General features: G+C 69.0%; 186 protein-coding genes, 2 tRNA genes and 5 pseudogenes (2 of these 193 only partly in view). 94 read left to right on the top strand and 99 right to left on the bottom strand.

The features are described from left to right. On the bottom strand, window positions 1-604 hold the beginning of the coding sequence (locus ACN28I_RS11110) for an ELWxxDGT repeat protein (protein ID WP_420942039.1). The gene continues 3338 nt to the left of window position 1, outside the view; the window shows 604 of its 3942 coding nt (coding positions 1-604); the start codon lies at window positions 602-604; its stop codon lies off the left edge, out of view. 763 nt (window positions 605-1367) lie between these two features. On the opposite strand from ACN28I_RS11110, the gene ACN28I_RS11105 reads away from it, so the two are divergent. The 7 genes from ACN28I_RS11105 (at window position 1368) to ACN28I_RS11075 (ending at window position 9165) form a co-directional block, all read left to right on the top strand. Next, window positions 1368-2645, top strand: a complete 1278-nt coding sequence (locus ACN28I_RS11105; RefSeq protein WP_420942038.1) for an RCC1 domain-containing protein — start codon at window positions 1368-1370, stop codon at window positions 2643-2645. A gap of 122 nt (window positions 2646-2767) precedes the next feature. Next, the gene (locus ACN28I_RS11100) at window positions 2768-3166 is read left to right on the top strand and encodes a hypothetical protein (protein WP_420942037.1); all 399 of its coding nucleotides are present in this window, start codon (window positions 2768-2770) and stop codon (window positions 3164-3166) included. After that, entirely contained in the window at window positions 3163-4449 is a 1287-nt protein-coding gene (locus ACN28I_RS11095; protein WP_420942036.1) for a hypothetical protein, read from the top strand. The genes ACN28I_RS11100 and ACN28I_RS11095 overlap by 4 nt, the downstream gene beginning before the upstream one ends. A 24-nt stretch (window positions 4450-4473) precedes the next feature. Beyond that, window positions 4474-5607, top strand: a complete 1134-nt coding sequence (locus tag ACN28I_RS11090; protein WP_420942035.1) for a DUF1592 domain-containing protein — start codon at window positions 4474-4476, stop codon at window positions 5605-5607. Continuing rightward, window positions 5495-6229: a DUF1588 domain-containing protein gene (locus ACN28I_RS11085; RefSeq protein WP_420942034.1), complete on the top strand. Its 735-nt coding sequence runs from the start codon at window positions 5495-5497 to the stop codon at window positions 6227-6229. The genes ACN28I_RS11090 and ACN28I_RS11085 overlap by 113 nt, the downstream gene beginning before the upstream one ends. Before the next feature lie 16 nt (window positions 6230-6245). Next, window positions 6246-7784, top strand: coding sequence for a DUF1552 domain-containing protein (locus tag ACN28I_RS11080; protein ID WP_420942033.1), 1539 nt, complete (start codon window positions 6246-6248; stop codon window positions 7782-7784). 49 nt (window positions 7785-7833) lie between these two features. After that, window positions 7834-9165: an adenylate/guanylate cyclase domain-containing protein gene (locus tag ACN28I_RS11075; protein WP_420942032.1), complete on the top strand. Its 1332-nt coding sequence runs from the start codon at window positions 7834-7836 to the stop codon at window positions 9163-9165. 381 nt (window positions 9166-9546) lie between these two features. On the opposite strand, the gene ACN28I_RS11070 is transcribed toward ACN28I_RS11075, so the two are convergent. Next, on the bottom strand, window positions 9547-9996 hold the full coding sequence (locus tag ACN28I_RS11070) for a hypothetical protein (RefSeq protein ID WP_420942031.1): 450 nt from the start codon (window positions 9994-9996) through the stop codon (window positions 9547-9549). 90 nt (window positions 9997-10086) lie between these two features. Beyond that, window positions 10087-10974, bottom strand: a complete 888-nt coding sequence (locus tag ACN28I_RS11065) for a hypothetical protein (protein ID WP_420948619.1) — start codon at window positions 10972-10974, stop codon at window positions 10087-10089. Window positions 10975-11480: 506 nt separating this feature from the next. Here ACN28I_RS11065 and ACN28I_RS11060 point away from each other — a divergent pair. The 3 genes from ACN28I_RS11060 (at window position 11481) to ACN28I_RS11050 (ending at window position 13834) form a co-directional block, all read left to right on the top strand. Continuing rightward, window positions 11481-12422 carry a DUF6310 domain-containing protein gene (locus ACN28I_RS11060; protein ID WP_420942030.1) on the top strand — a complete coding sequence of 314 codons (942 nt, stop codon included), beginning with the start codon at window positions 11481-11483 and terminating at the stop codon, window positions 12420-12422. After that, window positions 12419-13174 (top strand): DUF5953 family protein, encoded by a 756-nt coding sequence (locus ACN28I_RS11055; protein ID WP_420942029.1) that lies wholly within the window; start codon window positions 12419-12421, stop codon window positions 13172-13174. Before ACN28I_RS11060 ends, ACN28I_RS11055 begins: the two co-directional genes overlap by 4 nt. 291 nt (window positions 13175-13465) lie before the next feature. After that, on the top strand, window positions 13466-13834 hold the full coding sequence (locus tag ACN28I_RS11050; RefSeq protein WP_420942028.1) for a hypothetical protein: 369 nt from the start codon (window positions 13466-13468) through the stop codon (window positions 13832-13834). Here ACN28I_RS11050 and ACN28I_RS11045 read toward each other — a convergent pair. Together ACN28I_RS11045 and ACN28I_RS11040 are read right to left on the bottom strand one after the other, a co-directional pair. Further along, window positions 13750-16915, bottom strand: a pseudogene (locus ACN28I_RS11045) (tetratricopeptide repeat protein). The gene ACN28I_RS11050 and the pseudogene ACN28I_RS11045 overlap by 85 nt on opposite strands. A gap of 185 nt (window positions 16916-17100) precedes the next feature. After that, window positions 17101-18504: an MFS transporter gene (locus ACN28I_RS11040; protein ID WP_420942027.1), complete on the bottom strand. Its 1404-nt coding sequence runs from the start codon at window positions 18502-18504 to the stop codon at window positions 17101-17103. A 303-nt stretch (window positions 18505-18807) separates the two neighbouring features. On the opposite strand from ACN28I_RS11040, the gene ACN28I_RS11035 reads away from it, so the two are divergent. Together ACN28I_RS11035 and ACN28I_RS11030 are read left to right on the top strand one after the other, a co-directional pair. Then, a complete protein-coding gene (locus ACN28I_RS11035; RefSeq protein WP_420942026.1) occupies window positions 18808-19749 on the top strand; it encodes an endonuclease/exonuclease/phosphatase family protein in 942 nt (313 codons plus the stop codon). Window positions 19750-19959: 210 nt separating this feature from the next. Then, window positions 19960-20754 (top strand): phytanoyl-CoA dioxygenase family protein, encoded by a 795-nt coding sequence (locus tag ACN28I_RS11030; RefSeq protein WP_420942025.1) that lies wholly within the window; start codon window positions 19960-19962, stop codon window positions 20752-20754. Between the two features lie 126 nt (window positions 20755-20880). On the opposite strand, the gene ACN28I_RS11025 is transcribed toward ACN28I_RS11030, so the two are convergent. The 3 genes from ACN28I_RS11025 to ACN28I_RS11015 all read right to left on the bottom strand — a co-directional run bounded on the left by ACN28I_RS11025 (window position 20881) and on the right by ACN28I_RS11015 (window position 23867). Continuing rightward, the gene (locus ACN28I_RS11025) at window positions 20881-22569 is read right to left on the bottom strand and encodes a jacalin-like lectin (RefSeq protein WP_420942024.1); all 1689 of its coding nucleotides are present in this window, start codon (window positions 22567-22569) and stop codon (window positions 20881-20883) included. Between the two features lie 230 nt (window positions 22570-22799). After that, a complete protein-coding gene (locus tag ACN28I_RS11020) occupies window positions 22800-23252 on the bottom strand; it encodes a hypothetical protein (RefSeq protein ID WP_420942023.1) in 453 nt (150 codons plus the stop codon). Window positions 23253-23318: 66 nt separating this feature from the next. Then, window positions 23319-23867: a hypothetical protein gene (locus tag ACN28I_RS11015; RefSeq protein ID WP_420942022.1), complete on the bottom strand. Its 549-nt coding sequence runs from the start codon at window positions 23865-23867 to the stop codon at window positions 23319-23321. Between the two features lie 310 nt (window positions 23868-24177). Between ACN28I_RS11015 and ACN28I_RS11010 the strand changes: the two genes are divergently transcribed. Both ACN28I_RS11010 and ACN28I_RS11005 read left to right on the top strand, forming a co-directional pair. Continuing rightward, complete coding sequence (locus ACN28I_RS11010; protein WP_420942021.1) at window positions 24178-24969, top strand: DNA alkylation repair protein; 792 nt, start codon at window positions 24178-24180, stop codon at window positions 24967-24969. A 152-nt stretch (window positions 24970-25121) separates the two neighbouring features. Then, a complete protein-coding gene (locus ACN28I_RS11005) occupies window positions 25122-25874 on the top strand; it encodes a hypothetical protein (protein WP_420942020.1) in 753 nt (250 codons plus the stop codon). Window positions 25875-25934: 60 nt separating this feature from the next. Here the strand turns inward: ACN28I_RS11005 and ACN28I_RS11000 are convergent, their stop codons facing one another. The 13 genes from ACN28I_RS11000 to ACN28I_RS10940 all read right to left on the bottom strand — a co-directional run bounded on the left by ACN28I_RS11000 (window position 25935) and on the right by ACN28I_RS10940 (window position 38932). Continuing rightward, entirely contained in the window at window positions 25935-26723 is a 789-nt protein-coding gene (locus tag ACN28I_RS11000; protein WP_420942019.1) for a PIG-L deacetylase family protein, read from the bottom strand. After that, window positions 26720-28006, bottom strand: a complete 1287-nt coding sequence (locus ACN28I_RS10995; RefSeq protein WP_420942018.1) for a glycosyltransferase family 4 protein — start codon at window positions 28004-28006, stop codon at window positions 26720-26722. The genes ACN28I_RS11000 and ACN28I_RS10995 overlap by 4 nt, the downstream gene beginning before the upstream one ends. After that, window positions 28003-28869 (bottom strand): sugar phosphate isomerase/epimerase family protein, encoded by an 867-nt coding sequence (locus ACN28I_RS10990; protein ID WP_420942017.1) that lies wholly within the window; start codon window positions 28867-28869, stop codon window positions 28003-28005. The genes ACN28I_RS10995 and ACN28I_RS10990 overlap by 4 nt, the downstream gene beginning before the upstream one ends. Beyond that, window positions 28866-30341, bottom strand: a complete 1476-nt coding sequence (locus ACN28I_RS10985; RefSeq protein ID WP_420942016.1) for a YcaO-like family protein — start codon at window positions 30339-30341, stop codon at window positions 28866-28868. The genes ACN28I_RS10990 and ACN28I_RS10985 overlap by 4 nt, the downstream gene beginning before the upstream one ends. Further along, window positions 30338-31171: a hypothetical protein gene (locus tag ACN28I_RS10980; protein WP_420942015.1), complete on the bottom strand. Its 834-nt coding sequence runs from the start codon at window positions 31169-31171 to the stop codon at window positions 30338-30340. Before ACN28I_RS10980 ends, ACN28I_RS10985 begins: the two co-directional genes overlap by 4 nt. After that, the gene (locus tag ACN28I_RS10975) at window positions 31162-32199 is read right to left on the bottom strand and encodes a Gfo/Idh/MocA family protein (protein ID WP_420942014.1); all 1038 of its coding nucleotides are present in this window, start codon (window positions 32197-32199) and stop codon (window positions 31162-31164) included. The genes ACN28I_RS10980 and ACN28I_RS10975 overlap by 10 nt, the downstream gene beginning before the upstream one ends. Before the next feature lie 44 nt (window positions 32200-32243). After that, window positions 32244-33014: a hypothetical protein gene (locus tag ACN28I_RS10970; protein WP_420942013.1), complete on the bottom strand. Its 771-nt coding sequence runs from the start codon at window positions 33012-33014 to the stop codon at window positions 32244-32246. A gap of 166 nt (window positions 33015-33180) precedes the next feature. Beyond that, window positions 33181-34353, bottom strand: a complete 1173-nt coding sequence (locus ACN28I_RS10965) for an inositol-3-phosphate synthase (RefSeq protein ID WP_420942012.1) — start codon at window positions 34351-34353, stop codon at window positions 33181-33183. 251 nt (window positions 34354-34604) lie between these two features. Further along, on the bottom strand, window positions 34605-36050 hold the full coding sequence (locus ACN28I_RS10960) for an MATE family efflux transporter (protein ID WP_420942011.1): 1446 nt from the start codon (window positions 36048-36050) through the stop codon (window positions 34605-34607). Between the two features lie 140 nt (window positions 36051-36190). Next, window positions 36191-36418 (bottom strand): hypothetical protein, encoded by a 228-nt coding sequence (locus tag ACN28I_RS10955; RefSeq protein ID WP_420942010.1) that lies wholly within the window; start codon window positions 36416-36418, stop codon window positions 36191-36193. A gap of 8 nt (window positions 36419-36426) precedes the next feature. After that, a complete protein-coding gene (locus ACN28I_RS10950; RefSeq protein WP_420942009.1) occupies window positions 36427-37272 on the bottom strand; it encodes a class I SAM-dependent methyltransferase in 846 nt (281 codons plus the stop codon). An 81-nt stretch (window positions 37273-37353) separates the two neighbouring features. Further along, window positions 37354-37845, bottom strand: a complete 492-nt coding sequence (gene tpx, locus ACN28I_RS10945) for a thiol peroxidase (RefSeq protein WP_420942008.1) — start codon at window positions 37843-37845, stop codon at window positions 37354-37356. Window positions 37846-37873: 28 nt separating this feature from the next. Next, window positions 37874-38932 (bottom strand): hypothetical protein, encoded by a 1059-nt coding sequence (locus ACN28I_RS10940; protein ID WP_420942007.1) that lies wholly within the window; start codon window positions 38930-38932, stop codon window positions 37874-37876. 157 nt (window positions 38933-39089) lie between these two features. Between ACN28I_RS10940 and ACN28I_RS10935 the strand changes: the two genes are divergently transcribed. Then, window positions 39090-41171 (top strand): peptidoglycan-binding protein, encoded by a 2082-nt coding sequence (locus ACN28I_RS10935; RefSeq protein WP_420942006.1) that lies wholly within the window; start codon window positions 39090-39092, stop codon window positions 41169-41171. Between the two features lie 81 nt (window positions 41172-41252). Here the strand turns inward: ACN28I_RS10935 and ACN28I_RS10930 are convergent, their stop codons facing one another. Genes ACN28I_RS10930 through ACN28I_RS10915 form a run of 4 tightly spaced genes read right to left on the bottom strand, consistent with a single transcriptional unit; the run spans window position 41253 to window position 45531 of the window. After that, window positions 41253-41396, bottom strand: a complete 144-nt coding sequence (locus ACN28I_RS10930; RefSeq protein ID WP_420942005.1) for a hypothetical protein — start codon at window positions 41394-41396, stop codon at window positions 41253-41255. Window positions 41397-41424: 28 nt separating this feature from the next. Next, window positions 41425-43653 (bottom strand): peptidase domain-containing ABC transporter, encoded by a 2229-nt coding sequence (locus ACN28I_RS10925; RefSeq protein WP_420942004.1) that lies wholly within the window; start codon window positions 43651-43653, stop codon window positions 41425-41427. Beyond that, window positions 43643-44590 carry an efflux RND transporter periplasmic adaptor subunit gene (locus tag ACN28I_RS10920; protein ID WP_420942003.1) on the bottom strand — a complete coding sequence of 316 codons (948 nt, stop codon included), beginning with the start codon at window positions 44588-44590 and terminating at the stop codon, window positions 43643-43645. The genes ACN28I_RS10925 and ACN28I_RS10920 overlap by 11 nt, the downstream gene beginning before the upstream one ends. A gap of 2 nt (window positions 44591-44592) precedes the next feature. Continuing rightward, window positions 44593-45531 carry an efflux RND transporter periplasmic adaptor subunit gene (locus ACN28I_RS10915; protein ID WP_420948618.1) on the bottom strand — a complete coding sequence of 313 codons (939 nt, stop codon included), beginning with the start codon at window positions 45529-45531 and terminating at the stop codon, window positions 44593-44595. 450 nt (window positions 45532-45981) lie between these two features. On the opposite strand from ACN28I_RS10915, the gene ACN28I_RS10910 reads away from it, so the two are divergent. Continuing rightward, window positions 45982-46473, top strand: a complete 492-nt coding sequence (locus ACN28I_RS10910) for a response regulator (RefSeq protein WP_420942002.1) — start codon at window positions 45982-45984, stop codon at window positions 46471-46473. Here ACN28I_RS10910 and ACN28I_RS10905 read toward each other — a convergent pair. Together ACN28I_RS10905 and ACN28I_RS10900 are read right to left on the bottom strand one after the other, a co-directional pair. Further along, entirely contained in the window at window positions 46470-48521 is a 2052-nt protein-coding gene (locus ACN28I_RS10905; RefSeq protein WP_420942001.1) for a vWA domain-containing protein, read from the bottom strand. The two genes, ACN28I_RS10910 and ACN28I_RS10905, sit on opposite strands and share 4 nt — an antisense overlap. Before the next feature lie 30 nt (window positions 48522-48551). Beyond that, window positions 48552-50537: a VWA domain-containing protein gene (locus ACN28I_RS10900; protein ID WP_420942000.1), complete on the bottom strand. Its 1986-nt coding sequence runs from the start codon at window positions 50535-50537 to the stop codon at window positions 48552-48554. 75 nt (window positions 50538-50612) lie between these two features. Between ACN28I_RS10900 and ACN28I_RS10895 the strand changes: the two genes are divergently transcribed. Together ACN28I_RS10895 and ACN28I_RS10890 are read left to right on the top strand one after the other, a co-directional pair. Beyond that, window positions 50613-51083 carry a peroxiredoxin gene (locus tag ACN28I_RS10895; RefSeq protein ID WP_420941999.1) on the top strand — a complete coding sequence of 157 codons (471 nt, stop codon included), beginning with the start codon at window positions 50613-50615 and terminating at the stop codon, window positions 51081-51083. Between the two features lie 98 nt (window positions 51084-51181). Next, window positions 51182-51712: a hypothetical protein gene (locus ACN28I_RS10890; RefSeq protein ID WP_420941998.1), complete on the top strand. Its 531-nt coding sequence runs from the start codon at window positions 51182-51184 to the stop codon at window positions 51710-51712. 19 nt (window positions 51713-51731) lie between these two features. Here ACN28I_RS10890 and ACN28I_RS10885 read toward each other — a convergent pair whose 3' ends face one another. From ACN28I_RS10885 to modA, 3 genes are read right to left on the bottom strand one after another with little or no spacing between them, the layout of a single operon-like run. Further along, window positions 51732-52820 (bottom strand): ABC transporter ATP-binding protein, encoded by a 1089-nt coding sequence (locus ACN28I_RS10885; RefSeq protein ID WP_420941997.1) that lies wholly within the window; start codon window positions 52818-52820, stop codon window positions 51732-51734. After that, on the bottom strand, window positions 52802-53479 hold the full coding sequence (gene modB / locus ACN28I_RS10880) for a molybdate ABC transporter permease subunit (RefSeq protein WP_420941996.1): 678 nt from the start codon (window positions 53477-53479) through the stop codon (window positions 52802-52804). The genes ACN28I_RS10885 and modB overlap by 19 nt, the downstream gene beginning before the upstream one ends. A gap of 4 nt (window positions 53480-53483) precedes the next feature. Continuing rightward, window positions 53484-54317: a molybdate ABC transporter substrate-binding protein gene (gene modA / locus ACN28I_RS10875; protein ID WP_420941995.1), complete on the bottom strand. Its 834-nt coding sequence runs from the start codon at window positions 54315-54317 to the stop codon at window positions 53484-53486. A 343-nt stretch (window positions 54318-54660) separates the two neighbouring features. On the opposite strand from modA, the gene ACN28I_RS10870 reads away from it, so the two are divergent. Together ACN28I_RS10870 and ACN28I_RS10865 are read left to right on the top strand one after the other, a co-directional pair. Further along, the gene (locus ACN28I_RS10870) at window positions 54661-55218 is read left to right on the top strand and encodes an Ig-like domain-containing protein (protein ID WP_420941994.1); all 558 of its coding nucleotides are present in this window, start codon (window positions 54661-54663) and stop codon (window positions 55216-55218) included. Between the two features lie 589 nt (window positions 55219-55807). Beyond that, window positions 55808-57469, top strand: coding sequence for an ABC transporter substrate-binding protein (locus tag ACN28I_RS10865; protein WP_420941993.1), 1662 nt, complete (start codon window positions 55808-55810; stop codon window positions 57467-57469). Between the two features lie 9 nt (window positions 57470-57478). Here ACN28I_RS10865 and ACN28I_RS10860 read toward each other — a convergent pair whose 3' ends face one another. From ACN28I_RS10860 to ACN28I_RS10820, 9 genes and pseudogenes are all read right to left on the bottom strand, one after another. Continuing rightward, window positions 57479-57781, bottom strand: a complete 303-nt coding sequence (locus ACN28I_RS10860; RefSeq protein WP_420941992.1) for a hypothetical protein — start codon at window positions 57779-57781, stop codon at window positions 57479-57481. A gap of 57 nt (window positions 57782-57838) precedes the next feature. Continuing rightward, window positions 57839-58588, bottom strand: a complete 750-nt coding sequence (locus tag ACN28I_RS10855; protein ID WP_420941991.1) for an adenylate/guanylate cyclase domain-containing protein — start codon at window positions 58586-58588, stop codon at window positions 57839-57841. A gap of 172 nt (window positions 58589-58760) precedes the next feature. Next, window positions 58761-58910 (bottom strand): annotated as a pseudogene (locus tag ACN28I_RS10850) (HAMP domain-containing protein); the annotation flags it as partial. A 685-nt stretch (window positions 58911-59595) separates the two neighbouring features. Continuing rightward, on the bottom strand, window positions 59596-59967 hold the full coding sequence (locus tag ACN28I_RS10845; RefSeq protein ID WP_420941990.1) for a hypothetical protein: 372 nt from the start codon (window positions 59965-59967) through the stop codon (window positions 59596-59598). Continuing rightward, window positions 59957-60637, bottom strand: coding sequence for a cupredoxin domain-containing protein (locus ACN28I_RS10840; protein ID WP_420941989.1), 681 nt, complete (start codon window positions 60635-60637; stop codon window positions 59957-59959). The genes ACN28I_RS10845 and ACN28I_RS10840 overlap by 11 nt, the downstream gene beginning before the upstream one ends. Continuing rightward, complete coding sequence (locus ACN28I_RS10835; RefSeq protein WP_420941988.1) at window positions 60619-61386, bottom strand: hypothetical protein; 768 nt, start codon at window positions 61384-61386, stop codon at window positions 60619-60621. Before ACN28I_RS10835 ends, ACN28I_RS10840 begins: the two co-directional genes overlap by 19 nt. A 171-nt stretch (window positions 61387-61557) precedes the next feature. Beyond that, the gene (locus ACN28I_RS10830; RefSeq protein WP_420941987.1) at window positions 61558-62307 is read right to left on the bottom strand and encodes an energy transducer TonB; all 750 of its coding nucleotides are present in this window, start codon (window positions 62305-62307) and stop codon (window positions 61558-61560) included. Between the two features lie 140 nt (window positions 62308-62447). After that, entirely contained in the window at window positions 62448-63176 is a 729-nt protein-coding gene (locus tag ACN28I_RS10825) for a response regulator transcription factor (protein WP_420941986.1), read from the bottom strand. Further along, window positions 63151-65001 carry an ATP-binding protein gene (locus tag ACN28I_RS10820; protein ID WP_420941985.1) on the bottom strand — a complete coding sequence of 617 codons (1851 nt, stop codon included), beginning with the start codon at window positions 64999-65001 and terminating at the stop codon, window positions 63151-63153. Before ACN28I_RS10820 ends, ACN28I_RS10825 begins: the two co-directional genes overlap by 26 nt. Before the next feature lie 144 nt (window positions 65002-65145). On the opposite strand from ACN28I_RS10820, the gene ACN28I_RS10815 reads away from it, so the two are divergent. The 8 genes and pseudogenes from ACN28I_RS10815 (at window position 65146) to ACN28I_RS10780 (ending at window position 73895) form a co-directional block, all read left to right on the top strand. Continuing rightward, window positions 65146-65925: an endonuclease III domain-containing protein gene (locus ACN28I_RS10815; RefSeq protein WP_420941984.1), complete on the top strand. Its 780-nt coding sequence runs from the start codon at window positions 65146-65148 to the stop codon at window positions 65923-65925. Window positions 65926-66450: 525 nt separating this feature from the next. Then, entirely contained in the window at window positions 66451-66822 is a 372-nt protein-coding gene (locus tag ACN28I_RS10810; protein ID WP_420941983.1) for a hypothetical protein, read from the top strand. Beyond that, the gene (locus tag ACN28I_RS10805) at window positions 66819-68153 is read left to right on the top strand and encodes a hypothetical protein (RefSeq protein ID WP_420941982.1); all 1335 of its coding nucleotides are present in this window, start codon (window positions 66819-66821) and stop codon (window positions 68151-68153) included. The genes ACN28I_RS10810 and ACN28I_RS10805 overlap by 4 nt, the downstream gene beginning before the upstream one ends. An 88-nt stretch (window positions 68154-68241) precedes the next feature. Beyond that, window positions 68242-68985: an SDR family NAD(P)-dependent oxidoreductase gene (locus tag ACN28I_RS10800; RefSeq protein WP_420941981.1), complete on the top strand. Its 744-nt coding sequence runs from the start codon at window positions 68242-68244 to the stop codon at window positions 68983-68985. A gap of 443 nt (window positions 68986-69428) precedes the next feature. Further along, window positions 69429-69812, top strand: a pseudogene (locus ACN28I_RS10795) (hypothetical protein); the annotation flags it as partial. Window positions 69813-69845: 33 nt separating this feature from the next. Beyond that, window positions 69846-71348 carry a PAS domain-containing sensor histidine kinase gene (locus tag ACN28I_RS10790; RefSeq protein WP_420948617.1) on the top strand — a complete coding sequence of 501 codons (1503 nt, stop codon included), beginning with the start codon at window positions 69846-69848 and terminating at the stop codon, window positions 71346-71348. Window positions 71349-71493: 145 nt separating this feature from the next. Beyond that, complete coding sequence (locus tag ACN28I_RS10785) at window positions 71494-72177, top strand: hypothetical protein (protein WP_420941980.1); 684 nt, start codon at window positions 71494-71496, stop codon at window positions 72175-72177. A gap of 215 nt (window positions 72178-72392) precedes the next feature. Further along, the gene (locus ACN28I_RS10780; protein WP_420941979.1) at window positions 72393-73895 is read left to right on the top strand and encodes a cyclic nucleotide-binding domain-containing protein; all 1503 of its coding nucleotides are present in this window, start codon (window positions 72393-72395) and stop codon (window positions 73893-73895) included. Between the two features lie 107 nt (window positions 73896-74002). Here ACN28I_RS10780 and ACN28I_RS10775 read toward each other — a convergent pair whose 3' ends face one another. Further along, the gene (locus tag ACN28I_RS10775) at window positions 74003-74857 is read right to left on the bottom strand and encodes a YihY/virulence factor BrkB family protein (protein WP_420941978.1); all 855 of its coding nucleotides are present in this window, start codon (window positions 74855-74857) and stop codon (window positions 74003-74005) included. Between the two features lie 216 nt (window positions 74858-75073). On the opposite strand from ACN28I_RS10775, the gene ACN28I_RS10770 reads away from it, so the two are divergent. Together ACN28I_RS10770 and ACN28I_RS10765 are read left to right on the top strand one after the other, a co-directional pair. After that, window positions 75074-78301 (top strand): protein kinase domain-containing protein, encoded by a 3228-nt coding sequence (locus ACN28I_RS10770; RefSeq protein ID WP_420941977.1) that lies wholly within the window; start codon window positions 75074-75076, stop codon window positions 78299-78301. A gap of 76 nt (window positions 78302-78377) precedes the next feature. After that, window positions 78378-79214: a hypothetical protein gene (locus tag ACN28I_RS10765; RefSeq protein WP_420941976.1), complete on the top strand. Its 837-nt coding sequence runs from the start codon at window positions 78378-78380 to the stop codon at window positions 79212-79214. Here the strand turns inward: ACN28I_RS10765 and ACN28I_RS10760 are convergent. Both ACN28I_RS10760 and ACN28I_RS10755 read right to left on the bottom strand, forming a co-directional pair. Next, window positions 79156-79962, bottom strand: coding sequence for an MOSC domain-containing protein (locus ACN28I_RS10760; protein ID WP_420941975.1), 807 nt, complete (start codon window positions 79960-79962; stop codon window positions 79156-79158). The genes ACN28I_RS10765 and ACN28I_RS10760 overlap by 59 nt on opposite strands. Before the next feature lie 15 nt (window positions 79963-79977). Further along, window positions 79978-80385, bottom strand: coding sequence for a VOC family protein (locus tag ACN28I_RS10755; protein ID WP_420941974.1), 408 nt, complete (start codon window positions 80383-80385; stop codon window positions 79978-79980). Between the two features lie 250 nt (window positions 80386-80635). Between ACN28I_RS10755 and ACN28I_RS10750 the strand changes: the two genes are divergently transcribed. From ACN28I_RS10750 to cysI, 8 genes are read left to right on the top strand one after another with little or no spacing between them, the layout of a single operon-like run. Continuing rightward, window positions 80636-81373, top strand: coding sequence for a phosphoadenylyl-sulfate reductase (locus tag ACN28I_RS10750; protein ID WP_420941973.1), 738 nt, complete (start codon window positions 80636-80638; stop codon window positions 81371-81373). A gap of 21 nt (window positions 81374-81394) precedes the next feature. Next, a complete protein-coding gene (locus tag ACN28I_RS10745) occupies window positions 81395-82258 on the top strand; it encodes a sulfite exporter TauE/SafE family protein (RefSeq protein ID WP_420941972.1) in 864 nt (287 codons plus the stop codon). Then, complete coding sequence (locus ACN28I_RS10740; protein ID WP_420941971.1) at window positions 82255-82896, top strand: precorrin-2 dehydrogenase/sirohydrochlorin ferrochelatase family protein; 642 nt, start codon at window positions 82255-82257, stop codon at window positions 82894-82896. Before ACN28I_RS10745 ends, ACN28I_RS10740 begins: the two co-directional genes overlap by 4 nt. Beyond that, window positions 82893-83693: a uroporphyrinogen-III C-methyltransferase gene (gene cobA, locus ACN28I_RS10735; protein WP_420941970.1), complete on the top strand. Its 801-nt coding sequence runs from the start codon at window positions 82893-82895 to the stop codon at window positions 83691-83693. Before ACN28I_RS10740 ends, cobA begins: the two co-directional genes overlap by 4 nt. Next, window positions 83686-84603 carry a sulfate adenylyltransferase subunit CysD gene (gene cysD, locus ACN28I_RS10730; RefSeq protein ID WP_420941969.1) on the top strand — a complete coding sequence of 306 codons (918 nt, stop codon included), beginning with the start codon at window positions 83686-83688 and terminating at the stop codon, window positions 84601-84603. Before cobA ends, cysD begins: the two co-directional genes overlap by 8 nt. Next, window positions 84603-86261 carry a GTP-binding protein gene (locus tag ACN28I_RS10725; protein WP_420941968.1) on the top strand — a complete coding sequence of 553 codons (1659 nt, stop codon included), beginning with the start codon at window positions 84603-84605 and terminating at the stop codon, window positions 86259-86261. The genes cysD and ACN28I_RS10725 overlap by 1 nt, the downstream gene beginning before the upstream one ends. Continuing rightward, window positions 86258-88084: an assimilatory sulfite reductase (NADPH) flavoprotein subunit gene (locus ACN28I_RS10720; RefSeq protein WP_420941967.1), complete on the top strand. Its 1827-nt coding sequence runs from the start codon at window positions 86258-86260 to the stop codon at window positions 88082-88084. Before ACN28I_RS10725 ends, ACN28I_RS10720 begins: the two co-directional genes overlap by 4 nt. Before the next feature lie 12 nt (window positions 88085-88096). Continuing rightward, a complete protein-coding gene (gene cysI / locus ACN28I_RS10715; RefSeq protein WP_420941966.1) occupies window positions 88097-89809 on the top strand; it encodes an assimilatory sulfite reductase (NADPH) hemoprotein subunit in 1713 nt (570 codons plus the stop codon). A gap of 86 nt (window positions 89810-89895) precedes the next feature. Here the strand turns inward: cysI and ACN28I_RS10710 are convergent, their stop codons facing one another. Further along, a complete protein-coding gene (locus ACN28I_RS10710) occupies window positions 89896-90351 on the bottom strand; it encodes an immunity 26/phosphotriesterase HocA family protein (protein WP_420941965.1) in 456 nt (151 codons plus the stop codon). A 2-nt stretch (window positions 90352-90353) separates the two neighbouring features. Next, the gene (locus ACN28I_RS10705; RefSeq protein WP_420941964.1) at window positions 90354-91094 is read right to left on the bottom strand and encodes a hypothetical protein; all 741 of its coding nucleotides are present in this window, start codon (window positions 91092-91094) and stop codon (window positions 90354-90356) included. A 432-nt stretch (window positions 91095-91526) separates the two neighbouring features. Between ACN28I_RS10705 and ACN28I_RS10700 the strand changes: the two genes are divergently transcribed. From ACN28I_RS10700 to ACN28I_RS10670, 7 genes are all read left to right on the top strand, one after another. After that, window positions 91527-92462 (top strand): ATP-grasp domain-containing protein, encoded by a 936-nt coding sequence (locus ACN28I_RS10700; RefSeq protein ID WP_420941963.1) that lies wholly within the window; start codon window positions 91527-91529, stop codon window positions 92460-92462. A 161-nt stretch (window positions 92463-92623) separates the two neighbouring features. Beyond that, the gene (locus ACN28I_RS10695; RefSeq protein WP_420941962.1) at window positions 92624-93142 is read left to right on the top strand and encodes a putative immunity protein; all 519 of its coding nucleotides are present in this window, start codon (window positions 92624-92626) and stop codon (window positions 93140-93142) included. 322 nt (window positions 93143-93464) lie between these two features. Next, window positions 93465-97988, top strand: a complete 4524-nt coding sequence (locus tag ACN28I_RS10690; RefSeq protein ID WP_420941961.1) for a kelch repeat-containing protein — start codon at window positions 93465-93467, stop codon at window positions 97986-97988. A gap of 355 nt (window positions 97989-98343) precedes the next feature. Then, window positions 98344-99258 (top strand): 3-oxoacyl-[acyl-carrier-protein] synthase III C-terminal domain-containing protein, encoded by a 915-nt coding sequence (locus tag ACN28I_RS10685; protein WP_420941960.1) that lies wholly within the window; start codon window positions 98344-98346, stop codon window positions 99256-99258. Between the two features lie 19 nt (window positions 99259-99277). Next, window positions 99278-100030: an iron-containing redox enzyme family protein gene (locus ACN28I_RS10680; RefSeq protein ID WP_420941959.1), complete on the top strand. Its 753-nt coding sequence runs from the start codon at window positions 99278-99280 to the stop codon at window positions 100028-100030. Window positions 100031-100038: 8 nt separating this feature from the next. After that, a complete protein-coding gene (locus ACN28I_RS10675) occupies window positions 100039-100983 on the top strand; it encodes a DUF6999 family protein (RefSeq protein ID WP_420941958.1) in 945 nt (314 codons plus the stop codon). A gap of 3 nt (window positions 100984-100986) precedes the next feature. After that, window positions 100987-105333 (top strand): acyltransferase domain-containing protein, encoded by a 4347-nt coding sequence (locus ACN28I_RS10670; RefSeq protein ID WP_420941957.1) that lies wholly within the window; start codon window positions 100987-100989, stop codon window positions 105331-105333. Window positions 105334-105811: 478 nt separating this feature from the next. Here ACN28I_RS10670 and ACN28I_RS10665 read toward each other — a convergent pair whose 3' ends face one another. The 5 genes from ACN28I_RS10665 to ACN28I_RS10645 form a co-directional block, all read right to left on the bottom strand. Beyond that, complete coding sequence (locus tag ACN28I_RS10665) at window positions 105812-107095, bottom strand: chitosanase (RefSeq protein WP_420941956.1); 1284 nt, start codon at window positions 107093-107095, stop codon at window positions 105812-105814. 116 nt (window positions 107096-107211) lie between these two features. Then, the gene (locus ACN28I_RS10660; protein ID WP_420941955.1) at window positions 107212-108420 is read right to left on the bottom strand and encodes a peptidoglycan DD-metalloendopeptidase family protein; all 1209 of its coding nucleotides are present in this window, start codon (window positions 108418-108420) and stop codon (window positions 107212-107214) included. A 95-nt stretch (window positions 108421-108515) separates the two neighbouring features. Beyond that, a complete protein-coding gene (locus ACN28I_RS10655; protein ID WP_420941954.1) occupies window positions 108516-109397 on the bottom strand; it encodes a sigma-70 family RNA polymerase sigma factor in 882 nt (293 codons plus the stop codon). Beyond that, entirely contained in the window at window positions 109394-112588 is a 3195-nt protein-coding gene (locus ACN28I_RS10650; RefSeq protein WP_420941953.1) for a tetratricopeptide repeat protein, read from the bottom strand. The genes ACN28I_RS10655 and ACN28I_RS10650 overlap by 4 nt, the downstream gene beginning before the upstream one ends. A 77-nt stretch (window positions 112589-112665) precedes the next feature. Next, the gene (locus ACN28I_RS10645) at window positions 112666-113295 is read right to left on the bottom strand and encodes a DUF1349 domain-containing protein (RefSeq protein ID WP_420941952.1); all 630 of its coding nucleotides are present in this window, start codon (window positions 113293-113295) and stop codon (window positions 112666-112668) included. A gap of 109 nt (window positions 113296-113404) precedes the next feature. Between ACN28I_RS10645 and trhA the strand changes: the two genes are divergently transcribed. Further along, window positions 113405-114085 carry a PAQR family membrane homeostasis protein TrhA gene (gene trhA / locus ACN28I_RS10640; protein WP_420941951.1) on the top strand — a complete coding sequence of 227 codons (681 nt, stop codon included), beginning with the start codon at window positions 113405-113407 and terminating at the stop codon, window positions 114083-114085. Here the strand turns inward: trhA and ACN28I_RS10635 are convergent. From ACN28I_RS10635 to mak, 4 genes are all read right to left on the bottom strand, one after another. Next, complete coding sequence (locus ACN28I_RS10635) at window positions 114049-114906, bottom strand: hypothetical protein (protein ID WP_420941950.1); 858 nt, start codon at window positions 114904-114906, stop codon at window positions 114049-114051. The genes trhA and ACN28I_RS10635 overlap by 37 nt on opposite strands. 15 nt (window positions 114907-114921) lie before the next feature. Next, the gene (locus tag ACN28I_RS10630) at window positions 114922-115722 is read right to left on the bottom strand and encodes a hypothetical protein (RefSeq protein ID WP_420941949.1); all 801 of its coding nucleotides are present in this window, start codon (window positions 115720-115722) and stop codon (window positions 114922-114924) included. Window positions 115723-115789: 67 nt separating this feature from the next. Continuing rightward, complete coding sequence (locus ACN28I_RS10625) at window positions 115790-117358, bottom strand: protein kinase domain-containing protein (RefSeq protein WP_420941948.1); 1569 nt, start codon at window positions 117356-117358, stop codon at window positions 115790-115792. A gap of 113 nt (window positions 117359-117471) precedes the next feature. Continuing rightward, a complete protein-coding gene (gene mak, locus ACN28I_RS10620; RefSeq protein ID WP_420941947.1) occupies window positions 117472-118395 on the bottom strand; it encodes a fructokinase in 924 nt (307 codons plus the stop codon). Window positions 118396-118479: 84 nt separating this feature from the next. On the opposite strand from mak, the gene ACN28I_RS10615 reads away from it, so the two are divergent. Then, a complete protein-coding gene (locus ACN28I_RS10615; RefSeq protein WP_420941946.1) occupies window positions 118480-119424 on the top strand; it encodes a glycoside hydrolase family 43 protein in 945 nt (314 codons plus the stop codon). Window positions 119425-119430: 6 nt separating this feature from the next. Here ACN28I_RS10615 and ACN28I_RS10610 read toward each other — a convergent pair whose 3' ends face one another. Further along, window positions 119431-120396 carry a hypothetical protein gene (locus ACN28I_RS10610; protein ID WP_420941945.1) on the bottom strand — a complete coding sequence of 322 codons (966 nt, stop codon included), beginning with the start codon at window positions 120394-120396 and terminating at the stop codon, window positions 119431-119433. A gap of 125 nt (window positions 120397-120521) precedes the next feature. Here ACN28I_RS10610 and ACN28I_RS10605 point away from each other — a divergent pair, with 125 nt between their 5' ends. Then, entirely contained in the window at window positions 120522-121424 is a 903-nt protein-coding gene (locus ACN28I_RS10605) for a DMT family transporter (RefSeq protein ID WP_420941944.1), read from the top strand. Window positions 121425-121476: 52 nt separating this feature from the next. On the opposite strand, the gene ACN28I_RS10600 is transcribed toward ACN28I_RS10605, so the two are convergent. Both ACN28I_RS10600 and ACN28I_RS10595 read right to left on the bottom strand, forming a co-directional pair. Then, window positions 121477-122043: a DUF808 family protein gene (locus ACN28I_RS10600; protein ID WP_420941943.1), complete on the bottom strand. Its 567-nt coding sequence runs from the start codon at window positions 122041-122043 to the stop codon at window positions 121477-121479. Between the two features lie 97 nt (window positions 122044-122140). Then, window positions 122141-122383: pseudogene (locus tag ACN28I_RS10595) on the bottom strand (DUF808 family protein); the annotation flags it as partial. 384 nt (window positions 122384-122767) lie between these two features. Between ACN28I_RS10595 and ACN28I_RS10590 the strand changes: the two are divergent. From ACN28I_RS10590 to ACN28I_RS10580, 3 genes are all read left to right on the top strand, one after another. Then, window positions 122768-123598, top strand: coding sequence for an SH3 domain-containing protein (locus ACN28I_RS10590; RefSeq protein ID WP_420941942.1), 831 nt, complete (start codon window positions 122768-122770; stop codon window positions 123596-123598). 82 nt (window positions 123599-123680) lie between these two features. Next, a complete protein-coding gene (locus tag ACN28I_RS10585; RefSeq protein ID WP_420941941.1) occupies window positions 123681-124790 on the top strand; it encodes a 5'-nucleotidase in 1110 nt (369 codons plus the stop codon). Window positions 124791-124807: 17 nt separating this feature from the next. Continuing rightward, window positions 124808-125932, top strand: a complete 1125-nt coding sequence (locus ACN28I_RS10580; RefSeq protein ID WP_420941940.1) for a hypothetical protein — start codon at window positions 124808-124810, stop codon at window positions 125930-125932. Window positions 125933-125971: 39 nt separating this feature from the next. On the opposite strand, the gene ACN28I_RS10575 is transcribed toward ACN28I_RS10580, so the two are convergent. Continuing rightward, window positions 125972-126694: a lysophospholipid acyltransferase family protein gene (locus ACN28I_RS10575; protein ID WP_420941939.1), complete on the bottom strand. Its 723-nt coding sequence runs from the start codon at window positions 126692-126694 to the stop codon at window positions 125972-125974. Next, on the bottom strand, window positions 126691-128049 hold the full coding sequence (locus ACN28I_RS10570; protein ID WP_420941938.1) for a TAXI family TRAP transporter solute-binding subunit: 1359 nt from the start codon (window positions 128047-128049) through the stop codon (window positions 126691-126693). The genes ACN28I_RS10575 and ACN28I_RS10570 overlap by 4 nt, the downstream gene beginning before the upstream one ends. A gap of 114 nt (window positions 128050-128163) precedes the next feature. On the opposite strand from ACN28I_RS10570, the gene ACN28I_RS10565 reads away from it, so the two are divergent. The 10 genes from ACN28I_RS10565 to ACN28I_RS10520 all read left to right on the top strand — a co-directional run bounded on the left by ACN28I_RS10565 (window position 128164) and on the right by ACN28I_RS10520 (window position 137346). Continuing rightward, entirely contained in the window at window positions 128164-128601 is a 438-nt protein-coding gene (locus ACN28I_RS10565; protein ID WP_420941937.1) for a TPM domain-containing protein, read from the top strand. Then, complete coding sequence (locus tag ACN28I_RS10560) at window positions 128598-129224, top strand: hypothetical protein (RefSeq protein ID WP_420941936.1); 627 nt, start codon at window positions 128598-128600, stop codon at window positions 129222-129224. Before ACN28I_RS10565 ends, ACN28I_RS10560 begins: the two co-directional genes overlap by 4 nt. Continuing rightward, window positions 129221-130336, top strand: coding sequence for a TPM domain-containing protein (locus ACN28I_RS10555; protein ID WP_420941935.1), 1116 nt, complete (start codon window positions 129221-129223; stop codon window positions 130334-130336). Before ACN28I_RS10560 ends, ACN28I_RS10555 begins: the two co-directional genes overlap by 4 nt. A 207-nt stretch (window positions 130337-130543) precedes the next feature. Continuing rightward, complete coding sequence (locus tag ACN28I_RS10550) at window positions 130544-131935, top strand: right-handed parallel beta-helix repeat-containing protein (RefSeq protein WP_420941934.1); 1392 nt, start codon at window positions 130544-130546, stop codon at window positions 131933-131935. 1035 nt (window positions 131936-132970) lie between these two features. Beyond that, window positions 132971-133231, top strand: a complete 261-nt coding sequence (locus tag ACN28I_RS10545; protein ID WP_420941933.1) for a hypothetical protein — start codon at window positions 132971-132973, stop codon at window positions 133229-133231. A 3-nt stretch (window positions 133232-133234) separates the two neighbouring features. Continuing rightward, window positions 133235-133864: an ankyrin repeat domain-containing protein gene (locus ACN28I_RS10540; RefSeq protein ID WP_420941932.1), complete on the top strand. Its 630-nt coding sequence runs from the start codon at window positions 133235-133237 to the stop codon at window positions 133862-133864. A 633-nt stretch (window positions 133865-134497) separates the two neighbouring features. Then, on the top strand, window positions 134498-135034 hold the full coding sequence (locus ACN28I_RS10535; RefSeq protein ID WP_420941931.1) for a hypothetical protein: 537 nt from the start codon (window positions 134498-134500) through the stop codon (window positions 135032-135034). Between the two features lie 401 nt (window positions 135035-135435). After that, the gene (locus tag ACN28I_RS10530) at window positions 135436-135738 is read left to right on the top strand and encodes a hypothetical protein (RefSeq protein WP_420941930.1); all 303 of its coding nucleotides are present in this window, start codon (window positions 135436-135438) and stop codon (window positions 135736-135738) included. Then, window positions 135704-136648 carry a fatty acid desaturase gene (locus ACN28I_RS10525; RefSeq protein WP_420941929.1) on the top strand — a complete coding sequence of 315 codons (945 nt, stop codon included), beginning with the start codon at window positions 135704-135706 and terminating at the stop codon, window positions 136646-136648. The genes ACN28I_RS10530 and ACN28I_RS10525 overlap by 35 nt, the downstream gene beginning before the upstream one ends. 44 nt (window positions 136649-136692) lie before the next feature. Next, window positions 136693-137346: a glutathione S-transferase family protein gene (locus ACN28I_RS10520; protein WP_420941928.1), complete on the top strand. Its 654-nt coding sequence runs from the start codon at window positions 136693-136695 to the stop codon at window positions 137344-137346. Window positions 137347-137429: 83 nt separating this feature from the next. On the opposite strand, the gene ACN28I_RS10515 is transcribed toward ACN28I_RS10520, so the two are convergent. After that, on the bottom strand, window positions 137430-137969 hold the full coding sequence (locus tag ACN28I_RS10515; protein ID WP_420941927.1) for a DUF1801 domain-containing protein: 540 nt from the start codon (window positions 137967-137969) through the stop codon (window positions 137430-137432). 2742 nt (window positions 137970-140711) lie between these two features. Between ACN28I_RS10515 and ACN28I_RS10510 the strand changes: the two genes are divergently transcribed. After that, window positions 140712-141470, top strand: coding sequence for a hypothetical protein (locus ACN28I_RS10510; RefSeq protein ID WP_420941926.1), 759 nt, complete (start codon window positions 140712-140714; stop codon window positions 141468-141470). A 268-nt stretch (window positions 141471-141738) separates the two neighbouring features. Here the strand turns inward: ACN28I_RS10510 and ACN28I_RS10505 are convergent, their stop codons facing one another. From ACN28I_RS10505 to ACN28I_RS10495, 3 genes are all read right to left on the bottom strand, one after another. Beyond that, window positions 141739-144528, bottom strand: a complete 2790-nt coding sequence (locus ACN28I_RS10505) for a pentapeptide repeat-containing protein (RefSeq protein WP_420941925.1) — start codon at window positions 144526-144528, stop codon at window positions 141739-141741. 137 nt (window positions 144529-144665) lie between these two features. Beyond that, window positions 144666-145961, bottom strand: coding sequence for a sensor histidine kinase (locus ACN28I_RS10500; protein WP_420948616.1), 1296 nt, complete (start codon window positions 145959-145961; stop codon window positions 144666-144668). Between the two features lie 182 nt (window positions 145962-146143). Next, entirely contained in the window at window positions 146144-149077 is a 2934-nt protein-coding gene (locus ACN28I_RS10495; RefSeq protein WP_420941924.1) for an ATP-binding protein, read from the bottom strand. Between the two features lie 457 nt (window positions 149078-149534). Here ACN28I_RS10495 and ACN28I_RS10490 point away from each other — a divergent pair, with 457 nt between their 5' ends. Together ACN28I_RS10490 and ACN28I_RS10485 are read left to right on the top strand one after the other, a co-directional pair. Next, on the top strand, window positions 149535-151676 hold the full coding sequence (locus ACN28I_RS10490) for a PAS domain S-box protein (RefSeq protein WP_420941923.1): 2142 nt from the start codon (window positions 149535-149537) through the stop codon (window positions 151674-151676). A 32-nt stretch (window positions 151677-151708) separates the two neighbouring features. After that, window positions 151709-152032 (top strand): DMT family transporter, encoded by a 324-nt coding sequence (locus ACN28I_RS10485; RefSeq protein WP_420941922.1) that lies wholly within the window; start codon window positions 151709-151711, stop codon window positions 152030-152032. 8 nt (window positions 152033-152040) lie between these two features. On the opposite strand, the gene ACN28I_RS10480 is transcribed toward ACN28I_RS10485, so the two are convergent. The 15 genes from ACN28I_RS10480 to ACN28I_RS10410 form a co-directional block, all read right to left on the bottom strand. Then, complete coding sequence (locus tag ACN28I_RS10480) at window positions 152041-152697, bottom strand: hypothetical protein (RefSeq protein ID WP_420941921.1); 657 nt, start codon at window positions 152695-152697, stop codon at window positions 152041-152043. Next, window positions 152694-153782 (bottom strand): hypothetical protein, encoded by a 1089-nt coding sequence (locus ACN28I_RS10475; protein ID WP_420941920.1) that lies wholly within the window; start codon window positions 153780-153782, stop codon window positions 152694-152696. The genes ACN28I_RS10480 and ACN28I_RS10475 overlap by 4 nt, the downstream gene beginning before the upstream one ends. Before the next feature lie 822 nt (window positions 153783-154604). Continuing rightward, window positions 154605-155435 carry a hypothetical protein gene (locus tag ACN28I_RS10470; RefSeq protein WP_420941919.1) on the bottom strand — a complete coding sequence of 277 codons (831 nt, stop codon included), beginning with the start codon at window positions 155433-155435 and terminating at the stop codon, window positions 154605-154607. Continuing rightward, window positions 155425-157137 (bottom strand): hypothetical protein, encoded by a 1713-nt coding sequence (locus tag ACN28I_RS10465; RefSeq protein WP_420941918.1) that lies wholly within the window; start codon window positions 157135-157137, stop codon window positions 155425-155427. The genes ACN28I_RS10470 and ACN28I_RS10465 overlap by 11 nt, the downstream gene beginning before the upstream one ends. Then, entirely contained in the window at window positions 157064-157429 is a 366-nt protein-coding gene (locus tag ACN28I_RS10460) for a hypothetical protein (RefSeq protein WP_420941917.1), read from the bottom strand. Before ACN28I_RS10460 ends, ACN28I_RS10465 begins: the two co-directional genes overlap by 74 nt. A gap of 13 nt (window positions 157430-157442) precedes the next feature. Then, entirely contained in the window at window positions 157443-158258 is an 816-nt protein-coding gene (locus ACN28I_RS10455; protein WP_420941916.1) for a hypothetical protein, read from the bottom strand. Window positions 158259-158292: 34 nt separating this feature from the next. Next, window positions 158293-159321, bottom strand: coding sequence for a hypothetical protein (locus ACN28I_RS10450; protein ID WP_420941915.1), 1029 nt, complete (start codon window positions 159319-159321; stop codon window positions 158293-158295). Then, window positions 159321-159947: an OmpA/MotB family protein gene (locus ACN28I_RS10445; RefSeq protein WP_420941914.1), complete on the bottom strand. Its 627-nt coding sequence runs from the start codon at window positions 159945-159947 to the stop codon at window positions 159321-159323. Before ACN28I_RS10445 ends, ACN28I_RS10450 begins: the two co-directional genes overlap by 1 nt. Beyond that, complete coding sequence (locus tag ACN28I_RS10440; RefSeq protein WP_420941913.1) at window positions 159922-160665, bottom strand: MotA/TolQ/ExbB proton channel family protein; 744 nt, start codon at window positions 160663-160665, stop codon at window positions 159922-159924. The genes ACN28I_RS10445 and ACN28I_RS10440 overlap by 26 nt, the downstream gene beginning before the upstream one ends. A 15-nt stretch (window positions 160666-160680) precedes the next feature. After that, a complete protein-coding gene (locus ACN28I_RS10435; RefSeq protein WP_420941912.1) occupies window positions 160681-161310 on the bottom strand; it encodes a tetratricopeptide repeat protein in 630 nt (209 codons plus the stop codon). Then, on the bottom strand, window positions 161307-162260 hold the full coding sequence (locus ACN28I_RS10430; protein WP_420941911.1) for a hypothetical protein: 954 nt from the start codon (window positions 162258-162260) through the stop codon (window positions 161307-161309). The genes ACN28I_RS10435 and ACN28I_RS10430 overlap by 4 nt, the downstream gene beginning before the upstream one ends. Further along, a complete protein-coding gene (locus ACN28I_RS10425; protein WP_420941910.1) occupies window positions 162260-163465 on the bottom strand; it encodes a hypothetical protein in 1206 nt (401 codons plus the stop codon). Before ACN28I_RS10425 ends, ACN28I_RS10430 begins: the two co-directional genes overlap by 1 nt. Continuing rightward, window positions 163462-164856 (bottom strand): hypothetical protein, encoded by a 1395-nt coding sequence (locus tag ACN28I_RS10420; RefSeq protein WP_420941909.1) that lies wholly within the window; start codon window positions 164854-164856, stop codon window positions 163462-163464. The genes ACN28I_RS10425 and ACN28I_RS10420 overlap by 4 nt, the downstream gene beginning before the upstream one ends. Window positions 164857-165102: 246 nt before the next feature. Next, window positions 165103-166326, bottom strand: a complete 1224-nt coding sequence (locus ACN28I_RS10415; protein WP_420941908.1) for a hypothetical protein — start codon at window positions 166324-166326, stop codon at window positions 165103-165105. Window positions 166327-166499: 173 nt separating this feature from the next. Then, window positions 166500-167156, bottom strand: a complete 657-nt coding sequence (locus tag ACN28I_RS10410; RefSeq protein ID WP_420941907.1) for a hypothetical protein — start codon at window positions 167154-167156, stop codon at window positions 166500-166502. A gap of 223 nt (window positions 167157-167379) precedes the next feature. Here ACN28I_RS10410 and ACN28I_RS10405 point away from each other — a divergent pair, with 223 nt between their 5' ends. Beyond that, complete coding sequence (locus ACN28I_RS10405; RefSeq protein WP_420941906.1) at window positions 167380-168564, top strand: aminotransferase class I/II-fold pyridoxal phosphate-dependent enzyme; 1185 nt, start codon at window positions 167380-167382, stop codon at window positions 168562-168564. A gap of 16 nt (window positions 168565-168580) precedes the next feature. Here ACN28I_RS10405 and ACN28I_RS10400 read toward each other — a convergent pair whose 3' ends face one another. Continuing rightward, window positions 168581-169990, bottom strand: coding sequence for a hypothetical protein (locus ACN28I_RS10400; RefSeq protein WP_420941905.1), 1410 nt, complete (start codon window positions 169988-169990; stop codon window positions 168581-168583). Between the two features lie 137 nt (window positions 169991-170127). Here ACN28I_RS10400 and ACN28I_RS10395 point away from each other — a divergent pair, with 137 nt between their 5' ends. Further along, complete coding sequence (locus ACN28I_RS10395) at window positions 170128-171246, top strand: polysaccharide deacetylase family protein (protein WP_420941904.1); 1119 nt, start codon at window positions 170128-170130, stop codon at window positions 171244-171246. Window positions 171247-171510: 264 nt separating this feature from the next. On the opposite strand, the gene ACN28I_RS10390 is transcribed toward ACN28I_RS10395, so the two are convergent. The 3 genes from ACN28I_RS10390 to ACN28I_RS10380 form a co-directional block, all read right to left on the bottom strand. After that, the gene (locus ACN28I_RS10390; protein ID WP_420941903.1) at window positions 171511-172467 is read right to left on the bottom strand and encodes a 2-deoxy-5-keto-D-gluconate 6-phosphate aldolase domain-containing protein; all 957 of its coding nucleotides are present in this window, start codon (window positions 172465-172467) and stop codon (window positions 171511-171513) included. Between the two features lie 132 nt (window positions 172468-172599). After that, window positions 172600-173067 carry a MaoC family dehydratase gene (locus ACN28I_RS10385; RefSeq protein WP_420941902.1) on the bottom strand — a complete coding sequence of 156 codons (468 nt, stop codon included), beginning with the start codon at window positions 173065-173067 and terminating at the stop codon, window positions 172600-172602. Between the two features lie 20 nt (window positions 173068-173087). Beyond that, window positions 173088-174191, bottom strand: coding sequence for a M35 family metallo-endopeptidase (locus tag ACN28I_RS10380; protein WP_420941901.1), 1104 nt, complete (start codon window positions 174189-174191; stop codon window positions 173088-173090). A gap of 575 nt (window positions 174192-174766) precedes the next feature. Between ACN28I_RS10380 and ACN28I_RS10375 the strand changes: the two genes are divergently transcribed. Next, window positions 174767-175360, top strand: coding sequence for a hypothetical protein (locus tag ACN28I_RS10375; protein WP_420941900.1), 594 nt, complete (start codon window positions 174767-174769; stop codon window positions 175358-175360). A gap of 9 nt (window positions 175361-175369) precedes the next feature. Here ACN28I_RS10375 and ACN28I_RS10370 read toward each other — a convergent pair whose 3' ends face one another. Further along, window positions 175370-175744, bottom strand: coding sequence for a YccF domain-containing protein (locus ACN28I_RS10370; RefSeq protein WP_420941899.1), 375 nt, complete (start codon window positions 175742-175744; stop codon window positions 175370-175372). A gap of 80 nt (window positions 175745-175824) precedes the next feature. Here ACN28I_RS10370 and ACN28I_RS10365 point away from each other — a divergent pair, with 80 nt between their 5' ends. Continuing rightward, window positions 175825-176643, top strand: coding sequence for an SDR family NAD(P)-dependent oxidoreductase (locus tag ACN28I_RS10365; protein WP_420941898.1), 819 nt, complete (start codon window positions 175825-175827; stop codon window positions 176641-176643). An 81-nt stretch (window positions 176644-176724) separates the two neighbouring features. On the opposite strand, the gene ACN28I_RS10360 is transcribed toward ACN28I_RS10365, so the two are convergent. Then, a complete protein-coding gene (locus ACN28I_RS10360) occupies window positions 176725-178461 on the bottom strand; it encodes a kelch repeat-containing protein (RefSeq protein ID WP_420941897.1) in 1737 nt (578 codons plus the stop codon). A gap of 215 nt (window positions 178462-178676) precedes the next feature. On the opposite strand from ACN28I_RS10360, the gene ACN28I_RS10355 reads away from it, so the two are divergent. Further along, window positions 178677-180341: an ArnT family glycosyltransferase gene (locus tag ACN28I_RS10355; RefSeq protein WP_420941896.1), complete on the top strand. Its 1665-nt coding sequence runs from the start codon at window positions 178677-178679 to the stop codon at window positions 180339-180341. A gap of 12 nt (window positions 180342-180353) precedes the next feature. On the opposite strand, the gene ACN28I_RS10350 is transcribed toward ACN28I_RS10355, so the two are convergent. The 3 genes and pseudogenes from ACN28I_RS10350 to ACN28I_RS10340 form a co-directional block, all read right to left on the bottom strand. Next, a complete protein-coding gene (locus tag ACN28I_RS10350) occupies window positions 180354-181091 on the bottom strand; it encodes a carboxylesterase family protein (protein WP_420941895.1) in 738 nt (245 codons plus the stop codon). 151 nt (window positions 181092-181242) lie between these two features. Further along, window positions 181243-181938 (bottom strand): annotated as a pseudogene (locus ACN28I_RS10345) (carboxylesterase family protein); the annotation flags it as partial. A gap of 284 nt (window positions 181939-182222) precedes the next feature. Next, window positions 182223-183590, bottom strand: coding sequence for a glycosyltransferase (locus tag ACN28I_RS10340; protein WP_420941894.1), 1368 nt, complete (start codon window positions 183588-183590; stop codon window positions 182223-182225). 59 nt (window positions 183591-183649) lie between these two features. Here ACN28I_RS10340 and ACN28I_RS10335 point away from each other — a divergent pair, with 59 nt between their 5' ends. The 3 genes from ACN28I_RS10335 to ACN28I_RS10325 all read left to right on the top strand — a co-directional run bounded on the left by ACN28I_RS10335 (window position 183650) and on the right by ACN28I_RS10325 (window position 188825). Next, a complete protein-coding gene (locus ACN28I_RS10335; protein ID WP_420941893.1) occupies window positions 183650-184963 on the top strand; it encodes a glycosyltransferase in 1314 nt (437 codons plus the stop codon). Window positions 184964-185092: 129 nt separating this feature from the next. Further along, window positions 185093-187009 carry a hypothetical protein gene (locus ACN28I_RS10330; RefSeq protein WP_420941892.1) on the top strand — a complete coding sequence of 639 codons (1917 nt, stop codon included), beginning with the start codon at window positions 185093-185095 and terminating at the stop codon, window positions 187007-187009. A gap of 97 nt (window positions 187010-187106) precedes the next feature. Continuing rightward, window positions 187107-188825, top strand: coding sequence for a serine/threonine-protein kinase (locus ACN28I_RS10325; protein WP_420941891.1), 1719 nt, complete (start codon window positions 187107-187109; stop codon window positions 188823-188825). A 273-nt stretch (window positions 188826-189098) separates the two neighbouring features. Here ACN28I_RS10325 and ACN28I_RS10320 read toward each other — a convergent pair whose 3' ends face one another. Then, complete coding sequence (locus ACN28I_RS10320; RefSeq protein ID WP_420941890.1) at window positions 189099-189242, bottom strand: hypothetical protein; 144 nt, start codon at window positions 189240-189242, stop codon at window positions 189099-189101. An 86-nt stretch (window positions 189243-189328) separates the two neighbouring features. Here ACN28I_RS10320 and ACN28I_RS10315 point away from each other — a divergent pair, with 86 nt between their 5' ends. Together ACN28I_RS10315 and ACN28I_RS10310 are read left to right on the top strand one after the other, a co-directional pair. Next, window positions 189329-189706 (top strand): hypothetical protein, encoded by a 378-nt coding sequence (locus ACN28I_RS10315; protein ID WP_420941889.1) that lies wholly within the window; start codon window positions 189329-189331, stop codon window positions 189704-189706. A gap of 137 nt (window positions 189707-189843) precedes the next feature. Beyond that, window positions 189844-191076, top strand: a complete 1233-nt coding sequence (locus tag ACN28I_RS10310) for a cytochrome P450 (protein ID WP_420941888.1) — start codon at window positions 189844-189846, stop codon at window positions 191074-191076. Between the two features lie 57 nt (window positions 191077-191133). Here the strand turns inward: ACN28I_RS10310 and ACN28I_RS10305 are convergent, their stop codons facing one another. Continuing rightward, on the bottom strand, window positions 191134-192351 hold the full coding sequence (locus ACN28I_RS10305; protein WP_420941887.1) for a cytochrome P450: 1218 nt from the start codon (window positions 192349-192351) through the stop codon (window positions 191134-191136). Window positions 192352-192443: 92 nt separating this feature from the next. Between ACN28I_RS10305 and ACN28I_RS10300 the strand changes: the two genes are divergently transcribed. The 5 genes from ACN28I_RS10300 (at window position 192444) to ACN28I_RS10280 (ending at window position 201998) form a co-directional block, all read left to right on the top strand. Beyond that, complete coding sequence (locus ACN28I_RS10300; RefSeq protein WP_420941886.1) at window positions 192444-193853, top strand: FAD-dependent oxidoreductase; 1410 nt, start codon at window positions 192444-192446, stop codon at window positions 193851-193853. 458 nt (window positions 193854-194311) lie between these two features. After that, window positions 194312-198913: a molybdopterin cofactor-binding domain-containing protein gene (locus ACN28I_RS10295; protein ID WP_420941885.1), complete on the top strand. Its 4602-nt coding sequence runs from the start codon at window positions 194312-194314 to the stop codon at window positions 198911-198913. 811 nt (window positions 198914-199724) lie between these two features. After that, window positions 199725-200129, top strand: coding sequence for a hypothetical protein (locus ACN28I_RS10290; RefSeq protein WP_420941884.1), 405 nt, complete (start codon window positions 199725-199727; stop codon window positions 200127-200129). Window positions 200130-200806: 677 nt separating this feature from the next. Further along, the gene (locus ACN28I_RS10285) at window positions 200807-201127 is read left to right on the top strand and encodes a helix-turn-helix transcriptional regulator (protein WP_420941883.1); all 321 of its coding nucleotides are present in this window, start codon (window positions 200807-200809) and stop codon (window positions 201125-201127) included. Window positions 201128-201146: 19 nt separating this feature from the next. Beyond that, window positions 201147-201998 carry a hypothetical protein gene (locus ACN28I_RS10280; protein WP_420941882.1) on the top strand — a complete coding sequence of 284 codons (852 nt, stop codon included), beginning with the start codon at window positions 201147-201149 and terminating at the stop codon, window positions 201996-201998. 75 nt (window positions 201999-202073) lie between these two features. Here the strand turns inward: ACN28I_RS10280 and ACN28I_RS10275 are convergent, their stop codons facing one another. The 4 genes from ACN28I_RS10275 to ACN28I_RS10260 all read right to left on the bottom strand — a co-directional run bounded on the left by ACN28I_RS10275 (window position 202074) and on the right by ACN28I_RS10260 (window position 204419). Further along, complete coding sequence (locus ACN28I_RS10275) at window positions 202074-203582, bottom strand: IS1182 family transposase (RefSeq protein WP_420948615.1); 1509 nt, start codon at window positions 203580-203582, stop codon at window positions 202074-202076. A 64-nt stretch (window positions 203583-203646) separates the two neighbouring features. Further along, window positions 203647-203910 carry a hypothetical protein gene (locus ACN28I_RS10270; protein WP_420941881.1) on the bottom strand — a complete coding sequence of 88 codons (264 nt, stop codon included), beginning with the start codon at window positions 203908-203910 and terminating at the stop codon, window positions 203647-203649. Window positions 203911-204268: 358 nt separating this feature from the next. Further along, a tRNA-Glu gene (locus tag ACN28I_RS10265) sits at window positions 204269-204341 on the bottom strand. Window positions 204342-204346: 5 nt separating this feature from the next. Then, window positions 204347-204419, bottom strand: a tRNA-Lys gene (locus ACN28I_RS10260). 178 nt (window positions 204420-204597) lie between these two features. On the opposite strand from ACN28I_RS10260, the gene greB reads away from it, so the two are divergent. From greB to ACN28I_RS10240, 4 genes are all read left to right on the top strand, one after another. Next, window positions 204598-205170: a transcription elongation factor GreB gene (gene greB / locus ACN28I_RS10255; RefSeq protein WP_420941880.1), complete on the top strand. Its 573-nt coding sequence runs from the start codon at window positions 204598-204600 to the stop codon at window positions 205168-205170. Between the two features lie 277 nt (window positions 205171-205447). Then, window positions 205448-206770 carry a PhoH family protein gene (locus tag ACN28I_RS10250; protein ID WP_047858468.1) on the top strand — a complete coding sequence of 441 codons (1323 nt, stop codon included), beginning with the start codon at window positions 205448-205450 and terminating at the stop codon, window positions 206768-206770. Window positions 206771-206797: 27 nt separating this feature from the next. Further along, window positions 206798-207121 carry a YbeD family protein gene (locus ACN28I_RS10245; protein WP_420941879.1) on the top strand — a complete coding sequence of 108 codons (324 nt, stop codon included), beginning with the start codon at window positions 206798-206800 and terminating at the stop codon, window positions 207119-207121. A 186-nt stretch (window positions 207122-207307) separates the two neighbouring features. Beyond that, window positions 207308-207952, top strand: coding sequence for an SAM-dependent methyltransferase (locus tag ACN28I_RS10240; protein WP_420941878.1), 645 nt, complete (start codon window positions 207308-207310; stop codon window positions 207950-207952). A 96-nt stretch (window positions 207953-208048) separates the two neighbouring features. On the opposite strand, the gene ACN28I_RS10235 is transcribed toward ACN28I_RS10240, so the two are convergent. Next, the gene (locus ACN28I_RS10235; protein WP_420941877.1) at window positions 208049-209143 is read right to left on the bottom strand and encodes a diacylglycerol/lipid kinase family protein; all 1095 of its coding nucleotides are present in this window, start codon (window positions 209141-209143) and stop codon (window positions 208049-208051) included. Window positions 209144-209469: 326 nt separating this feature from the next. Here ACN28I_RS10235 and dnaK point away from each other — a divergent pair, with 326 nt between their 5' ends. The 5 genes from dnaK (at window position 209470) to ACN28I_RS10210 (ending at window position 217459) form a co-directional block, all read left to right on the top strand. Then, window positions 209470-211389, top strand: coding sequence for a molecular chaperone DnaK (gene dnaK, locus ACN28I_RS10230; RefSeq protein ID WP_420941876.1), 1920 nt, complete (start codon window positions 209470-209472; stop codon window positions 211387-211389). A gap of 178 nt (window positions 211390-211567) precedes the next feature. Further along, entirely contained in the window at window positions 211568-211975 is a 408-nt protein-coding gene (locus ACN28I_RS10225; protein WP_420941875.1) for a thiol-disulfide oxidoreductase DCC family protein, read from the top strand. A gap of 54 nt (window positions 211976-212029) precedes the next feature. Beyond that, entirely contained in the window at window positions 212030-214558 is a 2529-nt protein-coding gene (locus ACN28I_RS10220) for an AAA family ATPase (protein ID WP_420941874.1), read from the top strand. 14 nt (window positions 214559-214572) lie between these two features. Then, a complete protein-coding gene (locus tag ACN28I_RS10215; RefSeq protein WP_420941873.1) occupies window positions 214573-216876 on the top strand; it encodes a vWA domain-containing protein in 2304 nt (767 codons plus the stop codon). 13 nt (window positions 216877-216889) lie between these two features. Further along, the gene (locus tag ACN28I_RS10210; RefSeq protein ID WP_420941872.1) at window positions 216890-217459 is read left to right on the top strand and encodes a hypothetical protein; all 570 of its coding nucleotides are present in this window, start codon (window positions 216890-216892) and stop codon (window positions 217457-217459) included. 4 nt (window positions 217460-217463) lie between these two features. Here the strand turns inward: ACN28I_RS10210 and ACN28I_RS10205 are convergent, their stop codons facing one another. Further along, complete coding sequence (locus ACN28I_RS10205) at window positions 217464-219653, bottom strand: fused MFS/spermidine synthase (protein WP_420941871.1); 2190 nt, start codon at window positions 219651-219653, stop codon at window positions 217464-217466. 92 nt (window positions 219654-219745) lie between these two features. Here ACN28I_RS10205 and ACN28I_RS10200 point away from each other — a divergent pair, with 92 nt between their 5' ends. Next, the gene (locus ACN28I_RS10200; protein ID WP_420941870.1) at window positions 219746-221053 is read left to right on the top strand and encodes a hydroxyacid-oxoacid transhydrogenase; all 1308 of its coding nucleotides are present in this window, start codon (window positions 219746-219748) and stop codon (window positions 221051-221053) included. Window positions 221054-221073: 20 nt separating this feature from the next. Continuing rightward, window positions 221074-221505, top strand: coding sequence for an acyl-CoA thioesterase (locus ACN28I_RS10195; protein ID WP_420941869.1), 432 nt, complete (start codon window positions 221074-221076; stop codon window positions 221503-221505). A gap of 20 nt (window positions 221506-221525) precedes the next feature. Here ACN28I_RS10195 and ACN28I_RS10190 read toward each other — a convergent pair whose 3' ends face one another. After that, window positions 221526-222155 carry a hypothetical protein gene (locus ACN28I_RS10190; protein WP_420941868.1) on the bottom strand — a complete coding sequence of 210 codons (630 nt, stop codon included), beginning with the start codon at window positions 222153-222155 and terminating at the stop codon, window positions 221526-221528. A 31-nt stretch (window positions 222156-222186) separates the two neighbouring features. Beyond that, window positions 222187-223068, bottom strand: a complete 882-nt coding sequence (locus ACN28I_RS10185) for a DNA integrity scanning protein DisA nucleotide-binding domain protein (protein ID WP_420941867.1) — start codon at window positions 223066-223068, stop codon at window positions 222187-222189. Between the two features lie 135 nt (window positions 223069-223203). Between ACN28I_RS10185 and ACN28I_RS10180 the strand changes: the two genes are divergently transcribed. After that, the gene (locus tag ACN28I_RS10180; RefSeq protein WP_047858457.1) at window positions 223204-223566 is read left to right on the top strand and encodes a TraR/DksA family transcriptional regulator; all 363 of its coding nucleotides are present in this window, start codon (window positions 223204-223206) and stop codon (window positions 223564-223566) included. Between the two features lie 64 nt (window positions 223567-223630). Here the strand turns inward: ACN28I_RS10180 and ACN28I_RS10175 are convergent, their stop codons facing one another. Further along, complete coding sequence (locus ACN28I_RS10175; RefSeq protein WP_420941866.1) at window positions 223631-224389, bottom strand: FHA domain-containing protein; 759 nt, start codon at window positions 224387-224389, stop codon at window positions 223631-223633. A 262-nt stretch (window positions 224390-224651) separates the two neighbouring features. Between ACN28I_RS10175 and ACN28I_RS10170 the strand changes: the two genes are divergently transcribed. Beyond that, window positions 224652-226385, top strand: a complete 1734-nt coding sequence (locus ACN28I_RS10170) for a protein kinase domain-containing protein (protein ID WP_420948614.1) — start codon at window positions 224652-224654, stop codon at window positions 226383-226385. 15 nt (window positions 226386-226400) lie between these two features. Here ACN28I_RS10170 and ACN28I_RS10165 read toward each other — a convergent pair whose 3' ends face one another. Then, the gene (locus tag ACN28I_RS10165) at window positions 226401-227492 is read right to left on the bottom strand and encodes an FHA domain-containing protein (RefSeq protein WP_420941865.1); all 1092 of its coding nucleotides are present in this window, start codon (window positions 227490-227492) and stop codon (window positions 226401-226403) included. Between the two features lie 119 nt (window positions 227493-227611). On the opposite strand from ACN28I_RS10165, the gene ACN28I_RS10160 reads away from it, so the two are divergent. Continuing rightward, window positions 227612-229834: a RelA/SpoT family protein gene (locus tag ACN28I_RS10160; RefSeq protein ID WP_420941864.1), complete on the top strand. Its 2223-nt coding sequence runs from the start codon at window positions 227612-227614 to the stop codon at window positions 229832-229834. 168 nt (window positions 229835-230002) lie between these two features. After that, a complete protein-coding gene (locus tag ACN28I_RS10155; protein ID WP_420941863.1) occupies window positions 230003-230389 on the top strand; it encodes a RidA family protein in 387 nt (128 codons plus the stop codon). 131 nt (window positions 230390-230520) lie between these two features. Here the strand turns inward: ACN28I_RS10155 and ACN28I_RS10150 are convergent, their stop codons facing one another. Then, a protein-coding gene (locus tag ACN28I_RS10150; RefSeq protein WP_420941862.1) for a DsbA family protein crosses the window boundary here: on the bottom strand, window positions 230521-230686 show its end. 1811 nt of this gene lie beyond the right edge of the window; the window shows 166 of its 1977 coding nt (coding positions 1812-1977); its start codon lies off the right edge, out of view; it ends in the stop codon at window positions 230521-230523.

The raw sequence follows: 230686 nt of genomic DNA, 5'->3' as shown, positions 1-230686 counted from the left end.
CCGTGCCATCGCTGACCCACGGCTCGGTGTCCCAGGAATCGCCGGCCGCGGCGAAGAGCAGCCGGCCGTTGAAGGCCGTCAGGGCGCCTATCTCCGCCGGGCAGAAGTTGGCGCAGATCTCCTTCACCTCCACCGTGCCCGTGGGTGTCCTATCCGTCCGCCACAGCGCGTGGTCGCTGCCATTGACGGAGGCCGGGAAGTAGAGCACGCCCCCCACGTCCACCATGCGGAGATTGCCGGGGTCGCGAGGGGCATCGCCGGAGGGAATGCCAACGGGGGAGTAAGGCCCGGGCCAGAGGTCCTTCACGAGCCGTGTGCCCTCGGGCGTGCCGTCCGTGACCCACAGCTCCCGCCCATAGCCCTCCACGCTGGCGAAGAAGTAGGCCTTGCCACCCGAAGCCGTGAAGTAGGTGGGATCGCTGGATGGGTTGTACGCGGGCGTGACGCGGATGTCCCTCACGAGCTCGACAGGAACCGCCGCTGCCAGCCCCTGATGCGCCTGCGTGCGCACCGGCCCTGGCTCCTCGCTCTCCGATGCCGAGCACCCCCCGAGGCTCGCCAGCACCAGCGCCAGCCCGCCCGCGGTCATCCAGACCCTTCTCATCGCGATTCTCCCACAGGGGAGCACGGGGTCATCTCACCGCGCGCGCCCGCCTTCTTTCGAGAGCGTGAATAGTCGGAGAAAGGGTCTGGAGGTGTCAATCCGCCCACAGCCGCGGACGGATGATCAAGCCAGGCTCCCCCGGCCTACAAGCCGATGAGCGCGATGGCGCACGCGGCGAGGATGGCGCCGGCTCCGCTGCTCCATACGACGGGGATCCACGACCTCGCGGAGTACGCCCACGGAGCACCAGCGGCGAGACCCAGGAGTCCGCCGGCTATCAGCGAGGCGGGGCCAATCCCAACCCACATCCGGTTTCCGGATTCTCCATAGGAGAGGGCAAACAGCAGGATTGACGCCGGAACGAACGCGAGGGCGGCGAGAACAACCCCGAGCGCGATCCGGGCGCGCACGCTTGAGCGGTGAGGAGCCATCCCCGCATCATGGCTCGCTCCTCACACGGCGCACGCGGAAATGCGCAGGGCCCATGCCGTGCGCTTCCACACGGAGGCTCCGGGGTCTGGCGTGTGCACGAAGCTTCTTGGCCGGCTTGCCCTTGCCCTTTGGTGACGTGGGCGCCGGGCCACGCGCGAGCTCGTGTGGCCGGGCTCGCGGGGAGAGGGGCTCCGGCTGCGCGTGGGCACCGTCGCGAGCACCGGAGCTTGCGCCAGGGGATTGCCGGTGGAAAGCGGTTCCCCGCATGCGAGGGAAAAGACACGGCAGGTGCCAGCGCAAGGAATCGTTTGACACCTCCAGCCGGTGATATTTGCTGCTGCTCATGTCGAAATCAGCAGCGTTCTGGGTGTCGTTCGTCGCGCTTGGCCTGACGGCGTGTGTGGACACAAGCGCGGTGGCGGTCGGCGACTTCAAAACGCCGGTGCAGCAGCTTGTCCTCGGGACCGAGAGCGCGTGCGTGCTCGACGCGAACAACGAGCTGTGGTGCTGGGGCGCGCCCTGGCTCTTCCCGGGCGTACCGATCGAGAGCGGTCCGGCGGTCGACTGCATCTCGCCCTTCGTGGAAGTCGGGGGGGGCGGCGGCTTCGGCACGTGCGTCACGCCCGGCCCACTTCCCGTCGAGCTGCGAGTCTCCGGCAAGCTCGTGGACGTGGTGGTGGGCAGCGGCATCGCGTTCGCCCTGACGTCAGAGGACGAAATCTACGCCTGGCCCGTGAGGATCGACGGTTGCGTCGGTGGGCGGGAGTGCACGGGGGCCGTGCTCGCGGCATCGGGCCTCGGCATCACGGAGCTCGTCGCCTACCAGGGCGGCTGGTGCGGCCTCACCGCGAGGGGGACAGCATATTGCCAACACCTGGTCCCGAGCCTCGGCGTGACAAACGATTTCACGCACCTCACGCCCACCCCCATCCCCGGCGGGCACGTGATCAAGTCGCTCGCCATCGCGGGCCCGATGTACTTCGTGCTCGACGACACGGGTCATCTCTGGCGGGGCTGGTTCACGCGCGACACCTCCGCCTCGCGCGAGCATTACGTCCCGGCCGAGGCTTTGCCGTGGTTGCCCGGCGAGACGTTCACCGCGGTCTCGCTCTCGAATGGGTCCGCGACGTTCGATACGCCCCCTGCGAACATCCCTGGCTGTGCGCTCTCCACGACCGGCGCCGTGTGGTGCTGGGGATGGAACGAGCTGGGCCAGCACGGCGATGGCACCTTCAAGCCGCTCAGCAGTGGCTTTCCGGCCCCTTCGAAGGCCCTTCTTCCGGCGCCTGCGGTCGAGGTCAGCGTGGGGCTGTTGCACACGTGTGCACTCAGCGAAGACGGCCGCGTGTTTTGCTGGGGCGCGAACTTCTCCAGCGCGCTCGGGTACACTCCAGACTCCACCTGCTCGCTACCGGCCATGACGATCAGTTGCAGCGCGATGCCGACCGAACTCACGTCCCTTCCGCCCTCGCGGAGGCTCCGCGTGTCTTCGCACTACTCGTGTGCCGAAGCGATGGACGGTTCCATCCTCTGCTGGGGCATCAACAACTCCGCGCAACTCGGTCGCGTCGGCGTCGACGGCAGGACGCCGGTGCGCGTCAATCGCTGAAAACGATGACGCTGTCCCAGGTGCATGACGCCATCGGGGCGGAGCGGATGGCATGTTTGGAGACGCGATCGGACGTTTTCTTGTTAAGCTAGATATTCATGAGTCGTCACGATGGCGAGAGAATGCGTGGCCCGCGACTCCTCGGCCTGCTGCTGGGCCTGGGGGTCTCGCCCCTTCTGGGCGCGTGCCCTGGCCGCCTGGAGGAGCCGGAGCGCTTTCTCACCTGCACGATGGATGTGGAGCGCGAGCTGCTCGCCCCCAGTTGCGCCACCGCGGGGTGCCACGCCGCGACCAACCCCGCCGCCAACCTGGACCTGGCCTCGCCAGGCCTCGCTGCCCGGCTGTCGTCGGCCACCAGCTCCTGCCAGGGCCGGCCGCTCACGGTCATCATGCTGGACAAGGTGCAGCCCACGCCCACCTGTGGCTCGCCCATGCCGCTGGGAGGCACCCCCCTGAGTCCCCAGGAGCAGGCCTGCCTCGAGCTGTATCTGCGGCGGATCCCCGCGGAGAACACGCCATGAGGGCGCTGCTCCCGCTGACGGCGCTCCTGCTGGCCTCGTCCGCGCTGGCGGCTCCCTCCAAGCCCCGTCTCCTCGTCGACGCCCCAGGCCCGATGCGCACCACCTTGAGCAAGGCGCTCCGCGACCAGTGGACGCTCGTGCCCGCGAAGCCCGCCCTCCGCTCGCAACCCGTGTCCGGGGAGGTGCACCGCGCCTGCTCCCGCGCCCGCGCCGAAGCCGCCCTGGCCGCTCGCCTCCAGCCCTCGGGCACCTGGAGCCTCCTGGTGCTCGACTGCGCCGACGGGCAGCCTCGGGAGAGCTTCTCCCTTCCCGGCGGCAAGAAGCGCCAGCCCCCGCGGACCCTCCCTCGGGCCGTGTTGACCCCCTTGCTCGCCGCGCTCGAGCAGGCCGGCGCCTCCGCGCCACCGATGGCTTCGCCACCCGCCTCCCCACCGGCAACTCCCGCCCCGGCGAGCCTCGCTCCCGCCCCCTCGGCCCTCGCGGCACCCGCGCCCTCCGGCCCGGCGGTGGCCGCCCCCAGCGCCTCCGTCCCCACGGCCGAGGTGCCTCGCACTCCGGCCCTTGCCGCCGGGCCGTCCCTCCCGGTGGCGTTGCGCCTGAGCGTGGGGGGGCGCGCCTTCTCCCGCCGCTTCTACTTCACGGACGATCTCTTCGGCGCCCTGGGGGCCTACCGGCTCCGCCTGGCCCCCTCCGCCCTGGTGGACGCCGAGTGGTACCCCGCCACTCACTTCACCTCCGGCCCCGCCTCCGCCGTGGGCCTCTCCCTGGGCGCCGAGTCCGCCCTGGGCCTCTCCTCCGTGGCGCCGGACGGCACCGTCCACTCCACCCGCGTCCAGCGCCTGCGCGCCGCGCTCCAGGTGCGCTTGCGCGCGGGGACCGTCGAGCTCACGCCCTTCGCGGGGTTCGTCTGGCAGGCCTTCTCCGTGGCGGACATCCCCGGCATCCCGCTGCCCGACGTGGAGGTCCGCGGCCTCCGCGCGGGGCTCTCCGCTCGCGCTCCGCTCTGGGGCCCGCTGGGCCTCACCGCGCACGCCGCGGGCATCTACCCGCTGTCCACCGGTGAGCTCGGCTCCTCCGCCTGGTTCCCCCGCATGGTCACCGGCGGGCTCGACGCCTCCGCCGGCCTCACCTTCGCCCTCCAGCGCTCCCTCGAGCTGCGTCTGACCGGCGAGTACTTCCGTCTCTGGTCCACCCTGAACCCCGAGCCAGGGGATGCCTTCATCGCCGGTGGCGCGCTCGACTTCTCCTGGGGCGCCACCCTCGCCGTCACACTCTCGCTCTAGCGCCCGTACCTTCCGGAGGTCTCCATGCGCACCCTCTGCACCCTCGTCGCCTGTGGCCTGCTGATGGCCTGTCAGGGCTCCATCGTGGGCCCGCCTCAGCAGCCGCCAGACAACGGCGGCACCCCGTCCCGGAGCCAGTTCTCCTGTCAGGCCTCCGCCGTCCCCGCCGAGCTGCCCCTGCGCCGGCTCTCCAGCACGCAATACCGCAACCTGGTGACGGACCTCGTCACCGCCTCCCTGCCGGCGGACGCCTCCGAGGTGCTGCTGGCGGTGCGCTCCTCGCTGGAGCAGCTCCCCAGGGACCAGCGTGTCACTCCCGCGGGCACCACCCACGGCGGCTTCACCCGGATGGACCAGACGCTGCAGCAGGCCTTCGTGGATGCCACCTACCAGGTGGCCGTGGACGTGGGCCGTCAGCTCACCCTCTCTTCCACCCGCCTCGGCGCCCTGATGGGCGCGTGCGCCACGGACGCCTCCGCCGCCAATGACACCGCGTGCCTGGAGGGCTTCGTCCGCCGCTTTGGCCAGCGAGCCCTGCGCCGCCCCGTGCCCGAGGAGGAGGTGGCCGCCTTCACCGCCGTCGCCGGCTCCGCCCCCGTGGAGGCCGCCGCCGTCGCGGACGTGGTGGCCATGGTGCTCACCTCGCCCTATTTCCTGTACCACGTGGAGCATGGGGCCACGGCCTCCCCGGACGACTCGCGCCTGGACGCCTACGAGCTGGCCTCGCGCCTTTCCTTCCACTTCTGGCAGACGGGGCCGGACGAGGCCCTGCTCCAGGCGGCCGCCGACGGCACCCTGCACACCGAGGAGGGCTATGCCCAGCAGGTGCGCCGCGTCTTCGAGGACCCGCGCACCGCCGCCACGCTCGATGGCTTCTTCAACGAGTGGTGGCGCCTGCACGAGCTGGACCGCCTGGACGCACGGCTGGGGGATCCGCTCTTCGAGGCCTTCGTGGGCGCGGACAGGCCCGGCCCCGAGGCTCCACGCGCGCATGGTGCGCGAGGTGCTGGACATGACGCGCCATGTGACGTCCAGGGGAGACCCCGTGGCCGCGCTGCTCACCAACCGCAAGAGCTTTGCCCGGACGGACGACCTGGCCCGGCTCTACGGCATGTCCGCGTGGAGCGGGGAGGGCGAGCCGCCCGACTTCACGGATGAGCGGCGGGTGGGCCTGCTCACGCGCCCGGCGCTGCTGGCCAGCGGCAGCGCCAACACGCGGCCCATCATGAAGGGCTTCCGCATCCGCAGCGCGCTGCTGTGTGACACGGTGCCGCCGCCGCCGGACAACGCCGCGGCCAACAACCCCATCAACCTCTCTCCCACCTCCACCACGCGCGAGGTGGTGGAGGCCATCACCCAGCAGCCGGGGACCGCCTGCGCCGGCTGCCACAACACGCTGCTCAACCCCATGGGCTTCGCCACCGAGAACTTCGACGCCCTGGGGCGCGCCCGCCTCCAGCAGGTGCTCTTCGCCGCGGACGGCCAGCGGCTGGGCGAGCGGCCCGTGGACACCCGCAGCGTGCCTCAGGTCAGCCCAGGGGACATGCGCGAGTCCCAGGGCGCCGGGGAGGTGACGCGCCTCATGGCGGAGAGCGGCCGCTTCGAGAGCTGCCTGGCCCGGCAGTACTTCCGCTTCACCTTCGGCCGGATGGAGGACACCGCCACGGATGGCTGTGCCCTGGCCGCCCTGGAGTCCGCCGCGCAGTCCGGAGCTTCCCTGGCGGACGTGCTGCGTCTGGCCGCGCTTCGCCCCGAGTTCCGCCGCCGCACCTTCCGCTGAAATGGAGAAGACCGACATGAAGACGCCCACGCTCAATCGGCGCCAGGTGCTGCGAGGACTCGGTGGCTTCACGCTCGCCCTTCCGCTGCTGCCTTCCCTGCTCACCCCGAGTGAGGCCCGGGCCCAGGCCGCGGCGCCTCCCAGACGCTTCATCCAGTTCTGCACCGACCATGGAGGCGTCTGGGGGGCGAACATGTTCCCGGCGGACCCCTCGGCGCAGACGCGGGAGTATGCCGGGCGCACCATCCGCCGCGGGCCGCTGAGCCTCACGGTGGCGTCGGGGCGGGCGCGGCTCTCGCCCGTGCTCTCCGCGGACGCCTCGGTGCTCACCAGCGGGCTGGTGGCGAAGATGAACGTGCTGCGGGGGGTGGACATCCCCTTCTACATCGCCCACCACACGGGCGGGCACCTGGGCAACTACGCGCGCAATGACGGCAATGGCGGAGACGGGACGCACGTGTCCCAGTTCCCCCGCCGCACCATTGATCAGGTGATGGCCTGGAGCCCCTCCTTCTATTCCAGCCTCGGCGGGGTGCGGGAGCGCTCGCTCATCCTGGGCGAGCGGATCTCCTACGGCTACTCCAACCCGCAGGCGCCGGGGGACGGCAGCGACATCCAGGCGCAGGGCGCCACCGCCACGAGCTCGCGGCAGCTCTTCGACAAGCTCTTCCCCGAGCCCCCGGGAGGAGGCGCCCGGCTGCCCATCGTGGACCGGGTGTTCGAGAGCTACCAGCGGCTGCGGAACAGCAACCGGCGGCTGTCCACCGAGGACCGGCGCCGGCTGGACGAGCACATGCAGCGGGTCTCCGAGCTGCAGCGCCGGCTCACGACGGTGACGAGCTGCGGCAGCGTGACGCGGCCCTCCCAGGACAACGCGGCCATCACCCGGGAACCGGGCTACCCCTTCCAGCCGGACAGCCACGGCCACTACTTCCAGCTCTACAATGACGTGCTCGTCATGGCGCTGCTGTGCGGAGTGTCCCGCATCGCGGTGGTGAAGGTGGATCCGACGTTCTCGACCTTCACGGGCGACTGGCACCAGGACGTGGCGCACAGGGCCACGGATACGGATGGCGTGGCCCAGGCGACGCTCAGCGCGGCGCACCAGCGCTTCTTCGAGACGGTGATGGTGGACCTGGCACGCAAGCTGGACGTGGACGACGGCACCGGGCGGACGTTGCTGGACAACTCGCTGCTGGTGTGGTCGCAGGAGTCGGGCAACCGCACGCATGATTCGCAGAGCATCCCCCTCATCACCTTCGGCGGTGCGGGAGGCTTCCTGGCGACGGGCCAGTACGTGGACTACCGCAACCTGAGCCGCGTCTTCAGCACGGGTGAAGCGGAGCGGCGCTGGCCCGGGCTGACGTGGAACCAGTGGCTGGGCACGGTGCTGCAATCCATGGGCTTGCAGCGCCCGGAGTACGAGGCGGCCGACGTGGCGGGGTACGGGGTGAAGTACTCCAACGTGCAGTGGGCGCAGCTCACGACGGCCGAGGCCTATCCGGAGGTCATCTGGTCCGTGGCGGGAGAGGTGTTGCCCTGGCTGAAGGCGTGAGGAGGCCAGGGGGTGGAGTTCCAGCCGCAGTGTCCGCCACACTGCGGTCATGGACGACACCGCTCAACCCGCGGGCCTCCGGCTCCCCCAGCGGAACACGGCCCTTGGCACCCTGAGCGCCGAGGAGCTCGCGCGCTTCACCGAGCGGGAGCACGAGGTGCTGTGCCGGCGCTGGCGGCTGTTCGCGCCCATCACCTTCGTCCTCATCGGCCTCACCGAGGTGGCGCCGTTCTTCTCGCCGAACTTCCCTTCGGCGATGCACGTGACCGGCTGGGTGCTGGCGCTGCTGGCGGGTATGTACCTGCTGGCGAGGCGCAAGCCGGGCCGGCGGGTGATGGGGTGGGCCACGGCCGTCACCGGTATCGTGGTGGCCGCCTACTGCGGCACGCCCGCGGCGGAGCTGGGGCGCTACCAGTCGCAGCACGTGCTGGCCATGGCGGTGCTCATCGCCATGCTGCCCGGCATCTTCTCGCTCACGCTGGCCGAGGCGGCGGCGACGCTCGGCGGCAGCCTGGTGGCGTGGGTCGTCGTGTGCGGCCTGTGGAAGAGCGAGGGGCCGGTGGACTACACCGGACTGGACGTGGCGCTCACCTACCTGGTCTTCCTGTGCGTCGTCACGCTGGTGGCGCACCACATCAACCGGCGGCTGCGCATCCGCGAGTTCGCCGGGCGGTGCGAGCTGGAGCGCGTGCATCGCTTCGCCGTGGAGGAGGTGCTCCACCGGCACCTGCCGCCGAGCTACGTGGATCGGGTGCTGTCCGGGGAGCACCCGCTGGACGGGCCTCCGGAGCGGCGCGTGGTGACGGTGGTGTTCGCGGACATCGTCTCGTTCACCCCGCTGTCCGACGGCCTCCCGCCCGAGGAGCTCGCCCGGTTGGTGGGGCGCTTCTACGACGTGATGGCGGGGGTGGCGTTCGAGCACGGAGCGACGCTCGACAAATTCATCGGGGACGCGGTGATGGCGCTGGTGGGCGCGCCGGACATGATGCTGCCCGAGGAGCAGGCACGGCGCGCGGTGGCGATGGCGCGAGACTGGCACCGGGCCGCGCGCGAGCTCGTCTGGCCGGGCTCGCGGGGAGAGGGGCTCCGGCTGCGCGTGGGCATCCACCAGGATCCGGTGGCGGTGGGAGCCTTCGGTGGGCGGCTGCGCAGCGAGTACACGGTGCTGGGGCGGGGGGTGAACATCGCGGCGCGGCTCGAGCAGCGCTGCCAGCAGGGAGACATCCTGGTGTCCGAGTCCGTCTTCCAGCAACTCGCGCCCAGGCCCGGAAGCGCACGGGAAATGGGCGCGCTGGAGCTCAAGGGCATCCCCGAGCCGGTGCGCTGCTACTGCCTGCCCGGCATCGAGGACGAGCAGGTCCCTGAAGCCCCCACGGCGTGAAGCCGCCCCCCTCTCGAATCTGGAGGCGGCGGGAATCGAACCCGCGCCGGGCGGTGCGAAACTCCCAGCAGAATCGCGCCCTTACCTTGCAACCGCCCGGAATGCTTGGGAGTTGGTATCCCGCCGCGTCCCTTCTTGTCCCGCCCTGTTCCGGCCCATTCCGCACGCTTCTGCGACATACATGCAACATGGCCCACCTGGTGAGCGCTGAAACTCGTGGTGAGCGCTGGGGGCTCGTGGCGAGCGTCCAGGCCGGACTCGTAGGACGCGCGCCTCGCAGTGAGCGCTGGGGCTCGCCCAGCCTCGGGCTCGTGGGCGGACAACCGGGCGCGTGCAAAACCTTCGCTGACCGCTCTTGGCGCACCTGAGCGTAGGGCTACCTCAATCCGCAACGTCCTCAAGCGAGATCACGTGTTGTGGCGCTTTTTCGAAATACGATGCGCCGCAGGAATAACTCCCTCCTGGGGTCTTCATGGCTCGGGCCTCGTCTGCGGTGAAGATGTAGACCAGGAAGTCGCCTTCGTGGACGGGGGCGCGAACAACGCTTTCCCGGCCCAGAACCACATAGACCTCGTCGTAGGCGTCCGGATTGCCGAGATCCACGTTGGTCTTCTTTCCGCCGCCGTACTTCACCTCAGCCCGCACCTTGCCTCGAAGGCCGTCGTGGCCGACTTGGCGCAGGTTGGTGGCTAGGTCGATGCCGAACGCGTCGGCACACAGGAACTCAGCGATGTCGCCGAGATAGCGGTGCGACCTAATGACGCCGGCTTTCTTGAGTTCGTTGATCGCGCGCGCAAAGTCTTTGCTGGCTGCACTCTGTCGAGGGTTCATGGCGTTCGATTATGGAGCGCTTCCGCGTCAGGACCCAAGGCTTCACCCTCAGCACCGCGCGCCGCTCCAAACAATGATTATAATGGTTGTTTATTTAAGTTGTTTCTCAATCTTTCGGAGTCCGTCCTTGATTGCTTCTTCCCACCCTTCGGGCAGGTCAAACAAAACCGTGTGCTCAATGATTGTTTCCTCTCCAGGATGAGCTTCAGCCTGATCAATGCCGCCATCCAGAATGGCAGGGACCGCGAGCAGTTTCTCCAGTTGCCGCCCCATCACCCCCTGAAACAGATTAATGAGCGGTCGATAGGTGTCTGAAATCCAGGCAAACCTAACCTCCTCTTCCCACCGAACAAGTTCATCCGAAATGTTTCCGATGAGTTGGCATATGAGTTGGCATACATGTGCGATTTCTTCAGCATCTCCTGGCTCTCCGGGCATACCCCAAGCTTTTTGGAGCTGTACGCTGTAGAGGGACTTCAAAGGATCCATGTAATCCATACATTCATCCAGCTTTACCTGAAACCATCTGACAATTTCCTTGTCAGCAACCGGCGTTCGCTTGTGTACTCGGAGATTGCTCTTTAAGTCTGACCATCTACGACTGGGTCTTTTAAAATTCGAGCGGAGCAGTTCAGCGGTCAATCGGTATTCCCAAAAATTGAGTTTCTCACGCGCTATCTGTTTGGCGAGAGGATTTTCATCGAATAGCCCTTCGAGAGAGCGTTCACGAAGCTGCAAGCGAAGAACTTCAGTTCGATTTCCGAGCTTTTCAGTAACGTAGTTTTCATGCTCGTGCCGCCAACTAAAGAGAAGGTCCGCTGGGTATGACAGAGCGTCATTGTCTATGAGTTTGTGGCAATTGCGACAGAGCCAGATCCCGTTGGTGATCTCAGCACGTGCCCCATCAGTCATGTCCGCACGATATCTGGCAGAGCCAGGTAAAGCGCCAAAAACATGCGCTGCTTCGCCTATGCTTATGGCCTTCTGGGGGTCGGCTGTGGGCCCTGATGTTGTGGTTCTGCAATCCGGGTTTGAGCAGAGGTGCGCAGCCCTTTTGGCGAGTACATCCTTCGTAGTCGTACTGAATTCCGGTGCATGCTATTGCTTTCCTTCGCCTTTGCAATGGCCGGTTCTCGATACCCATCGGTGAGAAATCTACCCGCCGTTGGGCCCTCCCGGGCCGTATGGCTCGCCGCTGCTGGGACGTGCAGCTCGCTCCCGCTGCCGGGTTCCTGTGCCGGGGCTGCTGCGGCAGAGGGCATCGGCTCTACCGGCTGCGAGGGGTCAACCAGGCGATGCCGGAGGGACCAGTCGAGGCGGGAGCGGCATGGCTACCCGGCCCCCCTCCAGCTACGGGCAAGCGGTCGCCCTGTCTCTGCACAACGCTCCCCTTGCGTGCGTCCGTAGCTGTCGGAGCGCGCTGTCATACTCCGAGCCACCCCGCCAGGACCCTCCAGGTTCTGAATCTATTGTAGGACGTAGCCATGCGTTTTCGAGCGTGCATCGCTCTTCTGCTCTTTGTCTCAGCCTGCGCTACGTCAGCGCCGAGCCCAGGAAAGCCATCGGCCCAGGACCCGAGGCACGCCAATCTCCAGCGAGCGGCGACGCTGCCCTGGACGGACGGGGGGCGGTGCGCTGTCCGCGAAGCATCCGAGCCCTGGCCCGTACTGGCGGAGCGGTGCTTTCATGCCCTCGACCATGACCGGATCGAGTTTCACGACACCACAGGACGATGCGCGGTGGCCTCCGCTGGGGCCGCTGCCGTGGGGCTCGGGGTCTGCGTCCTCGCGGCGCCGGAGATCGTCGTGGGGGCTGTGATCGTCGCGGGCGTGGTGGTTGTGGGCTTCGCCATCACAGAAGCGTTGGATACCTACGCGGAGAAGAGGGGCCGTCCCCAGGTAAGGCCCGCGCCTGAAACGCGGCCTGTGCCTGAAGTGAAGCCAGTGCCTGTAACGAAGCCCACCCCGCAGAAACCCTCATCGAATAAAAGGCCAAAGCCGGAGCCAACGGGGCCGGATTTCCCTCCCATTGGGCCAGTCGAAATCACGGAGCGAGACCGCCGCTGGTGCGAGCCCATCCCGGAACCGCACGCGGGCGAGGATGACGCGCATAATAAGTGCGCCGATCAGTTTCCGCCCAACCGTTATCCCGGAATGGATGTGCTCGTGGGCGGTGTGCGCTTCGATGCACTGCAAGTCGGCGTGCGTGTGCTGTGGGAAATCAAGACCCATCGATTTGACACATACCCGGACTTCATCCGGAGCCGGGAGATTGAGAAGGAGTTGGAGCAAATAGAAAAGGAGAGAGACGCGGCGGCGGCATGCGGATATGGCTACGTGATCGGGGTGAGCACCCAAGCACACAAAGACGCGCTGCTGCGAGCGGATCGATTCCTCAACATCGTCGTCACAGGATGCAAACGATGACCACTCAGAAGCGCCTCGATCTGACCGTCTACGCGCCAGCGCTCGTGACCAATGACGCCCGCACACTCGCTATCGTCCGTGGTATGGAACGGGCGCTGCCCGGCTTGTGCCTGAAGTGGGAAGTGGGCAAAGGAGGGAGCCCCATCGAGTTACCGCAACGCGACGCTTGGCTCGTTGAGGCGACAACACGCGGAAAGCTCCCGCTCCTGTGCAATGGAGACGAGAGCTACCCCGTGACGGTTTCGGGAAGGGGGAGAGCGGGACGCCTCTGCCCGGGCGGTCAGTCGTTGCTCGACGTCCATGCGGAGTTGCCGCTAGACGCGGCTGTTATCGCGGCAGCGGGGGAGATGCTGGATCGCGTAGCGGAGGGCGCTCGCGCGTTCTGGGGGCATGCGACGCCGGATGCCGCTGCACTGGACATCGCTTATCAGACGGCCCCCACGCTGGAAGGGCCGCCGTCCCCACGTCGGGGGTTGCCAGCTCTCAAGCTCCTCGAACAGATCCGCGCACCAGAGATTCCCTATTTCCTTGGGTGGCTGAACTACTGGTCGCCCGCTGCCGCAGAAGCCATCGGCTTTCCGGACCCGGCTCGCGACGCGGAGTTGCTGTCACGCTCACGGAGTACCGCGATGGGCGGGTGGGTCGTGCAGCTCACCGATGCGCCGCTCGACCTGGACAACCCCGCTCACCTGGACGCGCTTAAACGGGCCTACGAGCGCTTCCCGGAGATTGGCGGGCGCTCCACCCCTTGAGGCTCGGCACGGCTCGCGCTGGCCGTGCTCAGGGCCTCGCCTGCTGGCTCACCGGGAACGTGACGCTCCCAAGGGTGACGGTGCGCGGCCCGGTTGCTTCCCATGGCTTGAGGGTGCAGGGGCAGCCGAGCTGCGCGCGCTCCCCCTCAATGCCTACCACGACGGCACCGGCCCCATTCGCGGGGATGGGCGCCAATGGCCAACGGGCAAGCTCCACCTGTTCCCCCGCCGAGTCCACCAGCGCCGCCCCCGCCAGTGTCTGGGTAAGAAACCGCTCTCGAGGAGACTCGCATGCCGAAGACGATGACGGTGTCCCAGGTCATGAAGCAGCTCGAAGAGCAGGGCGACGAGAAGGTGCGCCAGCGTTACGTGCGCGATGGCGCGGGCGACAACGTCTTCGGTGTGCTGCTCGGCAAGCTCCGTGGACTCGCGGAGGTGCTCGGGACGAACCACGCGCTCGGAAGAAGAGCGCCGGGAAGAGGCCCTCGGCTCCGAAGGGGGCGCGCTGACATCGCGCGCCAGGCACCCGGACATCCATTCTGTCCACGGGGACGGAGCCTGGATGAGGCCCCGCTCTATTCTCCCGGTGGGGGCTGGGGGAGGGGCGCCAGTGCGCGCAGGGGCGCGTCGCTCCCCTGGGCGATGAAGGGCGCCCAGTAGTGGGGATGGGGATGGGAAACCCGGAAGGAGCGCATGGCCTCGCGCAGGGCGGAGGCTCGGCCCTGGCCGGCCAACAGGTTGCGGTAGTAGCCCTCCATGAGGAGGCGGGTGGCCTCGTCATTCACCTTCCACAGGCTCATGACCACCGTTTCGGCTCCGGCCACCGCCAGGGAGCGGCGCAGGCCGTAGATCCCCTGGCCCAGCTTGACGTCGCCGCGGCCCGTGTCGCAGGCGGAGAGGACGACGAGCTGGGTGCCCCAGAGGTCGAGCCCGGCCAGCTCCAGCGCCGTGACCAGGGCGGCCTCGGGCCGGGGCTCGGAATGACTGGAGGCGTCAGGCGCCGGGGCGCGTGCGCCCGCGAGGGCGAGGCCGGAGCGCAGCAGGGGCTCCCGGGGGCGCGACGCACGGGGTTTGTCGCCGAGTGCACCGATCTGTCCCAAGCCGCGGGAGCCCGCGAGGGTGGGGGCGTCTTCGAGGAAGAAGCCGTGGGTGGCGAGGTGGAGGATGCCAGGGGTGGGTAGCTGGAGGAGCCGCTCCTTGGTGGCCTCGGGGCCGAGGAAGAGCCGGGCCTGGGGCAGCAGGCGCTCAATGGCCTCGGCCTCCTGGCGCGTGCCCGGCAGGGGGACCCACGCGCTGGGGGAGAGGTCCGTCCGCAGGGTGGAGAAGACGTGCTCGAGGGAAGCGGAGCGCCTGGTCAGCGGGGAGGACTGGCCGGAGGCGGGGGGCGCGGCGAGGGGGGCGGCCGTGAAGTCCGGGTCGGCGAGGACGAAGACGGGGGACGCGGGGGCCAGCTCCTGGGGACGAGGCAGGAGCTCCCTTCCCGAGGTGAGATAGATGAAGTCGAAGGAGTCGAGGAGGAAGCGGCGGCCGTCGTGGAGCGCGGCGAAGGGGACGAGGCCCAGCTGCCCGTCGGGAGAGAGGAAGACGCGGCGGGTATTGCCCAGCAGGGGCCGCAGGGGCAGAAAGGCACGCTGGTAGAGTTCCTGGGCCGTGGCTTGGAACGAGGCATCACGGTTGGCCAGGACGTCGCGCAAGCGCGAGGCGGCGCCATCGATGGGCTCGGCCGCTCCGAGGTCCACGGCCCGGGTGGAGGCATCGGGGAAGAGGACCAGTGCCAGGTAGCGGAGCGGGCCCGGCTTCTTCGCTCGGGGCGTGCCGGGTTGGGGGACGAGGGGGCTGTCCCGGTAGGCGACGAACTCGACGAGGGCGCCATCCTTGGGGAGGGAGGCGGCGACACGGCCGGCGATGTCGGCGGGGGACGGCAAGGCGGTGAGCGAGCGGAGGAGCGCGGAGCGTTTGGCCAGGTCTGCTTCCAGGGCGTCGCCCTCGTCCGCCAGCGTCTTGAGGCGCTGCTGGTAGGCTTCTGGGGTGAGTGAGCCAGGACCCGCGAACGAGACGGCGGCCAGTTGCGTGCGAAGGCCCCGCAGCCGCTCGAAGGCGTCCCGGTCCTCGGGGCCCAGGCTCCGGTAGAGGGTGCGGGAGATGCTGGCCGTCTCCTCCACGGAGCGGCCCTTGCGCAGGAGCACGGCGCCGAGGGCCAGCCGTTGGACGCGCACGTTCTTCGGGTGCTCGCGCAGCAAGGCATGAAGCAACTGCTCGGACTCACGCAGATATTGGAGGAAGCTGGCCAGACGCGACTCGGAGAAGTCGAGGGCCTCCTGGCGCAGACGCTGCTCGGACATGGCGAAGGCGCGAGTGAAGAGCGGCAGGGCGCTGGGGAGACGACGCTGGGCCAGCCGGAGCATGGCCAGGTGGTTGAGCCCGTCCGCGACGTCGGGGTGGTTCTTGCCGAGCGCCGCCTCCTGGATGGCGAGCGCACGCAGGCGAAGGGGCTCGGCCCGGCCGTACAACCCCTGCTCCAGGTAGAGGACGGCGAGGTTGTGGAGCGCCAGGCTGACGCGGGGGTGGCTCTTGCCAAGGGCCGCCTCCCAGATGGCGAGCGCGCGCTGGAGGAGCGGCTCGACCCGGTTGTACAACCCCTGCTCCCAGTAGAGCGTGCCCAGGTTGTTGAGCGCGTCAGCGACGTCGCGGTGGTTCTTGCCGAAGGCCGTCTCCTGGATGGCGAGCGCGCGCTGGAGGAGCGGCTCGGCCTGGCCGTACAACCCCTGTTCCTGGTAGATGATCGCGAGGTTGTTGAGCGTTTGAGCGACATCGGGGTGGCTCTCGCCGAAGGCCGCCTCCCGGATGGCGAGCGCGCGCTGGTGGAGCGGCTCGGCCCGGCCGTACAACCCCTGGTCCAGATAAAGGAGGGCGAGGTTGTTGAGCGCGTCAGCGACGCCGGGGTGGCTCTTGCCGAGGGCCGCCTCCTGGATGTCGATCGCTCGCTGGTGGAGGGGCTCGGCCCGGCCGTACAACCCCTGCCTCACGTAGAGGGCGGCGAGGTTGCTGAGCATGATGGCGACCTCGGGGTGGTTGTTGCCGAGGGCCGCTTCGGAGAGGGCGAGCGCGCGCTGGAGGAGCGGCTCGGCCCGGCTGTACAACCCCATGTCCCGGTAGAGGGAAGCGAGGTTGTTGAGCGTCCGGCCGACGCGGGGGTGGCTCTCGCCGAGAACCGTTTCGTAGATGGCGAGCGCGCGCTGGAGGAGGGGCTCGGCCCGGCCGTACAACCCCTGGTCCGCGTAGAGGGAAGAGAGGTTGTTGAGCGTTTGAGCGACGTCGGGGTGTTTGTTGCCGAGGGCTGCCTCCCGGATGGCGAGCGCGCGCTGGAAGAGCGGCTCGGCCTGTCCGTACAACCCCTGGACATAGTAGACGGCGCCGAGGGAGTTGAGGCTTTGGGCGACGAGGAGGCCGTTCTCGCCGAGGGCCGCCTCCCGGAGGGTGATCGCGCGTTGAAACAGTGACTCGGCTTGGGCCAGGTCCCCTTGGCGCCGGTGGAGCTTCTCCCATCAGGTGCAGACACGTGGCGACGTCTGGATGGGTGCTTCCGAGCACCGCCTCCCTCAGCGCGAGCGCCTGCCCCGCCCGTGCGAGGGCCTCGGAATAACTGCCTGCATCCCTGAGCTTCACCGCCTCATCGAAGGTGGCCTGCGCCTCCAGCAGCCGGGCATCCCGCGGCTCCTCCGCCGTTGCCGCGCCCGCCATCCAGCAGACCAGGAGGAGTGTCGTCCATCTGAGCACGTGCCGCACGGCCCAGAACCGGCTGTTCGTCGACGGGAGAGGTGGGCCGCGGTGCTCAGAGGACATGAGGCCTGAGCTTACTTCACTTCCCTCGGGACGAAGCGGCAAGCACCTGTCCCCCCCGGCCGTGCTGAAGGCTGGAAGGCCTGTCAGGTCTGGATGTGCGTCTCCAGCTTGTGGTCCTTCGTCTCGTGGATGAAGAGCCCGCCGACGATGACGGTGATGATGCAGACGACGATGGGGTAGATGAGGCCGGTGTAGAGGGCCCCCTCGCCGAAGGTCGTCTGGGCCCAGGCGGAGGTGGTGACGGCCGTGGCGATGAGCGGCAGGAAGCCACCGAACCAGCCATTGCCCAGGTGGTAGGGCAGGGACATGGAGGTGTAGCGGACGCGGGTGGGGAAGAGCTCCACCAGGAAGGCGGCGATGGGTCCGTACACCATGCACACGTAGACCATCTGCACCGTGAGCAGCACCACCATCATGAAGTGGTTGACCTGCGCGGGGTCCGCCGCGGGCAGGCCCTGCGGGTTGGTGAAGTGCTTCATCGCCATGAAGATGGGGACGTAGGTGAGGGCGCCCAGCATGCACCCGGCGAGCATGATGCGCTTGCGGCCGATGCGGTCCGACAGCCAGCCGAAGAAGATGAAGAGGGGCGTGGCGATGGCCAGGGCGATGGAGACCAGGATGTAGGCCGTCTTCCAGTCCAGCTTCAGCGCGCTCTGCAGGAAGGTGAGGGCGTAGAACTGGCCGGTGTACCAGACGACGCCCTGGCCCGCGGTGGCACCGAAGAGGGCCAGCAGCACGTACTTGCGGTTGAGCGGATTGGCGAAGCTCTCCTTGAGGGGATTCTTGGACGTCTGGCCGCTGCTCTTCAGCCTGGAGAAGAGCGGCGACTCGCTCATCTTCAGGCGGATGTAGAGGGAGACGGCCAGCAGGAGGAAGGACAGGAGGAAGGGCACGCGCCAGCCGGTGCTTCTGAAGAACTCCTCGCCCATGAGGACGCGGGTGATGCCGATGACGCCCATGCTCAAGAAGAAGCCGAGCGTGGCCGTCGTCTGGATGTAGCTGGTGTAGTAGCCGCGCTTGCTGTCCGGCACGTGCTCGGCCACGTAGGTGGCGGCGCCGCCGTACTCCCCGCCCAGCGCCAGGCCTTGCAGCAGCCGCAGCAGCACCAGCAGGAAGGTGGCCCACAGGCCGACCTGCTCATACGTGGGCAGCAGGCCGATGAGGGCGGTGCTCAGGCCCATGGTGGCCATGGTGATGAGGAAGCTGTACTTGCGGCCCACCAGGTCTCCCACGTGGCCGAAGACGATGGCACCCAGGGGCCGCACGCCGAAGCCGGCGCCGAAGGTGGCCAGACTCGCCAGCAGCTGGGCCGTCTCGTTCCCCGAGGGGAAGAAGAGGCCGCCGAAGAAGACGGCGAGGCTGCCGTACAGATAGAAGTCGTACCACTCGAAGAGGGTTCCCAGGGAGGCCGCGGTGATGACCCGGCGCAAGGTGGCGGGGTCCGCGGCTTCGACGGGGACGGTGGCTGCGGTGGTGGGAGACTCCATCAGATGCTCCTCATTGGAAGTCACGTGGGTCGTGGCCGAATGCAGCACGTCTTCCGGAGCGTGTCGAACGCTACACCCCTGTAGCGCGTCTTCCACTGCACCCTACGCGCTCCCAGGAGGGGCGCCTCAACACCACGCGGCCTGAGGGGGCCCTGGCGCCGGGGCCAGACTCGCACTCGTCGTGGGCAACTCCATCCGGCCAGGGGGTGGAGTTCCAGCCGGGGTGTCCGCCACACTCCGGTCATGGACGACACCGCCCGCACTGCTCGGTAGAATACAGACCTCATCCTGGAGGTCCCGAACATGAAGTTCTCAGTCACTCGTACGCTCGCGACGATGGCATCCGTTCTATCAATGGGGCTGATGCCCGGCTCTTCCGAGGCCGCCTACACGGTCACGGTGGTGAATCACAACATCACCGGTGAACGCACCGACAACTATCCGGATTGGTTCGGGGTGAGAGACCAGGTTCTAAACGGTGCCGACGTCGCGACGATGCAGGAGGTCTGTTCCGCCGATTTCGCGGAGTTCCAGGCATTCTTCGCGCAATATGGTTGGCATACCGCATTCATTCCGATGTCGAAGTATAGCGAGGCCGACCTCGACAAATGCGGCGTCGACGGCGACCTGGGCCTGGTTCTCGCCGCGAATCGCCCTATGACCCTGCACTCCTACCGTTTGCCTGTGATGGGCAAGTATCACGGCGAGTGGGGCTATCCAGGCGGCAAGGAATTCATTCTGTTCTGTGCGGACGTACCCAGTATGCCGACGCCTGGCCTGTTCACCTTCTGCACGACGCACCTTTGGAGCGGCCACTCCAGCGTCTCGGACGCCCAGGACTTCGAAATCCGTGCCGAACAGGCCACCAGAATCAACAGCATTTTGAAGCCACTCGTTCAGGCGGGGCGCCGGGTCATCTTGACAGGCGACTTCAACAGCAAGCCCGACTCGTTGGCGATGGACAGGATCTATCGCGTCAACCCTGACGGTTCGACCAACACCAATAAGGTCTTCTGGGAAGTCGACAACTCCTACGACCCAATCTGCGGGGCCAACAAGCTTTGCCGCGACGGCCGGCCGACGATCCAGTTCGCGAATGACAACTGGGCGAAATACGACTACATCTTCGCTGGCAACGTGGGGGTGCACGGTCACACCGGTCTGGCGTTGACGAACATTTACTATCCGGGCAATCCACCGACCTCCACTCACAAGCTGATAAAGGGTTGGGTGAACTTTCAGTAGCGAAGAGGATGAAAGGCCAGGGCTGAGCCACCCCCTCCTGGTACGTCCAACCCTGAAGGCGGGCAACCCGGATGCTCCAGCGCCAGTTCCGGGTCACCCGTAGAGGCGGCGGGAATCGAAGCCGCCCCACACGCCCCCACTACGGTTTTCGCTCTGCTCCAGGGCCCCTGGGCGGCAGTATTCGTCGAAGTTCCTGAAAGGTGGGTACCGGTGACGACCATCCCCAGGCTCAGTGATGCCCAGATCGAGCAGTTCATCCAAGATGGATTCGTCCGGATCGACGAGGCGTTCCCTCGCGAGCTCGCGGAGGAAGGTCTCGCCATCCTTTGGAGGGATACCGGCTGCGATCCCAGCGATCCCAAGACGTGGACCCGGCCTGTCATTCGTCTCGGGGGCTATGCACAAGCGCCCTTCTCCAAAGCGGTGAACATGCCCGTGCTTCACACGGCGTTCGACCAGCTCATCGGGAGGGGGCGTTGGGCTCCCCGGTTCAGCCTTGGCACCTTCCCGGTGCGGTTCCCAAGCCCCGAGGATCCAGGCGATGCGGGCTGGCACGTGGATGCGAGCTATCCGGGGGAGGATCCCACCGACTTCTTCTCCTATCGCATCAACGTCCATTCAAGAGAGCGCGCGCTCCTGATGCTCTTCCTGTTCTCGGACGTGGGCGAACACGATGCGCCCACCCGCATCCGGAGGGGCTCCCATCTCGACGTGGCGCGGCTTCTGGAACCCGCGGGCGAAGCAGGCCTGTCATTCATGGAGCTGGCTGGGAAGCTGGACATGACGGCCAGGCGGCCCGAGGCCTTGGCGACTGGAGAAAAGGGCACCGTGTACCTGTGCCATCCCTTCCTCGTCCATTCAGCGCAGCCCCACCACGGCACAAAGCCTCGTTTCATGGCACAACCGCCGCTGCACCTGGCGGAGCCTTTCCGGCTCGAGCGCGAGGACAGCGGCTACTCGCCGGTCGAAATCGCCATCAAGCAGGGGCTGCGGGGGCGTTCCTGAGGCGGAACTCGAGGATGGCTGGAGCGACGCCGACCCACCGGGCTGCCGTTCACCGTGCATCGGGCCCTCACGCAGAGGTCAGGGCCCGACGCCCTGACGCAGAGGTCCAGGGCCGCTCCCAAGGCCTCAAGAGGCGATCACGGCCGGGGCTTGTTTCTCTGCCGGCGCGATCGGCAGCTCGCAGCTCCAGCAGAAGGTGATGGCCTTGATGTTGAGATCTCCTCCGGAGCCGACCCCGGCCTGGCCCGTCAGCCCGACGAGGCGGGTGTCGAGGCTGCCCTCCATCGGGTGGACCTCGAACCGCCGGACGTCGATCCCTTCGTCCCGGCCTCCTTCCAGCACCCGGCCCTGGCTGGTGGTGAAGCGAAGCGCATTGATGAGTCCGGTCTGGTAGCCGTTGACCGAGACGATCCTTTCACCGTCGGCCAGGATCAGGGAGCTGCGTCCTCCGTCTCCCTTCGCGCCGACGCGGCCCTGGGCCACCCCGTCGATGGACAGCTCCAGCGCGTCGACCACGGTGCCCGTCCACATCGCCAGTTCGGTGATCCGGCCGCCTGTCGCGACCTGGCTGAAGGGCTCGACCTTTTGATACCAGCCGTAGGGGCCCGTGGCGTAGCTCAGGGTGGGCGAGCGCACCGGCCCCGGGACCTTCGGGTCGAAATACTCCCAAAGCTGTCCAATGGCGTTGTGGGTATCGAGCGTCAGCGCGAGCTGGTTGATGACCCGGTCGGCGTACTGACAGGTCCTCTCCTCGCGCTCCTTCTCTTCAATGTGCTCGGTATGGCCATTGTACTGATCGACCAGATAGAGGGCGGTCGAGGGCCCGAGCCGGGTGGTGATGATCTTCTGTCGACGGCCATGGAGGATCCGGTCACGGGCGTCCCCCAGCAGCTTCCGGTACAGGTCGATGGACCGCCGGATCTCGGCCGCGAGCTGCCCCCGCGTCTCCTCCGACGGCTCCTTCCCGTAATAGAAGTCGAAGTGCTCCAGGTGCTCGCGCAGGGTCGCCAGCCGCAGGCTCGCGTACGGCGCCAGGAACATGTACCGCTTTTCGGGAACCTCCTCGTTGATGAAGTAGGACTCCGTGTTGTTGACGAGATCGTACAGCGCGCGGAAATTGTCCGCCTTGAACGCGTGCTCCTCGTCCGGGGTGTCGACGTAGCGCTTCGCGGACTTGTAGAGCGATTCGAGCGTGTCGTTGAGGGACTCGTAGGTGATCTGCCAGTAGACCCCCGCGATGGCCTGGTTCAGGTAGTTCTGGTAGCTGCCCCAGACCTGGTCCCGGTTGTTGACGTCCGGCCAGAGGCCGCCAATCACGGTCCCGAGCGCCCCGCCCACGACGGGAATGAAGTTGAGGCTCGCTGCCACGGTGTTGCGGAAGACGTTGTTGACCGTCTGTGCGCTGACCGGGCCTCCGTCGGTTTCCAGGGCCGTCGTCGTGGACTGATGGCTCGAGTCGACGAACGAGGGGGGACGGTAGTCGAAGAGCTTGAAGCTGCTGATGTTGCCGCCCATGCCGTACGCATCGAGATCCTTGATCTCTGAATTCGGCCCGAAGCTGGCGCTGCGCCCCTTGAAGTCCTTGTCCTTGTAGACCACCAGCCACGAGCGGGAACCGGTCTTCAACGAATCCGGCTCATCGCCGGCCTTGTCGCCATCGGACTGCTTGTAGGCGTCCAGGTTGTTGACCGAGATGGAGCCGTCCTTGGCGTCGATTCTCAGGGTGGGATTCTCGGGAGGGTTCGGATTCCCCTCCGTGGCCAAGGTCTGGAATCCATCGTGATCCCAGAACTGCACCCAGCAACCATCGCTCATGGTTCATTCCCTTTCTTGTGACGCGTATTGACAATGAACGTGCCGCAGGACCCCGGCCAACTGATTGATCTCGAACTGTCGCGATTCAGTGTCAACCACCGGACACTCCAGCCTCGACCACGGCTCGCGCGGTCGGTCGAACTCAAGCGCTCACGGCGCGGCACGAAGCGGATACGCCGAACCTGGGTGAAGTCCCAGGGGACGACGATACCGGTCCGCCCCACGCCCCTCTACTGAAGGCCCGTGGTGCCAGCGCGACGGCAACGTGTCTGGCCCAACCACAGCGGCAGCCCGAGCGCGGGGAGTGTCAGGAGATCGAGCACGTCCGCGGTATGGGCCACCGGAGCCACCGGCGGAACGTGGGTGCCTCGCCGGAGCGCGCCGAGCGCACGCACTGGCCACTGCAGGCTCCCAAGCCCCCACTGCCATCCGCGCCCCGCCACGTCCCACACCTGGATCGCGGAGAACACCGCGCCCGTGAGGACGACGCAGGTGAGCAGCACCGGGACGGACGGCAGGAAGGGACGCTCGCGTCTCGTGGTCACCACCTCCCACAAGCCCTGCAGCAGCAGGGGAAAGAAGGCGAGGCCCGCCACGTCCGAGAGCTTCCCCGTCCACCACGAGGGGCAGTGAAGCTTGAAGACGTGGTCGTTCACCACGAGCAGCGCCACGGACGCGAACACCAGCGGATGCAGAAGACCATCCCCAGGCAGAAGACGTGGGGTGGAGCTCCGGTCTTCCACCACGGCCTACTCCTCCCTCAGCGTCACCGCGACGGTGCTCTCGTCGGGGTCCGTCCAGACGAGACGGGCGTAGGTGCTCCACGTGAGATGGAGCTCACCCGCGGTGGGGGGGCCCTGACGCTCGAGCTCGAGCACATAGGCCGCTTCGCACCGCTCCTTTCCGGTACACCCGGGGAGCGGGATGGTGCTCAGATGGCCCTCGACGCCCGGCTCGCCAAGAACCCAGAGGCTTTCGGTCACGAGCAGACCATCGCTCGCTTGAAGCACACGCGCTCGCAACCAGGGGCGGCCGTGCTCCTCGGAGTCCACTCCCCGCAGCGAAGGCTCGATGTTGAAGTCGAGGGATACGGAATGGATGTCTCCGCCCTCCTCGTTCGCGGGACGGACATCCAAGGCGATCTGGCGGCGAGCCGTGGGAGAAGAGACACCGAGCACCACGGGCGAGCCATCGAGCCCCTTCCCTGTCAGAACGGAATTCACCCCCCCGCGCTCCTCGAGCCCACAGGATAGGAGCAACACCGTGGCGGGCAGCGATTTCAAGAAGGAGGCCGTCATGGGATGGGCTCCTCTCCGCGCTCGGTGAGCGTGACGGAATAGCCCTGGGGAAGCTCGTCCTCGCCCGAGACCCGCACGGACGAGGTCGCTCTCCACTCCATCTCCACGGCGCCCTGAATCCCGCTGTCCTGGAGCACCAGCCCCCGGAGTGAACCGCGACGTCGATGTCGCGAGCGATGTCCCTTTGAACCGGGGCAAGGATGTCAAGGGGGAACCTCCTCGGGGAACTGGACGACGACCGGCTGGCCTCCGGAGCCCCATGAGGGTGACCCTCGCCGTCCATTCGGGGAGAATGGTCGAGGAGACTCGCATGCCGAAAACGATGACGCTGTCCCAGGTCATGAAGCAGCTCGAAGAGCAGGGTGACGAGAAGGTGCGCCAGCGCTACGTGCGCGATGGCGCGGGCGACAACGTCTTCGGCGTGCTGCTCGGCAAGATCCGTGGCCTCGCGGAGGCGCTCGGGACGAACCACGCGCTCGGCCTGGAGCTGTGGGCGACGGGCAATCACGAGGCGCGCATCCTCGCGTGCATGCTGCTCGCTCCCGAGGCGCTCACCGAGAAGGAGGCGCGCGCGCTCCTCGAGCCGCTCTCGAACCCGACCCTGGCCGACGAGCTCGTCGGACGCGTGCTCGTGCATGCGCCCATCGCCGAGGCGCTGCAGGTGCGGTGGATGGACGGCGGCAAGGAGCTTCCCCGCCGCGCCGGGTGGAGGCTCCTCGCCGGGCGCATCGCGCGCGGGCTCGCCAAGGACCTCGACGTCCGCGCGACGCTCACGCGCATCGAGCAGGAGTTGCCGGCCGCACCGTACCGGGTGAAGGAGGGCATCAACTTCTGCCTCGTCTGGATTGGTCTCCACCTGCCCGAGTACACCGCGGAGGCCATCGCCATCGGCGAGCGCCTCGGCCGGTGGGACCCGCGGCCGATCCCGAAGGGCTGCACGTCGAGCTACGCGCCGGAGTGGATCGCCGCGTCGCTCGCGCTGCGTCGAGGCGAGAAGACCGCGGCACGAAAGGCGATGGATGCGGCCGCGAAGGCGAAGCCTGCTTCGGCCAGGAAGAAGAGCGCCGGGAAGAAGCCCTCTGCCCCGAAGGGGGCGCGCTGACATCGCGCGCCAAGGTGGGCACGGCCTCGCGAGAGTCCTCCTGTAGGTAGGCCCCCACCTGCTGCACCGAGCACCTCCTGGAAGTCGGGCCCGCTCCATGCGAACAAGAGCCCCCGGCCACCAGCAGCCGGGGATGTCGGCGAGGAGGCCGTGTGGACGAGAAGAAGAAGTCCGAGGCGAGCGGGGAGGGACCGGAGCGGTTGGGGCCGTACCTGATTCAGGAGCAGGTGCAGCAGTCCGACGACAGCCAGGAGGAACTCTATCTGGCCACGCACGAGACGAGCGGGGCCACGGCCCTGGTGCGCAAGCACTCCGCCGAGGAGGGCGCGGCACCGCGCAAGGACTGGCGGGTGCGCCTCGGCTCCTGGGCCTCACGGGGCTACTCCGCCATGGAAGTGGAGCACACCGACTGGGCCAGGGCCCAGGACAGGCAGTCAGCGGAGTCGCTGCTGCTCACGTTGGAGGGTGTGCTCGAGGAAGTACGGCGCATGGCTCGCGTTTTCGACGACACCCACGAGTCCCGCCTCCAGTGGCGTCTGGGATTGGGCGTGGTGAGCGCCGCCACGGTATGCGCCCTGCTCTTCGCGATGGTGCGTCTGGCTTCCGTGTCCCAACCCCCGAGCGCCCCGCCAGCGCCCCTGGAGCCAACCCCCTCCATCGATAGGTTGCTCGCGGACACCACCGCCGATGAGCCATTCGTGCTCGCCCGGCCTCTGCCGAAAGAGCCCTACAAGGGGCAGAAGCGCCCTCCATGTAACCGCCACACCGAGGTGGAGCTCGTCGGCGCGTGCTGGATGCCTCACAGGCTGAAGGCCCCGTGCCCGGATTCCCTCCACGAGCACCAGGGGGATTGCTACGTGCCCGCCTTCAGCGCGAAACCACCGCCCCAGTCGCTCGGGCATTGAGTGGCGTGGGCGCCCTGGCCGTTGCCCAAGAGCTGTGCGCCACGCTGGTAGGCCGCGGATTCAGGGCATGAGCTCCTCCCGCAGGGCCGAGTCGAGCTGGGCTCCCGCGAGGAACACCTCCGCATGGCCGGTGCGCCCATGGGCCGCCGCCTCGCGTTCGTGGAAGGCCGCCAGCGTGGAGCCCACGGCCTCGGCCCCGCCGAACTGGAAGCCGATCTGCGTCCGGTAGCAGGTGCAGCCGGCCACCTTGCGCCGCAGCTCGGCCGACACGTCCACCACCAGGGGCCTCAGGTCCGCGGGCAGCGCTGAATCGGGCCGGGCTCCCGGTTGGCGCACGGCGTAGGGCGTGTCGCGGTACCACAGGGTGCGGGAATCCCAGGCTCCCAGGGACGGCATCAGCCGCGCCACCTGCACGTGGTCCACATGGCTGCCCAGGGCCTGTGGCGCCAGCACCAGGTCCGGCTTCAGCTCGGCCACCAGCGGGGCGAGCCGCTCCACCACCACCGCGCCGATGCCATCGTCCTCGCGCGGCGGAGTGAAGAGGGCCGCCGCGCTGCCATAGCCGCGATGCGGCGCCTCGGGCAGGCCGGTCCACACCAGCGTGTCCACCTCCATCAGCGCCGCGAAGTCGCGATCCTCCTCGCGGCGCATGGCCATGTAGTCCACCTCCGGAGGGAGGCCCTTGTCCGTCTGGCACGCGAGCGCGAAGCCGGTGGGGTGGGGCACCGAGCGGGTGAAGACGGTGACGAGGGCCACCGTCCACCCCCGCGCCTTCAACCGGGCCAGGGTGCCACCGCACGAGAAGGCGACGTCGTCCAGGTGGGGCGAGAGGAAGAGGGCGGTGCTCATAGCAGGTGCGGAGCCTTCCGGAAGCGGCAGGAGGGATCGGCGCTGTCCACGGTGGTGGCCGGGTCGTACAGCCGCGTCCAGCCCGTGTCGGGGCCCGTCCCGGTGATCTGGCCGTACACCTTCTGGATGTGCCGGCCCACCGCCTGCCACGAGTACAGCTCCCGCACCTCGGCCAGGGCCGTGCGCGCGAGGCGGCGGCGAAGCTCCGGATCCTCCAGCATCCGGGCGATGGCATCCGCCAGCGTGCGAGCATCCTGGGGCGGTACGAGCAGCGCGTCCCGGCCGTCCTCCAGGCAGTCCACCACGCCCACCGCCCGCGTGGAGACGATGGGCAGGCCGGTGGCCATGGCCTCCAGCAGCGTGTTGGAGAAGCCCTCCGAGTACGTGGGCGAGACGAACACGTCGCCTCGCCGGTACACCGCGGGCGCGTTCTCGTAGGAGGCATGGCCGGTGAGCTCGACGCGGCCTTCCAGCCCCAGCTCGGCCACCCGGCGGCGCACGGCCTCCAGATCCGGGCCGATGCCGGACACCACCAGCTTCAGCTCGCGGCCGTTGCGCACCAGCATCCGCATCGCGTCCAGCAGCTCCATCACGCCTTTCCGCGCGTCCACGCGGCCGTGGTAGAGCAGCACCGGAGGGTCCCCCACCGCGCCGAGCGACGGCTCGTCACGCGGGTGGAAGCGGCGCGTGTCCGTGGCGCCCGGCACGATGGTGAAGCGCTCCAGGGGCGTCCCATGGTGGCCCCGCACCTCCTCGGCGAAGGAGCGGCTGCCGATCAGCAGCGCCCCGGCGTGCCCCAGCACCGCCAGCATCGCCTGCTTGTGCGTCCCGCAGCAGGTGCCCACCCAGTGGCCGTCACCGCCCTGGATGGACACCACGTTGGGCAGTCCGAGCCGCCGGCTCGCCTCCAGCGCCGCCAGTCCGCAGGGGTAGCCGTACTGCGCGTGGAGGAGATCGAACGGCCGCCGCCGGTGCTCGCGCTCCACGGTGGCCACCATGTCCTCGACGTCCTGCTCGAAGCTGGCCGGCAGACCGGCGCCGATGCGCTGCTCGCCCAGGGACTCGCGGCCCAGCACCGTGACGCCGGGCACGTGAGGCGGAGGCCCGCCGCCGTAGACCGAGACGCCCTCCCGGTCATTGCGGTACTGGCTGACCATCGTCACGTCGTGGCCACAGTCCGCCAGCTCCCGCACCAGGTTGAGGGCGTAGACGCTCATCCCCGAGATGGCCGGGAAGAAGCGCCGGGAGATGAAGCACACCCGCAGGGAGTTCTTCCCACTCATGCCGCCACCTCAGCGTCCGAGGGCAGGTGGGCCCGCAGCCACTCGAGGGCCTGGGGCACCATGGTGTGCGCGCGGTGCGAGTCGCGCGACAGCTCGACGCACACCAGCCGGTCGAAGCGGCTCTCCACCAGCGCCCGCAGCACCGAGGTCACGTCCAGGTCTCCCTCGCCGAAGGGCAGGTGCTCGTGCACGCCGCGCTTCATGTCCTCCAGCGCCACCGTGCCCAGCACCGGCGCCAGCTCGCGCACCGCGTCCGCCGGCACCCGCTCCTGCGTCACCATCAGGTGTCCCACGTCCAGCGCCAGCCGGATGGGCGCAGCGCCCAGCCGCGCCACCTCCTCCTGCAGGCGGCGCCAGTCGTCCACCGTCTCCACCCGCATGCCCGGCTCCGGCTCCACCGCGGCCACCACGCCGCGCGACGCCGCGTAGTCGGACAGCCGGGCCACCCCGTCCACCAACCAGCCCCAGGCCGCCTCCGCGTCCACCCCGGGCCGAGGCACTCCGGCCCAGAAGGACACCGCCTCGCCCCGGCAGGTGGCGCAGATGTCCACCGCCCTCCTCAGGAAATCGAGCCGGCGCTCGCGGCCCTCCGGCTCCGGGCTGATCAGCGTGGGCTCGTGCTTGGCCCGCGGCTCCAGCAGGAAGCGCGCGCCCGTCTCCACCACCAGCCCCAGGCCGAGCCGCTCCAACTGGCCCGCCAGCACCCCCGCGCGGTGCGCCAGCCGGGACGCGAAGGGATCGAAGTGGTGGTGATCCAGCGTGAGGGCCACCCCGTCGTAGCCGCTGTCGGCGATGAGCCGCAGCGCGTCCTGGAAGCGGTGATTGGCGACGCCGTTGGTGTTGTAGGCGAAACGCAGGCTCATGACAGACCTCCCCCGAAACGGCGGCCGTGCAGCACCTGCTGCACGCTGTGGCGGCCCGGCTCGCGATAGAGCGAGTACAGGCGGCCCACGCGCTGCTCGGCCAGCCGGACGTTGAACCAGGCGGGTCCTCCCAGCCGCTCCTCGGCGGCGGGCGTCAGGAGCACCGGCCGGGCGCCCTCCGGCGGCGTGCCGAGTCCCGCCAACCCCTCCTCGCGTGCCATCAACCGGGCCACGTTCCGCTCGCCGAGGCGGGAGTAGGTCATTGTCTCCACCTCGAGCCCCGGCACGAGCACCTTGACCACGTGGATGGAGTGGTCCGCGGGAGACATGTCGGCCACGAGGATGTCGAAGCCGGCGGCGTGCAGCGGATCCACCACCTGCCGGCAGCGGACCGCCGGATTCTCGGCGACCTGGACCCGGGGGAGGTCGGCGAAGCGCACCTTGCGCTTGCACGAGACGGTGATGGCCGACAGTGCGCGCAGCGCATCCGCGGACATGCGGGCCCACTCCACCATGCCGTACAGGGCCCGAGGCTCCTCCCGGTCCACGTTCACCTGGGGAAGGAACTGCTCCAGGTAGCCGGGCGGGGCCACGCGGGCCACGTGCTCCAGCGGTCCGTGCATGAAGGCCTTGCGCGCCCGCGAGCCGGCGTACTCCAGCAGCGCCTTGCGCAGGGCGCGATTCCGGTCCGGATCGGCCGCCTCGCCGCAGGCCGTCACCATCAGGGGCTGATCGCCCACGTTCGGGTCCTTCGCCACCACGTACAGGTTCACCAGGCCGAACTCGGTGGTGGCCAGCTTGGGAATCACCTCGATGCCGAGCTGGCGGTAGCGCTCCAGCAGCGCCCGGACGTCCGGGGACAGGTCCGCCCCCTCCAGGTCGAGCACGACGCCCTGATCCATCGCGCGGAAGCACAGGCCATTGCCATCGCGCTGGAGCAGCTCGAGCAGGCCGTGGGCCATCGCCTGCTCGCGGGTGAGTCCGGCGCCCTGGCCGTTGGTGATGGGGAGGATGAGGGGCGAGCGGCCGTGGAGCTGGCTGGGATGGATGGCGACGTACTCCTCCGGCACCAGCACGCGCTCGCCGGTGGACAGCCGCCGCATCTCCACCCAGGTGAGCAGCATGTCCGGGTGGTAGGGGCTGCCGGCCGGCAGGCTCAGCGTGAGCGGATCCGCCACGCCGGCGTTGCCCCGCATGCGCACCAGCTCGTTGTAGCTGCCGTGGAAGCGGGGGAGGGTCATCAGGGTCCGCTCGGAGAAGACCTCCTCGGCCAGCTCGCCAATGGCGCTGACCATGCCCTCCTCCTCGGTGGCGCCGTACCCGTGGGAGGTGATCCACGGCCCGTCCTTCATGCGCAGGCTGGAGGCCACCACCGGGATGCCGACGCGATCGATGGCGTCGTCCCGGAACAGCAGCAGCTCTCCGGGCGGCATGGCCCGGGCGTAGGCGTCTCGTGCTGCTTTCAGACTCATGACAGCTCCTCCATGGGAATGGGCCGGGTGTGCGGCATGCCGGCGAGCAACCGATCGAACAGGGCCAGCGCGTGCGCGCGGGTGACACCGCGCGCGAACTCGAAGGGGGTAAAGACGTTCTCGAAGGGAAGCCACTCGAGCACCGCGCGGTAGCGGCGCAGCTCGCCGTGGCTCAGGGGGATGGCGGCATGGAAGCCCTTGTGACTCGAGAGCGCCACCGGCCGGCCCCGGGCGTCCAGCTCCACCTTGAGGACGTCTCCGCAGAAGAGCGAGCGCGTGCGCGCGTCGTACATCACGCACTGGCCCTCGTAGTGGCCGCCCACGCAGTGAAGGGTGAGCCCGGGGGCCAGCTCGTGCTCGTCGTCCACGGGCCAGCGCACCTGGAAGGCCTTGGTGTAGGGCACCGCGTCGCGGTGGAGCACCAGCAGCGGATCGAACCGCTCCTGCAACTGCCACAGCGCGCCGAAGCCGTGCGGGTGCGAGGCGGACAGCACCTGGATGCCCCCCAGCGAGGCGAGGTGCTCCAGCGCCCGCCGCGAGTACCAGGGGGCACCCTCGAAGGCCACGTTGCCCTCGGGCCGCCGCAGCAGCCAGCCGGTACCGCCCAACCCGAAGGGCGGCGTGCAGTGGAAGCCGAGCACTCCCGGCAGCGCCTCGTACCAGGAGGTCTCCAGCGTCTCCGCCACCTGGGCGGCGGAGCGGAACTCCCAGCCGTTCTCCGGCAGGGCGTTGCGCACGTCCATGCAGATGGGACAGTGCGGCGGGCGCTCGTGGGAGAACCACGGTTGCCAGGAGCCGCAGTTGCAGCAGGCGTAGCGGCTCAATGGCATGACGCGTCCTCCCAGGAGCGGGGGGCACACGCCTGGCTCAGCAGGGAGAGCAGGCGCACGTCCCGCTCGGGAGCGAAGGGGTAGGGGCGGCCCTCCAGCACGCAGGAGGAGAAGGCCTCCGCCTGGTGGAGGAAGGGGCTCCGGTCCTCTTCGGGGGAGAGGGGCACCCCCGTCTCCACGCCGGTGGCCGCGTCCGTGAGCGTCAGCGAGCCTCCCGGCGTCTGGCCCATCGTCTTGTAGGCCAGCGCGCGGGCCCGGGTGCCGATCAGCTCCAGGGTGCGGCGCGGGTAGTTGTCCGGGCAGTTGTAGGCCACCTGGAGCAGCCCCAGGGCGCCGCCGCGGAACCTCCCCATGAGGATGGCGCCGTCATCCACCGGGTAGTCGTGTACGCGCCGCTGCATCAGGGCCGTGAGGGACGTCCACTCGTCCTCCAGCAGCACCTCCAGCAGATCGATTCCATGGGGCGCCAGATCGATCATCGCGCCGCCTCCGGCCTGGTGCGGATCGATGCGCCAGTTGCGCGGCGCCCAGTCGCGCGGCAGCCAGCAGGCGTAGTGGATGCGCGCCTGGGTGATGGTGCCGAGCACGCCCTCGCGCACCAGGGTGCGCAGCTTGCGGTGGGCGGCGTGGTGGCGCTGGTCGAACGCGGTGGCGTACTGGACGCCCGCGCGCCGGCACGCCTCCACCATGCGAGTCCCTTCCTCGGGACGGATGGCCATGGGCTTCTCGCACAGCACGTGCTTGCCGGCGGCGGCGCAGGCCACTGTCACCTTCTCGTGCACGTGGTTGGGCGTGGCCACGTAGACGGCCTCCACCTCCGGATTCGCCAGCAGCTCCTCCAGCCGCGTGTACCGGGCCGCGCCGTCACCGGGCATGCGCGCCAGCGACTCCGGGTCCGGATCGCACAGGGCCACCAGCCGGGCATTGCCCGCCTCCAACAAGGCCGGTGCCACGTAGTCGCGGGCCACCCAGCCACAGCCCACGATGGCCCATCCGAGCCGCCGCGAGCGATGGAACGCTCGTTCCATGAGGACACCTCTCCCAGGACTGTCGTTTTCCACGGCGGCCGCGGTCAGGCCTGAATGCCCGCCGCGGCCAGCACCGCGTTCTCGTAGGACTGCATGGGCCCGTCGTGGACCAGCTCCAGGTCCTCCAGCGCATGGCGGAGGGTGAAGCCAGCGGCACGGGCGTGGAAATCCATCTCCAACACCCGGTCCAGCACGTCGGCGGCGTGGAAGGCGCGGGCCTCCGGCGTGCCGGTGTGTGGAAGCACGCGCCGGGCTTCCCGGATGCGCGCGGCCGGTCCCGCGGGCAGCGTGGCCAGCACCTCCTCGGTGAGCCGCTCCGCCATGGGCCCCACCGCGTCACCGAGCAGCACGTCTCCGGCGTAGCCCGCGTCCGGCAGCACCACGTTGAAGAGGTGGTGGCTCAACCCCGCCACGAAGGGCTGAGCGGGGCTGGCGCCGAAGAGAGGGGCCACGAGCACCGCCCCGACGGCGACGGCGTAGCAGTGGTCCGCGTGGCTCTCCGCGGGCTCCAGGAGGATGCGGGGACGGCCGGGGAGCGTGGCCCCGGCGCGTGGCTGGCGCACCAGCCGCTCCACGAAGGGGGGAGGGGCGGTGTCCTCGGTGCCGAGCGGCTCCGCGAGCGCGGCGTGCAGCCGCTCCCGGAGGCCCGGCTCCAGGGGACCGGCCGCCGCATCCAGCGCGCGGTGGAGGAGCCTCCAACGCGCGAGGAGACGGCAGACCGGCCCGGTGGAGGACCTCGGCGTCGATGCCTCCGAGCCGTACCGCGACCAGGGCGAGCGCTGTCTCGCGCAGCGCCAGGGCCTCGGGATCGGCACCCGCGACGAGCGCCGCCCAGGCCCGCCGGAATCCTCGCGCCGCCAGGCCGTCCAGGTGGTCGGCGGTGCGGACCCGCTTGAGGTCCATCAGCTCCCCCAACAGCGGGCGCAGCGTGGCCAGGCGGTCCGGGACCGTGGCCGTGTCCGGAACGGAGGCATTCATGGGCTAGCCCCGGAGCAGCTCGTTGCCGACGACGGGCCGCACACTCCCGGCGGACAGCCATTTCATGAGGCGCCGCTGCTGCTCGGGCATGGCGTGCTCGGGCGTGCGGCCGTCCTGCGTCATGGGCGCCTTGAAGAAGCAACCCAGGGCCTCGACGACTCCGCCCTCGCCGCGGCGCTTGGCCAGGTCCAGCGTGCGCGCCAGCTCCACCACCAGCGGCGCGGCCAGGATGGAGTCCTTGCACAGGAAGTTGATCTTGAGCTGCATGGGCTGGCCGAGGAAGCCGAGGACGTCGATGTTGTCCCACGCCTCCTTGTTGTCGCCGCGCGGCCGGTAGTACTGGATTTGAACGATGTGATCCTGGACCTTGTAGCCGAGGATGCTGTCCAGCACGGCACCCTTGGTGTCGATCTTCGAGGCCTTCGAGGCCGGATCGTTGAGGGCCTCGCCGTCCCGGTTGCCCAGGATGTTGGTGGAGTACCAGCCGGACACGTACAGCGCGCGATCCCTCAGGGCCGGAGCCAGCACCGTCTTGAGCAGCGTCTGGCCCGTCTTCCCATCCTTGCCCGCCACGGGCGCGCCGTTGCGCCGCGCCAGCTCCAGCAGCGCCGGCACGTCGGCGGCGACGCTCGGCGTGAAGTTGGCGAAGGGGATGCCTCGCGAGACGGCCGCGTAGGCGTAGAGCATGGCCGGGCTGATCTCCGGATCATTGATGTCGAGCGCCGCCTCGAAGGCCTCCGGCGTGGCGAACTGCGGCAGGGCCGTGTTCACCGGACGCTCGGTCGAGGCGCAGTTGATCATCACCACCCGGTCCAACTGCTGCTCGCGCTGGAAGCGCTCCAGGTCCTGATGGATGGCCTCCACCTGCGCACGCAGCCCGCTCATCTTCTTGTTGGATGAGCCCACCATGTTGCGGCAGAAGTTCCGGTTGGACACGGCGGGCCAGGGCCGCAGCTTCGACAGCACGGGCTCCACCGCCTGGAACTGGCTGTCGGTCAACACGCCATGCGTGCGCGCGGCCTTGGCCAGATCATCATCGTACAGATCCCAGCCCCCGAAGGTCAGGGCCCCGTAGTCCACCAGACCCGTGCCCTTCACTCCGGCCAGCGGCAGGCCCGTGGTGTCCACCACGCCCCGCTTGAGCAGCTCCATTCCCGCGATAGCGGTGGTCGCCACGGCCCCACCCATCCCCACGACCGCAATCCCCAGACGATCCCCGTACATGCCTGACGACTCCCCTCACGTGTGACGCGTGTCGGGCTCGCGCTCTCTCGAACCCACACAATGAGTCATCATGGGACAAAGCCTATTCAAGGCCGGAAAAGCCGAATGTCCCGAAGGACGAGACTGGCGTCCGGAGGATGAAAAAGAGCCCGCCGCGAACGGGTTTCGCGGCGGGCTCCGGAAGGTGCGAGGGATTGGACGGATTAGAGCGTGCGCGCCTTCCACCGGCCACGCCGGAAGAAGACGGCGCTCAGCGTGCCGAGCGCGCAATAGCCGAAGGCGATGGCCAGGAAGACGCCGGAAGGGCCGAGCCCCAGCGTCTTGGAGAGGAAGTAGGCCAGGGGCAGCTGCAGCAGCCAGGAGCAGAGCAGGTTGATGAGGGTGGGCGTGGTGGTGTCCCCCGCGCCATTGAAGGCATGCGGGAGGACCGTCCCAAAGGCGTAGAAGATCATGCTGCAGCTCACGATTCGCAGGCAGCGCGTGGCGTGCAGGACCACGTCGGCCTCCGTGGTGAAGGCCCGCACGAGCGGCTCGGCGAACACCAGGAAGCCGAGGGCCATCGCCCCCAGCAGGAACAGGGTATGAAAGCTGGCCCGCCAAGCCGCGAGCTCGGCCCGCTCCGGATCCCTGGCGCCCAGGCTCTGGCCCACCAGCGTGCCCGCGGCGTGGCTCAGGCCCCACGAGGGCTGCTGGGCGAAGAGGAGGATGCGCATGGCGATGGTGTAGCCGGCCATCGCCGCGCTGCCGAAGCTGGAGACGAGCCGCATCAACACCAGCCAGCTGGACATGACGAGCAGGGATTGGAGGAGGGCACTGCCCGACAGCCGCAGCAGGGCGAGCAGGGTGGCGGGTTCCAGCCGCAGGTGTCGGCGCCGGATGACGAGCCGGCCGCCGCCGCGCATCAGCCCGTGGACCTGGTAGAGCACGCCCACCGAGCGCCCGAAGGTGGTGGCCACCGCCGCGCCGAGCACCCCCAGCTCGGGCAGCGGGCCCACGCCGAAGATGAGGCAGGGGGCGAGCACGATGTTGATGGCGTTGGCCAGCCACAACGCGCGCATGGAGGTGGCGGCGTCTCCGGCACCCCGGAGGATGGCGCTGATGAGGAACAGCAGCGTGATGACGAGCGTGCTGCCCAGCATCACCCGCGTGTAGGCCGCGCCGTGCTCCACCACCCAGGGCGAGGCCCCGAGCACCGAGAGCAGCGGGCGCGCGAACAGGATGCCTCCCACCGCCACGGGCAGCGCCAGCAACAGTCCGAGCCACAGGGCCTGCATGGCCGCGCTCGCCGCGCGCTCGGGATCCTTTTCACCGATGCGCCGGGACACCAGGGCCGTGGCTCCGATGGACAGGCCCATGGGCAGCGTCTGGATGCACGTGAGGATGGACTCGGTCATGCCCACGGTGGCCACGGCCTCCGCGCCCAGCCGCGAGACGAAGAAGACGTCCACCAGGGCGAAGATGGACTCCATCACCATCTCCAGCACCATGGGCACCGACAGCAGCAACAGGGCGCGATCCACGGAGCCGGTGGTGAGGTCGTGCTTGACGCCGCGCACGGCATCCCACAGCACGGGAAGCCATCCCTTGCCTTCCTCGATGGAAGGGGAGGAGGCGGGCGTGAGGAACTCAGGTGTGGTGGGCTGCGACATGGAATGAAAAGCGGCTCGCTCCGAACCCGGGTAGGGGACGCCAGGGAACGGGTACAGCCGCGTTCTTCATCCACCCCCCGGCGAGGCCCGCCTGGCAGCCAGGGTGGGAGGCCGCCAGGACGGGGCACCTGCCCCCGGCGTCAGGGCGACTGGATGATGATGTCGTCCACGTACACGCCGTCGAAGTGCTTGGTGTTGTTGGACTCGAAGCGGAAGCGGAGGCGCAGCGTCGAGCGGCCCGAGAGCGGCAGGTTCAGCGAGCGCACCGCCCACGACAGGTTGCCCGTGTAGGGCCTGGCCGTGAGCGGCGTCCAGGCGCCTCCGTCGAGGCTCACGTCCACGTAGACGAAGTCCTTAGCCCATGACATCCAGGGTTCTACGCCGTCCGCCTGGCCACGACGAGCCACGTCACTCCGCCGAGCTGCACCTTCCCGCCCGTCCGGTAGGGCTCGCATTCGCGGACCACATCCTCTTCCCAGGCCCGCTGCTCCTCCGGCGGCAACTCGGCCGCGAGCTTCGCCACGGGGCCTCCGAACGAGCGAATCCAACGCACGATGCCCGAACCATCCTCGGCTTCCACCACGGGGATGTGCATCGACTCGACGTGCTCTGCCGTGAACCCGCCGCGCGCCAACACCGTGCGCAGGTGCTCGGGGTCGGAGAAGCGGAACACCCCCGGGGCATCGGGCTCGACGGGGGGCAGCGGCCGGTAGCGGGCCATGGTCCTGCGCGGCAGGGACGCGTACTCGACCTGCTCGGGCCCCGCCCAGGTCGCGCACACCAGGAGTCTGGAAGGGTGGAGTGCCCGCCACATCCGCTCGAGCGCGCGCTCGGGCCGGGGCATGGCCATCAACCCCCAGCGCACGGTGGCCGCATCGAAGGACTGCTCGGGCAGCTCGAGCGTCTCCGCATCCGCGGCACGGAACTCGATGTTCGTGAGGGCCAGCGCCCGTGCCTGCTCCCGCGCGGCGTCGAGCATGCCGTCGACCAGGTCCGTTCCCAGCACGAAGCCGGAGGGGCCCACCCGTTGCGCGGCGCGCAGGGACGGCTCGCCCATGCCCGAGGCCACATCGAGCACCCTCATGCCCGGCTGGAGGCAGGCGAGGTCCAGCATCCGCTCGCTGACGGACGCCGTGAGACGGGACTCCATGTCGTGGTAGCGGCGGACCAGCGCGACACGCTCGGCCCAGATGGTCTGCGGCGGCGGGGCGGGGGTTGTCATGGGAGTCGCCAGGCGGTGAGGGGACATGAAGCGGAAGGCTCCCACGGACTTCCGTGGAGCCTCCGCTGGACGGGTGCCGGGCTACAGCTTCGCGAGGGCCGCGTCGTAGTCCGGCTCCTGGCCGATCTCGGGCACCTGCTCGGTGTGGAGGATCTTGCCGTTCTCATCGAGCACGACGACCGCGCGCGAGTAGAGGCCGGCGAGGCCCCCGTCCTGGATGGTCACGCCGTACTGCTTGCCGAAGTCGCCGCGGAAGCCGGAGAAGGTGAGCGCCTTCTCGATGCCCTCGGCGCCGCAGAAGCGCTTGAGGGCGAACGGCAGGTCCATCGAGACGTTGATGACGGTGACGTCGGGCTTCTCGGTCGCGCGCTTGTTGAAGGTGCGCACGGACGTCGCGCAGACCCCGGTGTCGATGCTGGGGAAGATGTTGAGCACGCGCTTGCCCGGAATGGACGAGAGCTTCTTGTCGGCGAGGTCGACGCCGGTGAGCGTGGCGTCCGGCGCCTGGGTGCCCACGGCGGGCAGGTTGCCCCCGGTCTGGACCGGGTTTCCCTTCAGGGTGATCTTGGCCATGAGTGCGTCTCCTTCGAGGTGGAGGGGGTTACGGCTTGGAGGGTTCGGGCCACAAGGTCGCGGAATCGATGTTCTTGACCGCCACGAGGCTCTTCTTCGTCCGGGGATCGAACACATGGGCCGAGCGCGTCTCTCCCAGGACGAAGACGAGCAGCATCCCACCGCGCACCTGGAAGCCGAGGCGCTCGCCCGGTCTGGCCGTCAGCCCCTCGAGCTCCACCAGCTTCCCGTCTTGTTCCCAGCGCACCGGGACGGAGGGGTAGCGGGAGTCGTCTTCCGGATCCTGGGCGGTCCAGTAGTACAGCGCCCCTCCTGGCGTGGGCAGGGCCATCCAATTGCCAACCATCGCCTGCTTCTGCCCCGGCAGGGCGGCGTCCAGCTTCTTCGCGGCGGCCTCCGGGGCCTCTTGTCCGGGCAGGTCTCCGAACAGGGAGAGCGTCTGGTCGGGCAGCGCCTTGGCGGCGTCGAGCACGTTGACTCCGGCGCTTCCCTCCGACTCGAAGGAGGCCGGCTTCGACTCGATGCGCTTCCAGTCCGCCCCCTCCTGCTGGAACGCGAGCGCCTGCCCCCGCGTGCCCTCGTCCTCCACCGGGACGTCGGAGACGAGCGCCAGCAGGCGGCCCTGGGCATCGAAGGCCACCTTGTGGATGCGCGGCGTGTCGGAGCCCTGTCCTCCCAGCAGGGTGAGCAGCCCCTTCAGGTCCACCGGCTTGACGCTCTTCGCGGGAAAGTCCACCCGCCAGACGCGTGGCTGGGTGCGATCTCCCATGGCGGGGTTGAACACCAGCCCCGCGGTGCCATCCGGGCTCCAGGAAAGCTGGGACTCGTCACACGCCGCATCGAAGGCGAAGACGGTGGGTTCACCGGAGGGCAGTGGTTGCCGCACCCACTCGCAACGTTGGGCGTCCACGGGCTTGAGATACGAGAGCGCGGACCCGGACGCGGGCGCCGGGGGAGGCGCCTTGTTGGCAGCGGGCGCGGTGGTGGCACCCGGGGCCGTGGCGGCGGGAGCGGGAGGGTTCGACTTGCAACCCGCCAGGACAAGGACGGCGGCGAGCAACGGACGAGACCAGCGAAGCAGGGGCATGGAACTCCTGGGCCTCCGGAGGGAAAGGGCCGGGGAGACTAACACGCACGGTGCCGGTCAGAAGGGGCTCTCGCGAGCGGACACCCCCTGTTGGATCCTCCTGTGCGAATGCGCGAGAATGGAGGTTGCAGAGCGAGCAGCGAAGGAGGCGAAGCACATGTCCAAGAAATGGAGGGTCGCCAAGGCCCTGGAGCAACTCCTGGCGGAGTTGAACAGCCATGCTCCCAAGCGCAGCACGCTGAGTGACGGAGCCATTGGAGACGCTGCTCACGCCTCGCGGAAGAGCGACCACAACCCCTGGGTCGACGATGGGGGCTTGGGAGTCGTGACCGCGCGCGACTTCACGCATGATCCCGCGCATGGCGCGGACATGGACAAGATCGTGGCGCACCTGGTCAAGCGCCGCGACCCTCGGATCAAATACATCATCTGGAATTGGAAGATATGGCGGTCCTACGACAAGCTGGGCGTCAGCGCGTGGACTCCCATCCCCTACGACGGCACGAATGGGCATACGAAGCACGCCCACATCTCCGTGAATTCCGACAAGGCCTCGTACGATTCGACGGCGACGTGGGGGCTGTCGAAGGGGATGGTCGTCGTCAAGGACGTGGGCGTTTCCAAGGACCAGAGCAACAACACCCCCCATGGTGGGCAGAAGACGGCGTCCAGGTTCGAGAAGTACAAGGAAGGCGTCGAACCGGGGGCCCGTATCATCAAGGAGGGCAGCGCGGGCAATGACGTCAAATGGGTCCAGGACGCGCTGGGCGTGCGTGCCGATGGCTACTTCGGCGCCATCACGGAAGCGACGGTCATCCACTGGCAGAAGTCACAGAAGCTGACGCCGGATGGAATCGTGGGTCCCATGACTTGGAAGGCGCTCAAGGCCTTCATGGCCCCGAAGACTCCGAAAAAGCCGGTCCAGCAGCGCCCGATCGAGCAGCAGCCCGCCCAGGTGAGCCACATCGGGTTCGTCAAGAATGGCCGCACCTTCCCCAGCCAGGATGGCTACCCCGTCTATGCCCAGGGCTATGACGAGACCACCGGCCGCAGCGAGGACTGGAGCAGCATCGTCATCGCCAGTCAGTCCGGGAGGACCGTCAGCGCCATTGGCTGTGCCATGACGGCCGTCACCATGGCGCTCAGCGGCATCACCGGTAAGACGATCACCCCGGACGAGATGGCCACGTTCATGAAGAGCAAGAACGGCTTCGGGCCCGGAGGCGACATCCTGTCGTGGGACCTGATGGGGACGCTGGTCACTCCGCAGGTGGATCTCTTCCGCCACACCGGCTTCACGGCGGACAAGATCGACCAGGAGCTCGCCGCCGGCCGGCCGGTGATCGTCCACGTCGACTACGTCACCAAGAACAGCGCGGGGAAGCGGGAAGGAAAATACGATGGGACGGGCGACCACTGGTTCCTCGTCACGGGCCGCACCGCGGACAAGCAGTACCGGGCAAGCGATCCCGCCCTCGGCAGGATGATCACGCTGCACCGGATGGCGGATGGCAGGCTCGAGGCCGACGTCGCCAGCAAGTACGGAACGAAGTACCGCACGGTCGGCAATGCCGTCACCTTCAGCCGGGGCCCCGCGGCCCGTGTGGCGGACAACAAGAGCCCGGGCATCACCCCGAAAACCAACGGGACCTCGTCCACGAAGATCGTCGTCCTCAAGCCCGCGCAAGACAAGAAGGGAGGCAAGGTCCCCGCCAATTCGCCCCTGCCCGCCTTCGCGGGCGCGGACCGCGCGGGGACGGTGAAGGCCATCCACGCCGAGTGCCTCCGGCAGGGCGTGACGATGGTGGAGCAGATCGCCTACGTCCTCGCCACCGTGGAGCTGGAGACGCGCCACTTCCAGCCCGTCAAGGAGGCGGACTACCTGGGCGCGAAGGCCGAGGCGTACCGCAGGAAGAATCTGCGCTACTACCCCTACTACGGGCGTGGCTACGTGCAGCTCACGTGGAAGGAGAACTACGAGAAATACACCAAGCTCCTGGGCGCGGACCTGGTGAACAATCCGGACCTCGCCTTGCGGCCGGACGTGGCGCTCTTCGTGCTGGTGCATGGCATGAAGAAAGGCATCTTCACGGGCGCGTCGCTCTCCACCTATATCAATGCCTCGCGCGTCGATTTCCGCGGGGCCCGTGCCATCATCAACGGCTCGGACAGGGCCGATGAGGGCGCGGGGTATGCCCGCCAGTGGCTGAGCGCCCTGAAGATGAAGAAGGTGAGCTGAGCTGGATGGAGCCCAGGTGCTCCGAAGGTCCCCGTGCACGGCGCGCGGGGACCTTCCTGGAGCTCCGGCTTCAGCCCACCGCTACACGCAGGCGACGATGCCGCACGAGCAGATCGTCCGCGGACAGTCGAGGACCGTGGGCGCGGCGCAGCGGAGGGTGTCGACGGAGTAGTCCGCGGGCCGCTTCCCGCCGGAGATGCCGACCAGCTCGTCCTCCTCGAGCAAGGCATTGGTGACGCGCGACAGGGGGGGCTCACTCCACCCGGCCGCCGCTGCGCATCTGCGCTCGCACCAGCTCCGCGTAGATGCCTCCGCGCAGCAGCAGCTCCTGGTGCTTTCCCGCCTCCACCAGGTGGCCCTCATCCATGACCAGGATGAGGTCCGCGTCCACCACCGTGCTCAGCCGGTGGGCGATGATGACGCGCGTGCACCGGAGCGATGCCAGCGATTGTTGCACCCGCGCCTCGGTGATGGCGTCCAGGGAGCTGGTGGCCTCGTCCAGCAGCAGCACCGCCGGCTGCTGCATCAGCGCCCGCGCCAATGCCAGACGCTGCCGCTGCCCTCCTGACAGCGATGCGCCCCGGTCCACCAGCGGCGTGTCGTAGCCCATGGGCATGTTCATCACGTCGTCATGGAGCTGCGCCAGCCGGGCTGCTTCGATGACGGGCTCCAGCGGGGCCGTCGGGTCGGTGATGGCGATGTTGCCGCGCAGCGTGGAGCTGAAGAACGTCGGCTCCTGGGGCACCACCCCCATCTGGCCGCGCACCGAGTGCAGGTCCAGCTCCGTCAGGTCCTCTCCATCGAAGAGCACGCGCCCGGAGGTGGGCAGGTACAGGCCGAGCAACAGGTTGGCCAGCGTCGTCTTCCCCGCGCCCGAGCGGCCCACGATCGCCACCGACTGGCCGGGCTCGATGCGCACCGACACGTCCTGCACCACCAGCGGTGACGTGGACGCGTAGCGGAAGGACACCCGGTCCAGCTCGATGCCTCCCTGCAGCTTCACCTGACGGCCCGGTTTGGATGCATCCCTCTCGGGCGGGGTGTCCAGCACGTCGTCGATGCGCTCGATGTAGCTGCGCAGCAGTTGGAGCTGGCTGCCCGTCGTCACCAGGTTGCCCAGTGGCACCAGCAGGGCCCCGGCCAGCGCGTTGAGCCCCATCATCGTTCCCAGCGACATGTTTCCCTTCAGCACCAGCAGGGCGCCGCAGGTGAGCAGCACCAGGGGCGCCACCAGCCGCAGCGTCCCGGTGAGCGCGTCCACCCACGCCGTCAGCCGGCCCCGCTTCACCGATACGTTGAGCACGTTGACGAAGCTCTCCGAGAAACGCTGCACCGCCTGGTGCTCCACGCCGAACGCCTTCAGCGTCTGGATGCCCGTGAGCATCTCGATCTGGTAGCTCTGGTTCTTCGCCTCCACCTCCAGGTTCTCCGACATCAGCGCGCGCTGGCGCCTCGTGGAGAGCAGCAGGATGAGGATCTGCAGGCTGCCCAGCCCCAGCACGATGAGCGCCATGATCGGGCTGATCAGGAACAGCAGCCCGAGGTAGAGGACCACCAGCGCCCCATCGAGCAGCGCGGACAGCGTGCTGGAGGAGAGGATCTCCCGCACCGTGGCGTTGCTGTTGAGCCGCTGCATCAGGTCTCCCGCCGCGCGCACCTGGAAGAAGGCGTAGGAGAGCCCCACCAGGTGCTCCAGGAAGCCCAGCGTCATGTTCGAGTCCAGGCGCGTGCGCAGCTCGAGCAGCAGGTGGCTCCGGATGAGCGAAGTGAGGAGCTGGAAGCCCGCCAGCGAGATGAAGCCCAGGCCCACCACCAGCAGCAGCTCCCTGTCCCCTCGCGGCACCACCCGGTCGATGATCAGCCCCGTCAATGCCGGCACCGCCAGCGCGAAGAGCTGCAGGATGAGCGAGACGACGATGATGCGTTGCAGGACGTGCGACTGCTGGAGCACCTGCAGCGCGTACCTCGCGGCCGAGCGGGCCCGGGGCTTCTTGCCCGTCTCGAAGTTCTCGCCCGGCTCCAGCAGCAGGGCCACGCCGGTGAAGGACTGGCGGAAGCGCTCCAGGGATACCTTGCGCCGGCCGTGTCCCGGATCCAGCAGGTGCACGCCGTCCCGTCCCAGCTTCTCGAAGACGACGAAGTGCGAGAACCGCCAGTGGAGGATGGTGCCCGTGGGCAGGTAGTGCAACGCCTCGTCGTCCACCGAGACGCCGCGCCCTCGCAGCCCGAAGGTGCGGGCCGCGCGCAGGATGTCCAGCGCCGACACCCCATCGCGTGCCGCGCCCATCGACTGGCGGACCTCCTCCAGGCGCATCGGCTTGCCGTGGTAGCCGAGCACCATGGCCAGGCAGGCCGCGCCGCACTCGATCTCCGACAACTGGCGCACCAGCGGAATGCGGCGCTCGCGGCCCCTCACCTGGAGGTTGCGGAAGGCGGGGAACCGCTCGGTGAGCCCCGGATGCCGGACGGCGTCAGTCCTCATGTCCCAGTGCTCCCTTCAAGCCCGGAATCAGCGTGACGAGGATGCGCTCCTTGCGCACGCGCGCGTCGGCCTGGGCCAGCATTCCGTCGAAGTAGTTGTAGGTCTTTCCCTTGAGGGTGAAGGTGGGCGCGTCGATTCGTGCCCGGACCAGCACCATGGGGCCCTCGAGCTCCACCGCATCACCCGTGTCCGCGCCGAGGTAGCGGCGGACCTCGGTGGGACCGATGATCTGATCTCCCACCGACTCGATGGTGAACGTCTGGTATTCGTGGGTGAAGCCGTTGAGCTCCACGCGCAGCGGCTTGCCCGGCTCGAGCCTCGGCCGGTAGCCGCCGGGCAGCAGCGCCACCAACGTCACGTGCACGTCATCTCCCACCACGGACACCACGTTCTCTCCCGGGTTGACGAACTGGCCCTGGCGCACGCGCAGGGTGCCCACCACTCCGGCGTGCGGCGCCCTCAGCGTCCGGGCCTGCTGACGGGCCTCGGCCAGCTCGCGCTCGGCGCGCAGCGACGTGAGGGCCTGGCGCGCGGCCTCGTCCGCCGGGTCTTGCAACACGCGGACGAGCTGCAGCTCGAACTCGCGCTGAATCCGCTCCAGGGAGGCCGTCTCGTCCTGGGAGAGGAAGCTCACCAGCGGCTGTCCGGCCTCCACCCGTTGTCCGGGCTTCACCTCCACCGAGGCGACGATGCCCGGCAACTGGGTGGTGAGATCGCTGCGGCCCTCGACCTTCACCATCGCCGGGCCCGAGGCGTATTCGGGGATGGTGCCGAGCACCGAATAGAGGGCGGCGCAGACGACCAGGGCGATCAGCACCCAGTACGTCCAGCGGGTCCACTTGGGGGAGATGCGGAGGACGTCTCCGTCTTCCTGGGCTCCCTCGTGATGGCGCAGGGCCTCCTCGCGGAAGATGCGAGGCCGTTGCGTGGCTTCCATGCTCAAGGCGTCGCCCCCGCGGAGCCGCCGGTGCCCCGCCCACCTATCTGTTGCGAGGGTCCCGGCCGGACGTGGACGACCATGCCCGTGGAGACCTCGGAGGGTGGTGGCTGATTGAAGGTGGCGGTGGCGAAGACGAGCCGGGCCGCGGAGTCCACCTCGGGCGCCACGCTCTCCACCGTGCCGCCGAGCGCGAGGTCATGCTGGATCGCCTTCACCTCCACGGGGCCGCCCGGCTGGAGGCGCCGCGCCGCGTCCTCGGGAACGGCGAAGCGCACCTTCCAACCGCCCGTGCCCAGCAGCTTGAGCACCGGCTGCCCCGCGCCCAGCCGCGCCCCGGGGCTGGTGAGCTTCGCGGCCACCACGCCATCGAACGGAGCCACGAGCGTGGCGTCATCGAGGTTCTGCCGCAGCTCGGTGGCCTCGGCGCGCCGCTGGAGTGTCTGCGCGCGGGCGGCCTGCAGGCGGGCATTGGCGGTGCTCTCCTCGTAGCGCACCCTGTCCAGCTCCTCCTGGGAATAGACGCCCAGCTCCAGGGAGCGCGGGGTGAAGTAGCGGGCCCTCTTCGCGCGGGCCTCGGAGAGGGCCAGGCGGGCCGCCTGCTCCTCGGCGCGCGAGCCCTGGAGGCTGGCCTCGGCCGCGGCCAGGTCCTGGCTCAGCGAGCGCGTGTCCAGCCTCGCGAGCACCTGTCCCTCGCGGACACGCTCACCCACCTCCACCTCGAGCTTCTCCAGCCGCGAGTCGAAGCGGGTGCTCACGTTCACCGTCTCATGGGGAATGATGACGCCGAGGAAGGGCTCCTCGGTCCCCGTCCGGGAAGCGGCACCACCAACCACCCCCTGGGCGGGTGGTGGGCCGTTCCCGGTCGGGCCAGGGGTCGCGAGAGCGGGCGCCGCAGCCCCCACGCTCCCCAGACAAGCCAGTGCCCCTCCCACTGCCATCATCCGCACCCAACGACGCATCCCGTGTTTCTCCCGATGGCAGGTCCCAATCGGGATGACGCGTCAGGCGGTGTTTGTGACGTGTCAGCGTGCAGGGACGGGAGGCGGGGCTCCGGGCCCGCTCGCATGCTCACCTGGGATGGCCGGGGCTCCGCGGGGCCTCACCCCTCGCTCTTTCTTCCCGGCTCCTGGGAATGGTCCCGCTCCCGTCTCGGCTCCCGAGAATCCTTCCCCTCCACCGACCCGGGGTCTTGTGGGTCTGTCGCGGCTGTTCCACGGCCTTGTGGCGGAAAGCCACATGTGGCGGTTCTCCCCGCCACACGGACTGGTCAGACTTGTCGGGGATGCTTAGTCATTCCGGATGAAGCCGTGCTATGGCGCGGCAACACGGGGCGGCGGCACGGTTCCTGCTCAAAAAGCGGCCGGTCGCGCATCAGGGGAAGGGTCGTCATGCAAGCCAGTGCGGTGGTGAGCCAGCAGGGGGAGTCGTCGAGGGCGGGCCGGTCCATGTTCCGGGGTGAGTCCCGGAAGCGTCCGGTGGTGTTTCACGGTCAGGTGTTGCTGATCGAGAACCTCAAGGATCGCCGCCAGCTCATGTGCGACATGCTCGTGCAGGAGCGTTTCGAGATCGGGGTGGTCGAGGACTCGCGGGACGCCGTCCAGGTGATCTCCGAGGAGCTCTTCTCCGGGCGGATGCAGATGCCGGAGCTGATCCTCTGCAACGCGCGGATGCTGGGGGACGCCGGTCTCGCGGCGCTCGAGCGGCTGTGCGCCAGCAACCCGCACCTGCCCGTCATCCTTTATAGCGCCTTCCTGAATCCCCGCCTGCGCGAGCGCATGGCCCGCATCCGCGGTGCGTGGATCCTGGATCACTCCGCGGATCTGGAGGATCTGCGCACCGCCGCCGTGTCCCTGATCACCTCGCGCCAGACGAGCGTCTAGGGCAGGGGTGTGAGGGTGTAGGTCTCCGCGAACCCATCATCGAAGAGGGTGGGCAGGCGGAGCGCCCAGGTGGCCTCGCGCACACAGGTGGCCTGCGTCTCGGAGGTGGCTCCCCTCACCTCCACGTCGGCGATCTCATCCCCGGTGGTTTCCAGGCGGACCTGGAGGGCGGGCTGGCGTCCTCCTCCCACGCACGCGGCGACGGCGGGCCGGAGCAGCCGCTTCAGCGCCTTGCTGAACCTCGGAGCGTCTTCCCGGGCCTCCCGGGGCACGGGCCCGCAGAGCGAACCGCTGAGCACCCCCATGCCGAGGGGCTCTCCCTGTCTCTGCTCCGGCAGCGCGTACGTCTGGACGGACGACGGCCCCGCGCCAGGGGGGCTCGCCAGGAACGAGCGCGTGGGGGAGAGCCAGTCCCCGTTCTTCGCGAGCAGCTCGACGGCTTCCGGGGCCGGAGGCCGCTGCTCCGCGCTCAGGATGCCGTACCGGGTGGCGTGCCAGCCGTGGGCATTGCGGCCGAGATCGGCGGTGATCGCGGCATCGAGCTCCACCGGGAGGGAGACGGGGCATCCCCACCGCTGCCCGCGCAGCACGAGCCGGCCGGGAGACGTCTGGAGGCCCGGGAGCCAGCGTTGAACGCCCTGGCCCTCGAGGAGCTCCGCGCGCTCCATCAGCCGGGTGCCCCGTTCATCCTCGAGCCGGACCTGTTCCCACGCCATGGGCCTCACGAGGGATTCCACGGAGGACCGGTAGGGCGGCAGTTGGAGGCCGCAGGACTGTTGGATGAGGGGCTCGGAGAGCCGCGGGTGCCTGGGGGCCTTGTCGACGCGGGTGTAGAGCCACCGCAGGTGCACGGCGGCATCGGGGGCCGAGGTGGTGGGAGAGGCGGGGAGCGGCTCGAAGGTCCGGCGGAGCAGTCCGTCCGAGAAGGCGATGAGGCGCACGGGCCCGCTGCCCTCCAGGAGCACCTGCTGGGCGAGCTTCAGCCCCTCGTCCAGGTGGGAGCCGTTCCCGGGTGCGAGCCGCGCGGCGGGAACGGAGGCCAGGGCCGTCTTCCACTCGGAGGCGGGGATGAGGCGTCCGAAGAGGCGCTCGGCGGAGCGGCGGAACACCACCACCTCTGCCGCCGAATCCGGCAGGAGCTGGAGGTACTCCCCGGCGAAGGTGAGCTGCTGGGCGATGCCGTCGGGGCCCACGCTGTGGGAGGCATCCACCACGAAGACGACCCGGGCCCGCGAGGGCGCCTCGGCCAGACGTCCCACCCGGAGCTGGACGAAGGCGGGCGCGCCGGTGCTCCCGGGAAGGAGGCCGGCGCGTGCGTCGATGCCGGTGAAGGGCTTCACGGGCCAGGAGGCCTCGAGCACCTTCCTCTGCAGCTGGCCGGACACCTCCTGGACGAGGACGTCCGCGCCAGGGAAGGGGGGCGCCACGGTGAGCACGGGCCGCGGGTCCTGCTCGCGGCACGTCTCATGGGGATGGGATTCCCGCTCGGGCAGGGGATAGGTGAAGGTGCCGCGCCCCCCGGCGTAGCCGAGGCGGATCCGGACGTCGTAACGCACCTTCACCGAGGCGCCCGGTGGCAGGTTCCACAGGTGCAGGGCCGCGCCATCTCCAGCGGCCGAGAGCCTCGCGCTCGTGCCCGGCGCGGCGGTTCCCGGGCTCCGCAGGGCCTCGTAGCGGCGCTCGGCCTCGGAGGCCGCGAGCAGGGGGCCCTCCGTCCACTGTCCTCCGGACTCGAGGGCGAAGCCGTGCACCGTGCCATCCAGGGGGAGCTCGAGCCAGTCGTACAGCTCGGTGTAGCGCGGGTTGGCGTTGTGGAAGGTGCGGTGCACCGTGAGGTGGGCCAGCTCTCCGTGGATCCGGGCCTCCACGCGGTGCTCCGTCTCCTGGCCGCGGCCGTCCTCCCGGCAGGGGTGGAAGGGCTGCTCGTACGGGAAGTCGTCGTCCTCCTCCGTTCCGGTGGTGCAGCACGCCTCGGGCTGCGCCAGGACGGTGCCCGGAGTCGAGACGAGGAGGAGACAGGCCAGCAGCAGCCGCGCGAGGTGACTCATGCGGCCATCGTACCCGTGCCCACGGTGGGCTCAGTGTCTCGGTTTCACCGTGTAATCCGTCACGGAACCGTCATCGCAGAAGGCGGGCAGGCGGAGGGCCCAGGTGGCCTCGCGCACGCAGGAGGCCTGGGCCTCGGAGGCCGCGCCCGTCACCGCCACGTCGACGATCTCCTCCCCGGTCGCCTCGATGTGGAGCTGGAGGGAGGGGTTCTCTCCGCCTCCGAGGCAGGCGGAGAAGGGCGACTGGAGGACTTCCTCCAGCGCCTCCTGGTGCTCCGGAGGGGTCTCGCACGGCCGCTGGGAAGCCATGGGGCAGGCGATGGTGCCGCCCGTCACCCCTCCGGCGACGCCTCCCATCACCCCGTCTGGCAGCGCGTGCGTCCGGGCCGTCGAGGCTCCCGCGCCCGGGGGCACGGCCAGGAACGAGCGGGTATTGGAGAGCCAGTCTCCGTTCTTCGCGAGCAGCTCGACCGCCTTCGTGGGGGGAAGCTCGTCCTCGTTCTTCTTCCACGGCTCGGCTCGCAGGGCGGTCCAGGCGTTGCGGCCGAGATCGGCGGACAGCGAGGGATCCACCTCCACCGGCGTGGAGGCGGCACAGCCCCAGCGCCGCCCATGCAGCTCAAGCCGGCTCAGGGGCGTCTGGGGACTCGGGAGCCAGAGCTGGAAGCCCTCTCCCTCCTGGAGCGCGGGCAGCTCCTTCAGCCGTGCGCCCTGGCCGTCCTGGAGGTGGACCTGTTCCCAGCGCAGGGGCCGCACGAGGGACTCCAGGCTGCTGGACCAGGCGGGAAGCTGAATGCCGCAGGACTCCCGGACGAGGGGTCCGGAGAGCTTCTCGTGGGGGATGGCGTTGCCGGTGCGGTGGGAGGAGATCCACCCGAGGTGCACGGCGGCATCGGGGGCCGAGGTGGTGGGGGCGGGAGGGGCCGGCTCGAAGGCCCGGCGCAGCCGCCCGTCCGTGAGGGCAAGGACGCGTGCGGGCCCGCTGCCCTCCGCGAGCACCTGCTGGGTGAGCTTCAGCCCCTCGTCCAGGTGCGAGCCGTTCCCAGGTGCGAGCCGCGCGGCGGGAAGGGAGGCCAGGGCCGTCTTCCACTCGGAGGCGGGGATGAGGCGTCCGAAGAGGCGCTCGGCGGAGCGGCGGAACACCACCACCTCGGCCGTCGCATCGGGCAGGAGCTGGAGGTACTCCCCGGCGAGCGCCAGTTGGCGGGAGATGCCCCGGGGACCCACGCTGTGGGAGGCATCCACCACGAAGACGACCCGGGCCCGCGCGGGTACCTCGGAGAGCCGTTCCGCCCGGACCTGGAGGAAGCCCAGACTTCCAGCGCCCCAGGGGGCGAGGCCGGCGCGCGCGTCGAGACCCTTCGAGGTCCCCGCCTTCCAGGAGGCCTCGAGCACGGGATTCCAGGGCTCGGAGTCCCGCTGCTCGATGCGGAGCGCCTCACCCGGGGAGGGGGGCGCCACGGTGAGCGCGGGCCGCGGGTCCTGCTCGCACTCGGGCAGGGGATAGGTGAAGGAGCGCCGCCCGTGGGCGTAGGCGATCCGCGCGCGGACCTCGTAGCGCACCGTCACCGAGGCCCGGGGCGGCAGGTTCCAGAGCAGCAGGCGCGCCGAGGCGCCCATCTCCGACGCCAGCAGCGCGACCGGACGCGGGGCGGCGGTGCCTTTGCGCCGGAGGGCCTCGTAGCGGCGTTCCGCCTGGGAGGACTCGAGCAGGAGTCCCTCCGTCCATTGCCCCTGGGACTCGAGGGCGAGGCCATGCACCGTGCCCTCCCGGGGCAGCGCGAGGAGGGCTTCCAGCTCGGTGTAGCGCTGGCCGGGGTTGTGGAAGGTGCGATGCACGGTGAAGTGCACCAGGTCTCCCTCGGGCCGGGCCTCCGCCCGGTGCTCCACCTCGTGGCCGCGGTTCCCCCTGGCCTTGTCCTCGCAAAACGAGGGCTCTTCCGCCACGGCCAGACCCGGCGCCCAGGCGAGGAGGAGGAGCGCCCAGAGGGGGAGGAAACGCGAGAGGTGCCGCATGGGGTCATCCTACCCGTCAGCGGCTCCCGCCGCCTTGCCGTTGAAACAGTGGGGGCTCTTCGTTAGCAAGGGGCGATGAGCATCAAGACTGGCGATCAGGCCCCCGATTTCTCGCTGCCGAAGCAGGACGGCACCCCCGTACAGCTCAAGGAGCTGCTCCGGAAGGCGGCGGTGGTCCTCTACTTCTATCCGAAGGATGACACGCCGGGCTGCACGAAGGAGGCGTGCTCGTTCCGCGACTCGTACGAGTCCTTCAAGGACGCGGGAGCCGAGGTGGTGGGCATCAGCTCGCAATCGGCGTCCTCGCACGAGGCCTTCGCGGCGAAGCACCGGTTGCCCTTCACGCTGTTGGCCGACGAGGGCGGCAAGGTGCGGCGCCAGTACGGCGTGCCGAGCACCCTCGGGCTGCTGCCGGGGCGGGTGACGTACGTCATCGACCGGAGTGGCGTCGTCCGGCACGTCTTCAACTCGCAGCTCAACGCCACGCGCCACGTCACCGAGGCGCTGGGCATCGTCAAGCAACTCCAGGGCGCCGGAGCCGCCTAGGGTAGGTTGCGCCGCCGGACGGACTCGCCACGTCCAGCGATGTAACCATCCACGCGTTTTCCTTCACGGGGGGGCGAACCCCAACAAAGGTTGCCTCCATGCATCGTCCGCACTTCCTGCCCGCCGTCCTGCTGACCTTCGCTCTCTGCGCCTGTGGAGATTCACGGGAAGACCTGGTGGGGGGCTACCCCATCACGGGCACGATGCAGACGACGTCGGGCGGCTCGACGAACTCCAGCCGGGTGAGGGATTACGTCCGCGTTTCCTCCGACAGCGCCTCCTCCGATCGCCTCTCCGTGTTGTTCTCCGGCTTCAAGTGCACGTCGGCCGCGAAGATGACGGGGCCGCTCGCGTTCTCGATCGAGAGGACGCAGTGCCCCCCCGAGACGACGGACGGCTGCACCTACACGGCGGTGCTCGAACGCGGAACGGGCGGCAAGGACGTGGATTACTCGGAGCTCGTCATCAAGCTCAGCGGAACGGTCTCCGCGCGGTGCACGGATGGCAGGACGGGACAGTCCACCTTCTCGCTCTCGATGTCGGGCTTCCGGAGTGCCGAGGGTTCCACGGAGCGGGAGGTCGAGGCGCTGGCGGGGAGCACGGTGAGACGGGCGGCGGGGATACCCTGAGCGCTCGGGGCCCGCGGGCTCAGGGACGTGGCACGAGCCGCACCGAGGGCGCCTTGAAGGTGGCGGTGAGCGCCCGGCCCTCGGCGAGCCCCAGTTCCTCCGTGGAGAAGCGCGTCACCCGCGCCACCAGGGGGAAGCCCGCGTCCAGCGCCACGCGGACCAGAGCCCCCTCGGGGGAGAGCGACACCACGGTGCACGGCAGCCGGTTGCGCGCGCTGGTGGGCGCGGCCTCGGGCGGGCCCAGCGTGACGTCCTCGGCCCGCAGGCAGACGAATACCGCATTGCCCTCGTGCGGGGGCTCCAGGGCGACGAGGTGATGGGGGCCCACCTCCACGGTGGCCAGCCCCGCCTCGCGCTCGAGCACCGTGCCCGGCAGCACCGTCTCGATGCCCGTCATCCGCGCCACCGCGAGCTCCGCGGGGTGGTTGAACACGTCCGCCACCGGCCCCACCTGGCACACCCGGCCGCCCTCCATGGCCACCAGGTCATCCCCCAGCGCGAGCGCCTCCAGCTTGTCGTGCGTCACCACCACGGTGGGCACCCCCAGCTCCCGCAGCAGCCGCCGCAGCTCGCCCCGGAGCTGCTCGCGCGAGGGCGCATCCAACGCGGACAGGGGCTCGTCCAGCAGCAGCAGGCGCGGGCGGATGGCGAGCGCCCGGGCCAGGGCCACGCGCTGTTGCTGCCCGCCGGACAGCTCGCGCGGCCTGCGTCCCTCCAGCCCCTTCAGGTGCAGCAGCTCGAAGAGGGAGCCCGAGCGCTCGCGCCGTTCCGCGGCCGTCAGCGCTGCGAGCCCGTACTGGACGTTCTGCTCCGCGGTGAGGTGCGGGAAGAGGGCGTAGTCCTGGAAGAGGAAGCCCACGCGCCGCTGCTGGGGCGGCAGGAAGAGGCGGGCCGAGGTGTCGCACCAGGGCTCGCCGTGGAAGAGGATGCGGCCGTGCTCGGGCCTGTCGAGCCCCGCGAGGCACCGCAGCACCGTCGTCTTGCCCGCGCCCGAGGGGCCGAACAGCACCGCGACGCGGCCGGGGGTGGCGGACAGCTCCAGGGTGGCCCGGACGGTGGGGCCTCCCGGGAAGCGCTTCTCCAGGCCGGCTACGAGCGTGCCGTCCATGGTGCCCACACCTTGCGCTGCAGCCCGTAGGTGAGGGCCAGCACGACGAACGAGAAGACGAGCAGCACCAGCGACGTGCGGCCCGCCGACGCATAGTCCAGCGCCTGCACCGAGTCGTAGATGGAGATGGAGGCCGTGCGCGTGCGGCCCTCCAGGTTGCCGCCCACCATCAGCACCACGCCGAACTCCCCCAGCGTGTGCGCGAAGGTCAGCACCATGCCGGAGAGGATGCCGGTGGCGGACAGGGGCAGCATGACGCGCAGGAACGTCTGGAAGCGCGAGACGCCCAGGCACCACGAGGCCTCCAGGAGGCGGCGATCCACACCCGCCAGGGCCGCCGTGAAGGGCTGGACGCTGAAGGGCAGGCTGTAGAGCACCGAGGCCACCAGCAGGCCGCTGAAGCTGAAGGGGAGGGTGCTGCCGAAGAGCGACTCGAAGGCCCCGCCCAGGGGGCCGCGCGGGCCGAGCGCCAGCAGCAGGTAGAAGCCCAGCACCGTGGGCGGCAGCACCAGCGGCAGCGCCACCACGGCCTCCACGAGGAACTTCCACCGCCAGCGCGAGGTGGCCAGCCACCAGGCGATGGGCAATCCCACCACCAGCAGCAGGAGCGTCGTCCACGCGGCGAGGCGCAGGCTCAACAGGAGGGCGGCCTGGTCCAACGTCTCACTCCTTCGGCAGGGAGAACCCGTAGCGCTTGAGCAGCGCCGTGCCCTCGGGGCCGAGCAGGTGGTCGCGGAAGGCCTGGGCCAGCGCTGGCTCCTTCGCGTGCTTCAGGATGGCGCCGCCCTGCTCCAGGCGCGGGTACGCGTCGAGTGGTACCTCCCAGGCGCGGCCCTGGTCCTTCATGGCCGGGGCGAGCGCGAGCGCCAGGGCGATGATGCCCGCATCGGCGGCCCCGCTCTGCACGAACTGCGCGGTCTGCGCGATGTTCTCCCCGAGCACCAGCTTGTCCTTGACGGCGTCGTACACCCCCTGGCCCTTCAGGGCGGCCTCGGCGGCCAGGCCGTAGGGGGCATGCTGGGGGTTGGCGATGGCGATGCGCCGGGCGGCCGGCTCCCTCAGGGCCTCCAGGCCGCGCTGCTCCACGGGCAGCGGCGAGTCCTTCGGCACCCACACCACGAGGCGGCCCACCGCGTAGAGGAACACGTCGCCGGCCACCAGCCCCTGCTCGGCCAGCTTGCGCGGATAGGCCACATCCGCGGAGAGGAAGACGTCGAAGGGCGCGCCGTTGCCGAGCTGCGCCAGGAAGTTGCCCGACGAGCCGTAGGTGACCTGCACCTCGGCGCCGGGGTGCCTGGCGCGGAACTCCTCCAGCAGCTCGTCCAGCGCGAACTTCAGGTCCGAGGCCGCGGCGACGGTCAGCGTCTGCTTCCGCCCGGCGCCGGTCGAAGGGGAGGGGCTGGCGGTGTCTCCGTTCTCACGCAGGCCGGCCCGCAGACCCGCCGCGATGACGAGCAGGGCCCCCGCGGCGAGCGCTCCCTTCACGATGACGTTCATTCAGTCCCTTCCCAGGAGGATGCCTCGGGCCATGACGTCCGCAGCTTAACGGCGTCCGTGTGGGGGCGGCGGCGAGAAGATGCCCCACCGCGTCGCGGAGGGTGTCGGCCCGGCAACACGGCCGGTGGAGTTTTTTCCCCGGGCCCGTGGAGCGGGCTGAAAGAAATTCCGTCCTACCGGCGGGCGCCCGCTCCGGGCCGATCTCCCCGAAAGACGCCTGAAGCCCGGACAGATCCGCCAAGCCTCTGTTTTCCCGAAAGAAAGGGATGGCGGGTGCGAGCCGTCCCCGGGGGCGGGCCGACTGTCCGGGGCTCGGCACGCTTCTGGCTACAGGTGGAGGACGATGGCAACGAGCAAGCGACAGAAGCGGAGCTACAACCCCTCGCTCTGGCAGACGTGGATGCCCTCCGTGGGCGTCGTCAGCATCGTGGGGGCCCACATCCTCGCCGCCGCGCTGGGCCTGTATTCGTCGGCACCGGCCGTCACGGTGCTCCAGCCCGCCACGGGAACGACCGTCGCCGGGCAACTGGAGATCTCGGTCCAGGCAGATGATGGGCCCACGGGCTCGGGGGTGCGCAGCGTGGAGTACCAGCTCGACTCCACCTCGGGCGCCTGGACGCCGCTGACGCTGGACCTGGAGTCGAAGACCTACAAGGGGCGCACGGCGACGGCGGCCGTGCCGGCCGGTGGCCACGAACTCTACATCCGCGCGATGGACTACACGGGCAACCTGCGCACCGTGTTCGTCACGGTGCAGGTGGACGCTCCCTCCGCGAAGCCCACCGAGCTCCACCCGCCCGTGCCCTCCGTGGGCGAGTCCCTGGACTTGTCCTCGCAGCGCGGCGGTGAGGCGAAGGGGTGGGGCGGGCGCGTGCTCTCGGCCATGCTCCGGTTGCGCTGAAGGTCGCGGTACCCCGGGGCGCCTCCTGTGCCCCGGGCCGTTCGGGTGGCTGTCCGTCCGTTCCGCTTCATCGATGTTGGCCTGGCGCCCGGAGCGCCCGCCTCCGATGAAGCCCCTCTCCGGTAAAGCCTGTCGAGTCGGGGGTGCCAGGGACCGCGCCGGGGAGGCTGAATTCCTTTCTGGAATTCGCGGCGGCGGTTTCAGGCGCCGCAATGGCACTGCATGAATCTGTACGTTTTGCCGGATTCCGCAGCGCGTGGCTGAAAGAACTCCCGGATGTCCCGCCGTGCCTGGAGGGCATCCAGGCGGGCAGGCAAGGCCTCCGGAGCCCCATGCGTTCGTAGGTGAACCGACAACCCCGCGTTTTCCCGGGAGAAAAGAATCTGGCGGCCTACCCGGTCCTCCGGGGAAGGCCAGGTGTTCAACGGGCGGCACGAATCTCGCTTTGACGCGGGCCCGACAGTGTTCCAGCCCGGGCGCGGTGCGGTCGAGCCCGGGTGACGGCGTGCCCGGGGCCGATGCCTGTGTTTGCGGCGTGCGGGTGACAGGCTTTGGGCCTTTGAACATGCCTACGCGGTGGATCAACTCGATGATGAGACTCTTTAGACGCCGCAACCGCCGGCTCACGAACGTTCCGCGCCCGAGGTGGTGGATCTTCGTCGTTCCGGTGCTGGTGCTCTGTCTCTGGGAGGCGTGGAGGCTGTTCGGCTCGCGGGCGGCTCCGGCGGTGGATCGGGGAGCGCCCCTCAGCGAGTCCGAGCTGCGTGGCAAGGCCCTCTTCCTGCGCGGAGTCATGTCCTCGGGGGCGGCCGTGGTGGGGCGGTTGGGCCCCGAGGGCGTGGAGCTGACGGGCTCGGTGGCGGCCTGTGCCCGCTGCCATGGTCCGAGGGGCAAGGGCACCGGCGAGGGAGGGGTGGTGGCTCCGAACATCCAGGCCTCCCGGCTGTTCGCCCCGGTGTCCGCGGCGGCTCCCGGCTCGGGCCAGTGGGCGCGCCCCGCGTATGACGACGCGTCGCTCGCCGAGGCGCTCCGCGAGGGGGTCTCGTCTGGCGGGCGGGTGCTGGGCCCGGTGATGCCGCGCTTCGAGCTGCCGGAGCGGGAGCTCGCGGATCTCCTCGCCTACCTGCACCGGCTCGGGGACGATCGGGATCCGGGAGTGTCCGAGGCGCGGCTGGTGCTCGGGGCGGCGCTGCCGCTCAGCGGGAAGCTGGCCGGTGTGGGCGCGGACGTCCGCGCGGTGTTGGACGCCGTCTTCGCGGAGGTGAACCAGCAGGGCGGGGTGTTCGGCCGCGAGCTGGAGCTGCGGGTGGAGGACGATGCGCTGACGGTGGTGGGGACGGACGGGACCGGCCGGTTGCTGAACCAGGGCGTGTTCGCACTGGTGGGCAGCGTCCGCACGGGGCCGCGCGAGTCGGATGCCCGGCTGGAGGCGGAGGAGATTCCCCTCGTCGCACCGGTGGGCTTGTCGGACGCACACGCCGAGAACGGTGGCCGGATGATCTTCTACGTGTACCCGGGTCCGGAGCTGCAGGCCCGGGTGGCCGTGCAGCACCTTCACTCCACGTGGGAGCGCAGGCGCCTGGAGCCGGTGCTCGCCGTGGTGCACGCGAGCAACGACGCCGGAGAGGCCTGGGCCCGGGGTGTACGCACCGAGGCCGAGCGCCGGGACTGGCCACGGCCCCAGGTCTTCACCTACGCACCGGGCCAGCTCGACGCGGCGGAAGCCTCCCGGTGGTTGGAGGGCGTGCGTGCCGGGGCGGTCTTGTTCTCCGGTACAGGGACGGAGCTGTCGGCGCTCCTGACGAAGCAGGGGACCTCCAGCGGGAGCGTTCCGGTCTATGCACCGGGCCTGCTCTCGGGGCCGTCCGGGCCGGCCGCGGCGGAGGCCTGGGCGCGGGTGCGATTCATCCACCCATCGCCTCCCTCGGAGGGGAGCGAGCCCGGGCGCCAGGAGTTCGGCTCCTTCCTGAAGCGGCACGGACTGGCCGCGAGGAACCTCGCCTGGCAGATGAATGCCTACGCCTCGGCGCGGCTGCTGGTGGAGGGGTTGAGGCGGAGCGGGGCGGACGTCAGCCGGGCCGGACTCATCTCGGCGCTGGAGTCCTTCCAGGACGTGGACACGGGCGTCACGTGGCCGGTCACGTTCGGCGCCCAGGGCCGGGTGGGAATCCGGGGCGGCTTCATCGTGCGGCCGGGCGAGGACGCCCGGGAGGTGACCCCGGTGTCCGATTGGATCGCCCTGTCCCCATGAGGGGCGGGCTCACCGCCGGTTGAGGTCCCAGAGCGTGAGCTGGCGGCTGCGGGGGTCGATGGAATAGGTGCCCTCGTACCCGGCGAGCTGAAGGCGGATGGGGTGCTGTTCCTCGGACTCGTGCACCCATTGCCGCATCGCGGCGAGCCGTGCGGCCTCCTCGAGCTTGCGTTCGATGGCCGCGCGGCTGCGGCGGGGCGCCTTCTCCAGGATGGCGCGGACGTGGGCGGGGAGCTGCACCTCGTACGGCTGGGGGGTCGGGGACGAGGTGGGAGCGTTCTGGGAGTCGAAGAAATTCTCGGAACGACGCATCGCTTCAGATGGACCCGATGAGGTGCTCATCGGTCACGCCGGAAGATCAAGGCAGGGCTACTTCGTGTCGAGCGAGAACACGCCGTCCCAGTCCTCGGTGGGAGGCAGGGCGCTCAGGGCCTCGCAGCGGGCGGCGAAGACGCGCGAGGGTGGATCCTCCGGCGAGGAGAGGAAGCGCTCACGGGCCTCGGCGAAGCGGCGGGCGCGGTAGAGGGAGAGCCCCTCGGCGAACGGGGCCAGGTGCGCGGGGGGCGGGGTCCCGGCCACGTCCACCAACTCGTAGACGCGCACGGGCAACTGGCGCCCCTTCACTCGCAGCAGATCCAGCTCCCGGGCGAGCACGGTGCCGCGGGCGGCCCGCACCGTCTCCTCGGAGGCGAGGATGCGGGTGCCGTACACCTTGGCCGCGCCCTCCAGGCGGGAGGCGAGGTTCACCGTGTCGCCGATGACGGTGTAGTCCTGGGCCGCGCGCGAGCCGATGTTGCCCACCACGCCGGGGCCGGTGTTGAGGCCGATGCGGCAGTGCAACCGGGCCACCCCCCGGGCCTCCAGCTCCGGGGCCAGTTGCTCCACCACCGCCACCAGCCGCAGCGCCGTGAAGCACGCCCGCGCCGCATGGTCCTCCTGGGGCAGGGGGGCGTTCCAGAAACACATGATGGCGTCGCCGATGAACTTGTCGAGCGTGGCGCCATGCTGGCCGAGCACCGCCGTGGCCCGTTCGAAGTAGCCGTTGAGCACGTCCACGAGCGCCTCGGGGCTCATCTCCTCGCTCATCGAGGTGAAGCCCACCAGATCGCTGAAGAGCACGGTGCAGCTCGCGGCGCTCGCCGCCGGGGGCCGCCTTCTCCGGGTTGCGGATCAGCTCGTCCACCACCTGCGGATCCAGGTAGCGCTTGAAGAGACCCTGGATCTGATCTCTTTGGCGGAGGCCGGCGACCATCTCGTTGAAGGCACCGGTGAGCCGGCCCACCTCGTCCGTGCCCAGGACGGCGACCTCCACGTCCAGCGAGCCCAGGCGCACCCGCCGGGCGGCGGCCTCCAGTTGTACCAGGGGGGCGGAGAGGCGGCGTGCCAGTAGCACGGCCAGGACGAAGGCCAGCAGCACCACGCCCACCGCGGTGGGCAGCATCCAGTCGCGGACGCCCGTGAGGATGGGCTCGATCTCCGCGTCGAGGTTCCGCATGACGAACACCCGGCCGATGTCCGTCCCCCGCACGTCCTGGAAGATGTCCTGGCGCAGGAGGTAGCGGTCCTGGCCGATGGTCACCTTGATGGGCTCGAGGATGTCGAAGGGGGATGTCGTCAGCAGTACCGGCGCGGCGGCCGTGTCGGAGGTGGCCAGGGCGCCGTCCTTCGCTCGCAGCGCGAAGCGGGCCGCGCCCTGGAGGGCGGCTCCCGAGGCCCCCTGCTCCAGGGGGGTTTCCAGCAGCAGTTCCTTCACCCACCGGCCCGTCAGCACCACGCCGATGGGCCGGCGGGCCGGCTGCTCCAGGGAGTTCTCTCCGCCCGAGGTGGTGGCCAGGTGCGCGTGCACCAGCAGCAGATCCTCCTCATGCTCGCGGATGTACGTCTCGGGCACGAAGGTGAAGGGCAGGCCGCGCAGATAAGCGGGGGACCAGAGCTCGGAGGCGAAACCCTCGCGCTCGCGCAGTGCCCGGTCCAGCAGGGGCAGGTTGTCCACGGTGCTTCCCACCTGCTCGTCATCCCCGTGGGTGAAGACCAGCCGCTTGCGCACGTTGAAGAAGGCCCAGATGCGCTCGTCGTCTTGCTTGACGCCCCACCCGAAGACCTCGGTGTCCGCGGAGAGGATGACGTCATGCGCGCTCTGGATGCCCTCGAGGCTCGGCATCTCCGTCGTCGAGCCCGGCGGCGCTGTCGTCGGAGTTGACGGTGAGGGCCACGTCCTTGAACGTGCGATCTCTCGCGTGCGCGTCGGCGACAGCGCGGATGCGTTCCTGGGTGGCCTGGGAGATCCGCTGGAAGGCTATCAGTGTGCGGTCCAGGTCGCCGCTGATCTTCCTCTCGGCGGCGTCTGCCACCGCCCATCGGGTGACCACCAGCGCCACGGCGAGCGACAGCACCGCGAGCAGCATGAAGGCCGCCACGAGCCGCACGGAGAGCGAGTGCAACCCCAGGCCTCCGGTCCGCGAGCCCGTCTCCCGCGGCGCCGGGGGCTCAGTAGGCATCGGAGCGGGGGGTGTACTGGCGGCCATGCTTGTCCAGGTGCTTGTCGTCGGCCCGCGTCTCGGTCAGCTCCAGTGTCACAGTGGTCTGCTGGCCGGGCTTCACGGTGACCTCGGCGCGCGACACGTCACTGCGCTCATCGCGCCGGTGCACCGCGAAGAGGGGATGGGTGCCGGGAGGCACGCCCGTGAGCACGAAGCGCCCATCCGGCCCGGTGACGGCGAAGGCCCGGTTGGGCACCACCACCAGCGTGGCCACCATCTGCTCGTGGATGTCGCAGTAGATGTCGATGAGGCCCGTCTTCTTGAAGGTCTCCGTGTAGTTCTCGCCCGGGCGGTTCTTGCCCGCGTCGAACTTCCCGGCGCGCGAGCGGGAGAAGACGTTGTGCACCACCACGTCGTTGTTGGAGAAGCGCACCTTCTGGCCGGCCACCACGGCCATCACCGAGGGCTGGAAGGCCTTGTTGCGCTGGGCCATGTTGAGCTCGCTGGCGGGAGGCGGCTCGGTGTAGCCGGTGAGGTACACCACCACGCCGGAGCGATCCGCCTTGAGCACGGGGCGGCCATCGGGGCCGGGGACGGTGACGCGGACCTCGCCGCGGACGGTGCCCGGCTGCGCGGCGGCGAGCGGAGCGGCGAGGGACAGCAGGAGAATCAGAGCACCACGGCCCATATCAGCCTCGGCATGAACTGGGGCGTCTCCGGGAAGAGGGGAGTGAGACCCACCAGGACTCCGAGCGTGACCCACGTCCGGCCGAACGTCCAGGCCAGGTCGGCGCCCACGAAGTGGTGCTGCCCGCCCGGAATGCCCTGGAGGGGAATCTCCCCGAAGGCCTCGAGCGAGGCGCGCAGCTCATCCTCGACGAGGGGGAGGGACACGCCCGCCGCGTAGCTGCCGAGCAGCCGCACCGGGCCCTCCTGCCCTCGCAGGGCCGGCAGGCCCACCTGCGCGCCCAGGTCGAGCACCAGGCGCAGACCCCCTTCCGTCTCGAAGGACTGCACCAGGTTGGCATCCAGGCGGGAGGGCTGCTGCGTGTGGATGGTGTGGTGATAGGCCACGCGCAGCAGGGGCTGCCAGGGGCCATCATCGCCCCGGGGGTTGAGGCGCAGCCGCAGGTCCGCGTCGAAGGACTCGAGCTGGGTTTGCTCCCGGGTGGCCACCACCTGGAAGGGGAGGGCCAGCTCCATCCGCTGGGTGAGGCCGAAGACGGGGGCCCACCAGATCCAATAGTTGGAGACCCCCCCCGGCAGTCCCGGAGCCCGGGACTTCGCCCACAACCACTGCTCGAGCTCCACATCCCCCTTGGGGACGATCTCCGTGTCGTAGACCCAGATGAAGGGGCGCCGCCCGGCCTCGGCGGGTGAGGGAAGCACGGCGAGGGCGAGGACCCCCAGCAACACGAACCGACGGACTGCGCTCATCTACCCTCCCGAGGGACGTGTGCCACGTGGGGGTGGCCCCCGAGCCCTCCGCACCAGCGGGGGCCGGGGTGACGTCCGGGAGACAGGCATATCCGACGAGCCGGGGCCTGTGCGAGCGGAGTGGCAAACGGCGTGGGGCCGGGGTGCCGGCCCCTCTTGCCGAGCGGCCCGCTACGGCAGGTTGAGTTTCACGTTGAAGGTGTAGGTCACGCTGACGGGCCTGCCCTGGAAGGTGACCGGGCGGTAGTGGCGGCTCGTCAGGGACTCGAGCACGGCCTCGTCCATGTGGGGCAGTCCCTTGATGATGCGGCACTTCTCGACGTCGCCTTCGCGGGTGATGGTGCACTTGGCGATGATGACGCCGCTGACGCGGGCCCGGAGCGCCTCGTGGGTGTACTGCAACATCACGCCCTGGGAGACGAGCTGCGGCGGAGTCATGCCGGCGCCGAACGGGAGCACCTCCTCGCCCGTGCCCTGGCCGAGGCCGGGTCGCAGCATCGAGGTGGCAACGGCGTTGGCGACGCCGCCGAACTCGACACCGTTGGGGTCGCTGCCGGGGATGTAGGGCAGATCATTGGGCTCGGGCTCGGTGTCCTCCGGGGGCGGAGTGGCCTCGACGGTCTGCGTCGACTCCGGAGGCGGAGGCGGAATCTTCTTGGGCTGGACCAGCTCGGTCTTGGGCTTGGGCTTGGGCCTTTGAGTGGTGGGCAGCACCGCCTTGGGCGGATTCGGGTTGCCCTTGGGAGGCTGGGGGACGTTGAACACGAGCGCGGGGGGCTCGTTCTCGAGCTGCTTCACCGCCTGGCCGGACAGGCCCAGCATGCCCGCGAACACGCCCGCGTGAACCATCAACGACACCCACATCCCCGTCCCGAACCGACCCGCGCTCAATCCCGGCTGATTGATGACCGACTGGAACATTTGGACTCCCTCCTGGCTGACACTGATCAACCTACGGAGTCAGGGAGGGCGTGTGGCCTTGGGTCGGCCATCTCTTCGTCATGGTTTCGTCATGGACTCCTGGACCATTCCCTCACCCAGCTCTACCGCGTGGTCGGGCGTCACCGTTCCTGAGCGGCACTCCCCAGTTCCATGCGGTACCCCACGCCCCGGATGGTGTGGATGGTGAAGGAGGAGGCACTCGTCCAGCCGAGCTTCTTCTTCAGGTTGGAGACGAAGTTGTCCACGGTGCGCGGGTCCACGATGACGTCCCGGCCCCACACGGCGTCGAGGATCTCCCCCCGGGGCAGGGCGCGGTCGCGGTGCTTGAGGAGGAAGGCGAGCAGATCGAACTCGGTGCGGGTGAGATCGATGACGCTCCCATCCGCCCGGGAGAGGGCGCGCTTGCCCAGGTCCAGCGAGAAGCCGGCGAAGGACATGACGGTGGGCGGCGCCCCCCCGGCCCGGCGCACCAGGGCCCCCACCCGGGCGAGCAGCTCGCGCAACCGGTAGGGCTTGGTGAGGTAGTCCTGCGCCCCGGCGTCGAAGCCGCGGACGATGTCGTCCTCGAGCGAGCGCGCGGTGAGCATCAGCACCATGGACTGCACGCCGCCGGCGCGCAGCCGCCGGCAGAAGGAGTAGCCGTCCTCGCCCGGGAGCATCACGTCGAGGATGAGCAGGTCATAGGTGCGAGCGCGCAGCAGCGGCTCGGCCTCCTGGGTGTGGGAGGCCACGGCCACCTCGTACCCCTCGTCCTGGAGGTTGTCGCGCAGGCCGATCCGCAGGTTCGCGTCGTCCTCGACGACGAGGATGGAGGGGCGGGCGTTAGGAGGGCTGCTCGGGGCGTTCATGGCGGGGTTCGGGGAAGAGCAGGGTGAAGGTGGTGCCCTGGGGGCTGGAGTTGTCGATGGAGATGCGGCCCCCGTGCAGGGCCATGATCTTCCGGCACAGGGCGAGCCCCAGGCCGCTGCCGTGGACCTCGGGGCCCTGGGAGCCCAGGCGGTAGAAGTCGCGGAAGACGTTCTCCCACTCGGCCTCGGGGATGCCGATGCCGTTGTCACCGAAGAGCACCACGCAGCCATGGCCCGGGTGGGGGTAGGCGCGGACGGAGAGCTCCACGGGGTTGTTGCGGTTGTAGGCGCACGCGTTGCGGGCGAGGTTGATGAGCAGCAGGCGCAGCAGGGACGGGTCCACCTCGAGCTCCACGTCGCCCACGTCGGCGGTGAGCCGGACGGGGACGGAGGTGTTGCCCACCAGGTCCGAGCGGAGCATGCCGAGCAGCTCGTCCAGCTTCACGCGGGCGGGCTTGAGCTGCCAGCGGCCCTTGTCGATGCGGTTGAAGGACAGGATGTTCTCGACGAGGAAGTGCAGCCCGTCGGCGGCCTGGATGATGCGCTCGGGGTAGTCGCGCATCTCGGGCACCTTGGAGAGCTTGCGCTCCATCGTCTCGGCGAGCAGGCGGATGGAGGCCAGGGGGGTGCGCAGCTCGTGGGAGACGGTGGCCACGAAGTCGCTCTTGAGCTCGACGTAGCGGTAGCGGCCGTGCTGGGCCACCACCGCCATCACCACGATGGCCACCGCGAGCGCGCCGCAGGTGGCCACCAGCAGCGTCTTCAGCCCGTAGCGCTGCTCGATGGCGTTCTCGGCGGCGGTCCACTGGGGCACGGACACCTCCAGCCGCAGGGACTCGAGGGGTTGCATGGCCTCGGAGTCCCTCAGCCGCACCAGTCCGTCCGCGCCGAAGTGGCCGCGCTCGCGCATGTCCCGGGCCAGGTCGCGCAGGAGCGCCTCGAGGTCCACGGCGATGCCGCGCACCACCTCTCCCTGCTGCTCCACGTACCAGCGCTCGCCGATGAGGGTGGGGCCGGAGAGGCTCTCGGGGACCACGAGCATGCCGGCATCGGCCTCGCGGGCGCGCGCCCGGAAGTCGTCGGAGGGCTCGCCGAGCGCGGTGCTGACCCGGACCACGTGGGCGAGCAGGAAGTCGAAGTCGGGCTGGGTGAACTGCCAGCGCTGGTTCAGGAGATCCCGCTGGAGGCCGGCGGAGCGCTCGATGCCCCCGAAGTCCTCGGGGAGCCCCTCGCGCAACAGCGCACGGACGAGGGGAGGGGTAGCCTCGCCGCGCTGGAGCCGCTCCAGGAGGAGGACGACGAAGGGAAGCTCCTGGACGGGCGGGAGGGGATTCTCCGCGTGGTGGCGCAGCAGCTCCTCGGCGAGCGCATGGGCGCGGGAGGCGTTGCCCCGGTCGAGCGCCGCCTCCACCGCGCGAAGCCGGACGAGCCGCTCGCGCCAGGGGTCGGCCGGAGTGCCCTCGGCGAAGGCCCTGGCGAGCTCGTGGTAGTGACGGCGGGCGGGGGCGCGCGAGCCGCGGGCGGAGCGGGTGAGGCGGGGCAGGAACTGGCGGCCGCGGAAGTTGAGGAAGAAGCCCTCGCCCGGGGCGAGCGGATCTCCCATGGCGGCGTGGAGGGCGGTGAGGCTGCCCTCGAGTTGCTTGCCGAGCGTGTGCCGCAGGGCCTGGGTGGCGTACTCCTCGAGCGCGTCACGGCGGGAGCGGAGCTGCGCGCGGGCATCCTCGCGTTCCTGGGAGAAGATGCGTTGGAGACTCACCAGCCCACAGGTGAGGGCGAGGAGACCGCATCCGAGTGCGAGGAGGGTGGGGAGGAGCCGGCGCAGCATGGGAGCCCGAGGGCCGCGCACATTATACGCGCGAGGGGTGGGACGGTCATCGCGCGAACCTCCGGACGCTCGCCGGCCCGGCTGCCGCGGAGCGGGGAGGGGATGAGAAGGTTGGGAGGGTGACTCCAGAAGTCGGACCCCGCCATGCCATCTCTCCCGTTGTTTCCCGAGGCCCCGTCCGGACTGAGCGCGAAGGCGCTGCGGGTGCACGAGCGTCTGTGCGCCGAGTACGGCTGTCCCATTCCGTGGTTCCGCTCGCAGGATCCACTCAGCGAACTCGTCTCCGCGCTGTTGAGCCACCGCACGCGCAACGCCTCCAGCGGCGCGGCCTTCCGCCAGTTGCGTGCGCGCTTCCCTACCTGGGAGGAGGTGCGCGACGCGCCCTGTGTGGAGGTCCAGGAGGCGATCTCCGCGGTGACCTGGCCGGAGCAGAAGGCGCCCCGCATCCAGCAGGTGCTGCGGCACATCACCGAGCGCAGGGCAGGGGAGCTGTCGCTGGACTTCCTCGCGGAGTTACCGGTGCGCGAGGCCCGGGACTGGCTCGAGCACCTGCCCGGGGTGGGGCCGAAGTCGAGCGCCGCGACGCTGCTGTTCAGCCGCTTGAGGAAACCCGCGCTGCCGGTGGACAGCCACCACCACCGGGTCGCGGTGCGGCTGGGGCTCATCCCCGAGAGCGTGGCGGTGGGACCGGCGCACCGGTTGCTGGAGGCGCAGCTCCCACCGGACTGGGACGCGCAGCGTGTCTACGACAACCACGAGGCGCTGATGCTGCACGGGCAGCGGTGCTGCTTCTACCGGGAGCCCGCGTGCCAGCGGTGCGCGGTGCTCGACCTGTGCCCCACGGGGCAAGCCCGGCTCGCGTCCCGGCGGGGCTCGAATTTCGCCGGGGACACGGGAGAGGAACAACTCCCGCGGACGACTTGAGCAATGGCCAGGAGTGGCCTACCACTCGCCAGGGTGCCTCCCAATGACGAAAGCGCGTTGTCAAGCGAGGTGGGGGCCCCTTGGAAAGGCACAACCGCCCAAGTTCGGCATATGCTTCTCGCACTTTAGGGGCTGGCGGGTACTGCGGGATTGGGCACTACCGTCGCGGGCACTTTCAGGGGCACGGAGATGAGGACTCACCAGTGGGGCGCGCTGGTGCTGAGCCTCTGGCCAGCGCTGGAGGGGCAATTGAGCCTCCCGTGCCCGGCAGCGAGTCGCCCCCGCCGGCCTGGGAGTGGACAATGCGCGCTGAAGCCCTGGCGCTCAGGTGGGCGGCGCTGCTGCTGGGGAAGGACGTGAGGGTGCTTGAGCAGCACCGCCCCTCCCTCGACGCCGCGCCGCCCGAGGCCCAGGGTAACCCGCGCTGGCGTGAGTACGTCGACTACTACAACGAGCGCTTCAAAGAGGTGAAGGAGGGCACGGCCGCCGAGGGCCCGCTCAAGTGGGGACCCTACGAGCGTGGGCGTGAGGAAGCCGGGCACGGGCCTGCGCTACGCGGACGTGCTCGTCATCGAAGAGGGCGAACTCGGTGGGGGGCCACGTCGCGTGGAGACCTTCAGCTTCAAGAGCCGCGATCTTGCGAGACTGCAAGGTCCAGCTCTCGAAGCCCAGATGGCTGCGGATGCGCGTGAAGCTCTGCGGAAATATGGAGAAAGGCTGGACATCCGCCGGGATTCTCTACAGTCCCTTTTCCCGAAGGGTGGTGAGGTGGAAGTGCCGAGGGTGCGTCTGGTTTACGAGGGCGGCGAGCTCAAGCCTTTGAACGCAGACAGGTTGAGAGCGGCTGTCGCTGCAACGAAAGACGCCGTCCCGGGCGTGGAGGTTCTATTTCAATGAACGTGCTGGAGTTGTCGAGCCTGGAGGACAGCCTCCTTCTCTCATTTGACGGTGCTTTCGACCAGCAAGCTCCACTGGAGAGTGAGTTGGAGCCTCTGCTTGGAGATCTCGAGCGATTCGCCGATGGGTGGATGCCGGAAATCGTCGAAGGTAAGCGTCGACGCAAGTTCTCCCGCTCCGCGATTTGGAAGGCGCTGGAGGAAAAGCGTCACGAAAGAGGAACGTCCATTGGCCTCTACCGGACGACGTGGCCCGCGTTGGAGATGTGGCCCAGGCTCAATTTCCCACCGCTTACTCCCAATCTCGCCATCTTGCTCGAGGTGCAGCCACTCGCATTCTTCTCGGAAGCGGAGCGTTGCCGGCTGTTCGTGGAGATGGTGCGAGCTTGGGCCTCTCACTACCCTGTTACTCATGCCGCAGCTCACAGCGTCGCTGACAGGGGCCTGGCGGGCTCTCCTGATTTTGGGCGGGATGAAAAAGCGTCACAGAGAAACGGCTTCGACAAAATCTATGAGGTGTTCTGGCTCAACGTCTTCGGCCCCAAGCTGGTGGCGACGGTGGGCCGCGAGCGCATGCTGTCCACCCCAGCCCACCGGGTCGAGGAGTTGCCCAACGGCAGCGTCCTCCTGGTGACGTGGCCCACGGTGGCAGATTTCGCCGGCAGGGAGGCACGGCTCGCCCAGGCTCGGGCCCACGCCCACCTCCGGCCGGACCTGGATTTCGACACCATTCTGCGCACGTTGAATGATCGCAGTGCCATGCTGGCCCCCGTGGAGCCCCGCTTCCACTCGGACATGGCCCCGCTCCTCTCGCGTGTGGTGGACCGCGCCGCCAGCCACGAGCGCCAGCGCAGGATTGCCGAACTCAACGCATGGCAGCCGCCCGAGCCAGAGGAGTGGCGCCCGGCCAACTCCGCCCTGCCTCCGGACGTGGAGAATGTAGAGCGTGCTCTCCAGCAGTACAGCCTGTACGCCGAGCACCTCATGGCGCTACTGCACTCGGAGGTGCCCTCCGTCTTCAAAGCAACGCCCGAGTCCCTGACGGATGCCAACTTCTACTTCTGGCGAGAGGAGTTCCCGAAGAGCCGCCTGCCGGAAGCCATCAACGAGCACGCGGTGCCGGCCATTGGCGCGTACCTGGGCGAGGTGTTGGTGCGCAACCTGGGCGGCAGGTGGATTCCGCGCCAGAAACTCGAGGAGGCCCAGGTGTTGGTGGGCGACCGCGTCTGGCTTCCCTTTGTCCGGGCGCGCCACTACATGCGCTCGCGGCAGGCGCTGCTGGACTACTCCCTCACCTACCTCTACCGCGTGGCCGAGCGGCACCGGGGCTGAAAACGTGACCTTTCCGTAAGCCCCGCGGCCCATTTGTCCCTCGGGGCTCAAGCCGGGCATGCTGTGGCCTCATCTTAGGGGAACACACATGCACGGACTCGAAGGAAAGGTCGCCGTCGTCACGGGAGCCTCACGCGGGATTGGAGCGGGCATCGCGCGGAAGCTGGCGGCCCAGGGGGCGAAGGTCGTCCTCAACTACACGCGCAACGAGGAGGGCGCCCGCAAGGTGGCCGAGGAGATCCAGCGTGCCGGAGGCGAGGTGCTCGTCGAGCGCGCGGACGTGGCCGATGAGGCGCAGGTGAAGCACCTCTTCGAGCAGGTGGATGCGCGCTTCGGGCGGCTGGACATCCTGGTCAACAACGCGGGCGTCCTCGAGTTCCGTCCCATCGACGCCGTGGATCGCGCGCACTACCAGCGCATCATGGAGGTCAATCTGTGGGGCGTCGTGAGCGCCAGCCAGCAGGCGGCACGGCGCCTGGGCCAGGGCGGCCGGATCATCAACATCACCTCGGCCTCCAGCCGCTCGCCCTTTCCGGCGCTCAGCGTGTACGCGGCCAGCAAGGGCGCCGTGGAGGCGTTCACGCGCGGCCTCGCGGCGGAGCTCGGGCCGAGGGGCATCACCGTCAATGCCATCTTCGCCGGCATGGTGGAGACGGACATGACGGCGAACAGCTCGCCCGAGGGCGTCCAGGCGTTCGTCCGGGCGACCCCGCTGCGGCGCACGGGCCAGCCCGAGGATGTCGCGGACGTCGTCGCGTTCCTCGCCTCGGAGAGCAGCCGCTGGGTCACCGGCCAGTCGATTGGCGCCACCGGCGGCATCGTCATGACTTGAGCCCGTGCTCATGCACGGCGCATAAGCATGCTAAGGGCGGCTGTTCCTCAGAAGCGCTCTGGCTGGAGGCGGAATCCTGGTTCGTCACGAGAACAATTCGTCTCCGGAACTGGCTCGTTCCATCGCGGAGCTCCTCCGTCGAGGCCGGCCGGAAATCCTCGAGCTCTGGAGGGACAGGGTCCGGAGCCCTCCGGGGCTTCGGGAGCACCTTCCGGGGCTCCTGGACGGCTTGACCGAGGGTGTGCTCGCTCCGAAGGCGGGCGCCCCTCGGGAGAACCGGCAGCCCGGTTGGATGCAGGGGCGGCAGGGGTCCGGGCCCGGTGAGTACACGCTCGAGGAGCTCATCCACGCCTACGGGCTCCTGCAAGCGGTGCTGCTCGAGCTCCTCCAGCGGGAAGGGCCCTTCTCGCTGGCGGGCCTGCGGCTCATCCTCGACTCCATCAATGAGGGCATCCGCGAAGCCGCGACCGGGTTCCAACGCGCGAGGAGCCAGACGGACAGGTGGAGGGCGGGCGAACGGGAACGGCTCATCTCCGCGTTCAAGGCCGCGACCGCCGCGACCGCCATCCTCCACGGTCCGGGGCTCGTCTTCGAGTTCGCCAACGACGCGTACCATCGGATCTTCTTCGATGACTCACGCGAGCACCTGGGCCTCTCTGTTCGTGACGTGTTCCCGGAAGCTCGAAGGGACCGGCATCTTCGAGCAGCTCGAGGAGGCGTATCGGACGGGAAAGCGGATCGACCAGGCGGAGGTCCCGCTTCGGTTCCGCACCGCCGACGGAACCCTGAAGCCCGGGTATTACACCTATACCTTCACGCCTCATTTCGATGAGTCAGGCCAGGCGCAGGGATTGATCCTCATGGGGATCGACGTGACCGAGCAGGTGCTCGCGCGGCAGGCGATTCAACGAAGCCAGGAGCAGCTCCAGCTCATCACGGATGCGATTCCGGACCTCATCAGCTACGTCACGCGGGAGGAGCGCTACAGCTTCGTGAACCGCGCTTACGAACAGTGGTTCGGCCGGCCGGCCGGGGAGATCATCGGAGCGTCGACCCGGGAGATCCTGGGAGAAGAGGTCCATGCCCGGGTGCACCCGCTGCATCAGCGCGCTCTGGCCGGGGAAGCCGTCCGTTCCGAGCAAGGGCTCCGGAACGCGCGAGGGGCGCTGCGCCAGTTGGAAATGCGTTACCTGCCGGACCGTGGCCCGGACGGCCAGATCCTTGGCGTGGTGGTGGTGGGCAACGACATCACCGAGCGCAAACAGGCGGAAGAAGCCGTCCGCCGAAGCGAGGAGCAGCTCCGGCTCATCACCGATCGCCTGCCCGCCTTCGTTTCCTATATCGATCGGGAGGGGCGCTATCAGTTCACCAACCGGACCTATGAGGTCTGGTACGGCCTGAAGAGCTCCGAGCTCCGGGGCAAGAGGCGCCGCGATTTCACGACCGAGGAGACCGCACGGCTGGCGGAGCCTTATGAGAGGCGCGCGCTCGCGGGCGAGCCGGTCCGCTACGAGAACCTGCTGCGCAAGCCCTCGGGTGAGTACTCCATCCAGGATGTCGAGTTCGTCCCCGACCGCGATTCCGAGACCGGGGAGATCCGCGGCGCCGTCATCGTCGCCCACGACATCACCGAGCAGAAGAAGATCAGACAGGCGCTCGAGGAGGCCATCCGCGCCCGGGACGAGTTCCTCTCGATTGCCTCCCATGAGCTGAAGACTCCGCTCACCTCCATCCAGCTCCAGACGCAGATGACGAAGCGGAACATCGAGCTCGGCCGCCCGGAGGCTTTTGATCCCGCCCGGGTGACCCGGCTCGTGGCGCAGACGAACAAGAGCGTCCAGCGGCTGAGCCGGCTGGTGGACGACATGCTGGACATCTCCCGCATCGCGACCGGAAAGCTCACCTTCACGCCGGAGACGTTCAATCTCTGCACGCTGGCCCAGGAGGTCGTGGATCGCCTGCTCGTTCAAGCGAGTGTGAGCGGTGCTCCCCTGGCTTGCGAATGCCTCGGCCCGGTCGAAGGCGAATGGGACCGCTTTCGAGTCGATCAGGTGCTCACCAACCTCATCACCAACGCCCTCCGCTACGGTCAGGGCTCCCCCGTGAAGGTCACCGTCCATCGCTCGGGCCCGCACGCCGTGGTGAAGGTGAGGGATCAGGGACCTGGCATCTCTCCCGAGAACCAGGAGCGGATCTTCCTGCGTTTCGAGCGCGCGACCCCCGCGAGCTCCGTGAGCGGCCTCGGTATCGGGCTCTACATCTCCCGGGAGATCACCGAGCGCCATGGCGGGTCGCTCCGCGTCGAGAGCACGCCGGGCCAGGGCGCGACCTTCATCGTGGAGCTTCCCCTGCGCGGCCTCTGATGGACATGAGCGCGCACTGTATGCTCGCCTGCCCGCTCCTCCCTCCGGGACAGGGCAGATGTCGCATTGCGTCAAAATGCCTTGACGTGGTTGACGCGACGCGTTACCTATTCGCCCGTCAGTCGAGTCGAGGAGACGAACGCACATGGCGAAGAACAAGACGGCGAAGATCGAGGGGGCCGCCAAGGAGTCCACGGCCCGGACGACGACGGAGCAGGTGAAGACCGAGGCGGTGGCCCAGGAGGCCGCGCCGGTGGCCGAGCAGCAGGCCGCGCCGGTGGCCGAGCAGCAGGCCGAGACGGTGACGGGCGAGGCGGTGGTGGCGGAGGCGGTGCAGGCCGAGCAGGTGAAGGCCGAGGCGCCGGTGGTGGAGAAGGTGGCGGAGGCGGTGAAGGCGGAGGCGGCGAAGGTGGAGACGGTGGTGACCGAGGCCGCGGGCCAGGTGACGACCTTCGTGAAGGGCCGGCTGGAGCAGGCGCAGAAGCAGATCGGCCAGCTCGAGACGGAGGCGCAGAAGGCGCTGCAGACGCTGGTGACGCGCAGCCGCGAGTCCAGCCGCGAGGTGCTCCAGAAGCTGAACGTGAACGAGCTGCGCGAGAAGCCGGCCGTGAAGGAGCTGGAGAAGAAGGCGACGTGGGTGGGGGGCGAGGTGCGCCAGCGCCTGACCGGGCTGCAGGACCGGATGGTGAAGGTGGTGGGCGGCGTGGCGAGCCAGTCGCAGGTGCAGGCCATCAACCGCGAGCTGGATCGCCTGACGCGGAAGATCGACTCGATGGTCTCCCCCAAGAAGCCGGAGCAGCAGTCGCAGCAGGAAGCTCCGAAGGCGTAGCCGGACCGCGCCGGAGCATCCGCTGAAACGAAGACGCCCGGGGGCCCATGAGGCTTCCGGGCGTTCCTCTTTCAGCGCCCCGCCGATCGGGTGAGACTCCCCCCTTTCTCGTGGAGGGGGAGCGGCATGCGCTCTACTGGCTCCACCGCCTGAAGGGGGCGCTGATCCGCCGTGCGGCCGGTGTGAAGTAGAGTCATGGAGCAGAAGAGGAAACCATGCCCCGGATCGCCAGCAGCGAGGTCGTCGTTCCCAAGTCCCTGTCTCCCGAGGAGCGCGGCAGGCTCACCGACGCGCTCTACGAGGTGCACCGGCAGATCTTCGACGGCGTGGAGCGTGAGTCCTTCGCGAAGTACGTGGTCGAGTCGAAGGCCGAGCACACGTGGATCAACCTCCACAAGAACGAAGAGGGCGAGATCGTCGGGTACTTCGCCCTGCACATCTTCGACAAGCAGTTCGGGGGCGTGCCCACGTCCGTGTTCCGCGCGGAGGCGGGCTCGCTGCGGGCCTACCGCGGCGCCAATGCCAACACGCGCTTCGGGCTGAAGATGGTGCTGCGCTACATGCTGAAGAACCCGGGCCGGCGGTCGTTCTACCTGGGCTCGCTGGTGCATCCGTCCAGCTACTCGATGTTCGCCAACTACTTCGGCGAGGTGTGGCCGCGGCGCGAGACGCAGGTGCCGCCGGAGCTGCTGGCCTTCATGGACGAGCTGGCCACGGAGTTCGGCCTGGAGACGGTGGACCCGGCCAATCCCCTGGTGCGGCACGTGGGCTGGCGCACGCGCGAGACGGAGATGGAGCGCGAGTACTGGCTGCACTGCGACAAGCCGGCGGCGCGCTTCTTCGTCGAGGCCAACCCGGGCTACGTCGAGGGACACGGTCTGGTGACGGTGGTGCCCATCACCGTGGCCAACATCGCGAACATGATCCGCTCCATGGGGCAGCGCAAGCTGCGCCAGCCCATCCAGGCCACGGCGGCCCTGGCGCAGAAGACGCCGATCGGCGCCCGCATGCTGCGCCCCGAGGTCATCCGGCAGTTGCGCCGGGCATCGCTCTTCGCCCACTTCGACGAGGCCACGCTGCGCGAGCTGGCCCGGCGCTCGGAGATCGTCACGATTCCGGGCGGCAAGTACGTCTTCCACCGCGGGGAGGCCAGCGACGAGATGTACCTGCTCGCCAGCGGCGCGGTCTACGTGCTGGCCGAGGGCGGCGAGCGCGAGAAGGTGGTGGACGAGCTCGGCAGCGGCTCGCTGTTCGGGGAGATCGCCATGCTCGCGGGCGAGCGCCGCTCGGCCTCCATCCGCACCGCCACCGCCTCGATGCTGGTGCGCATTCCGCGCTCGGCGCTGCTGCCGTTGATGGAGGCCAACGCGAACCTCCGGCAGGGCGTGTGGCAGAAGTTCGCCGAGCGCCGTTTCGATGACCTGGTGCGCGGGATGGATCGCTACGGGCACCTGGGGCGCAAGGGGCGGCTGTCCTGGGTGCAGCGGGGCGAGCACCGCGATCTGGTGCCCCAGGAGACGCTCTCGCTCGAGGCGGGCACGCATGTGTTCGTGCTGTCGGGCGTGCTGGAGGTCGAGCACGAGGGCCTGTGGGTGACGGCGCGCGGCTCGATGCTCCTGGAACTGGAGAAGCCCCTGCGCGTCCGGGCCCAGGAGGCCACGCGGCTCATCCTGCTGTCACGCGACGCGGCGCCCCAGACGCAGCGGACGGCGGGGTAGGGGAGCAGAAGAACGGGGCACCTTTCGGCTAGTCACGCTGCAAAGGCTCGGTTCGGAAGTCGCATCACAGTCCCGCGCGCCGGTTCCTGACACGCACGGCCCGCCGGTCACGCCTCTTGCGCGCGGCTGCCGTGGCTCCGGGCGTAGACCCGGGTGAACTCGGCGCCCAGGAAGAGGATCTGCGCGGAGTAGTAGACCCAGATGAGCACCACCGCCAGCGAGCCCGCGGCGCCATAGCTCGAGGAGACGGTGCTCCGGCCCAGGTAGAGGCCGATGCCGAACTTGCCCAGGCCGAAGAGCAGCGACGTCACCGCGGCCCCGAGCCACACGTCCCTCCAGGCCACCTGGGTGTCGGGGAGGATCTTGTACATCATCGCGAACAGCACGGTGATGACGGCGAAGGAGATGAGCAGGTTGAGCCCCTGCCACAGCAGCGTCCAGCCGGGGATCAGGTGATCGAACCAGGCGCCGATGCCCGCCAGCGCGGCGCTCACCACCAGCGACACGAGCAGCAGGAAGCCGATCACCAGCACCATCGCGAACGACAGGAAGCGGTTGCGCAGGAAGTTCAGCACGCCGCTGCGTGGCTTCGGTTGGACGTGCCAGATGTGGTTGAGCGCTTCCTGCAACTGCACGAAGACACCCGTGGCGCCGAAGACGAGGGCAATCACTCCCAGCGCCGTCGCGAGGATGCCGGAGCTCGGCTTGCGGGCGCTGATCATCATCTCCCCGATGATCTCGGCCCCGTTCGTGCCTACGAGATCCTGCAACTGGGTCTGGATCTGCCCTCGCGCCGCCTCCTCGCCAAAGACCATTCCGGCTACGCTCACGGCGATGACGAGCACCGGGGCGATCGAGAACATCGTGTAGTAGGAGAGCGAGGCCGCGAACGTCGGAGCCTTGTCCTCGTTCCACTCCGAGAAGGCTTTCTTGAAGAGCTGGAAGGTGTTTCGGGCACGCAACGCAACGGTCATGCACCGGTGGCACAGCACGCCGCGTGCCAGCGTTCCGGCTCCGTCTCCCGGCCTCGAATCCGAGGGAAACGGGAGCCCGGAGACAGAGCTGACCGTGAAAGGGACGTAATTCTTTCAGCCTTCCCGGGGAGCGTGCACTCGATTGCTCCGAGGTCGCTGATTTCAGCTCCGGGCGCCGGGGTTACTCATGAAGAGGGCTCTGGCATGGACCCGGGGGGCGCGATGCACGAGGTGGAGAGCCAGGAGGGAATGCAAGGGAGCGTGCCCTTACATGGAGACTTCGTCCCGGAGGAACCGGAGGACTTCGAGGACTCCTTCCTGTCCGAGGTGGCTCGGGCGGATATGCCGTTCCGGGTTCCACTGCCTGGGACCCGGATGGGCGGGAGGGAAGGGCACCGATTCGAGATTCTCGAGGAGCTGGGCGGGGGCGCGATGGGCCAGGTCTTCCGCGCCCGGGATTGCGAGCTGCGGCGCGAGGTGGCCCTCAAGTTCCTGCTGCCCCGGAGCGCGCGGGGCGGACAACCGCCGGGCTCGCCGTTGTGGGAGGAGGCCCGGGCCATCGCGCGGCTCGATCACGAGAACATCGTCCGTCTCTTCGATGTCTCCGAGTGGAGCGGTACGCCCTGGGAGCCCAGGGTTCCCTTCCTGGTGATGGAGCTGCTCGAGGGCGAGTCCCTGGCCTCCCTGCTGCGGCGCGAGAAGCCGGGGCTGCGGCGGGCGCTGGAGATGCTGAGCGCCGTGGCCTCGGGCCTGGCGCATGCTCATGCGCATCACCTCATCCACCGCGATCTCAAGCCGAGCAACGTGCTCATCACCCGCGAGGGCCGGGTGAAGCTGCTCGACTTCGGCCTGGCGCACCTCATGTCGGGCGAGTCCCCGCTCGTGCCCCATCTGCCCACGGCCGGGACGCCCGCGTACATGGCTCCCGAGCAGTGGCGCGGCGAGCGGCAGGACGCGCGCACAGACCTCTGGGCAGCGGGCGTCATGCTGTACGAGCTGCTCACCGGCGAGCTGCCCTATCCGTTCACCTCGCTCCAGGAGTTGCGCGAGCGGGTGACGTCTCCCGAGCCGGTACCGTCCGTGCGCGAGCGCGTTCCGGAGCTGCCCGGGGAGGTGGAGCGGCTCGTGGCCGCGCTGCTGGCCAAGGCGCCCGAGCGGCGTCCGGGCAGTGCGGCCGAGCTGCGGGAGTGGCTGCTCCGGTTGGAGGAAGCACTCGGGCCCTGGCACGAGACTCCGAAGCTCATGGCTCCTCAGCGCCGGCAGGTCACCCTGGTGTCCTGTGGGCTCGTGGTTCCCTCCGAGACCCGGGAGCGGCTCGACCCCGAGGAGCTCAGCGAGCTCCAGGCGGCCTTCCAGCGGTGGTGTGCGGAAGTCATCCAGCGGTACGGCGGCGCCATCGCGCTGTCCGTGGGGGACGAGGTACTGGCCTGCTTCGGCCATCCCACGGCCCGGGAGGATGACTCGGAGCGGGCGGTGCGCGCGGGGCTCCACCTGTCACGGGAGCGCCCCACGGAAGGGCCGTGGCTGGCCCACCCCGGGCTTGCCGTGGCGGTGGGCATCCACACGGATGCGGTGGTGTTCGATGCGCTCCCCTCGGGGGAGCTGGGGCGGATGCCCACGCTCCAGGGCGAGGCTCCACGAATGGCCGCCACGTTGGCTCGGCGGGCCGGGCCCGGTGCGGTGGTGCTCGGCGGTACCACGTGGAAGCTCGTGCGTGGGACTTTCGAGACCGAGCCCCTCGGTCCCCATCCGGGAGCGGCGTACCGCGTGCTGCGTGAGAGGCAGGCGGTGTCCCGCTTCGAGCGGGCGCTCGCGGCGGGAGGTGTCTCACCGCTGGTGGGACGGGAGCACGAGCTGGAGAGGTTGTTGGAACTCTGGGCGCGGGCGGGTCAGGGGCAAGGGGCGTGCGTCCTGCTCAGCGGTGAGGCGGGTATCGGCAAGTCCCGCCTCATCCAGGAGCTGCGCGAGCGGGTGTCTCCAGAGCCGAGCCACATCCTGTTCTGCCAGTGCTGGGCGTCCTTCCGCAACAGCGCCTTCCATCCCATCATCGGGCTGCTGCGGCGGCTCGGTCCACTTCCGGAGTGCTCCACGGAGCTCTCCGTGCTCCTTGCCTCTCCCGATGAGAGTGATTCCTCCGCCGTGCTGGCCGCCATGGAGCGGCAGAAGGAGCGCAAGAGACAGGTGCTCGAGGCGTTGCGGCGCCTGTTCTCGCGAATGGCGGAGGAGCGTCCGGTCTTGCTCGTCATCGAGGATCTGCATTGGGCAGACCCCTCCACGCTGGAACTGCTCGGTCTGCTGTGCGACGGCACCACCCGGGCGAGGCTCCTCGCCGTCCTCAGTGCCCGCCCTGAGTTCCATCCCCCATGGCCGCCATCCCCTGGCTTCCACCGGCTCGGGCTCGACCGGCTGCCGGCGGAGTCCGCGGCGGTCCTGGTGCGGGAGGTCGATCGTGGCACGAGCCTGCCGGAGGAGACGGTCCAACAGCTCGTGGCGAAGACGGACGGCATCCCGCTCTTCGTGGAGGAGATGACACGCATGGTGCTCGAGCGGTCTCTTCCGGCACCCCTGTCCACCATCCCCACCACCCTGCACGAGTTGCTGTTGTCCCGGCTGGATGCACTCCCTCCGAAACAGAAGGCGCTGGCGCAGCTCTGCGCCGTGGTGGGACGCGGCTTCAGTCATTCGCTGATCTCCCACCTCATGGCCCGGGACGAGGCCTTGCTGAGAGAAGACCTTCAGGGGCTCGTCTCGGCGGGGCTGCTGGAATGGCGGCGGGAGGAGCCCGGCGAGTCCGAGTACCAGTTCCGCCACGCCCTCCTCCAGGAGGCCGCCTATCAATCGCTCCCGAGGAGTCTGCGGCGGCAGCACCACCGGCGCGTGGCCCAGGCGCTGGTGGAGGGATTCCAGGACGTAGCGGAGGCGCGGCCCGAGGTGCTCGCCCACCACTACACGGAAGCCGGGGAGGCCGAGCCCGCAATCCTCTATTGGGAACGTGCCGCGAGACTCGCCCTCCTGCGCTCCGCCGATCTGGAGGCGATCTCCCATTTGAAGCAGGCGCTCACGCTGTCGCGGAGTCTCCCGGACGGAGCGATGCGAGCTGAAGAGGAGATGCGCCTGCTGACAGGCCTCGGCATCCTGCTGATGAACCGCCAGGAGTACGGCTCCCCTGACTTGGAGCAGACCTATGCCCGGGCGCTGGAGCTGTTCCGGCAGCGAGGGGATGCGCTTCCGACGCTCGAGCTGCTGTGGATGGGATTGAGCACCTACTTCTTCTGGGGGGCGAGATTCGAGGAGGCGCATGAGCTGGCCGGGCAGATCCTGGCGCTGGGCCGGCAGCGGATGCATCTACGGGTGCTCGCCAAGGGCTACCGGTTGCTCGCGAGCATCTCCCTGTACGAAGGAGAAGCTCGAAAGAGCCCTGGCGTGCCATGAGCAAGCGGTCCAGCTCTCGGGCCCCCAGCTCGATGTTCGAGGCTCCATCCTCGAGAACATCTGGAACAATGAGGGGGTGGACGACCTGTCGATTCCTTGTGTCGTCCACCTGTTGCAGCTACGGCCAGGGGAGTTTCGGCGCTTCAGCGACGAGCTGCTCGAATTGGTCGATGCTCCGGTCCATGCCGCCACCCGGGGTTACGCGTTGATCAATCTGGCCATGCACTGTCAGATCCGGGGCGACGCGTCGTGCGCGCTGCGGTGGGCCGAGTCGTTCACGCTGCGGTGGGCCAAGGAGAACGCGGCGGCCTCGGGCGGCCGCTTGTTCCAGTTCATGCTGTCATGGGCCCAGGTGCTCCAGGGTTGGGCCCTGGTCAGGGTGGGACGGAGGCGGGAAGGGCAGGACGTGCTGTGGAGCGGCATCGGACTGCTCCGGGAGTTGGGGGCCAAGGCCTATTTTCTCTACTCCCTGGGTCTGCTCGCGGACGTGTCCTTGTTGCTGGGGCAGGTAGAGGAAGGGCTGGCCAGGGTGAACGAGGCGTGGGGCCTCATGGAGGAGACGGGGGAGCGTGTGCTCGAGGCCGAGCTGCACCGGCTCCAGGGAGAACTGCTCCGAGTGGCCGGGAAGGAGGGGGACGCCATGCGCAGCCTGCTCCGGGCCGCGGTCGTCGCCCACCGCCAGCGGGCCCACCTCTTCGAACTGCGTGCGCGAGTGGCCCTGGCGCGTCAGCTCCGGGACTCGGGACACCCGGACTCGGCACGGCGCGGGCTGGAGCGCCTGTGTGGCCGCTTCGCTCCGGACCTCGAGGTGCCGGAGTTCCAGGAGGCCCGCGCGCTGCTCGCCTCGCTCCGGCCTACTCCAGGATCTCCACCGCATCCCCCACGCGAATCTCCCCCGGGCGCCGCACGATGACGTTCTGGCCGAACATCACCCCGCTCTTGGGACCCATGCGCCGGTAGGTGGAGAGGGTGCGCAGCGGCTCCTGCTGGGGATCGGCGCGGGCCGTCTCCGGGTCCACCGTGGTGAAGACACAGCGGGCGCACGGCTTGACCCCGGCCAGCTCCACGGTGCCGATGCGCAGCCGCTTCCACCCGTCCTCGGCGAAGGCGTCGCAGCCATCCACCACGAGGTTGGGACGGAAGCGGCTCATCGGCACGGGCTGCTCCAGGCGCTGGTTGAGGTCCGCCAGCGAGGCCTCGGAGATGAGCAGCAGCGGGAAGCCATCGGCGAAGCCGACGCGATCCTCGGGGGCGGCGTACTTCGGATCCACCGGGCGCTGCATCCGCTCGTCCACGTACACGAGCAGCGTGGGCTGGCCGAGGTACTCGGAGAGCCACCGGTCCGCGTCGGCAGGGGCGCGGGCGGCGGAGCAGGTGTCGTCCCAGACGGTGACGTCGAGGCGGGGCGCTCCGGCGGGCGGCAGGGGCACCTCGAGGCCGGGCATGCCGGGGGCGGACAGCCGCAGCCCCGACGGCCCGGGCACGGCGCGCACGTGCACCAGGGCGGGCAGCTCGCGTCCGGTCATGAAGGAGCCGTCCGGGCGCACCGCCATCCACCGGCGGTCATGCTGGAGCCCCAGCGGCTCCACGGTGGCGCGGGTCAGTGGCAGGCCCGCGCACGACTTGAGGGAGTAGAGGGTGATGGAGGTCAGGGTCGGCACGAGGCCGTTTCTGCCCTATCCCGGCTTGGACTGCACCAGGTTGTAACGGTTGCCGTAGAGGTCGCGGAAGATGAGATCCCGTCCCCACGGCAGCTCCCGGACGCCCAGATCGAGGGTGACGCCCGCGTCCTTGAGGGTGCGGTAGTCCGCGTCGATGTCGTCGCTGTCGAGGATGATCATGGGCTGCCGGCCGATCTGCTCCACGGCGATGCTCGCCTCCTCGCCCTTGAGCCAGGTAGACGGATTGAGGAGCGTGATCTCGAAGTCGGACTGGCCCCCCGGCGTGACGGTGATCCACCGGGGACCCCCCGGCCCCATGGGGCTGTCCATCTTCTTCTTGAAACCGAGCTTGCCCGTGAAAAAGGCGAGCGCCTCGTCGTCGTCCTTCACGTACACGGTGACGTGGGTGACACGCTGAATCACACGACCTCCAGGGTTGGATGAAGCGACCGGTTCTATAGCATCCAAGGAGGCGGCCCGGGCGGGCATCCGTCATATTGGCACACTGTCCACCTTGACGGATGGAAGTCATCGGCGTTACTAGTGTTCGCACGATGATGCTCCACCTCCTGGAAGCCGGGAGGTGCCGGGTCAATTGCTTCTCCACCCCCCCCCGCTGGTGTGGCCCGACCTCGCGAGAGGTGGCGGGCTGTTTTCGTTCCAGGGAATCGCCATGTCCCAGTCCTCACCCCTGTCCCTCGCCCTGTCCCAGGAAGAGCTGAGCGCCACGACGCAGGAGCTGCTCGAGGCGCCCGCCGAGGTGGTGCTCGCGTGGGCGGAGCGGCGGTTCGGTGCGCGCGCGGCCATCGCCTCCAGCTTCGGCGCGGAGGACATGGTCCTGATCGATCTGGCCCGCACGCACGCTCCGAGCGTGCGCCTGTTCACGCTGGATACAGGCCGGCTGCCGCCGGAGACGTACGAGGTGATGGACGTGGTGCGCCGCCGCTACGGCGTGGAGATCGAGACGTACTTCCCGGAGCGCGCTCGGGTGGAGGCGCTGGAGTCCAGCAAGGGGTACTTCTCGTTCAAGCAGAGCATCGAGGCGCGCAAGGAGTGCTGCGGCATCCGCAAGGTGGAGCCGCTGCGGCGTGCGCTGGCGGGGCGGGAGGCGTGGGTGACGGGGCTGCGCCGCGAGCAGTCCGTCACGCGCACGGAGGTCCAGGCGGTCGCGGCCGATGGCGATCACGGCCTCATCAAGGTGAACCCGCTCGTGCGGTGGAGCGGGAAGGACGTGTGGGCGTACATCAAGGCCAACGGTGTGCCCTACAACGCGCTGCACGATCGGGGTTACCCGTCCATCGGGTGCGCCCCGTGCACGCGCGCGGTGAAGCCCTACGAGGACGAGCGCGCCGGCCGCTGGTGGTGGGAGTCCCCCGAGAACCGCGAGTGCGGGCTGCACGTCCGCCGCTAACCCCACGCCCGAGGAGAGGACATGCCTTCCTTCACTCCAGCGGAGCTCACCCTGTTCCTGACGGCCCTGGTGGCCGCCATGGTCAATGGGGCCCTGGGCTACGGGTTCTCGTCCATCACCGTGCCGGTGGCGCTGGGGTTCGTGGCCAACCGGGTGCTCAACCCCGCGCTGGTGCTGCTGGAGGTGGTGCTCAACCTCGTCTCGCTCTTCCTCAACCGGCGGGCGCTCCCGGCCGTCTGGCGGCGCATGCTGCCGTTGCTCGGCGGTCTGCTGCCGGGAGTCATCCTCGGTGGGGTGTTCCTCACGGTGGTGGCGGCCGTGGCGCTCAAGGCGGCCACCTATGCCGTCCTGCTGCCGCTCATCCTCCTGCAGGCCGCGGGCGTGCGCTGGCCCATCCGCGACGAGCGCAAGGTGGGCGTCCCGTTCGGCCTGGGGCTCGGGCTGCTGTACTCGACCACCACCATCTCCGGTCCGCCGCTCGCCCTCCTGCTCAATAACCAGGGGCTGGCGCAGGACGAGTTCCGCGCGGCGATCGCTCTCATCCGCGTGGCAGAATCCAGCTTCACCCTGGTGACGTACCTCCTCCTCGGATTCTATGGCGCGCCGAGCCTTGGCCTCTTCTGGCTGCTGCTGCCCGCCGTCGCGCTCGGGCTTCCCCTGGGGCGCGTGCTGCTGCGGCGCGTCAGCAAGGAGGCCTTCCGGCGGCTGTGCATGGGTGTGGACGCGCTGCTCGTCAGCGTGGGCCTGGGCGTCGCGCTCCATCAGCTCGGCTGGGTGGATCGCGCGGTGAGCTACGCGGTGTCGGCGGCGATCGGCGGCTTCATCATCGGCTCCGCCTGGCAGCGCTTCCTCCAGCTTCGCAAGAGTCAGGTGGCCTCGCCGTGAGCACGCACGTGGACTTCCCCGTCTGCCTCCGGCTGCAAGGCAAGCAGGTGCTCCTGGTGGGAGCCGGCAACATCGCCGACGAGCGGAGCCAGCAGCTCGTCGACGCGGGCGCGGTGCTGCGCGTGGTGGCTCCGAGTGTCAGCCCGGCGATCCGCCGGCTCGCGGAAGAGGGCCGGTTGGAGCTGGCCGAGCGCGCCTATGCGGCGGGGGACGTGCGCGGGCACCACGTGGTGTTCGTGGCCACGGACGACCGGCGGGTGAGCGAGGCGGTGGCGGACGAGGCGCGGGCCCTGGGCATCTGGGTGAACGCGGCGGACATTCCGGAGCTGTGTGACTTCACGCTGCCGTCGGTGGGCAGGCGCGGCCCCATCGTGGTGGCCGTCTCCACCTCCGGGCAGGCGCCCGCGCTGGCCCGGCGCCTGCGCAAGCAGTTCGTGGAGCAGGTGGCACCCGGGCACGTGCAGCTCGCCCGGCTCACGGGATGGCTCCGCAAGCGGCTGCCCGCGGGCGCCGAGCGGATGCGGTTGTTGAAGCAGTTGGTGGAGGGCGAGGCCGGGGAGCTGCTGACGCGTGGACAGCGCAAGGCCGCCTGGGTCCAGGTGCGCGCCGCGCTGGAGACTTTTGGAGAGAAGCAATGAGCAAGCAGGTCAACGGAAAGGTCTACCTGGTGGGCGCGGGGCCCGGAGATCCCGGGCTGCTCACGCTCCGGGCGGCGGAGCTGCTCGCGAGCGCGGACGCGGTGGTCTACGACCGTCTCATCCACCCCGGCGTGTTGAAGCATGCCCGGCCCCGGGCCCGGCTGCTGTTCGTCGGCAAGGAGGGTGGGGGCGAGTCGGTGCGGCAGGAGGAGATCAACGCGCTGCTCGTCTCCCAGGCGCGGCTCGGCCGCACGGTGGTGCGGCTCAAGGGAGGAGATCCCTTCGTCTTCGGCCGCGGTGGCGAGGAGGCGCTCGCGCTGGAGGATGCGGGCATCGCCTATGAGGTGGTGCCGGGCGTCTCCAGCGGCGTGGCGGCTCCGGCGGCGGCGGGCATTCCCGTCACCCACCGGGGCGTGTCGGGCTCGGTGACGTTCGCCACCGCCTACCGGGCCGGCAAGGCGCCGGACTGGGCGCACCTGGCCGGGTCGGAGACGCTCGTGCTGTTCATGACGGGCAGCCGGCTGGAGGAGGCGACGCTGGGGCTGATCGCCGCGGGACGTTCCCCGAATACCCCCACGGCCATCGTCGAGGCGGGGACCTGGGCGCACCAGCGCGTCATCGAGGCTCCGCTCTCGGGCATCGCCGCGAGGGCCCGCGAGGCCTCGGTGGGATCTCCCGCGATGTTGGTGGTGGGTGAAGTGGTTTCCCTGCGCTCCCAGCTTCGCTCGCTGGTCGAGTCGCGGCCCGTCGTATCCGAGCACGAGCAGTTCCTGAAGGTGGAGGCTGGTCATGAGTGAAACCCTGTCCGCACGGCTCTCGCACCTCGCGGTGCTCGAGGCGGAGAGCATCCACATCATCCGGGAGACGGCGGCCGAGTTCGCCAACCCGGTGATGCTCTACAGCATTGGCAAGGACTCGCAGGTGCTGCTGCACCTGGCGCGCAAGGCCTTCCATCCGGCGCCCCTGCCGTTCCCGTTGCTGCACGTGGACACCACCTGGAAGTTCCGGGAGATGTACGCGTTCCGCGACAGCTTCACGGCGAAGCACGGGCTGAAGCTCCTGGTGCACAAGAACCAGAAGGCGATCGCCGAGGGCATCAACCCCTTCGACCATGGCAGCCAGAAGTACACGCACGCCATGAAGACGCAGTCGCTGCTGGAGGCGCTCGCGCAGAACGGCTTCGACGCGGCCTTCGGCGGCGCCCGGCGCGACGAGGAGAAGTCCCGGGCGAAGGAGCGCGTCTACTCCTTCCGCGACCGCCACGGCCAGTGGGAGCCGCGCAAGCAGCGGCCCGAGTTGTGGAACCTCTACAACGGCCGCATCGACGCGGGCGAGAGCATGCGCGTCTTCCCGCTCTCCAACTGGACCGAGCTGGACGTGTGGCACTACATCCTCAAGGAGCGCATCCCCGTGGTGCCCCTGTACTTCGCCGCCGAGCGCCCGGTGGTGGACCGCAAGGGCCAGTGGATCATGGTGGACGACGAGCGGATGCGGCTGCGTCCGGGCGAGCGTCCCACGCTGAAGCAGGTGCGCTTCCGCACGTTGGGTTGTTACCCACTGAGTGGCGCGATCGAGTCCTCGGCTCGCAATGTCGAGGAGATCATCACCGAGATGATGGAGGCCCGCGTGTCCGAGCGTCAGGGCCGGCTCATTGATCACGACGAAGAAGGCTCGATGGAGCTCAAGAAGCGCGAGGGGTACTTCTAATGACCGCCGCACTGAAGCTGAACGACAAGGGTGACCTCCAGCGCTTCCTCGCCGAGCACTACGAGAAGGAGCTGCTGCGCCTGGTGGTGGTGGGCTCGGTGGACGACGGGAAGTCCACGCTGATCGGCCGGCTCCTCTACGAGTGCAACGGGCTGTTCGAGGACCAGGTGGCGGCGGTGAAGCGCGCCAGCGCGGGCGAGGAGATCGACTTCTCGCTCTTCACGGACGGCCTGCGCGCCGAGCGCGAGCAGGGCATCACCATCGACGTGGCGTACCGCTACTTCTCCACGCGCCGGCGCAAGGTGATCGTCGCCGACACGCCGGGACACCTGCAGTACACGCGCAACATGGCCACCGGGGCCTCCACGGCCGACGCGGCCGTCATCCTGGTGGACGCGCGCCTGGGCATCCTCGCGCAGACGCGGCGCCATGCGTACATCGCCTCGCTGCTGGGCATTCCGTACCTCGCGGTGTCCATCAACAAGATGGACCTGATGGACTTCGATCCCGCCGTCTACGAGCGGTTGACGAAGGAGTTCGACGCGTTCGCTTCCACGCTCGGTTTCGAGCAGGTGCGCTACTTCCCCATCAGCGCGCGCGGCGGTGACAACATCACCCAACCGAGCGGCCGCACGCCCTGGCATGACGGGGAGACGTTGCTCGGGTGGCTGGAGTCGCTGCCGCACCAGCGCCGGCTGGATGGCGCGCCCTTCCGCTTCCCCGTGCAGTACGTGCTGCGGCCGAACCTGGACTACCGCGGGTTCGCCGGGCAGATCGCCTCCGGCACGGTGCGCGTGGGCGACGAGGTCGTCGTCTTCCCGTCGAAGCGGCGCACGCACATCGCGGCCATCGACACCTTCGATGGCGGCCTCGGGGAGGCCAGCGCGCCGTCCTCGGTGACCCTGCGTCTGGCCGACGAGGTGGACATCAGCCGGGGAGACCTCCTCGCGCACGCCGAGAAGCCGCCCACGGCGCTCCAGTACCTGGAGGCCATGCTGGTGTGGTTCGGCGAGGAGCGCCTGGACACCTCGCGCCGCTACCTCGTGAAGCACACGTCCAAGTACGTGCCGGCCCACGTCGAGCAGGTGCTCTGGCGCAAGGACCTGGAGGCCCTCTCCGAGGTTCCCGCCGACTCGCTGTCGCTCAACGACATCGGCAAGGTTCGCCTCGTCTGCAAGCGGCCGCTCATCTGCGACCCGTACACGGAGAACCGGAAGACGGGCGCCTTCATCGTCGTGGACCCGCTCACCAACGACACGGTGGCGGCGGGAATGATCCTCGGCGCGGCGGGCGATGAGAGCGGCCAGGAGGCGCGCTCGCTCATCTCCGCCGAGGAGCGGCGCGAGCGCCTGGGGCAGTCGGGCGCGGTCATCCTCCTGACGGGTACGCCGGAAGTGCAGACGTTGGCGCCCCGTCTGGAGCGGGCCCTGTTCGATCAGGGCAGGCACGTGGTCACCGTCCGCGGTGACGCGGAGAACGCCCTCGCGCTGGCCGAGGCGGGGCTGCTCGCCATCCTCTACACCCCCGTTCCGCAGGCGCGGCTGGGGCTGCGTGACCAGCTCCGCGGCGCCGGCGTCCCCTGGCTGGAGCTGGATCCCACCCACGAGCTGGAGCGCCAGGTGAAGCAGATCCTGAACGCCCAGGAGAACCGGCCGTGACTTCTTTCGTGAACACCCCCATCCCCGCCCTGGCCACACCGCTGGGTGAGGAGAAGAGCGGTTTGCTGCAGCGCCTGCTCGATGGGCTCGATGGTGCGTCGCTCACGTGGCTGAGCGGCTACTTCGCCGGGCTCGCCGCCCGGCAGCTCCCGGGGGCACTCCCGGCTCCCCCGCCCACGGTGGCGGTGCAGGCCGCGCCCCAGGGGACACTGACCATTGTCTATGGCACCCAGACGGGCAACAGCCGGCTGCTGGCCGAGCGCCTGAAGCAGCGGGCTGAGGCCGCCGGGCTCGCCGTGCGCAGCTTCCGCGCCAGCGACTACCCCGTGCGCGAGCTGAAGAACGAGCGGCTCCTGTACGTGGTGATCAGCACCCAGGGGGACGGAGATCCGCCGGATGACGCACGCGGCTTCTTCGACTTCGTGCGGAGCAAGCGCGCTCCGGCGCTCGGGCAGCTTCGGTTCGCGGTGCTGGGGCTGGGCGATTCGAGCTACCCCAAGTTCTGCGAGATCGGCCGTGTCCTGGACGAGCGCTTCGCCGAGCTCGGGGCCGCGCGGCTGTTCACGCGCGCCGAGTGCGACGTGGACTTCGAGCCCGTGGCCGAGCCCTGGCTGGGCCACGCCCTGGAGCACGCGAAGAAGGAGCTCGCGCCCACGCCCTCGCTGGCGACCATCACGCCGCTGCGCACCGTGCAGGTGCCGGCCACCTTCAGCCGGGAGAATCCCTATCCGTCCCAGGTGCTGAGCAACCAGCGCATCACCGGGCGCGGCGCCCTCAAGGACGTCCGCCACCTGGAGCTGTCGCTGGAGGGCTCGGGCCTGCGGTACGAGCCGGGTGATGCGCTCGGCGTGGTGCCCCGGAATCCGCCGGAGCTGGTCGCCGCGGTGCTCTCCGAGCTGAAGCTCGATGGCGCCACAGAGGTGACCCGCGAGGGGCGCATCCTGCCGCTGAAGCGCTGGCTCACCGAGGAGCTGGAGATCACCCGCCTGAGCCGTCCGTTCCTGGCGAGCCACGCGGAACGCTCCAACGGGACGGAGCTGCGGCGCCTGCTCACGCCGGAGGGCGGTGAGGCCCTGCGCGCGCTGCTCGCGAGCCACCAGGTGATCGATGTGCTCTGCCAGCATCCCGGCAAGTGGAGCGCGGAGGAGCTGGTGGGCGCGCTGCGCCGCCTGACGCCGCGGCTCTACTCGATTGCCTCCAGCCAGAAGCGGGTAGGGGAGGAGGTCCACCTCACGCTGGGCCTGGTGGATTACGAGGCCTTCGGGACGCGGCACGTGGGCGCCGCCTCGAACTACCTGGCGACGCGCGAGGCGGGCCAGGACACGGTGGACGTGTTCATCGAGGCCAACGAGCGGTTCCGGCTGCCGAAGGATCCGAGCCGCGACATCATCATGGTGGGCCCCGGCACGGGCGTGGCGCCGTTCCGCGCCTTCGTGCAGGAGCGCGCCGAGACGGGGGCGAGCGGCCGCAACTGGCTCTTCTTCGGCGAGCAGCACTTCCGCACCCAGTTCCTCTACCAGGTGGAGTGGCAGGAGGCGGTGAAGCAGGGCTCGCTGCACCGGATCGACCTCGCGTTCTCGCGGGACCAGGGCCAGAAGGTCTACGTCCAGAACCGCCTGCGCGAGAAGGGGAGCGAGGTCTATGCGTGGCTGGAGGGCGGCGGTTACTTCTACGTCTGCGGTGATGCCAAGCGCATGGCCCCGGACGTGGATGAAGCCCTCCTCGACATCATCGCGACCCATGGCGGCAAGAGCCGTGAGGACGCGAAGGCCTACCTCGATTCGCTGCGCGAGCAGCAGCGCTACCTGCGCGACGTCTACTGAGCGAGAGACACCATGAGCAGCAAGAATCCGACGACTCCGGCCCTCTCCGAGGTGGAGCACATCAAGGCGCGCAGCCGGAACCTGCGAGGCACTCTGGCCGAGAGCCTCGCGGACCCGCTCACCGGCGCCATCGCTCCGGCCGACACCCAGCTCATCAAGTTCCACGGCAGCTACCAGCAGGACGACCGGGACATCCGCGAGGAGCGCCGGCAGCAGAAGCTGGAGCCGGCCTACAGCTTCATGATCCGCACCCGCCTGCCGGGCGGGGTGTGCACCCCGAAGCAGTGGCTCGCCCTGGACGAGCTGGCACGCACGTACGCCAACGGAACGCTGCGCGTGACCACGCGTCAGGCCTTCCAGCTCCACGGCGTGCTCAAGGGGGACATGAAGAGCACCATGAAGGGGATGGAGGCGGTGCTGCTCGACAGCATCGCCGCGTGCGGAGACGTCAACCGCAACGTGATGTGCAACCCCAACCCGGTGGACTCGCGCGCGCACGCGGTGGTGTACCAGTGGACCCTCCGCCTCTCCGAGCACCTGCTGCCGAAGACGCGGGCGTACTACGAGATCTGGCTGGACAAGGAGAAGGTGGCCGGCGGCGAGGAGGAGCCCATGTACGGGCCCACCTACCTGCCGCGGAAGTTCAAGGTGGGCATCACGGTGCCGCCGCTGAACGACGTGGACGTCTTCTCGCAGGACCTGGGCTTCATCGCCATCATCGAGGGCGGGGAGCTGGTGGGCTTCAACGTGCTGGTGGGCGGCGGCATGGGCGCCACGCACGGTGAGGCGGCGACGTTCCCTCGGCTCGCGGACGTCATCGGGTTCATCCGCCCCGAGCAACTGCTGGAGGTGGCGGAGAACGTGGTGAAGGTGCAGCGCGACTACGGCGATCGCACCAACCGCAAGCACGCGCGCCTGAAGTACACCATTGAGGACCGTGGCATCGCCTGGTTCGTCGCCGAGCTGCAGAAGCGGCTGGGCTACCCGCTGGAGACCGCGCGGCCGTTCGTGTTCGAGCACAACGGGGACCGCTTCGGGTGGATCCAGGGGCACGATGGACGCTGGAACCTGACGCTGCACATCGACAGCGGCCGGGTGGCGGACACGGAGGGCCAGCGGTTCCTGACGGGCCTGCGGGAGATCGCCCGGGTGCACCAGGGAGACTTCCGGCTCACGCCCAACCAGAACCTGATCATCGCGGGCATTCCGCCGGAGGAGAAGGCGGCCATCGAGAAGCTGGTGGAGGCACATGGCCTCACGAGCTTCCGGAGCGCGAGCCCGCTGCGGCGCAACGCGCTGGCGTGCGTGGCGCTGCCGACGTGCGCCCTGGCCATGGCCGAGGCCGAGCGCTACCTGCCGCGCGTCGCGGGGCTGATCGAGGAGCGGCTGGTGGTGCACGGGCTGGAGAAGGAGAACCTCCTGCTGCGCATCACCGGCTGCCCGAATGGCTGCGCGCGGCCGTACCTGGCGGAGATCGCCTTGGTGGGGAAGGGGCCCGGCCGTTACAACCTCTTCCTGGGTGGCGATCAGCGGGGGCAGCGGCTCAACCGCCTGTACCGCGAGAACGTGGACGAGGCGGGCCTCCTGGCGGCGCTTGAGCCGCTGTTCGCCGCGTTCGCGCGCGACCGGCAGCCCGGGGAAGCGTTCGGTGACTTCACCGTGCGCACGGGCGTGGTCGCCGCGCCTCCGGCCGCCGAGCGTTCCGTCTCCGCCACCGGAGCGTGAGGTGCTCGGGGCGGCGGGTTCGATTCCCGCCGCCTCCACGTAGAACGACCCGCCGCTTTGAGCCGCGTCCGCTACTATGAGCGTGCCTATTTCAGGCGCACCTTCAAGTGCTCCATGTCATCGTTGGGCCGCCCCATGAAGGAGTCGAGCAGGCGTTGCTCGACTCCCACTTCTTCCCAGACAGCCGAGCGCTCAAGTCCGACACACTCCTGGGGCTCCGCGCGCCTCGAATTGCCGACGGTGTCGAAGATCGTGCAGTCGCGGAAGTTCCCAATATCCTGCATGAACTGGACGATCGGTTGAGAAAACTGCTCCTCCAGCTTTCTCCACCCAATGAGTTCCCATGCTCTCTCCTCCATATGGCGAACCATGATCTTGAAAAGGATAGGCTTGGAGGCAATCCGATCCAGATCGGAATCTGGAGTGTCGGTCCTGTAATCGTAATAGGCATCATGCGGCAGTTTGAGCACCCTGCCGTAACCGAAAGAGCCGTCGGCAAGGGGGATTCTCAAGAACGAGCCCGGTTTGTAGATTCGCGGCATTCCTAGTATCCCGTGTAAGGGTGAAGTTGGCCCCACAACTCCGTCGCGGCGGCGTGGAACCTTTTGCCTTGTGGATTTTCTTTCGCCACGCCGCGTACGGCATTCTCGGTACGATAAGGCTCTCCGGTGTCAGAGCGGGCTCCTCCAAGGAAATCAATCAACTGCTGCTCTCTCCCGCGAATCCGCCAATAAGCGACGTCGTCATAGCGACGGCTATAGTCAACGGCGGTGCCGACATCGAATCGATCAGTCTGCGCCAGGCCGAACATGGCGCCACTCGGTTCAGCACTCTCGTCCAGGTGGTGGTTTCTGTCTCGGAGGAGAACCGCGAGTGCGGCCTGAAATTCGAGGGACTCAGCAAGATCGACGACCATGCTGGTCCGCCCCGCGTAGTAGCGGTGGGTCACCTTATTGAGCTTCGTGTAGGTGATATAGATGCGCCCCAGCCTCTTGCCGGTGCTCTCGTCGGGTTTCGGCCTGTGCGCTGCGCCAGGAGGAGGAGCCTGGGCTGGGTATTGACCCTGAACCCACCCCTTTACGTCTCCGAAGTGTGTGCCGTAATACTCGTCCGCGATCTCGATGGGGGTCTTCTCCCCATCCAGGGCCGCACGAGCCGTCAAGCAGACCAGCAACCCACTGCCCACGGCCGCGACGAACGCTCCCCCCACCACCACCGTCTCCCCTGCGGCACCGCCGGCTCCTACCTTTGTGCCCGCGCCTCCATCAAGCACCAACCTGAGCATGCCCCGGGGAATGCCGTTCCCCAGGCCCTCACCTGATAGTCCTTTCAGGACGGGGGCCGGACTTGGGGCAGGGGGAGCCACGGGCGCAGCCCCCGCCGCCGCGACAAGCACCACGTGAACACCCGCGCGAGTCGAGGATACCTCCTCCGTCAAGGCTCCGGCCGCCTCGTCACGGGAGGGGATATAGGCACAGCGCCTCGGCGCATCCGGGGCATGACGGACGCTTGGAGCAGCGCCCCCACACCCCACCAGGGCCACGCAGAGCAGCACCAGTGAACAACGCATCACGTAGCACCTCTGAGTCCGCGCCTCCGGCCACCACGCTTCCCGCCCCCGCCGCCGCTGGCTGATTCATGGTAGCACCTAGACCCGCTTGTCCTCGTGCTCTTGTCCAAGGGCACGCTGGACTTCCCTTGGTCTCAGGTGTCCTCCATGAGCACTCAGCCCCAGATTGCCGTCTTCTACGAGCACCCCGAGTGGTTCAAGCCCCTGTTCGCCACCCTCGAGCGGCGGGGCATCCCCTATGTGCCACTGCGCCTGGACGAGCACTTCTTCGACCTGAATGACCGCACGCCGCCCGCGCCGGTCATCTTCAGCCGCGTGGCGATGAGCTCCTTCCTGCGCCAGGACGAGCACGGCATCTTCTACGCCCAGTCCCTCTATTCGCACTGGGAGCAGTGCGGTGCCCGCATCATCAACGGCAACCCGGCCCTCGCGGTGGACACGTCCAAGGCCCGCCAGCTCTCGCTCATCAACTCGCTGGGCTACGCGACCCCGGCCACGCGCGTGGTGCATCGCCGGGCCGACCTGCCCCGCGCCGCCCAGGGCCTGCGCTTTCCCATCGTGGTCAAGGTCAACATCGGCGGCTCGGGCGCTGGCGTCGTGCGCTATGACAGCATGGAGCAGCTCGTCCAGGCCGTCGCCGACGGCACCACGCCCACCAGCATCGACAGCGTCACGCTCGTCCAGGAGTACATCCCCACCCGCGGCAGCCGCATCGTGCGCGCGGAGACGCTGGCCGGACGCTTCCTCTACGCCATCTCCCTGACCACCGACGGCGGCTCCTTCGATCTGTGCCCCGCCGACGCGTGCATGGTGGGCAAGCCGAAGATCACCATCGAGCAGACCCAGCTCGATGCCGAGACCCTCCAGGCCGTGGAGCGCATCTCGTGCGCGGCGAACATGGAGCTGTGCGGCATCGAGTTCATGATCGACGACCGCGACGGCACGCGCCGTTTCTATGACATCAACGGGCTATCCAACTTCGTGGCCAGACCGCTCGAGGTTCTGGGGTGGGATCCGCACGAGCAGCTCGCGGACTACCTTCTCGAGGTCATTGGCGCCCGGCGGAGTGGGGAGGAGGCATGAGGTACGGCTTCTGGGCCCCTGTCCTCGGCGGGTGGCTGCGCAACGTGCCCTACTGCGGGCCACGTCTCCGGGCATCAATCAAGGGGGATGAACGTGCGAATCCTGCTTGCCGCGGTGTGTTTGTTGGTGGCTTGCCTGTCTTTGCAGTATAATCATTGTATATGCCTATCTTCATTGAGCCTCGCGATCCCAGGTTTATTACCGTTCGTCGTGGCGGCACCTTGAGTGATGCAAATCACCACCTTCTTGCAATATGGGCTGCCACATGCGCGGAGCATGTCCTGCATTTTTTTGAAGAAGCACGACCCGAAGATGAGCGGCCGCGCCAGGCGATCGAGCTGGCTCACGCCTGGACACGAGGCGAGATTAAAATGCGCCAGGCCCACAAGGCTGCTTTTGTCGCCAATGCCGCCGCCAGAGATGTGTCCGGCGCGGCAAAGCTTGCGGCCTACGCGGCTGGGCAGGCTGTAGCAGTGGCTCACGTGGCAGCGCATGAGTTGGGCGCGGCGGCCTATGCGATCAGGGCCGTGCAAGCCGCAGCTCCTGAAGCTGAGCGTGAACAAGCTGGCCGCCGGGAATGCCAATGGCAGCGTGAGCAGCTTCCAGACGCAATCCGGGAGCTTGTGCTTGACGACCAGCGGCTGCGCAATCATGTGTGTTGGTTTGTATTCGATTGCTGACCGGCATGGGGATGCCCTTCCGCCGCACCGCGTGCCCCGTAGCGGCATAGCCGCTCCAGTCCCGGTCTGTCGTTGGCATGTAGATGCGTCTTGGCGTGCAGGGCTCACAGGGAAGGCCTGGAGCCGCTGTGCCGGTACGGCGCCCGGGGTGCCCTGGCGCTGGAGCGCTTCGAGCAGACGGTGGCCGCGAGCGAGGCGGTTGTTGACCCAGGCCGATTGACCCGTGGGTGTGTTACACGCGGAGTCACACGCGGAGGACTTCCGCATCGGGCGCGCCCCCTGGCGCGTCAGCCCATGGCGCAAGCCTGGGCCTGGAGGGTGAATGCAGACAGGTTGGGCCTCGGGACGCCTCCTCTTCGTGATGCTCTGCGGTGTCTTCGTCCTCGCATGCGAGCAGAAGGGCACCCTGCCTTCCTCGGCCGAGGCAGTCTCCCTGGCGCGGGCCTACTTCCCCGAGGTTTCCCTCGAGGGGCTCACCGCGCCGCTGGTGGTGGACCCGGGCTGGTCGTCGACGGCCAGCATGGCGAGCGCGAGGGCGCAGCACGCCTCGCTGCTCCTGCCCGACGGCGATGTCCTGGTGGTGGGTGGCGTCAACCGGACCGGGTTCGTGGCTTCCGCCGAGCGTTTCGATCCGGAGACCGGCACCTGGGCCTCCGCCGGAAGCCCAGGCATCACGGGCAACATCATGTCGAGCGTCCTGCTTCCCACCGGGAGGGCATTCGTCATGTCGGACGGCAGCCCGTCGGCACGCATCCATGACGCCGCGACGAACACCTGGTCCGCCACGGGGGCGATGTCCGCGCCTCGCAGCCTGTCCACCGTCACCCTCCTGCCCTCGGGGCAGGTGCTCGTCGCGGGAGGCTCCAACCTGAACACGGCGGAACTCTATGACGCCGCGACGAACACCTTCACCGCCACCGGCTCCATGTCCGTCGTCCACCGGGCTCACACCGCCACCTTGCTGAGGGACGGCCGGGTGCTGGTGGCCAGCGGCTTCAACAACGTCACGGGAGAGGTGCCCGTCGCGGAGCTCTACGATCCCGCAGCCGGGACCTGGTCGCGGGCGGCGCCGCCCCTGGTTCCCCGGCACTACGCGAGCGCGACGCTGCTCCCCGATGGCCGTGTCCTCTTGGCGGGAGGCTTCACGGGCGCGGGGATCACCACCCACGCGGAGCTCTATGACCCAGTGGCCAACACGTGGACCGCCACCGGTGCGCTCCTCCATCCGCGAAACGGGCACACGGCCACCCTGCTGCCCAACGGCAAGGTCCTGGTCCAGGGTGGCTCGGATGGGGCGCGCAACGCGCAGGCCGTGTCGGAGCTATATGACCCGGCGACGGGAACCTGGGCCGCCGCCAATACGATGGCGGTGGCTCGCGAGAATTCCACCGCCACCCTGCTGACGACGGGTCAGGTGCTGATCATGGGGGGCTACAGCTCGAACCCGAGCCTGACCTTCTATGCCAACGTGGAGCTCTACGATGCATCCAGCGGCCGCTGGGCTCCGGCCGGCAATCTCGCGCAGGGCCGAGGCTCCGCCGCCGTGCTGCTGCCGTCGGGACAGGTGCTGACCGCGGGAGGCCGGGGCGCGAGTGGCGTACTCGGGACAGCGGAGCGCTACACGCGCGCGAGCAACACCTGGGCTCCCGCCGCCTCCCTGGCCACCGCGCGCGAGCGCGCCACGCTGAGCCTGCTGCCGTCTGGCCAGGTGCTCGCCGCCGGAGGTGGGAATGGCGGGGGGCCGCTGGCCTCGGCGGAGCGGTACGATCCCGTGGCCGATGCCTGGACGCCCGCGGGCTCGATGACGGCCGCCCGGGATGGGCATACCGCGACGGTGCTGGGCTCGGGCCGGGTGCTCGTGGTGGGAGGAGCGGGCACGGGGGCGGCGGAGCTGTATGACCCGGCCGCCAACACGTGGGCTCCCGCCGGCTCGGCCGCCACGCCCCGCTCGCGTCACGCGGCCGTGCTGCTGCACGACGGCCGGGTCCTGGTGGCAGGTGGTGAGAACGGGGGCGCACCGCTGGCCTCGGCGGAGCTGTATGACCCGGCCTCCAACACGTGGGCCCCCGCCGCGGGCCTCTCGCAGGCACGGGCCTCCTTCACACTGACGCTGCTGCCGTCGGGCCGGGTGCTGGCGGTGGCGGGGACCTCGCTCGCGGCGGAGCTGGCGTCGGCGGAGGTGTATGACCCGGTCTCCAACACCTGGGCCCCGGCGGGGACGCTGGCCGGCCCGCGCGCGTTCCATTCGGCCGCGCTGTTGCCCTCCGGCCGGTTGCTCGTCCTGGGAGGTCAGGGGCCGGGGGGCACGGGACTCGCCACCGCGGAGCTGTACGACAGCGCGACCCACACCTGGAAGTCCGCGCCGGGCCTCGCCGCCGGGCGGCTGCGCTTCGACACCGTCGTCCTGCCCTCGAACGAGGTGCTCGCGCTGGGCGGTCAGGGCGCCGCGGGCGCGTGGCTGGCGAGCGCCGAGCTGTACGAGGATACCGGGGCGCAGCCGGCCTGGCGCCCGGTGGTGACGGGGCCCGACGTGGTGATGCGCACCTGTTCCGCGCGCATCACCGGCACGCTGTTCCGGGGCATCTCCGGAGCCAGCACGGGAGACCACAAGGACTCCGCGACGAACTTCCCGCTGGTGCGATTGCAGGCGGCCGAGGGACGCCGGCTCTGGTCGTTGCCGGGCACCGGGATGTCCGCCACGGGCGTGACGGTGCCCATTCCCGCCAACGTGGCGCCAGGCGCCTATGCGCTCTCCGTCTTCGCCAACGCGAGAGGCGGCGGGCGGATGGTGACGGTGATGGAGAACACCGCGCCGGTGGCGGAGGATATGACGGTCTCCACGCCGTACGACGAGCCCGTGAATCTGTCGCTGGTGGCGACGGATGCCGAGGCGGATCCTTCGTTGACCTTCGTCATCGTCACCCCTCCGGCCCATGGGACGCTGAGCGGTACGCCCCCCTCCGTCACGTACACGCCCGAGCCGGGCTACCTGGGGCCGGACAGCTTCACCTTCCAGGCACGGGACTGCGGACTGGGCAGCAACGTCGCCACCGTGACGCTCACCGTGGCCGACCAGACGCCTCCGGACATCACCTGCCCGGCGGACCTGGTGGTGGAGGCGACGGAGCCAGCGGGGGCACCGGTGACGTATTCCCCCGCCACCGCGACCGACGCCATCACCACGAATCCCCCGGTGACGTACTCGCGGCCATCGGGGAGCACCCTGCCGGCGGGGAGGACGACGGTCACCGCGACAGCGGAGGACGAGGCGGGCAATCAGGCGACGTGCTCGTTCACCGTCACCGTTCAAGCCCGGGTGGTGTCGATCGCTGGCGGCGGCTGTCAGGCCACCGGCAGAGGCGCGGACGCGGCGCTGGCCGTGCTGTCGGTCCTCGCCGTGTGGGCGGGACGCCGGCGCCGTGAACTCGCACGAACCTGTGTGCTCGTCACGGCCCTGGCCGCCACCAGCGTCTCGGGGCAGACGCCCTCCAGCCCCGTGGTTGCGTTCGACGTGGAGCGTCTGCGCCTCAGCGCCGCCGCGACGGACTCGCTGCTGGTGGACTCCGGACGGCTGCTCCCCGTGGGCGGCTATCGCCTCGGCCTCCTGACCCACTACGAGCGCGGCATCCTGGTGCTGCGAGGCAGTGATGGGTACGACCGCTCCCTCTTGCAGTACCGGACGTCGGCCTGGCTCATGGGGGCATGGTCTCCGGCGGAGCGCCTGGAGCTGTCCGCCCGGCTGCCGGTCATCATCTCCCAGGGTGGCCATGGCGTGGAGCTGCTGGCCGGTGTCTCCAGAGCTTCGTCCTCGGGGCTGGGGACGCCGGAGGTGGGAGGGCGCTACGCGCTGCTCCGGCGCGAGGAAGGGGCGCCGGTATCCCTCGCGGTGGGGCTCGACGTGGGGCTTCCGGGGGGAAGTGCGAGTGCGTTCGGACGCCAGGAGCACTGGGCCGGGTTCCAGTTCTGGCCCCGCGTCTCGCTGGGGCGCGAGGTGGGAATGTTCGTGCTGGGGGCCAGCGTGGGCGCGCGGGTGAAATCGAAGGAGGTCCAACCGGGCCGCGACGTGGGCACCGAGCTGGAGCAGGCGCTGGTGGTGGCCACCCGGGGGAGCGGTCTTCGCGGCGAGCTGGCCCTGCAGGTGGCGGAGTCGCTGGTGCACCCGGACGTGGCGGTGGAGCTGCTCGGAGGCGTGCGGCTGCCCATCGGACATGGCTTCGAGGTGAGCGCGCTCGCCGGGCGAGGCTTCACCGACATCCCGGGGACGCCCTCGTGGCGGGCGGGGGTGGGAATCGCCTGGGCGCCGCCTCCTCCTCCCGAGGACGTCTGCCAGAACGGGCGGAAGCACATGCCCGAGCAGTGCCCCGACTCCGATGATGACGGAGACTCCGTGCCCAACAAGGCGGACCGCTGTCCGCTGGAGGTGGGGTCACCGGACGACGAGGGGTGCCCGAAGCGGGACCCGGAGGTCGCTCCCGAGCCTGTCTCGCCTCCGGTGAAGGAGGAGCGGCTCTCCCTGGCGGGCCGGAAGATCGTCTTCGCGGTGGGCCTCGCCGAGATTCAGGGGGACGGCGCGCGCATCCTGGATGAGATCGCCGGGCTGCTGAAGTCGCGGCCCGAGGTCTCGCTCCGCATCGAGGGCCATACGGACAACTCGGGACAGGAACGGCTCAATCTCACACTGAGTCAGGAGCGTGCGAATGGGGTGCGGGCCTACCTCATCCAGCGAGGCATCGCGGGCACTCGTCTCGAGGCCCGGGGCTACGGTCCGTCGCGTCCCATCGCATCGAACGCCACGCCGGAAGGCCGAAGCGAGAACCGCCGCGTGGAGTTCATCATCACGAATTGACTCCGTCTCGCGGAATTTTGAGAGGGATTGTGGTGCCGTGACGCATTGCGTGGTCCGGCCATGGCCATCCATTCCGCGTGATGTCAGACCCTCAACCTATTTTCGGGCTCCCCGCTTCACCCCCCACAGGGAGCCTCCATGCGAAACGTCTACATCACCAGTGCGGGCAAGTTCCTGCCGAACGAGCCCATTGGCAACGATCTCATCGAGGATTACCTGGGGAAGGTTCATGGCCGGCCTTCCAAGGTCAAGAAGCTCATCCTCGAGCGGAACGCCATCAAGACGCGGCACTACGCGCTGGACCGTGAGGGAAACTCCACCCACTCCCTGAGCGAGATGGCCGCGGCCTCGGTGCGTGACGCGCTCTCACGCGCGGAGCCTCCAGCCCTCGCAGGTGGACCTGCTCGCCGCGGCGACCACCCAGCCGGACCTGCTCATCCCCGGTTTCGCGGCCATGGTGCACGGCGAGCTGCCCGAGCTGGGGCCGGTGGAGATCCTCTCCTCCATCAGCGTGTGCTGTGCCGGCATGGCCGCCTTCAGCCATGCCTACGCCCAGGTGGCTCTGGGGCGGCGCCGCGCGGCCATCACCCTCGGCGCCGAGTTCGCCTCGCGCTACTTCCTGGCCTCCAAGATGGAGGACCACGCGGACGTGAAGGCCGGTGAGCCGCTGTCCTTCGACATCGAGTTCCTGCGCTGGATGATCTCCGACGGCGCGGGGGCCTTCCTGGTGCAGGACCAGCCCCGGTCCAAGGGCATCAGCCTCCGGGTCGACTACGTGGACCTCATCTCCCACGCGCACGAGAACCCCGTCTGCATGTACTCGGGCCTGGGGCCGGACAAGAGTCAGAAGGGGTGGATGGGCTACCGCTCCTACCAACAGGCGGTGGCGGACGGCGCCTTCGCGCTGCGCCAGGATTTGCAGATCGTCGATCGCGTCATCCAATACATGGTGGGTGACTTCGTGAAGATCATCGAGGCGGGGCACGTCCAGCGCGAGCAGATCGACTGGTTCCTCTGCCACTACTCCTCGCACTTCTTCCGGGGCCGGGTCGTCCAGTTGTTGGAGGAGGCCGGGCAGCCCATCCCCGAGGAGAAGTGGTTCACCAATCTCTACACCCGCGGCAACACGGGCAACGCCTCCATCTACCTGATGTTGGAGGAGCTCCTGAATTCCGGGCGGCTCCAGCCCGGGCAGCGCGTCGCGTGCCTGATTCCCGAGAGCGGGCGCTTCACCACCGCCTACCTGCTGCTGACCGCTGTCGAAGCCTGAGCCCCGGAGACCGTACGCCATGAGCACCCCCCTGAAGAGTTCCCTCGAGCCCTCCGTCACGGCCGCCGGGCCGTCGCCCTTCGGTCCCACGCACTCGCCCTTCGCCGGCATGCGGCCCGACACTCCGCTGCAAACGGAGACACTCCGGGAGCTGGAGTCCATCTGGGCCGGCTACGAGCGGCGCATGCGCTCGGCCCCCATCTTCCAGAAGCTGTATGGCGGGGACTTCACCGTGGAGGACTACAAGGCCCTGCTGCGCACGCTGCGTCCGCAGGTGGTGGAGGGCTCGCGGTGGATTACCCGCGTGGCCTCGAGCTGCTCGGATGATGCCCTGCGCGCCCTGTTCATCGGGCACGCGCGGGAGGAGCACCTCGACTACCAGATGCTGGAGCGGGATTACGTCTCGGTGGGAGGAGACCTCGCGGAAATCCAGCAGGCGGAGAAGAACGTCGGGGGCGAGGCTATCTCGGCCTACATCTTCCACGAGGGCCTGCGGGACAATCCCATCCACCTGCTGGGCACGGTGTTCGTCATCGAGGGCACCGGTGACCAGCTCATGGGCCGCTGGGGCGAGCAGATCCAGAAGCGGCTCGGCCTGACACCGGAGCAGACGTCGTTCTTCTCGTATCACGGGGGCAACGACGAGAACCACGTGCGCCAGATGGAGCGGGTGCTCAAGTCGCGCTGGATGGACGCGGCCATGGCGCGCCGCTTCCTCAAGGCCACCCATGTCTCCGCCACCCTCTACCACCTGCAGTACTCGCTCGTCTGAGGTCCGCCATGGCCCATCCTCCCAACGCCGAACCCCTGCGCGTCCTGGCGGGCGAGCCGCCGTCTCCGGCTCCCTACGCCGTCTCCGCTCGCAACCGGGACGATCCCAATTACTGGGACGCGCTGTTCCTGGACACCTCCATTCCCGTGGACCCGGTGGCCAAGGCCTGCATGATCAAGGATTTGCAGAACCCCACGCGCCGCTATCTGCTGGGGCCCGTCCGGGTGTTCTGCAACGTGATGCTGGCGCTGCTGCTCACCCTCAAGCGCCTGGTGCCGTTGGAGCTCAGCTTCTACGGGGCCATGCACCGCGTGCTCCATTTCCTGTTGAAGACGTTCGTCACGCCCGAGGCCAACTACCTGCTGCTGCGGCACTTCTGGGTGGAGAGCAACCTCGAGAACTTCGTGTTGGACAACGGCCCGGACCCGAGCGTCCCCAGGGCGGAGCTGTTCCCTCGCAAGATGGAGGAGCTCCTCCACAACGCCTTCAACCAGCACGACTGGAATCTGTACAACTGCGTCCTCGACTACTCCGAGGCCCGGCAGCGCGATCCGGGCTGGCTCCGGAGGAAGCGCGAGCAGCCCCCGCGCTACGACAGCATCCGCACGCCGGAGGTGGAGCTGGACATGAGCCGGCGCGGTCCCTTCCAGCTCCTGGACATGGAGACGGCCCTCGAGGTGCTGAAGATGATCTACCCGCCCTTCCTCACCAACCGGGAGGTGGACCGGGCCGTCCTGTCGCTCCAGTTCGACGAGAACCTCCTGGCCTACGTGGCGGAGGTCACCGGTGATGACACGTGGCGCTACCTGGCCACCAACCGTCTGCCGCTGGTGCCCGTCTCCTATTTCCAGGCCTCGCGCCGCCTGTTCGAGCACTTCATCGTGCTGGAAATCGTTCACCACACCCTGGCGCTGCGCAAGCAGGAGCAGGCCGGGCTGGCACGGGAGGAGTGAGTCATGAGCGTCCAGGGACCCCCGGCGGGAGAGCTTCGGAAGTGGCTGCGTGCGTGGCTGGCGGCGCGCTTGGGGGTGCCCCTGGACGCGGTGGACGAGGCGGAACGCTTCAGCCACCACGGGCTCGACTCGGCGGGGGCCACCCGCCTCGTGGCGGACCTGGCGGGCCTGCTCGGGCGCTCGCTGCCGCCCACGCTGGTGTGGGATCACCCCACGCCCGAGCAGCTCGTGCGCTACCTGGTGGGGCAGGGGGCTCCGGCCGTCCAGGCCTCGCGGGCGGACGTGCCGCGCGTGACGTCCGAGGAGCCCATCGCCCTCGTCGGGATGGCGTGCCGGTTCCCGGGAGGAGCGGAGGAGCCGGGCGCCTTCTGGCGGCTGCTGTGCGAGGAGCGGGAGGGAGTGACGGAGGTGCCCGCGTCACGTTGGGACGTGGCGGCGCTCTACGACGCCGATCCGGCGCGTCCGGGCCGGATGAGCACCCGCTGGGGCGGTTTCCTCGGGCAGGTGGACGGGTTCGATCCGGACTTCTTCGGCATCTCGCCGAAGGAAGCGGTGCGGATGGATCCGCAGCAGCGGTTGATGCTGGAGCTGTCCTGGGAGGCGCTGGAGGACGCGGGCATCGCGGCGGGGACGCTGCGGGAGTCGCTCACGGGCGTCTTCTTCGGGGCGATGTGGAATGACTATGCCCGGCTCCCCCGGGCGCTGGAGTCCATCGCGCAGCACACCGCCACGGGGCAGGATCTCAGCCTCATCCCCGCCCGCGTCTCCTACACCCTGGGGCTGCAGGGGCCGAGTCTGGCCGTCAACACGGCGTGCTCCTCCTCGCTGGTGGCCATCCATCTGGCCTGCCAGGCGTTGCGGACGGGCGAGGCCACGCTGGCGCTGGCCGGAGGTGTGAACCTGTTGCTGTCGCCGGATGCCACGGTGGCGATGTCGAAGTTCGGGGGGATGGCACCGGATGGGCGCTGCAAGGCCTTCGACGCGCGCGCCAACGGCTATGTGCGCGGAGAGGGAGGCGGGGTGGTGGTGCTCGAGCCCCTGTCGCGGGCGCTGGCCCTGGGTCATCCCGTAGTGTGTGTCATTCGCGGCAGCGCGGTGAACAATGACGGTTTCAGCAACGGGCTGACGGCGCCCAACCCGCGCGCCCAGGAGGCCGTGCTGCGGCAGGCCTACGCGCGGGCGGGTGTGGACCCGGCGCGCGTGCACTATGTGGAGGCGCACGGGACGGGCACCCTCCTGGGAGATCCCATCGAGGCGCGGGCCCTCGGTGCCGCGCTGGGCCGTGGGCGTGGCGCGGAGCGGCCGTTGAGGGTGGGCTCGGTGAAGACGAACATCGGCCACCTGGAGGCCGCCGCCGGAGTGGCCGGGCTCATCAAGGTGGCGCTCGCCCTCCGGCACCGCTTCCTGCCCGCGAGCCTGCATTTCCTCCGTCCCAACCCGCACATTCCCTTCGAGGCGCTGGGGCTGGAGGTGGTGAAGCAGGCGCGTCCCTGGCCCCATCCGGAGGAGCCGGCCCTGGCGGGGGTGAGCGGCTTTGGTTTCGGGGGCACCAACTGCCACGTGGTGCTGGAGGAGTGGGTTGCGGGAAGGGACGGGCCCTCGCGGGCGCCGCCGCTGCCCGCCACGCGGCCCGGGGTGGTCTTCGTCTTCCCGGGGCAGGGCGGGCAATGGCGGGGGATGGGGCGGGAGTTGATGCAGCAGGAGCCCGCCTTCCGCGCCGCCCTGGAGCGCTGTGACGAGGCCCTCCGGGTGTGGACGGGGTGGTCCGTCCTGGAGGAACTGGCGGCGGGCTGTCCCCGGTGGGGAGACATCGACGTGGTGCAGCCGGTGCTGTTCGCGGTGGAGGTGGCGCTCGCCTGCCTCTGGCGCTCCTGGGGCATCGAGCCGGCCGCGGTGGTGGGGCACAGCATGGGGGAGGTGGCCGCCGCCCACGTGGCGGGGATTCTGGGGGTGGAGGACGCGGCCCGCATCATCTGCACGCGCAGCCGGTTGTTGCGCGAGGCGAGCGGCCGCGGCGCCATGGTGGTGGTGGAGCTGCCGCCGGAGGAGGCGCGCGCGCTGCTGGAGGGCCGCGAGCACCAGGTGTCCATCGCGGCCAGCAACAGCGCCACCTCCACGGTCCTCTCGGGCGCGGTGGAGCCGCTGGAGGCCCTGGTGCGCGAGCTCGATGGCAGGGGCCTCTCGTGCCGCTGGGTGAAGGTGGATGTCGCCTCGCACAGCCCGCAGGTGGAGCCGCTGCTGGTGCCGTTGCACGAGGCCCTCGCGGACGTGAGCCCCTCCCGGGGCAGTGTCCCGATGGTGTCCACCGTCACCGGAGCCGTGGTGGATGGGCGCCGCCTGGGGGCCGCCTACTGGGTGCGCAACCTGCGCGAGCCGGTGCTGTTCGCGCGGGCCATCGAGCGGCTGGCGCGGGAGGGGTGCACGGGCTTTCTCGAGGTGGGCCCCCACCCGGTGCTCACCCGGCCGGTGGAGGACGTGCTGCGGCACCTGGGACGGGAGGGCGTGGTGGTGGGCTCGCTCCAGCGGGACGCGCCCGAGCGGCCCGCGCTCCTCGAGGGGCTGGCCCGTCTCCAGGCCGGAGCCGGCGCACCGGTGTCCGGTGGAGGGGATGTGCCGCCCCGGGCCCAGGTGTTGGTGCTCTCCGCGCATACGCCACAGGCCCTGCGGGCACGCGCGGAGGCGATGCGGGAGGTGCTCGGCGCGGAGGGAGCCCCGGGTCTGGAGGATGTCTGCTACTCGGCGGCCCTGCGCCGGGAGCACCTGGAGTGGCGGCTGGCGGTCCGTGGCGGCTCCCGGGAGGAGCTGGTGGAGGGGCTCGGGGCCTTCCTCCAAGGCGAGCGCCGGACCGGAGTGGCCTCGGGTCACGGCCGGTCCGGGAGGGAGGAGCGGCTGGCCTTCGTCTTCTCCGGGCAGGGGACGCAATGGCGGGGAATGGGGCAGCGGTTGCTCGCCCAGGAGCCGGTGTTTCGCGCGGCGGTGGCGCGCTGTGATGAGCTGTTGGGCGAGGGGCTCGGGTGGTCCGTGCTCGAGGAGCTGCGGGCGGCCGAGGCCGGGTCCCGTCTGGAGCGGACGGACGGCGCCCAGGCGCTCCTCTTCACGCTGCAGGTGGGGTTGGCCGAGCTCTGGCGCTCCTGGGGCATCGTCCCGGACGTCGTGGTGGGGCACAGCCTGGGGGAGGTGGCCGCGGCGCACGTGGCCGGGGCGCTGAGCCTGGAGGACGCGGTCCGGGTCATCCTCCACCGGGGCAGGTTGCTCCAGCGCACCGAGGGCCAGGGAAAGATGCTGGCCGTCTCCCTCTCGCGCGTGGAGGCGGAGGCGCTGGTGGCGGAGCACCCGGGCCTCATCGAGGTGGGCGCGCTCAACGGCCCGGGCAGCACCGTGCTCACCGGGGACGGGGCCGTGCTGGAGTCCCTGCACGCGCGGCTCGAGGGCCAGGGCGGGCGCTGCCGCTGGGTGTCCTCCGAGTATGCCTTCCACAGCGCGCGGATGGAGCCGGTGCTGGGGGAATTGGTGGAGGCGCTCGCCCCGCTTCGCCCCGGGCCGACCCGCGTTCCGTTGATTTCGACGGTCACCGGCGGGGAGGTGGCGGGGTGGCGTCTCGACGCGGACTACTGGGCGCGCAACGTCCGGGAGCCGGTGCGCTTCGCCGAGGCGATGGCCTCGCTGCGGGCGCGGGGGCGCCACGCCTTCGTGGAGCTGGCCCCCCACCCGACGCTCGGCGGCGCCGTCCTCTCGTGTCTGGGGCCGTCCGGCGAGGAGGAGGTGCGGGTCCTGCCCTCGCTGGCGCGGGGGCAGGATGATCGGGGCGTGATGCTCGCCACGCTGGGAGCGTTGTTCACGCTGGGACGGCCCGTGGACTGGCGCCGGCTCCACCTCGAAGGAGGGCGGCTCGTCCACCTTCCGTCGTACCCGTGGCAGCGCACGCGCTTCTGGCTCCCGTCCACCGGGGCTTCCTGGGCCGTGGATGTGGAGTCCTCGCCCGGGCGCGAGGAACGGGCTCCCGCCTTGTCCGGCCCCCCGGAGGAGGCGCCGGCCCGGCTCGCTCCCGTGCTGGCTGGCCGCTCCACCGAGGAGCGACGCATGCTCCTGCGCGACTTCCTGGCCCGGGAGCTGGCCCAGATCCTGGACGTACGGGCCGAGACGCTCGACCCGCGCCGGAGCTTCCTCGAGATGGGGATGGATTCGCTGATGGCGATCCGTTTCCTCGACAGGCTGGGGCAGGGCCTGGAGATGAAGCTGGATGCCGTCCTCGCCTTCGAGTTCGACAGCCTGGACGCCCTGTGCGGCCACCTGGAGCGGGTGACAGCCCGTCCACCGGGCCGGCCAAAGCCAACGGCGATGGCAAGCTGACGGCGGCTTCGATTCCCGCCGCTTCCAATATCGTTATGTCATCGAGCGGCCCGAGGAGAGCGCTAGGAGCACGGCGTGGAGCAGTAGTCGCAGCTGGGATAGCCGTTGATCATGCAGCTCTGGACGCATGCCAGCTGGCCCTGGTTGGGCGGCCGACAGGTCGGGGGGCACGGCGTGGAGCAGTAGTCGCAGCTGGGATAGCCGTTGAGCATGCAGCTCTGGACGCATGCCAACTGGCCCTGCTCGGGCGGCCGGCAGGTCGGGAGTAATTCCGCGGAAACGGCGGATGGATCGCTGACGTCGGACGCCGCGTCCTGGGCCTGCGCGAGGGGGATGGCAACGATGAAGACGGCGGCCCAGACGAACCTTCCAAGAACACGAGGCAGACGCATTGGCAACTCCATACGCCCCAGGGGACATCCCTGGGGGCGGTCGTGGAGCTTATCAACTCATGGCATGGATGGGGGCGCGATGGGTCTCAGTTGCACGAGTACGTGTACGTGCTCGGCGTGCTCCAGGTCCCATCGGGGTTGATCGCCCGCACCGTGTAGCCACTGATCGGGTAGCTCGTGCCCCAGCAGTCCCGGGCACGGACATCGTTTCTGAAGGCCGTGGACAGGCTCCAGTTCCCCCTCCTGCGCAGCTTCTCGTAGGCGGCGACACGGTCCACGGCTTCGATCCACGTCGAATCGGCGGCGAGCGTGTTGCGGCGCGTCTCCAGGAACTTCTGCAGCCAGGCGCTCTCGGTGATGCCGTTGTACCCAATCGCCGGTGCCACCTGCCCGCTGTTGCCGAGCGCGGAGTTGGTGGTCCTGATGAGGGCGCGGATGCCAGACTCCCCGTGGTTGATGTACGCGTCATACAGCGCGGCCTTCGAGAGCGCCGTGGTGAGCCCCCACTTGCCGGCCTCGTTCATCGCCGGCGTGTAGTAGAGCCGGTCGCTGACCTGGTCCTGGCAGCTCTTGAAGTCCGCCCGGGTGGTGGTGTTGTTGTAGCTGGTGGCCCAATCGCCCACCCAGTTCCCGATGCTGTCGAGCTCGGCCGTCGATGCCTGATCCTGGCCCGTCGAGAGGTAGCGGTTGTTGATGGTGGTGAGCCCCGGCATGTATTTGGCCAGCAGGTTGCCGTTGGCGGCGGTCCGGAGGTTCCGGTAGCACTCGACGACCTGGATGGCGTCCCCCGTACCGGTGCAGAAACCCGCGCGGCCGTTCGTGTACCCGCGGCCGTCGTAGATGTTTTCCGCGTACGCGTAGTTGAGGGTGGGCGTGTCGTTCTCCCAGATGCTGGTCAGGGCTTCCGCCACCTTCTTCTGGTTGGCGGTCAGCCCGGGCCCCGTCTCCCCGCTGCCGCAGCTCGGGTCGCTGATCTGCACGTTGGTGGCCGTGAACGAGGCGGTCGAATTCGTGGAGTAATAGAACGTGTACGAGGCGTTCACGCCGATCGTCAGGCCCGACGTCCTGGAGTACGTGCAGGTCGTGCCGCTCTGGGTGTGCGTCCAGCCCGGCTCGTCATAATCACACGTCACACCGCTCGGGACGTTGAAGGCGATCCGCGGGCTCGTCATGGCGGCCGCGCCGGTGTTCTTGAACGTGATCGTGCCCCAGTAATCCGGGCTGCCCAGGTAGGTGTTCGTGGTGAGGGTGTATGCACAGGCCGCGAGGGCCTGGTTCATCGCACCCGGGCGCGGCTCCATTCCTTCCGTCTCCACCCCACCACAGGCCGTCAACGTGGCGGCCAGGCTCGCGATCCAAAGTCTGCTCATGGCTCTGATTCCTTTCAATACGAGACAACCGGCCGCACAACGCACGCGCGCCTCCGCGGCGGGATGCCGGGAGGCGCGTTTGGGTCAGCCCTCGATGGGGCTCGCCGGGGGTTCAGCTACCGGGTCGTCCAGGTCCCGGAGGTTGAGTTGTAGTAGATCTTCCCGCCCTGGAAGTTCTGGACGGTGTTCCCGCTGGCGTCCTTGTATTCATCGGTGGTGGGGTAGCCCAGCCAGCTATTCTCGGAGCCCAGGTTCGCCCAGGCCGTTCTGATCGCACCGCGAGTGGGGTGCGCGCCCGTCGTGGACGACCAGTGCATGGAGCCCCCCTGGAACTGCTGGTAGACGCCGCCGTCCTTGAGCCCTCCCACCTCGTCCATCTTCGGGTATCCCAGGAAGCCGTTCTCGCTCTCCAGCGCGCGCCACTTCGAGGAGATGGCCCCGGTCGTGTAGTAGGCGTCCGCGTAGGCGGGAGTCCAATGGATGAAGCCGTCCTGGAACGACTGGTAGCACCCTCCACCCACGAGGTTGCACCGCTCGGGGCCAATCGGATACCCGAGCTGTCCGTTCTCGGAACCGATCGCGCGCCACTTCCTGCTGATGGCCCCTCGGGTTCCCCAGGCGTAGGTGGTGGGAGACCAGTGGATGAAGCCCTTCTCGAAGACCTGATAGCACCCGTTCAGGACCAGGCCGCACCGCTCGGCGGTGGTCGGCTTCCCGTAGTACACCTCGCCCCCATCATCCTGCCACCGCTCGCCAATGGCGCCCTTCAGCCCATAGGGCAGCCCCTGGTAGTTCTTGCTGGTGATTCTCTGGCCGACGAAGAAGCCGTTGCGGTACTCGAAGGTCGAGAGCGCGCCGCGGGTGGTGAAGTCGGAGCAGTGGATGGTGTTGAAGTGGAGGTGGACGCCGGTGGCCGAGCCCGTCATGCCAGCGCCGCCGAGGTACTGCCCGCGCTCCACGATCTGGCCGCGTCTGACACTGACCGTGTTGAGGTGATTGTACTGGGTGCAGAAGTTGTTGCCGTGATTGATGATGACCTGTCTTCCGTTGATGGCCGGAGACGGGTTGCCATCGTAGTCGGCCACCTGCACGGTGCCACCGGCCGCGGCCCAGATGGGGTCATTGGTGCTCATCCCGATGTCAATCGCGTACCCCAGGTAGGGATTGCTGAGGGCATGGGGATACTGGGTGACGGTATAGGTCCTCCCGCCAGGGAAGGGGAGATACAGCTCCGGCGCGGCGACGCTGGACAACGCGCTGAGTCCCACCAGCAGTGACAAGGCAAGACCGGCGTTCGACGCGGTCCTTCGGTGCAGAGTGCTCATCGGCTCCTCCTCGGGGTCGTTCTCATTCGTAAAGACGGAGAAGCGCGGCGCGCGTCCCACGAGAAGCCAAAAAAATTCGGAGCGCCGCGGGCCCGTCAGTCCGCCAGGAGCAGGCGGAGGCTGACGTCGAGCTGGCTGTACACGAGGCGCAGCATGCTCTCCAGCTCGTCGGGCGTCAGCCGCAGCCGCGCCATCAACTCCTCACGGGTGAGCGCCAGCAGCCGCTCGCGGGCGCGGGCAATCCAGCGGGCGACGGTGGAGCGGGGGGCCTGGTACGTGGCGCTCACCGCGTCCATGGACAGGCCGTGCACGTGGTGCAGCCGCAGCAGGTTGCGCTCCCGGGCCTCCAGCCGGCCCAGCGCGGCGCGGAAGGCCACGCGGAAGTCCTCCTGGTGCCGCTCGCGGATGAAGGCCAGCTCGGGGTCCGCGCCCAGCCGCTCCGCCAGCGCCACCGGGGCCGACTCCATGGACACCTCGCGTGGCGCGGCACGCTGCCGGTCGATGTGGAGCCGCAGCGCCACCGCCCGCACCCACTGCCCCAGCGGACCGCGTCCGGAATAGGAGGCCAGCTTCGGCGGTGCCCCCTCCGCCGGGACCAGCAGCCGCTGGCGCAACAGTTGCCGCAGCTCGTCCACGAGGGCGGGCTCCTCGCGCGGCAGCCACGTTCCCACCTGGGACAGCACGTGCGCGTCGAGCGCCTCGAGCGCCCGTGCCTCCCCCCGCACGCAGGCGAAGGCGAGGAAGAAGTCCGCCGCGCGCAGGCTCGTGAGCACCTCGCGGGCCTCGTCCGTGGAGGGCAGCCGCTCCGCCACGTAGGCGAGGAAGGCCCTCGCGTCCATGTCCACCTCCGGCCACGCCGCGCGCGCCGCCCGCACCAGCCCCGCGAGTGCCTCGTCCAGGCCGGGAAGCGCCCGGAGCGCCGGGACGAGCGCGTGCGGCGCCCGGGACAGGAAGGACTCGGTGTGCTCGGACGTCACGGACCACCTCCACCGGCAGGCCCGCCCCCACGGGCGGAAATGAGACACAGCGCCCCGGCGCAGGAGGGGTCGTGGGCGGACAGCCAGGACTGTACCTCGCGCGCGCGGGGCGCGTAGACGGGCGCGCTGCGTGCGTAGGCCTCCTGGGCCTCCCGTGCCAGGGCGAGCGCCCGGGGCCGCTCCCCGCGCGACCGCCAGAGGACACGGGCGAGCGCGAAGCGCGCCCGGCCCAGCTCGGGCGGGGGCAGCTCCACCCGCCTGGAGAGAGACACCGCCCGCTCCAGTGTCTCGCGGGCCTCGCGCAACTGGCCGTCCTCCACCAGCGCCTCGCCCAACATCCCGAGCGTCAGCGCCACCCGCGGGTGCTCCGCCCCGAGTGCCTGCTCGCGCAGCTCCAGCGCCCGCCGCAGGTAGGTGAGGGCCGGGCGCGCCCTGCCCAGGCGCAGCTCCACGTGCCCCAGGTTGTACAGCGCACTGGCCACCTTCGGGTGGTTGGGGCCGAGCGTGGCCTCCCAGAGCTCGCGCGCCGCCTCGAAGTGGGCGCGCGCGTCTTCCAGGCGGCCGGCGTCCATGGCCACCCAGCCCAGGTTGTTGCGCGACAGGGCCACGTCCGGGTGCCGGGGGCCGAGGTGCGCCTCCTGGATTTCGAGCGCCTCCCGGTAGGCCGCCTCCGCCTGGGCGAGCTGTCCCAGGTCCCCCTGGGCATTGCCCAGGCTCAGCAGCACATGGGCCACCCGCAGCCGCTCGCCCTCACCGCCCTTGCGCAGACTGGCCAGGGCGCGCTCGTAGTGGGGCAGCGCCTGCGCGAGCTGGCCCTGCCGCGAGAGCGCATCGCCCAGGTTCATCCGGATCATGCTGGTGCTGGAGTGCTCCGCCCCGAGGCGGCGCTCGGCCAGCTCGAGGGCCTCGCCGTAGCGCGCCACCGCCTCGGCCACCTTGCCCTCGAGCCGCAGCGCGGTGGCCAGGTTGTTGAGGTACTCCGCGCGCAGCGGGTGCTCCCGGCCGTACACCGCCTCCACCAGCGCCAGGGCGCGCGCATACTGCTGCTCCGCCTCGGCGTAGCGCCCCATCGCGTTGAGGGCCATGCCCATGCCCGTCAGGACCTCGGCGAGCGCCACGTCCTGGGGCCCGCGCGCCCGCTCCAGCAGGGCCAGGGCCTCACTGGCGTCCGCGAGGGCGCGTGCGTACTCGCCCTGCCGGTAGCCGAGGCTGCCGCGGACGCGGTGCAGCTCCGCGGCCACCTCCAGGGAGGCCTCGGGCCCCAGGCGTTCCAGGGCCGCCTCCGCCATGCGCGCGGTGCGCTGGGCCTCCTTCACCAGGCCCAGGCCCTCGACTTCCGTATAGAGGAGGCGGTTCCACGCGCGCGCGGCCGTCTCGTCGTCGTGTCCGGCCTGCGCCACGCGCACCGCCTCCTCCAGCGCCTCGCGTGCCACCGCGAAGCTGCCGGCGGTGCCCCGCAGCTCACCCAGCAGGACCAGGGCCTCCGCCAGCGTGGGCCGGTGTCCCAGTCCTCGCAGTGCCGCCACCACCTCTTCCAGCCGGGGCAGCACGCGCGCATGGAACCCGGCCGCGCCCTGCACGCGCAGCCCGTCCAGCTCCCGGCGCAGCGCCGCCAGCTCCCGCCGGGCCTCCGGGGCTTCCGGCAGCGGGTCCACGCGGGCGAGCACGTCCCGGTCCGCGCACGCGGCGAGGGAGGGGAGCTGTCGCGCGGCTTCGGGTGCCCGGGGGAGCGCCTCCCGCTCGCCCCCCTCCAGCAGCTCCACCAGGTCGTGCAACGCCTGGCGCCGGCCGTCCAGGCACGCGGCGCGCAGGTCCATCAGCCGCTCGGACTGTGCCTGCCGCACGCGCGTGTCCTCGCAGGACTGCCGCTCCTGGGCCACCAGCGCCTGGGCATAGGCGTCCAGCGCCCGCGTGGTGGACTCGAAGGCGTCCGCCCAGCCCGGCTGCGCGCCCTGACGGAAGCGCTGCTCCAGCCGGGCCCGGCGCGCCGCGTCCCAGGTGCCCTCCAGCCGGGCCTCGAAGCCGGTGCACACCCGCGCGGCGTCACCCTGGGCCAGGACGAAGCCCACCGCGGAGCTGGCCGCCACGCCCGTGGCCAGCGCCGCCGCCGCCCAGCGCCAACGGTGTCCGCGCGCGCCGGACTCGAGCCGGGAGAGAAGCGCGTCCAGCGAAGGGTGGCGCGAGTCCGGCTCGGCGGCCAGGCCTCGCAGCACGGCGTCACGCACGGCACCGGGCACGCGCGCGCCGCGGGGCGGGGGCGTCACCCGTCCCTCGCGCAGGGCCCGGACGCGCTCCGCGGTCGTGTCACCCGCGAAGGGCCGCTGGCCGAAGAGGGCCTCGTACAGCGCGACGCAGAAGCTGAACTGGTCGCTGCGGGCGTCCGCGCGCAGGCCCCGCCACTGCTCCGGGGACATGTACGCGGGCGTGCCCTGCCGGACGCCGGTGATGGTGTCGCCTCCTCGCGGCGGGGCCACCCGGACGAGCTCCTCCCCAGCCCAGGTCTCCGGCGGGGTCAGAGGCGAGGGCTCCGCGCGCGCGAGGCCGAAGTCGGTGACGTGCACCTGGCCGTCGTCCCCCAGCAGCACGTTGTCCGGCTTGAAGTCGCGGTGCACCAGCCCCACCGCATGCGCGGCGGCCAGCCCGTGGCCCGCCTGGAGGAAGCGCGAGAGCGCCTCGCGCCACGGCCGGGGCGACTCCGTCAGCCAGTGGCGCAGCGTCCGCCCCCGCACCAGCTCCATGGCGAGGAAGACGGTGTCGCCGTCCAGGCCCACGTCATGCACGGTGACGACGTTCGGGTGGGACAGCCGGGCCAGCGCCTGGGCCTCGCGCACCAGCCGCCCGCGCGCCTCCGCGTCCGCCACCGCCCCGGGCTTGAGCAGCTTGAGTGCCACCTCCCGGTCCAGGTCCGGGTCATACGCGGCGAAGACGACGCCCATGCCTCCCTCGCCCACGCGGCGCAGCAGCACGTAGCGCCCCACGTGCGTCCCGGGCCCTGGCGTCTGGGCCGGCCCGGCCGGTGCCAGGGACTCCAGGCTCTCCGGGGACAGGGCTCCTCCTCCTTTGAGTCCCGCCACCACCGCGCAGCAGGCCGCGCACCCATCCAGGTGGGCCTCGAGCCGGGCCACGGCGTCCGCGGACAGGCGCCCCTCTTCCCACTCCAGCAGCTCGTTCTCGTCAGGACAGGGAGTCATGAGAATAACCGTAAGGCCGCATAAGCTGGGAAATATACTTCACCGGAACTCCCGGCCGAAATGGGAAGGCGCCTCGCTCACCCGAGCCGGCCGGGCTCCAGGCTCAGGAAGTGGAACCGCGCGAGGTAGCCGGTTTCCTTGGGGCTGCACGCATACAGCCCCGCGCTGACCATCACCCCTGGCCCGTCCTCGTGCAGGTGCGCCATGCGGATCTGCGACCAGCGGGTGCCGTCCAGGGACGTCTCCACGAGGTAGTCCGGGCCCTCGCGGCGGATGCGGAAGGACACCTCGTCCACCGCCTGGGGCAGATCCTGGGTGGCCCAGTCCGAATAACCCTGGTTCGTCACCACGGAGCCCAGACGGTTGGGGCCATGGGGCTCGAACTCCACCGAGGTCTTCAGCCAGCAGTCCGGGGAGAAGCGCACCATCAGTCCCGCCTGGTCGTACTGGTGCACCGGCTGGAAGCGGACTCGCGTGACGAGCACGAAGTCCCCCTCCACCCGCGCGTGGAGGAAGTGCCCGTTGTCCACCTGGAACCCGTAGTGGGTGCGCTGCCAGAAGTCCGTCGAGGCGTCGGGCGTGAGGACGAGCCCCGGCTGTCCGGGCCGCACGGACCATTGCCTGGGTTCATGGAGCCAGCGCAGGCGCGGCTCCAGGGAGGCGCTCGTGAAGGACTCATGAAGGGGCGGGAAGGGTTGGTTTTTCATCGGTTCTTCTTTTTACGAGGCGGCATGCCAGGGCTCCAGAAGTCCGCGCCCGGACAGGGGGGGCCCCTCGCTGACACAACGGTGACGTGCCGGAGGGTACGAGCAACTCATGGCCTCCCAAGAGCGCGTCGAGTCCCTCCGGGTGGAAGTGGAAGAGGAAGTGAAGCCCAGGCTGCGCGGTGTGTCACACGCGGTCGCGTTCGTGGCGGCGCTCGCCGGGTGCTTCTTCCTGGCCCTGGCCCCGGCGACGGGCGTGCGGCACCTGGCGGGCATGGTGTTCGGCGTCAGCCTCGTGCTGATGTTCGGCATCAGCGCGACGTACCACTGCCCCAACTGGAGCCCCGCCACCTCCCAGCGCATCCAGCGGTTGGATCATGCGGCCATCTACGCCCTCATCGCCGGCTCCTTCACGCCCGTGGCCATGCTGGACGCGGCGGGAGGCTGGGGCCCGCGGATGCTCTGGGTGATGTGGATCGCGGCACTCACGGGCGCCGGGCTCGCGCTGCTGGGCCGCTCCGGGCCGCGCGGGCTCCGCTCCCTGCTCTATGTCGTGCTGGGAATGGTGTCGATCCCGGTGATACCGCGGCTGCCGGAGGTGATTGGCCCGGCGCGTGCCGGGTGGCTCGTCTTCGGGGCCGTCATCTACGCCCTGGGCGCCGGGGTCTACGCGCGCAGATGGCCGGACCCCGTCCCCACTGTCTTCGGCTACCACGAGGTGTTCCACCTCATGGTCATCGCCGGCGCCTCCGTGCACTACGCCGTCATCTTCGACGTGCTGTGGGCGGGGTAGGTGCTCACAGCTCGTCGCACGGCGTTCCCAGACGGACGCCCGCGTACACGCCCAGCTCGTTGTAGATGAGCGCCAGGTTCTCGTGGATGGGCACCGGGCGGAGCTTCCGTCTTGTTCTTCTTCTTCACGATCCACATCGAGGGCTGCTCCCGGTCCAGCAGGAGCTGGAGCTCGCCCTTCTTCGTGGAGAAGATCTCCCCCTTGGAGTCGGAGATGACGTTGACCATCTCCTGCTGCTTGAGGTTGCCCCGGGGCCCGATGAACACCCGGAAGGCCTTCTGCTCCGACGGATGGAAGCCCCGGTCCACCAGGTAGTAGGTGCCTCGTGGATCTCTCAGCAGGGCGTAGGGCGCGTACTTCCGCGGGCTCGGCTCGTACGTGGCCTGGCGCAGCAGCTCCCTCGCCTTGGCGGGCTCGAGCACCGTGAAGGGCGTGTCCCGGTTCCCACAGCGCACCGTGCAGGTCTTCGCCTCGGCGTTCAGCCTGATGGCGCCGTACGGGCGGAGATCCCGTCCGTAGTAATTGTCGTTCGCGTTGGTGTCGACGAAGCGCGGTTCGAAGAAGAGATAGCCGGGCAGCCGGACGTCGGCGGGCCTGGGAATCTCGAAGAACCGGCGCCCATCCCCGTAGAAGAACTGGAACTTCCCGTCATCGGTGGGCATCACCACGGCGTAGTGCTCCTGGCCATCGGTGCACACCGAGGTGGACTCCAGCCGCATCCGTTGACGCAGGGTCTTCTCATCACCCCAGGGGGGCTCCAGGGCCAGGGCCCCACCCGAGGAGAGAACCACCGTCAGAACGAAGAATCGTGCGAGTGACATGCGTGGCCGCTCCGCCTACAGGTTGTCCAGGAAGAAGGAGGTGGTCTCCTGCTGGGAGAAGGTTCCCGTCCCCAGGGGAGTCGTCCAGACCACCTTCTCCGCCTCGACGCGTGGCTCCATGGTCCCGCCAATCCGGCAGTCCAGGGCCTTCACCCGGGCCTGGACGGTCCGCCGGGCCTCCTCGGACCGGCTGCACAGCTCCTTCAGCGCCTCGAGCGGAGGCGTGCAGTAGCTGGAGATGCTGTGCTCGTTGAGCTGCTCGTCCGAGACGGAGTCCCAGACGATGCGGGCGTCCACCGGCGCGCCGCAGGCCTCGTTCAGGGCCTGGGCCGACTTCGTGAACTCCCGCTGCTCCTCCTCCAGCCAGAACGTCCGGTCGAACTGCTCGCCCCGGCCGAGGGTGCCATCCTCGAGCTGCCGCTGGTACAGCGCGTAGACGTCCTCGGCCTTCAGTGCCTGGGTCCGCGTCTCGTCGAGCTCGAGGGAGACCACTTCATCCCGGTTGAGCACCGTGAGGTAGTAGTCCTCGAGGCTCCCCCGGCGCTCCACGTTGAGGAACCGGATGTCGCGGCCCCGCCAGCGCGCGTAGAACTCCTTCGAGCTCGGGGTGGCCTGATGGAGGAGAACCTTCCCGTTGGCGTCGTCCTTCGTGCCCTGGAAGTAGAGGAGGAACTTCCTGCCCTCGGCGGGCAGGAGCGGGATGATCGTCAACGTCTCGCCGCTCGACGCGGAGAGCACCTTTCCCTGTCCCACGGCCTCGGAGGTGCTGGGGCGTGTGCCCCGGGCGCACCCCAGCGCGAAGACCAGGGCAGTCATTGCCAGTGCGAGTCTCAAGCGTGTCACCTCGATGTGGGCCCGGCACGCGCGTGGCTACGGCCACGGGTCAGAGCGGGATCTCATATAGCTTGCAGTACTGACGCACCCGGGAGCGCTCCGAGGCCGGGACCTGGGCCCACTGCGCGCGGGCATTGGAGAGATCCCGGTCGCGGCAGTGCGCGCGGGTGAGGAGCGCGTAGGAGGCACCCGACAGCACGACACGCTGGCTGCGGCGGCCGAGGCGGATCGCCTCGTCGACCTCGCCGCGGGTCAGCGCCTGCTCCGCCGACTCGAGATCCTTGCGCGCGGCCTCCGGGAGGACCTCGGCGGGGGCCTGCCGCTCCTGCGGACGCGCCTGCTGCGCCGTCTGACGGGCCGGGGTGCCCGTGGAAGAGGGAAGGGGAGCGTCCGGAGCCGGTGAGGGCGTGCCAGCCGCCCGCTCCACGGGGGCCTCGGAGGGAGGGGTGGACGGAGGCGCCGAAGGAGGCGCCGCGGGCGCGGGCTGGGTCACGGCCACCGGGGACACGGGCTCGGAAGCCGGCGCCGATGAGGCTCCGGGGCGCAGCCACACGAAGAGGGCGGCGAGCCCCATCAGGGCCACCGCCGCCACTCCAGCCACCCGCGCGGGCTTCGTCTTCGGGCGTGCTTCGGGGGCCGGGGTTTCGGAACGCGGCTCCGTGGTCCTGGGGCTCGAGGGCGGTGCGCTCTCGGCCGGGCGCCGCCTCCCAGCGGCGGTGGCGGCGGGATCCTGCCCGGCGAGGGTCTGGAGCGGGCTCCCCGTCAGCTCGGTGATGAAGGTGTCGACGTCCGGCTGGCGATCATCCGGCCGTTTCGAGAGGGCCCGCTCGACGGCCTCGACGACGTGGGCGGGCGCCTCCGGTGCGCGGGGTGCCAGCGGCTCGGGCGCCTCGTGGACGATCCGGTAGATGAACTCGGGGAGACTCAGTCCGGCGAACGGCCCCTTGCCGGCGAGCATCTCGTAGACGAGGCAGCCGAGGGAGAAGAGATCGCTCCGGGCGTCCACCTCCCGGTTCTTGCCCATCGCCTGCTCGGGCGCCATGTACCGCGGCGTCCCGAGCAGCACGGAGTCCTGGGTCTGCAGCGTCTGGGAGTCGAGGATCTTCGAGATGCCGAAGTCGAGCAGCTTCACCCGCTCGCCCGCGCCTCCGGTCTCGTTGGGGATGAGGAAGACGTTGTCGGGCTTGAGATCCCGGTGCACCACGCCCGCGCGGTGGGCCGCCTGGAGGGCCGCGCCGATCTGCCGGGTGATGTCGAAGATCTCCTCGAGCGAGAGGCGCCCCTTCTTCAGCCGCCTGGCGAGGCTCTGTCCCTGGAGGTACTCCATCACCAGGAAGGGAGCGCCGTCCTCCAGGGTGTTGAAGTCGAGCACCTCGATGATGTTCGGATGACCGAGCCGGGAGGCGATCTCCGCTTCGCGGCGGAAGCGCACGTACACGTCCGGGCCCAGCTCCACGTTCTTGCGCAGCACCTTGATGGCCACCTGTTTGCCAGGAAGCCGCAGGTGGCGGGCCAGGAAGACCGAGCCCATGCCGCCCCGGCCCAGCACGGAGCAGATCTCGTAGGTGTCCCGCAGCACCGTTCCAACGGGGAGCTCGCCAGCAGAGGGTTGGGTCATGGTGGATGGCGTTTTCGCGAGTGAGCGGGCTCGCTTTCTAGTCCGGAAACGCGGGTTTTGCCAGCCACCTGGAAGTCCATCCGCCGGCTCCATCTCCCGAGTAGCCGCCGAAGTCACCCGGAGGATTCCTCCCGCGCCTCTCCGGGCCGCCACAGCCAGGCGGCCCCGCGGACGCCGCTCGAATCTCCGTGCAGGGCAGGGCGCAGGGGCGTGTCGGCCTCGGCTCCGAAGACCCAGCGCGGCAACTGCTCCGGCACCAGCCGGTACAGGGCGGTGATGTTGGACATGCCGCCGCCCAGCACGATGACGTCGGGATCCAGGATGTCGATGACGTGGGCGAGACCGCGCGCCAGCCGGTCCGCGTAACGCTGGAGCGCCGCGACCGCCGGGGGTTCACCGGACTCGGCGCGCGCGACGATGTCCGGCCCTCGGAGGCGGGTACCGGTGAGCCGCGCGTAATCGTTCTCGAAGCCCGTGCCGGACACCCACGTCTCCAGGCAGCCCCGCTTGCCGCAGTAGCACTCCGGGCCCGGGGTTTCCTCCGGCGTCGGCCACGGCAGCGGGTTGTGGCCCCATTCGCCGCCCACGCCGTTGCGGCCCGCGTGGGGGCGCCCGCCGAGTGCCACGCCCGCGCCCGTCCCCGTGCCCAGGATGGCCGCGAACACCACCGCCTCCCCGGAGGCGGCTCCGTCGCTCGCCTCGGACACCGCCAGACAGTTGGCGTCATTGGCCAGCCGGACGGGGCGGCCCAGCGCCCGGGCGAGGTCGCGGTCCAGGGGGCGCCCGTTCAACCACACCGAGTTGGCGTTCTTCACCAGTCCGGTGCGGGAGGAGAGGGTGCCCGGAATGCCGACACCCACGCTGCCGCGCCGGCCCGTCTGCTGCTCCAGCCGCGCGCACAGGCCGGCGATGGTCTGGAGGGTTGCCTCGTAATCGTCACGCGGCGTGGACACGCGGTGGCGTCCCAGCTCGCGTCCATCGTCGGCGAGGGCGAGCGCCTCGATCTTGGTTCCACCCAGGTCAATGCCGATGCGCACGTCCTACGACGCTCCTGTGGGAGGGACGGAAATCATACCGCTCCCTGTCGCGGGCCGAGCCCCTCTCGTTGTAGTCATGGCGGCATGTCCATCCGTTACTGCAATCCGGTGCACGGTGCCTACTTCGCTGACCCCTTCGTCCTGCGGACCCAGGAGGGCTATGTCGCCTATGGCACCGGCAAGGTGGTCGACGGGCGCGCCTTCGAAGTGCTCACGTCCCCGGATCTCGTCACCTGGCGCAGTGTGGGGGGAGCCCTCGAACTGCTGCCCCCGGAGGCCGGAAGCGACTACTGGGCGCCGGAAGTCGCGGAGGCCGACGGACGCTGGTGGATGTACTACTCCGTGGGGCGTGGGGACGTCGGCCACCATCTGCGGGTCGCTGTCGCCGACCATCCGACGGGCCCGTTCATCGATCAGGGCATCAACCTCACTCCGGATGAGCGCTTCGCCATCGACGCGAGCCCGTTCCGGGACGAGGACGGCACCTGGTACCTCTTCCACGCCCGGGACGTGCTCGAGGGCGACCGGGTCGGCACCATGCTCGCCGTCAACGTGCTGGACGGCATGACCCGGCTGCGTGGGCAGAGCCGCACGATTCTTCGGCCCAGTGACGACTGGCAGGTGTTCCTCCGCCAGCGGACGATGTACGGGCAGGTCTACGACTGGCACACGCTGGAAGGCCCGTTCGTCCGCAAGCACGAGGGCCGCTACTACTGCTTCTACTCCGGTGGGAACTGGACGGAGTCCTCCTACGGTGTCGCCTACGCCGTGGCCGATCACCCGCTCGGGCCCTGGGTCGAGCCGGCGGGCATCCCGCCGTTGCTGAAGACCGTGCCGGACAAGGTGATCGGCCCCGGGCACAACTCCGTGGTCACCGGCCCGGATGGACAGGACGTCATCGTCTACCACGCGTGGGACACAGGGCGGACGGCTCGCCGGATGTGCATCGATCCCATCCTCTGGAGCAAGGAAGGCCCCCGCGTGCTCGGGCCATCCTTCACGCCGACCCAGCTTTCCCGCGTGGCATGAGACCGGCTACCGCTCCGCGGGCGGGGGCACCGGCAGCAGGTCGCCGGAGAAGGAGAACCCGAGCGCCAGGTACGGGAAGAAGGCGGAGGAGTCCGCGCCCGTGCGGTAGCGGTGGGCGAGCCACCAGTTGACCATCAGCAGGACGGTGGGCGAGTTGAAGCGCGCGCCGTCCCGCTCCGCGAAGGTGTAGGCCACCACGGGGCCCAGGCGGTGGGTGGTGTTGAGGTTCTCCTGGGGCTCGCCGGGCGAGAAGTGGCCCGGAGTGTAGAAGGCGTGCGAGGACGCCCAGCGAAGCCCGACCGTGAGGCCTCGGCCCGTCTGGTACAGCACGTCGGCGTCGTTGACGAAGTACCAGCCCCGGTTGGGCGCGAGCACGTCGTAATAGATGTCGTAGAAGACGCGATCTCCCTCGCGCATGGACATGTCGGGGCGGACCAGGCGGAAGAGGCTGCGCGCCACCACGGGACCCAGCTTGAGCTGGAGCGTCGCGCCGAGCGTCAGTTGCGTGCCCGAGTTGGCATAGGGCCTGCGGGCGTCTCCCGCGGGGAGCTCATCGCGGGCATACAGCTCCGTGTCGCTGAAGTTCGAGCGCGGCGAGGGGAAGGACTGGAACTGCCGGAAGGTGCCGAAGTTGCCAACGAACTCATACATGCCCCAGAGCTGGAGGATGCTGAGCGGCTGGAACTCCACCACCACCCCGAGCCGTCCGAAGGCGGGGCTGAGCCCGGGCGCGAGGCCGACGCTCACGAAGTTGTCGCGCAGCGCGAGCGACTCACTGCGGTAGAGCCGGTAGCGGTAGCTGAGCCGCGCCTCGTCCAGCAGGCCCAGCGGGTTGAGGCGGGCCACCAGCAGGTTGCGGTACACGAGCCGGTGCTGCGGCGGTGGCCCTTCCTGGAGTGTTTGCGCGGAGACGCCCGAAGCGGTGAGGAGGACCAGGGCGGTGAGCACGGCGAGGCAGTGGGAGCGCTGCATCGAGACCTCGGGGACGGCGTGTGGGTGCCTTTCCGGCGCAGTGTACAGTCCCCACTCCGCGAGTCTTGTCCTCGCGCGGCATGGGACATGCTGCTAGAGCCCTGGCGCGAGAGGATCGCTCCGCCATGAATGCCTCCCGCTCGCCCGTCGGGACACTGCTCGCACTCCTATCCGCCCTGGCGTTCAGCTCGCTCGCCGTGTGGGGGAAGCTCGCGCAGCAGCTCCAGCTCCCGACGTACACGCTGCTGCCGTGGCGGTTCGCCCTGGTGGCGCTCGTCCTGTTTGGCTTCGGCGCGGCGCGCGGGCCCTTCACCTGGCGGGACCGGCGGGTGATGGGGGCGAACGGGCTCCTCTACGCGCTCGCCACCACCTGCTACTTCCTGGCGCTGGCGCGTATCTCCGCGGGCGCCACCGGGCTGCTGCTGTACCTCGCCCCGGCCTTCGTCGTGCTGTACGTGTGGCTGCTGGGACGGCGGCCCCACGGGGTGCAGCTCGCCGCGGTGGCCCTCACCGCCGTGGGGCTGGGGCTCGTGGTGGGCCTGCCTGGCGCGGGGGACCGCGATGCCCTCGGGCTGGGCTTCGGGGTGCTGACCGGTGCGCTCTACGGCGCCTACCTGCTCTACAGCGAGCGCCGCCTGCACTACCCGCCGCTCGCCGCGACGGCGTACCTCTGCCTCACGTCGGCCATCGGGTTCGGCCTCATGGGCGCCCTGACCGGCACGTTCGGAGTGCCCTCGAGCGCCGCCGCGTGGGGGGTGATTGCCGCGACGGCCGTCTTCCCCACGCTGCTCGCCGTGCCCCTGCTGTTCATGGCCATCCGGCGCATCGGCGCGGCGCGGACCAGTGTGCTCGCCACCACCGAGCCGCTCTGGACGGTGCTGCTGGCGTTCCTGGTGCTCGGCGAACCGCTGCGCGCGGGCACGCTCGCGGGAGGCGCGCTCATCCTCGCGGGGGCGCTCCTCGCGCAGCGTACGCCGCCGGGCGAGCCGCGATCGGAAGTGGAAGTCACTCCGCCCGCCGGATTGTGAGCGGGCGTCTCGCCTCGGAAGTCCGGCGGTGAGCCGGACGGCCCTCCAGGCTTCAGCCGTTCGTCTTCGGGGCGTCCGCCTTGCCCCGGCGCATCACGCGTTGGACCCCGAGCACCCCGAGGAGCACCACCGTTCCGGCCACGATGCCCACCACGGCGTTGGCCAGGGCCTCCGTGAGCCCCCCCAGCAGACCGCCGATGATGGACACCTGGCCCGCGTGATGGGCCAACCCCTCGATCCCGTGATGCAGCGTGGAAACGCCGTGCGCGATGATGCCGCCGCCGACCAGGAACATGGCCGCGGTGCCGGCGATCGACAGGAACTTCATGAAGTAGGGCGTCCCATTCAGGAGGCCCAGCCCCAGGGTGCGCTGGAATCGCGCCCAACCGCTGTCGCCGGTCCGCCGGGAGAGGAAGAGCCCCGCGTCGTCGAGTTTGACGATGCCCGCCACCAGCCCGTAGACGCCCACCGTCATCAGGACGCTGATGCCGGTCAGCGCCAACACCCGCGTCATGAAGGGCGCGGCGGCCATGACGCCCAGCGAGATGACGATGATCTCCGCCGAGAGGATGAAGTCGGTGCGCACCGCGCCCTTGATCTTCTCCTTCTCGACCGCCACCAGGTCGACGTTCGGATCGACCAGGGCCTGGGTGCAGCTCGGCGTGGTGGGCCTCGACCTCGGCCTCGCTGTGCAGGAACTTGTGCGCCAGCTTCTCGACGCCCTCGAAACAGAGGTACAGGCCGCCCAGCATCAGCAGCGGCGTCACCGCCCAGGGGATGAAGGCGCTGATGGCCAGCGCCGCGGGCACCAGGATGGCCTTGTTGAGCGTGGAGCCCTTGGCCACGGCCCACACCACGGGCAGCTCGCGGTCGGCGGTGACGCCGGTGACCTGCTGGGCATTGAGCGCCAGGTCATCTCCCAGCACGCCCGCGGTCTTCTTCGCGGCCACCTTCGTCATCACCGACACGTCGTCGAGGATGGTGGCGATGTCGTCGAGCAGTGCGAGAAGGCTGGTTCCGGCCAAGAGAAGACTCCTTGAGTTGAATGCGGCGGAGCATAGGGAAAACGAGGGTCGTTTGTGGAAGAAGAGTGGATTCCACCCTGGGTGAAACCCGGAACGGCGCGGACCCCCGGCACCTCTGAAAAAAGAAGATGAAAAAGCCAAAATTACCTGTAATCATGGCTTTTCTTGTTTTTCTAGCTGCCTGAAGTCTTGTAGGGAAGCCGTCCACAGGCCCTCCGGAAGGGCCTTCTTCCCTGCGTCCCACTCATGCCTTCCGGAAGGTGAAGGGCCGAGGGACGCGCCTGCTTCTCTCGCAGTCCCCCCTGGATGGAGGTCCGTATGAGCACCCGGAGCATGAGTGGTCAGTCCTTGAAGTGGTTGGCGGTCCTGGCGGTGGTGGCGGCGGGCTGTGGCGGTGGCCAGTCGTCCGTGGAGAGCCTCGAGCTGAAGGGCGTGGACGAGAGCCTCGGCAGCAGCGCCGAGGCCATCACGGCCTGCGTCACCGCGGGCTCCAGCCTGCAGACGACCACGGGGCTGAACCTGCGCAGCGGGCCCGGGACGACCTACGGCATCCTCCTGACGATGCCGGGCGGTGCCATCGCGAAGGAAGCGGGCGGGGGTTGCCCCACCAGCGGTTGGTACAAGCTCACCTACAGCGGTGTGACGGGCTGGGCCTCGGGCAGCTACCTCACGGTGGTGGCCAGCTCCTCGACGGCGCGCGACGCCGCCATCGCCAAGGCGAAGAGCGGGATGGGCTTCTCGTACTGGTGGGGCCACGGCGCCTGGAACCCGGGCTCCGCCGTGGGCTCGTGCTCGGGGAGCTGCCCGAGCTGCACGCACAGCGGCTCGTACGGCGCGGACTGCTCCGGCTTCCTCGCCAAGGTGTGGGTGGTGCCCAGCACGAACACCAACGTGGCCGTCGACTCGCACCCCTACAGCACCGTCAGCTTCAACTCCGACACCACCCAGTGGCGGACCATCTCCCGTGACGTGCTGCTGAAGGCCGACGCGCTCGTCTACAACCAGGATGGCGCCGGCCACACCTTCGTCTACGAGTCGGGTGACGGCTGGGGCAGCATGTGGGCCTACGAGTGCAAGGGCTGCGCGGCCGGTTGCGTGTACAACCTCCGCACCGCCACCACCACGTACCACGCCATCCGTCACTTCTAGTCCCTCCGCGGTGGGGAGGTGGCGGCCGGGTGCGTGAGGCCCGGCCGCCGTTCGTTGGGATGGTCTGTCTTTCGAGGATGTGATGCGCGTGCGACCGGGCCTGCTCGCCCTGCTGGTGTTGCTGCTGAACCCCCTGGTGGCTGGAGCCGCGCCCCGGAAGGCGGTGCTCCTCTTCACCGGAGACAACGGGGGAGAGATCTCCCACTGTGGCTGCGGGCAGCTCCCGGCGGGAGGACTGGCCCGGCGCAAGACGCTCCTCTCGCGGGAGCGCGCCCAGGGCGAGCCGGTGCTGGTGCTGGACGCGGGCAACGCGCTCTTCAAGACGCCTCAATCGGGAGATGAGCCGGGTGCGCGGGCTCGCGCGGAGCTGTTGCTCGAGCAGATGGATGCGTTGGGCACCGCCGCCATGGCCGTGGGGGCGCGCGATCTGGTGCTCGGCACGGACTTCCTGAAGCAGGGCACCCGGAAGGCGAAGATGAAGGTGCTGTCGGCCAACCTGGTGGATGCCCGGGGCAAGCCGCTCTTCGCGGCCTCCACGGTGGTGAGGGTAGGGGAGACGGTGTTCGGCGTGGTGGGACTCTCGCCCGAGGGGGAGGCGCAGCCGGGAGTGACGGGCCGGCCTCCCGGGCCCGTGGCCATGGCCGAGGCCCGCCGCCTGCGCGAGAAGGAGAAGGTGGACGTGGTGGTGGTGCTGGCGGCGATGCCGTTGGCGTCCGCCCAGGCGCTGTCTCGGGAGGTGGGGGACGCGGTGGACTTCGTCGTGCAGTCGCACGAGGGCCGCCTTCCGGGGACGGCGCAGCGTCACGGCCACGCCACCCTGGTGCCCTCTGGCGAGCGCGGCAGGCAGGTGGGCCGGTTGGAGCTCACGCTCGCGGGGGCGGGGCCGTTCGTCGATCTCTCCGAGGTGGCGAGGGCCCGGGATGGACTGAAGCTCCTGGACGAGAACATCCAGCGGGCTCGCGAGCGGCTGGCCACGGCGAAGGACGAGGCGGCCCGGAAGCCGCTCGAGGAGGCGCTGGCCGGTTTCCTGTCCCGGCGGCAAAGGCTGGAAGAGCAGGCCCGGGCGCGCCCGGAGGCGGACGGCCGTACCCAGCAGCTCTCGTTCATCCCGCTGGGGCCGGAGGTGCCGGATGACCCCGAGTTGAAGGCGCGGGTGGAGCGGCTCGTGCCCCCGGGCCCGGTGTCGCATTGATTGGAAAGGAAGCGGTCATGAAGGCGCGCAAGCGCGGTGTCGTCATCCTCCTGGGTCTCACGGTTCTCGCGCTCGGCATCGCGTTCGTGGTGACGCGTTCGGGCGCCAGGGACAGCGCGGGCTCCGCCCCGTCCGCGGAAGTACCGGCGGCCCCGGCTCCGGCCCAGGGAGGCACTGCCTCCAAGGCCCCGTCTGGCTCCAGTCCGGGCCGGGCAGGGGAGGGGAATTCCCAGGCGGCTTCCTCCCCGAGGGCTCCAGGGGTGATCGCCGAATTGGGCTGGGGCAGCGGGCCCTCCCAGCTCGGACGCGATCGTCCCCAGGAAGCCAACCCCGAGGCGCCCATGTCCCTCGCGGTGACGCCGCTCGGGGACGTCGTGGTGCTGGATCAGCTCAATGGCCGGCTCGTGCGCATCGGCCAGGACGGCAAGGTGCTCGGGACCACGCCGCTCACCCAGCAGACTCCCCAGGACGTCACCGTGGCGAAGGACGGCACGTTGCTGGTGCTGGACCGGCTGCGGGACAAGTCCGTGGCGATCATCGATCCCGAGACGGGGACGCTCCGGGGAGATCTGCCGCTGCAGGGCGAGGGCATCCCCGAAACCGGCGGCATCACCGGCACCTTCGTGGAGGGGGACTCGGTGTACGTCGAGCGCGAGCACGGCGCGCTGGTGCGCATCGGTGATCTCTCGGGCACGGCCGACACCACGCGCCCGGAGATTCCCGGCCGCCCCACGCGGGATGGCCGCTCGTACATCGTCGCCAGCATCATCGACAGGCCAGGAGGCCGCCTGCTGGTCAACGCCATCGACCGCCAGACGAACCACCAGCGCTACACCCGCGAGTACCGGGTGCAGTTCCCGTTGATGTACATCACGCTGCTCGACTCCGACCGCTCCGGTGTCATCTACCTGGGCGTGGCCGGTGAGTTGCCCACGGGCAAGGCCAGCCCGCCCTCCGAGCCCGGCGTGCGGCTCTTCTGTCTGGATCCGCTCGACGGCAAGGTGCTGGGCCAGGCGGACCTGCCCCTCAACACCATGCCGGAGGAGACCTTCCGGGACTTCACCGTCCTCGACGAGGGCGGAGTCGTCTACCAGTACCGCACCGAGGCCGGCGTCTCCCTGCGACGCGCGGACTGCCGTTGATCCGTCCCCTCTCCCGAGGGGAGAGGGGAAATGGCCGGGTCACCCGGTCGCGGCGAGCGTGTCCACGTACATCGTCCGCACCTGCTCGGCGAGCGCCACCGCGTCCGGGGCGAACGACTCGGGGGGCAGCGGCGGCAGGACGCGCACGCGGATGGCGGCGCGCGGGCTCATCCAGATGCCATCCCCCGGGAGGAGCTGGGGGGTGCCCTCGATGACCACCGGCACCACGGGGACGTGCTCCTCCAGCGCGAGCTGGAAGGCCCCCCGCTTGAAGCGCAGCAGTCCCTCCTGCGAGTAGGTGCCCTCGGGGAAGATGAGGACCGGCATGCCCCGGCGCAGCCAGTGACGGCACTGGTCGAGCATCTGGCCCATGGAGCTGGTGCTTCCGCGCTTCACGGGCACGTAGCCCAGCAGGCTCATCATCCAGCCCACGATGGGGATGGGGAACAGGGACGCCTTGGCCACGAACTTGTAGGGGTGGAACAGGCCCATGGCGGCCAGGATGTCCGCGGCGGACTGGTGGTTGGCCACCAGCACGCAAGGCCCGGAGGGCAGCAGCTCCCGCCCCTCTACCTGGGTGCGCCACCCCGGCGAGGCGTGCAACCACAGCCAGTGGCACCAGCGGCACACCAGCCCGTGCAACCACCGCCGGTCCGGATCCACCGGGTACGCGACGAGGAACAGCACCAGCCCCAGGAGGAAGAGCACCGGGGCGGTGGTGAGGAAGACGAACCAGAACCAGGCCGTCACCACGTATTTCATGCGCTCACCTGCGTCACGGCGTCACTGCCCTCCGTCGCTTCGGAGAGCCGGCGGACGAGCCGCCGGCGGACCACGTCGACGTGCTCACGGAAGAAGTAGAGGTTCTCGGCGTAGGCCAGTGGCACGGGGATCCGGTTCACCGCGCGCTCGGCTTCCTCGAGCCGCTTCAGCATGTCCTCGAGCATCAGCCGTCCGGGGTTCTCCTCCAACTGAAGCTCGATCTCCTTCAGGCGGGCATACCAGCGGAAGATGCGCGAGCGCACCCGCCACAGGTACAGCGCCGGCACGGCCCGCCCGAGCGGCACCACCACGGCGATGATCGGCACCAGCATCACCCAGAGCCGGTCAACCAGGTTCGCGGCCCAGAAGGGAAGGTAGCGTTGCAGCAGCGGGACACCGGCATCGTAGTAGCGGCGGGCCTCGCTGCTGAGCGGGAAGCCCGTCTCGAGCGGCGCTGGAAATTCGCCCGAACGGTCGAGCAGCCCGGCGCTGCCGTGGATCTCACTCGCGGTGCGCATGAGGAGGTAGGCGAGCGCCGGATGGAGCGTGTCTCGCGCGACGAGGTTCGCGGTCGGCGCGAGCAGCACCACGTCATGAGCCGGGAGGTCCGTGGCGAGGTTGAACACGCCTCGGGGCAGGACGAGCCTCGACAGGTAGGGGTAGCGGCGGACGTAGGCCTCACCGCGGGTGAAGCTGAGGAGCCGCACTCCGGGCTCGGCGGCGAGCTTCTGGATGGCCGGGGCCTCCGCGGGGGAGACGAGGAACACCGCGTCGACCTGGCCCTTCTTGAGCTGCTCGATGGCCGCGTCGCGCTCCAGGGGCAGGAGCTCCGTCGGGGCCTTTTCCACGCCGTTGACCGACAGGAGCGTGAGGGCGAGCGCGTGCGTCCCGCTCTCGGCGGAGCCGATGGCGATGCGCTTGCCCTTCAGGCCGAGGATGTCGTCGATCGGCTCGCCCCGGTAGAACACCCACAGGGGAACGTACGAGAGGCTGCCGAGCGAGACGACGCGCGCCGCCTTCTCCCCGCCGGCCGTGCCACTCTGCACGAACGCGACGTCCGCCTCCTCCATCTCGTCCCCGACGAGCTCGACGCTGGTGACCGACCCCTTCGTCTGCCGGATCTCCACCGTGACCCCGTGCCGCGCGAGGCTCTCCTGGTACTTCCGTGCGAAGTACCGGAACCCGCCCTCGTCCTGAGGCGTGGCGAGCACGAGCGTCCTCGGCGGTGCGGGCTTGACGAAGTAGAACGTGACGGCGAATGCGATGCCGATGAGGAGGGCCGCGGGCGCGACGGTGAGCCACAGATCGCGGCGCATCGTGTGCCGGAGCTGGTTCTTGGGACTGTTCGTCGTCATAGGGTGGGCGCGCAGTATAGACGCCGCGAGGAGAATGTCCGCCGGGCAGGCAGGGGAGCACGTTCCTCCCCCCTGGGTGGATGGCATATCCTCGGCGCCATGGACTGGTCGTGGATGCGTCCGAAGTGGAAGCTGAGCAAGGAGGAGGAGGCTCGCCTGGTGGCGGCCATCCGCCGTGCCGAGGAGGGGCACCGGGGTGAGGTGCTCGTCCACCTCGAGCGGAGCTGCCGGGGGGGCGAGCCGCTGGCCCGCGCCGCACAACTCTTCGAGGAGCTTGGGATGCGCCGCACGGCCGCCGACACCGGGGTGCTCCTCTATGTCGCGGTGAACGACCGCAAGGCCGCCGTCTACGCGGGCCAGGGCGTCCACGGGGCGGCCCAACCAGGGTTCTGGCAGGACGTGGTGGACGGGCTCGCCCAGGGCTTCCGTGAGGGGTCGCCCGTGGCGGGATTGGAAGCGGCTGTCGAGCGCATTGGCGGCCTGCTGCGCACCGCCGTTCCCGGAGAGGACACCCGGGGCAACGAACTTCCGGACGTGGTGAGCCAGGCATGAGTGACGTGACGCGGAACCGTTCCCCCCAGGGGCAGGTCGCCTACGAGGACGTGGACGACCTCATCAGTACCGCCACCCGGCTGATGCAGAAGGACGCGGCGCCGGAGACGCTCACCACCGAGGACGTCAAGCGCATCGGGCAGGAGCTGGACATCCCCGCCGAGTACATCGACCGGGCGATGGAGGTGCTGGAGCAGCGCCGGCGGGAGCAGGAGCAGGCGAAGCTCGAGGCGGAGCGGGCGCGGCAGGCCCGGCGCGAGCGGCTGCGCAAGGGCGCATGGATTGCGGCCGGGGTGGCGGTGGTGCTCGGACTGAGTGGCCTCTTCGTGCGCAACGGCCTCAATTCGACGCTGCAGGAGGTGACGCGCCAGCGTGCGCAGGTGCGCAACGTGATGGAGCGGAGGGAGCGCGAGCAGGCGCGCTACGCCACCGCCACCCCCGGTCCGGAGAGAGACGCGCAGCTCTCCGGCGCGGAGAACCGGGTGAGCGTGGAACAGCGGCGCTACGACATCCTGGCCACCGGGTACAACGCCTCCGCGTCCTCCTTCCCGCGGAGCTGGGTGGTGCGCCTCTCCGGCCTGCCCACCGCCGTTCCGCTGTCCACCGAGGTGGCCTCGTGGTGAAGACCTGGGCCCTGGTGCTGCTGCTGCCCGCGCTGCTCCTGGGCAGCACCCCGGTCATCGACCGGCCGGTCGTGGATGAGCGCGGGGTGTTGTCCTCCGCGGACACCGAGGCCGTGGCCAGCGAGCTGGTGCGCCTGCGCAACGAGACGGGCGCGCAGATGGCGGTGCTCGTCGTGGGCACCACCGGGGGCGAGCCCATCGAGGACTACGCGATGCGGGCCGCCGAGGCGTGGAGGGGAGGCCACGCCGGCCTGGACAATGGGCTCCTCTACGTGCTCGCGGTGGATGACCGCCGTGCGCGCCTGGAGGTGGGCTATGGGATGGAGGAGTACCTGCCCGACGACGCGGTGAGGAGCCTCCTCGACGCCCAGGGCCCGCTGCTGCGCCAGCAGGACTACCGGGGCGCCCTGCTGGGCGTCATCCAGGGCGTGCGCGTGCGCCTGCCGGGCGCCCAGGACGTGCCGGAGCTGGCCAGGCTCGCGCCGGTGAGCGCCGTGCGGGTGAGCAACACCATGATGGGGTTGATCGCCGTGGGCGTTGTCGCGGGCGTGCTGCTCGGCTTCTGCATCGGACCCTGGAGGGAGCGGCTCGGCACCGGGCGGCTGGCGGGGAGCATCGGTGCGATCCTCCTCGTTCCCTCGGCCATCACCGCCCTCCTGGTGCAGTCGATCCGGATTCCCACGTTCCACTTCCTGCTGGCCTACGCGACCTTCGCCGCGATGTTCCTCGTGGTGACTCTCGCGGCGCGGCACCTGTCCTTCCGGATCGCCTGCGTCATGGGGGTGAGCGCCGCGGTGGGCAGCCTGGTGGCCCTCTCGAACTCCCAATCCACGGACGTGTTGCGGATGCTCTTCGAGGCCGGGAAGTCCTTCACCGCCCTCGCCGTCACGCTGGTGGTCGTCACCTACCCGCCGGTCTTCAAGGTGTTGATCGAAATCCTGTTCATGTTCCTCAGCTCCGGCTCGACGGTCAGGTCGTCGTCCTCGCGGGGCTCCTCGTCTTCGGGTGGCTTCAGCTCGGGCGGCTCCAGCTCGGGTGGCTCCAGCTCGGGAAGCTCTTGGGGTGGGGGAGGGGGCAGCTTCGGCGGAGGCGGGGCCAGCTCTTCCTGGTAGCAACCCCGTCCTGGGGGGAGGTGCGCACCTTTCCCCAGGCTTGCCCCCTTGATGCCAGCGTCCCTCGTGACGAGCTTCGGCGCTTCGACGGGGGCCTGAGGCCGGGGGTACGGGGTGACGCGAGTCGCGAGTGGCGAGGGTCGCTTCAAGGGCGCATGCGGAGTGTTCACCTGTCTGCTCCTGCTCGCCTGTGAGCCGGAAGTTCCGGTGAACGACAGTCCCGTGGATGCGGAGTCACCTCAGGTGGTGCAGCCGTCCCCGGATGAGCCCCAGCCGGCGCCGCTGGAGCCCGCGCCGCCCGCGCCCCTACCGCCCGCGCCGCAGCCGCCGGTGCCGCAGCCGCCGCCGGTGCCGCTGGGCCGGAGCTGGTACGTGAGCACGAAGGGCTCGGATGGAGGGGCGGGCACGCTCGAGGCCCCGCTGCGCACCATTGGCCGGGCGGCGGCGCTCGCGAAGCCGGGGGAGGTCATCCGGGTGCTTCCGGGGGTGTACCCGGAGGAGCTCGTCCTCGAGTCGAGGGGCACGGGCGTGGCTCCCATCACCTTGCGCGGAGAGGGCTCGCCGCGTCCCACCCTCGTCCCGAAGGACAGGGTGCGCGGCGCGATCCTCCGTGTGCAGGGGCGCTGGAACCTGGAGAACCTGAGCATTGATGTCGCGGGGGCGAGCATGTTCGCCGTCCTCTTCGACGCCACCGCCAGCCAGTCCGTGCTCTCCGGGAGCGAGCTGAAGAGCGGGACCGCGGGGGCGGGGGTGTGCGTGGAGGGTGCGCGGGACATCACCGTGCAGAACAATCACATCCACCACTTCATCAAGCCGGGAGACGACTCCCATGGCGTGGCGGTGGTGGGCCCTGCCCGGAACATCGTCATCCGGGACAATGACATCCATCACAACTCGGGGGACTCCGTTCAATGCCAGCCGGGTGTGGGCCCCGCGGACGGCGTGCTCATCGAGGGCAACACGATGCACGACGAGGGCGAGAACGGGGTGGACATCAAGCACTGCCTTCGCGTCACGGTGCGTGACAACGTCATCTCCGGGTTTCCCAACACGGCCATCCGCCCGGCGGGCTCCTCGGCGGGGGAGGCGGTGGTCATCCATGCTTCCGCCCGGGACATCCTCATCCAGGGCAACGCCATCTCCCGTGCCGGCCGCGGGGTCTCCATCCTCGACGGCATCACACCCGCCGAGAACATCTCGGTGGAGGGCAATCTCTTCCAGGACATCCGCAACATCCCGGCGGGCAACGGGCACGGCATCCGCATCGAGGGCGCCAGGAACGTGAAGGTGGTGGGCAACACGCTCGAGGGCACGGCCAGCTACGGGCTGATGCTGGCCGCCGATGGCCGGAGCGTCACCGGGCTCGAGGTCCGGAACAACATCCTCCGGGGAGGCACGCAGCCGCTGCTCCTCCGGCTGGGGGCCCCAGGTTTCCGCCCGGGGCTTCTGATGCGGGACAACCAGTACGCCAGCGGTGGCATCCTGAAAGCCGACGGCGCGAACTTCCCGGGTGAGCAGCTCACCCTCTCAGCACCGGAGACGCTCGAGCTGTGGAGGCAGGTGCTCGGGGTGGATGTGGGCTCTATCGTGTTGGAGTGAAGCCCACACGGGCGGCGGCTTCGACTCCCGCCGCTCCCAAGCAGAGCAACCCGCCGCCCGTTTCTTGTCACTCCTATCGGGCTCTGGGCTGCGTCGTCCCTTGGAGTACCCGACTGAGCCCAAGCCCCGCGCCGCTGGTGCCCTCCCGCGCCAGGTTCCGCGCTCCGGCCCCCTGGGACCCCTCACAGTCAGACTGCGCATGCATCCTCCGAACAGCCCCACCAGGACCCTTTAGGTCCTGAATGGGTTGGAGGACGTAGCCATGCGTTTCCGAGCGTGCATCGCACTTCTGCTTTTTCTCTCCGCCTGCGCGAGCGCGCCCACCCCGCTGTCGATGCCACGGCATCACGCCTTCGTCCCGACTCGTCCCTTGGGCCCGAGCATCCGGCTCGTGTCCGCGCCGATGGACCCGGTGCAGCAACAGTCGCGGATTAGAAAGGCGGACCTGGACCAGGCCAGGGCACTGCTCCTTCGAGCGCGCACGGACCTGGAGCCGCGTCAATGGGAAGCGTTGGACGGAAAGCTCACCGCGGCGGAACGAGCTTTTGAGCGCTTCTCCAGAGCCGCGAAGACGAGCGGGCAAGCTGCCGAGGTGGCGAGGGGGGTGGAGGGGTTCGCGCAGGCTGGACGCGCCAGGACGTTGGTTGAAGTCCTCCCCCGGGTGGGCCCGTTACTCGCGGTCCTCGTCCTGCTCTATCCCTCCAGCACCGCCGGTCCGGAGATCGACCGTCGCCCGGAGTGGGTGGACGCTCAAGGGGAGTACGAAGCCCGTCTGCGGGAGGTGGTGGAGGAGTCGCGATGGCTGATGGAGGAGCTTGTGCCACAGGATGCAGAGGAGGTGGTGCCGGACTTTGATTCGGAACTGGTTGCGACGGTCACAGTTCCCCCCATTGGCGGACCCGGATCAATCCGGCGACTGGCAAGAACTATTCTAGCGAGGAGGAGTACGAGCGGGTTCCCCTCTACCCGGGTCAGACTTGCAAGAACAGCCTGCTCGACAAGCTTGAAGCGGAGAAGGATCAGTTCCTCAGGGAGATGCCCCGCTACAATCCGAAGGAGCGCAACACGAAGAGTGAAAAGAAGCTGGACAAGGTTCCGTGCTCCAAGATCCGGCTGCGTCTTGAAGCCATGAAGAAAGTTCTGGAGAAGCGGTGGGAGATTCAGAAAGAATGCTTTGGAGGCAAGTCCGACTCGGGCCACAACACAGCCATGACAGAACTCGAAAAGGGCCTTGCGGCAGCCAAGGCTCTCGAAGTGAAGAATTGCGCCCCGGGTCATCCGATGTCGGAGCTGTGAGTCATGTCGAAAGAACTCTTCACAGCAATCAAGCAGCACGATACGGCCCGGATCAAGGCACTGCTGGCCGAGGGGGCCGATCCGAACGAGCCGCAGTCGGAGCCTCCAGGATTGCGTCCGCTTCATGTGGCCATCTACGAACTCGCCGATGGAGGCGAACTCGACGTCATCTTGGCGCTCCTCGAGCATGGCGCGGATGTCAACGCGTGGGACGTCGAGCGGGACAGGACTCCCTTGTTGGTGGCAGTCTGCGAAAACGAACTGGCAGCAGCCGATGCGCTCGTAAAGGCGGGGGCCGAGCCCAACGTGCGCAGCAGCGACGGAATCACGCCGCTGCGGTCGTCCGTAGAGGATGGCAATCTGGACATGGCCTCGCTCCTCCTGGCCGCAGGGGCCACCAGGACGATCAACGACTGGGGCGGGCTGCTAGGATTCACCGCGCTCGGGATTGCGATATGGCAGTTGGATATCCCGATGATGAAGTTGCTTCTCGACGCGGGCGCGGATCCAGAAGCCCCGGACGATTCTCGCAGGCCTACCCGCGAGCGCCTGCCGCCGCGCGATGAGTCCAATTCCCAGCGATGGGACACCGCATTCGAGCTGCTCGGAGGCCCGAAGGGCCGCAACCCGTAGAGTGGAGATTTGCTGGCCGCCCCACTCCCCGCACGCTTGAGGCAGGAGTCGAGGCGGCCCGCTCAAGCCGAATGGCAGGTAGCACAGTTCGTCCACCACCAGCAGCTCTCGACGCGCACCGTGGCCACCTGCGCCGCGTGCACCTGCCGCCGTCTCTCCTCCACCGCTTGCCGCACGGTGCGGCGGATGCGTCGCACTTACTTCCTGCTCGACCATCGGCACCTCCGCCGCGCGGGGTGCCCCAACTGCTGCCGTCTCTCCCATCGAGGTGACCTCCTCGGTGTGGAGGCCCGGGGAGGGGGCAGTTTTAGTGTCGCCAAATCAATGTGGTTGTCTACCTGGAACGGTGTTGATCAGCTCAGGGATGAATGTGCCATGTTTATCGGTAGGGGGCGTGATGCGGAATCCACCAATTCATGGCTGTGCGCGAGTCTTGCTCTCTGGTGGAGCATTGATGCTGAAGCGCGATGTCTTCCAAGGCAATAAGACATGAACGCGCGATTTCTGATTTCATTTGTATGTTTGTTGGTGGCTTGCCGCCATGGTGCTCCCTCCAGACCGGAGGTGCCCAGAAGGACCGATTGTCAATCACCGGAGCAGCTTGCTGCGGCTGCGAAACGGATGGAGCCCAGAATGAATAGAGAAGTCCTCAGCAAGTTCCGCCAACATGCCGCACTCAGGATGTACTGGCTGGTCACCGACAGAGCAAGACGCATTCAGGCGCAGGAGCCGGGTGCGGAGGCACTCATAGAAAGTGATTGTATTCCAGAGCGCTTCTATATCCACGTCAGCTTCACTGGGAGTGTATCCGACCTGGCCGCGGTCGGAGTGCGCTTCTCAAGTCTTTATCCCAAACCGGCTGTAGCAGGTTACTCCGGGGAAGGGACCATCGACCCCACGCGGCTTGGCGAGCTCGCGGCCATTCCGCACGTGATCGCCATCTACGGTCCGGCGACGGTGGAGACATCGCTCTACCACAGTACGAAAGAAATCCGGGTGGACGCGCTGCAGCGTATAGGCGGAATGGGGGCACTGTTGCTGGGGGGGGCGGGCTGGTGCAGGGAGGCGGAGGAGGAGCGGGCTGGGGGCCAGCAAGGCGGTGAGGGGAGCCGGTGTAAGGGAGCGAGCGCCCCCATGGGGCACACGGCTGACCTGGCCGCCCAGGCATGAGGAGAGCGGCAGGGAGTTGTGGGTCGTGGCTGCGCCCGGCTCAACACCACGCCTGCTGGGGTGGTCCCTGCGCCGGGGCCCGCCTGGCAGGCCGCGTGGGCAGTCCCAGGGGCTCCAGAATGGCGCGCACCCCGCCGGGTGCTGTCACGTACGCCAACACCCGGCGCCTGTCTCCACACCCGGCACAGGCCAAGACGTCCAAAGCTTTCCGTGCACGGGCATGAGGGCGGTCCACCAGGCGCAAGCCGTCAGGGTGGCTGGAGTGGTGCTGTACTACACTCCCGTACGGGCAGCATGCAGACCTCTGCGCCAGGCTCGCTCTGGGAGTGCCAGGCGGCGGCTTCGATTCCCGCCGCCTCCACGGAAACACCCTTCGCGGCCGGTGTACTCTGGGTGGCCACATGCACGCTCTCCTCCGGCTCGCGCTCGCCCTGTTCCTCCTCGCCGCACCCGTTGCGCTCGCCCAGACGAAGGATCCGGAGGGCCCGCCCCGTTGCCTCACCGTGCCCATGGAGGACGGCATCTCCACCCACCCGAAGGCGAAGCAGACGGGGCTCGTGGTGGTGGAAGGGTACGTCGCCGCCTTCGGTGCGTCCTGCGTCAACACGTACCGCCTGGAGGCGCGGTATGTGTGCCCATCCCCTTTGGAGTTGAGGTACCGTTGGCGCCATGTCCAATGGCTTCATCTGGTCCAGCGTGGATGAACCGCACGCCGCGCGGCGGCGCGAGATGCTTCGCGCGCATCCCGAGATCAAGGAACTCTACGGCCCGTGCTCGCGCACGAAGTACGTCTGCACGCTGCTCGTCGGGCTGCAGCTCTCGCTCGCCTTCCTGCTGCGTGACGCGCCCTGGTGGCTGATTGTTCTGGTCGCCTATGCGGTGGGAGGAGTGATCAACCAGGCGCTACTCCTGGCCATTCACGAGCTCTCTCACAATCTCGCGTTTCGCAAGCCCTGGCACAATCGCGTGTTCGGCGTCTTCATCAATCTGCCCGTGGGGGTGCCGGTCGCGGAAACGTTTCGCTACTACCACTTGCGTCATCACACCCATCAGGGTGACGAGCGGCTCGACACGGATCTACCGACGGAGTTCGAGGCGCGCTTGCTGCGCCATCGCGCAAGCAAACTGCTCTGGCTCTCTTGCCAAGGCTTTGCCTACGCGCTCCGCCCGCTGTTCGTGCATCCAAAGAAGCCGGGGGCTTCCGAGATCACGAACCTGCTCGTGCAGGTCGCATTCAACGTGGCCGTGTTCCATTTTTGGGGCGCCAAAGCGCTTGCCTATCTGCCGATCAGCTCACTGATCGTCATGGGGCTACATCCGATTGCCGGACACTACATCTCGGAGCACTACGTCTTCCGCGAAGGGCAGGAGACCTACTCGTACTACGGGCCGCTCAACGTGCTCGCGTTCAATGTCGGCTACCACAACGAGCACCACGACTTCCCCTACGTTCCTGGCTCGCGCCTGCCGAAGCTACGAGCGATGGCGCCGGAATTCTACGACGGTCTCCTGTCGCACCAATCGTGGACGGCGACGCTTTGGAACTTCGTCATGAGCCCCAGTCTGGGCGGTTACAGCCGCATCAAGCGGCGCGTGGAGCGTCGGCGAGACTAGCGCCGCACAGCCGCGCGGGCAGGGCGCCCCAACCGGAGCGAACGATGATCATCACCATCACCGCCTTCGAACAGTCCCCCGACCAGGGGCAGGGACAGGCGCGTGACATGCGGGTGCGCTGGGCGCTGGAGGAAGTGGGCCAGCCCTACGACGTCCGTCTCGTCTCCTTCCAGGCGATGAAGGAACCCGCGCATCTCAGCCGTCATCCCTTCGGCCAGATCCCGACCTATGAGGAAGGCGACCTCGTCCTCTTCGAATCCGGGGCGATCGTCTTCCACATCGCCCAGCGCCACGCTGGCCTGCTGCCGGACGATGCGAACGCCCGGGCGCGCGCGATCGCCTGGATGTTCGCCGCGCTCAGCACGGTGGAGCCGCCGATCGTCGAGCTCGAAGCCGCCACGCTCATCGAGCGCGACAAGCCCTGGTTCGCCGGCCGCCTGCCGATCCTCGACGAACGCGTCCGCAAGCGGCTGGACGAACTCTCCGCTCGCCTGGGCGACGCTGAGTGGCTCGACGGGGCCTTCAGCGCCGGCGACCTCCTGATGGTGACGGTGCTGCGCCGCTTGGAGGGCGAAGGGATCCTGGAGGACTATCCGAGCCTCTGCGCCTACGTCGACCGCGGCAAGGCGCGGCCCGCCTACAAGCGGGCCTTCGCCGCCCAACTGGCCGTCTTCACGGGCGCCCCACACCGCGGCTGAAACAAGGCCCGCACCCAGGGAAGCAGCCCCTTGGGATCGACCGGAGGTTGGCCCGAGGACAGGCCACCTCCGGCGTGCCTCCTTCAGGAGTGGTGTGCCACCGCGGCCTTCACCCAGCGCAGGATGCTCGCCTCGTCGAGGTCCGCGGCGCTGCGCACCTTGAGGTGGCGCATGGTCTTCCCGGTGCCCTCGAGCTTTCCTTCCGGGTCGTCGAGCTTCTCCGGGGGCGCCATGATGCTGAGGGCGGCGTAGGTCGTCGAGGTGTAGAGCGCACAGAACCCGCCCTTCAGCTCGTAGTAGGGCATGCCCCACTTCATGGACTCGCGGGCGCCGGGGGCGGCCTTCTTCACCAGGGCACGCAGGGCCTCGAGGTGCTCGCGCAGCTCCGGGGGCTGCTGCGCGAAGAAGGCGTCCGCCGGGGCGCCGAGGTCCTCGCGGCGCAGGTATTGGCGGGCAGGGGTCTTCTTGGCGGCCGCGCCCTTCGCAGGCGCCTTCTTCGCAGCCGCGCCCTTCGCCGGGGTCTTCGCGGGCGTCTTCCTCGCGGCGCTCTTCCTCGCAGGGGGATTCTTCGTGGGTGTCTTCTTCGTGGGTGTCTTCTTCGCCATCGCCTTGCGTGCTGCCATCCGAGCCTCCGAGGCCCCGGACCGCCGGGGCGGGCGGGGAGGCTACCCCAGCAGCGGAGGGCGCATGGGTCGGAAGGTGCGCTTCCAATGGGTACGGATAGGGGGGAATGGGGGCCCTGTTGAAAGGTGCGGGCCAACTCACCGGCGCTCATCGGGGGGAGTTTCCACTTAAGAGAGAAGGGCCAGGGCGCCAGCCGTGTGCGCCTGACTCCCACGTAATCACCCCTACACCCGATAGGGTCCTGCTCGCCGGGGGCTGATCCACTGCCCCTTTTCGACGCGAAACGGACGCTTTCCCAAGTGATTCTCACGGGTTGGCGTCTCTGATCCAGTCGCGTCGGCGTAAGGGCGACAGAGCCGCATATTGCCCACCTCCGCTCCTGGCGTGGTCCTGTGACGCTCGGCCGTCGAACACGTCCGCCTCGCCCAGCATTCGGGCGTGTCTATTCGAGATCACCCACCCACGTGGACCAGCACCGCCCGGCATCCCGCCGGCACGGACGCCCGTCCCCCCTTTTGCGCCTGGCACCACCCAGTGCGATGTCTGCTCTACGAACTCCGAACGAGTCCGCTCACCCAAGGGAGGATGTATGTCTTTGGACCACAACACCACCAAGCTGTTGCTGCACTGGGGCCTCGGAGGTGGCTCGCTCGTGCTGGGTTTCCTCTGGGGCCTCTACCGCCTCGTCCTCACCAAGCCGTAGCAGGGCGGGACGGTGCGGCGCGCAAGAGAGTTGGTCACCGGCCGGGACGGGTTTATCTCTACGTCCGCCTCCCGGAACGGCACCGCGTGGCGCATCGAGGCACAAAGCGACTAACCGGTCCGTGACCCTCCTGCCCCTTTCTTGCCGCGGGTCCTAGGCGGCCGGAAATAGGGGCCCGGAGAGACGGCACACCTCCGCAACGAAGGGTGGCCGCCTGGACGGCTCGCACCATGCGACCTCCAGTTCTAGAGCGTCAAAAGGTTCCACGCGAAAGGACGCATGTCCGTGAGCCACATCGCCAGATGTCGTGACGTCCCCCCTGACTCTTTGACGCACCGGCGCCCCTAGAAGATCGTACCGCCACGGGCTTCGAACACGGCCGTTCCGGCCGTGCCTCACTCATCACCCGCCTCACGAAAACCACCCACCATCCGCACGGCATCTGCCGTTGCGGCACGCCACCCTCATGCCCGCGTACGGGCCCGCGGGGGCACTAACAAGCACCTGTAGACAGAAAGGAGGTACTCAATGGACCCCAATATGAAGCAGTGGCTCATCCAGTGCGCGCTCCACGGCGGCGCTCTGCTGGCCGCTGCGGTCGCGAAGGCCTACGACCTCTACCTCAAGAAGCCGTAGCCCCGGGCTCGCGGGAGGGCTGGGCTACAGGCCTGTCTCGTGCGCAAACGGGTACGTTTCCGCGTGATTACAAGTGGTTGGCGATCCTGTCCCTGCCAAGTCTTCAGGGTCGCGGATCGCGCTGTGCCACACTGCTGGCCGGATTGTCGACCACGGGCTCCGACCGAGTCCGCTCACCAAGAAAGGATGTATGCCTATGGACCACAACACCACCAAGCTGCTGCTGCACTGGGGCCTCGGAGGCGGCTCGCTCGTGCTCGGCTTCCTCTGGGGCCTCTACCGCCTCGTCCTCACCAAGCCGTAGCCCGGCGGGGACCGCCCCCCCTGCCGCAAGAGAGTTGATCGCTAGCCAAGCAGGGTTGATCTTGTCTTCACCTCTCGGAACGGAACCGTGCGTCTGGGGGGGCATGGACGAGCAGTCAAAGCCGTGCAACGTCTGAGTCGCGCGCGTTGAACACATCCGTCTAGCTGTAGCCACTCTTCAGTTCCACGAGCCCATCCACCACCCGCACGGCATCTGCCGTTGCGGCACGCCACCCTCATGCCCGGGCTCTAACAAGCCCAGGTAGACCAGAAAGGAGGTACCCCATGGATCCTGTCATGAAGCACTGGCTCATCCAGTGCGCGCTCCGCATCGGCGCCGTGCTGCTCACCGTCGCCGCCACCGCCCACGAGCTGTACTCCAAGAAGCCGTAGCCGCGGGCGCCCGGGAGGGCTGGTGCCGTGCGGGCCAGCCCTCCCGGGCGCAGCACGCATCGCGCGGCAGCTCCTACGACTTCTGCCGGTTCGCCTGTTCCGGCGCTGTCTTGGCGTCACCGTCCTCGACGAATGGGGACGGCGGGTTACGGATAGGGGGGATGGGGGCCCTGTGGAGGGGGAGGGCTGGAACCGAGGGGTGGAGGAGGGCTGCTGACGGGTGCCACGCGGGCTGTGCGCCGTCCCGGCCCCACCAACCATCCCCGTTACCATCGCCGTCCCTGTCTGCCTGCTCGGGGTTGGGTTGTGCGGGGCAGTTGTCTTTCCCATCGACTACCCCATCTCCGTCGGAGTCCTCCCGTGCTCTTGCCTCGAAGACAGCGTGCGTCATCTCTCGCGGCCTCGAGGTGCGGACCTGCCTGCTCGCGCCGGAACAAGAAGTGGCGATGAGCAGTGCCAGGGTTCCACGGACAATCCGGTGCGTCTGACGTCTCACGAGAAACTCCTCCACAGCAGCCTCCCGGGCCAGGTGGGTCTCCGGGAGGCGCTTCGTCCGCGGCTCCGGCGACCACTCGAATCGTCGCGAGCACGGCGTAGGTGAATCCCGCCACCCTACCGCGAACGTGGTATGGCCCGGGTGGGTAAGGAAGACCTGTCTGGTCATCCGCCGCACCGCCGTGCTAGGAACCCGGCCTCGGAGGATGCCATGAAAAAGGAAGACAGTTCCTGGAGCGGAGGACCACTGGGGCCGTATCACGTCACCCTGCGCTATCGCGCCATCGGTGGAGGACTGGGGCGCCTGTACGAGGCGCGTAACAACGAGACGGGCAACCCCGCCCTGGTGCTCATGCCCGGTCCAAAAGGAGATCTGCGCGCGGAAGAGGACTGGCAGGTGCGCGTCACCGCCAACGTCTCACCGCCCTACCTCGCGCTGGAGGTGGAGCACGCGCCCGCGAACGGGCAACCGCGGCAACTGTCGTGGATGATCGAGCGGTGGGCCGCGGCCCTCGTGCGCATCGACACCCGGCCGGAGGCGCGAGCCCACCTGACGGGAGGTGCGAAGGAGCCTCGTCCGCGTCCGGCGGGCCGGCTCGGTTCGCCCGGTGGCGCCCTGGGGCTGGCTTCGCTGCTCGCACTCGCGGTGGTGCTCTGGCCACGAGCTACTGTGCATCCGCAGGAGCTGCACTCCCAGGAAGTGCACTCCATGGCGGAGAAGCCAATCTTCATCCGTTCGAATGATGAGTCCGTGGCGGGGATTCAGGGCTTCCCCATGCCCAACAAGCCCTTCGAAGGACAGAAAAAGCCTCCGTGTGATGCAAAGCGTGCCGAAGTGGAGCTCCACGGAGGGTGCTGGATGGAAATCGCCAGACGCCCGCCCTGTTCCGAAGGCGCGGCCGAGTACCAGGGCAAGTGCTACGTCGCCGTGGGCGCCGTGATTCGCCCCCCCACTTCCATCGGACCCTGAAGCGTCAGGCCGACTGCTCCACCTGGACCTCGCGCAGGCCCAGCTCTCGCGGCAGGCTCACGGTGGAGGGAGAGCCCTTGCCCTCCTCTCTCTCCACGGTGCGGGTTCCGCCGTGCAGCTCACCAGCCGGTGCGCTCTCGCCAGCCCCACGCCGCTGCCGGAGATGACCGGGGCCACGTTCCGGCCCCGGCGGAAGCACTCGAAGATGGGGTGCATTCATGGCGTCTTCGTGACGAGCTTGTGGAGCTTCGATCAGGGCTTGCAGAGTTCAGTTATCCAGTTCCGGATTCTCTATGAGAATGGCGCCGACCGCTGCTGGATTGAAGTTTCCCCACCTCGTTCCGTTGCTGTACCGGGTGCCGTTGAGGTTGGCGCCGCTGAGGTTGGCGCCGCTGAGGTTGGCGCCGCTGAGGTTGGCGAGGATGAGGGTGGCGCCGCTGAGATCGGCGCCGCTGAGGTCGGCGCCGCTGAGGTCGGCGTCGCTGAGGGTGGCGCCGCTGAGGTCGGCGTCGCTGAGGGTGGCGCCGCTGAGGTCGGCGTGGATGAGATAGGTGTAGTTGATTTGGGCGCCGCTGAGGTTGGCGCCGCTGAGGTCAGCGCGGATGAGGTCGGCATCGCTGAGGTCGGCATCGCTGAGGTCGGCGCCGCTGAGGTCGGCTTGACGTAGAGTCATCCTAGATAGGAACGCCCCATTCAGCTTCACCCGAGGAGCTCGGAGGAGAAGTTGGTTTCCTAGGAGCGAGGACCAAGCGAACAAACTTCTCAACGTATATGCGTCACGTGTGGTCAATCCCTTATCAGGATATAGGCAACTCCCAATGGCAAGAGCGGCTTGGCGGAGGAATGAACTCAAATCATCTCGGAGTTTCGGGGGCGACTCCACCCCCATCAATCTCTCATCCTGATAGCGCTCTTCCGCCCATTGGAACAGCCTTTCCCGCTCCTGCGTGCTCAGGCCGAACGGCTGGCCGGGAAGCCAGCCATGTTTCGGATCGGCATTCAGCATGTCCACCAGGAAGTGAAAGCTTTCGTCCTCGGGAGAGGAGAGCAATGACGCCCCGAGCAGGGACTTTTCGATGGTATCTCGCCTGGATGGATCCCCGGCCAAGGTCTTGAGTCGGTCCGCCCAGTAGCGGGCCACCAGGAACTCCCGGAAGGACTTGTGACCGAAGAGGATCTGGCTCGCGTTGTGCGAATGCAGGTTGGCCTGGAGGGTCAGCAGCAGCCCGACGCGCACGGAATCGACGGCGGCGTCGTCTCCTGTTCTGAAGTTGAGCTCATCGAACAACAAGTTCTCGATATGACGCCTTTCGAGAGCCACTGGCTCGGAGTCCGGAAACATCCCACGCTGTTCCAGCCGAACGGACTCCCAGGCAACCCGGCTCATGAGCCAGAGCATCGCGTCTGTTTCTCGTGCTCGCCGGTCGAGCAGGCGCTTGTCGATGAGATGACCGCGGAGCTTCGTGGACGCTTCAGAAATGGCGGGATGCGTGTCCTTGTCCTGCTCGTGCTTGCCTCGGGCGATGCTCTGGAAGAATCGCTCATACAGCTCGGAGCGGCTGATGGCCTTCCCCGTCATTGTCGGATCCCAGGTGTGGGCCATCATGAGAAGCAGGATGGGGGTAGGAGCCAAAGAACTCAGCCCCTGCTTCTCGATCTCTTCTTGAGTCGGGCCACGCCCCTCATTCACTTGGCGCCAGCGCGCGAGCCATTCGTCCACCTGCTCCTTGTTCCAGGGGAGAAGCTCAAGGATCGGGATGTCCTCCAAGGCTCGCATGTCCTTGCTAGAGGGAATGGCGCCAGGCCGGGAGAAGATGACGAACCGGTGACGCGGCGAACCCCGGGCCTTGTCCTTGATGTTGTCGAAGAAGGTCTTCAGGCCGGTCTCGCCAAGGTGGACCTCGTCGAGGCCGTCCAGAAGGAAGAGGGCTTTCTGCTGGGAGGAAGGGAAGGCAAGGGCCTTGTCCTCGATCGGCAGGGAGTAACCCAGTGTCTCGGCCTGTCGCTGGCGGGCGCGCTGCACGGCTCCAGAGATCGAGAGGTCATTCGACCTGAGATCGTCCGCGCATCGGACGTGGATGGGCAGCTCCAACTCCGCAGTCGGCACGCTCGCGTCACGGAACTTCCTGGCTCGCTGGCACGCCAGCATGCGGGAGGTGAGTGACTTGCCCATACCGAAGTCCGCCTGGAGGATCACGATCCGCTGTTTCTGGAGGACCCGCTCCAACCGTTCGAGTACGGGACCTTCTTCCGCGCCCCGCCGGTCACGCGCGTCACGTGCGAGCGGTTGGACGTACATCTCCTCCAGGGGCATGAAGGGAAGAGGGTCCCCATCCCGTGAATCTCCTCTCGCGAGGTTTCCAAAGGTGTGACGGCTGCCCCAAGCCGCCATGTCGCTGATGAGCACCTCCTGGACCAGTCGCGGCTTGTAGTCCTGGTTCAGGTCTTCCAGGTAGAGCCGCAACCGCTCGCCGGTAGTCGAGGCCATGGCCTCTCCCCAGGCGAGAACGAAGGAGCGCTCGAACTCACGCACTCCTCCAGGCTCCAGCTTTAGCAGGGGGGGCTCGCCCTCCACCGGTTCGAAGAAAGCAGCCCAGAGGAAGCGATGGTAAGGGGTGTTCAGCGGGCTTCCGGTGAGCGACTCCACGAGGTCGATTTCGAGCTTGCCCACTGGAAGGGCCCCGGGAGCAATGTGGCCCTGGGCCGCGCCCCGCAGCACCCGCTCAATCTGCTTCGCCGAGGGCTGTGGTGGCCGTTCCTCCTCCGCCACGTTCTGGAACAGGGCAGGTGGCTGGGTCGACAGGGCCTTGCTGTACTCCTGGTGTCGGCGGATGGCGTGCCCGAAGCAGCGCGCGACGGTGGCCAGGTGCAACGCCCCTAGTTCCTCCTCTTGCTTCGGCTTCAGCTTCCAGAGACCTTCGGCGGCCTTGTGGAGTGCGCTCAACGCGGACACTTCGTCCTTGCCAAAACCCGCCTCTTTCCACGCATCGCGTGCGGCCATACCCGCCTGAAGCAGAGAGCTCACTACCTGGATGCCACCCAGAATTTCGATGACCATGGCTGCGGAGCCTGCCATCCAGGCCGTTGCGCGTAAAACCCTGCGTTCAGGTTTCAATCGGCTCGCGCGGGCCTACTGCGGCCCCCTGCCTCCCCCGGCACCAGCAGCCGGAGCCCGTAGACCCGGGTTCCGTCGCATCAAGCGAGCGGGAGCTCCAGCGTGGCCGTGGCGCCCTTGCCGGGCCCCTCGCTGGCCAGGGTGAGCCGCCCTCCCATGGACCTCGCCGCCAGGCTGCTCGAGTAGAGCCCCAGGCCCTGCCCATCCTCGCGGGTGGTGAAGCCTTGCGAGAACAGCCGCTCGCGGTGCTCCTCGGCGATCCCCTTGCCGCTGTCCACCACCTGGATGCGCGCCGTGCTCCCCTCCGCGTCGAGCCGCACCCGCAGCAGCCGATGCGCCTCGGGCAGCTCGCTCATGGCGTTGCGCGCGTTGGTGATCAGGTTGATGAGGATCTGCAGCACCCGGTGCTTGTCCAGCCGCGCCCTGGGCTGCGCGCGAAGCTCCCGGGTGATGGTGACGCCGTGCCGCTGGAGCGCGGGCAACTGGATGCTCAGCGCGTCCTCGACCAACTCCGCGAGATCGCACTCCTCGGGCAGGAGCGTGTTCCGGGCATAGGCCTGCTGCACCTGGAGGATGGCGCGCATGTGATCGAGGTGCTGCTTCAACTTCCCCGCGCTCTCCTTCATCGACGCGTGCTCGTTCAGCAGCTCCTCGGCCAGGCCGGAGAGGTAATTCGCGAGCTGGGGGCCTCGGGGATCCCGCGTCAGGAAACCCACCAGATCGCCCTGATACGGCTCGAGCAGCCCCAGGAGCTGCTTGAGGCGGACCATGCGCGAGGTGTCCACCTTCTCGCGCAGCATGTGGGCGTTGAGGACCGCGCTCGTGAGGACGTTGCCCAGGTTGTGGAACACGCTGGCGGCGACCTTGGCCGTGCCCGCCTCGCGCGCCGCGTCCACCAGCCGCGACTGGGCCTGTTTGAGCTGCCACCCCTGTTCCTCCAGGCGCTGCGTGAGTGCGTCATTCGCACCGCGCAGGGCGGCCTCGGCGCGCTGGACCTTGGCGTGCCGCCGCGCGTTCTCGAGGGATGTCGTTGCCTGGGCGGCCAGTTGCCCGAGCAGCGACAGGCGTGCCGGGGTGAAGGTGTGGGCGCAGAGGGTGTTGCCCAGGTAGAGCAGCCCCTGGAGCTTCTGCTGGCGCACCAGCGGCAGGCACAGCACCGACCGGAGCCGGCCGCGCTCGAGGCTGGCGTCGGACGAGAAGGGGTGGGGCAGGGCGGTGTCGTCGATGAGCACGTGCTCGCCGGTGCGCTCGACGTAGGAGAGCAGGCTCCAGGGCAGGTCCTCCTCCCCGACGCCCGAGAGCGCCGCGACCGTGAGCTTGCCGCCGCCGGCGAGCAGCAGGGCGCCATGCTGGGCCCCCGCGTTCCCGGTGGCCACGCGCACCAGCGTCGTGGCCAGCCGCTCGAGATCCAACTCTCCGGAGATGATCTGCTGGGCCTTCACCGCGGCGAGCGCGTCGAGCTGCGAGGCCGCACCCGTCTCGGAGAGGGCGGGCTGAAGGGGAACGAGCTGGGGCCACAGGGCCTCCAGTTGCCGGACCTTCCCCAGGGCCCCCCACTTCAAATAGGCCTCGCGGGCCTGCCGGGCATAGGTGTCGGAGAGGGTAGGGACCTGACGCTCGCGCCAGAACCGCGCGGCCAGCTCGTTGGCGAGGCCGACATTCTGGATGAAGCCGTGCGCCCGAGCGGAGTGGATGGCCTCCTCGTAGGCCCGGAGCGCCTCCTCCATGCCGCCGGTGAGGCGGCAGAGGCTCGGCGGAGACCATCCGCTCGGGGGCGCGGAAGTTCTCGGGACAGTGGTCCGCCCACTCCGCGAGCTGCTGCTGGTGCTGCCACATGGCGTCGAGGTACTGCCGTTGCTCCTGGGGCGCCGCCGCCGGGTAGCAGGCCGCCAGGGACAGGGCCCGGTACAGGTGGAAGTTCAGCAGTTGGATATGGCCGAGCGACGCCCAGGTGCAGCTCGGCGGCCTGGTCTCCCGCCTCCAGGGCCCGCGCGTAGTCGCCACACATGAAGCGCGACTGCATCTTGAGCAGCCAGTACCAGCACCGCATGGTGCTCATGTGGTGGATGGTCAGGCCGGCCTCGAAGGCCTCCTCGTCGAAGCCCTCGCGGCTCATCGAGTCGAACGAGCGCGACAGCCCGCGGAGCTGCTGCACGTAGCTCTGCGAATGGAGGATGACGTCCTGCACGGCCTGGAAGCCGGACTGGCGCGCGAAGTCGAGGCGCGCGACGGACTCCTGGTACACCTCCTCCAGCGGGTGTCCCAGGACGAGGCGGTTCGTGACGATGTGGTTGCTGCAGTAGCAGGCGACCTGGAAGTCCCCGCCCTGCAGTGCCTGGTGGAAGGCGTCGAGGACGATCTCCAGCGCGAGGGAGAGGTGCCGCGTCCAATAGCTGGTCAGCTCCAGGGCGTAGAGCGCCCGCCCTCGCGCGGCGGAGAAGCCGTGGCGCTCGACCAGCTCGCGAGCGAGCACACCGAAGGCATGGCCTTCCCGGTACCGCTTGAAGATGGCTCCCTGCACCATGCCGTACCAGCCGTACCCGTGGACGGAGGCCTCGGTATTGCCGTGCTGGAGGCTCAGGGAGGCCATCCGGCACAGGTGGAGGATGAGCAGGTTCTCGTCGGTGAAGATGGCCGGCGTGAACAGCGCGGCGAGCACATCCATCACCGCCTTCATGTCCGGGTCGGTCATGAGGGGCAGCTCGATGAGCTGCTCGATGGGGCGCTCTCCCAACAGGGCCCACACCTCCTCGTTGGCGGCCACCACCTCCGCCCGGGAGGGAGTGGGTGGCAGCGGCATGCCCAGCCGGTCCAGCGCCTCCAGCAGACAAGCCTTGGCCCCCTGGATTTCATTGGCGGCGAGGAGCAGCTCGCTCTCCAGCCGGTAGACGGCCGCCAGGTCCGCGCGGGAGCGGGCCCGGGGCCGGAGCTCCTCCACCAGCCGGCGGGCCTCGGCGGCGTTGCCGCTCATGAACTCACTGTGCGCCCGGTCCAGTTGGAGCTTGAACGCCAGGTGCGGATCCGTCTCCCAGGGCTCGCCGGGAATGAGCGTGAAGGCCGACCTGAAGAAGTTCGCGGCCGAGCGGAACGCGGTCGAGGCGCGCGCCTTCCAGCCCGCCTCGGCGTTCAACCGGGCGACGCGGTGGCGCTCCCCCGCGTCACTGATCAGCTCCACCCCCGCGTTCAACTGTCCCACCACATCGAAGATCTTCTCGCGGATCTCCTCCGGGGACAGGCTCGCCAACATCAGGCGGCCGATGCGCAGGTGGACGGCCTTGCGCTCCTGCTCGGGGATGAGCTCATGAGCCGCCTGCTGGATGCGATCATGCAGGAACCGGCACCGCTCCGGGCCGTCGTGCACCAGCAGGCCCTCCTCGAGCGCCTCCTCGAGACCCGCCTCCACCTCGCCCGGCTCCGTGCCGGAGAGGATGACCAGAAGCTGGCGCGGGAAGGCATTGCCCACGCACGCGGCCAGTTGCAGCAGGTGCTGGGTCCGGACGGGGAGCTGGCGCAGCCGGCTCACCATGAAGTCGGCGACATTGTCGGAGTAGTCCTTCGCCCGCACACCCGCCGCATCCCATCGCCACCCGCCCTCGGGAGTCCATGTCAGCAGGCCGTCATGGTGCAGCGTCAGCATGAACTGCGTGAGGAAGAACGGGTTGCCGCCGGTCTTCTCGTGGGCCAGGGCCGACAGGGGCCCCACCATGTTCCCGCTCGCCCCCGGGAGTGAATCCGTGACGAGCTCCTGGCTGTGCTCGCGGCTCAGCGGCTCGAGCCGGACATCCGTCATCCGCACTCCCGCCTTGTGCAGCTCCGTCAGCGCGAGCGCCAGGGCATGGGAGGGGCTCACCTCGTTGTCGCGGTAGGCCCCGATCACCAGCAAGGGCGGCGTGTCCGGGTGGGTGAGCAGGTGTTGGATGAGGCGGAGGCTGGCCAGATCGGCCCACTGCAGGTCATCCAGGAAGACGGCGAGCGGGTGCTCGGGCGTGGCGAACACGCCGAGGAACTTCTGGAACAGGCGGTGGAAGCGGTGTTGGGACTCACCGGGCGGCAACTCCGGGACGGCCGGCTGCCGGCCCACCACGCGCTCCAACTGGGGCACCACGTCCACGAGGACCTGGCCCTGCTCGCCCCAGGCCTCGCGCAGCCGCTCGCGCCACCGGGCGAGCTGCGCGTCCGGGCCCGCCAGGAGTTGTTGCGTCAGGCCGCCAAGGGCTTGCGCCAGCGTGGCGTAGGGGATGTCCCGCTGGAACTGATCCGCCTTCCCGCTCAGGAAGAACCCGTGCCGCCGCATCACCGGCTCTTGCAGCGCGTACACCACCGAGGACTTGCCAATGCCTGAATAGCCGCGGACCAGGATGAGCTCCGGGCGGCTCCCCTGGGCGACCCGCTCGAAGCCCTGCAGCAACGTGGCGACGTGCGTGTCCCGTCCGTAGAGGCGCTGGGGAATCTGGATGCGGCTGGGCGTGTGAGCGCCGGAGAATTGTTGCATGGGGAGGGGTGGGAGGAGACGTGGCGGAGCATGCCATTTCCCAGGTCCGAGCACCCGGGTCTCCGTCCTTCCGCACCCGGCACTTCACCGGTATTCCAGGACTCCGGAACGGGTAGTGGAGTTCAAGTCCCGCTCCCCCACAGTCAGGAGCGCAGGCACTCCGTGGCGGTGGCCGCCTTGCTCATCGCGGAGAGCCATCGGGAGCCTGGAGTTCCCGTGAAGTGAAAGGTAGTGGTCAATCCCAGTTGTAATGCGGTTGCGGCTTGTTCAGGTTCGCTGCGCGCTTTGGGTGCTGGCACCTACATGGCTCGAACTCGGGTCTTGGAAATGTGGCGGAGTGTTCATGCCAGGGACTACTCCTGCGCCACGAAAGTTCACTCCAGGCCCTATGCACACCTCATCTCCCGCGTTGAAGAGAGACGAAGCGCGACGCCTGCAGGCGCTCGAACGTTCGGGCATGCTCGATACGCCCCCCGAGCCGCATTACGACGACATCGTCCGGCTCGCCGCGGAGTCATGCGGCACGCCCATCGCGCTCATCAGCCTGGTGGATCGCGACCGGCAATGGTTCAAGGCCAACGTGGGGCTGCATGGGGTGAGCGAGACGGAGCGGGTCATCTCCTTCTGCACCCACGCCATCGAGCGGGAAGGGGTCTTCCTCGTGGAGGACGCCATCGCCGACGAGCGCTTCTCCACCAACCCGCTCGTCCAGGGTGACCCGTTCATCCGCTTCTACGCGGGCGTTCCCATCCAGACGGAGGATGGCTTTTCCATCGGCACGCTCTGTGTCATCGACCGGCGTCCCCGCGGGTTGAGTGAGTCCCAGCGCCGCTGCCTGCTCGGGCTCAAGCGCCAGCTCGAGCTGATGCTGCGCGTGCGCACCCAGGTGCGGCAGCTCAAGGCGCGCAACACCGAGTTGGAGCAGGCCCAGGAGCGCATGCGCGCCCTCAACGCGTTCCTGCAGGCGGAGATGCGCGAGCGCCAGCGCATCGAGCGCCAGCTCCTGGATCAACAGGAGCTGCTCACCAGCGTGCTCACCCACATTCCCCACTCGGTGTTCTGGAAGGACCGCCACAGCGTCTACCAGGGCTGCAACCCGCAGTTCGCCCGCGACATGGGCATGCCATCGCCGCTGGAGGTCATCGGCAGGACGGACTTCGATCTGCACGTCACGAGCGTGCGTGCCGATGCCTACCGCCGGGATGATCGCGAGGTGATGGAGTCCGGCGTTCCCAAGCTCGCCTACGAGGAGCCCATCGATCGGCACGATGGGGAGACGTCCTGGGTCCTGACGAGCAAGGTGCCGCTGAAGGGCACGGATGGGACGGTGAAGGGGCTGGTCGGCATCTACGCCGACATCAGCGAACGCCGGCGTCAGGAGGCCATGGTGCAGGAGGCCAAGGTGCTCATCGAGCGGCACGCCGCCCACCTGGAGGCGCAGGTCCACGAGGCCCACGAGCGCACGCTCCACCTCATGGAGCACTCGAGGGAGGCCGTCTTCGTGCTCGATGCGGCCGGGAGTGTGCTGGAGGTCAACCCGGTGGCGGAGCGGCTGCTGGGCCTCTCCCGCGAGCAGTTGCTCGGCACCTCCTTCGAGGCGCTCGCCCCCGAGGATGAGCGCGAGCCCCTGCGCCAGGCGCTGAAAGCGCTCCGCGTGCGCGGCACGGTGCGGCTGGAGGACCAGGGGCTGCGCTCGGCGAACGGGGAGCGCGTGGCCCTCGGCATCGCCGCCTCGCTCCAGGTATCGGGAACGGCGCGGCGCCTGCTGCTCGTCGGCGATGACCTCACCGAGAAGCGGCGGCTCGAGCAGCAGAGCCTCCAGAATGACCGGCTCGTCGCGATGGGGGCGCTGGCGGCGGGCATCGCCCATGAGATCAACAACCCCACCTCCTATGTGCTCTCCAACCTCACCTATCTCCAGGAGTGGCGGGACGAGCTGGAGCGGGAGCTGGCGGCCGTGCCGGGCCTACCGCCGAGACTGGGAGAGACGCTCGCCGAGGTGAAGGACGTCATCTCCGAGAGTCTGACCGGGGGCCAGCGCATCCGGGACATCGTGCGCGACATGCGGTTCTTCTCGCATACCGCGGGCGAGGAACTGACGCCCGTGGACATCCATTCGTGCCTGGATGTCGTGTTGCGCATGGCCCACAACGAGCTGAAGCACACGGCCCGGGTGGAGCGGCACTACGCGGATGCGTTACCGCCCGTGTCGGCCAGCGAGGGCCGGCTCAGCCAGGTCTTCCTCAACCTGATCATCAACGCGGCCCAGGCCATGCGGTCCGGAGGCCCGGAGCGTCACGTCCTCCGCGTGCTCACCGCGGTGGAAGGGGAGCGGGTGCGCATCGACATCTCGGACACCGGCCACGGGATTCCTCCCGAGGTGCTGCCCCGCATCTTCGAGCCCTTCTTCACCACCAAACCCGCTGGCGCGGGGACCGGGCTCGGGCTGTCCATCAGCCAGTCCATCATCCAGAAGATGGGCGGTGAGATGGGGGTGCGGAGCGAGCCCGGCCGGGGCACCACCTTCTCCCTGCTCCTGCCCGTGAGTGGCCGCGAGCCGGGTGACGAGGAGTCGTCCCTCCCGCTCGCCAGGGGCTGACACCGGCACGGAAGCAGCCCAGAGTGGACGGCATGGTGTCCTGGAAAGAGCTGGTGCTGCTGTTCATCTCGGCCGTCTGCTTCGCGGGCGGGGGGATTTTCATGAAGCTCTCGGAGGGCGCCTCCCGGCTGCTCCCGACGCTGACGTTCCTCGCCTTGTTCGGGGTGGGGTCCGTCGTCCTGGCGATCGCCATGCGCCGGGGCGAGATGGGCGTCCTGTACATCGCGGTGCTCGGACTGGAAGCGGCCCTGACGCTCGTTTTCAGCATCGCGTTCTTTCACGAGAGCTTCTCGTCCACCCGCGTCCTGGCCGTCCTGCTCATCCTGGCCGGGGTGGCGTTGCTTCGCGGCGCCTAGCAGGCCCCTCAGAACTCGATGACGATGCTGACCCGGCCAGGCAGGTCCTGCTTCTGCTCGGGCTTCAGCCGGTAGCCCGGGCTGGAGAGGACGCCCAGGACGCAGTCGCGTTGCTTCCCGCTCAGCTCGCCGCCCATTCCCACGGGCTCGAGCGCATGGTCGGAAACGGAGCCGCTCGCGGCGTTCACCGCGGCCGTCCAGCGCAGGGCCCCGGGCCGCTCGGTCCCACTGAAGCACCGGGCCAGGCGCGGGCTGCGCGCCGCGACCTGAAGGCGGAAGTCGTCCAACCAGCCCGGCGAGGTCTGCGCCTCGTTCTGGTAGCTCCCCCGCCGCTGGCGTCCCATCCGATCACTGGAGGCTGTCGGCTTGCTCGCGGGCGGCGCGGGCTTCTTCGGCTTCACCTCCGGCACGGGCTCCACCACCGGCTCCGGTGGCGGCGCAGGCGGTACGGGCGGCGGCGGCTCGCACGCACAGCGCATCAACATCGCCAGGAGCAGCAGCGTGGCGATCGTCACCGCCCGACGAAGGCGTCTCCGCCTCTTCTCTCGCCGGACGGAGGGGACCTGCTCCATCCGCTCGTGTGCCGCCCGCCTCATGAGCGCTACCGAGCGGCGCAACTCCTTCTTGCACTGGCGCATCTCGCGCCGGAGCTCACGGGGAGTCATTCGGTGAGCCTCCACCCGAACACGAGTGCGCCCTTCGCGTCCCTCCACTCCACCGGCTCGAGCACGATGGGCGTGAATACGGACGGCGCCTCGGGCACGGGCGGCTTGAAGGGCCATGGCAGCGGATCGGCCGGGGCGAGGCGGATGCTCCCGGCGAAGGTCGAGCGCGTGAGTGACAGTGCCCGCGCGTTCCCGCTCACCGAGTCGTCGAGGTGGCTCAGGCCGTCGAGGATCGACTGGGTCCGATCCATGAGCTCCTCGGCCGTCCGGCTCTGCGACTTCGACGTTCTGGATTCGCCGCTCAGGGGCCGGAGCACCTCGAGCACGCCCTTGAGCGTCGGGACGTTGGCCCGGCGGACGTCCGCATCTTCCGCTTCGATGTTCTCGATGAGCTGTCGCACGAACCTCAGCACCGACGAGGGCTCCTGGGCGAGCGCGTCGCGCAGCCGTGTCGCCAGCTCTCCCGGCTTGCCCTGCGACAGCGGCCGGAGCCGCTCGACCGTCGAGTCGAAGGAGCCACCGCGCCGGGCCGTCCGGGTGATGCGCTCGAAGGAGCGATCGTCGGCGCGCAGTGCCGCGCGCCAGACCAGATCCTCGATGACCTGGTTGTACTCCTGCCGCGGAACCAGCGCCTTCAGCGTGGCGACGACCTCGTCGTTGGTCTCGTAGCGGGAGAGCACGTACGACAACCACCGCCGTGCGAGCCCCAGGGTGACGGCCGCCTCGCGCGAGGTCTCGGCCTGCTGCATGGTGTACGCGAAGGAGCGCAGGGACTCCTGCAACTCTCCCGCCTCCAGGAAGCCCACGCCCCGGTGCAGCGCGACGACTGAACGCTCGCGGAACCCGGTGCTCTCATCGAGCTCGAGGAGGCGCTTGCCCCGTTCGCCCGAGGTCAGCGCGCCGCGCAACTCCGTCGAGTCGCTCGCTCCCACGAAACCGATCCAGGCCTCGAGCTCCTTCCCGTCCTTGCGGAGGATCAGCTCGTCGATGATCCCGAACATGAGTTTCTGGAGCGCGACCGGATCCTTCGACAGCGGTTGCGCCCGGGCGAACAGGAACAGCCGCCGCTCCCGGTTCAGCGCCATCCACTCCTGCGGCGCCCAGGTCAGGCTTCGTCGAAGGAACGCCGCCTGCGGCGAGTTCTCGGGGAAGGTCTCCAGCTTGCTTCGGAAGCTCCGCCGCGCCGGCCACGGAGACGCCGGCCCCCCGGGCCTGCTGCGCGAGACTCCGGGCGTTGCGACGCGCCTCGCGCGCCTCCAGGTCCGCGAGCACCAGGCCGAGATCGAAGATGCGCGCCTCCACCACCGACAGGTTCCGGACCTTCTCCCGCACCAGGGTGGCGCGCGACCTCATCAGCAGCGTGCGCAGGAGCCAGCTCGCGCTCAGTCGATCCTCGAGGACGAGGAACGGGGTCCGTCCGTATTGCAGCGCCGTGGCGGCCGGCAGCAGGCAGCCGGTCCGGAAGAAGGTCACGGAACGCAGCTCCTCCACCGAGAGCACGTCCTGCAGCGAGATGAACCGCTGCTGGCGCCCGACCTCGAAGACGTCCCACGGCGCGGGCCTCGAGGGCGGCTGGCCGCTGCTGAGCCCGTGGACGATCGTGTTGTACAGCCCCAGCGGCCAAAGGCCCGCGCCCTCCCGCTCGTCATCCTCGAACCCGTCCTGGCACAGCCCGAGCCTTCCGAGCGCTGCCCACACCACGGAGCGGAATTCAGGATCCTCTCGCGGGCGCTCGCCCTGCTGGAGAAGGCTGTTGCGAAGCAGCCACAGCTTGAGCACGTCCTCCGGACGGCCATCCCGGAGCGCGAGGCGCGCGTTGTAGAAGACCACGGTCTGCTTGGGCACCGTCGCCTCCGCGGCCGCGGCACCCGACAACAGGCCAGCGACGATGACGACGGCCCAGCGCATCAGAGTGTCCAGCCCAGACCGAGCGAGAGCTCCCACCAGAGCCCCAGGCCTGTTCCGGTGATGCCGCCCAACAGCGGCACGGCCATCATCGCCCTCGGCGAAAGGAAGCCTCCGGACCCGAAGTACACGTCCACGGAGAGCCCCGCGAGGAGGCCATACCGAGCCGTGTCTATCTGCATGCCGCCCGGCCGCGAGGACTCGAGCTGCCCCAGCTCGTGGCCGGTGAGGCGCGGCGCGAGGAGCGAGGTGGCGACATCCTGGAACTTCATGCCGCCCATCGCCCCCGGGTAGAAGAGGTAGCGGAAGCCGGCATGGGCCGAGAACACCAGCTCGGTGGCGGGGAAGAAGCCAGGCAGCGCGGTCACCACGCCCTCCGCCAACGGGTATCCGAGGTTGATGTCGAGCTCGACGCGGTTGGGGCGGCCGTGTTGGCGGTACGGCGTGAGCGCCAGCTTCTCGGTGCTGTCGGTTCCCCACGTGAACGCGCGCGTGATGGCCACTTCCCCCATGAAGCCCCCGAACGGCCTGCGCGCCATGATTCCAAAGCGGGTGCTGCCGAAGTTGTTCCGCTCGAGGAGCTCGCTGCCGATCAGCCCGAACCCGAGGGTGGACTTCCGCCAGTCGAAACGCACCGACTTCGAGGCTGTGCCGATCATCCGCTCGTTGAGCGCGTCGAGCGGCGTGCGGAAGCCCTCCAGCGTGTCGTCTGCCTTCTCGGGGCCGGCAGGGGAGGGGGCCGGGGCCTGCGTTTCCGGGGCCTGCGCTTCCGCGGCCAGCACGGCGCGCGGCAACGACAGGAGGACGAAGAGGACGAGGAGGCTACGGATCATGCGGGAAGCCTCCGTCATCCGGCCGCGGAAACACCGGGCGGTAGCACTGCGTGCGGTAGGCGTCCCGGAACAGCGTCTGGACGTTGTAGATGACGCTCGCATCGAACGTGGGGTGATCGCAGAAGCGCGTGCATTGCGCCAGGATGTCGCCCACGGGGAACTCGCCCGTCGTCCACAGCTCGCCTGCCCAGGTCTCCTCGTTGGAGCTGACGATTCCGAACGGCACGGTGAACGAGTAGGCCGTCGCGGCTCCGGCGAGATAGCTCTCGTATTGTGCCTTCAACAGGAATGGGAAGTCCCAGAGCAGCCCCAGCGCATACGCGGGCTGCGGGGCCGCCTGGTGCAGCTCGGCAAGCAGCTCGAGCCCTGCCGGCGCCGGCGTGAGCGGGGTGCGGAACACAATCTTCCTCGTGTCCGCCTGCGGGCAATAGGAGAACGCATCGCCCGGCTCCGCCGTGAGGAGCTCGTTGTTGTAGAAGGTCGCGGTCCCGAATTCCCCGGCCGGTATGTTGTCGGAGAGGGGCGTGTGCTCGGGAGCCCGGAACGACATCGACCTCATCCTCCCGGCCTGGGTCTCCGAGTACTTCCCGATGAACCTGAGGTACTGCGCACGGGACGTCAGGATCGGGATCTGATTGAAGCGGAACGGCCCGAGCTGGATGTCGGGGATCTCCGGCACCGCGGGGCAACGGCTCGACGCTCCTGCTGGGACCTCGTCGAGGTCGTCGACCGAGAAGTTGGGGGGGCACCACAACACCAGCCGCCGAAGCTCCGGGCGCCCGACGGCGTGCACCACGCTGTCGAAGACAAAGGCCCCGGTGACCCGCGGCGAGCTCTTGTCCCGCTCGAAGGGCAGGACTTTCTGGAGCGCCTCCTCGAGCACGGTGCCCAGCCGGCCCGTCGTGTCGTCGTGGTGGAAACCCAGCACGAGGACCATGTCCCGCCCCTGCATCCGCACCTGATCGATCCGCGTGCGGAACTGGGCGGCGAGCTCGTCGGCGAACCCGGGAGCCGTCCAGCCGTCGATGCAGATCTCCGGAGCGTCCTCGAGGAAGAGGCGCTGCTCCTGCATCGCGTAATGCGGCGGGGAGATCGTCCGCCGGCACGGGCTCAACATGAACTTGACCGGGGTGTTCTCGGTGATCGGGCTGCGCAGGACCGGGAAGGCCGGGCGGACGCGCGGGTTCTTCCGCGCCAGCGCCACCGCATCGAAGGTGCCCCCCTGGGCATCGGTGACGGTCGAGCGCGCACAGACGGCCGGGGACTCGGACGCCGACAGCGGAAGCGTGCCCACGTCGAACACGGCCCGATCGGTGGTCGCCACCGGTCCGAAGTCCAGCGGCGGCAGCGCTCCCGGACAGGCCGAAGCCGAACCGTAGCCGTACGGGTTCTCGCCGAAATCCGCGGCGATGGCGCCGTGCCGCCGGTCGGCGATGGAGAAGTGGCGCCGCAGCCCGTACTTCTGCACGTCGTGGTTTCGCAGCGTCGGGAACTGGTGCCGGGCGCGCCATTGCACGTGCGTGTTGGTCTCGTCGAACACGCCGTACACCAGCAGGCTCCGGTTCGTGTGTGCCGGGCCCCCGCCGATGAGGTTGAGGGCCACGGGCGCGTTCAGCGTCATCTCGCTGTCACGGTGGTAGCGCAGCCGCAACTTCACGTCGCGCGGCGGCTCGCCCACCGCCAGGCTGGTGCTGCCGCACACGCTCTTGGGGCCGCAGTCGACCGGAACGTGGGTGTGAACCGTGCTGAGCTCTCGACAGCGGCGTCCAGGGCAGCTCGAAGTGATCGGTCCGGTACGTGAACTCGATCTGGCTCTCGGGCCCCAGTCCCTGCTCGGCGTTGGCCTGGTAGAAGACGAAGAGCGTGTCCTCCTCGTCGAACCAGGCCACGTCCGCGAGCGAGAAGCCCGCGTGGATGTCGACGATCGGCACCTTCTGGCAGGAGGCGACCGCGATGGCTGTGACCCCGATGAGCAGCAGGCGCGCGCGGTCCATCCCGTCCACCCCCCTAGGCGATGATCTCCGCGAAGGAGACCTTCCCTCGCGCGACCTGCTTCTTCACGGCCGAGATCAGCTCGTTCTGGCCGCGCCGCGCGGCCGTGCGCTGCTCCTCGCGCGAGACGAACGACATGTTGGCGCGGATGGCGTTCTGCATCGCCGGCGCGAGCCGCGCGATGAAGCTCTCCTGCCACGCGGGCTGCTGCACCGAAGACCAGCCGGCGAGCCCCCGGACGTCGACGTCGAGCAGCAGGTCCCTCTGGAGCTCCTCGGGCAGCTTGAGCAGCATGTCGCCGTAGAGGATGTCCTGGTACCAGAGCGGCAGCGTCCCGCCGGAGCGCCCCTGCGCCCGCGCGAACAGCGCACCGCGCTCGGAGGACTCGATCAGCGGCAACAGCACCGAGAGCGCGCCGGCGGCGTCGAACTGGCGGCCCCGATCCAGGATGCCCTGGGCCGGAGGCGCCGGGGGAAGCGGCTTGCCCGCGCGCGCGGCGTCGAGCACCTCGAACAGGTGGACCGTCTCCTCCTTCGAGATGCGGTTGGACGCGAGCAGCTCGTTGGCGATGCTCACCCGCAGCTCGGGCGACATGATCCGCGCCACGTCCTGCTGGCAGTCGGTGGGCACGTGGCCGAACAGCAGCGCCCCATGATGGGGCGGCAGGCTTTCGATCAGGTTCGCCACACCGTTGGAGCCGAACTCCTCGCGGAGGCTGCGGTACACCTCGGCATCCGCCTGGGCCATCAGCGTGGAGGAGATGGAGTGCTGGTTCAGCACGCGGAAGAACTCCGCGTCCGAGAGCAGCGCCTTCTCGTCCACCGTCTTCAAGTACTCGGCGAACTCCACCTTGCGGACGGCGAGCTCACCGTCCGAGGTGAAGGCGAGGGACAGCCGATCGCCGAAGACGAAGATGGCCTTGGCCAGCAGCTCGAAGCTCGCCGGCCTTCAGCCAATCGCGCAGCAGCTCCACCACCACGCTCTCGTCCTTGGCCAGCTCGGCCTGGGCGAGCCGGTCGTTCCACAGCTTCTGCTGGGCCGTGACGAACGCGGTCTCCGCCGTCCCTTCGGAAAGCGCCGGGTCCGCCACGTTTGGAGACGGCTCCCCGGTGGTCGGGGGCGTCTCGGCCTCCGCCGCCTTGTCGAGCGAACCCGCCGCGAGCTGCGCCGCCAGCACCTTCTCCTCGAGCGTCTCGCGCCCGAGGCGGCGCAGGGCCCAGATGATGGTCAGCGCCGCCATCGTCACCAGGAACACCGCGATCATCCACGAGAAGTGCGGAAGCAGGCTGACCCAGAGCTCCCGCAGCGCGACGTCGGCCTCCCACGTCACCGGCGCAGGGGGCTCCACCGGCTTCTGCTCGACCACCGGGGCCGGGGGCTCCACCGGCTTCGGGGGCTCGGGCGGAGGCGGAGACTCGCGCAGCCGCGCGGAGATCGGCTCGAGGATCTGCCGGCCGACCTTCACCTTGAGCCAACCCTTCGACAGCCGCTGCTCGAGGCGCCGGACCAGGGCCTGGACGTCCTGGGTGGGGACCGACTTCTCGTGGGTGAACTCGCACTGTGCCTGCGTCAGGTACTCCTGCGGCGGCACGCTGCCGGGACCTTCGGTCTGGCCGAGCCCGGGCAGCGAGCTGGTGCGCGGCATGTCGACGGTGACGTGGTCGCGGTAGACACAGCCCTTGGAGAAGCAGCGCTCGGGGGCGCAGTCCTGTGCCAGCGCGAGATCGAACTGGCTCTCGAGCGTGCGCAGCTCCAGGAGGACGGGCGCGGGGACATGGCTCTGCGGCACCGGCGTCGGCGCGGCGGGGAGGCTGGCGCCGACCGGGGGTTGGGTCTGGGCTGCCGCCACAGAACCCAACGCGAGACAGGCGACGAGCACGGCGAAGCTTCTCATCAGTAGATCCTCACGACGACACGGCGGTGCCGGGCCAGGCGCTCGCCATCGCTCAGGCCCTTCAACAGTTTCTCGGGGAGCGGCTTCGTCTCGGCGTAGCCCTCGACGCGGATGCGCGCGCGGTCGATCCCGACCTCCTCCAGCCGCTGCCGCACCACGATGGCGCGTGCGCTGGAGAGCTCCCAGTTGCTCGCGAACAGTCCACCGCTCACGATCGGTGTCGAGTCGGTGTGCCCCTCGACCGCGAAGTTGTACTTGGACGAGTACGGCGCGAGCTCCTTCAGCATCGACGCCACGGTCTCGTCGAACTCCGGCCGGATCTTCGCCTTCCCCGAGTCGAACACGAGCCCGGAGTTGAGGGACACCTCCAGCCCCGCCTCGGTCACCGTGGTGGTCACGAGCTCCTGCAGGTTCTTGGCGGCGATCTGCTCCTCGAGCTCCTTGCGGATCGCCTCCAGGCTCGCCGGGCTCTGCTGGCCGGAGATGCTCTGGGCTATTTGCTGCATCTTCAGCTTGTTGAAGTTCGCCGCGGTCAGCAGCACCACGAAGAACAGCAGCAGGTTGGTGATCAGGTCGGCATAGCTGAGTAGCCAGCTCTCCTCATGCCCCGCTTTCCGTCTTTGCATGGCTCACCTTCACCGTTCGCCGCGAGAGACGATCTCGTTGACGCTCTTCTCGCACCGTTCGAGGAATCCCAGGCGGTCGTCGAGGAGCCCGTTGAGGAAGTGCCCGATCGGCCCGGCGACGCCGGCGCCGAACGCCACGCCGTACAGGGTCGCGAGCAGCGCCAGCGACATCGCCGCGCCGATGTTGAGGTTCTCCAGGCTGCATGTTGCGGAAGAGCTGGATCATGCCGGTGATGGTGCCGACCATGCCGAACGCCGGCCCCAGCTTGGAGAGCATCTCCCAGTTGTGGATCGCCGGCTGCCACCGGCTGATCTCCTCGTGCCGCAGCTCGGTGAAGGTCTTGTTGCTGGAGGCCTCGTTCGCCCGGTTCAGGATCAACTCCAGCATCTGCTTCACCGCGGGGAAGCGGCTCTTCCCGGCCAGATCGACGGCCTGGCTGCGCTTGCCGTCGCGCCACAGCGCGGAGAGCTGATCGCGCTCGGCCTCCATCGCCCGGGTGGTCCGGCCGAACAGCGCCAGGCCGGGGACCAGCTCGCGCAGGCACAGGATGGTGCGCCATGCGGTGGTGTGGCTGGAGCTCACCAGCACCGCCGAACACGACCCGACCAGCACCATCACCATGGCGTGGGCGTCGAACGCGGAGATCACCGCGTCGCTGCGATCCTTGAACCCGTACCAGATGATGAAGCCCAACAACACGAAACCGATGATCTGCACGAGGTGCTTCTCCTGTTACTGCTGGCGCTGGAGTTCTTCGAGCTTCTTGCGGACGCCCGGCTCACTCTCGATGGCTTCGACCTGCTCGTAGATTTCGATGGCCTTCTCGCGCTCGCCCATCATCAGGAGCAGCGAGCCCTTGGCCCGAAGGAACTCGGGGTGCGACTTGTAGCGTGCCAACACGGTCTCACACCACTCCAGAGCCAGGTGGTAGTTGCCCCCGCGGGTGGCCTGCTCCATCAAGGTGCGTGCGCGGGTGATGCTCACCTCGGGCGCCTCGTCGTCGATGCGCAGGCCGCGCGCCCGGTAGGCCTCGATGAGCGCCTTGTCCGCCGCGGCGGGCGGCGGTGGCACCAGGCGGCTGGCGGGAATGGCCTTCACGTCACCGTTGCCCGCGCCGTGCTCGATGACGATGCGCTGACCCGAGGCCAGCATGGGCACGTCCACCTCGGTCATCAGGTTGCCGTCGTTCCAGCGGACCTTCATCACGGTGGTCGAGCCGAAGCCGAAGGGCCGCACCAGCGTCCCTTCTTCCTTGAGCGTCTCGGACTTCTTCGGCGCCGGCTCGACCAGGTAATAGGTGTAGTTCCGCGTCGCGCAAGCGGAGGCCAGGAGGGGCAGCAGGATGAGCAGGAGTCGGTTCATGGCAGGAACGGCAGCGCGGTGATGTTCATGAGGGAGATCCCGATGCCGATTCTCCCATTGGTGGACGCGGTGAACGTGACGCCGTAGTTCGAGCTGGCGATCGGTATGCGCGCCACGAAGACGGCGGTCAGCAGCGGGTCGAGGAAATCGGCCGGCTGGCCGCTGATGCCGGTGACGACGGCGTTGGGCACGCTCATCAGGATCTTGCCGCCGACCATGAGGTTGAACGCGCTGGGGATGACGCGGTAGTAGGCGCCGCCCACGCCAATCAGCGGATCGTAGGCGGAGAGGGACAAGCCGGCGAGGTTCGCGTTGGTGTCGCCCCATTGCTCCACCCAATCCAGGGAGACGTGCTGGCCGGGGTAGACGGTCACGTCGAGGAACGTGTGGGTGAGGCTGTCTCCCCGCGCACGCCGCTCCAGCTCCTCGGTGAGGGTGAAGTTGCGGCGGGTGCGGACCATCTCGGTGAGCCCCGGGTCGAAGTTCTGCACGAACACGATGCGGCTGTTGTGCAGATCGATGATCCGCAACGAAACGCCCCCCGGTGTCTCGTCGACCCAGATCGCCGCCCGGGCCGGCGGGGCTTTTCCCCGTGCGTTCTCGTCCAGCCGGATGATCTCCGGTGCTCCCAGGGCGGTCGTGAACTGCTCGAGCCGGCCCTCCTCCACGTACAGGCGCGGCGCCATGCACGCCTCGCAGGAACGGAGCGCGGCGGAGCCGAACACGCGAACCAGGGTCTCCAACGCAGCGGCCGGGTACCAGGCTCTCGACTCCTCGAAAGCCGGCGAGGCGCTCACCACGATGGCGGGAGCCACGTCCTTCAACGCGATGCCGCCCTGTTCCAGGCGCAGGGTGAGGGTCTCCTCCATCCGGGCGAGCGCCTCGCGAGAGGTGTCACGCTGGGCGAGGGCCACGGCCGGCAGCAACGCGGCGAGGAGTGCGAGGCGCATCAGAAGCAAAACGTCACCTCCGCGCCCACCGTGTGGAACCTCAGGAGGCCGAGGTCCAGGTGGGCACCGACCGCGGGCGCATTGTCGAGCGCCGGCGCGGACTCGAGGAACACCGAAGCCCCGATGCGGTTCCCGACGCGCAGCTCGAGCCCGATCGGAAACGCGGCGAAGGTGGCGTGGGGCTCGACGAGCAGATCCGGGATGTTGGAGAGGACATCCTCCAGGTTCAGCACCTGGTTCTGGAACACCCGCGCGCCCTGCCCGTGGATGGAGATCACGGAGCCGCCCACGAAGACGTAGAGATCCGGCCGGGTGAGCGAGGCAACCGAGCCGGTGAGCAGGCGGGAGATGCGCGCCTGCGCCATGAAGCCGGTGTGGAGCTGGGGCATCCAGGTGACGCCCGCCGAGAAGGTGCCGCTCCAGGCCCGCGCCTGGGTGAGCGCCACCTCGGTCCCGACCTGGAGCCAGATGAAGGGCATCGCCGCGATCGGGCTCCCACCACCGGAGGGCGGGCCGTAGCTCCGCACCGCGATGCGCATCGGCACGGTGAACACGCCGCGTCCCTGGAGGGCGTCGAGGTACTCCTTCCGCGCCTCGGCCGCGCTCTTGAGCTGGTCCCCCGCGCGCAGCAGCGCCGGCGACGACGTGGAGGTCGAGAGGGTCCTCGCGTGGATGATCGGAAGCGCCGGCTCCAGCGAGGTGATGCGGGCGCGCAGCACCAGCGCGCTGCCTTCCGCCTCGAAGTCGAGGAAGATCGCATGGCGCGCACCGGAGAGCGCTCCCGCGGCGGCCAGCGCTTCCGGCTGGTCCACGCCGCGGGCAACGATCGTCCCCTTCGCGCCCGAGTGCACCATCACCGCGGTGCACTGCGGGCAGTGCGCCAGGGTCAGCCGGGTGCGCGGGTTCTTCACCACCAGCTCGGCGAAGTGGTTCTCGATCAGGGCCGCCAGTCCACTGCCGAAGCCCACCGGCACGGTGACGTCGGCGAGCACCACCGGCGTCTCCAGCTCGAAGACCGGCTGCCGCGTCCAGGCGTAGACGAGCTCGTCGAGCAGGTCGTACGCCTGGAGCTGGATCTGCCCCGCCACCTCCGCGCGGAGCTTCTCCATCTGCGCCCGCTGCGCCTCGGCGACCTCCGGGGCCGCCGCCGCCCACGACGAAGAGGAGAGCAGCGCGAGCGTGAGTGCGAGAAGCGCCGGCCTCATCGCAGCCACCTCCACTCTCCGGCCACGCACAGTCCGGCGTGGAGCTGCGTCTCCCGTGTGTCGATCAGCATGATCCCCAGGAACGCGTCGTTCTCGCCGAGCACGCGCTGAGCGAAGTAGCGCTTGCACGCCAGCGGATAGGCATCCTTCGGCGCCATCCGGCCGAGCACCGCGATGTCGCCAGCGGCGAGGACCGGAACCTTGTCGGAGACCCTGCGTCCCTGCTCGGCGAGCTCGGTGCGCGCCGCCACCGAGATCTTCGCCGCCACCTCGGGCTGGGGATAGAAGGCGTCGACGTGCCAGTTGAGCTCGCCCGGCCCCAACGCGCTGGCGGCCTCGGCGATCTCTCCCACCGACTTGCGCAGCGAGGCGAGGATGACTTCGTCGCGCTCCGGCCGCTCTCCATTGCGCATGATGCGCCGGGTGCAGATGAGCGCCTCGGACTCCTGGTTCGCCAGGCGCGCGAGCGGCGCGGGGAGCTCGCCCGGGCGGAGCTCATGCGCCCGCTGGTGGCTCACGCGCGAGCAGTCGAGGTTCCGCGCCTCTGACTTGTCGTGCCAGATGCCGGGCGCGGGGTCGTACGGGTTCCCCGAGGACATCGAGAGTTGCACCAGGAGGAAGACCAGCAGGGTTTCCATTACGGCTCCGCACCTGTCTTGCGCTGGTCGCCCTCGGCCCGGGGAGGGGGCTCGAACGAGCGCAGCACGTCGGAACGGACCCGCGCGTTGAAGGCGAGCTGGCTGAGCTGGGCGTAGAAGTCGCGCGAGAAGTCCCGCGCCGGCGCCTCGCCCGTGCAGCTCCTCCTCCGGCGGGCGCACGAGGGTGTCGAGCACCCAGTTCACGCCCCAGACTCCGGCGCCGAAGTACTCGATGAAGCGCGCCTTCAGGCTGTCGGAGGCGAGCAGGAACCCGCTCGCGTCGCGAATGCTCACGTCCTGCGCGATGCTGTACTCCGTGACGGCCGGCACGAGCGTCAGGGAGATCACCGTGAGGGCCCACAGCGGGCCGCTGGTCTCCTCCTTGTGGAGGAGCCGCGACGACAGCTCGATGACCAGGTCGGGCTCGGCGCCCTCTTCGCGGCTCCGCGACGATCTGCCATGGCGTCGCAGGTTGGTTTCGACCTTCGCGCCCTGGTTCCGGAACAGCGCGCCGACCTTGCGGCAGAGGAGATCGGCGTCGGACGCCTTGAGGTAGTCCCCCGGGATGCAGTGCACGAGCAGGCGCAGGCCCTCGAAGTTCGCGAGCTGCGGATCGACGATCGCCGGGCGCTGCAATGAGCTGAGCGGCTGGTACACGGTGGTGGTGACGCAGCCGGAGAGCAGCGCGCCCCACAGCAGCACCCAGCCCGCGGCACTCGCCCTCCATCCGGATTTCACAGCACGGCCAATCATGTGGGCGGCGGCCTCATGCAACTGTTGTGCCGACGCCATTCCGCGGGAGAACGAGGCGAGCTGTCAGATCCAGGACCCGAGATCCGCGACACGGATGTCGCATGTGCGTTCATGATCGGACGGTACCATATCAGAATCCTGGACTCGGGGGTTTTCCTACCCCCCCTCACATCCCGCGAAGACAGCGAATCCACACCCCTGTGACACGACGTGGAGGCCGCCGCCAGGGAGACCCGGGGCGGCCTCTTAGTGGCACATCGCGCCGGTACAACTCATGTCGTTGAAATCGTAGATGGAGCTGTGGCCGGGATTGCCGCGTGGACGCTCCGTGCCTTTCGGTACGAAGAACACCGCCGAATGCGCGCCGTAGAGACCTGCCGGGAGCGTCATGGGCCGCAGCACGACGTACGCGTCGGCCAACGTGCCCGACGAATTCGCGCGGAGCGTCGTCAATCTGCCCGCGTCCCATGCGAATCCGCGCTTGCTCGCCACGCGCTCCATCTCCGCTTCCCACTGCCTCCTGTCGCCGAGGTCCGCACGCCGCAGCAAGCCCTTGCGCACGGCATCCTCGAGGCCCGCTTCGCCCGCCAGCGGCGCCGTCTTGTCGATGTACGACTCCACCGAGGCTTTGTCCCCTCCTACCCATGCGGTGGGCGCGCCTTGCGATACGCCCATGGTGATCGCGCCGTCTCGCGCCGGATGGACCATGTCGATATCGCGCCCGAAGAACCGCCGGGCCATGGGGTTCAGCGTCTCGAGGCGCTTCATGTCCACGTAGAAGAAGCCGCATGGGCTCTTGTTGTCGTACGTATGGATTGCAACCGGCGTGGTGGCATCCAGGCCCGTGACGATCTGCCGATGATAGCCGCTGGCCAGCACGGCGAGGATGGCCGTGCCCTCCGTGCGCCGGATCGACCAGATGGTCGGCTCGTACGCACCGAGCATCAGCACGACGGGCTTCCGGGGGTTGTCGACGCTCACCGTCATGATCGTGGCAGCATGCCCGCTCTGATCGATCTGCCCCGTGCTCGCCTTTCCGGCGTAGGCGCCCCCGGCCAGCACGGAGAAGTCGGTTGGCAATGCCAGGTTCGGGAAACCGCAGACCGGCGCGACGGGCGGCACGACGGACAGCGGCGGGGTAGCCGGAGACACAACCGGCGGGGTAGCCGGCGGGGTAGCCGGCGAAGCCGACACCTGCCACGGCCCGAACACGAACGACACCTCGCCTTGCAGGGTTGGGCGCGGAGGTGCTCCCCGCTCATCGATGGCCAGTGCGCTGTCCGACATCCAGGCAAGGCGCGGTTGCGCGCCAGAGGTCAACGTCACTTCCTGCAGCGGCCTGGTCTCGCAAGCCGCCGTTTCATCTGCGCGAATCACCTTGAGCAAGGTGGACGGAGCGCTCGCTCCCTTGCGGCAATCCATCGCGACGGCTTGATAAGCCCCGTTGGGCGAGGGGACGAGTTGCAACACGTGTCCATCCTGGCGCTCACAGCCGAACAACACGATCGATGCTAGCGCACACAGCGCAAGAGCTCGCTTCATGACCGTCCTCGTCATCGGCATGTATGCCGCGTGGCGAGAGCATCCACTGGGCTCGCGCGCAGCGTCAAACAGGCCCGCGTGCCAGCACCTCCCAAGGTCCCTCAGAACGTGCCGGCCAGACCGAACGTCGCGCCGCGCGGTGAGACACTCAACAGCGGCTGAACGCGCTTGAGGGTGGCCCCACGTTCGGTGTTCTCGTAGCCGATGATGGAGCCGAGCAGCATGAGGGGAGGGCAGGTGATGAGAGACATGAAGGGGTTTTCCATGGGGATGGTGAGGAGGATGCCCGCGGCGCCTCCAACGAGCATGCCCAGGAACGTGCCGTCCAGCCGCGCGTCTCCTCCCGCGAGCTCTCCGCCCCACCAGGTCCCCAGCGCGATCCCGGTGCCCATGCCCAGGAGGACGGGAGTGAGCAGCCCGTAGCCCGAGGAGCCGAGGCCCGTGTTGTACACCGCGAACACGCCCATGTAGCCCAGGAAGAGTCCGCCGGCTCCGGTCAGCACGCCGGCCCCCACCTCCGCCAGGATGCGCTGGGACTGGGCGGGGCGCGTGGTCTCGGGGGCGGGCGTGTCCATCAGCCGCAGCTTCGGGCGAGTGCCGGCGCCCGGCAGCGGGGTGTCCGTGGAGGGCGTGGACTGCTCGGTGGAGGCCTCCGCCGGAGGCGGGGTTTCCTCCGCGGCGAGGCCCACGCTCGGGGCCAGCAGCAACAGGGTGAGCAGCAGGGACATCCGGGAGAGGCGCGGGGGGAACGTCATCATGCCAACATGCTGTTGCAACCCACGAGCCACCCCGGCGCACAGGGGCCGCCTTTGTCTGGGGTGTGCAGCCTCCTGCGCGCTTGTACAGCGGACACCCCAACGGCGTGAATGAGCGGGTGAAGCCCTTCGCGCGCGCTCGGCCGCCTGGGGCCGGGGTGGGCGGCCCCGGTGTTGAGCCGGGTACCCCTCCCGCTGCCCCAGCGTGATAGAGGGGCGCCCGCCCATGTCCATGAGCAAGCCCCAGCGTCTCCAGAAGCTCGCCGCCGCCGTCTTCACCACCATGGATGAGGCGCGCAAGCGCAAGCTCGCCACCGGAGCCGATGTCATCAACCTGTCCATCGGCAGCCCGGACCTGCCTCCCGCGCCGCACATCACCGAGGCCATGGCCCAGGCCATCCGCGACCCGGGCAACTACGGCTACCCGATGAGGGATCTGCCCGCCTTCCGCGAGGCGGTGGCTGGCTGGTACCAGCGGCGGTTCGGCGTGACGCTCTGCCCCGACTCGGAGGTGCTGGGGCTCACCGGTTCGCAGGAGGGCCTGGCCCACATCACCCAGGCCGTCACGGATCCGGGGGACCTCGTGCTGGTGCCGGACCCCGGCTACCCCATCTACACCGCGGGCCCTGTCCTGGCGGGCGCGGAGCTGCATCCGGTGCCGCTGAAGGCCGAGCACGGCTACCTCCCGGACCTGGAGGCGCTGCCGGAGGAGATCAAGCGGCGCGCCAGGCTCCTGGTCCTCAACTACCCGAGCAACCCGCTGGCCGCGATCGTCCGGCCCGGCTTCTTCGAGCAGGTGGTCGCCTTCGCGCGCCGCTACGGCACGGTCATCCTGCACGACGCGGCCTACAGCGAGCTGTCCTTCGACGGGTACCGGCCTCCGAGCTTCCTGGAGACGCCGGGCGCGATGGAGGTGGGCCTGGAGTTCAACTCCCTGTCCAAGACGTACAACCTGGCGGGGGCGCGCATCGCCTACGCCGTGGGCAACGCGCGGCTCCTCGGCCTGCTGGCGGAGGTGAAGGCCCACCTGGACTACGGGCTCTTCCGGCCCATCCAGGCCGCCGCGGTCGCCGCCCTCACCGGGCCGCAGCAGTGCGTGGCCGACATGGCCGCCACCTACCAGCGCCGCAGGGACGTGCTCGTGGACGGGCTCAACCGGCTGGGCTGGGCCGTCCCCAAGCCGAAGGCCACCATGTTCTGCTGGGCGCCCGTGCCCCGTGGTTTCGAGTCCAGCCTCGCCTTCGCCATGGAGTTGCTGGAGCAGGCCGGGGTCACCGTGGTGCCCGGCAGTGGCTTCGGAGCCATGGGTGAGGGCCATGTGCGCATCGCCCTCGTGCAGAACGAGGCGCGGCTGGCCGAGGCCGTCGAGCGTATCGCCCGCTCGGGCATCCTGGACAGGCGCGCGGCGTAGCGGGCTCGTCCCGGACTCAGGCCGGCTTGAGCCGGGACTGGGCGAACCGGGCCGCATCCGTGCCCGGATAGCGGCCCGCCACGTGCCGGTAGAGCTTCAGCGCGCTCGCTTCGTCCCCGAGCCGCTCCCCATACAGGCGCGCCAGGATGACGCAGGCCCTGGGCGCGAGCGGATCCTCCGGGGTGAGCTGGGCCACCTGCTTCAGGGCCCGCACGGCCAATGGGTAGTCGCCCACGGCCGCCGCCTTCTGGCCCACCGCGACATGGCTGGCGGCGGGCAGCGACGCCAGGTTCTCGGGCAGCCGCCGGTAGAGCTCGAGTGCCCGGTCCAGCGCGTTCGTCTCCACCGCCCTCACCACCTGGGCCTCGAGCGGCTCCGGCGTGGGCGCGGGGCGGGGCGCCGGTTCAGGCTCCATCTCGATGAACCGCTGGCGTGGGGCCGGGTGGCTGGCCTCGGCCCGCGCCTGGGCGGGCACTCGCGCGGCGCGCTTCTTCCCCCGAGGCTTCACGCCGGGCATCGCCGGCTCGTAGAACTCCGAGTCCACGCCGTAGCCTACGCGGTCCCCATGCACGTACAGCAGCAGTCCGAGCATGCGTGCCATCACGAACGGGACGTAGAGGGAGATCGCCTCACCCAGCACCGAGGGCAGCAGGGGGATGCTCAGCGAGGAGACCTTCGCGGCCACGAACATCAGCATCAGGTGCAGGAGGGCCAGGGGCACCATCCAGGCCGCGACCACCAGGTAGGCCCGGCCCAGGCGCATGGCGATGCCGATGACCTTGAAGGGGTTGAGCAGGGACAGCGTGCCCTGCCCGGTGGCGGCGAACATCAGGGCCATCGGCGCGTAGAGGACGGTGGCGAGCACCACCACCCCGAACACGGCGCCCACACCTTCCAACTTGTTGGCCTTGAAGAAGAAGAGGAGGGCCGGGACCCAGATCAGGGCGGTGGCCACCGTGCCGCGGATGGCGGGGCTCACCAGATCATGGTGCACGTCGTGGAAGTCGGGGGCGGTGAAGTGTTCGGCGCCCATCGAGGTGCTGCGGACGATCCAGAAGAGCGAGCCCCAGAAGCTGCCCAACCAGATGGTGAGCAGGATGAGCCCGGGCACGAAGGGCAGGATGCTGGAGAGCCCTCGGGACATCGCCACCACCGCGCCCACCGCGAGCAGGGCCAGCAGCCCGGATTTCTTCAGCGGGTAATGCCACGCCCCCAGGAGCCGCCGGGAGAAGGGCGTGTGCGAGCGGTGCACCTTCCATTCCTCCGCCGCTCCGCCACACCGGACGCAGGAGAGCAGGCCCGTGGAGGCCACCTCCTCGAGCACGGTGCAGTCGGGGCACAGCTTCGCGTCGCACGCCGGGCAGAACCACCCGGCGGCGGCTCGGGGGTGGTACTGGCAGTGGGCGTTCTCGGAAGGGATGGACATGGTGGGACCCGGCGAAAAAGGCCGCGCACTCTACCTGATGTGACCGCCCAACCACATCCGCTCTTCCCGCCGGGCCTGGAACGGGGCCAGCGGGCTGGCATGTCGCGTGCTATTCCTCGGCTTCAAGAGAGGACTCCATGCACCGCCCGCTTCGTCTCCTGACCGCGTTTCTTTGCTCCGTCCTGCTCGTCCCCGCCGCCCACGCCGGGGGCCTGAAGGTGTCGCTCACCGAGCGCGCCCACTGGCCCTGGCCCATGGCCACTCCCCAGGCCTTCGACGTGGCCTCCCGCGCGGAGCTCGCCGTGTTCACCGAGGCGATGGCGGACGCGGACGCGCGCAATGACGCCACGGGCGACGCCGCCTCGCTGACGAAGTGGAAGGAGCGGATGCGGCAGGTGGTGGTGGCCAACTTCGCCAAGGCCCGCGAGACGTGTGCCGCCGGGGCGCTCTTCTGCGAGGGCGCGGTGCCCAAGGACTGGGAGGCGCTCGTCACCACCTCACGGGCGGGCCTCGCGAAGCTGCCGGCGGAGCTGGCGCCCTGGTACGCCGAGCAGAAGCCCTTCCACCAGGGCTACGTCTCCGAGCTGCTCCGCCTGGCGGGGCTCTTCCCCCAGGTGACGAGCGAGATCCTCCCCCTGTCGCCCTCCGAGCAGTTCGGCCTGGAGATGCCGGACCGGAGCTTCCTGCTCACCTTCGATGACGGCCCCACGCCCAAGGGTGGCGGCACGGACGCGCTCACCACGCAGCTCCGCGCCGAGGGCATCCACGCCGCCTTCTTCCTGCTCGGCAGCAACTACGAGGCCCGCCGCAAGGCGACCTCGGTGGAGCAGCTCAAGGCGCTCTACGCGGGCATGTGCGTGGGCTCGCACGGCCAGGAGCACCGCTCCCACGCCACCTGGACGGGCGCGGTGGCGGGCATGGAGTCCTTCCATTCCAAGCTCGCGGACAGCCTGCCGGAGGGGCAGACGAAGCTCACGCTGTTCCGCCCGCCGTACGGGCAGCGCACCCCGGACATCCTCCAGGCGCTGGAGCGGAGCGGGATGAAGAACATGCTGTGGAACATCGACTCGCAGGACTGGCACTCGAGCAACCCGGGCCCGAAGGCCGCCGGGCGCGTGCTGTCGCTGATGCTGCTGTGGCGCCACGGCATCATCCTCTTCCACGACATCCACCCGAAGGCCACCAGCGCCCTCCCGCGCATCTGGCGCGAGACGCGGGGCTCGGGGGTGAACTGGGTGGACTGCCGGAAGGAGTAGGGAAGCACCGGCTCCGGAAACGACGAAGGGGAGCGTTTCCGCTCCCCTCCGTGGAAGTTCCGTGCGTGCGATGGTGCATGCACCTTCAAAGTTGATTCGAATCGGCGGCCCTTGGGCCTCGCGGCCCTTGGTGCCACGCCGATGTTCGCACGTGTACACCGTGTGCAGCAGCCTTCGGATCACGGCCACTTCGCCCACTTCAACACCACGGCCTCGCGGTTCTCTTCCGCGGCCCTTTTTCCGGCGGGAGCCGGCCTCCGGGCTTCAGGCGGACGAGGCCTCCATCCCCTGGAATGGGGAGCAGAGCGCCGCCTTGTCCCAGGTGATGTGGGCGCGCTGGTAGTTCTCGGCGATGCGCTGGGCCGCCTCGGCCGCGGTGATCTTCCCCTCCTGCAGGGCCCGGAGGGGGTTCCACCAGATCGTCTGGCCGAGCGAGAAGCCGATGAAGCCCGGGGTGGCGCCGGCCACGCGCAACCAGCACTCCAGCCGTTTCCAGCCCGTGTGGTGGTCCACCACGATGCACGACACGTGCTCCCGGCCTCCCGCGCGGGCCTGCCGGGCCACGTTCGCGCAGTCCGACGGCCGGTCCAGGCCTTCTATCTTCCACACGTCCGGATCCACGCCACCGTCCTGCAGCTCCTCCATCGCCCGTACCAGGAGCGAGGGCCGCAGCTCGGTGTCATAGCGCTCCCGGTCTCCGCGGGTGGAGGCGAGCTGGGTGGGGGTGGGCGGCACGCGCAGCTCGAAGAGGAAGCGGCGCCCGCGTGCCTGCAACCAGTCGGTGAGGCGGGCGAGCCGCTCCCTCTGCCGGGCATTCAGCTCGGCGTCTCCCTCGGGGTTGTAGCGCACCATCACCTTGGTGAAGGCCGGGTCGAACGTCTCCACGTGCGCGCCGAAGTCCGGGCCGTATTCGAAGTCGAACTCGTCCTGTTCACACTTCTCCACGGACAGGGCCAGCAGGGGCCCGTCCTCGAGCGCATGGGCCGCCACGTGGGTCCCGTATTGCTCGTCCACGAGGATGCCGCTGCCGTTGCGCCGTGCCCCCTGGCGCAGGGCCAACCGGAAGCCGGTGTAGATGAGCGTCTTCATCCGGCGGATGGCCTCTGCCTCCTTGGCCGTCGGGGGACCAGATAGGCCGAGGAGCGAATGCTCGAACGAGTACCGCTGATCGAAGGCGAGCAGGTACAGGCGGGAGAGGGGCGGTGGGTAGAGCGTGGACATAGGAGGTGGCCTGTTCTTGGCGGAGGAGGGCTCCACCAAAAATGAGGCCGGGCCCCTCGTGCTGGCAGCCCGGGGCCAGCCCGGCACCGGAGACCGGGTAGCCCGCGTGGTCCGCGAGCAGGCCACCATCCCTTACTCGGTCATGAACCGGTACAGCACTTCCGCGGCGCACGCCGGCTTGGACTCGCCCTCGAGCTCGATGGTCGCGAGCATCAGGGCCTCGACGCCCTTGGGAATGTCCTTGAGCTCCTTCAGCTCCAGGCTCAGCCGGTAGCGGGCCCCGGACTTGAGGGGCGCGGGGAAGCGGACCTTGTTGAGGCCGTAGTTGAGCACCAGGGCGAAGCCCCGGATCTCGACGATCTCGAAGAACAGCCCGGCGATGCGCGAGACGCTGAAGTAGCCATGCGCGATGGGCACGCCGAAAGGCGACTCCCGCTGGCACCGCTCGCGGTCCACGTGGATCCACTGGAAATCCCCGGTGGCCTCGGCGAAGCGCACGATGTCCTCGTGCGCGAGCTGCTTCCATTCCGAGGCACCGAGCTTCTGTCCAACGAGGGCCCGGAGTCCCTCCAGGCCGTCGATGAGCGTCGTATTGGGCATGGACGGCCCATACCACGGGACTACTGCAGGTACGGCGTGTTCTCGGCGAAGTACTCGTGGTTGTCCGCGTTGTCGAGCGCGTTGGTGGGGTTGGAGATCGCCAGGCTCTTGGCGCCGCTCTGCCCGTAGACGTGGTCATCCGTGCCGGCCACCACCGTGAAGTGGCTCATCTCGTGGATGAGGGTGCCGCCCTTGGAGTCGGTGCCCGTCATCGGCGCGGACCAGAACGCGCTGCACACGTAGATCTTGTACGGCTGGCTCGGGTAGACGTAGGCGTAGTAGCTCTTCTTGCAGCTGCAATCGACCGTGATCGGCTTGGTGTCGAAGCCATCCTTGATGGCGGCGAAGTGCGTCTTCGCGGTGGTCCAGCCGCTGCTCGAGTAGGCACCGAACCAGGTGGTGTAGCGCGGCGTGCCCGAGGGCGTGCCGTTGAGGTGGGCCATCGAGTCGTTCGCCATGGTGCTGGCCGCGTTGAGCGCGTCCGTGATGGTGGCCATCTGCGTGGTGGAGCAGCGGCCGCTGAACGAGATGGCGCCGAGCGACGTGGGGCTGTCCCCGGTGGGCTTGACGGCGGCGCGGCCCTCGATCCACACGGTCACGTCATTGGACTTGAGCAGCCCGGCCTTCGCGCTGTTGCCGTGGAGCTTCTCCGTGGCGACCTCGAAGCGCAGGGCGTAGCTGCCGGTGCGCGACAGATCATAGACCTCGCCGAGGTCCACCGTGCGGCTCAGGCTCTCGCCGGGGGCCAGGGTGAGGAAGTCCTTCTCGGAGGCCGCGGGACGCTTGTAGTGCGGGCCGGTGAACTCCACGTCCTCGCCGTTGAGCTTCACCTGGAGGAGCGCCTCCTCCAGGCCCTCGGCGGGCGTGTACCACTTGAGCAGCTTCACCGGGTGGCGCGAGGTGTTGGTGAGGGTGACCGTCACCGAGGCCTTCTCGCTGGCGCCGAAGGTGGCCTTCTCCGAGGACAGCCGCACCGACACGTCCCGGGCGGCGAGCTCCTGCGCACCCCGCGCGAGCTCCTCGCCACCGGCCGCCGTCTCGTCCCCCGGCACGCCGCAGGCGCCGAGAAGGGACGCACCGGCGATCGCCATCCACTTGAAATTGCCACGAAGGTTCTTGCTCATAGGGCGTGCTTCCTTTGCTTGGGGGTGAGGCCGCCCGTCCTATGAGCAAGGCTCGGGCCAGGGACTCGCCCTCGTGGAAACGCGAGGTTGGCGCGGCCTTCCCGCCGTGATGGAGCATCCGGGCTCCACCGTCCGGAGCGCTGGAACGTAAAGCGCCGTTACGGCGCGTGACGATTCCCGAGGAACACCAGGGGTTTCGCGGGGGCCCGATGGATGTCCCAGGAGCGGACAGGGGCTGGACGCGATGGGGTCAGCTGGTACAGCCGGGCCTCTCGGGGGCGCGGCACGACCGGCGGCCGTCTTCCTGGAGCCGTTCGGCGGAGCGGGACCCTCCGGAGGCGGGCAGCGCTTCACGCTGGGGCCGCCTCGCCACCTATGTCGAGCTCGACAGTGGCCACTTCGTCTTTCTCGACCGCCACGAGGCGTGTGAGAAGGCCATCGCCTCGTGGCTCCTCGACAGGGAGCGGGACGCTGGGGAGCGGGACGCGCGCCTTCTGACGCTCCGTGCTTGAGGCGTCACCCGGGGGTGCCCGAAGATGCCGGGCCTTTTCCCCCCCTCGGTCCACGAGCCCTCCATGCCCTGCGCCGCGCTGGTCCTCCTCTCGCTGTGTGTCCTCTTCCCCGGGAGCGCCCTGGCGGCGGACGACGTCATCACTCGGGTCCAGGACTGGTTCTCGAACCTGGGCAAGCCGAAGCCTCCTCCCGTGGAGGACCTGGGCGCCCGCAACACCTTCACCATCAACCCGCTGGCGCTCCAGCACTCGCAGCTCGGAGTCGAGTACGAGCGGGCCTTCGGCAAGCCGCTCTCGCTCTACGTGGCGCCGGAGTTCGCCTATGGCCGCACGCCGGAGGCCTGGACCCTGTCGCTGGCGGGGACGCTCGGTATCCGGCTCTTCGTGCTCGGCAACGCTCCGAGCGGCATCTACTTCGGGCCCGAGTTCAGCGTCATCCACCAGATCCGCTCCGAGAACCGCGTGCGGCGCCGGGGCCTGGGCCTGGGGCTGGGCGGGACCGTGGGCTGGACCCTGGTGCTGTTCAACCGCTTCACGCTCGCGGCGGGCTTCTCCGCCCAGTACCGCTCGGTGCCGGACCTCGAGGCGGAAGGGGGCGAGGCGCTGCGGGTGCAGATCATCCCCACGCCCCGCCTGGCCTTTGGCGTGGCCTTCTGACGCCAGCGCTCACGCCTGCTCGCGCACGAGCTTCCCGAAGGGGGCGAGCGCGAGCATGGCGAGCTTCACGTGCTGGATGGCGAAGGGGATGCCGATGATCGTCACGGCGAGCCCCAGCGCGAGCACGAGGTGGCTCAGGAAGATCCAGATCCCCGCGACGATGATCCAGAAGACGTTCAGGATGCAGCCGATGGGGCTGGCTCCGGGCGCGTCGACGATGTCCTTGCCGAAGGGCAGCAGGGCCAGCCCGGCCATCTTGAAGCACTGCATTCCGAAGGGGATGCCGACGACGGTGAGGCAGAGCAGCAGTCCACCGAGCACGTATTCGAGCCAGACGACGAATCCGCCGAAGACGATCCACAAGAGGTTCAGGAGCAATCGCATGGGGGGGAGCTTAGCGCGTCCTTGCCGCGCTCCAGTGAAGGTGTAGCGTCCGGGCATCCTGAGGACAAAAAGGAGCCGGGATGAAGCTGGTATCGAGCAGTGCCATCGTAACGGGAGCAGGGCAGGGTATCGGGCTGGGGATCGCCGCGCGTCTCATGCGGGAGGGAGCCAACGTGCTCCTCTTCGGGCGGACCCGGGAGAAGGTGGAGGCCGCCGCCGCGGAGCTCAACCGGGCGACGGAGGGGCGCACGCGGGCCGTGGCCTTCGCGGGAGACGTGGTCCGGGCCGCGGACGTGTCCCGGGCCATCGAGACCGCCACGCGGGAGTTCGGTCTGCCGGGCATCCTGGTGAACAACGCCGGGACGGCCACGCTGGCGCCGATCATCGACATGCCCGAGGAGGACTTCGATCAGGTCCTCGACATCAACCTGAAGGGGCCCTTCCTCTTCACCAAGGCCCTGGGGCGGGCGCTCGTGGACGCGAAGCAGCCCGGGTCCATCGTCAACATCTCCTCGCTGAACCAGACGGCTGTGACGGATGGGCTGGCCCACTACTGCGCCTCCAAGGCGGGGCTCGCGAACTTCACGAAGGTCGCGGCCTCGGAGCTGGGGCGCTACGGCATCCGGGTCAACATCGTCGCGCCGGGTTTCATCCGCACGCCCCTCTCCGAGGGGGCCGGGCTGATGTCGGACGGCATGATGAGGGAGTTCCTCGCCCATACGCCGCTCGGCAAGGCGTTCGGCGAGCCGGATGACGTGGCGAAGGTGGTGTCGTTCCTGTGCAGCGAGCTCTCGTCCTGGGTCACCGGGGAGACGATCGCCGTGGACGGTGGCAATCACATCCGCGGGGTCCACAGCTACGCGGACACGCTGGGCATCACCAGCCCCAAGGTGGGCTGAGGCGCGCCTCCCAAGGCCGAGGGCCCGATGCACCCGTCTGGGAGACGGAGCACCGGGCCCTCGGAACTGACTGCACCGCTGTTACTTGCCGCCGGGCCCGAACAGCTCGGCGGACGCCTGATCGCCCGTGCTGAAGCCACCCACCGTCAGCACGCGGCCATCCTCCAGCAGCGTGGACGTGTGGTCGTAACGCACCAGCCCGAGGCTGGCGGTGTCGGCGAAGGTGCCGGTGGCCGGGTCGTACAGCTCGGCCGAGGCGAGGATGCCGAACCACTCGCTGTAACCGCCGGCGAGCAGCACCTTGCCATCATTCAGCAGGGTGGCGGTGTGGTAGCGGCGGCCCTTGCCCAGCCCCGCGGTGGAGCTCCACGTGCCGGTGGCCGGGTCATACACCTCGGCCGAGGCGAGGGTGGAGGAGCTCGCGTCGTAACCACCGGCGACGAGCACCCGGCCATTCTTCAGGGCCGTGGCGGAGTGGTGGCGGCGGCCGGTGCTCAGGCTTCCGGTCGACGTCCACGCCCCGGTGGCCGGGTCATACACCTCGGCGCCGGCCACGGGGACGCCGCTGGCGTCCAGGCCGCCCATGACGAGCACCTTGCCCCCGCTCAGGGACACGGCCTTGTGCTGGCTGCGGGCCTGGTTCATGAAGCCGACGGGCGTCCACGTGCCGGTGGCCGGGTTGTACACCTCGGCCGAGGAGAGGGTGCCCGTGCGCTCATTGTAGCCGCCGGTGACGAGCACCCGGCCGTCGCTCAGGGCGGTGGCGGTGTGGTCGCGGCGGCCGGTGCTCAGGGAAGCGGTGGGGCTCCACGAGCCGGTGGCCGGGTTGTACAGCTCGGCCGTCTCCAGCGAGCGCGCGTCGTTCTCGCCGCCGGTGATGAGCACCCGGCCGTCCTTCAGCGCGGTGGCGGTGGGCAGCAGGCGCGACATGGACGCCGAGCCCGTGTAGCTCCACGCCCCGGTGGCCGGGTCATACACCTCGGCCGTGCTGTTGAATCCGCCCACGACGAGCACCTTGCCCCCGGGCAGCCGCGTGGCCGTGTGCATCCCGTGCTCGAGGTTCATCCGGCCGGTGGTGCTCCAGGTGGGCGGAGCGGGGACCTCGAGGTCCGTCAGGACGAAGTCGTCGATCTGGTGGTAGTTCTGGTCGGCGCCGATGCCGGCGGAGAACCCGACGCCGTCGTACGTGTAGTCCGGCGCGGCCAGCTTGTGGGTGAAGAGCAGCCCGCCGTCGACGTGCACGGACACCTCGCCGTCCACGAAGCGCACCCGCATGGTGTGCCACGCGGCGTCCTCGGTCCGCGAGTCATTGACGTACGCGAGTTTGCCCGAGAAGGTGTGGGTATTGTCCTTGATCAGCCCGATGTAGCTGGCCGACGGATCCCACCCCGAGTTGAAGTAGTTGTCGATGATGACGCCGTAGCCCGGCTGGTTCACGTAGGCCGGGTTGAAGCCGAGGAACCCGCCGCCCGCGGGCCGGTAGCCGCCCTTCTTGTAGAACATGAAGGCGAGCCCGTCGGCCCCGCCCTGGTAGCGGCCGCCGATGCGGTAGCGGAACGAGGCCTCCCATTTGCGCGTCTTGAGCGGGGTATTGGCCATCATGTAGATGCCGCCGCCCGTGTAGCCGCCCACCCGCGTCATGTAGAAGGACTGGCTGGCGGCGTCGTGGATGGAGTTCGGGACGTCGCTCTGCACCACGGTCCACTTCCCGTTGGTGTTCGGATTGGTGGCGAAGTCCTCGGAGAACAGCGTGGTTTCGGCCTGGACGGACGACGCGCCCAGAAGGCCGCCGATCAGAGTCGCACCCAGTAGATTCATTCTCATTGTTTTCCCCCTCGAGGGCCCGGGAACGGGCCGCGTGTTGGACATTCCTATACGGCACTGCTCTGACACGAGCGCGGGGCTTTCCGCTGCCCCCTTGCCCGGCCAGACGCTGACGCAGATACCGCGCGGGCCTGACACGCCACTTGCCGCTCAGGCGGTGGGGGGGTATCACCCGCGAGGCTCCGGCCCCACCCCGAGACCCACCTCCGATGAAAATCAGGCCCCTGCACTTCTTCATCTTCTGGCTGGTGCTGAATCTCGTGCAGGCCGCGTTCACGGAGCTGACCAGCGACGAGGCCTACTACTGGTTCTACTCGCGGTCGCTGGAGTGGGGCTATTACGACCATCCCCCCTTCATCGCGTTGATGGTGCGGCTCGGCTACGCGCTCTTTCCCAACGAGTTGGGCGTGCGGCTGGTGAATGTGATTCTGAATGCCCTGAGCGTGCTGCTGCTGTTCAAGCTGGTGCCCCGGGGGGAGCCGAGGCGGGACACCCTCATGTACCTGATGGTGCTGTCCCTGCCGCTGCTGAACTACCTGGCGTTCATCATCTTCCCGGACGGGCCGCTCCTCTTCTTCTTCGTGCTGTTCCTCATTGGCTACAAGCGGTTCCTGGATAGGGAGGATCTGCCCGCGGTGCTGCTGCTGGGGTGCTCCACGGCCTTGATGCTGTACTCGAAGTACCATGGCGTCCTGGTGGTGGGCTTCACGGTCCTCTCCCATTGGAGGCTCCTGCGCTCCCCGAGGTTCTGGCTGTCGATGGTGCTGGCCCTGGTCCTGTTCCTGCCGCACCTGGCGTGGCAGTACGCGCACCAGTTTCCGACCTTCCAGTTCCACCTGAAGGGCCGCACCACCGCCTTCACCACCCGGTACCTGCTCGAGTACGTCAGCCAGCAGCTTCCGGCGATCGGCCCTGGACTGCTCTTCATCCCGTTCGTCTACAGGACCCGGGATCGTTTCGAGCGGGCCCTGCAGCTCATCTGCCTTGGCACCTTCGGCTTCTTCCTCTTCACGGCCATGAAGGCGTTCGTCCACTTCCACTGGACGTCCATTGCCCTCTTCCCGCTCCTGCTGCTCGCCTCGAGGTTCTATGAGGACGAGAAGCGGAAGAAGCTCTTTCAATTCCTGGTGCTGCCGCTGGCCTTCGCCGTGGTGGTGCTCCGGTTGTATTTGATGTTCCGCATCTTCCCGGTGAACCACATCAACGTGGACTACTACCATGGCCGGGAGCTGTGGGCGGAAGACATCGAGAAGGTGGCCGGAGACAGGCCGGTGCTCTTCGGTGACAACTTCCGCGAGTCCTCTCTCTATGCGTTCTACTCGGGGCACACGGGCGTGGCGCTGCAGAGCGGAGAGCGCCGCCGGTCACAGTACGAGCTGTGGAATCAAGAGGACGTCCTGCAGGGGAGGGACGTGGTCCTCATCCAGGATCGTCCCTTCGCCGGAAGCACGGAGCTGCGGACGCGCATGGACAAGACAGTCCATTACCTCCTCGCGCCCGGGTTCTCGTCGTATTTCAACATCCCGGTGGAGGTGGCGTTTCCTCCCGCCGTGAAGAGCGGAGACTCCGTGGCGGTGGCCGTCACGGTCTCCAATCCGAGGAACACGGCGCTCCGCTTCGAACGAGCGGGGTTTCCGCGGGCGCCCGCGCTGTTCTACGTCATCCGGAAGGACGGCCAGGAGGTTCATCGCGGAACGCTGGAGGTGTTTCCAGAAGACGCCGTCATCCCGCCGGGCGGCCAACGGGAATTCACCGCCTCCCTCCCGCTGCCAGCGCTGGAGGAAGGGGCCCATACCGTGGCGTTTGGCATCCGGTATGAGCCCCTGTTGGACGCCTACAACTCCAAGGCCTACGAGTTCCGCGTGGGCCGGTAGGCGACGCCCCGACTACTTCGTGAGGATGCCCTGCCAGAGCAGCCGCTCCTCGCGCCTCGGATCATTCTCCACCCGGGACGTGAGGTTGAAGAGCAGGGTGGGGCGCTGCTCGGTGGTGTAGGCCGGCCACGTGGGAATGCCGGGGTGATTCGGGTTGCCGGTGCGCGCGAAGGCGATCCACGCCGTGCTCATCTGCTCGGACAGCTTGAAGCGCTCGGGGTCCTTTCCCGTGAGGCTGGGAACCAGGTCGGCGTTGTCGAACACGAAGGGCAGCTCGAGCGCGTGGGTGGACTTGAGCTTGCCGTCGAGGACCGGCGTCTCCCAGGTGAACAGGTACACGTAGACGGGGGCGGCCGCCTGGGCCACCTTGCGGTCGGCGGCCAGCAGGGACGGCGCCCGGAACATGTCGCTGGCCGCGGTGACGATCACGTCCCTCGCCGAGGCGTCCGGCATCCGGCCGCGATAGTGCTCGAAGACCTGGTCCTTCGCATCGCCCGCCAGCCGGCCCAGGCCCATGCGCGCCATGCCGTCGGTGAGCACCCCCATCTTCCCGTAGAGGAACAGCGTCATCTCGTCCTTGTTGGTGCCGATCATCAGGGGCACGTCCGCCGAGACGGCGGGGGCCGCGGGGTCGAACGGATGGTCGGGCAGGACCTGTCCATCCGCCACGGGCGTGAAGGGCGAGTTGAAGGAGAAGGTCCCCCGGTCCTTCTTCATGACGGGCCCCTGGGCCTCGAGCACCTTGTCCACGGGGAGGTTCCGCAGCGCCTCGAAGTCCCCCTCCTCGAGTCCGAGGCTCGGCCATCAGCTCGCGGCCCAGGGCGGCCGCCTGCTCCGGCTGCATTCCGCGCACGAGGGCCCCGCTCTGGCTGATGGCCTTGTGGAACAGCCCCTTCGCCGCGGGCATGGCGAGCAGGATCGTCACCTTCATGCCTCCGCCCGACTCGCCGAAGATGGTGACGTTGCCCGGGTCCCCGCCGAAGGAGGCGATGTTGTCGCGCACCCACTGGAGCGCCGCGATGATGTCGAGCATGCCGGCATTGGCCACCGGCGCGTTGGCTCCGCCGCCCGTGTACAGGAAGCCCAGCGCCCCGAGCCGGTGGTTGAGCGTGACCACCACGACGTCCCCGCGCCGGGCGAGTGCACTCCCGTCATAGAGTCCGGCCGAGCCGGAGCCTTCCACGAAGCCGCCGCCGTGCAGCCAGACCATGACGGGCCGCTTCCCGCCATCCCCCACGCCGGGAGTCCAGATGTTGAGGGCCAGGCAGTCCTCGCTCGTGACGCGGGTATCGGGCGTGACGAGCGTCGCCACGACCTCGGGCGCGACCGCCCCGCCGATGGCACTGCGCTGGGCGCAGCGCGGGCTCCACTCGAGCGCATCACGAACGCCGCTCCACGGCTCGGGCCGCACCGGCGGCATGAAGCGGTTCTTGCCCGACGTGGACGCGCCGTACGGAATCCCCTTGAAGACGCGGAGGCCCTCCGAGAGGGTTCCGCGCACCTGGCCGCTCGCGGTGTCCGCGATGACCGGACCTTCGTTCTTCAGCTCGCGGCCCTTGTTCTCGGTCGCGAACTGCTTGTGGGCACAGCCACTCATCAGGACGAGCGCGAGCAGGCCGATGAGCATGGACGGACGGCGGACGGCGAGGTTGCTTCCAGATGACATCGATCGTTCCTCCTGGCGGGCTGCCATACCAGAAGCTCCGGGCCAGGAGGCGCTCGTCCGTGTGCGGTGTCGGCTACCCCCGCCCTCCAGGCCAGGAGGGGTAAGTCCTGTCAGGGAGGGAGGTTCCGGCCGCGATGGGGAGCAACTGGTCCGATTGTTGGACCAGTCGGCACGCCGTGCGACCGGAAGGCGCCCCGTAACCTACTTCCACTGGCTCAGGCGGAGACGGCCCGCTGGGGCCGGGCAGTGGCGATCGCCGGGCCGTTCGCGATGAGGCGCTCGACCACTTCCGCGCTCCCCGTCGAGGCGTCCGCGGCGAGGAAGATCTCCTGCATTGCGCGCACCCGGGTGCGGTAGCTCGGATCTCCCGCCACCTTCTCGAGCATCGAGGAGATGGACTCCGGCGTTGGCTGGCGGAGGTTCCCCATCAACCCCAGCCCATGGTGGACGATCCGCGCGCCGTTCCCGGGCTGATCGAAGGCCATGGGGAACACGATCATCGGCACCCCGAGGCAGAGGCACTCCTTCACACTGTTGAGACCCCCGTGGGTGATCATCACCGAGGCCCGCCGCAGCGCCGCGAGCTGGGGTGCCGTCTCCACCACCGTGGCATTGGGGGGAATCTGGAAGTCCACCACGTTCAGGCTCTTGCCCATCACCATCAACAGCCGCCACTCCGGCTTGCGTGCCACCGCGTCCAGCACGGCCTGGAAGAAGGGGCGGTATTGGATCGCCCGGTGCCCCTGGCTCCCCAGGGAGCAGTAGATGAGCGGCTGGCTGTCCTGCTCCACCTCCGGTGGCAGCGGCGGCTCCGCGCGATCCAGATCGACGCCCGGTCCGATGTAGTGGAGGTTGTCCATCGAGTCCCGGCGGAAGTCGAACTCGGCGCAGCAGGTGATCAGCGTCGGGATGTCCACGTACGGCCCGAATTGCAGGTGCGAGCGGAAGTGACAGAGCTTCCCCAGCTCGGGTTCACGCCGGGTCAGCTCCTTGATCCGCAGCACCGTGCTCCTGGCCTGCCCGGACCTTGCTTTATGGACGATCCTGGCCCAGAGCGGGTTCCAGCCCGCTCGCACCTTGAACCGGGACCACCAGCCGTTCGGCGGCGGTTCCGGGCTCCACAAGGGCGCAATGGCCGTATCCGCTCGCAGGGGCAGGGTGGTGCTGAGGGCGGCCGCGGGGATGCCCAGCCGGAGCGCGGGAATCGCGGCCAGCGGATCCGTGCTGTCGACGATCACCAGGTCGGCGCGGGTCTCCCGGAGCCGCGCCTCGAAACCCGAGCCGAAGAGCACCTCCGCGAGATAGGTGTTCATCCTCCGCTCGATGTCCAGCCACACGTTCCGCCTCTCCGCCCCGGGCCCGAGCGAGCCCAGCTTCTCATCCGTCGCGGCGCGCAGGCCCACCGGAAACAGGTCCCCGAACACCGGGGTGAAGCTCCAGCCCTGGGCGCGGACGTACTCCTCGATGTCCGGCTGCGCCAGGTAGTGGATGTCATGGCCCCGGGCGCGGAGCAGCCTCGCCAACTTGAAGGTTCCGTTGACGTGACCGACCTGGGGGAAGGGAAAGAAGGCGATGCGAGCCATTCCCTGGAGGATAGCAGCCTCGGCTTCAGCTCGGAGGGCGTTTGCCCTACTGTCCGTGCATGGCCCGCATCGCCTTCCTGCCGCTGGCCGAGAGCGGCCACATCAACGCCACCTTCAAACTCGCGAGGCAGCTTCGGGCGCATGGGCACGAGGTCCGTTATCTGGCCCTCCCCGATGTGGAGTCCCACATCCGTTCCCAGGGCTGGGACTTCATCCCCCTCTTCGAGCACCTGTTCCCGAAGGGGTTCGTGGACGGGGTCCAGACGCTCCTCGTGTCGGACGCGCCCCGGCGGGAGAAACGCGCGGCCGCGCTCGAGCTGCGGCGCCGGATGGCCGCTCAGGGCTCCGAGGTGCTCTTCAACGCGGACTTCGAGGCGCGGTTGCGTGAGAACGAGCTGCTGCTCGTCGACAGCACGTACACGCAGCCGGCCCTCACGGCGCGCAGGGTGGGCATCCCCACCGCCATCCTCAGCACGACCTTGCCGCTGAGACAGGACCTGGCCATTCCCGCCATGTTCTTCCGGAGCATCCCCACCGGGAGCTGGTGGTCCCGGTTCAAGATCCGGGCGTTCTGGAACTTCTTCAACGGCGGCATCGCGCTCTTCGGGGGCTCGCCCGTCCAGAAGCAACTCCGGGAGTTTTCACGGCAATACCCCGAGCTGGATGGGCTGTACGACTTCCGCACCCACCTCCAGTTCGGTCCGAGCGTGAAGCTCCCGACCCTCATCGCCTGTTGCGCCGAGCTCGACTTCCCACGGACCTCGACGGAAGACCTGCATTACATCGGGCCGTGTGTCGATCTGGAGCGCCAGGAGCCGCCCCTGCCGCCCGAGGTGGAGCAGGACGGCCGGCCGCTGCTGTATTGCTCGCTGGGAAGCCACGGGACCCGGGCGGTGGTGCATCGCGCCTTCTTCCAGGCCCTCCTCGATGTCATGGCCCGGAAGCCGGAGTGGCGGCTGTTGCTGGCCGTGGGCAGGAACGTCGACATCGCCAGCCTCCGGGTTCCTCCCAATGCCACGGTGGTGGCGTCCGCTCCCCAGCTCGCGGCACTGCGGCGCGCCTCGGTGATGATCACCCACGGGGGCCTCAACAGCGTGAAGGAGTGCCTCTGCTTCGGCGTGCCGATGATCGTGTTCCCCACCGGCCTGGATCAGCCCGGCAACGGCGCGCGGATCGTCCACCATGGACTGGGCCTCATGGGTGACCTGCGCGAGGCAACGCCAGAGACGATCGCCTCGATGATCGATCAGGTGTCGAAGGAGCCCGGCTACCGGTCCCGCGCCCGCGCCATGCGGGACGTGTTCCTCGCGGCCAACGAATCGGACCGGGCCGTGTTGGAACTCGAACGTCTGTTGGGAACGGCACGGCCCTGAGCCACCACCATGGTCCCCATGGGCGCCTCGCGCTATGGTCCCGCCCTGGATCATCCACAGGGACTCGGAGTGACAACGAACACGCGCACGTGGCGCTGGGGGCCTTTGCTGGCCTTGACCGTGGGGGCCTTGTCGTCCCTGCACTGCATCGACCTTCCCAGGAAGTCCTTCGTCTGCTCGACGGACGAGGACTGCACGGGCCTGCGCGGCCCCGGAGGCGAGCAGTACGTCTGCGTGAGCGAGGGCTTCTGCGATGTGCCCGGGCAACCCGATGCCGGAGACACGCAGGACGCGGGCACCGATGCGAACTCGGACGCGGGCGCTGATGCGGGGACCGATGCGGGGACCGATGCGGGCTCGGATGGCGGCTGCACCCAGCCCTCGGCGCTGCCCACCTGCTCCACCTCCAACTGGTGCTGGGACAACCCGCTCTCCGAAGGCCGTACGCTGTTCACCGTCCGCGGCAGGTCCGAGACGGACGTGTGGGCCGTGGGCGAGAGGGGCATCGCGCTGCACTGGGATGGCACCTGCTGGGCCCGCCTCCCGCCTGGCAACACCCAGGCACTGCGCGCCGCCTGGCCCGCCGCGGGGAAGACGTGGTGGATCGCCGGAGCGGGGGGCGCCCTGCACCGGTGGGACGGCTCGGCCTGGACGTCCCAGATGCTCGCCGAGTCGTTGACGATCTACGACATCGAGGGATCCTCGGACACGTCCGCGATCGCCGTGGGCCAGGGCGGCGCCATCTATTCCTTCAATGGCTCGCAGTGGAGCGCGCAGTCCTGGGACGCCGGCACCAGCCCCGCGCCGGATCTCCTGGCCGTGTGGCCCGTCTCGAACACCGAGGCCTGGGCGGTGGGCAGGGGCTCCGCCCTCGTGCATGGTGTGGATGGGGGCTGGGTCACCGTCAACAGGTCGGGGCCCGTGGACCTGACGGCCATCGCCGGCGGGGTGGATGCCGGTACGGCCCACGCCGTGGGCAGGGGGACGCTCGCGACCTATTCCAATGGATCGTGGTCGAATGCCACCTCCCCGACGTCCTCCCAGCTCAATGGCGTGTGGACCAGCGGGGGCGCCACGCGGCTCGTCGGGCCCGGCTCGACCATCTACGTGCTGGGCAAGGCCGCCGAGCCCAGTGGCACGCCCCAGGTGTTGAACTCGATCTGGGGCAATGACGCGGCGCTCTGGGCCGTCGGGGCCTCGGGCACCATGGTGCGGCGGGGGGCCACCCAGTGGTCGGAGATCCCCGGCGGGGTGACGCGCACCATCAACACCTTCTGGGGCGCTGACACGCAAGGCCTCTGGGCGGCCGGAGACAGCGACCTGCTCATGCGCCGCCAGGACGACCTCTGGTCGCCCGTGGCGCCTCCGGAGGCGGGCTCCTTCACGTCCCTCTTTGGGAGTGGGGACCTGCTGTTCGCGGCGGAAGACAGCAAGGTCCACCTGCTCCAGGGCGGCCGATGGACGAGCAGCAATCTCCCGAACACCGTGAACGGCCTCTGGGGGACGGGGGCGGCACCGGTGTGGGCGGTGGGCAACGGCGGCCTCATCCGGCGCCGCGATGATGCCGGTGTCTGGAACCCCGAAGGGAACTTCCTCGTCATTGGGGGCACCCCACTGAACGCCGTCTGGGGCTCCTCCGCCACGGATGTGTGGGCGGTGGGCAACGGCGGGGCGGTCTTCCGCCGGGACAGCACGGAGAGTTGGGCCAGGCTGAGGCCGCCCACGTCGGTCGATCTCCTCGCCGTGTGGGGCTCGGGTCCACGCGATGTGTGGGTGGTGGGCCTCAATGGTGCCGCCTACCACTACGATGGGAGTGGCTGGACCTCGTTCTCCACGGGGGTGACCCAGACCCTGCGTTCCATCACCGGGCGGAGCAGTGACAGCGTGTGGGCCGTGGGTGACAACGGCACCATCACCTTCTGGAACGGGACGAGCTGGGCGCCGCAGGTGAGCGGGGTCAACGAGAACCTCCGGGCGGTGTGGGTGACGCCGGGCAACGTCTGGGTGGGCGGAGTCAACGGCACCGTCCTCCGGCTGCAACCGTAAAAGGGGGAGGGCCCGGACCAGGCGGGCAGACGGGCAGGGGAGCCCATGTCTCCGCCGCCAGCGGGTGGGTTCTCTGGTAAGGTCCCGGCCTGTTTCGATGGCCCCGCCCCCCCTCCCAGAATGTCCCACCTGTGGCCTGAGCCTTCCCGAGGGCACCGCGACGTGCCCCCATGACGGCACGGTGCTCGGTGGGGAGGCCGCCACCCGGCGCACGCAGCTGAAGCCCCAGCCGGGCCCCGAGGGCGCCGCGCCCGGAGCCGTGGTGGCGAGCCACGCGCCCACGCGGCCGGCCCTCCGCAATGGCACGGCCATCGAGGCCGCCCCGGTGCCCGCTCCCCTGAGCGATCCGCTCATCGGGATGCAGCTCGGCGAGTACGTCATCCAGGAGCAGATCGGCCTGGGCGGCATGGGCATCGTCTACCGGGGCGAGCAGCCGGTGATTGGCAAGCAGGTGGCCATCAAGGTCCTGCGGCCCGAGGTGGGTGATCAGGCCCTGTACGTCGAGCGCCTGCTGGCCGAGGCCCGCGCGGTCAACGCCATCCGCCACCGGGGCATCATCGACATCTTCAGCTTCGACCAGATGCCGGATGGCCGGCAGTACTTCGTCATGGAGTACCTGGAGGGCACTCCGCTCGACACCTGGCTCAGCCGCAAGGGGCCCCTGTCGGTGCAGGAGGCCATCCGGCTCGCCGACGAGCTGCTGGACGCGCTCTCCGCCGCGCACCGGGCGGGCGTCATCCACCGCGATCTCAAGCCGAGCAACATCTTCCTGGTGCGGCAGCCCGGCGGCGGCTCCTACGTGAAGGTGCTGGACTTCGGACTGGCCAAGCACATCTCGAGCGGCCAGGCGCGCCCGCAGCAGACCCTGCACGGGCTCATCATCGGCACGCCGGAGTACATGGCGCCCGAGCAGGTGCGCGGAGATCCGGTGAGCGCCCGGACGGACCTGTACTCGTTCGGAATCATCCTCTTCCAGTTGCTGACCGGGCAGCTTCCTTTCCAGGCGCGGGTCCCCGCGGAGTACCTGGTCCACCACCTGGAGCACACGCCGCCCTCGCCGCTCGAGCTGCGGCCGGACCTGCCCCCCGCGCTCGCGCAACTCGTGCTGAAGCTGCTGGAGAAGGTCCCGGAGGCTCGCCCCACCGCGGACGAGGTGCGTGCCTCGCTCCAGGAGATCGCGGACATGCTCCCGCTGCCGCTGCCGAATGGGGCGCGCGCCTCGCGGGAGATGCGGAGCCTCGCGATGCCTGGCTCGGAGCCGGTACCCGCCGCCCCCGTGCCGCAAGCGCCGCCGCCCGTGAGCACCGGCTCGCCCGTCACCCCGCCGCGGTTCCGCACCTGGGTGACGGTGGGAGTGGCCGCCGGGGTGCTCCTGCTCGCCTCGGGCATGGCGGTGTTGTGGAGGCGCGCACCGGCCCCGGCGCCGGTGGCCGCCCCTGTCGCCGTTCCCGCGGCCCCGGCGATGCCGCCTCCCGTGGCCCCGGCCCCGGTGCTGCCCGCCGTGGCCGAGACCCCGGCCGTGGCCGAGCCGGTGACCGAGCCCGCTCCCGGGCCCGTGGAGGTCGTGCAGGGCGTGGCGCCCCGCGCGAGCGAGCCGTCCAAGGTGAACACCGAGCGCAAGCCGCCCCTGCTCACGCGCATCGAGCGCCTGGAGCGGAAGCTGCGTGCGAGCTCGCTGTCCCAGGACGAGAAGGAGAGCGCACGCCGCCTGCTGCGGAAGGCGCGAGTGCGGGCGGAGAGCGCGTCGACGGCCAGCGAGCGCAGGCAGGTGAAGCTCAACCTGGACATCTGGGAGCGCCAGTACCTGGGCAATTGACGATCGCCCCGAGGCCCGGCGTGTGCCAGCATGCGCGCCCATGTTCTCCCTGGTGTTGGCGTTGCTCGTCGCGCAGACCCCCGTCCCCGCGGACGGGGCCGACGCGCGAGGGATGGTGGTGATGGTCTCCCGCAGCGAGGGGCTCACGCCCATCGAGTCCGTCACCCTGGCGGATCGGCTCTCGAGGGCCCTGGCGGAGGCGAAGCTGCCGGTGGCGATGGATCCGGGCCAGGTGCTCTCCCGGCTCGGTGAGCAGCGCACCCCGGAGTCCTGTCAGGGCAAGCCCGAGTGTTTCGCGAAGCTGGGACGCGACCTCGGGGTGGCGGGGGTGGTGACCATCGACTCGAGCAAGGTCTTCGACGACCTGCCCATGCGCATCACCTTGTTGGAGACGCGCGAGGGCCGGGTCCTCTTCAAGAAGAGCTACACCGCGTCGGCCCTGCGGCCCACGGAGCTGGACTCGGCCTTCGAGATGGCCAGCCAGGAGGCTCTCGAAAAGCCTCATGGAGAGCGAGGACGCCTCCATCGCGAACGCGCTGCGGCCGTCGGATGCGCCCCGGGCGCCGAACCTGTCTCCGTCTCTGCCTTCCAGCATGGACGCGTTCATCCAGCCCGCGCGGCTGCCCGTGACGGTGACGCGGATCGGAGCCGGGGCCGCCGCCGTGACGGCCGTCACCTTCCTGGTGCTGGGGTTGATCCAGAACTCGCGGCTGCAGGAGGAGAAGGCCCCGGGAGTTTCCGCCTGGACCTACGCGGAGGCACAGCGGATGCGCAGCAGTGCCAATACCCGGTTCACGCTCTCGGGCATCTTCGCCGGGGTCTCGGGCGCGCTGCTCGTCACGAGCTTCGTGTTGCCGTCGGAGCCCTCGCCGGCGAAGTAGGGCAGGGGAGTGCCTGTGAGGCACACCCTACGGGCTCGGCGGGTGCGCGAAGCGCCTGACTGGCCGAGTCCGTTGAAGTGTCGGCCCTGGCCTCCTATACCCCGGTACCTTCCAACACCGAGAGGACGCCAGACACGATGACCCCCACCGGAGAATCCGCAGTCCCCAACCTGCTCAGCCCCGAGAACCTGCTCGAACCGTGGGCCCTCTACCGGGACCTCCGGGAGTCGGATCCGGTCCACTGGTCGGAGGCGATCCAGTCCTGGATCATCACCCGCCACGAGGACGTGGCCGCGTGCTTTCGGGATCCGCGGCTGAGCGCCGATCGCACCCAGCTCTTCGTCATGCACCAGCTCGGTGAGGGCGGCATGGAGCTGGTCAAGGACTACGTGCGCGTCACCAGCCAGGCGATGAACATGCGCGATGGGGCCGAGCATGCACGCCCGCGCCGACAGGCCAACCAGGCCTTCACCTCGCAGGCGCTCGACAACTGGCGGCCCACCATCGCCCGCATCGTCGACTCGCTGCTGGACCGCGTCCAGGCCCAGGGCCGCATGGACCTGGCGGTGGACCTGTCCGAGCCGATGTCCTCCCTGGTGATGACCGAGCTGTTCGGCATCCCCGCCGGGGATAGGGAGCGCTTCCTGAAGTGGGCGGCCGACATCGTCACCTTCTTCGGCGCCTCGGCCGGAGACGTGCGGGCCAGCGCCATCGCCGCCAACGAGGCCACGGCCAACATCACCCGCTACCTGAGCGAGGTCCTCCAGAGCCGCCGGCAGGCCCCGGGCAGCGATCTGCTCAGCATGATGCTGCACTTCCACGAGGAAGGCCGCATGACAGAGGAGGAGATGGTCGCCAACGCCGTCGTCATCTTCAACGCCGGGCAGGTCTCCACCATCGATCAGCTCAGCAACGGCGTGTACGAGCTGCTGACGCACCCGGAGCAGTTCCAGCGGCTGCTGGAGAATCCCGCGCTCGTGAAGCCCGCCGTGGAGGAGATGCTGCGCTACGTCCCCGCGACGCCCTTCATCCACCGCATCGTGACGGAGGACTTCGAGCTGCGGGGCCGCAAGCTGCGCCGTGGGCAATTGGTGTTCCTGGGCATGGCCGCCGCCAATCGCGACCCGGCGGTGTTCTCCAACCCGGACAGCTTCGACGTCTCCCGTGAGCCCAACAAGCACATGACCTTCGCCTTCGGCGCGCACCTGTGCATTGGCGCCGGGCTGGCCCGCCGCGAGCTGGAGGCCGCCCTGCAGGCCCTGCTGCGCCGCATGCCCGGACTGCGGCTCGACCCGGAGCGGCCCGCCCGCCCCCGGTGCACCAGCCTCGTCCTCCGAGGCTTCGAGTCCATGCCCGTCCGCTGGGACTGAGCCACGGCCATCGGCGGCGCCAGGCACTCGGCGCCGTCGGCGGCTGGTCCAGACACTTCACGGAGTTTTCTGGCCGCCAGCGCCCTCGCGCAGGCGCACGGGCAGCGAGGACAGGCCCCGCACCATCATGGATGGGCTCCACTCCTCCGGAGCATCGCCCCTCTCCACGCTCCCGAAACGCGCCAGCAGGGCCTCCAGCCCCAGCCGTGCCTCCAGCCGCGCGAGCTGCGCCCCGAGGCAGAAGTGGATGCCATGTCCGAAGGACAGGTTCTGGGTCCCCGGCGGGTCCATGTCGAAGCGATCCCCCTGGGGGAATTGGGCCTCGTCATGGTTCACGGAGCCCAGCAGCACCGCCACCAGGGCTCCCTTCGGCAGCCGGGCCCCTCCCAGCTCCACCTCCTGTGTCGTCTGGCGGATCGTCAGGTGGATGGGCGGCTCGTAGCGCAGCACCTCCTCGATGAACGCGGGGATGCGCGAGGGCTCCGCGCGCAGCCGCGCCAGCACTCCGGGCTCCTCGATGAACACCCGCGCCGCCTGCGCCAGCAGGTGCATCGTCGTCTCCAGGCCTCCCGACAGCAGCAGGACCAGGAAGCCCACCAGCTCCTCCTCCGTCAGCCGCTCGCCCTCCACCTGGGCCCGCAGCAGGTCGCTCACCATGTCCTCGCGCGGCTGGCGGCGCCGGTCCTCCAGCACCTCCTTCATGTGGTGCTCCATCTCATCCAGGGACTGGCGCACGCGCGTCTGCATCGCGACGTCATCCGGCGGTACGGCGCTCACGGACACCAGGTCGTTGGACCAGCGCTTGAACCGCGAGTGGAGCGAGGGGTCCAGCCCCAGCAGCTCGCCGATGACACTCGCGGGCAGCGGGAGGGCGAAGGCGCTGACGAAGTCCACCCCTCCGTCCGCGGGCAGGGCCTTCACCAGGGAGGTGGCGAAGTCACGGATGCGAGGCTCCAGCCGGTTGAGCGCCGAGGCGTTGAAGGCCCGGCTGACGAGCGCGCGCAGCCGCCCGTGCTGCGGCGGATCCATGAAGAGGATGGAGTTGACGGAGGGGTTGCCGCGCCCCAGCCAAGGGGGGGTCATCAACGCGGCCATGCCCGCGGAGAAGAAGAGCTGGGGATTCTTCAGCACCGTCAACGCATCGGCGTAGCGAGACACGGCCCACATGCCGGCCGGCTCCACCTGGCTCACCGGGGCCGTGCGCCGCAGCTCGGCGAAGAAGGGGTAGGGGTTGGCTCGGACCTCGGGCGACAGCAGGTTGAGACGTGCGCTCATCGGGACATCCTCGCGGGTTGGGGCGGCCGGGAAGCATGCTCCGGGCGCGGCATCACCGTATAGTCCGAGGGGAAACAGGACCCGAGGAGCCCATGAGCACCCAAGAATCCGCGTCTTCCCCTCCCGCCGGCAGGCACGCCATCGTCTGTGGCGGCAGCATGGCCGGGTTGATCGCCGGGGGCCTGCTGGCCCGCCACTTCGAGCGCGTCACGCTGGTGGAGCGCGATCGCATCGAGGAGGGACCGCGGCAGCGCAAGGGCGTGCCTCAGGCGCAGCACCTCCACGGCCTGCTCACGCGGGGGATGGACATCCTCTGTGACATCTACCCCGGCTTCCGCGAGGATCTGAAGGCCGCCGGAGCCAGGTTCCTGGACATGTCCGCGGAGCACGCCTGGCATATGGCGGGCCTCTGGCGTCCGCGGCTCCACTCCGGCGTCCAATTCCACGCGCAGAGCCGGCCGTTGCTGGAGTGGACGGTGCGCAAGCGCCTGCTGGCCCTGCCGAACGTGCGCGTGGTGGATGGCCGTGAGGTGACGGGGTTCCAGGTGAGCCCGGACAAGGCCCGTGTCACCGGGATCCAGCTCCGGGCCCCGGGTGGCGGACAGGAGGAGACACTCGAGGGCGAGTTGGTGGTGGATGCCACCGGCCGCGGCTCGCGCACGTCCCAGTGGCTGGAGGCACTGGGCTACCCCCGCGTGGAGGAGACGCGCATCCACGTGGACCTGGGCTACGCCAGCCGCATCTGCCGGCCGCCGCCAGGGTTCGAGCCGGGGTGGCGGCTGATGAGCATCTTCCCCAACATGCCCCAGGAGCGCCGGTTCGGCGCCATCGAGCAGATTGAAGGGGGCCAGTGGCTCGTCCTGCTGGGGGGCTGGCATGGCGAGCATCCACCGATGGATGACGCCGGGTACCTCGAGTTCGCCCGGAGCCTGCGCCAGCCCCACCTCTACCAGTGCCTCCAGAAGGCCGAGCCCCTGGGGCCCATCAGCGTCTACCGCTTCCCTCACAACCAGCGGCGCCACTTCGAGCGGATGGGGCGTTTCCCAGAGGGCCTGGCCGTGGTGGGGGATGCGTCCTGCTCGTTCAATCCCCTCTATGGCCAGGGCATCACCACCGCCGCGCTCCAGGTGGAGGTGTTGGGCGCGTGCCTGCGTCAGGGGGTGGAGGGAGTCGCGCAGCGCTACCGCCGCCAGGCGGGAAGGGCCCTCGAGGTCCCCTGGCTCCTCGCGACGAGCGGAGACCTCCGCTTCCCCGAGGCGGAGGGCCCGCGCCCGCCGGGCCTGGGTCTGCTGAACTGGTACAGCGAGAGGTTCCAGCGGCTCGCGGGCCATGACGAGGAGGCCCTGCGGACGTTCGTGAGGGTGATGCACATGCTGGAGTCGCCCGCGGCCATGTTTTCTCCGCGCTTCATGCTGAAGGTGCTCACCGCCCGGCCCGACGCCGCCGCGCTGAGCCGGGTGCCGGAGTGTCCCACGTCCGGCTCCAGCTCCCAGGCGGCCTGAAAACACCGAGGCCGGAAACCCCTGATTGCTCAGCGGCTTCCGGCCTCGGCTTTTGTGTCCCCGACGGGATTGAGCGCTTCAAGAAGGTTCCCATCTGCGCGGTGGCCCTGCGCTCCCCGGAGCAGTTCTAACGCGGTGTCCCATGGTTGGGGATCCGATGCACCGCGGGGCGGCAGGCGGTCGCGGGCGGGCCGGTCGTCCTCGTCCGGGGCCTCTGGATCGGCGCCCGCGTCGAGAAGCAGCCTCATCATTGGGATGTCCAGCCGCGATGCCGCAAGCCCGAGAGCAGTGTATCCGGCCTGCCCCCGCGACAATGACCACCTGATGGGCGGTGATGGCCGCCTGAATGCACCCTGGCTGAGGGCGGGGCGCCATCGGCTGGGGGCTACGCGGCGTTTACCTGTTTGCCCTGTCAACAGAACGGCATTAGTTTCGCTGTTTCGCGAACAGGGGAGCTCATGTCCAAGCAGGTCTCGTTCTTCCTCAACGGCAGTGCCGTCACGATCGAGGATCCTTCCCCCGACCTGCTGTTGATCGACTACCTCCGCTCTCCCGAGGTGGCGCTCGCGGGACCGAAGAAGCCCTGCGGCCAGGGCGGCTGTGGCGGCTGCACCGTCATCCTCTCGGGCTGGAACGAGAAGAAGGGCCGCGCCGAGCATCGTGCCATCAACTCCTGCCTGCGCCCGGTGCTGGCGCTGGAGGGCCTGGTGGTGACGACGGTGGAGGGCACCGGCGCCGCGCGGCGTCCGAACCCGGCGTACCTCACCCACTCCGCCACGCACTTCCGGACCTCCGCGCTGCCGCAGTCGGCGCTGCCACCTCCGCCCGCGCTGGTGGAAGCGCAGCAGGCGGCCAACGCCAAGCGCCTCGAGGTCATCAAGAAGGTCAACAAAGCCAGGAAGTCCCCCCTGACGGCGAAGCTCCGCGACGAGGTGCCGGAGCATCCCTCGGAGTTTTCGCACGAGGGCATGAACCCCGTGGCCCACCGGCTGGCCATGAACAACGGCACGCAGTGCGGCTACTGCACCGTGGGCTTCGTGATGAACATGTCCGAGTTCATCGTCAACAACCCCAAGGCCACCAAGCGCGAGATCGAGGACATCTTCAACGGCAACCTCTGCCGGTGCACGGGCTACCGCTCCATCCTCACCGGCATGAAGACCTTCGCCTCGAACTGGACGGCGGAGGACGAAGAGAACCGGATGAAGTGCCTGGGAGACGACTCCGTCAGCTCCCAGCTCCCCGCCGCGAACGTGGTGATTCCGTTCCCCACCGAGGCCCGGGCGCCCGCCAGCGGCGTCTCGCTGGACGCCGGCTCGCGCCGCTGGGTCACCCCGAGGAGCCTGGCCGAGCTGGCCCAGCTCATGCGCCAGCATCAGGGGGAGAAGGTCCGCCTCGTCCACGCCAACACCTCCTACGGCATCTACAAGGAGGAGTACCTGGCGGCGAAGCTCTTCCTCGACATCCGCTTCATCCCGGAGCTGAGCGCGCCTCCCAAGGCGACGGACACCGGGCTGAGGGTCGGCGCGGGCATCACCTACAGCGAGCTCATCCGCGTCCTGGAGAGCACGATGCTCGACCGGGGCGAGGCGAAGACTCAGAAGAACGGGGAGACGGTCTACTCGGATACGACGAGGCTCGGAGCCACCCGCTTCATGGCGCGGCGGACCGCCGGCCGCATCGTGCGCAACGCGGCGACGCTGGGCGGCAACTCCATGCTGGTGCTCCATCACATCGCCGCGGGCACCGGCGAGCCGTTCCCGTCGGATGTCTTCTCGGTCCTGGCCGCCATCGACGCCGAGGTCGAGTACCTCGACACGCGACAGGGTGAAGGCGCCCAGCCCCAGCGCCGCACCGTCCAGGCGCTGGTGGAGCAGGTGGCCGCCACGCCCGCGCTGGCCGGCTCGCTCGTGCTGCTCGCCTACCACGTGCCTTTCGGCAAGCGCGGGGAGCTCGTGCTCGCGCAGAAGGTGGCGCTGCGCGACGTGAACGCGCATAGCATCATCAACGGCACCAGCCGGCTGCGGCTGTCGCGCGCGCTGGGGGTGGAAGAGGTGGTGCTGGTGTTCGGCGGCATCGCGCCCTACCCGTGGCGCGCCCGGAAGACGGAGCAGGCGATGCGCGGCAAGCCCCTGTCGCTGGCCACCGTCCCGGCCCTCGCCAAGACGCTGGCCGCCGAGGTGGGCGCCGAGCTGGCACGCCAGGCCCCGCGCCTGAAGGGCCTGCCCTCCGAGGGCTTCACGAACGAGTACCGCGTGCAGCTCGCCACGGCCTTCTTCTACAAGGCGGTGGTGAACGCCCTGGACGAGCGCGGCGCTCCCGTCCCTCCCGCCATCCGCTCGGCCGGGGAAATCACCTGGGGCCACTGGCCGATCAGCGACGGCACCCAGGAGTACGCCATCCAGGGCTTCAAGGCCCCCGTCTCGCAGCCCTACATCAAGAGCACCGCGATGGAGCAGGCCTCCGGGCAGCTCCACTACACCCACGAGCTGCCGGTCCCTCCGAAGACCCTCAATGCCTCCTTCGTGCAGAGCCGGCGGGCGCTCGCCACCTTCCGCTTCGTCACCCCCGGCGGTGACACGAAGGGAGATGAGCTCAACGCGCTGCGTGAGCACCTCTCGAGCCGCTTCGACGGCTTCGTGGATCTCATCACCTCGGACATCTTCAAGAACGGGCAGATCAACAAGCAGGGCATGGGCGCCGACCAGCCCCTCTTCGCCGAGGAGCAGGTCGACTACGTGGGCCAGGCGCTCGCCCTGGTGCTCGCGGAGACGGAGCAGCTGGCCGAGCGCATCGCGCAATACGTCACCGACACGTGCGTGGCCTACGCCCCGGTGAAGCCGCCGCCGGGCGGGCCGTCCTGGTGGGCGCAGCCCGTGTTGAGCCTGGAGGACGCCATCCGCCTGGGGAGCATCTACCCGGACTGGCCCACCCAGGCCGCCTTCGTGTCACACGTCTGGAAGGTGACCCGCAACGGCAGCCGGTTCGGCTGGGTCACCCCCAAGGACAAGCCGGAGCAGCAGGTGGACCGGACGATCGTCAACCGGCGGGCGGCGCTGGACGGCGTTCCCTGTCAGGTCATCGAGAGCACGCAGACGTGCGGTGGCCAGGTGCACTTCTACATGGAGCCGCAGGCGGCCATCGCCGAGCCCCTCGACGGCCGGCGCATGCTCATCCGCCCCTCCACGCAGAGCCCCATGGAGATGCACCAGACCACCGCCATGACGCTGGGCACGCGCTACAACAGCATCGACGTGCAGGTGCCTCCGGTGGGCGGCGGCTTCGGGGGCAAGACGGAGCAGACCCGCTTCGTGGTGGGAGCGGCGGCCATCGCCGCGCACGCCACCAGGCGTCCGGTGCGCCTGGTGCTCTCGCGCGAGCAGGACACGGCGATGATCGGCAAGCGCCACGCGTACTTCGCGCAGTATCAGATCGCCATCGACCGGGGCGAGGTGAACCCGGACGACAAGGGGCTCATCCGCGGCCTGCTCAACAAGATGTGGGGGGATGGCGGCGCGTTCTACGACTGCTCGTTCATCGTCTCCAACTGCATCCAGGCGCGCTCGGACAACGCCTACCGCATTCCCAACTTCGAGTCCCAAATCGACGTGTGCCGCACCAACACCGCGCCGAGCACCGCGTTCCGGGCCTTCGGGGACATCCAGGGCAAGCTGATGCTGGAGAACGCCGTGGACGACGCGGCCTTCTCCATCGGCATGCTGCCGGAGCTGGTGCGGGAGAAGAACCTCTACGAGCGCGGGGACGTGACGCCCTTCGGCCAGGCGCTCTCGTACTGCTACATCCGGCAGGTCTGGTCCTACCTGAAGGACAAGTGCGGCTACGAGGCGAAGCGCCGCTCGGTGGACGAGTTCAACGCGGCCAACCGCTGGCGCAAGCGCGGGCTGGCGATGATGCCCGTCAAATACGGCTCGGGCTACAACCTGGTGATGCTGGAGCAGGCGACCGCGGTCGTCTCGGTGTTCCAGGGTGATGGCAGCATCGTCATCCACCAGGGCGGCGTGGAGATGGGCCAGGGCCTGCTCACGCAGGTGCGGCAGATCGCCGCCTACGTGCTCAACGTCCCCATGGACATCATCCAGGTGGAGGCGCCCAAGACGCTCGTCACCCCCAACCCCTCGAGCACCGGCGCATCGACGGGAACGGCCTACAACGGCGAGGCCGTCAAGCGCACCTGCCAGGAGCTCACCTCGCGCCTGCGCGACTTCGCCTACGAGTTGCAGAAGGAGAACGGCGACGCGTGGTGCACGGCCCAGGGCATCGACTTCTGGAACCACGGCTCGGCGGGGTGGAACACCGCGGTGACGATCAACGGGCAGACCAAGCTCATCTGGCAGTACCTGGTGGCGCTGGCCTACCAGTACCGGGTGAGCCTGGTGGCCACCTTCACCGCGCCCATCCGCGGCGGCGAGACGCCGGTCCCGGTGCTCACCTACAAGCCGCATGAGCAGCAGCCCGTGCTGCCCGGCTACACGTCCGACCCCAGGGCCCAGGGCGGCGCGTTCGACTCGTTCGTGGGCTTCACCTACTCGGCCGCGTGCTCGGTGGTGGAGGTGGACATCCTCACGGGCGAGGTGAAGGTGCTCAGCTCGGACCTCGTCTACGACATCGGCTGGAGCCTCAACCCGGCCATCGACGTGGGGCAGGTGGAGGGCGCCTTCGTCCAGGGCATCGGCTACGTGCTGTCCGAGAAGCTGGCGTTCGAGACCGAGGGCGAGGAGGCCGGCCGCCTCAACTCGCTCAACACCTGGCGCTACAAGCCGCCCGCGGTCACCAGCATCCCGCTGGCGCTCAACGTGTACCTCTTCCCGCGCGACCTGGCGGGTGTTCCGGAGAGCCCCACCGACGGCATCTTCTCCTCGAAGGAGATTGGCGAGCCGCCGCTGGTGCTGGCCACCACCGTGTTCCTCGCGGTGAAGGCCGCCATCCGGGCCTCGCGCCTGGAGCGCAAGCTCAGCGGCCTCTTCCGGTTCGATGCCCCGGCCACCGTCCAAGAGGTGCGCAGGGCCTGTGAAGTGAGCCTGAACGAGCTCAAGCCGTAAGCACTCCACCCGCTGGAGCCGCCTCGGGGCCTGAAAACACCGAGGCCGGAAACCCCTGATCCCACCTTATTCACCAGGGCGAATCTCGAATCACGTCTGGGGCCGGATTTCCGACCTCCGAGGCTCTTCGTGGGGCCACCAGCCACCTTACCCATCGAGGTTACCTCCCTGGTGTGGAGGCCCCGAGAGGGGGTCAGTTTTAGTGTCGCGAGGGGGTCAATTTTGCTGTCGCTCTACACGGAGTGTCCCACGACCGGCTCCAGCTCTCAGGCGGCCTGAAAACACCGAGGCCGGAAACCCCTGATTGCTGTTACCGAGCACGCTGGATGAGGGAAAAGCGGGCCAGAATGAGCGCGCTGGGTGATGGAGAAGGCTCCAGCGGGCAGGGGAAGCCCATCACCGAGACTGGAAAGGCGAGGCACGTTGGCTGATGGGATGGCCACGAGCCCGTGGGTTGGGCGAGCCGCTCCCGTCCTGGCCGGTCCGTGTCAACGACCAGGAGCAGGAGTAGAGCGGTTGCCCGAGGAGAGCGGAGCTGCATGGCGGATGAGCAGGGGGAGACGTGCGGTGGACAGAGCCACCCATCCCTGGGCTCCGCGACAAGACGAACATAGAGCAGAAGCCAGCAACCGGGGGGAGTCCGCCCATGAGCGGGCGGAGCGAGGTGTCGCTGCCCAGCGCCGATGCGGCCCGTCCACGCACGTGTCCGAAGTGCGGCCAGCCAGCCTACGAGAGGGGAGAGGTGTGGATACACTGGCATGGAGTGGTGCAGCGGCAGCAGAGAGGGCCCGTGGCCCCAGGCGGGGTGGGAGTGAAGAGGGAGGTGGAGTGCCGCCGCTACCGCTGCAAGGCGTGTACGGCCGTACTGACGGTGCTGCCGGAGGCCGCGCTGGCCCGCAAGCACTTCTCGGGAGCGGCGATGGCGCTGGCGTTGGCACTCTGGGGCTTGTGTGGCTGGAGCGCGGCCCAGGTACGAGCCCTGGTGGGGGGGCGGATGCAGGCAGGTGGCTCATCGCGAGGCTGGCGGACGCTGGCGCGCTGGGCCCGGCAGGTAGCGGACGGGACGCTCTGGGCGTCGCTGGATTCGCGGGCCCAGGGTGAACCCAGGAAGCTGGCGGCACGTGTCGCACAGGCCTTGTGCGGCCTGGCACCGCCCTGGGCACGGGCCGCCGGGTTGCCCCACCAGGCGTTCGCCGGGGCCAGCCATGTGAGGTGATGGGCATCCGCGCTCCGGCGCAGGCGCCGAACGCCCACCGGGTTGGGGGGAGCCGGCCTGCATACGGTGCCCGAATCCGGCCTGCCTCCGCACGCCCACGCCCCTGGCTGCGCGTCGGACAACAAGGCTGGACGGGACGGGTGTGCCCCTCCGCTGGGTGCGCTACCGCGCGCATCCGGGACAGCTTACTTCGATGGCCTGGACGGGCTGCGCGAGCGCAGCCCGGCTCCTTTCGCCGCGGCTCCAGACAGCGTCCTCACGGAGCGGTGGGCCGACCGCGTCCGGTTGCTACCAGCCGACGGGCCCCGTAGGGCGAACCACCTGACCTCCAGCGTAGTCCTTGGGCCCAAAGGCCCGCTGATCACGATGGCCGATCCCGGTGATCACGATGGGCCGATCTCGCTGATCACGATGCTCCGATCCTGGTGATCACGATGGGCCGACGCGCGCACGCGAGGAGGATCTCCGCGCCCCTCATGGCGGCCCCAATGGTGGATAGCTCCAGGTCCAGGCTGATCGCCCTAGGTTCCCGGCTCCTGCTCTCGATCCCTTCGGTCATGTAGGCCGTCCTTTCGTGGGTAAGGGCCTACTTCCATGGTAGCTCATGAGCTACGTAGTTCAAGAACTACATGGGTCATGTAGCTTATGAACTGTGTAGCTCATGAGCAGCCCCGGGTATGCCCGCCCCCGTGCCGACACCAGGGAAAACGACCAAAACGCCCAAGAAGCGCGGCCGGTCAGAGGTCTGGACGCGAGGCCCTACGGCCCATGCCATCAAGCGGGAGCTGCGGCGCCTTGGGCAACGGCTCCGGGAGCTTCGGTTGGAGCGAGGACTCACTCAGGAGCAGGCCGCCGAAGCCATTGGGGTTCACCCCAAGCACATGATCAAGATGGAGCAGGGGGCCGCTAACCTCACAGTTGCCACCTTGGTAGCTGCATCCGTGGCCTACAAGGTGCCGTTACGCGAGCTTTTCCCTGACAACGATGTAGGGCCCTGACAGAAGGTTGATCTTTAATATGAAGAAAAAGGTTCGAAGCCCATCGAGAGCAAGCCGTAATCCAGCAAGGATAAGTGTCGAACTGACTAAATCCGCTCCATCCAGAACCCTTGCCGATTTCCAACAGTACCTACAGACCAACCTTGAGAAGCAAAGCATCGACACCATGCTTCTCATTATTGGTCTGTGCAAGTTCGGCTCTGAAATTGAAGAGTTTGGCTTGAGTACGAGCGATGGCATCACGCTCTTTGCGTTGGCAGCAGCCCAGCAGTCGGCTCTTGCAATACATAATGGGGAGTACCCCGCGATCAAACCCGGTGCCGATATACACGCCAACATTCCACTCGCCCGATACGTGGCACAGCAAGCAGAGGGAATACACTCCGACGAATATCTTTCCGCTGCTCAAAATACCGCGAAAAAGGCAGAAACCATAAAGCTCAACCTGATAAACACAATATGCGAGAACGCTATTTTTCAGGGAGACATCACACACAAGCTGGCAAACACCCTGATACTTCTTGGGTTGTCGGGGTTCAAAGGGCTCCAGACAGACTCGCAACAAGTAGAGAATTTGTTCAGCCAAGTCACAGGAATTGGAGCCAGGGATTACCTGCGGATTCTACTGGGAATGTACGCACTCTCCCTGCATGGCGATCTCGCAATCAATGTTGAAAAATTCATAAAAAACGCAAAGGACAAGACTACATTACGAACAGATGTGCTCAAAGTTGCCGCAGCGAGCAGTCGAAAAATCAATGAGGCTCGGGCGAACTGGATTCCAGAGCCGTCTCGAGCCTACACAGGAAAAGCTCAAGGCTCTGCTTATTTTGCTAGGAGCGTGTCGGCGAATCGACCAGAGGTACGGTAGCGCGTAGAGGGAGCCATATGGCGCCCCAGGTGCAGAGGCCGTGGAGCCGCGACCGCCGTGCGGCGACCTGCTGCGCTACGCCGCCTGCGCGGCCAGGCTGGGCAGTTCCCACCCCAGCTTCCACAACTTCTTGAGGTTGTGGACGGCACACGCCAGCGAGAATTCCCCTTGCACCTTGGTGAGGCCGCGCAGCGAGAAGCGTGGCAGGACTGTGTTCTTCACCTGCCCGATGACAGGCTCGGCTGTCACCTTGCGCCGCGCGTATGCCTTGCGCCCCCGCTTCGTCAAAACCTTGCGCTTCATGCGCTCCTTGAAGCTCAAGCCAGCCGGCGGGCGCCCTCGCGGGGCAGGCGGTGCCTCCTCCCCATGCTTGCTGCGCCCGGTGGCGATGAAGCACTCCACGCCCTTGTCCTCTACCTTCTCAATGTCCTCCTTGCACAGGTAGCCCGTGTCCGCGCTCAGCTCCTTGGGCGTCAATCCCGTGTTGGCCTCCACCTGCTCCACCATGGGCAACAGCTGGCGTGCATCGCTGGCGCTCTGCCCCACCTCCTGCGCCACTATCAATTGCGTGTCCGCGTCCGCCGCCACCTGTGCGTTGTAGGACTGCTGGAAGGCACCTGCCCGAGGCATGATTCTCGAGTCCGGGTCGGTGAAATTGCGCTGCGCCTTGTCCGAGGGCCTGGCCTTCTCGGGGTCGTCTCCCTTGGCTTCGGCCTTCTCCCTGGCCTCCTTCTCCAAGTCCTCCTTGGCCTTTTGAATCTTCTCCCGCCGCTTCTCCTTCTCCACCGCCAGCGTAAGCTTCTTCTCCGCCTCCAGCTGGCGTGCAGCCTCCCGCAGTCGCTCGGCGCGCTTCTTCGGGTCCTTCAAGTCCTCGGGCAGCTCATCCCCGCGCTGCCCCTTGCCGTAGCGCTTGTCCTCCTCGGCATCCAGCGCCGCGGCCTCCGAAAGCAGCCTGTCAATCTGCTCGTCCAGCTTCTTCATGGACTCCTCCATGCGTCCGTAGCTCATGGCCTTGTGCTTGCTGGCGTTGGCCTTCCATTTCGAGCCGTCCACCGCCAGGTGCCCCAGCTTCTTGAGCCCCGAGCCGCGCGCCAGCCTCAGCGTGTCCACGAAGAGCGCTCGGAAGGCTTCCAGGTGCCTCACCCGGAAGGTGCACACCGTGTCGTGGTCCGGCCTCTCTCCTCCCGTCAGGTAGCGGAAGGCGATGTCCGTCTCGCACCGCCGCTCAATCTCCCGGCTGCTCGTAATGCCTCGCGCGTACGCATACATGAGCAGCAGCGTCATCATCACCGGGTGGTAGGGCGGCTGGCCTCGCTCCTGGGTGTACGCCTTCAGGATGGGGCTGAAGTCCAGCGCCTTGCGCACCTCAACGAAGAAGCACGCCAGGTGCCCCTCTCCCAGCACCTCCCGCGCGTACTGCGGCAGCAACTGCCCCTGCTCCGGTGTCCACTCCCGGAATGGCCTCGGCGAGTCGTAGCGGGCGGCGCTTCCGCTTGCTCCTCCCGCTCCGGCTTGTCGCTGGCGGCTACTTCCAACAGGGCGGCCTGCTCTGGCTTCTTCATCGAGGGGGTGCTCACCCTCCACCTTCAACCAGAACTCGCCTCTCCTCTGAAGGACCACCTGGGGCGTCACCCCTCTGGCCCACCCTCTACGGTGGGATACTCCGACAAGCTCCTAGCTTCGAGAACTTCAGTTCCTTGGGAGCCTTCATGCCCTCGGCAGCAAGCAAGAGCCGGATACGGCTGTCCAGTTCGCGCTCAAGCGATTCATCCGCAACAATGTAAGAGGCGATGAAGAACGGTTGGTCGGAGTTCAAGAGGTCGAGCCCCGTTGGGCCAACCTCATCCGAGTAGATCCGAACCTCGGTTGCATCGGGGGCTATCTGCGTGGAGAGGGCAGCATTCTCGGTCATAGCCAGGTGGACTCCCCTGAACAGGCACGACGTTGATACATCCTCTCCTAGATTTCCGCTCGCCGGGTCCGCAGTAGGCGAGCCTGGACTTTGGCCACAGTCCTCTCGCACCACGAGGATGTCGTCGACGGATGGGGGCCCTGTTGCGGAGCGTGGCTCTGCGCGCTGCGAGCCATCTATGCAGCGCCCAGCGCAAGGGCACGTGTCAAGCGTGGCCGCGCCGTGCGCTGGGGCGCGCGGTATCGGGGAGGGGAGGGCGTCGGTTTGGCGCCAACTTGGCGCCACGGTGGTGCGCACAGCCGCACTCGTCTGCACGGCTGTGCGCACCTAAGTCCGCGAAACTACTGCTTACTACGAGTGTCCCCGACGGGATTCGAACCCGTGTTACCGGCTTGAAAGGCCAGCGTCCTGGGCCTCTAGACGACGGGGACCTCTGTGAGTCGCGGGGGGCTCGAACCCCCGACCCTCGGCTTAAAAGGCCGGTGCTCTACCAGCTGAGCTAGCGACTCGCACTATTCTTTTTTGTGCTGCCGCCGGATTTCGCGACCTCCGGCCTCCGGCGCTCTCTACCAGCACTCGTTCCCGACTTCTACTGGCGATCGTTCCCCCCGTCACCTGACAGCCACCCTTCAACGGCTCGCCCTCGCGTCTCCTTCCAGCCCCCGGAGGCGCTATACAACGGGGGCCATGTCCCGAGACGTCCGGAATTCCGAGGAAGCCCCCGAGGAGAACGACGCGCTGCAACTGGAGGGTGGGGAGGAAGAGGAGGAAGAAAAGTCCTCCTCCGGCCACCGGCGCTACCTCACCCGCTCTGGGGCCGAGCGCATGCACAAGGAGCTGCTGCGCCTGCTCAACGAGGAGCGTCCCAAGGTCACCGCCGAGGTGTCCGCCGCCGCCGCCCAGGGCGATCGCTCGGAGAACGCCGAGTACATCTACGGCAAGAAGCGCCTGCGGGAGATCGACCGGCGCATCCGCTTCCTCCAGAAGCGCCTGGACACCGCCACCATCGTCACCCCCTCCGAGCAGCCGGACACCTCCCGCGTCTACTTCGGCGCCACCGTGACGCTCGAGGACGAGGACGAGGCCCGGGTCACCTACCAGATCGTCGGCTCGGACGAGATCGACACCGCCGGCGGCCGCATCAGCGTGGAGTCCCCCATCGCTCGCGCCCTGCTGCGCAAGAAGGCCGGCGACACCGTCGAGGTGATCCGCCCCCGTGGGGAAATCGAATACACCATCGTGCAGATCCGCTACCTGTAGGCCTGTTCGCCCGAGGACATCCGGATGCTCCAGGGGGCGGACGGAGCGGGCGTCCAGTGATCCGGGGATCCATGAGCGCGGAGGGAACCACCTCGTTAGCGTGTGCGTTACACCCGAGGTAGTGCCCAAATGGCCGTAGCAGCTTCCCGCGTGGGAGACCCAGCCTAATATTCGGTTGGCAGTCAGTCAGTCAGGCGCAGAAGCGGTTCGTCAGTCGGAGTCCCGTCGCACGGTCGGTTCCAGCGGTCGCACCCACTACGAGGTCGCGCTCCACACGATGCGAAAGAACTTCATCCTCGACACCAACGTCCTTCTCCACGACCCCCGCTCCATCTACAGCTTCAAGGAACACAACGTCATCATCCCCATCTACGTCATCGAGGAGATCGATCAGTTCAAGCGCGATCTCTCCGAGCTGGGGCGCAACGCGCGGCTGGTGGCGCGCTACCTGGACTCCTTCCGGGAGGAGGGCTCGTTGAAGGACGGCGTGCGCCTGCCGCATGGGGGCGTGCTGCGCGTGTGCTTCACGGACCGGGATCTGCCGCTCTCCATGGCGGACAGCAACCTGATGGACAACCGGATCCTCTCGGTGGCCATCGACTTGATGGAGCGCGAGCCGCAGTCGCCGGCCGTCTTCATCACCAAGGACACCAACCTGCGCATCCGCGCGGACGCCCTGGGCCTCATCGCCGAGGACTACGACGCCGAGCGGGTGGAGATCACCGAGCTCTACACGGGCTTCACCGAGCGCCTGGTCCCTCGCGACATGGTGGACCAGATGTACAAGCCCGGCGCCGAGGTGGAGATCTCCGGGCAGGAGTCGCTCTCGCCGCACCAGTTCATCCTCCTCAAGGACGAGACGAACCCGTCCCACACCGCCATGGGCCGCTTCAACGCGTCCCGGGGCCGGGTGGTGCCGCTGCTGCGCGGCATGAAGTCCGAGGGCGTCTGGGGCATCCGCCCGCGCAACATGGAGCAGAGCTTCGCCCTGGACCTGGTGATGAATGACGAGATCAAGCTCGTCACCATCGTGGGCAAGGCGGGCACGGGCAAGACGCTGCTGGCGATCGCCGCCGGGCTCCACAAGGTGACGGAAGAGGGCGTGTACCAGAAGCTGCTCGTCAGCCGGCCCGTCTTCCCGCTCGGCCGGGACATCGGCTACCTGCCGGGCAGCCTCGAAGAGAAGATGAACCCCTGGATGCAGCCCATCTTCGACAACGTGGAGTTCCTGATGAACCTCAGCCGCGCCGACAAGAAGGCCGGCCGGGGCTACCACGAGCTCATCGACCTGGGGCTGATGGAGATCGAGGCGCTCACCTACATCCGCGGGCGCTCCATCCCCAACCAGTACATCATCATCGACGAGGCGCAGAACCTCACGCCCCACGAGGTCAAGACGATCATCACCCGCGTGGGCGACAATACGAAAATCATTCTCACCGGCGACCCGTTCCAGATAGACAACCCCTACGTGGACGCGACCAACAACGGACTCGTCCACGTGGTCAACCGGTTCAAGAATGAGAAGATCGCGGGCCACATCACCATGGCCAAGGGCGAGCGCAGCGCCCTGGCCGAGCTCGCGGCCAACCTCCTCTAGCCCCCTGCGCCGCACGAGGAAGCAGTCATGAAGGCACACGGTACGGGAGATGGTGTCACCCAGGGCACGGCGGGTGACGGCGAGGAGAAGAAGCCCCTCATCGAGTACCCCACCGTCTATACCTTCAAGGTCATGGGGCGGCAGGAGCCGACGGGGTTCGTCGAGTACGTGCGCGACCTCTTCCGGGGGCTCATGGGCACGGAGATCTCCCCGGACTCCATCCGGGAGCAGCCCAGCAGCAAGGGCACCTACGTGTCGGTGAGCGTGTCGGTGTACCTGCTGTCCGAGGAGCACCGCCGCTCCATCTACGGCCGGCTGAGGCAGGAGCAGCGGGTCGTCTACTACCTGTGAGGGTGGCCCTCCCTCCCGGGTGTACGGGGGGAATTGGCGATTCCGGGCGAGCGGTGTAGAAGAGGCGTCCCATGAGCCCGGCTGAGCCCTTCCCGCTCTACTTCCCTGGTGACGCTCGGCGCCCCTTCAGCTCCGAGGTCGCCACCCGCCGCTTCGCGAAGGTCGCGCAGCTCGAGGAGGGCGGGCGTGTGCTCGAGGCTCGGCTGTGGCCCTTCCGGCCCGGCCAGCGTGGTGCTCGCCCAGGAGTTCGGCTGCTCGGTGGTGGCTGCGGACGCGGACGAGACGCTGCTCATCCACATGCGCGACCGGGTGCGCTCGCTCGGGCTGGATGGACGGGTGGACGTCCGGCGCGTGGACCTGCGCAAGCCCGCCTTCCGGGAGGGCGAGTTCGACGCCATCCTTTGCCAGGGCCGGGTGTTCCTGTCGCTGGCCGATGCCCTGGGCACCTTCCGGCCCCTGCTGGCCCACAACGGCCGGTTGGGCCTCACGTACCCGGTCCGCGTGGGCCGGGTGACGCCTCGGGCCGTGATCGACTTCTGGGAGCGCCGCCTGGGCGCGCCGCTGCTGCTGCCCCGCGAGCTGCTCCAGCACCTGGCCCTGTCCGGCTACGAGCCCGAGTCCGTCGAGTCCCTCCAGGACGCCGAGCTGGATGCCTTCTACCGGGAGCTGGAGCCCCTCCTCGCCAAGAGCCAGGCCGAGCAGGCCACGTGGCTGCGCGAGGAGATGGCCCTGCACCGGGAGAACGGCAAGGCCACCGCGAGCTACGCCTTCGCCGTGGGCCGCCGCCGTGAGCCGGGCGAGAAGCCTCCGCCCACGCGCGATCGCGGTTAGCCCGCGGGCCCGGCAGACCCTCACCCCGGGGGGCTTGCCCCCCTTGAAGCAGGGGGGCTCCTCTCCCAGAGGGAGAGCAGAGGGAGGGCAGGGCGCTCAGTGCACCGCGCCGTGGAAGTCCAGCAGCTCCACCGCCTCGGGCGCCACGCTCAGCTTCACGTCCTCGCGGTAGCCCGCCGCGTCTCCGCCCACGTGGAACGGCATCGGCCTGGCGCAGCGGATGTGGACCTCCTTCGCGTAGAAGTCGTGGATGCCCTCGGGGAACCAGCGGCCCGCCCACAGCTTGTGCAGGTTCGCCAGCACGCTCGTGGCGTGGAGCTGGCCCAGGCGCAGGTGCATCATCCCCCGGCGCTCGCCCGCGAACGGGAACATCCGGAAGCTGTACCCGTAGAAGGGCATCGTCGCCGCCGCCGCCATCATCAGCGAACCCTTGAAGAGCCGCTCCCCCGGGGCGATGGGCGCACCCACCGGGTGGCCGTCCGGCCCCACCCGGTACGCCTCACCGGCCTGGCCGTTGATGACCTCGCACTCCACCCACGTCGGGTTGGACAGGTAGTGGGGCACCGTCTTCAGGGCCACCGCCGAGAAGTAGCCGCCCGCGCCCGTCAGCACCTTCTTGAGCAGTCCGCCGCGGCCCAGGTTGTCCTTCACCCAGAGGTAGTCGTTGAGCAGCTTCCCATCCACGCCCATGCCCGCGAACGCCGTGCGCTGGCCGTCCACCATCATCAGATCCATCCGCCGGTGGCCCGGCACCTCGCCCGCGCGTGCCCGCACCACGTCCTGAAGGATGCCGTCCGCGCCGCCGCCGGCGTTCACGTACGTGGCCAGGCCGTTGCCCGTGCCCAGCTTCAACACCCCGAAGCGCGGCGCGCTCTTGCCGGCGAAGCGGCCCCGCGGCTCCAACTGGCGGAACACCTCGCTCGCGAAGCCCTGGAACGTGCCGTCTCCGCCCCCCGTGAACACCACCGGGTAGTTGCGCTCCAGCACCGTCTGGACGATGCGCCGGCAGTCCAGCTCCGAGCGCGACAGGAAGAGATCCTGCTCCGGCACCACGTGTGAGAGGGACTTCACCAGCTGTGCGTCCACGCGGCGGGCGTTGGCGTTGAGCAGCACCGCGACCTTGTGCTCGGGGGCTCCGGTAACGGACGGATTCTGGCGCGGATCCACGGACCGAAGTGGCTGTACCAGCATGAGGCTGCCTCCAGAGGGGGGTTGGGGCGTCGGGGTTCTCCAGTGCACTTTCTCAGCCAATGGCTGACGCGAGGCGTTATCTCCTAGGGGGTCCAATGGTTTCAGGGGGTTGGCGCGTTTGGAACTGATCGAAAGCCTGGCCGGTTGCTACGTGCGGGTGGCGGAGGTGGAGAAGCTCGTTACGCACCGTGGCGGGCAGGTGGCGCGGAGGTGACGCGGTTTGACGCGGTTTGACACCCCCAGGTGGGTGGTTACGTTGGTCACACATCGGAAGTAATCGACGTTTTCTCGATATTTTCCGCAGTCATTTCGGGAGGTTACACACCGTGGGCAAGATTATTGGCATCGACCTGGGCACCACCAACAGCGTGGTGGCGATCATGGAGGGTCGCGAGCCCAAGGTCCTCACCAACGAGGAAGGCGCCCGCACCACGCCCTCGGTCGTCGCGTTCGCGAAGGATGGGGAGCGGCTGGTAGGGCAGGTGGCCAAGCGTCAGGCCATCACCAACCCTGAGCGGACCGTCTACTCCATCAAGCGCTTCATGGGCCGGCGGTACGAGGAGACCACCGAGGAGGCGAAGCTCGTCCCCTACAAGGTGGTGCGCGGCCCTCATGGCGACGCGCGGGTGGAGGTCGACGGCAAGCAGTACAGCGCGCCGGAGATTTCCGCGCAGGTGCTGCTCAAGCTCAAGCGCGCCGCGGAGAACTACCTGGGCGAGAAGGTGACCGAGGCGGTCATCACCGTCCCGGCGTACTTCAACGACGCCCAGCGCCAGGCCACCAAGGACGCCGGTGAGATCGCCGGCCTCACGGTGCGGCGCATCGTGAACGAGCCGACGGCGGCGGCGCTCGCGTACGGCCTGGACAAGAAGAAGGACGAGAAGATCGCCGTCTACGACTTCGGCGGCGGCACGTTCGACATCTCCATCCTGGAGGTGGGCGAGAACGTGGTCGAGGTGCTCGCCACCAACGGTGACACCCACCTGGGCGGCGACAACATCGACCACACGCTCATGGATTGGCTGATCGCCGAGTTCAAGCGGGACAACGGCATCGACGTCTCCAAGGACAAGATGGTCATCCAGCGCCTGAAGGAGGCGGCGGAGAAGGCGAAGATCGAGCTCTCCAGCACGATGGAGACGGAGATCAACCTGCCGTTCCTCACGGCGGACGCCACCGGTCCCAAGCACCTCAACGTGCGCCTGACGCGGGCCAAGTTCGAGGCGATGATCGACACGCTCGTCGAGCGCTCGCTGGAGCCGTGCCGCAAGTGCCTGAAGGACTCGGGCGTGGACCTCAAGGACCTCAACGAGGTGGTCCTGGTGGGTGGCTCCACGCGCATCCCGAAGGTGCAGGAGGCGGTGAAGCGGCTGTTCGGCAAGGAGCCGAACCGCTCGGTGAACCCGGACGAGGTGGTGGCGGTGGGCGCGGCGGTGCAGGCCGGCGTGCTCGCGGGCGAGGTGAAGGACATCCTGCTGCTGGACGTCACCCCGCTGTCGCTGGGCGTGGAGACGTTGGGCGGCGTGATGACCAAGCTCATCGAGCGCAACACCACCATCCCCACCCGCAAGTCGGAGACGTTCTCCACGGCGGCGGATGGCCAGACGCAGGTGGAGATCCACATCCTGCAGGGCGAGCGCGAGATGGCCGGTGACAACCGGAGCCTCGGCCGCTTCCACCTGACGGGGATTCCTCCGGCGCCGCGCGGCGTGCCGCAGGTCGAGGTGACGCTGGACATCGACGCCAACGGCATCCTCAACGTCAGCGCCAAGGACAAGGCGACGGGCAAGGAGCAGAAGGTCACCATCAGCCACTCGTCCGGTCTGGCGAAGGATGAAGTGGAGAAGATGGTGAACGCGGCCAAGGAGAACGAGGCCGCCGACAAGGCCCGCCGCGAGCTGGTGGAGGTGAAGAACCAGGCCGAGGCCCAGGCGTACGCCGCGGAGAAGATGATCAAGGAGAACCGCGAGAAGCTGTCTCCGGACGCGGTGTCGACGCTCGAGTCGGCCGTCAATGCGCTCAACGAGGTGCGTGAGGGCCAGGACAAGGACGCCATCAAGGCGGCGTTGGATCGCCTCCAGCAGGCCAGCTACAAGGTGGCCGAGGAGATGTACAAGGCCACGGGTGGTGCTCCGGGCGAGGGCGCTCCGCCTCCGGGTGCCGACGCGGGCGCCACGGGCTCGGCTCCGGGCAGCTCGGCCAAGCCGAAGGACGACGTGGTGGACGCCGAGTTCCGCCAGTCGTAATCCGGGCGCTGTTGACGCCCCCCTCACGCATCCCCTCCCTCTCCCCCTGGGAGAGGGTCGGGGTGAGGGTGCCAGTACCTGGGGTTGAACCCACTGAAGGGCCGGCGTTCCCGAGAGGGAGTGTCCGGCCCTTCTGTTTCATTCGCGCCCACCCGGCTCCACCGATATGAGGAGACCCATGAAGGCGCTGACGACGACGCCCCCGGGGCATGACGTCCTCCTGTACGACGGGCACTGCCGCTTTTGCATCGCGGCCGCGAAGCAGTTCCAGCGGCTGCTGGGAGGCCACGGCACGCGGCTGCGCTCGTTCCGGGAGGAGGGGGTGCTGGCCGAGTACCCCGGCCTCCCCCCCGAGCGGTGCGAGCAGGGGATTCAGCTCATCCAGGCGGACGGGCGCATTTTCGAGGGAGCGGAGGCGGTGGTGCAGGCCCTGGGACGCAGGCCGGCCGGCAAGCTGCTCTTCGCCTACTACGTACCGGGGCTGCGGCAGGTGGCGGACTGGCTGTATGGCCTCATCGCCCGCTACCGCTTCCGCATCGCGGGGCGGACCTGCCCGGACGGGGCGTGCGCCGTGCACTTCAAGTAGGACCCCCCCGAGCCCTTCTAATGAGGGTGGGGGGGCGGCTACGATGCGCCTCCCGTGATCCACCCGCCCACGCCCGTCCCACCCCAGGCCGCGCAGGCCTTCCGCCACTTCTTCCAGGAGCTGCGCGAGGCCTACCTCGAGCGTGAGACGCTCTTCACCCAGATCGAGCTGGCCCTGCTGTGCCGGGAGCACGTGCTCGTCGTCGGACCGCCGGGAACGGCGAAGAGCGCCATCGCCTCGGCGGTGCTCGGCCGCATCCTCGACGAGAAGACGGGGCAGCCCTCGCTCTTCGCCAAGCAGATCGCCGAGTCCACGGTGCAGACGGACCTGATCGGCCCGGTGGATTTCAAGGTGCTCACCGAGACGGGCCGCACCGAGTTCATCACCGAGGACGGCATGCTGGGCGCCACCCACGCCTTCCTCGACGAGGTCTTCGACGGGCGCGACATGCTCCTGCGCTCCATCCTCAACGTCCTGCACGAGCGCGAGCTCAAGCACGGGCGCCGGGTGACGAGCGGCCGCATCGAGTGCGCCATCATGACGAGCAACCGCTACCTCTCCGAGGTGCTGGCGCGCTCGCCGGAGCTGCTGCTGGCCTTCGCGGACCGGCTCAGCTTCATCTCCTTCGTGCCCAAGTCCTTCGCCCGGCGCCCCAGCCGCGCGGCCATGCTGCACCGCTTCGCCCATGGCATCCGGCCGGACCTGCGCGCCTCGCTCACCCTGCAGCAGTTGGACGTGCTCCAGGCCGCCGTGGAGCAGGTGACGGTGGCCAGCCACCTGCTCGAGGCCATCGAGATGCTCACCGATGAGCTGGAGCGCGCGCTCACGGCCCAGGTGTCCAAGCTGCCCGACTACGTGCCCACCAAGTACTTCTCGCAGCGCTCGGTGGTGAAGGCGCTGTGGGCGCTCAAGGCCGCGGTGGTGCGCGACCAGCTCTACCGGCGCCCGGACCGGCCGCTCGAGGCCACCGTGGAGGACCTGGACGCGCTGCGCTGGTTCTTCCTGCTCGGCGGGCCCCAGGCGGAGGAGGCCGAGGCGCTCCTCAAGGTGGCGGTGGATCCGCGCGAGCGCGCGCAGTTGGAGATCGTCCGCATCGAGCAGAAGGCCTTCGACGCGGCGCTGGCCAAGGTGCGCGCGGAGCTGGGCACGGGCGTGGAGCGCGAGGCGGCCTCGCTCGGCGCGTCCGAGGAGTCCAAGTCGGTGGAGGCGCTCTCGCGCAACTTCCAGCCCGGCATCGTCACCACCACGGCGCAGCGCCTGCGCGCCAAGCTCGTCCCGGGCCCCCGTCACCCGGACAACCGGGTGGCCCTGCTGGGCGCCGCGCGCGGGCTGCTCGCGGTGGTGGAGCAGCGGATGACTCGCGGCCCCATCGAGGGCCCCGAGGCCCGGGCCGGGCTGGCCATGTTCACCGCGCTCTCGGAGACGGTGGAGCTGTGCCGCCAGGTGCCGGAGCTGCGTCAGCGGCTGCCGGTCCTGTGTGACGCGGTGGGCCGCTTCCTCCTGCAATCGCTCGAGCTGATGGCGCTCAATGCCGAGAGCCTCGCCTTCGACGAGGCGGTGGCGCTGGATGCGCTCGTCGGGCTCACGGACAACCTCTCCGAGGAGCTGGGCCGGGTGGGCGAGCTCCTGGTGCTGCTCTCCGAGGGCAGCTCGGGGACGGTGGCCCGCCTGCGGACCGCCGAGGCCGAGTCGCGCCGCCGGGCCGTGGCCGCCCTCCGCCAGCGCGCGACGAGTTCCTTCCCCGCCACGCGCGCCCGGAGGGATCCGCTCGATGCCCTGTCCGCGGACTCGCGCCGGCTCTCCCAGCTCGAGCAGGCCCTGTGCAGGCTGGACTCCGGGCAGCGCGGCCTCAAGCAGGAGCTGTTGCAGCCGCTCGGCTCCGCCTACGCGCGGGACGTGCTGTCCACCACGCCCTTCGAGCGCATCGACCAGTTCTCGCGCACGGTGCAGACGGTGGCGGAGAACCTGCGGCGCGAGGGCCTGGCCCCGGAGCCCGTGTTCATCGAGTGCAAGGACATCATCGAGACGCGGCTGCGCGAGTACGCGCGGGGCATCGGCCGCGAAGTGGCGAGCCCTCCGCCGGCCCCTCATGCCTCCATCAGCGGCGAGGCCTACAACTTCTACCGGGGCGACTTCTCCACGCAGGTCCGGGATGGCGAGCTCGCCGCGCTGCTCGGGCTGGACGGGCAGCTCGCCTTCGCGCGTCAGGCCTCCGCCGCGTCCTTCCTCTCCGCCGAGCTCCGCGATGCGGTGGCCCGGGTGGAGCTGTCCTTCGTGCAGACGCGCCTCAAGTACCTGCGGAGCTGGCTCACCCAGCTCCTCACGGAGCTGCCGCCCCCGCAGTCCGTTCAGCGCCGCCCCATGGCGGATTCGATCTTCGATCGCCTGGTGAAGAGCCGCTTCCCGCTGCTCGCGCTCAAGGAGGGCGAGCTGGTGCGCATCAAGGGCGTGCTCGGCGTGTTGATCTCCATCCCCGGCGAGCTGGGCGAGAGCGCGCGCAAGCTGGAGAACGTGCTGCGCGGCATCGACGACGACTTCACCCGCTTCAGCAAGGAACTGCTGGAGAAGCGGGCCTCGTTGTGAGGAGGTGCTGAGGCGTGCTCGGCTCGCGGCTCTCACGCTTGAGGCTCCGGTTGGATGCGCTCCAGGGAGCGCCGTCCCAGCCCGAGGGCTTGCGGGGATGGTGGCTCGGGCTCACGGCCCCGGCCGAGGTGGACCTGTCCCTGCCCACCCTGACGGCGCTCGATAGGGCGCTGGAGCGGGTGGGGGTGCACACCCTCGCGGACGCGCGGCTGCTGCTCGAGCTGGGCGTGCGCAAGGGCAGGGTGGGGGACCTCGCCACGGGCTTGAAGACCCGGGCCCAGGAGGCCCTGGAGGAGTTCGAGCGGACGCTCGAGGCGGTGGAGAAGATGCTCCGCGCGGGCCGGCCACCCCCGGGCGGTCGCACGGCGCTGGAGCGGGGCTTCGTCCGGCTCGCACGCGTGCTGCGGGTGGCGGATCTCTTCATGTCCCCCACGCCGCCGCCGAAGGAGGAGGGTTCCTTCGAGATCTTCGCGCGGCCCGGCCCCGTCTGGAACGATCGCGTGGCGCCGAGCACGGCCCGCATGGCCGTGGCCGAGTTCCTCGCGCAGCGGGCGCGCACCAACGTGGAGGATCTGGTCCAGAAGCGGCGTGACCTGGATATCGCCCATGAGATCCTCCTGCGCATCGGCATGGATCACGACCGCGACCGGGGCGTGGCCCTGCGCAGTGAGGTGTCCCAGGCCCGAGATCGCGTCCGGGAGCAGCCGGCGGCGCGCTCCCTGGATGAGCTGGTGCACGAGGTGCGGCGCACCGCGCAGAGGGAGCCCCAGATGGCGTGGCGCTCGCTCCGGGGGCTCTACGAGCGCGCGCTGGAGGCGAACGACGCCCCGTTGGCCGAGGCGGCCCGTGCGGCGCTCGAGCCGCTGATGCCCGACCGGCAGCCCATGCGGGCCATGTTGGAGTCCTCCGAGCGGGATGACCTGACGCGCTGGTTCGGCGAGAAGCCTCCCTCTCACGAGGGCCCCAATGGCCTGCGCGAGGCCCCCAAGGTCTCCAGCGCGGATGATCTGCTCGCGGACCTGGCCTTCTCGCTCAAGCCCGAGCAGCTCTCCGCGTTCGAGCTGGCGGCCGGCTGTGGCCGCTACTTCGACGTGGAGGACGCGCTCACCGAGGAGATCGTCGAGATGAACACCCGCAAGGTGCGGCCCGTGCCGCGGCGGGTGCCATACCCCACCCCGAACATGACGTTCGAGCGCACGGGTGGCCTGCACGAGGTGCACAACTTCGTCATCTCGGACCCGCGGCTGGTGCTGTACGAGCTGGCCGCCCACAGCCAGACGGTGCGCGCCTACCTGGAGGACGAGCCGCCCCCCCGGCCCAAGAAGCTGAAGCGCACCGCCGTGCGCGTGTACGTGTGTGACGCCTCGGGCTCCATGCACGGCGCCCGCGCCCGCTTCCGCGACGCCATCATCATCGCCGAGCTCAACAACCTCCGCGTCAAGGCGCGCAAGGGCGAGCCCTTCGATCCGCTCTACTTCTCCTTCTTCAACGACACCCCCACCGAGCTGGCCCGCGTGGACACCGCCCGCGAGGCCACCCGGCAGATCGAGAAGCTCTTCCGCGACTCGCCCGCCGAGGGCCAGACGGACATCTCCCTCGCGCTCATGTCCGCCTTCGAGTCCATCCGCGCCGCGCAGGGGAGGGATCCGTACCTCGCCCGCGCCACGGTGGTGCTCATCACCGATGGCGAGGACCGCGTCGACCTGGAGCTCATCCGCCGCACCCGCGCCCCCATGGACGCGCTGGACATCTCGCTGAGCTTCATCTCGCTCGGCGAGGAGAACCCGGACCTCAAGTCGCTCGTCATGGAGCAGCGCTCCCGCGGAGGCCGCGCCTTCTACCACCACCTCTCCGACCAGGAGATCCAGTGGGCGCGCACCGAGTTCGACAGCCCCTGGCGCACCCTCCTGCCGCGTGACGTGCCCGTCACCCCGGAGGCCGTCGAGGCGCTCGCGCCCCACCTCCAGGCCCTGGAGGCCCTCGCCGCCGGACGCACGCTGCCCGCCGCCCCCATGGCCTCCGAGGCCTCCTTCGACGCGCTCTTCCCGGAGCTGGAGCGGCTCGCCGGGGAGAAGGCGGCGGAGGCCCCTGGCCCCGAGGTGCTCGCCCGCGTGGCCGACATCCTGGATGCCATCGTGGAGGCCGCCGCGCTCGCTCCCGCCGAGCGCCGTCCCACCGAGGGCCTCTTCCTCCTGCAGCACCTGCTCGGGGTGTACCAGATTCCCCCGGCCCGCTACCTCGCCGCGCTGTCCGTGGGAGGTTCAGAGGTGCACGAGCGCCTCGCACGCGTTCGCCTCCTCTGCCGTCCGTTCGAGTAGGCTGCCGCCAGTCATGCTCTTCGACTGGTTGCGCAAGAAGAAGACGCCCAAGAAGCCCGAGCGTCCCAAGGATCCGCTCGCGGCCTTCGATCAGCTCATCGAGGACCTGGAGCGTCAGGGCGCGGAGATCCGCAAGTCCGCGGCCACGCTGCTGGCGCTCCGGGGCGACCTGGCGCGCTCCGAGGATCGCTACGCCAAACGGCTGGAGGAGCTCTCGAAGCGGCGGGCCCAGGCGGACGCGCAGGGGGAGGGGAAGATCTCCGCGACGCTCGAGCGCGACCGCTCGCAGGCCGAGTCCCTGCTGCTCACCACGCGCGAGTCGCTCCTCCGGGCCGAGCAGGACGGCAAGCTGCTGCTGGAGGCCGCCGCGGACCTGGGCAACCGGGTGGCCGAGCTCCGCATCGAGCGCGAGAGTGCCTCGGCCCGGCTCGCCGTGGGCGGGCTGGTCTCCACGGCCCTGCAGGAGCAGGTGGAGCGCTTCGAGAAGGTGCTCGCCGTGGATGCCGCCCGGGACGAGGTGGAACGGGCCCATGCGCTCGCGGACATCTACCGCGAGGAGCGTGGGGACGCCGTGAAGCCCTGAGGGTTCAGGGCCCGGTGGGAGCGGCCACGGGAGCGGGGGCCTCGTCCGGCTCCTCGCGGATCTCCGGCCGGTTCAGCCCCAGACTCTGCAGGGCCAGCAGCACGCTGCTGCGCTCGTCCGTCCACCGCACGCGCGGAGGTGCGGCGAGGGCCAGCCGGTGCACCGACGCATCCCCGGTCAGGAAGGGCTCTCCCCGGGAGAAGCTCGCGTCCGGGCTGAGCACCGTCCAGAGGGTGGTGAGCGTGTCTCCGTTCATCCCCGTCTTCACCTGGGTGGTGTGCCAGCCGGACGTCCACGCATGCGCGAGGACGATGGGCAGCAGCTCCAGGTGCAGGTTGCTGATGTGCAGCGCCAGCACGCCCCCGGGCGCCAGGTGCCCCTGGTAGAGCGCCATGGCCTCCTCGGTGAGCAGATGGACCGGGATGGCGTCCGAGCTGAAGACGTCTACCGCGAGCACGTCGAAGCCCTGGGCCTGGCCGCGCTCCAGCTCCTGCTCGAGGAGGATGCGCGCGTCTCCCTCCGCCACCTCGACCCGGGCCGGCGTGTCGCTCAGGAAGGAGAAGTAACCGCCCTCGCCCTGGGCCAGGGCGATGACCTGGGGGTTGATCTCATAGAAGCGGAAGGTGTCCCCGGCGTGTCCCAGCGCGGCCGTCGTGCCCACCCCGAGACCCAGCACTCCCACGCGCAGAGAGGGGGGCAACCCCGCCTGCTCCTTGCGCCGCCGCTGCTCGGTGAGCGCCAGTCCCAGCCCCGCGTTGGGCGTGTAATAGGCCGTGGGCGTCAGCTTCCGCTCCGGCCGGGTGTACTGGTAGCCGTGCATGATGATGCCGTGGCGGAGGATGTACAGGTGGTCCTCGCTGCCGCGATTCGACTCCCACAACTGCACCACGCCGAAGAAGCCGCGCCACGAGCCGATCACATAGCTGGGCCTCATCACCGCCTGGCCCAGCGCGCCGGTCACCAGCAGGAGCAGCAGGGCCTGGACGACCCGGAGCGCGGTTCGCGGGAGCGTCTCCTGGCCGGGGCGGCGCAACAGGACGAGCGCGGCCAGCAGGCTGCAGGCGCCCAGCGCGAGCGGGTACTCCAGGTAGGAGCTCAACACGCGCGGAGCCACCAGTTGGACGAGCACTCCGCCGAGCATGCCGCCCACGGACCCCCAGAGGTAGAAGGCCCCGAGGTGGCGTGGCGCGGGCCGCAGCCGGTACAGCTCTCCATTGCAGAGCAGGGCCCCGGAGAAGAGGGCCGCCGAGTGCACGAGGAGCTGGAGGGACAAGGCGCTCTCCGAGCCCCGGTAGTGGAGGGCCGTCGCCCCACCCACCGCCAGCAGCAGGAGCAGCGCGGTGAGGGGCCGCGAGTAGAGCGCCTCGCGCTCGAAGGCGATGATGAAGGTGAGGAGGTAGAGGGCCAGCGGCAGCACCCAGACGAAGGGGCCGGCCGACACGTCCTGTGAGAGCTGGTTCGTCGTGGCCAGCAGCAGCACCGAGGCACACCCGCTCAGCCCCAGCCACGCCAGGGTGCGCCCCACGCCCGGTGAAGGCTGCGGGGCCTCGTCCTCCGTTGGCGCCTGGACGGGCTCGTCCGCCAGGCGCAGCACACCCCGGGCGCACCCCGCGCAGCTCACGGCGAAGAGGAGGAACCCCAGGCCCCACGCCCAGGCCTGGACGCCGCGCCCCAGCCAGGGCTCGACGAGGAAGGGGTAGGCCAGCAGGGCCAGCAGCGAGCCCGCGTTGGAGAGGGCGTAGAGCCGGTAGGGCGAGACGCCCGGCCGCACCCGGCTGAACCAGCTCTGCAGCAAGGGGGCGGTGGTGGACAGCGTGAAGAAGGGCAGCCCCAGGGTGGCCGCGAGCATCGCCAGCAGCCGTGCGGAGGACAGGCCGTCGGTCGTGGGGCGCCACTCGGGCCCGGGCGCCACGGGCGAGCCGTTGAGCAGCACCCGCCCGGCCAGCACCGCCACCGTCACTCCCAGCAGCCCCAGATGCACCTGCGCCTGCCGCCGCGGCGTCAGCCAGCGACCACTGGCGTACGCATAGGCGTAACCGCCCAGGAGCATCGTCTGGAAGAAGAGCATGCACGTCGTCCACACCGAGGGCGTGCCGCCGAACCAGGGGAGCGAGTACTTTCCCGCCAGCGGCTGCACGCCGAAGAGCAGGAAGGCGCCAAGGAACAGGGTGACGGCGTAGGGGCGCGTGGACATGGGGCAGGGGCGAGCATAGCACTCCCACTTCAGGCCCTGTCTCCCCCACCCATCCGCGCTACCGTGTGGCGCGAACCGCCAGGAGGGACGCGATGGGCTGTTGCCACTACCACCCCGTCGGAGAGGGCTGTGACAGCGCCTTCACCGTGGACACCTCTCGCATCACCTTCGGCCGCGGCTCCCTGGCCGAGGTGGGCGACCGGGCGAGGGCGCTCGGGATGAAGCGCGTGGCGCTGTTCTCGGACGAGCGGGTGGCCCGGCTGCCGCACTTCGAGAAGGTGCGCCAGTCCTTGAGCGCCGCCGGACTGGACGTCGCCATCTACACGGACGTGCACGTCGAGCCCACCGACCGCTCGTTCCTGGAGGCGGCGCGGTTCGCCTCGGAGGCCCGGCCGGATGGCTACATCTCCCTGGGCGGCGGCTCGGTCATCGACACGTGCAAGGCGGCCAACCTCTACGCCACCCATCCGGCGGACTTCCTGGCCTACGTCAACGCCCCCGTGGGCGATGGGCGCCCGGTGCCCGGCCCGCTCAAGCCGCACATCGCCTGCCCCACGACCTCGGGCACGGGCAGTGAGGTCACCGGCATCTCCATTTTCGATCTGCTCTCCATGGCGGCGAAGACGGGCATCGCCTCGCCGGCGCTGCGGCCCACCGAGGCGCTCATCGACCCGGACTGCACCGCGACGCTGCCCGGTGAGGTGGTCGCCGCGAGCGGGCTGGATGTGTTGTCCCACGCGCTGGAGTCCTATACCGCGCGGCCGTATGTGCGCCGTCCCGCACCGCCCCGGCCGAGCCTGCGGCCCATGAGCCAGGGCGCCAACCCGTGGAGCGATCTCGGCTGCCGCGAGGCGCTGCGCCTGATGGGCCTGTACCTCGAGCGCGCGGTGGCGGACGCGCAGGACCACGAGGCGCGCGAGCAGCTCATGTGGGCCTCCACGCTGGCTGGCATCGCCTTCGGGAATGCCGGGGTGCACGCGCCGCACGGTATGGCCTACGCCGTGGCCGGGCTGGTGCGCGACTTCCGTCCCTCGGGTTATCCGGACGGCGAGCCCCTGGTGCCGCACGGCATGGCCGTCATCGTCAATGCCCCGGCCGTCTTCCGCTACACCGCCGAGGTGAGCCCCGAGCGCCACCTGGAGGCCGCGCAGTTCCTGGGCGCGGACGTGCGTGGAGCCTCGCCCGGTGACGCAGGAGAGGTGCTCGCGGGCAAGCTCATCCAGATCATGCGTGCCGTGGGGATTCCCAATGGCCTCGGTGGGGTCGGCTACACCGACGCTGACCTCGCTGCCCTCACGGAAGGTGCCTTCCCGCAGCAGCGCCTGCTGCAGAACGCTCCCCGCGAGATGACCCGGCCTGTCCTCACCGGCTTGTTCCGCCAGGCGCTGCGCTACTGGTAACCGAAGCAGGGGCAACCGCCATGTCCGACGCCGAGACCTCAGACCGCTACCGCTACTTCCTGCCCATCACCACCCGCTGGATGGACAACGACGCCTACGGGCACATCAACAACGTCACGTACTACAGCTACTTCGACACCGTCGCGAACCACTACCTCATCCACGAGGGCGGCCTGGACATCGTCAGCAGTCCCGTCATCGGCCTGGTCGTGGAGTCCCGGTGCACCTACAAGGCCCCGCTCGCCTATCCCGACCGCCTGCGCGCGGGCCTGCGCGTGGACAAGCTCGGCAACCGCTCCGTGACCTACGGCATCGGCGTCTTCAAGGAGGGCGAGGAGCTGGCCGCGGCGCACGGGTACTTCGTGCACGTCTTCGTGGACCGCCAGTCTCGCAAGGCCGTGCCCATGCCCGATCGCTTGCGTGAGGCGCTCGCGCGAATCACCGTGGGCTGAGGGCGAATGCTGCCGCTGCCTCAGGCCATCCACTCCCGCCATTCAGCGGGTGCGGCCCAGCGCTCGAGATAGAGAGCCCGTTCTGCTTCTGGCAGGCCGTTCCAGAAGGGACTCCAGACCCGCATCATCCAGTATTCGCCATTGCCCTGCCTCCAGCCCGCGGAGACAGGGCTGTACTCCGGGAACGCCTGCCAGGGCGGGGGAACCTCTCCGGTCTGATTGAGCCTGGCCGTTTCGGAGAGGAACGTTCCATTCAAGCCGATGAGCGAGACGTGACGGATCGCTTCGCCCCAGGAGTCGATGGTTGCGATGAGCCGGGCCTCGTCTCCATCCCCATGTCGTTCGCAATGGGGAACCCGTTCGAGGATGCGCTCCTTGCCACGCAGGCCGAGCCAGCCCCTGTCGATGCAGGCAGGGAAGTATCGGTTCGCCTCCTGCAGGCATACGCAACACCTGGGTGGGAAGGAGAGGCTCCTCTCGGTCCGCCATCGCTCCAAGGATGGCAGACTGAGAAAGAAGCCGGCCTGTCTCAGCGTGGGGTAGCCCAGGTGGGCCAGACTCCTCTCGTCCTCGGGTGGCTGCTGCTCGGGGCTGGAGCGAGCGGCCTTCTTCAGGCCGAAGACACGCCGGATCTGACGCTCCAGCTTCATGACGCCCCGGGTCGGCCAGCGGAGAACGTTGTTACGTGCGGCGCGCGGTCTGGTGCAGCTCCAGCACGATGTTGCCGCTCTTGAAGAGGCGGACCGCTCCCGACGTCTGGCTCACCACCAGCGCGATGCACTTCGTCGTCGACGTGATGCTCGCCGCCGCCGCGTGCCTCGCCCCCAGCCCCAGCGGAATCTTCACCATCTCGTCCGACGCCGACAGGTAGCGCCCCGCCGCCAGCACCACCCCGTCCTCCCGGATGACGAACGCCCCGTCCAGCACCGAGAAGTTCTTGATGGCCTCGCGGATCTTCGGATCCAGCACGTTGCGCTCGGCCTCCGACAACCCCTGGAACGGGTTGATCGTCATCTGCCGGCTCTTCTCCATCACGGCCGTGTGGTCCCCGATCGTGATGATCGAGCCAATGGGGTGGCCCTCGAAGCCCTCCTGGCCCACCTGCAGCGCCAGTTGGATGAGCGCGTCCACCACCTGCGAGTTGAACTCGTCCCCCAGCTTCACGCCCTCGATCGTCAGCCGATCGTCCAGCGAGCCACCGATGCGCATCTGCATCAGCGTGTCCGGCGGGCGGCCCAGCTTGCCCGTCATGCACAGCACCAGCTCCCCCTCCTTGAACGCCCCCTGGGAGAGCGCCGACACCAGCGCTACCTTCACCCGCTCGGTGCGCGAGTAATCATATGCGGGAATCACCAACGCCCTCTGTTTACTGCCCAACAGTTCCTCCGCGATCCGCGGGGAGGTCACCGCGTAGACGAGCTTGCGTTTCGCGAGCTGCCGACGCAGATCCTCGGCCGCGATGGGCACGTCGCTGATGTAGAGGAAGTGGTCTACGTCCCCCTTCCCAGCGAGCGAGAGGGCGGCTCGCAGGAACTCCCGGTCGAATTTCGAGGCATCGCTCATTGGGTACGACCTCGCCGCCTGTTTTTAAGGGTGGTCCGGGCCTCCTTGACACCAGACCGCACGTGAATAAAGCTTTCCGGCCTTTTTTTACGGGGTGTAGGGCCCATTTTCCCCGCAGCACGGGAGCCTAAGGCTGTGAACCAGAAAGATCTCAAGCGTTACAAGAAGATGCTCGAGGACAGCAAGACGAGCCTGCTGGAGAGCGCCAAGAAGACGCTGGTGGAGGAAGCCAGCTTCGACACCGATGATCTCCCCGACGAGATCGATCAGGCCTCCTCCGAGTATGCCCAGTCGATGGCTTTCCGCCTGCGCGACCGCGAGAAGTTCCTGATGCAGAAGATCGACCGCGCCCTGACGCGCATCGAGGAGGGCACCTTCGGCATCTGCGAGCGGTGCGAGGAGGAGATTTCCCCCAAGCGGCTGGAGGCGCGGCCTGTCACCACGCTCTGCATCCGCTGCAAGGAGGAGCAGGAGAAGAAGGAGAAGTCCTACGGCTGATGCCGTGGGAGGGCAGGGGAGCTTCCCCACGCACGGGCCCGCGTGAGCGCTCTCCTGCCGTTCCTCAGGCCGCCAGCTGGATCTCCACCCGGAGAAGCTGGCGGCCGATGAGGAAGTGGTCCCCGTTGTCCACGAAGACCGGACCGGTCAGCCGGATGAAGGTGCCGTTGGACGAACCCACGTCCCGCACCCGCAGGCGATCCTGCTTCACACTCAGCAGCGCGTGACGCCCCGAGACGAAGCCGTCCGTGGGGAAGGTGATCTCCCCCTGCTCGCGCCCGAGCTGATTGTCGCCTTCCTTGAGCGGGAAGGCCGCCCCACGCAGCCCCCCCTCCAGGATTTGCACCAGCCGCAGCCGGTAGCCCGGGTCCGCCGAGCCCCAGATGTGGGCGCCGCCGGGGCCCACCGCCGCCGCGGGGATGGGCTCGAGCACCAGCCGCTGCCGTCCCAGGCGCAGCTCCCCACCCACCGGCAGCTCCCGCTCCTGGCGCAGGCGCACGAAGACGCCGTTGGCGCCCCCCACGTCCTCCACCGCCAGCCGCCCCCCCGAGAAGAAGAAGCGCGCCTGCTCGGGCATGATGAAGGGGTCATCTGTCAGTGCCAGGTCCCCCTGGGGGCCGCAGGTGAGGGTGTCCCCCGTCATCCGCACCACCGATTCCGGGCCGCCGTCCGCCCGTACCACCCGGAGGGCCACCTGGGGCCTGGCCGTCAGCTTCGGCGCGGCCATCACCATCGTGCCGGAGCGCATAGGCGAGCCACAGGCGTGGCAGGTGGAGGCGTTATCGGGGTTCTCGGCGTCGCAACGGGGGCAGTAGGAGGCCATGGCGGGCCGAGGTACATATCAAGCCCGGCCGGGGGTTGCTCGGGTGCTGAACATTGCCCGTCCACCTTGCGGGCGACCCGACGCTCGTGGGAAGTTGGGGGCCCAACACCCGATTTTCGCATCCGGGAAGCCCCCCTTGCATTGCCCCAGCTGCGGCGCCGACGCCGGTGATGTCTCCAAGTACTGCCCCTCCTGCGACTCCCCCCTCGCGCGAGGGGAGCCGGACGAGTACATCGGCCTGACCATCGCCCAGAAGTACCAGGTGGAAGCCCTCATCGGTGAGGGCGGAATGGGCAAGGTGTACCGCGCCCGCCAGGTGGCCCTGGACAAGCTCGTGGTGCTCAAGGTGCTGCGCCACACGCTCCTGGGCGATGACCGCACCGTCGCCCGCTTCAAGCGCGAGGCCAAGGCCGCCAGCCGCCTCAACCACGCCAACTCCATCAGCATCCTCGACTTCGGTATCGCCGAGGACGGGGCCCTCTTCATCGCGATGGAGTTCGTCCCGGGGCAGGACCTGCACACCGTGCTCAGCAAGGACGGGCCGCTCCCCGAGCAGCGCATCGTCCGCATCGTCAGCCAGGTGCTCTCCGCCCTCTACGACGCGCACAACGCCGGCGTCATCCACCGGGACCTCAAGCCCGAGAACATCATGGTGGAGCAGCGGCGCAACGAGCCGGACTTCGTGAAGGTGCTCGACTTCGGCATCGCGAAGATCCAGGACGCCGAGGGCGAGGGGCCCGCCCTCACGCGCACCGGCTTCGTCTGCGGCACCCCCGAGTACATGTCTCCCGAGCAGGCCCGCGGCGCCACGTTGGATCACCGCTCGGACCTGTACGCCGTGGGCGTCATCCTCTACCAGCTCCTCACCGGCCGGCTGCCCTTCGAGTCCGACTCGGCCGTGGGCTACGCCACCAAGCACCTCACCGAGGAGCCCCTTCCTCCGTCGCGCAAGCGCTCGGACATCCGCGTGTCGCCGGCCATGGAGCGGCTCATCATGCGGGCCCTCTCCAAGAGCCCGGATGACCGGCCGCAGGACGCCGAGGCCTTCAAGGCCGAGCTGATGGCCGTGGAGAAGGAGCGCGAGCGCCGCGCCAATGCCGCGCCCCCCGTGCGCCGCACCGGGCCCGCCCCGGGGCTCGCGCCGTTGCCGCGCCGGGCCACGCCGCCTCCCAGCGGCATGAGCACGGACATCACCGACCCGGGTTGGGGCGGCGAGTCCGACGCCACCGTGCGCGCCATGCCCGAGCGGATGCAGCCCGGCGCCGCCCTCGCCCGCGCCTCGGCGGAGCGCACGCAACTGGCCCCGTCCACCGGCCGCTTCCCGGCGGAGCGCGAGCGGCCCCACTCCGCGCCGCTCGCCCCCGTGCGTTCCGCGCCCGAGCGCGCCCCGCTCGACCGGGCCACCACCGAGCGTTCCCTCCAGGAGCGGGGGCCGTCGCCCACCGTCACCCAGGCGATGCAGCACGACAAGACGGAGGCCCTCGTCTCCACCGTGCCCGAATCGGGAGGCAGCTTCGGGTTCCTCAAGGCCTTCGTGCTCACCCTCGCGCTGGTGACGCTCGGGCTGGCCGCCTGGTGGATGTACACGAACTGGCGCAACCAGGCTCAGGAGCAGCCCTTCGTCCCGCCGAAGAACGCGCCCATTCCGGGCCAGGAGTCCCGCGGGTACGGGCCCCCCGGCGCGCCGCTGTACGAGCAGCACGTCCCGGCGGACAAGCGCGACCCGAAGCAGGCGCAGCAGCGGCGGCAGGCCGGGTACGCCGCCTACAAGAGTGGCGACCTCGACAAGGCCGCCGCCGAGTACCGCGCGGCCTTCGCCGCCGAGCCCTCCCCGGAGCTGTCGCTCATCCTGGGGGAGGTGTACTGGGCGCTCGAGAACCACGACGAGTCGCGCGGCTGGTGGAAGCGTCACCTGCGCGACCTGCCGGGCTCCCAGGCCCGCGCCACCCTCCTGCGCAAGGAGCCGCAGCTGGCCTCCGCCTCCGGGAGCAGGTAGCCCCCGGCGCGGCGCTCAGCCCATCAGCTCGACCTGGAGGATGTGCTGGCCCAGGCGCACCCGATCTCCGGGGCGCAGCGGCCGCTCCACCGAGGGGGCGATCCGCACGTACGTGCCGAGGCCTCCGGAGAGATCCCTCAACTGGGCCCCGGTGGGCGTGAAGCTCAGCTCACAGTGGCGGCCGGCGAGGCCCTCTTCCTGGGGGTAGCTGAAGTCGCAGTTGGCCTGCCCGATGGTGAGCAGCGGGGTCGAAGTGACGACCGTGCGGCCGCTGCGGCCTCCCACCAGCACCTCCTCCACACCGAAGACGCCCTGCCCGGGAGGGACGGGGGCGCCGTAGACGGTGGGGCGCCCGGCGAGGGGCGGCGGGGCCTCGAGCTTGCCGAGGAACTTGAAGAGGCGCTGGCCGGCACTGAAGAAGGACAGGGGGAGGATCGTCTCCGCGCCGGGGATGGTGACGTAGACGCCCGAGGCGCTGGACTCATCCCGGACATGCAGCACGTTGTCCTTGATGAGGAAGGTGGCGTGCTGGGCGGAGACGAAGACGTCGTCCGCGAAGAGGATGGCGCCCCGGGTCCGGCCCACGGAGCAGCCGGTGACGGGCAGCTTGAAGCGCTGGCCGCGGGTGGTACCGGCGACGACCGCCAGGCCGAAGCGGGACGCGGCGGGAGCGGGACGTGCTCCCGAGGCGGGCGCGGCGGCCGGTTTGGGGGCCCCGGCGGCGGGAGGAACTCCCACGGGAGCCGCCGGACGCGACAGGGGGAGGGGAGCCGCCGGAGAACGGGGGGCGGCCACCCCGGGCGGGGCGCGGGAGGCCAGGGGAATCCCCCCGGCCGAGGCCACCGGGGCCGGGGTGCGGGAGGAGGCCGGACGTAGACCGGGCGGGGACTCGGGCGGACGGGCACTTCCCAGCGGAGGCCGGGAGACCCCGGCGCCGGGCTTGCCCGTGGAGGAGACGGGCGGGGTCCTGGAAGGTGGCGGCTTCGCCGTGGCCGGCGCCTCGCTCAGCGAGGTGCCGCAGCTCGCGCAAATCTCGGCGCGAGGGGGGTTGTAGCCGTCACAGTTCGGGCAGACCACGGCAAGGGCGGACAGCAGGAGCTGTGACATGGGCAGATCGACTCTAGAAGTGGCTGTAACGCCGGGTCAACGAAAGCGAGTCCCGAGAGAATCCCGAGGTTGCGACGTTGCCCCCCCTGGGGGCGGCAGTTAGCATTGCTGTCGATTCGATGATTCGCCTCAACGACATCCTCCAGCGGGTTGCCTCCTATCATCCGGACCCCGATCTGGACATCATCAAGAAGGCGTACGTCTACTCGGCCAAGGTTCATCAGGGCCAACTACGCAAGTCGGGAGAGCCTTATCTCATCCATCCGCTCGAGGTCGCCGGCCTCCTCGCGGAGCTGAAGTTGGATGAGGCCTCCATTGTCACGGGCCTGCTCCACGACACCATCGAGGACACGCTCGCCACCGCCGAGGAGCTCACCGAGCTGTTCGGCCCTGAGGTCGCCCAGCTCGTGGACGGGGTGACCAAGCTGTCCAAGTTCTCGGCTTCGGCCACGCTCTCCCAAGAGGAGAAGCAGGCCGAGAACTTCCGCAAGATGATCATCGCGATGGCGCAGGACATCCGCGTCATCCTCGTGAAGCTGGCGGACCGCACGCACAACATGCGGACGTTGGATCACATGGCCGAGGAGAAGCAGCGCCGCATTGCCCAGGAGACCCTGGACATCTACGCGCCGCTGGCCAACCGCCTGGGCATCAGTTGGATCAAGACGGAGCTGGAGGACCTGTCCTTCCGCTACGTGAAGCCCCAGGACTTCCTCGCGCTGCAGGACAAGCTCAACAAGCGCAAGAAGGAGCGGGAGAAGTACATCGAGGACGTGAGCGACCTCATCCGCGGCAAGCTGGAGGAGCGCGGCTTGAAGGGCGACGTGAGCGGCCGCTTCAAGCACGTCTACAGCATCTACAAGAAGATGAAGTCGCAGGGGATCGAGTTCGAGCAGATCCACGACATCATCGCCTTCCGCATCCTCATGCCCGCGGTGCCGAGCTGCTACGAGGCGCTGGGCCTGGTGCACCAGCTCTGGAAGCCGGTGCCGGGGCGCTTCAAGGACTTCATCGCCATCCCCAAGCCCAACATGTACCAGTCGTTGCACACGACGGTGGTGGGGCCGCTGGGCGAGCGCATCGAAGTGCAGATCCGCACCCCGGACATGCACAAGGTGGCCGAGGAAGGCATCGCGGCACACTGGGCGTACAAGGAGGGCAAGGCCCTCACCGTCAGCAAGGACGACGAGAAGTTCGCCTGGCTGCGCCAGCTCATGGAGTGGCAGCAGGACCTCAAGGATCCCAAGGAGTTCCTCGAGACGGTGAAGGTGGACCTCTTCACCGACGAGGTCTTCGTCTTCACCCCGAAGGGGGACGTGAAGAGCCTGCCGCGCGGGGCGACGCCGGTGGACTTCGCCTACGCCATCCACTCGGACGTGGGCGGCCGGTGCGTGGGCGCCAAGGTGAACGGGAAGATCGTCCCGCTGCGCTACAAGCTGAAGAACGGGGACACGGTGGAGGTGCTCACCAGCCCCCAGGCGCACCCGTCCAAGGACTGGCTCACCTTCGTCAAGACGAGCCGGGCCCAGCAGCGCATCCGTGCCTTCATCAAGCAGCAGCAGCGCGAGAAGAGCCTGCAACTGGGGCGCGAGCTGCTGGAGCGGGAGCTCAAGCGCTACCAGCTCAACTTCAACAAGCTGCTGAAGACCGGCGCGCTGAAGAAGACCTGCGAGGAGCTGGGCTTCCGGGTGGAGGACGACCTGCTGGTGGCCCTGGGCTACGGCAAGGTGGTGCCCAACCAGGTGATTTCCCGCGTGGTGCCGCCGGAGAAGCTGGCGGCCGGCTCGGGCGAGGGCAGGGGCACCTCGGCGGAGGCGCAGGCGACGAGTGGCAGCGGTAGCAGCGGCATGCTGCCCGGGCTGTCGCGCGTCACCGACTTCGCCAAGAAGCTGGTGGGGAAGCAGAGCAGCAGCGGGGTGCAGATCGGCGGCGTGGACGACGTGCTGGTGCGCTTCGGCCGGTGCTGCAACCCGGTGCCGGGAGATCCCATCGCCGGCTTCATCACCCGGGGCCGGGGCGTGACGGTGCACACGGTGGGCTGCGACAAGGCGCTGGCGACGGATCCCGAGCGCCGCGTGGACGTGTCGTGGGACGTGCGGGGCGACTTCAAGCGTCCCGTCACCCTGCGCGTGCTGACGGCGGACCGGACGGGCCTGCTGGCGGACATCTCCAACACCTTCTCGAAGAAGGGCGTCAACATCTCCCAGGCCAACTGCCGGGCCACGGGGGATGACCGGGCGGTGAACACCTTCGAGGTCATCATCTCCGACCTCAAGCAGCTCACCGACCTGATGCGCACCATCGAGCGGCTGCCGGGCGTCTTCTCCGTCGAGCGCATCTGAGAGCCCTCCTCTCCCTCTCCCTCCGGGAGAGGGGCGGGGTGAGGGTGCCCGTCACCGTTCTCCATCCCGCGCCCGGGCCTCCGGGGAGTTGGCCGTCCGCCGTGCAGATGCTAGAGCCGCCGCGAACACGCGGCCGCTCCTGGCCGCCTCGTTTCCCGAGGTGAACGCATGGCTCGCAAGATTGTGCACTCCGACGACGCGCCCAAGGCGATTGGCCCCTACTCGCAGGCGGTGCAGGTGGACTCCGGGAAGATGACCTTCCTGTCCGGGCAGATCCCCCTGGACCCGAAGTCGATGACGATGGTGGAGGGGGACGTCATCGATCAGGCCGAGCAGGTGATGAAGAACCTGGGCGCGGTGCTGAAGGCCGCGGGCCTGGACTTCTCCCACGTGGTGCGCTGCACCATCTTCCTCACGGACCTGGGTGACTTCACCAAGGTGAACGAGGTCTACGGCCGCTACTTCACCGGTGCGCCCCCGGCCCGCGCCACCGTGCAGGTGTCCGCGCTGCCCCGCGGCTCCAAGGTGGAGATCGACGCCATCGCGGTGTCCTGAGCGGAAGAGGGGAGACCCTCACCCCAGCCCTCTCCCAGAGGGAGAGGGAGCGCCCGCAACGAGAAAGGCCGCCGGACCCAGTCGGTCCGACGGCCTTCTTCATTCACCCGCCTCGGAGGAGGCGGCGGGGACTACTTCTGGTCCGCCGCGACGGTGCCCTTCTTCTTCGACAGCTCCTCGTCGATGATGCGCTTGAAGGCCTCGACGGGCTGCGCACCGACGACCGAGCGGCCGTTGATGAAGAAGGTGGGGGTGCCGTTGACGCCCAGACGGGTGGCCTCGTTCATGTCCGTGGTG

Origin of the sequence: Archangium gephyra, assembly GCF_049060025.1 — a bacterium.
Lineage (GTDB): Bacteria > Myxococcota > Myxococcia > Myxococcales > Myxococcaceae > Archangium > Archangium gephyra_A.
The sequence above is the reverse complement of the archived record's forward strand: the minus strand, read 5'-3'. Positions and strand labels throughout refer to the sequence as shown.

Bases quoted from the DNA above. Each gene is read 5' to 3' on its own strand.
- ACN28I_RS11100 (WP_420942037.1), top strand. From the start codon at position 2,768: ATGCGTGGCCCGCGACTCCTCGGCCTGCTGCTGGGCCTGGGGGTCTCG.
- ACN28I_RS11095 (WP_420942036.1), top strand. From the start codon at position 3,163: ATGAGGGCGCTGCTCCCGCTGACGGCGCTCCTGCTGGCCTCGTCCGCG.
- ACN28I_RS11090 (WP_420942035.1), top strand. From the start codon at position 4,474: ATGCGCACCCTCTGCACCCTCGTCGCCTGTGGCCTGCTGATGGCCTGT.
- ACN28I_RS11080 (WP_420942033.1), top strand. From the start codon at position 6,246: ATGAAGACGCCCACGCTCAATCGGCGCCAGGTGCTGCGAGGACTCGGT.
- ACN28I_RS11075 (WP_420942032.1), top strand. From the start codon at position 7,834: ATGGACGACACCGCTCAACCCGCGGGCCTCCGGCTCCCCCAGCGGAAC.
- ACN28I_RS11070 (WP_420942031.1), bottom strand. From the start codon at position 9,996: ATGAACCCTCGACAGAGTGCAGCCAGCAAAGACTTTGCGCGCGCGATC.
- ACN28I_RS11060 (WP_420942030.1), top strand. From the start codon at position 11,481: ATGCGTTTTCGAGCGTGCATCGCTCTTCTGCTCTTTGTCTCAGCCTGC.
- ACN28I_RS11055 (WP_420942029.1), top strand. From the start codon at position 12,419: ATGACCACTCAGAAGCGCCTCGATCTGACCGTCTACGCGCCAGCGCTC.
- ACN28I_RS11050 (WP_420942028.1), top strand. From the start codon at position 13,466: ATGCCGAAGACGATGACGGTGTCCCAGGTCATGAAGCAGCTCGAAGAG.
- ACN28I_RS11040 (WP_420942027.1), bottom strand. From the start codon at position 18,504: ATGGAGTCTCCCACCACCGCAGCCACCGTCCCCGTCGAAGCCGCGGAC.
- ACN28I_RS11035 (WP_420942026.1), top strand. From the start codon at position 18,808: ATGAAGTTCTCAGTCACTCGTACGCTCGCGACGATGGCATCCGTTCTA.
- ACN28I_RS11025 (WP_420942024.1), bottom strand. From the start codon at position 22,569: ATGAGCGATGGTTGCTGGGTGCAGTTCTGGGATCACGATGGATTCCAG.
- ACN28I_RS11015 (WP_420942022.1), bottom strand. From the start codon at position 23,867: ATGACGGCCTCCTTCTTGAAATCGCTGCCCGCCACGGTGTTGCTCCTA.
- ACN28I_RS11010 (WP_420942021.1), top strand. From the start codon at position 24,178: ATGCCGAAAACGATGACGCTGTCCCAGGTCATGAAGCAGCTCGAAGAG.
- ACN28I_RS11000 (WP_420942019.1), bottom strand. From the start codon at position 26,723: ATGAGCACCGCCCTCTTCCTCTCGCCCCACCTGGACGACGTCGCCTTC.
- ACN28I_RS10995 (WP_420942018.1), bottom strand. From the start codon at position 28,006: ATGAGTGGGAAGAACTCCCTGCGGGTGTGCTTCATCTCCCGGCGCTTC.
- ACN28I_RS10990 (WP_420942017.1), bottom strand. From the start codon at position 28,869: ATGAGCCTGCGTTTCGCCTACAACACCAACGGCGTCGCCAATCACCGC.
- ACN28I_RS10985 (WP_420942016.1), bottom strand. From the start codon at position 30,341: ATGAGTCTGAAAGCAGCACGAGACGCCTACGCCCGGGCCATGCCGCCC.
- ACN28I_RS10980 (WP_420942015.1), bottom strand. From the start codon at position 31,171: ATGCCATTGAGCCGCTACGCCTGCTGCAACTGCGGCTCCTGGCAACCG.
- ACN28I_RS10975 (WP_420942014.1), bottom strand. From the start codon at position 32,199: ATGGAACGAGCGTTCCATCGCTCGCGGCGGCTCGGATGGGCCATCGTG.
- ACN28I_RS10960 (WP_420942011.1), bottom strand. From the start codon at position 36,050: ATGTCGCAGCCCACCACACCTGAGTTCCTCACGCCCGCCTCCTCCCCT.
- ACN28I_RS10955 (WP_420942010.1), bottom strand. From the start codon at position 36,418: ATGTCATGGGCTAAGGACTTCGTCTACGTGGACGTGAGCCTCGACGGA.
- ACN28I_RS10950 (WP_420942009.1), bottom strand. From the start codon at position 37,272: ATGACAACCCCCGCCCCGCCGCCGCAGACCATCTGGGCCGAGCGTGTC.
- tpx (WP_420942008.1), bottom strand. From the start codon at position 37,845: ATGGCCAAGATCACCCTGAAGGGAAACCCGGTCCAGACCGGGGGCAAC.
- ACN28I_RS10940 (WP_420942007.1), bottom strand. From the start codon at position 38,932: ATGCCCCTGCTTCGCTGGTCTCGTCCGTTGCTCGCCGCCGTCCTTGTC.
- ACN28I_RS10935 (WP_420942006.1), top strand. From the start codon at position 39,090: ATGTCCAAGAAATGGAGGGTCGCCAAGGCCCTGGAGCAACTCCTGGCG.
- ACN28I_RS10925 (WP_420942004.1), bottom strand. From the start codon at position 43,653: ATGAGGACTGACGCCGTCCGGCATCCGGGGCTCACCGAGCGGTTCCCC.
- ACN28I_RS10920 (WP_420942003.1), bottom strand. From the start codon at position 44,590: ATGGAAGCCACGCAACGGCCTCGCATCTTCCGCGAGGAGGCCCTGCGC.
- ACN28I_RS10915 (WP_420948618.1), bottom strand. From the start codon at position 45,531: ATGGCAGTGGGAGGGGCACTGGCTTGTCTGGGGAGCGTGGGGGCTGCG.
- ACN28I_RS10910 (WP_420942002.1), top strand. From the start codon at position 45,982: ATGCAAGCCAGTGCGGTGGTGAGCCAGCAGGGGGAGTCGTCGAGGGCG.
- ACN28I_RS10905 (WP_420942001.1), bottom strand. From the start codon at position 48,521: ATGAGTCACCTCGCGCGGCTGCTGCTGGCCTGTCTCCTCCTCGTCTCG.
- ACN28I_RS10900 (WP_420942000.1), bottom strand. From the start codon at position 50,537: ATGCGGCACCTCTCGCGTTTCCTCCCCCTCTGGGCGCTCCTCCTCCTC.
- ACN28I_RS10895 (WP_420941999.1), top strand. From the start codon at position 50,613: ATGAGCATCAAGACTGGCGATCAGGCCCCCGATTTCTCGCTGCCGAAG.
- ACN28I_RS10890 (WP_420941998.1), top strand. From the start codon at position 51,182: ATGCATCGTCCGCACTTCCTGCCCGCCGTCCTGCTGACCTTCGCTCTC.
- ACN28I_RS10885 (WP_420941997.1), bottom strand. From the start codon at position 52,820: ATGGACGGCACGCTCGTAGCCGGCCTGGAGAAGCGCTTCCCGGGAGGC.
- modA (WP_420941995.1), bottom strand. From the start codon at position 54,317: ATGAACGTCATCGTGAAGGGAGCGCTCGCCGCGGGGGCCCTGCTCGTC.
- ACN28I_RS10870 (WP_420941994.1), top strand. From the start codon at position 54,661: ATGGCAACGAGCAAGCGACAGAAGCGGAGCTACAACCCCTCGCTCTGG.
- ACN28I_RS10865 (WP_420941993.1), top strand. From the start codon at position 55,808: ATGATGAGACTCTTTAGACGCCGCAACCGCCGGCTCACGAACGTTCCG.
- ACN28I_RS10860 (WP_420941992.1), bottom strand. From the start codon at position 57,781: ATGCGTCGTTCCGAGAATTTCTTCGACTCCCAGAACGCTCCCACCTCG.
- ACN28I_RS10845 (WP_420941990.1), bottom strand. From the start codon at position 59,967: ATGCCTACTGAGCCCCCGGCGCCGCGGGAGACGGGCTCGCGGACCGGA.
- ACN28I_RS10840 (WP_420941989.1), bottom strand. From the start codon at position 60,637: ATGGGCCGTGGTGCTCTGATTCTCCTGCTGTCCCTCGCCGCTCCGCTC.
- ACN28I_RS10835 (WP_420941988.1), bottom strand. From the start codon at position 61,386: ATGAGCGCAGTCCGTCGGTTCGTGTTGCTGGGGGTCCTCGCCCTCGCC.
- ACN28I_RS10830 (WP_420941987.1), bottom strand. From the start codon at position 62,307: ATGTTCCAGTCGGTCATCAATCAGCCGGGATTGAGCGCGGGTCGGTTC.
- ACN28I_RS10825 (WP_420941986.1), bottom strand. From the start codon at position 63,176: ATGAACGCCCCGAGCAGCCCTCCTAACGCCCGCCCCTCCATCCTCGTC.
- ACN28I_RS10820 (WP_420941985.1), bottom strand. From the start codon at position 65,001: ATGCTGCGCCGGCTCCTCCCCACCCTCCTCGCACTCGGATGCGGTCTC.
- ACN28I_RS10815 (WP_420941984.1), top strand. From the start codon at position 65,146: ATGCCATCTCTCCCGTTGTTTCCCGAGGCCCCGTCCGGACTGAGCGCG.
- ACN28I_RS10805 (WP_420941982.1), top strand. From the start codon at position 66,819: ATGAACGTGCTGGAGTTGTCGAGCCTGGAGGACAGCCTCCTTCTCTCA.
- ACN28I_RS10800 (WP_420941981.1), top strand. From the start codon at position 68,242: ATGCACGGACTCGAAGGAAAGGTCGCCGTCGTCACGGGAGCCTCACGC.
- ACN28I_RS10790 (WP_420948617.1), top strand. From the start codon at position 69,846: ATGGGGATCGACGTGACCGAGCAGGTGCTCGCGCGGCAGGCGATTCAA.
- ACN28I_RS10785 (WP_420941980.1), top strand. From the start codon at position 71,494: ATGGCGAAGAACAAGACGGCGAAGATCGAGGGGGCCGCCAAGGAGTCC.
- ACN28I_RS10780 (WP_420941979.1), top strand. From the start codon at position 72,393: ATGCCCCGGATCGCCAGCAGCGAGGTCGTCGTTCCCAAGTCCCTGTCT.
- ACN28I_RS10770 (WP_420941977.1), top strand. From the start codon at position 75,074: ATGGACCCGGGGGGCGCGATGCACGAGGTGGAGAGCCAGGAGGGAATG.
- ACN28I_RS10750 (WP_420941973.1), top strand. From the start codon at position 80,636: ATGTCCCAGTCCTCACCCCTGTCCCTCGCCCTGTCCCAGGAAGAGCTG.
- ACN28I_RS10745 (WP_420941972.1), top strand. From the start codon at position 81,395: ATGCCTTCCTTCACTCCAGCGGAGCTCACCCTGTTCCTGACGGCCCTG.
- cobA (WP_420941970.1), top strand. From the start codon at position 82,893: ATGAGCAAGCAGGTCAACGGAAAGGTCTACCTGGTGGGCGCGGGGCCC.
- cysD (WP_420941969.1), top strand. From the start codon at position 83,686: ATGAGTGAAACCCTGTCCGCACGGCTCTCGCACCTCGCGGTGCTCGAG.
- ACN28I_RS10725 (WP_420941968.1), top strand. From the start codon at position 84,603: ATGACCGCCGCACTGAAGCTGAACGACAAGGGTGACCTCCAGCGCTTC.
- cysI (WP_420941966.1), top strand. From the start codon at position 88,097: ATGAGCAGCAAGAATCCGACGACTCCGGCCCTCTCCGAGGTGGAGCAC.
- ACN28I_RS10710 (WP_420941965.1), bottom strand. From the start codon at position 90,351: ATGCCGCGAATCTACAAACCGGGCTCGTTCTTGAGAATCCCCCTTGCC.
- ACN28I_RS10705 (WP_420941964.1), bottom strand. From the start codon at position 91,094: ATGCTCAGGTTGGTGCTTGATGGAGGCGCGGGCACAAAGGTAGGAGCC.
- ACN28I_RS10700 (WP_420941963.1), top strand. From the start codon at position 91,527: ATGAGCACTCAGCCCCAGATTGCCGTCTTCTACGAGCACCCCGAGTGG.
- ACN28I_RS10695 (WP_420941962.1), top strand. From the start codon at position 92,624: ATGCCTATCTTCATTGAGCCTCGCGATCCCAGGTTTATTACCGTTCGT.
- ACN28I_RS10690 (WP_420941961.1), top strand. From the start codon at position 93,465: ATGCAGACAGGTTGGGCCTCGGGACGCCTCCTCTTCGTGATGCTCTGC.
- ACN28I_RS10680 (WP_420941959.1), top strand. From the start codon at position 99,278: ATGAGCACCCCCCTGAAGAGTTCCCTCGAGCCCTCCGTCACGGCCGCC.
- ACN28I_RS10675 (WP_420941958.1), top strand. From the start codon at position 100,039: ATGGCCCATCCTCCCAACGCCGAACCCCTGCGCGTCCTGGCGGGCGAG.
- ACN28I_RS10670 (WP_420941957.1), top strand. From the start codon at position 100,987: ATGAGCGTCCAGGGACCCCCGGCGGGAGAGCTTCGGAAGTGGCTGCGT.
- ACN28I_RS10665 (WP_420941956.1), bottom strand. From the start codon at position 107,095: ATGAGCAGACTTTGGATCGCGAGCCTGGCCGCCACGTTGACGGCCTGT.
- ACN28I_RS10660 (WP_420941955.1), bottom strand. From the start codon at position 108,420: ATGAGCACTCTGCACCGAAGGACCGCGTCGAACGCCGGTCTTGCCTTG.
- ACN28I_RS10650 (WP_420941953.1), bottom strand. From the start codon at position 112,588: ATGACTCCCTGTCCTGACGAGAACGAGCTGCTGGAGTGGGAAGAGGGG.
- ACN28I_RS10645 (WP_420941952.1), bottom strand. From the start codon at position 113,295: ATGAAAAACCAACCCTTCCCGCCCCTTCATGAGTCCTTCACGAGCGCC.
- trhA (WP_420941951.1), top strand. From the start codon at position 113,405: ATGGCCTCCCAAGAGCGCGTCGAGTCCCTCCGGGTGGAAGTGGAAGAG.
- ACN28I_RS10635 (WP_420941950.1), bottom strand. From the start codon at position 114,906: ATGTCACTCGCACGATTCTTCGTTCTGACGGTGGTTCTCTCCTCGGGT.
- ACN28I_RS10630 (WP_420941949.1), bottom strand. From the start codon at position 115,722: ATGACTGCCCTGGTCTTCGCGCTGGGGTGCGCCCGGGGCACACGCCCC.
- ACN28I_RS10625 (WP_420941948.1), bottom strand. From the start codon at position 117,358: ATGACCCAACCCTCTGCTGGCGAGCTCCCCGTTGGAACGGTGCTGCGG.
- ACN28I_RS10615 (WP_420941946.1), top strand. From the start codon at position 118,480: ATGTCCATCCGTTACTGCAATCCGGTGCACGGTGCCTACTTCGCTGAC.
- ACN28I_RS10610 (WP_420941945.1), bottom strand. From the start codon at position 120,396: ATGCAGCGCTCCCACTGCCTCGCCGTGCTCACCGCCCTGGTCCTCCTC.
- ACN28I_RS10605 (WP_420941944.1), top strand. From the start codon at position 120,522: ATGAATGCCTCCCGCTCGCCCGTCGGGACACTGCTCGCACTCCTATCC.
- ACN28I_RS10590 (WP_420941942.1), top strand. From the start codon at position 122,768: ATGAGCACCCGGAGCATGAGTGGTCAGTCCTTGAAGTGGTTGGCGGTC.
- ACN28I_RS10585 (WP_420941941.1), top strand. From the start codon at position 123,681: ATGCGCGTGCGACCGGGCCTGCTCGCCCTGCTGGTGTTGCTGCTGAAC.
- ACN28I_RS10580 (WP_420941940.1), top strand. From the start codon at position 124,808: ATGAAGGCGCGCAAGCGCGGTGTCGTCATCCTCCTGGGTCTCACGGTT.
- ACN28I_RS10575 (WP_420941939.1), bottom strand. From the start codon at position 126,694: ATGAAATACGTGGTGACGGCCTGGTTCTGGTTCGTCTTCCTCACCACC.
- ACN28I_RS10570 (WP_420941938.1), bottom strand. From the start codon at position 128,049: ATGACGACGAACAGTCCCAAGAACCAGCTCCGGCACACGATGCGCCGC.
- ACN28I_RS10565 (WP_420941937.1), top strand. From the start codon at position 128,164: ATGCGTCCGAAGTGGAAGCTGAGCAAGGAGGAGGAGGCTCGCCTGGTG.
- ACN28I_RS10560 (WP_420941936.1), top strand. From the start codon at position 128,598: ATGAGTGACGTGACGCGGAACCGTTCCCCCCAGGGGCAGGTCGCCTAC.
- ACN28I_RS10545 (WP_420941933.1), top strand. From the start codon at position 132,971: ATGCCCCGCTACAATCCGAAGGAGCGCAACACGAAGAGTGAAAAGAAG.
- ACN28I_RS10540 (WP_420941932.1), top strand. From the start codon at position 133,235: ATGTCGAAAGAACTCTTCACAGCAATCAAGCAGCACGATACGGCCCGG.
- ACN28I_RS10535 (WP_420941931.1), top strand. From the start codon at position 134,498: ATGAATAGAGAAGTCCTCAGCAAGTTCCGCCAACATGCCGCACTCAGG.
- ACN28I_RS10530 (WP_420941930.1), top strand. From the start codon at position 135,436: ATGCACGCTCTCCTCCGGCTCGCGCTCGCCCTGTTCCTCCTCGCCGCA.
- ACN28I_RS10525 (WP_420941929.1), top strand. From the start codon at position 135,704: ATGTCCAATGGCTTCATCTGGTCCAGCGTGGATGAACCGCACGCCGCG.
- ACN28I_RS10520 (WP_420941928.1), top strand. From the start codon at position 136,693: ATGATCATCACCATCACCGCCTTCGAACAGTCCCCCGACCAGGGGCAG.
- ACN28I_RS10515 (WP_420941927.1), bottom strand. From the start codon at position 137,969: ATGGCAGCACGCAAGGCGATGGCGAAGAAGACACCCACGAAGAAGACA.
- ACN28I_RS10510 (WP_420941926.1), top strand. From the start codon at position 140,712: ATGAAAAAGGAAGACAGTTCCTGGAGCGGAGGACCACTGGGGCCGTAT.
- ACN28I_RS10505 (WP_420941925.1), bottom strand. From the start codon at position 144,528: ATGGTCATCGAAATTCTGGGTGGCATCCAGGTAGTGAGCTCTCTGCTT.
- ACN28I_RS10495 (WP_420941924.1), bottom strand. From the start codon at position 149,077: ATGCAACAATTCTCCGGCGCTCACACGCCCAGCCGCATCCAGATTCCC.
- ACN28I_RS10490 (WP_420941923.1), top strand. From the start codon at position 149,535: ATGCTCGATACGCCCCCCGAGCCGCATTACGACGACATCGTCCGGCTC.
- ACN28I_RS10485 (WP_420941922.1), top strand. From the start codon at position 151,709: ATGGTGTCCTGGAAAGAGCTGGTGCTGCTGTTCATCTCGGCCGTCTGC.
- ACN28I_RS10480 (WP_420941921.1), bottom strand. From the start codon at position 152,697: ATGACTCCCCGTGAGCTCCGGCGCGAGATGCGCCAGTGCAAGAAGGAG.
- ACN28I_RS10475 (WP_420941920.1), bottom strand. From the start codon at position 153,782: ATGGCGCTGAACCGGGAGCGGCGGCTGTTCCTGTTCGCCCGGGCGCAA.
- ACN28I_RS10470 (WP_420941919.1), bottom strand. From the start codon at position 155,435: ATGATCCGTAGCCTCCTCGTCCTCTTCGTCCTCCTGTCGTTGCCGCGC.
- ACN28I_RS10460 (WP_420941917.1), bottom strand. From the start codon at position 157,429: ATGGACCGCGCGCGCCTGCTGCTCATCGGGGTCACAGCCATCGCGGTC.
- ACN28I_RS10450 (WP_420941915.1), bottom strand. From the start codon at position 159,321: ATGAGAAGCTTCGCCGTGCTCGTCGCCTGTCTCGCGTTGGGTTCTGTG.
- ACN28I_RS10445 (WP_420941914.1), bottom strand. From the start codon at position 159,947: ATGCAAAGACGGAAAGCGGGGCATGAGGAGAGCTGGCTACTCAGCTAT.
- ACN28I_RS10435 (WP_420941912.1), bottom strand. From the start codon at position 161,310: ATGAACCGACTCCTGCTCATCCTGCTGCCCCTCCTGGCCTCCGCTTGC.
- ACN28I_RS10430 (WP_420941911.1), bottom strand. From the start codon at position 162,260: ATGCGCCTCGCACTCCTCGCCGCGTTGCTGCCGGCCGTGGCCCTCGCC.
- ACN28I_RS10425 (WP_420941910.1), bottom strand. From the start codon at position 163,465: ATGAGGCCGGCGCTTCTCGCACTCACGCTCGCGCTGCTCTCCTCTTCG.
- ACN28I_RS10420 (WP_420941909.1), bottom strand. From the start codon at position 164,856: ATGATTGGCCGTGCTGTGAAATCCGGATGGAGGGCGAGTGCCGCGGGC.
- ACN28I_RS10410 (WP_420941907.1), bottom strand. From the start codon at position 167,156: ATGATGACGTTCCCCCCGCGCCTCTCCCGGATGTCCCTGCTGCTCACC.
- ACN28I_RS10405 (WP_420941906.1), top strand. From the start codon at position 167,380: ATGTCCATGAGCAAGCCCCAGCGTCTCCAGAAGCTCGCCGCCGCCGTC.
- ACN28I_RS10400 (WP_420941905.1), bottom strand. From the start codon at position 169,990: ATGTCCATCCCTTCCGAGAACGCCCACTGCCAGTACCACCCCCGAGCC.
- ACN28I_RS10395 (WP_420941904.1), top strand. From the start codon at position 170,128: ATGCACCGCCCGCTTCGTCTCCTGACCGCGTTTCTTTGCTCCGTCCTG.
- ACN28I_RS10390 (WP_420941903.1), bottom strand. From the start codon at position 172,467: ATGTCCACGCTCTACCCACCGCCCCTCTCCCGCCTGTACCTGCTCGCC.
- ACN28I_RS10385 (WP_420941902.1), bottom strand. From the start codon at position 173,067: ATGCCCAATACGACGCTCATCGACGGCCTGGAGGGACTCCGGGCCCTC.
- ACN28I_RS10380 (WP_420941901.1), bottom strand. From the start codon at position 174,191: ATGAGCAAGAACCTTCGTGGCAATTTCAAGTGGATGGCGATCGCCGGT.
- ACN28I_RS10375 (WP_420941900.1), top strand. From the start codon at position 174,767: ATGCCCTGCGCCGCGCTGGTCCTCCTCTCGCTGTGTGTCCTCTTCCCC.
- ACN28I_RS10370 (WP_420941899.1), bottom strand. From the start codon at position 175,744: ATGCGATTGCTCCTGAACCTCTTGTGGATCGTCTTCGGCGGATTCGTC.
- ACN28I_RS10365 (WP_420941898.1), top strand. From the start codon at position 175,825: ATGAAGCTGGTATCGAGCAGTGCCATCGTAACGGGAGCAGGGCAGGGT.
- ACN28I_RS10360 (WP_420941897.1), bottom strand. From the start codon at position 178,461: ATGAATCTACTGGGTGCGACTCTGATCGGCGGCCTTCTGGGCGCGTCG.
- ACN28I_RS10355 (WP_420941896.1), top strand. From the start codon at position 178,677: ATGAAAATCAGGCCCCTGCACTTCTTCATCTTCTGGCTGGTGCTGAAT.
- ACN28I_RS10340 (WP_420941894.1), bottom strand. From the start codon at position 183,590: ATGGCTCGCATCGCCTTCTTTCCCTTCCCCCAGGTCGGTCACGTCAAC.
- ACN28I_RS10335 (WP_420941893.1), top strand. From the start codon at position 183,650: ATGGCCCGCATCGCCTTCCTGCCGCTGGCCGAGAGCGGCCACATCAAC.
- ACN28I_RS10325 (WP_420941891.1), top strand. From the start codon at position 187,107: ATGGCCCCGCCCCCCCTCCCAGAATGTCCCACCTGTGGCCTGAGCCTT.
- ACN28I_RS10315 (WP_420941889.1), top strand. From the start codon at position 189,329: ATGGAGAGCGAGGACGCCTCCATCGCGAACGCGCTGCGGCCGTCGGAT.
- ACN28I_RS10310 (WP_420941888.1), top strand. From the start codon at position 189,844: ATGACCCCCACCGGAGAATCCGCAGTCCCCAACCTGCTCAGCCCCGAG.
- ACN28I_RS10305 (WP_420941887.1), bottom strand. From the start codon at position 192,351: ATGAGCGCACGTCTCAACCTGCTGTCGCCCGAGGTCCGAGCCAACCCC.
- ACN28I_RS10300 (WP_420941886.1), top strand. From the start codon at position 192,444: ATGAGCACCCAAGAATCCGCGTCTTCCCCTCCCGCCGGCAGGCACGCC.
- ACN28I_RS10295 (WP_420941885.1), top strand. From the start codon at position 194,312: ATGTCCAAGCAGGTCTCGTTCTTCCTCAACGGCAGTGCCGTCACGATC.
- ACN28I_RS10285 (WP_420941883.1), top strand. From the start codon at position 200,807: ATGCCCGCCCCCGTGCCGACACCAGGGAAAACGACCAAAACGCCCAAG.
- ACN28I_RS10280 (WP_420941882.1), top strand. From the start codon at position 201,147: ATGAAGAAAAAGGTTCGAAGCCCATCGAGAGCAAGCCGTAATCCAGCA.
- ACN28I_RS10270 (WP_420941881.1), bottom strand. From the start codon at position 203,910: ATGACCGAGAATGCTGCCCTCTCCACGCAGATAGCCCCCGATGCAACC.
- greB (WP_420941880.1), top strand. From the start codon at position 204,598: ATGTCCCGAGACGTCCGGAATTCCGAGGAAGCCCCCGAGGAGAACGAC.
- ACN28I_RS10250 (WP_047858468.1), top strand. From the start codon at position 205,448: ATGCGAAAGAACTTCATCCTCGACACCAACGTCCTTCTCCACGACCCC.
- ACN28I_RS10245 (WP_420941879.1), top strand. From the start codon at position 206,798: ATGAAGGCACACGGTACGGGAGATGGTGTCACCCAGGGCACGGCGGGT.
- ACN28I_RS10235 (WP_420941877.1), bottom strand. From the start codon at position 209,143: ATGCTGGTACAGCCACTTCGGTCCGTGGATCCGCGCCAGAATCCGTCC.
- ACN28I_RS10225 (WP_420941875.1), top strand. From the start codon at position 211,568: ATGAAGGCGCTGACGACGACGCCCCCGGGGCATGACGTCCTCCTGTAC.
- ACN28I_RS10210 (WP_420941872.1), top strand. From the start codon at position 216,890: ATGCTCTTCGACTGGTTGCGCAAGAAGAAGACGCCCAAGAAGCCCGAG.
- ACN28I_RS10205 (WP_420941871.1), bottom strand. From the start codon at position 219,653: ATGTCCACGCGCCCCTACGCCGTCACCCTGTTCCTTGGCGCCTTCCTG.
- ACN28I_RS10200 (WP_420941870.1), top strand. From the start codon at position 219,746: ATGGGCTGTTGCCACTACCACCCCGTCGGAGAGGGCTGTGACAGCGCC.
- ACN28I_RS10195 (WP_420941869.1), top strand. From the start codon at position 221,074: ATGTCCGACGCCGAGACCTCAGACCGCTACCGCTACTTCCTGCCCATC.
- ACN28I_RS10190 (WP_420941868.1), bottom strand. From the start codon at position 222,155: ATGAAGCTGGAGCGTCAGATCCGGCGTGTCTTCGGCCTGAAGAAGGCC.
- ACN28I_RS10185 (WP_420941867.1), bottom strand. From the start codon at position 223,068: ATGAGCGATGCCTCGAAATTCGACCGGGAGTTCCTGCGAGCCGCCCTC.
- ACN28I_RS10175 (WP_420941866.1), bottom strand. From the start codon at position 224,389: ATGGCCTCCTACTGCCCCCGTTGCGACGCCGAGAACCCCGATAACGCC.
- ACN28I_RS10165 (WP_420941865.1), bottom strand. From the start codon at position 227,492: ATGTCACAGCTCCTGCTGTCCGCCCTTGCCGTGGTCTGCCCGAACTGT.
- ACN28I_RS10160 (WP_420941864.1), top strand. From the start codon at position 227,612: ATGATTCGCCTCAACGACATCCTCCAGCGGGTTGCCTCCTATCATCCG.
- ACN28I_RS10155 (WP_420941863.1), top strand. From the start codon at position 230,003: ATGGCTCGCAAGATTGTGCACTCCGACGACGCGCCCAAGGCGATTGGC.